Here is a 230,686-nt window from a genome sequence, read left to right on the forward strand (position 1 = left end):
AGCCTAGACGGTGAGCATCTTCACCAGACCAGACACGCCCCTGTGCGATGGCATCAACCTCAGCCTTTGTCATACCTCGACCTTCGGCAACTAGGCTTAGGAAATCGTCATATCCTTTCTCGATATTGGTCTGAACCACTTCTTTTAGGTCGTCAGAGATGCCAGACATAACATCGAATGAACGCGCCCATTTTGTGGTGCCAACACCATCACGGTGAATGCCCATTTTGTTTAGAGGCTCTTCAAATGTAGGAACCATACCAAAGATTCCAATTGAGCCTGTGATCGTAGTAGGGTGCGCCCAAATTTCGTCAGAAGTTGCTGAAATCCAGTAACCGCCAGAAGCTGCCATACCCGCCATAGAAGTCACAACAATTTTGCCTTCTTTTTGCGCCTGCACAAGTTCGCTACGAATAACTTCTGATGCAAAAGCACTACCACCAGGGCTATCAACGCGCATAACAATCGCTTTCACTGAATTGTCTAATCGTGCCTTACGGATAAGTTGAGCTGTACTGTCGCCACCAATTGTTCCTTCCTTGCGACGACCATCTACGATTTCGCCTTTGGCAATGATAACTGCTACTTTATCTTTGGCGCTTGGCATATCAATAAGAGGGCGACGCGCTTTTAGGTAGTCTTTAAAGCCAATAGCTTTGTAAGAATCTTGCTTATCGTTTAAGCCCACTTGATTAATCATAAGATCGCGGAATTCAGCACGGCTAATGAGTTTATCAATAAATCCACTCTCAACGGCCGCTTTTGCACCATTACCATTATTGGCTTTTAGAATTTCTAAATAGTTCTCAATGAAGTTATCCATTTCAGCAGTGGTCATATCGCGTGAAGCTGCGATATCTTTCTTCATGCTTTGCCACAAATCGCCAAGCCATTCGATATTGGCTTCTTTTGCTGCTTCCGACATATCGTCACGAATAAATGGCTCTACCGCAGACTTGAAGGTACCAACTCGGAATACATGAACGTTTACGCCCAATTTGTCTAAAGCTGATTTGAAGTAGGTGCCTGTGCGTGCCATACCTTCAAACATCATGCTACCTTGTGGATTCATATAAATCTCATCGGCAGAAGAGGCTAGGTAATATTGGCCTTGCGAATACCAGTCACCAACAGCAATGACTTTTTTACCGGTTGTTTTGAAGTCTTCAATCGCTTCACGCAAGTCTTGATACTTGCTGATACCGCCATAAGCGCCAGTTAAGTTGTTGGTTTGAAGAACAAGTACGCTAATGCTGTCATCATTCTTGGCATACTCAATGGCATCCAAAAGATCATACATCGATGTTTCAGGGCTTTTAGTACCCTGTGCGTCGGCAATAACTTCCTCAATAGGGTCCATATAAGTTGTTTGCTCAACTAAAGTACCAGCTGGGTTTAATACTAGGGCTGAACCATCGGAAACTTTCGGTAAATCTGGACCGCTAACGCAGCCACGAACCATAAATACCAAAATGGTGATTGCGATAAGTCCGATCAGCAAACGACCAGCAACATCAACTGTTTTCCAAATGCGGTAAAAAAATCTACCAATCATTGAATTGGGTTTCGACACGATTAATTCCTTCTTTTACAAGTTAAATTTTACGAAGTTGAGCTAATTCTAACCAATTTGCTTGATTTATGACTACTAAAGAAATGTAACCAAATAATAACCCGTTGTTTTCGCGGGTTTTTTGGCTGTTGAATTTCCTTGTTTTCGGAGGCGTGAAATATTGCACAAGACTGGTTATACCAGTAGACTTGGAGCACGGCTTTTTAATTAGTGATAACTAAGACTGTGAAATACCCAAAATTACTAGAACCTCTTGATCTTGGCTTTACCCAACTCAAAAACCGCGTGCTCATGGGCTCGATGCATACTGGGCTCGAGGAAAAAAAGGGTGGCTTTGAAAAAATGGCTGAATTCTATGCGGCGCGTGCACGAGGCGGTGTGGCATTGATGGTGACTGGCGGTATTTCCCCAAACTTTCGTGGCCGCTTAGCGCCACATTCGTCGCAGTTGAGCAGTCGCCGACACGTTAAAAAGCACAAGATTGTGACCGACGCTGTGCATCAAGCAGGGGGTAAAATTGCCCTACAGATTCTGCATGCTGGTCGTTATGCCTACCATCCATTGTCGGTTTCAGCGTCAAAAATTAAAGCGCCAATTTCACCATTTACGCCAAAAGAAATGTCCGAGCGCATGATTAAGAAAACCATCAAGCACTATGCTCGTTGTGCGCGCTTAGCCAAGGAAGCCGGTTATGATGGTGTAGAAATCATGGGCTCTGAAGGCTATTTGATTAATCAATTCATTGTCACTCGAACTAATAAACGTACCGATCGATGGGGTGGCTCTTATGAAAACCGTATTCGCTTCCCGCTAGAAATTATAAAAGCGGTCAAAGAAGCGGTGGGTGATGACTTTATTACCATTTATCGCTTATCAATGATCGACTTAGTAAAGGGCGGTAGTAACTGGCAGGAAGTTGTACAGCTAGCAAAAGAAGTAGAAAAAGCCGGTGTCACAATCATCAACACGGGTATTGGTTGGCACGAAGCTCGTGTTCCAACGATTACCACGTCAGTCCCTCGTCGTGCTTTTACTTGGGTAACCAAGAAGTTACGTGAAGAAGTTAAGGTTCCATTGATTACTTCGAACCGAATTAATATGCCGGAAGTCGCTGAGCAGGTTCTAGCTGACGATTGTGCCGATATGGTATCAATGGCGCGTCCATTGTTGGCCGATCCAGACTTTGTAGTAAAAGCAGAAAACGATCAGCGTGACTTAATTAATACTTGTATTGCCTGCAACCAGGCCTGTTTAGATCATGTGTTTAAACAAAAACGCGCAACCTGTTTAGTTAACCCAAAAGCGTGCTATGAAACTGAGTTAGTTCCACAGCCGTTGAATTTCAAAAAGAAGATAGCCGTAATCGGCTCAGGTCCAGCAGGATTAGCCTTCTCGACTGAAGCAGCAAAACGTGGCCACGAAGTTCATTTATTCGATAAAGCCAACCGTATAGGTGGCCAGTTAAACATTGCCAATCAAATTCCAGGCAAAGAAGAGTTTTACGAAACACTACGTTATTTTAAGCATTTGCTTGAAGAAACAGGCGTGAACCTCCACTTAGAAACAGAAGCGACAGTAGAAAGCTTAACTGGCGATAATGCCAAAGTTAAGTTTGATGAAGTGATTATTGCTGCAGGTGTTACGCCGAGAACTCCTGCGATCCCAGGCATCGAGCATGAAAAAGTATTGTCGTATATTGATGTGCTTTTACATAAAAAGCCGGTTGGTGAGAAAGTTGCTGTAATTGGTGCTGGTGGTATTGGTTTTGATGTGTCTGAATACTTAGTCCACGAAGGCGAGTCGCCGACATTGAACCTCGACGAGTGGCTAAAAGAGTGGGGCATCGATCGAATGTATCAAGAAGAGGGTGGCTTGCTTGATGAAGCCGAAATTACGCCTCCAGCTCGCCAAGTAACTATGTTGCAACGTAAAGAAACTAAAATGGGCAAAGGGCTAGGCAAAACAACCGGATGGATCCACCGCACCAGCTTAAGACACAAACAGGTCCAGATGGTGTCGGGTGTTGACTATAAAGAAATTAATGACGAAGGTTTGGTTATTGAACATAAATCTTCAGGCAAAACAGAAACCTTGGCTGTGGACAACATTGTAATTTGTGCCGGTCAGGTTCCGAATCGAACATTAGCAGAGCAATTAGAAGCAAAAGGACAGAAAGTACACTTAATTGGTGGCGCCGATGTAGCAGCGGAGTTAGACGCGAAGCGCGCGATTAAACAAGGTACAGAGTTAGCCTTAAGCATATAAATTTGAGAAGTATAAAATAGGTATTTTGGACACCATGAATCAACCAGAAAGCAACACACCTCACGCCAGAGCGCATCTAGACGTTGAGCTAACAGAGCATACTTATAGCATTGGTGAAGAAATCGCCAATGCCATGAGCCATGCTATCGGAGCGTTACTCAGTGTCGCCGCCATGACGATGATGATCATGAGCTCGCTCGATCCGTTCGACGGCTGGAAACTGGGCAGTGGAATTGTGTATGGACTGAGCTTAGTCATGCTCTTTACCACTTCTACGCTGTACCACAGTTTTCAACCTGAAAATATTAAGAAGACTTTTCAAACGTTGGATCACTGCGCGATTTATTTTTTAATCGCCGGTACTTATACACCGTTTGTGTTAATTAGCCTAAACGGAATCTGGGGCTGGTCGTTATTCGGTGTGATTTGGGCGTTAGCCGTGTTCGGCGTTACTTTCAAAGTAAAGTTTAAACAACGCTTCCCAAGAGTCTCATTAATTACGTATATCTTAATGGGCTGGGTTATTGTCGTCGCAGCACCAGAAATGCTCGATAAAGTAGCCCCAGGCGCCTTATGGTTACTTCTTGCAGGTGGTTTATCCTACACTTTAGGAACTGTATTCTACGCCGCAGATCGTAAAATCCCCTACAACCACGCCATCTGGCACCTCTTTGTCCTCGGCGGCGCCGTGTGTCACTTCCTTGGGATATATTTATACGTTTATTAAGTAAGTGTAGCCTCGAAAGTTCTCGTAGGGTGCGTCTAGACGCACCATTATCATTAAAGGAGGCAAGGATTGCCAAATTATCGAAGGAGTCGAGTTGAAGGTGGAACCTATTTCTTTACGGTTAATACCTTAAGTCGTCAGAAACAGCTGTTAACTCGACATATTGATGCTTTGAGAGAGGCTTTCAGAAGTGTAAAAAGTAGGCATCCTTACCACTTGGATGCTTTGGTTATTTTACCCTATCACTTCCATATGGTGATGACGCTTCCTCAAAACTCCGAAGATTTTTCTACAATAATTCGTTTAACGAAAAGTGAATTCACAAAGCGGATTAAGTTCAATAGTCCGAACGCTAACCATAAGTCTCGTCTTAATCGTAAGGAACAGTTGGTGTGGCAAAGACGGTTTTGGGAGCATCAAATACGGGGTAGCGATGATTACCGTCGACATATCGATTATTGTTACATAAATCCCGTTAAACATGGACATGTTAAAAAAGTTATCGACTGGCCCTATTCGACCTTTCATAGAGATGTAAAACGAGGTTTATACTCACTTGATTGGGGCGGTGTGGGTAATTATGATGGAGTGTTCGGAGAATAAGGTGCGTCACGACGCACCCTACGTTTACTTTAGGAACTTTATTCTACGCCGCAGATCGTAAAATCCCCTACAACCACGCCATCTGGCACCTCTTTGTCCTCGGCGGCGCCGTGTGTCACTTCCTGGGGATTTATTTATACGTTTATTAACGTTCCTGTAGGGTACCCAGTGAGGCAGACCCTGCGTCTAGACGCACCATTGAAATTAAAGGAGGCAAGGATTGCCAAATTATCGAAGGAGTCGAGTAAAAGGTGGAACCTATTTCTTTACGGTTAATACCTTAAGCAAGTGTAGCCTGTGACCTTGGGAATCCCTTTAGGGAAAAGAACGTCAGTGATTTCGAGGTTTCTTGTTGATGGTTAATTTTTCCCTCGATTACGACCGTAGGAAGTCCCCGTGGTACGCATTCGCTAATCGAGGCTACGGGTACTCTTGGCCTTTATGTAAAATAAATGTACTCTGACCCTATTAATTCTGACCCTATTAATTCGGGATTTGTTGAAGCATGGAAGAAAAAACAGCAATTAAACGCCTTCGATGATTTCTAACCGGGAATTAATGAAGTTAGAGTCTGATGACTCCCTACCAACATCTTAAAGAAAGTGTAGGGTGCGTTATAACGCACCGCTTGGTTGGTCAATAGCAATCGGGGTTAGAGTACAATTTTTGATATTTCTTACCAAAAAGGCGCCAATTGGCGCCTTTCTTTATAACGGTATGACTAAAGTCAAAACTTACCAACCACAGTTGCGGTCTTTGTTTTGCTCGTCTAACCATGTTTTAAGTGGTGCGTAGTACTCAAGTACTGCTGTCGCATCCATTTCACGACTACCCGTCATAGCTTCAAGCGCGTCAGGCCATGGACGTGATGAGCCCATTTCTAACATCTTGATTAGCTTGTCGCCAACTTCTTTGTTGCCATAGAACGAACAACGGTGAAGTGGACCTTCGTTACCAGCCATGTCACACATCTCACGGTAGAACTGGAACTGTAGGATATGTGCTAGGAAGTAACGTGAATAAGGCGTGTTGCCTGGAATGTGGTATTTCGCACCTGGGTCGAAGTGATCTTCAGTACGTGCTACTGGAGCTTCGATACCTTGGTATTTTTCACGCAGTTCCCACCAGCCTTGGTTGTATTCTTCTGGCGAGATTTCACCGTTGAATACTTTCCAGCGCCACTGATCAACCATCAAGCCGAATGGTAAGAAAGCGACTTTATCAAGCGCAGAGCGCATGAGTAGCGCAATATCAGCGCTCGCGTCTGGCTCTTTGTCGATTAGGCCAATTTGCTTCAAGTATTTTGGTGTAATTGATAGAGCCACAGTGTCACCGATAGCTTCATGGAAACCGTCGTTCGCGCTGCCTTTATAGAAGATAGACTGATCTTTATAAGCGCGCTGATAGTAGTTGTGGCCTAGCTCGTGGTGTACAGTTTGGAAATCTTCACCGTTGATTTCCGTACACATTTTAATACGAATATCTTCTTCGTTATCGATATCCCATGCGCTAGCGTGACACTGAACATCACGATCACGTGGTTTTACGAATAACGAACGCTCCCAGAAAGTTTCTGGTAGTGGTGCGAAACCAAGAGAAGAGAAGAAGTTTTCAGCAGTTTTAACCATTTTCTTAACCGCTACTTCTTTTTCTTCGTGGCTTACCTCGTCTTTATCAACCCCATAGTGTTTACGTAGGATAGGGTCAATATCGATTCCTTTACCGGCATTTTTTGGACCTGCGATATCGTAGATGTTGCCCCATTGTTGTGCCCACATATTGCCTAAAAGGTGCGCTGGAATTGGTTTGTCCGTTGCAACAACGTCGTCACCATATTCTTCGTTTAATTCAGCACGTACGTGGCAGTGAAGGGCAGTGTATAGTGGCTCTACTTGGCCCCAAAGACGATCCATTTCTGTCGCAAAGTCGTCAGCTGGCATGTCGTACTTTGAACGCCACATAGTGCCTGTGTCGGCGTAACCGAGTTCTTTCGAACCTTCGTTAGCGATTTCGACCATTTGCTGATACAGAGGACGCATTTCTTTAGAAATTTCGCGCCAACCTGTCCAAGCCTTTAACTGCTCATCAGCGTCGCGTGATTCACGCAATACTTGGCTTAACTCGCCTAGGCTACGGCCGTCTGGGCTTTTACCTTTAGCGTAAATGCTGTCTAACTTAGAAGTGATTTGCGCCAGTTTTTTAGTTTTTTCTGCGTCAGCTGGTGCTGGCAGTGTTAAACCAAGCTTAATCATTTCAATCTTACGATTAACATCGTAAGGAAGGTCTAGGCCGTTGTATTTTTTAGCTTTGTTAGCAAGTTCAACGCCAAGCTTTGTGTACTCTTCGCCAACTTGTGCATTGAGTGCCGTGGTGTCATGAGTAACGAAGTTTGCGTTAACCCAGGCAATACGAGCTGCATATTCTGCGATTTCCGTTAATTGCTTTTCCGCATCAGCTACAAAAGCAGCCGCATCTTCAGCGGTGACCTTTTGTTTGTGATCGTCAGCAATAACCGGCTGTCCTAATAAAGCGCCAACCAATACTGCGGTACTGACGGCTTTTTTAAGCGTTATCATAGAGTTACCTTTTATTGTTTAAGTTGATAATAATCATTATCGTTTCATAGTCGCGACTCATTATAGCGACTTGTTTGGAATTGAGAAATCAAATTAAGAATTGGAATTCAGCATGGTCGTTATTTCGATGATCGGTTATCATACGGCTTAATTTAGTGGAGTGTGTTCCACGAACTGTTAATCAATCATTTCTCGTGCTGCAGGAATGATAGCTAAATTTCAAATATAGGACACTTTATGGCGATTGGCCCTTTAATGCTGGACTTAGAAGGTTTAGAGATAACTGCTGCTGAGAAGGATATGCTACAAAACCCTTTGCTCGGTGGCATCATTTTCTTCAGCCGTAACTACGCCAGCCCACAGCAGATTGCAGAGCTTTCTCAAGCTGTGCGTGAAACTGCTGGGGAAGACGTATTGATTGCGGTGGATCACGAAGGAGGGCGGGTTCAACGCTTTAGAGAAGGGTTTACTGCGGTTCCGGCGATGGCGACTATCTTAGCTGAGTCCAATAACTTTGATGATGCCAAGCGCTCAGCGTATCGCTGGGGCAGTTTAATTGCTATAGAAGTCCAAGCGGTCGGTATCGACTTTAGCTTTGCGCCAGTATTGGATTTAGGCAATGAAATTAGCCGAGTTATTGGCGACAGAGCCTTTTCGACGAAAGTAGACGAAGTCATCGAGCTAGGTCGTGAGTTTATTAAGGGCATGAATGATTTTGGCATGGCAGCTACGGCTAAGCATTTCCCAGGGCATGGCTCAGTCGAAGCCGACTCACATGTTGATATTCCAGTGGACGATCGTCCGCGTGAACAGATCATCAGCCAAGATATGCGTGTATTTGCAGAATTAGCAGACCATTATCAAGCGGTCATGCCAGCGCACGTTATTTACCCTAGTGTCGATAAACAACCTGCAGGCTTTTCAGAACTTTGGCTACAGGACATTTTACGTAACCAGTTAAACTTCAATGGTGTTATTTTCAGCGACGACTTAAGCATGAAAGGTGCGGAAGTTGTAGGTGGTTATTACGAGCGAGCAAAAGCCGCGGTAAGCGCGGGCTGCGATATGGTTTTGGTCTGTAATCACCCGATAGAAGGCCGTGAGTTAATGGAATCATTCGACTTTGAGACGGACCCCAAATCAAGCGCAAGGCTAGCTAAGATGAAAGGGCAGTCGCTTAATTATTCGCTGACTAAAGTTCGCCAAAGCGATAATTGGTTACAGCTACAGAACGATCTACAGCTTGATAATTTAGTTTAAATTAATATATTAACGCATTGAAAGTATTAGGTTTAATATGTCTAACGATAAGAAGATTGAAGAATTAACTGATCAAAAAACAGATAGTTTCACACAGCTAACGCCACGGGAGGAACTGGTCGCTAAGCTCAACGGCGAAACGGCTATTGTTGCTTGGAAAGAGATTGAGCGCTTTTTTGCCAAAGGAAATTTGCTACTAATCGACCAAAGCGTTGACTTGATTAACTGTGCCGCAGATTTGTCCTTGGATAACGCAGAAGAAATAAAACCTTTGATCGACTCAGAAAAGATTCAGCGTATGCCGATGGAATTTGTAAAAGCGAACTGCAAACCTGAAACTGAGTTTTGGACAGTGGTGGTCGCACCGTATATTTTATCGCAACTCAAAAAATAGAAGTTGTGGATGAGGAGACACGGCTATTTGGCCGTGTCTTGTAAGTACCTCTCACCCCTAAAGATAACTTGTCTATCTTTGTTGAACCCTATAAATAAGCTAACGTTCATAGGTTCTCCTGAACTTAAACTAACAGGTCTATATAACTCAATGAGTGAGCCTGAATCAGCTACAACCCACTCTTGATTTGTACCTTCCAGTATTTGTAAGACATCAGTCTTATACATTCCGTTTGTTATGTTAGCTAGGCCCGCTTGATAATAGTAATCAACCGTTGGTTTTTCCTTTTCTTTTGCTTCAGCTTCTTTTACCTTATTGAAAAGGTCAGCGACGTTTAAATTGTCAACATCACTTTTAGTATCGGTAGCATATACTGCCTCTAAACCTAAAAGGAAAAATATGACTAATACTAATAAAGAAAACTTTTCTTTAACCATGATGTACCACAGCGTGGATCACGTGGTCATATTCAAAGTAGACCGTATAACCGTTATAAACCCACTTAGTAATTGGTGGATCACCGACTGGGCCTTCAACGTTGGTAGGAGTACCGAATTTCTTTTCAACGTAAGCTTTGCTAACGCCTCGCTTTGGTACTTGAATATTTTTCTTACCTTGCTGTGCAACTGGAACTTTGACTTCTTCGGCTTTGGCTGTGTTTAGGCCAATCCCCGCACCGAAGCTGAGCGATAAAGCGCATACTGCCGCTGTTATTGTTTTCATGATGTTGACTCCTCAAACATTGTGTAATCCTAAGAATATCAAAAAATTAGCGTTAAATCCTAATCATAATTACGATTAATTCTACTGCATAACTTGACTACAAATTGTGAACCATTCAATATGACGCCAATTTAATTAAATTAGAAAGCTCCATGAAGCTGCCTTTTTCGCTATTTGTAGGCCTTCGTTACACACGTGCGAAGCGTCGCGATCACTTTATTTCGTTTATATCTTTAATCTCCATGATCGGGATTGCCTTGGGCGTTATGGTATTAATTACCGTTATGTCGGTGATGAACGGCTTTGAGCGCGAGTTACGCGACCGAATCCTTGGTATGGCTCCGCACGTTCTGATCAGTAAATATGACGGGAATATCGAAAATTGGCAAGAGTTAGAGAAAACCGTCAAGCAAAACCCTAGCATCATCGGCGCATCGCCTTATATCAGCTCAGAAACTATGTTTAAGCATCTAGGCTCCGATCAGTTCGGTATGATCCAAGGTGTTTTACCTGAGAAGATAGGGGAAGTGACCATTGTCAAAGATAATATGCGTAACGGCTCTTTTGATACGCTGACTGACGGTAGCTATAACATTATCTTAGGCTCTAGCCTAGCTCGAAGCCTTGGCGCAAATGTTGGTGACAAAGTAACTTCCTTATTCTTAAAGCAAACTCGGATGTCGATCGCAGGCATTCAGCCAAGAGCCAAGCGGTTTACCGTGACAGGTATTTTCGAAACTCGCTCAGAGGCTGATAAATCCTTAGCTTTTGTGCACCTCGATGATTTAGCGGCAGTGACCCACCAACGTGACGGGGTTTCAGCATTGCAGCTTAAAACTGTCGACGTGATGAAGGTTCACAATGTAACTACGGATATTAGCCAAAACTTGGGTTATGAATATTACGTAACCAACTGGACGCGCCAGCATCAGACGCTATTTAACGCGATTGATATGGAGAAGAAGATTATGTTTATTCTTCTGACCTTTATTATCGCCGTGGCGGCCTTCAATATCGTTACCTCTTTGGTGATGTTGGTTAATGAAAAACAGGCCGATATTGCTATTTTGCGAACTCTTGGTGCAAGCCCCGGCTCGATACTTCGAATCTTTATGACTAGCGGTATTATTAACGGCCTTATTGGTACTGGTGCAGGCGTAATTCTTGGGGTGCTGCTGGCTTTAAACCTGCCGGATATTGTGAGCTGGATTGAAGTTACCTTTGAAACAAATGTCTTCCCTAAGAATGTTTATTTTGTCAATTTCTTGCCTACAGAATTGATTTGGGATGATGTTTATAAGATTGCCTTATCAGCCTTTGGTATTAGCGTATTAGCGACCCTTTATCCATCGTGGAAGGCGTCGCGAACCCAACCGGCGGAGGCGCTTCGTTATGAATAGCCCTAAGGTGAGTAGTCCAATCATTCAAATTGAGCAACTAAGCCGTGTTTACAGTGATGGCGCTAGTGATGTACAGGTGTTAACCGAGCTTGATCTAACTGTAGAGAAGGGCGAGCAGCTTGCCATCGTCGGTTCTTCAGGCTCCGGAAAAAGTACTTTGTTGCACCTTATCGGCGGCCTCGACAAGCCGACTAAGGGCAAAGTGACTATCGATGGCACCAATATTCATAGCTTATCAGCAAAAGAACAAGGTGCTTTTCGTAATCAACATATAGGTTTTGTTTACCAATTTCATCACTTGCTACCTGAGTTTGAGGCGCAAGACAATGTCGCCATGCCGCTGATAATTCGCGGCATGAAGCGCCAAGAAGCTCATAAAATCGCCAATAAACTGATTGCTAGAGTTGGGCTGGAAAGCCGTAAAACGCATAAACCATCAGAGCTTTCTGGCGGTGAACGTCAGCGAATCGCTTTCGCTCGCGCTCTTGTAACCGAGCCTGACTGCGTTTTGGCAGATGAACCAACCGGCAACTTAGACCACGGAACGGCGAATCAAGTGTATGAATTGATGTGTGAGTTAAACCGAGAAATGGGCACGACATTTATAACGGTGACGCATGATTTAGAATTGGCTGGAAAGATGCAGCGTCAATTACATTTGGAAGATGGTAAGTTACAAGCTGTGTAATCTTTTTAGAGTAGCATTAAATGTAAAGGCTCAGAATTATTGTTCTGAGCCTTTTTTTTGTTCTGACTGTCCCTTGGGGGCGGATTCTTTGTCGCAGTCATGATCGAGGTGCAACGTGTGTAGTAGTTTTTCTTTCCACTTTTGTTGACGTGCTTTCCAAGCCATCACCACGTGATAGCGCCAAGATAAGCTAATTGCATGGTAACCAATAAATGAAGCCACAGTAGCGCAAATAAAGCAGCCTAAAAGAAAAGGTTGCCAAATATGAACAAGCTCATTACCTAACCACTCAAAGCTCAATTCAAAGTCAAACTCGCTGGGTGGCCATGACAAAACCCAAGTTCCCACCAAATATGCAAAGTAGAACATAGGTGGAATGGTAATGGGGTTGGTTACCCAGCACACAATCAGGGATAAGGGTAGGTTTACTCTAAACCAAATCGCTAGGCCAGCTGCCACAACCATTTGAAAAGGGATTGGCATAAAGCACATAAATAAACCCACCGCAAATGCGCCCGATGCGCTGTAACGGTTTAGGTGCCATAGTCCAGGGTCATGGATTAACTTACCAAAAATCTTAAGAAAGCGATTTTCAGTTACTTTCTTTGGGTCTGGCGTGATTTTTTTTAGGAACTTGCGTGCCATAGAGTTTCGCGGTTACACTCTTAATGAATTAGCTGTACTATGATCTATAGTACTACATATGTATTAAGCTTGGATAAGGATTATCCCTGAATGTTCAAATGGATTTTTGGCTTAATGGTCGGCTGCTCTTCGCTCATGTTTTTGCCGACTCTACCATCTAAACTTGTTTTGTTTGGCTTATTAGCCATCTCGTTCGCCTTTCTCTATCTATTGAAAAGGGCTGACAAACCTTTATTGCAAGCTTTCTTACTACTATTCAGTGGCTTTATATTCGGTCTTGGCTGGTCATTAACTCACGCCTCATGGCGTCTATCAGCGCAAATCCCGGCGCCAGAAAATAATAGCGTGCACATTATAGAAGCAGTGATCGATTCATTACCAGCTATTTATCCTGAATACTGTCAGTTTCGCGCAAAAGTTAACCAATCTGACAGTAAGAAACTTCAAAATAAACAACTCCTACTTAAAGATTATTCTAGACAGTGCGCCTATCGATTAGGTGATAAGTGGTCTATGCAGGTAAAGCTGAAGCCTATTTATGGGCCTGTCAATCAGGGCGGTTTTGATTATGAGCGCTATATTTTTCAAAGCGGCTTGGACGGGAAAGGCTACATTAAAAGCTCCGAGTTTTTAGAACCCTCGTATCCTTACTCAATCAATCGGTTGCGGCAAACGCTTTTCGAGAAGCTTCAACCCTATACAAACTATGGGTTACTACAGGCATTAGTGATTGGTGAAAAGTCTGGAATACCTAATCAGGAAAAAGTGTTATTGCGGCAGTTAGGGCTAAGTCACCTTATTGCAATTTCTGGATTACATATTTCTATTATTGCGGGACTTGGTTTCTGGCTCGTCTATAAATTATTAGGCTTTATTGTGCGAGTCACACGCCTAAGCGTTATCGAGCCATACCGTTGTTCGCTTTTGATGAGTTGTGCGTTAGCTGCAATTTATTGCGCTTTAGCGGATTTTTCTTTACCCACAGTCAGAGCATTAATCATGTGGTGTTGCGTTGCATTGTTAGCAGTGAATCAGCGTCAAGGCGCATTACTTTCGGGGTTAAAACTAGCTCTATTCCTTATTCTGCTGGTTGATCCTTTAAGTGTCCTTTCGCCAGGCTTTTGGATGAGCTTTACCGCCGTGGCGGTAATTAGTTTTATGCTTGTTGGACGAGTAAAGCATCAAACTCAAGGCCTAAAGCGTTGGCAAGGAACTTTCTTCCAGCTGTTTAAATTACAGTTTGGTATAACGTTTGTTTTGATTTTACCCAGTCTATTGATATTTGGAGAAGCTAATTTATCGGGTTTGCTGGTTAACATTGTCGTGATTCCAGTGTTCAGTGTGTTGTTACTACCGGCCATTATTCTAGCAGTCATGCTCAGTCTTGTTAGTTTGGATTGGCTTCTACTCTTTATTGACGGCTTTATTACTCATACTCTCGAATGGGCCCATAATTCGCTTGAGCCCATGAGCAGCCTGTTATTACTCGATGGCTATTTTGAACCTTGGCTATTGATAAGCCTGTTTATTATCTTTTTATTGTTGCTGTTGCCCTTGGGACGACTAAGAATTCCGTTATTACCTTTAGCTTGTTTGTTAATGTTGCAAGGATTTATACCTAATTATCAAAAACAACCAAAGGCCATTGTGTTTGATGTCAGCCATGGCTTGGCGATTTTGCTAACGGATGGTCAGCACCATATTCTTTACGATACGGGATATGCCACGAGCGAGGGCAGTGCCTTTGAAAGTTACATTTATCCTAGCCTCAAAAAGCTCGGTGTTAATCACCTTGACGCTTTAATCCTGAGTCATAAAGATAACGACCACTCTGGGGGCGTAGCAAAAGTGGCAACTTTGATAGCGGTTAAGCAATTGATCGTTGGGCGTTGGGCGCAAAACACATGGGGCAGTGAAAATACTCAGGTTTGTGAGTCGGGGTTTGCTCAAGAGATCGGCGCTTTTCGTATTTCAGCTACATACCCAGACAGTTCCAATGAGGGCTCAAATAATGACTCATGCGTGATTATGGCTCAAAGTTCTGACCCAGCACTCGATTTCTCCCTCTTGCTCACCGGGGATATCGAAAAAGAGGCTGAGTATATACTGGCTGAAAGGTTAGGCAAGCAGCTACAATCCAGTATATTAATAGCGCCTCACCACGGCAGTAATAGCTCCTCGACTTATCCATTTTTAAAAATGGTTGATCCAAAACTCACCATATATTCAACCGAGCGCTACAGTCGATACAGACTGCCACACCACAAAGTGATTAAGCGTTACCATGACTTTGGGATAGCGCAAATACATACCGGCTGCTTAGGACAAATTACTATAGACCTCATCCACAATAGCTATATCTACGAGCGCCAAAATCAGCATATTTGGCGCAAGCAAAGTTGTACAATCGATAAACTATAAGACTTTAAATAGCAGGTTTAGCTCAGGGGAACACTGAACAATTAACGCTCAAATTAAAGCAAAGTAGGGGACTCGTTCACACTTGCTTGTAATCAAGGCTTGCTCTTATTTTAATGCTACTGCACAATAATTTGATTAAATCGATAATAACTGACTAATAAACAACTCTTTTTTGGCCTTTGTAAGGGCGCATAATAAGTATTTAAAAGCATTGAGGTATTGGGGAACATGGTAATTTCACTCTCAGCAACTGCGACACCATTATTGGCAACTTCGACGGGCACCTTGTTTGACTTATTCAAAGCGGGTGGCTGGACAATGATCCCGATTGCAATCTGTTCACTTATCGCCATGGGCATCATTGCGGAGCGCTTATGGGCTCTGAAGCGTGAACGAATTTTACCCAAGCATCTTGTTGCACAAGTTTGGTCATGGATTAAAAACGGGCGTTTTGATAAAAGTAAAATGCGCGACCTTAAAAATAGCTCTGAATTAGGCGAGGTTTTAACAGCAGGTTTGCTAAACCATCAATATGGTCGAGAGGCAATGAAAGCTAGTATAGACGAAGCGGGCAGGGCTGTTGTGGTACGCTTAGAGCGTTACCTTAATACCTTAGGTTCAATCGCACTAGTAGCGCCATTACTAGGGCTTTTAGGCACCGTTATCGGCATGATTAAGGTATTTACCGTCATGCGAGTCGAAGGTGTAGGAAATGCGGATGCATTAGCAGGCGGTATCTCTGAGGCGCTAGTGACTACAGCGGCAGGTATGGCTGTGGCGATTCCTGCGCTTGTTATGCACCGTCACTTTATCCGTCGCGTCGAGGAGTTAGTAACGGATATGGAGCAAGAAGCTTTGAAGATGGTGGATGTTTTACATGGCGAGCGTGAGATTTTCACGTCTACTGCAGCTGAATAAGATCACAAGAGCCTTTTCATTATGTGGTTAAAAAAGAAAAAAGAAGATGTCCAAATCAACCTCACGCCATTGATTGACGTTGTTTTCCTGTTGCTTATCTTTTTTATGGTTTCGACCAGTTTTAAAAAGGAAACTAAAGTTAGCATCGAGTTGCCTCAAGCCAATGGCGAACAGATGGAATCTCCAGCCGAGTCGATTGAAGTCGCAATATCCAAATCGGGAGACATATTTGTTAATGGCAATGGTCTCGTAAACCGAGAACTAAACACTATCATAGAAGCCATAAAACAATCGTCCACAGACAATCAAACACCTGTTATAATCAGCGCAGATGCGGCCGCACCCTATCAAGCTGTGATTACAGTGATGGATGCAGCGGGGCAGGCAGGGTTTAAAAACCTGACGCTACCGACGCTAAGGCCTGAAGCTGAAGACAACTAGTGTTTGAAATTATTAATGTCAGATAAACAATCAGAAAAAAATACAGCCATATATAAACGATTACTAGGGTACACCAAGCGCTACAAGTGGGTGTTCTTTATAGGGGTTCTGGCCAATATAGGCTTCGCTTTGATCGAAGCCTCTTTTGTAAACGCCATTCAATATCTTATAGATGACGGGCTCAAAGAGCGCGATAAATTCTTTTTATTAGTTCAGACACCTGTGTTTATCATCGGCGCGATCTTTCTACGCGGGATCTGTAATTTCGTTTCAACTTACTGTATGGGCTGGGTCGGGCGTAAAGTGGTTCAAGACTTCCGCGAAAGCCTCTACGAAAAATACATTCGCCAACCCGCGCAATTCTTTTCGCAAAAAGCACCAGGCAATTTATTGTCGACTATGACCTTTAACACTGAGCAAGTTGCAGTAGCTAGCTCTGATGCGATTACCTTATTAATTCGCACCGGCGGCACCATTTTATTCGTCATGGTTTATTTAACCTTAATAAGCTGGCGATTAACCCTGTTTTTATTTCTTGTCGTTCCAGTCATCGCTTGGATTATTAACGTCAGTGCTAAAAGGCTTAAAAAGGTCAGTGGTAATATCCAAAATGTGGTCGGCGACGTGACTAAAACGGCCGAAGAGACGATTAAAGGTAATCAGGTTATTAAGATTTTTGGCGGTGCAGAACGCGAGATTAACAACTTTAAGAACAAAGCAAACCGAAATCGCCAGCAGGATATGAAGCTTATCGCGACTAAAGGGATTGCCTCTCCTGTAATTCAAATTGTCGCAGGCTTTGGATTTGCCGCCATCATGTATTTTGGTAGTTTGGAGCTACTCGCAGGGCGTATGACCGATGGGGAGCTGATTACATTTATCACAATGATGGGCGTGATTCTAAAACCTATGCGTGATATCAGTAACGTTAATACCCACCTTCAGCGCGGTATCGCTGGCGCGCAAAGTGTTTTTGAGATTCTAGATCTTCCTGACGAGCCAGATAACGGTACTAAAGTTATCGAACGTGCCCAAGGTAAGATAGAGTTTAATAAAGTTGGTTTTGCTTATGAGTCTGATAAGGCCATCTTACACGATGTATCCTTTATAGCAGAGCCTGGACAAACCATTGCGCTTGTCGGTCGCTCTGGTAGTGGCAAAAGCACCATCGCCAGTTTAATTCAGCGTTTTTATAATCCCGACTCAGGAAAAATTTTAGTCGACGATATTGAAATTGATGAGCTGACTTTATCCTCATTAAGACAACAAATCGCCACTGTCTCGCAGAATGTAGTGCTCTTTAATAACACCATTCGTCACAATATTGCTTATGGACGATTAGAAGACGCAACTGACGAAGAAATTATTAAGGCGGCTAAAGATGCTTATGCGTGGGAGTTTATCGAGCAACTGCCACAACAGCTTGATACACAAGTTGGCGATAACGGTTTATTACTTTCTGGTGGCCAGCGTCAACGTCTAGCGATTGCTCGCGCGATGCTTAAAGATGCGCCAATTTTGATTTTGGACGAAGCGACTTCTGCGCTTGATACAGAGTCTGAGCGCCATATCCAAAAAGCGCTAGAAGCGTTAATGGTAGGGAGAACCACCATTGTCGTGGCGCATCGTTTATCGACTATTGAAAGTGCTGATAAGATATTAGTGGTCAACAAAGGGCGTATTGTCGAGGCAGGCTCGCACAAAGAATTGATGGCGCAAAACGGGGAATACACTCGCTTGCAGCAAATGCAGTTTAGCGAGTAGACATCATGGCCGTTTCAGCCACTCAGCAATTTTTCGAACGTCTTTGGTATCGTCCAACCGCCTGGTGGCTGTGGTTATTTTTGCCATTACAATTATTGCTCAGGCTTGTTGTGTTTACTCGTCGCAAGCTATACGCCTTAGGTCTATTTAAATCCACCCGACTAACAAAGCCTGTGGTTGTTATCGGTAACATCACAGTTGGCGGAACCGGTAAAACACCCTTAGCCATTTATATTTTAGAGTGGTTGCAGGCGGAAGGTCATAACCCAGGATTAGTCACACGCGGTTACGGTGGCTCTGCTACCAATTTCCCTCTAGTTTTAGGTGGGAAAAACAATCAAGATTCTCTAGAGCCTTCAGTTACTGGCGATGAACCTTTTCTTATTCATCAGCGCACCGGTGCGTTAGTCGCTGTCGATCCGGTCAGATCTCGAGGCGGTCAAAAGCTCATTGAGCTTGGTTGCGATATTATCATTTGTGATGATGGCTTACAGCATTACGCATTAGAACGTGATCTTGAGCTTGTGGTGATTGACGGCAAGCGTCAGTTAGGAAATGGTTGGTTAATGCCGATGGGACCACTTAGAGAGCCTAAGTCACGTCTTAAGTCTACAGATTTAGCGGTGATTAACGGCGATACCATGCGTCTGAAGCCAGGCAAGATAACTGCGTTAGGCCACGATAAAGAGTTGGTTAGCAAAAAGGTTAACGCTGTAGCGGCTATTGGAAATCCTCAGCGCTTTTTTGATACGCTAGAAAACTTAGGGTACAAGCCGTCACCAATGGCTTTTCCAGACCATCATCAATATACTCGTGACGACTTTGCTGCTTTAGATGGCCCAATTGTAATGACTGAGAAAGATGCTGTTAAATGTCAGCGGTTTGCTGATGATAGAATGTATTATTTGCCGGTAAGCACAGAGTTAGAAGCTGCTTTAGACTCTCTGTTAAAGCAGAAAATAACAGCCTTAATGGCGACGCAAGCTTAAAAAGTGAGAAGAACTATGGACCATAATTTGTTAGATATCTTAGTTTGCCCTTTGTGCAAGGGAGAACTACTGTACAAAAAAGATGATCAAGAATTAATTTGTCGCTTCGATAAATTGGCTTACCCCATCCGCGATGATATTCCTGTGATGTTAGAGGAAGAGGCGAGAAAGGTGGCTGCTGAGGAATTAGATTAATGACGGTAGCCGGTAAGACAGACTTTGTCGTAGTTATTCCTGCTAGGTATGCATCCACAAGACTGCCTGGTAAGCCTTTGGCGCTTATCGGCGATAAGCCTATGGTTCAGCACGTCTATGAAAGAGCCATGTTGTCAGGCGCAAAGCAAGTCATCGTTGCGACTGACGATCAGCGCGTCGTCGAAGCCGTTGAAGCTTTTAATGGCAAAGTTTGCATGACTCGCGATGATCATGTTTCGGGCAGCGATCGACTAGCGGAAGTTTGTACGATAGAAGGTATTGCGGAAAAGGACATCATCGTTAATGTGCAAGGCGATGAGCCGTTTATTTCATCAGAGAACATCAGCCAAGTTGCGAATAACCTAGCGCAGCATCAGGATTGCGTTATGTCGACTTTAAGCACCGATATAAATAGCGACGAAGAAGTGTTTAATCCCAATGTGGTTAAAGTGGTTGCGGCTGACGATGGCAAGGCTTTATATTTTTCACGCGCGCCGATTCCTTGGCAACGCGGGAGTTTCGAGAATAAAGAAGTAGAAATCACCAACTGTTGCCAAAGACATATTGGGATTTATGCTTACCGTGCAGGCTTTCTTCATAAATATGTTACTCTGAAACCTGCCAAAATAGAGCAGCTAGAGTCGCTAGAACAACTTCGTGTATTGGCTAATGGCTTCAATATTCATGTTGAAACAGCGCAGGAAGAACCTGGTCTTGGGGTTGATACTGAAGAAGATTTACAAGCGGCTAATACTTATTATCGCCAACACCAGCTCTAATTAAAGCTAAGTACAAAAGTATCATTAACTATCGAGGATCCTATGTATCAGTATTCCGTCTTATTTGTATGCTTAGGTAATATTTGCCGTTCACCAACGGCGGAAGGGGTTTTCCAACATAAAGTTAATGAAGCAAACCTCGGCGAACTCGTTAAAGTGGATTCAGCCGGAACCAGTTCTTTTCATGTCGGCGAGTCACCTGACGAACGCTCCGTGCAAGAAGCTAAGAAAGCGGGTTACGACTTGTCCTACATTCGTTCACGAAAAGCAGAAGCCAAAGATTTCGTAGATTTCGACTTGGTGCTCGCGATGGATCTTGAAAACTACCACAACTTATCTCTATTAAAAACAAATGGATATGAGAACAAGTTAAAGTTATTTATACGAGACTTTGCACCTGAACTGGGTATCGAGGAAGTGCCAGATCCCTATTATGGTGGCGCTAAGGGATTCGCAGACGTACTGAACATGATTGAAGTGGCGAGCGATAATCTTGTAGAGTTCGTTAAAAAAGAACTCAATAGAACATAATCAAGTGTCTGATACAGCACCCAGCAAAGCACATTTTATTTATGGCAATAGGCCGTTCGAACATAGCAATTAACAGAGTTCTTTTAGTATAATGCGCGCAGTTTATACGACTTATCTTTTAATCAACCTTAAGAATATAAAGCATGTTAACCACCATTGAACACGATTTAAGCCAACTATTTGGTCAAGCATTTGCAGACAACGACTTATCTTTCGATTTCGGCGCTACAGTGCGCTGTACTCGACCAGAGTTAGGCGACTTTCAGTGTAACGGTGCGATGGCGGCGGCTAAGCAGGGCGCTGGCAACCCTTTTGTTGCAGCGGAGAAGGTTGTTGCTTCGCTTGCTGATAACGACATTATCAAAAATATCGAAGTGGTTCGCCCTGGCTTTATCAATATCTTTGTCAATGAAGAGTATCTAGCCAATAAGCTGACTACTTTCAGTAAAGACAACACTTTCGGCAGTGCCGAAGACTTATCTAACACTAAGGTTATGATTGACTTTGGTGGGCCAAACGTTGCTAAATCGATGCACGTGGGTCACCTAAGAACAGCGATTATTGGTGATTCACTACAACGTATTTTCCGCTTTAAAGGCTACGAAGTTGTTTCCGATGCGCACCTAGGTGACTGGGGAACACAGATGGGTATGTTGATTGAAGGCTTAAAAAAGCGTCAACCAGATTTGCCTTATTTCGATGAAAATTTTGAGGGCGAATACCCGAAAGAGTCGCCAGTAACGATTCAGGATTTGGAAACCATATATCCAGAAGAGTCAGGACTCTGCAAAACTGATGAAGAAGCGGCTGAAAAAGCACGTCAAGCGACGTTAGAGCTGCAAAATGGTCGCCCAGGTTACCGTGCTTTGTGGAAACATTTCGTAGAAGTGTCAATCGCGACTTTGAAGCGTGACTATGGTGAGCTAGGTGTTACTTTTGATTTGTGGAAAGGTGAAAGTGATGCAGATCCTTTTATCCCTTTAGTCTTAAAAGAGCTTGAAGAGAAAAACATCTCTGTTAAAGATCAAGGCGCACTAATTGTGCCGATTACGGACGATGAGGGCGAGAAGGTCATGCCTCCGCTTATTCTACGTAAGTCAGACGGAGCTGTGATGTACGGGACTACTGATATCGCAACGCTATACGAGCGTATCCATGAAGACAAAGCCGATATTGTTTTATATGTGGTTGACGGTCGCCAGCAGCAACACTTCAAGCAGGTCTTCGCGACAGCAGATCTGATGGGCATGGACAAAGTTTGTACTTATGAGCACACCTATTTCGGCACCGTGAACGGTAAAGATGGTAAACCATTTAAAACTCGCTCTGGTGGCGTTATGAAGCTTCATGACTTAATCCAGATGGCTAAAGAAGAAGCTCGAAAAAAATTGGCTGAATCAAACTTTGGCGTCGATTTTGATGAAGCTGAAAAAGAAGAAATAGCCCATAAAGTCGCTATTTCAACGCTTAAGTTTGCCGACTTGAGAAACTTCCGTATTAAAGATTACATTTTCGACTTAGAGAAGTTCAGTGAGTTTGAAGGTAAAACTGGTCCTTACTTGTTGATGCAAGTTGCTCGTATTAAATCGATTCTGCGTAAAGCAAAAGAAATTGGTGCCGAGCCTGGTGAATTACTAGAAACCTCTGATAACGAAAGAGCTTTGACCTTTAAGTTACTGGAGTTTAACTCAGCTTTAAACAAAACTGTTGAAAAGCGGGCTCCACACTTTTTGTGTGAGCATTTATACAATCTTGCGCAAGAGTTTAGCTCTTTCTATCAGAAACAACACATACTCAAAGAAGCCGATACAGCGAAGCGGGCTAGCCTATTGAAACTTTCTTCAATCTGTCTAAATCAATTAGAAGTGGGCTTAGAGCTACTTGGCATTGAAACGCTTGAACGCATGTAAAGAATTATAAATATACCGAATGGATCTTTTGAAAAAAAATTGATGTTCGTTAAGATGGCTCTATCACGGAGCCATTTTTTTTGGATGAACATTATTATGAATAAAGAACTACTGAAAGAACGTGCTTATATTGACGGACAATGGGTGTCTGCTGATAAGACTTTTGATGTAGACAATCCTTTCGATAACGGAATTATAGCCTCGGTCGCTGACTGTAGCGTAGAGCAGGTCGAGCAGGCAATAGAGTCGGCTAACGCCGCCTTCAAAACTTGGTCGAAAAGCACTGCTAAAGACCGTTCAAATTTATTGCACAAGTGGTACTCGCTAATCACCGATAACGCTGATGATTTAGCTGAGTTATTAACCATTGAGCAAGGTAAGCCGCTAGCAGAAGCAAAAGGCGAGATTTTATATGGCGCTTCGTACATTAAATGGTTTGCCGAAGAAGCTCTTCGTGTAAATGGCGACCTGATTCCTTCGCCAGATGGTGAAAAGCAAATTGAGATTCACAAATACCCAGTTGGCGTCGTTGGAATTATTACACCATGGAATTTCCCACAAGCAATGATCGCTAGAAAAGTGGCCCCTGCGCTGGCTGCGGGTTGTACTGTTGTGATAAAACCGGCATCGGAAACACCGCTCTCTGCGTTAGCCATGGCTGAGCTTGCGGATCAAGCTGGTATCCCTAAAGGTGTCGTAAATGTAGTTCCTAGCACTTCATCAAGCGAAGTAGGGCAAGCCCTTACCTCAAGTCCACTGGTTCGAAAAATTTCGTTCACTGGTTCAACTCCTGTTGGTAAAAAGCTGATCGCCCAATCGGCCGAAAATGTGCAAAAAGTTACCATGGAACTTGGAGGTAACGCTCCTTTTATTGTTTTTGATGATGCCGATATCGATGCGGCTATATATGGCTTGATGGCGAGTAAATTTAGAAACTCTGGGCAAACCTGTGTTTGTGCTAACCGCGTTTTTGTTCACGAGAATCTTTATCAAGAGTACATCAAGCTTCTTGGAAATAAAGTTAACGAATTAAAACTGGGTAACGGCTTGTCTGAAGGCGTTAAAATTACCGCGCTGATTAATCAAAAGGGAATCGATAAAGTTTTAAGATTAATCCAACAGGCTACTGAGTCTGGTGCAGAAATCTTAGTTGGTGGCAGTCAAAGTAAAGAGTTTAAAAATATCATACAACCGACGATTCTCTCCAACGTCACTCAGGATATGGATATTGTTAGCGAAGAAATATTCGGCCCCGTTATCGCGCTAATCCCGTTCAGCGATGACGATGAAGTTATCGCAGCGGCTAATAACACAAGCGCAGGCCTTGCGTCTTACGCTTATACAGAAGACAGAAAGCGCATTAAGCGACTCGTTCGTGAGCTTGAATATGGCATGGTTGGGATCAATACAGGTATGCTTTCAAACGAAATGGCGCCTTTTGGTGGCGTCAAAGAATCAGGCATGGGGCGTGAAGGATCTAAATATGGAATCAGCGACTACTTAGACATTAAGTATGCCTGTGTGAATTAAGGTTTTGACCATTAGCTTAAACAATAAAAAAGCCCCGAAAGGGGCTTTTTTGGTTTATTTTAAAGGCTTACCTTTGTAATTGAGATTGTAAGCGGATCGTAATCCTAAGAATAAGCTTACGCACATCAATAGTAGTATCACGGTGAATGGCAGTCCAACCGTTACTGCTGCGGCTTGCAGGGCTCCAAGCGCTTCCTTACCACCTCCATATAACAGCACTGCTGCAATAACACCTTCCATTACAGCCCAAAATACTCTTTGAGTTACTGGTGCATCAATTTTACCGCCTGCCGTGATGCTGTCGATTACTAACGATCCAGAGTCAGAGGATGTGATGAAAAATACTAAGACTAAAACTATCGCTGCAACTGAAGTAATGTAACCAAATGGCAAGTTTTCAAGCATTTGGAAAAGGGCAAGAGACTCATCCGTTATGCCTTGCGCCAACTCACCAACACCTTGCTCAACCTGATCTAGGCCAGTTGTACCGAAAGTAGTCATCCACACGGCGCTTAAAAGTGTAGGAACAATCAGTACAGCGGCTACAAACTGTCTTACTGTTCGACCTTTAGACACGCGAGCAATAAACATACCGACAAATGGTGACCATGAAATCCACCAAGCCCAGTAGAATATCGTCCAACCACTATAGAATGTCTGATCTTCACGACCAATCCAGTTACTCAGAGGGATTATATTTTCCGCGTAAGTGAGTAATGTTGTACCAACTCCGTTCAAAATAGCTACGGTTGAGCCTGCTATGATCACGAAAATCATCAATAGTGCAGCGATCGACATATTGATATTACTCAATACTTTTACGCCACCCTCTAAGCCTCTAATGACGGAGAATAGGGCAACAACAGTTACACCAAATATAATCGCAAGCTGGGTTGTTATGTTGTTTGGGATATCCTCAAACAGGTAGTGAATACCACCAGCGGCTTGCTGCGCACCAAACCCGAGCGATGTCGCTAAACCGAAGATAGTCGCTAGAACAGCTATCGTATCAATCACATTACCAGTAAAGCCCCATACGCGGTCGCCAAAAATAGGGTAGAAGCTAGAGCGAATGGTGAGAGGCATATTACAATTATAAGCAAAGAAAGCTAATGATAAGCCGACCACAGCATAGATTGCCCATGGGTGAAGTCCCCAGTGGAACATTGTCGCTCCCATCGCCAACTCTTTTGCTTCAGGAGTTCCCGCTTCGACATTAAAAGGTGTTCCGAACCAGTTTGTGAAGTAACCAACTGGCTCTGCTACACTCCAGAACATCAAACCAATTCCCATACCAGCTGCAAATAACATGGCTAGCCAGGACAGTATGCTAAAGTCAGGTTTAGCCCTTTTGCCTCCTATACGAATTTTTCCGTAGGGTGAAAGCAGCAAAAATACACAAAATAAAACAAAAACGTTACCGCCGATCATGAACAGCCAGTCAAAATTACTGATCGACCAGTTTTTGGCCGCTTCATAATAATCGCTCGATTTTTCGGGGAATAGTAACGTTAATATGACAAAGAATATTACAAAGAATGATGAAGTGAAGAATACTGGGTTATGAAGATCCATCCCCAGCAACTCAACATTATTTTCGCCAACTTCATGGTCGGCATCATACTTTTCATGCAGTGGATTCTGTTTTTCGCTCGACTCTTTATCAGAGACGCTCATAAGTCCTCCTAGAAGTAGTAACCAATATTAATATTTAAACGTGAACGCCATTTTTCTGGACCATTGTAGATACCGATACCAGGGCCCCCAGCGAACCACATGTTCTTGCCCGCGATCCAATCTACATAGGTGTAGAGTCCATCTTTGATTAAAGTACAGCCTGTAACGTTTTGGATGGAATCCGTTAAACCTGGTTTATTATTAGTAGCGGTATAGGTGAAGTCGTTATAACAGACGACTTTATCTAAAAAGTCATTACCGACCTTAAAGGTCTTTGCTACGTTGAAACTAGTAACGTTAGCTTCGGTAGCGACTTCGAAAGGGAAATCGAAGGCTGACATTGCAATACGATTATTGTCTGTTTGTAGCTCAGGAGCATCTTCATAATCGTAATAAATATGCTGTAATTGAATGTTCCAACTATCGAAGTTTCCATCGAAATGAACAGCAGCGGCGGCATGGTTACCTTGTGCATTTGTTGTGCGATTACGGAACTTACCAGCTTGCAATGATGCACCTACAACATGATCTCCCCACTGATACTGGGCACGGAAGTTGGCTTGGCCATCTTCTTTGTTATCGCTAACATCAGTACTCGCAATATCGAATGAGTAGCGCCCGTAACGTGCCGAGTCATCGTACTCACTATTGAAAAAGTAAGCCGTATCGAAAGTCCAGTCACCGGATGTTTTTGTCCACTTTATGCCGGTGTCATAATCATCTTCGAAGCCCAAATAGTAAGTGCCGCCGAACCAAAAACCGTGAGAAGCGTAGGGGCTAATACCAAAAGGAACCTGTGAAACACCAACCGCTAAACGATTTTCATCGTCGAAGTTATAGCCAACTTCTGCGTGGTGAATGGCATTAAATGTTTGATAAAAGCGAAACTGTGAATCTACGAACCATTTGCCCTTAGTGATATCTACATCGACAGCGAAAAGTTCAAAATCAAAAGCGCCATCACTATCGTTGTCATAATCTTTCCAACCATAGTTTAAACGAACAGCGCCACCAATATTGACTTCAGTTTCATCATCATTGGCGAAGGACTCGCAGGGGAAAGCCATTAAACTACCCAGCATCAATACAGATAAGCCCGATAGAAATTTAGTCATGTCTTATTCCTCAGTGAAAATAAGGGTGTAACCCTAACCGTAACAAACTGACAAAGCAAATTTGCCATGACTGCATAAGGATTAGTAATCAACAACGCCTTATTGAAGTTAAGCAAAGTAATGTGATTTTGCGTTTTGATGAAAAATTAAACATTAGCGCAAATAATCACAATTCAAACTAGGCCCCAAAAAAGGTGAAAATAGAATCACCTAAAAAGTATACCCTTAAGTTCCGCTATTCTGATTATATTTAACAGAATTTTTAATTCTTAATAGCATTTGACTCATGTAAGAACATTCATTCGAGGTATTAATTAATCTAATTAAATTGCATTAGAAAACATAGTGTTAAATAGAAATTAAATCCTGTTATGCAACATAATTGCTCACTATAATTAAGCCACATCATGGTTTATATGGACTATTAAACGTTGAATCCTCTAAAAATATTTATAGCATTTCTGATTTTAGTTATTCCTTTTCAATTAGTTGCCTCGGAAACCTCAAGTAACCTTACCATTAATCTGACTCACCATTGGATAGGTTTTTTAGCGATAGGCATTTTTGCATTGTCGTACTCACTAGTGATTTTTGAGGAAAAACTTCACCTTAGGAAATCTAAGCCTATTTTGGTCTCCGCAGGCTTAATATGGCTCGTTATTGGTATTGTTTATAAGCAATATGGTTTATCTGAAGTAGCAGCGGATGCAGTGAGGCACAACTTCCTTGAGTATGCTGAACTCTTTTTCTTCTTGCTCGTAGCCATGACATACATTAATGCCATGATTGAGCGAGATGTTTTCGACTTGTTGAGAGACTGGCTAGTTAATAAAGGCTTTAGCTACAAACAACTTTTTTGGATGACAGGAATTTTTGCGTTCTTTATATCAACCATTGCAAACAACTTAACTACTGCTTTAATTATGTGTTCGGTGATTCTAGCAGTTGGGAAAGACAACCCAAGGTTTATAGGTATTAGCTGTATTAATATTGTCGTTGCAGCGAACTCTGGCGGTGCTTTCAGCCCATTTGGGGACATCACGACCCTGATGGTCTGGCAAAAAGGAATCGTAGAGTTTTCAGAGTTTTTCGCCTTATTTATACCTTCCGTAGTGAACTTCTTAATTCCAGCACTGATATTCCAATTAGCACTCACAACAGGGCAACCAAAGGCAACAGAAGAGGGTGCTCAAGCTAAAGTTAAAGAGGGTGGTTTGATTATCGTTGGCCTCTTCTTAGTAACCACAGTTACAGCTATAGCTTTCCAGAATTTCCTAGGTTTACCACCAGCGATGGGCATGATGCTTGGCCTTGGATTTTTAAAAGTTTATGGTTTTTTCCTGCGCCAGAAGGAAAAGAAAGTTACTGAAGAAAACCCAACTAGCGTATCTGCGCGTAGACCCTACGATATCTTCGATCGAATCGCACAATCAGAATGGGACACTTTATTTTTCTTCTACGGTGTCATATTAGCAGTCGGAGGGCTAGGCTTCTTAGGCTACTTAGGTATGGCTTCGAGTTACCTTTATGGGGAATTAGGCGCAACACCAGCGAATATACTCGTTGGCGTCTTATCATCATTGGTCGATAACATCCCAGTAATGTTCGCCGTTCTAACGATGCATCCAGACATGCCACATTGGCAGTGGTTGCTTGTGACATTAACCGCTGGTGTAGGCGGAAGCTTATTATCCATCGGCTCAGCTGCAGGTATCGCACTGATGGGACAAGCTCGTGGACATTACACATTCATGACGCATCTGAAATGGACACCAGTGATTGCGCTAGGTTACGTCGCAAGTATCTGGGTGCATATAATGATAAACGGTACATAGACTCGAGTAATTAACACAGATCACGAAAGAACGGTCTATATAGGCCGTTTTTTATATACCTCTCATCTTCTCTACTTTTACATTAATATTCGCATAACTTATATTATGTTAAATTAATTGTTTGTTTGAAAGTGCACATTGGTTATGATTCAAATGTTTGTACATCTAGGCGCTTAGATATGCTCCACCCTAGTAATAGGTTTGCTTTACTCTTCCTGACAAAAAAGTTCATGACACTCAAATTATCTGCTGATAGACTCAAACGCTAATAAGATTTCTTCATAGTAAACATAGAGATAACAATGATAAAAACTTTTCAATGGATAATGGCTCTACTATTTATTTGCTTAGTATCCACGAACTCAAAAGCCGCCCCTAAAGAATCTGGTAATGACATAAAGTTGATTAACACTCTATTTGAAAATTATATGGCTAAGTACAATCATTACTTATCTCATAGCGAATTCAACAAAGAGCCAGACTTGTATCATGATAATGTAATGATCGTTTCAAATAGCAACGGCTCAAACACATTGAGTTCAGATAATTTATATAAGCAAGTTAAAGTTTTTCTTGATTCCTTGAAGGCTCAAGGTGTAAATAACGTACAGTGGGAGTCTACTAATATACAAATTCTAGACACTAATCTTGCGGTTGTGAGTAATATCGCAGTGCGGTACTTGATTAATGGTGACATTCATAACAAGGTTGGCGCCACCTACTTTGTTAATAAACACAAAGGTGAGTGGAAAATTTCAGCCTTTTCAGTGCATAACTATGCAAATACTCTGTAATTAGGTGTATAGGCTAGGCTAATACTGCCCCGATAGTTTTTAATATAAACGTCAATGGTTTAGCTAATTAAGTGGTATCTGAAACTACATATGATAAGCTTCTCGACCTCATTTGTATTACAGCATTAAACAAGTAAGACAGATAGCATGCTAGATACCACTTTACTATTGCTTTTTATTCCCACATTCCTAGTGATTTCTGCTACCCCTGGGATGTGTATGACTTTGGCGCTGACGCTAGGCATGAGCATTGGCGTTCGTCGTACAATGTACATGATGTGGGGAGAATTAATTGGTGTGGCCATGGTTTCAGTGTTGGCTGTTGTTGGTGTTGCTAGCATCATGCTGAATTATCCCTCGGCTTTTTTCGTCTTAAAATATGCTGGCGGCGCTTACCTTGTCTACCTAGGTATCCAAATGTGGCGTTCGCGTGGCAAAATGGCGATTAGCCTTGATGAACACAGCCCCAAGTCTGTGTCTGGAAGGCAATTGGCGATGCAAGGTTTCGTTACCGCAATCGCTAACCCTAAGGGCTGGGCTTTTACCGTATCTTTATTACCCTCATTTATAAACCCTAGTCTAGCTATGCCACCACAACTGGCCGCCCTTGTGGTGATTATATTGCTCAGTGAGTTTATGTTTTTGATGATATACGCTACTGGCGGAAAGACTTTAAGGCGTTTGTTACAACGCAGTGACAATGTTCGACTGATTAATCGACTCTCAGGTAGCTTAATGATCGCAGTCGGTACCTGGCTGGCATTGGGGTAAGCCCATAATTCAGAGGTGCGTCGCGACGCACCTTACGCTTACTAATAAACTCTATCGTCTATAAAACTTATTACTGTAAAGTTACCTTATAAATGTTCCATTATTAAAGTCTTCGAACGCTTCTTTAATCTCTTCGTCACTATTCATGACAAATGGACCATAACCTACGACAGGTTCATTCAGTGGCTCGCCGGTTAGCATAAGTAACTTAACATTATCATTGGCTTCTAATTTTACTGTATCGCCTTCACGGTGAAATACAGCAACTTGGCCCTGACGTAAAATGTCTGAGTCGTTAATTTGAACTGAACCTGAGCGGCTCAGAATGAGACAGTTATGTCCTTCGGGTATCTTGAACTCGTACTCGCCTGTGCTGAGGATCAGGTCCCACATATTGATTGGGCTGTGTACCTTCGCTGGCCCTTCAACACCCTCATAGCTACCTGCTATAACACTTAAAGTGCTATTATTGTCGAGCTCAACCGAAGGAATATCGGCTCGGACAATTCCCTGGTAGCCGGGCTTGGTCATTTTATCTTTCTTAGGTAAATTAACCCATAACTGCACCATTTCCATAGTGCCACCAGTTTTCGAAAAGTCCTCAGAATGATACTCTTCATGAATCACGCCAGAGCCCGCCGTCATCCACTGAACATCACCAGGGCCAATGGTTCCACCGGCTCCAGTGGAGTCTTTATGTGATATTTCGCCTTCATAAGCGATAGTGACTGTTTCAAATCCTCTGTGTGGGTGCTTCCCTACTCCTCTTCTTTTATCGGTTGGGGAAAACTCGCGAGGTTCAGCATAGTCTAGTAATAGGAATGGGCTAAGTAGCTCACTATAATTTTGATAAGAAAAGAGTGATTGGACAGCGAAACCATCGCCTACCCAATGCATTTCTCTACCTCTATGTATCGTTTGGACTTTTTTCATACTATTTCCTATAAGGAATCTTAATCTTCTTTATAGTTTTGGAGTCTCACCGGGCTCTGTTGTAAAAAGATCACTCCATTCTGGGTGTCGTGCATACTGCGCTCTGACGAAGGGACAAATCGGAATTATTTTGAAGTTTTCTTTTTTAGCATCTTCAAGCATGAAATTAAGTAAAGCTTTGGCGACGCCCTGCCCTGACATGCTTTTAGGGACTCCTGTGTGATCGGCGCTAATAACTCCTTCACTTCGTAGGGTAAAGGTTATTTCTCCTTCACCTTCGCGACCATCGATACGGGCAACGTATCGACCACCTTTATCACCATTTAGCTCTTTAGAAATTTTTATATCAGACATAATTAGCGAGTGTTGAATTGGTTTACACCTATCTTTCCATAAGATTTGGCGACTTGCAACGTAGCTATAGTTGCCCCTTTTTGTCTTACCTAGCGTTGGATATTAGAAGAGTCGCCTCGGACGATATATGCAGCGCCCGAGGCTGGCTATTAAACTGATTTTATAAAGGTTCGGGTTTTACCGCTTTAATATGAACTCGATCCTTGCCTGAGTAACGATCGCCTTTGACCTGTTCCATTAGTCGCTCTTTATCTCTTCGGCGAATATCATTGATATGATCAAGTGCTTCGTTCTCATCTACACCAACCCCGATCAATACTTGTTTGCTTAGTTCTAACGCTGAGTCGAAAGTTTCTCTTACTGAAAAGCTAATGTCTTTTGAGTAAAGCTCGACTGAGTGAATACGATCATAAGAGCGTGCAAAAATCTTCGCATTTGGGTTTGAAGCTTGGATTTTTTCAATAATATGGTTTGTGGTAGACGGCGCATCGGTACAGATAATCACGGCATTGAAGCGTGAGATGCCAGCGGCTTTAAGAATGTCTCGTCTTCTGCCATCGCCAAAGTGAATTCTAAATCCAAATGTAGCGGCATCTCTTACGCGATCCGCGTCATTATCTAGAATAGTAATATCGTAGCCTTTAGAAAATAGTGGCTGCGATACTACTTGTCCAAATCGTCCAAAACCTATAATCAGAACTTCGCCTTTTGTATCATTAAAGTCCTCGTCGATAATATCTTCGGGAGCTTTAGATAGAGCCAGTGGTGCCAACTTTTCAAACAGTGGTGAAATCGCCATAGAGACTGAAACAATGGCGATTAAAATTGATGAAAGCTCTGAATTAAAGACGCCAGCAACAACGGCCGCGCCGAAAAGGACAAAGCCATACTCGCCTAGCTGAGCCAGTCCGAAGGAGGTTCGAACGCTGTTATTGTGAGCATTGCCGAAAAGTCTGGCAATTGTGTAAATTGTTATAGCTTTTACTAGCATCACAGCAGGTGCTGCCAACAAAATGATGGACCAGTTTTGTACGACTATTTGTAAGTCTATCGATAAACCAACAGCAATAAAGAACAAGCCTAGGAAAAGGCCTCGGAAAGGTTCAATGTTGGCTTCTACTTCGTGTCGATAGGAAGATTCAGCCAGCATCACGCCCGCAATAAAGGATCCCATTGCATAGGACATACCCACCGCATCCATTAGCATGGCCGCGAAAATCACCACGCCAAGGGCGCTAGCGGTCATGATTTCTTGAGTTCGGGTTTTAGCGAGAAGTTTAAACAGCGGGTCTAATAAATATTTCCCTACTAAAATTAACACGCCAATAGCGCTGAGCGCCAAGCCTAAGTTGATTAAGCTTTGCTGGGTATCGATGCTTTCGCCTGATGGTGATAGCAACGTCACCATAAGTAGTAGCGGCACAATCGCTAGATCTTGAAACAGCAGTATACTGAAGGATTTTTTGCCATGAGCCGTGTTTTTCTCACCACTTTCTTCAAGCTGGCTCATCACCATTGCTGTTGAGGATAGCGCCATACCGAGGCCAATGACGAGCGATACGGGAATACTATAGCCAAGCACTAAACACACACCACCTATGACAAGGCCACAACCGAGTACCTGAAACAGCCCTAAGCCGAAGATGTCTTTGCGCATATTCCATAGCTCTGAGGGTTTCAGCTCCAGTCCAATGACGAATAAAAAGAGCACCACACCGAACTCTGAAAAGTGCAGCAACTCTTCTGGGTGTTCGGCAAACTTGCCGGAGAACAGCAGGTTGACCGTAATCCCTGAGACTAAAAAACCAAGAATTGCACCAAGCCCACTTCGTTTAAAGACAGGTACAAATACACATGACACTACTATTAACAGTAGCGCTTGGAGAAACATTAACTCCATATGATTAAAGTTAAATTCCACGAGGCCCTCTTTATCTACTTAATTTAATGCTTGTTGTTGGCTAACTTTAATCGTCAGACATTTAGGTCTTTAATTAAATCGATTCTAAGAACTCAGCTACTAGTGCTTTTACTTTAGCTGAAATTTCCTCATCAAGTCGCCCACTATCTTTGTCAAAATGCTCATAATATGACGGTACGCTTAGGGTGTTTTTTATATCAGCGCCCCACCAAGGCATGATGGATGTTAAATGTTCGAGATTGTTCATGCCACCTCTTTTGCCCGGTGATGTACTCAATAAGCAAAGAGGTTTGTTGTGAAAGACTTTGTTTTTCCCAAGCTCTGGGTAACGGGAGCACCAGTCGACAAGGTTTTTAAAAGCCGCGGGCATTGAGCTATTGTGCTCGGGAGTAGCGAGAATGATAGCATCACTATCTTGTACGTGTTGTAAAAATTCTAGCGCCGCAGCTGGGTATGGCTGGTCATCACCCTCTAGATCCTGGCTAAACACAGGAAGGTCAAAGTCGGCCATAGTTTTAAAAGTGAAATCGTTATCGTTAAGATGCGCCACACATTCTTTGAGTAATACTTTATTGATAGACTTGCTGCTATTGCTTGCACAAAATGCGAAAACCTTCATTAAAACCCCTGTTCATTGTTTTTATTGCTGTCTTTATTGCTTTTTAAAATACTGTATTTAGGGCTTGAGATCTACGTATGATAAAACCTATTCGGTGAAGTTTTTGTATTCTTTACGATTAAGCTAAGAGCAAGTTTGCAAGCACATAATAACGCAAAATCTTACCGATACTAACTAAAATCAGAAACCAAACTAGACGCACACGCATGACTCCAGCGATGACAGTCAAAGGATCGCCAATCACAGGAACCCAAGCAAAGAGTAAAACGGGTAAGCCATATTTATTGAACTTCTCTTCAGCTTTAACAAAGTCTGATTCCGACATTTTGAGCCATTTTTGTAGAACTGTTTTACTTGCCCAATAGCCGAGCGCATAGTTTGTTAGCGAACCAAGTACATTGCCGACGGTTGCAACTATCACTAGAAGTTGTGGCGATAACCCATTGATAATTAATGCACCGAGAACTAACTCTGAGCTTAAGGGCAATATTGTTGCGGCAAGAAAAGAAGCTATAAAAAGCCCTATATAGCCGTAATCAACGAGCAAATCCATGATTAACTCTGCTTAAAAATTGTCATCACAAAAGGCTTTAATCTTGTCAATGAATAAGCGTAAACGGGTCGATATATATTGCCTAGTTGGGAACACAGCGTAAAGATTTCTTTCGGGATAGGAGCGGTAATCAGGAAGGATTTGTACAAGCTCGCCACTTTTTAATTCTTTTTTAACGAAAATTGCTGGGCAAATAATGATACCAATTTTTTGACAAGCAGCCTCAATCATCATCTCAGCAAAGTCAGTTTTGAAGGTGCTTGATAGCGCAACGACGCCTTCTTTGCCATCAGGACCCTGATAGCGCCACTCTTGGGCACCTTTATTGCGTGTATAGGCAACGACATTATGCGACGTTAAGTCTTCGGGAGTCTTGGGTTGACCGTGTTGCTCGACATATTCTGGACTACAAAAGACTTGTATTGGCGCTGGGGCTAATCGTCTTGCGACTAAACTTGAATCTTGAAGAGCACCAATTCTTAGAACTAAATCGAACCGCTCTTCCGTTATATCCACCATGCGGTCGTCAAACGACACGTCTAAAGTAACGTCTGGATATTCTTTAGCAAATTCTGCAATGGGCTTCTTTAGATAGTGAGTGCCTAAACTGGTAGGAATACTGACCTTTAGGTTTCCGCGCGGTGTATCGCGAAGTTCATGGATCACGTCGGCGGCTTCTTTTAGCTCATCAATGGCAAAACTAGCCCTTTCGAAGTATATGGCACCCTCCTCGGTTAGGCTGACCTTGCGCGTGGTTCTTGTGAATAGCTTAACTTTTAACTCGTCTTCTAAATGCTGAATTTGTTTAGAAACAGCCGAGCCCGTTAGCCCTAAGTTCCTCGCAGCGCCTGAAAAACTGTTCTCTCTGGCGACTTCGATAAAAATTTCTATTCTTGATAAGGAATTGATACTGCTCACCCGATTAAGTCCGATATGGAAACAATTATATTACAAAATCGGGGATTATCAACTTTGGGTTGCTGAGTTAAGATAGCTTCAACGGTTAACGAACCAACCAATTAACTTTTTAGGAGAGATATTATGAACAACTTAAACGCACACAACCACGCAGCTTTTTTATAACGACTATCGTTAGGTGTTATTTTATTAGCACACGGTTTAATGAAAATTATGATTTTCACTATTCCAGGTACAGTCGGTTATTTTGAAAGCATTGGCTATCCAGCAATTATAGCCCATTTGACGATTTGGGGTGAAGTCCTAGGTGGCGCAGCCATGATCGTTGGCTTTCATACACGAATCGTTGCTTTATTGAGCTTACCAATCTTATTGGGTGCAGCTTGGACTCACATGGCTAACGGCTGGGTGTTTAGTAGCGAAGGTGGCGGCTGGGAATTCCCTGTCTTAGTAGTAATGTAAAGTAATTTTTTCATAAACAACCTCATAGTTTTAATAATTTCTTTTTCCACAAGAAGAATACGGCAGGGATAACAAGTAGTGTTAAAACAACCGCGCTAGCCATGCCACCCACCATAGGAGCAGCAATTCGGCTCATAACTTCAGAGCCTGTGCCTGAACCGTATAAAATTGGTAAGAGACCTACAATAATGGACATGGCGGTCATCATAACTGGGCGTACACGCAGTCCCGCGCCCGTTTTAACGACGTCAATTAATAACTCTAAGTTTGGACTTCGGTTATTTTCTTGGCACTTATCCAGCATCTCTTTATAGGCTTGGTTCAGGTAAACCAACATGATGACGCCAATTTCCACGGCCACTCCTGCCAAAGCAATAAAGCCCACACCAACGGCTACTGAGAAGTTAAAGCCCTGTAGATACATAAGCCAAATACTTCCGACCATCGCCAGAGGTAAGCTGCCCATAATGATGGCGACTTCAGTAAAGCTTTTGAAATTCAGGTAAAGAAGCAGCACGATAATTGCCAAAGTTAGTGGGATAACATAGTTCAGCTTTTCTTTGGCTCTTAACATGTACTCATATTGCCCTGACCAATTGATAGAATAGCCCGCCGGAAGCACCAGTTGCTCTGAGACAATTTGTTGTGCTTCTTCGACATAGCTGCCTAAATCAACATCATCAATATCGACCAAGGTCCAGCCGTTCAAACGCGCGTTTTCGCTTTTAATCCCTGGAGGACCATCCTTGACCGAAATATCAGCAACATCACCAAGCATTACACGCTGTTTGTTGGCAGTGACAATCGGTAGCTCTGCAATTTTTTCAGGAGAATCACGATACTCCTGCGGGTAACGTAAGTTAATAGGGTAGCGTTCTAGACCTTCTACCGTATAAGAGACATTCATCCCCCCTATCGCGGCGCCAATAACACTTTGGATCTGCTGAATAGTAAGCCCATATCGAGCGGCTCGAACTCGATCAATATCAATATCAATATAACGACCACCAGCGACCCTCTCCGAATAGACCGAGCTGGTACCAGGGATATCTTTTAAAATAGATTCCAGTTGCTTTCCAATGTCTTCAATTACAGCTAAGTCAGGCCCTGCTACTTTTATTCCTACAGGGGTTTTAATACCAGTTGAAAGCATATCGATACGAGTTTTAATTGGCATCACCCAAGCGTTAGTAAGCCCTGGGAATTTAACTAAGGCATTAAGCTCATCTTTAATAGAGTCCGTCGTAACCCCTTCTCGCCACTCAGACTTAGGCTTAAACTGAATAAAGGTTTCTATCATCGTCAAAGGCGCCGGGTCAGTAGCCGATTCGGCACGCCCAATCTTGCCGAAGACAGTATCAACTTCTGGCACTGTCTTAATAAGACGATCGGTTTTCTGCAGTATCTCTCGTGCTTCTCCTATCGACAGACTCGGGTAAGTAGTCGGCATATACATCAAATCCCCTTCATCTAGCGGAGGAATAAACTCAGAACCGATTTTATTTACAGGCCAAAAGCCAATGGCTAAGACAACCAGTGCACTTAACAAAGTAGTCTTGGGGAACCTCAATACAGTATTAAGGGCCGGTTTATAAATATAGGTTAAACCACGATTTACTGGGTTCTTATGTTCAGGACGTACTCTGCCCCTTACAAAATACCCCATAAGGACAGGAACAAGTGTAATCGCTAGAATCGCAGCAGCTGCCATAGCATAGGTCTTGGTAAAAGCCAGTGGCGAAAACATTCGACCTTCTTGCGCCTCTAGGGTGAATACCGGTACAAAACTCACGGTAATAATGAGCAAGCTAAAGAAAAGTGCTGGGCCAACTTCTTTAGCGGAGTTATGCACAATTTCCCATCGGTTTTGCGATGTTAAAGGTGTTCGCTCCATGTGCTTGTGCATATTTTCTATCATCACGATGGCCCCATCGACCATAGCACCGATGGCAATAGCGATCCCCCCTAGGGACATGATGTTGGCGTTTAGCCCTTGAATATTCATGATGATGAAAGCAACCAAAATACCAATGGGTAAGCTGATAATTGCTACTAAAGAAGAGCGGATATGGAATAGGAAAAAGATACAAACAAGCGCAACGATGGCAAACTCTTCGAGTAATTTAAACCACAGATTAGAAACTGCATCTTCAATCAATCCAGAACGATCGTATACCGTAACAATTTCTACGCCTTCAGGGAGCCCTTTTTTAAGGTCTTCAAGCTTTGATTTAACGCCATTGATAGTTGCCTGTGCATTTTCGCCATAACGCATGACGACAATGCCGCCGACGACTTCACCCTGCCCGTTGAAGTCAGCGATTCCACGACGCATTTGTGGCCCCGTAGTAATTTCGGCGACCTCGCCTAATAACAAAGGCGTACCTTTTAGGTTCATGCCTAGCGGTATATTTTCTAGATCTTTAGTACTTTGTACGTAGCCACTAACGCGAACCATATACTCGGCTTCTGCTAATTCCACCACTGAAGCGCCTACTTCTTGGTTACTTTGCTGGATGGCAACTTTGATCAAGTCGAGTGGAATATTCAGCGCCTTTAGCTTTTCGGGATCCACTTTAACTTGGTATTGTTTCACCATGCCGCCAACAGGTGCGACTTCTGAAACGCCTGGAACCGTTTGCAACTCATACTTCAAGAACCAGTCTTGAATAGACCTAAGTTCACTTAGGTCGTGTTTTCCGGTTTTATCCATCAAAGCATACAGATAGACCCAGCCTACACCTGTAGCATCGGGCCCAAGCTGTGGTTTCGCCGTTGCCGGAAGATTAGGCGCAACTTGGCTTAAATATTCTAGTACACGACTTCTGGCCCAATAAATATCAGTGCTTTCATCAAAAATCACATAGACATAAGAATCACCAAAGAATGAAAAACCTCTCACCGTCTGTGCGCCGGGCACTGAAAGCATGGCTGTGGTTAGTGGATAAGTCACCTGATCTTGAACAACCTGAGGCGCTTGGCCCGGATAGCTAGTTTTTACAATGACCTGGACATCAGACAAGTCTGGTAAAGCATCAATTGGGGTTTTCTTCAGAGAGTAAACGCCCAATCCAGCAATGATCACTGTCGCCAATAATACTAAGAAACGATTTTTTATGGACCATTTTATGATGTTGTTAATCATGGTCATGCTCCATTAGACTCGAATGTACTTCAGTAATAAAGAAACCTTCATCGCGTATTTCAAAAGTAAAATCGATATTTTCACCAACAACAAATAAATCTATAGACAAGGAAGAGTCAAGCTCAAAGTCCATGGTCATAGGCTCACGGTTCCATTTTTCAATAGCACCGCGTGAAATATTGACGGTATTGCTATCAACATCCACAGAATTGATAAGTCCAGAGACTCGTGCAGATGGTATTGACATTTTCATATCATGCCCATGATCATTCCCGTGATCGTGCTGCTCGGCGAACCGCTTAAAATCTGACTCGATACTCGACTCGGAGTCGATCAGGAACTGGCCACTTAATACAACCTCATCGCCCTCAACCAAACCATCTAAAACCTCGATATTATCATTGGTTGTGCGCCCTAGTGTGACTCCAACGGATTTAAACTTGCCTTCGCCTAGCGCAAGAACTACTCGATTATTGTCTTCTGTTCGAATAACCGCTTGCTTCGGTACTTGTAATACTTGCTCAGTTGTCGCGGTGTCTATCGAAACTTCAGCGAACATATTAGCTTTAAGCTCATGCTGCGGGTTCTGAACCTCTAATCGAACTTTAGCCGTACGGTTATTCGGATTCACGATAGGATAAATATAATCCACAGTTCCTTGCCAGGATTTCGCCGGTAAATAATCCAAAGCAATCGAAGCATCTTGCCCAACCTTGATGTAAGGCAACTGACGCTCAAAAAGCTCTACTTCAACCCAGACAGTGTCTAGGTTGCCAATCGTCATTAAGCGAGTCCCAGGCTGTAAAAATGCACCTTCTCTAACATCAAGCTGTTCAACAAGCCCACTTGATTTAGCGTAGAAAGTAACATTTTGAAGCGGTTTGCCCCGTTGGTTTAATTTCTTTAATTCCTTTGCGTCAAAACTTAACGAGTCTAGTCGCTGCTTTGCCGCCATTAATAGGCTATTATTATTGCGTTTTTTTGCTAATAAGTATTCTTGCTGTGCATTAACCAATGCCGGTGAATACATTGTGAACAAAGGCTGCCCCGCCTCAATACGTTGACCGCTGTGATTAACAAACAACTTTTCAATCCAACCATCGGTTCGCGTATGCACTCGAGTGATTTTTGTCTCATCGTAAGTCACGTAACCGACTGTTTTGACGTTGTTTACAAGGGAGCCTTTTCTAGCAACACCAGTTTTAACACTGAGATTATTTATAACATTAGGATCTATTTTGACAGTGCCTGGGCTATCATCCGCCCCAGCGCCCTCTTCATAGACGGGTACAAGGTCCATACCCATTGGCGATTTCCCGGGGTTATCACGTCGATAGTTAGCGTCCATAGGCGCAACCCAATACAGAGGCTCTTTAGCTTTTTTACTCTTTGAATCTGAACTACCTTCCGCCCCCTGTTCTGTGCCAAAGCTTAGTAATAACCAAACCGCTAAGGCTCCTAAAACGAAACCTACTAAACTAAAAACTACTGATTTTTTATTCATGACTTTCTCCACTTAAAGCTTTATAAGCTGAAGTGTTATTAATGGGACCTATGCGAGACAGATACTCTGTACTCGTTTCCGACAGGTAATAGTTTGCTGCTAATTTGCTTTTAGCGATTTCTACCTCTATATCGAGTATCGTGAGCTGGACATTAATCTCTTCGACACGAGCCCTCGCTAACTCCGCGAAGTCTCCTTTGTTATTGCTATAGGCTTTCATTAAGCTTTCCGATTGCTGACTGGACTGTGGCGCAATCGTGCTTTTATACAGTTCTTTGCGTTGCTCTAAACGGCTTAGGCGAGATAGTTGGGTGTTGTAAGCTGAGCGAAGCTGTCTCAGTAACAAAGCCTTTTCTTCTCGCTTCGCTTCTTTAGTATAGATAGCACTTTTAACATCAAGATCTTGTTTATTTTCAGTAAATAAAGGCACATCAAATGTAATTCCAACACTAAAGAAGTCGGGACGCTTCATACCATTTGGTGCGTCATCTCGAAGTGCATAACTACCATTCAAGGTGAATTGAGGTTTATAGCTTTGTTTCCTTAGCTCTACGTTCTTTGCTGATAAGTGAATAGTGTTATCAGCTGCCAAGACTAGCGGGTGACGTTGAAGCTTGTTTGAACTTTTCGGTAATTGAATACTCGGCAAGGTTTTGCTAACAAAGTGATAATCGGAATTTTGTGTACTAAACAAATATCCTTGAGGAAGTGTTACGTACTGGCTTAACTGATTAATTGAAGCGTGTAACTTATCTTGATAAACCGTTAATTGGTCATCAAGCTTTGCTAGCTCAAGCTGAGCACGAATAATATCCTCTTGCCCTGTTGAAGATAGGGCTGTGTTGTATTGAATTTCAGCAGCTTCTTTTAATTCCTCTAGTATTGAACCTAATTGGTTAAGTAACTGGATACTCTGTTGGGCTTTATAAACATCTAGCCACAAAGTTCCAACCGACATAATCAGCTGATTTTTTCGATTAACTCTTAAGTTCGGCTCGATTTTAGCTTCTAATTTATTAAGTTTTCTTTTGATATCAAGTGAATCGCCTCTTGCTAGCGTTTGGCTAACACCTAAGGATAGCTGGGTCATACCTTCTTGGTTCAAGCTAAAGCTATCAACTGGCAAATTGGCTAACTTCAAAGAAACCATAGGATCAGGCAACGTCGATTGCGACTCAGCCTGTGCTAATAGTGATTGTTCTTTGTACTGACTCTTCTTCAACCATGGGTCATTCTCAATCGCCATGATGACTATCGATTCGAGCGAATAACTATAACCTGACTCGCTATCGTGGAATCGAACATCTTCTTGAGCTCTCAAACTCAAGCAAAGCTGTGATGAAATTAGTATCGAAAATAGTGTGACTTTAAGCGCACTCATAACCTTGTCTCTAAATGGTTAACATTTCTTGGCGAATTGAACGCCAAATTAGGCTAAGTTGAGCGATCTATAGGTAGTAAAGAGATGCTATAAATGCTCACCAACATTAAGCGGACAGATCTGTCCTGTGTTAGCTTAGGATTGGTGGCTTATAGAGAGATTCGGGTATTAAAGAATGAGAAATCGCCAAATAAAGGCTTACTTGGCTAGAGGTATTAAAATATTCGAACTGTTCGACCGATGTTTGCACCATTGGAACGACGCAGCTCGCCATATCGCAACCGCTAGAGATATCACAACAAGGCATCTCAATCATCGGTTCTGCTTTATTAGCTTTTAAATGAACACTATGGTCCATACCTTTGTGCTTTGCTGTGTCTATCATGCCCACTGACGGGGCTGTCATTGACATATCGCAATGAGGGTTTAGAGCCATAAGTTGTCCCACTACAGATAGTAGCGTCAACAACAATATAGTTTTAATAACTCTAATACTCATGCTTTCTTGAATGCTGTCTTAATTAGCAATAATTGTTTTTATTCTATTCCAGCTTACGTCTTTAGGCAAATCTAGGGGATAAATTAAAAGTTTATTTTCCTATATTTACAATAAATTCTTATTTCCACAAAATCTGTGAACAAGCCTGTGGACAAAACGCCTATCCCAATAACTAGCAAGCTTTGAGCTGTTTTGTTGATTTTTTAACTAGCTTAAAAACTGCACATTTTTAGGCATAAAATGAATATTTATTGAGCTAAATTAATTAGCAATATTGATAGACGTTGGTCATATCCATTATGTTAATTCTGAATTTGTATATAGTCGCAATTATAGGTAACTTTTAATAATGAATTATTAACGGATAAGAATCATGAGTAATTTCTTAGAAAATAGACAAGAAGCAGAATGTACTGAAAAACCCTGTTCCGCCATCGAACAACTAATAAACCCTAAAGAAAAAGATCTAGGCGGCTTCTCTGTACGACGCCTTTTCCCAACAAAAGATAGAAAACAAGTTGGCCCTTGGGTCTTTTTCGATCATATGGGGCCTGCGACGTTCGACCCTGGAATTGGAATCAACGTAAGACCTCATCCTCATATCAACCTTTGTACTGTAACTTATTTATTTGAGGGTGAAATTCTTCATCGCGACTCTTTAGGTAGCTACCAAACAATTACACCAGGTGATATTAATCTCATGGTTGCTGGTAAGGGTATTACCCACTCCGAACGAGAGCGCCCAGAAGTCATGGAAAGCGAGCGAAATCTACATGGCTTGCAGTTATGGATGGCTCTTCCGGAAGAACATGAAGAAACAGAACCAGCGTTCCACCATTATGAAGATGCAGAGATTCCCGCAACAGAAGTTGATGGAGTCGCGGTGCGAGTTATGATTGGTAGCGCTTATGGCAAAACCTCACCTGTCAAAACCTTTTCTGAGACCTTATACGTCGAGGCAAAGCTCACTAAGGGGCAAACGTTAAAGGCTCCACAGGCTGAGGAATGCGCAATTTATGTTGCCGGTGGCGAAGTCGAAGTAGATGGCGTAACCTTAGAACGATACAACATGGCTGTTCTAAAAACAGACCGAGAAGTTAGCGTCAAAACGTCGGACGATTCTCGCATTGCATTTATTGGCGGTGAAAATTTAGGCAAGCGTTACATCGAATGGAACTTCGTTTCAAGTTCCAAAGAGCGCATAGAAAAAGCCAAAGATGACTGGCGTGAAGGACGTTTCCCTAAAGTGCCTGGCGATGAAGAGGAGTTTATTCCACTCCCCTAGTCACCTTATTTAGCCTTAGAGTTCAACTTTAATTGAGCTTGAAACCTTGGTGGCTTTAGAACGAGCTTTTTCGATAGATTCAGCTTTGGCTAAAGCCACACCCATGCGGCGCTTCCCACTAACTTCAGGCTTTCCAAAAAGGCGTAAATGCGTATCTTCCTGCTCTAAGGCTTCTTCTAAATTGCTAAAGCACACTTGATTAGACTTTCCTTCTACCAATATAACTGATGAAGCTGATGGTCCATTCTGTCGAATTACTGGAATTGGTAAACCTAATATTGCACGGGCGTGCAAAGCAAATTCTGAAAGGTCTTGAGACACTAAAGTTACTAACCCTGTATCGTGCGGACGCGGCGACACTTCACTAAAAATAGCTTCATCGCCTTTAATAAAGATTTCTACACCAAAAATCCCTAGCCCTCCTAATTCATCCGTTACGGCTTTTGCCATTGCTTGCGCTTTTTGTAATGCCTTCGGCGTCATAGCTTGCGGCTGCCACGACTCACGATAATCACCGTCCTCTTGTGTATGTCCTATCGGTTGGCAAAATTGAGTGCCATTAACGGCTCTGACAGTTAGTAGTGTGATTTCATAGTCAAAATCTACAAAACCCTCAACAATTACCCTGCCCTCGCCTGAGCGTCCACCTTCTTGTGAATATTTCCAAGCGCTATCAATATCCGCTTCGGACATAACTGTTGACTGCCCTTTGCCCGAGCTGCTCATTACAGGCTTTACAACACACGGAATCCCCACACTTTCTACAGCTGCCTTATATTCTTCATAAGTATCGGCAAACTGATACGGTGATGTTTTAAGTCCTAAGGCTTCTGCCGCCAATCGTCGGATGCCTTCTCTATCCATAGTAAGATTAGTAGCTCTTGCGGTCGGAATAACCGTAAAACCTTCGCTTTCGAGCTCTAAAAGAGTGGCCGTTGCAATAGCTTCGATTTCCGGGACGATTAAATCCGGCTTTTCTTTTATCGCTAATTGTCGCAAAGCATCACCATCTAGCATGTTTATAGTAAAGCTTTTATGAGCCACTTGCATCGCAGGAGCGTTTGAATAACGATCGACTGCAATAACTTCGACGCCATAGCGCTGTAGCTCAATAGCGACTTCTTTTCCAAGCTCACCAGAGCCTAGCAGCATAACTTTTTTAGCGGTATTAGATAGAGGCGTTCCAATCTTAGACATAATCATCACGGTTATTAATTTTAATGCCATAAGATTAACAGTAGCCACAGCACAGTGCAATTTTACAGAGCTATTTGTCTATACCCCAAAGGCTATGCAATAATCACAACAGTTAACTCATGTAAAACATCTATGCTTACACAAGAAGAACTCCTCCAATACAGTCGCCATATTATCCTTCCTGAAATTGATCTTGAAGGTCAGGAGCGTATAAAAAATAGCCATGTTTTAATTATTGGGGCTGGTGGTCTTGGCTCACCGGCAGCAATGTATCTTGCTGCCGCAGGTGTTGGGAGGTTAACGCTAGTCGATGATGATCATGTGGAACGTTCGAATCTACAGCGTCAAATTATTCATAGAATAGGCGCGCTTAAATTGCCCAAAGTGGTTTCCGCCAAAGAAAGTTTGAACAACATAAATCCAAATGTTGATATTCGGGCCATTGAAGCAAGAGCCTCTTTAGAGCTTCTGGATGAGTTGTTGTGCACTGAAAGTTTTAATGCTGTGCTGGACTGTACTGATAATTTCGAAACACGTTTTATAATAAATAAAGCTTCGGTCAGAACTAAAACTCCATTGATTTCAGCAACTGCCGTGGCATTTTCGGGACAACTGGCTGTGTTCAATTTAGCGCCTGAACACGCATGCTACCAGTGCTTATACAGTAATAATGACCTGCCAGAGGGAGACTGCTCAGCTCAAGGGATTCTCTCGCCTGTTGTTGGAACGATGGGGGCATTGCAAGCTACGGAGGCGCTGAAAATCATACTGGAGCTTAATGATCAATCCTCCAGTTTTATGGTTAACTACCGTAGTTTACACAGCGAGTTTAAAACCTATAAAGTTACTAAAGACCCCAAGTGTGTCGTTTGTAGTTAATACCACTTTTTAATTTTAAACCAAATCATTAACCCTATCGCAATAACAAGACATAAGGCTGATACCAACCAAAAGGCATTGCTATATTCCGTGCCAGGCAACCCTGCTACGTTCATCCCTAAGAGTCCTGATAAAAATGTCAGAGGCAGGAAAACAGCTGAAATAATAGACAGAACGTAAAGTCTTTTATTTTGTTCGTACCCGAACTTTGAGAGCAATTGTTCTTGCAACGCCATTGAGCGTTCTCGTGACAATTCTAAGTCCTCTAGGAGCCTAGCAAACTTATCGCGGTCATCCTTCATTTCCTCTAACAACTGTGGCGTAAGTAGCTTGCTTTCTGTTTTAGCAAGCTTTTCTAAAGCATCTCTCTGTGGCATTAAATAGCGTTTAACAGTGGCTGCCTGGCGGCGCAGGCTGCCTAACTCTATTCCCATCTCTCGGCTGTCAGACGTTTCTATGTTGTCTTCTTGAATATCTAGTTGGTTTTCAAAGGTTTCAAAAAAGTCTTCAATTCTTATAGCCAAACGCTCGATCAGGGTTGTTAGAAATTCCCCAGGACTCTTAGGCCCTATAGAGTTTTGTAGGCTTTTTAAAATATCTTCAAGTGACAAACTAGGGCGATTACTACTTGTAATGACTGTATTGTTGTTAATCCATAACCTGATGGAGATCATGTCCTCTGGATCAGAGCCTGCATTTAAATTAACACCTCTCAAACAGAGCAATATTGACTCCTCGTTTTGATAAACAACCGGACGTATATCAACTTTAAGAAGCTGTTCTTTAAAAAGATTGTTCAAACCAGGGTATTCTTCCAACCACTGGCAGTCAGCCTCTTGGCTATAATTCATCTGATACCAGCGGTAAGCTCTTGGGGAGTCATGCTCTTCAGTAATAATACTACCTTGATTTGAAATGTCGTAAATTTGCATTGTAATGTGCCCTTGATTATTCGTCCTTATTCACGTTCTTACTCATTACTATAGGGAAAGCCGTTTGTTCTTCGTCAAATTTAAAATGCAGATCTCTTTGAGGATATGCAATAACAATACCCTCCTTATTAAACTGCTCATGGATGTTAAAACGTATATCACTTCTAATGGTTCTAAGATCCCTAACTTCTGTTACGCTAGCCCAAAACCAAACTTCAAAGATTAAGGCACTATCACCAAAGTCCTCAAAAATTATCGATGGAGCCGGATCGTCAATCACAAACTTATGCTCTTGAAGGATCTCTTGGAGCAACTCTTTAACCCTAACTACATCACTGCCATACGAGACCCCAACCTTTACAGAGGTTCGGATGTTTGGGTCAACAAGCGTCCAGTTAATCAAGTTTGCTTGTAATAAACTGTTGTTAGGGATAACCATATGGGCACCGTCTATCCGACGAATCAGAGTTGAACGATTGCCAACTTCAATTACGCGACCTAAATGCCCTTCATATTCAATAATATCTTTAATTCTAACCGGTCGTTCGGACATCAATATCCAGCCGCTTATAAAGTTATCAATTACTGTTTTCGAAGCAAATCCGGCACCAATGGCTATAGCACCTGAAATAAATGCAAAAGCGGTGAGAGGAATATTAAAAAACGACAAAGTGGTTACGGTAATAACGCCGAGAAAGATGAAGAACAGAAGCCGTTTAAAAACGACTAAATCGTCTTCCGCAAGTTTAAATTTTGCTAGAACTTTTCGAGTTAAAATTTTTGAAATATAGTGGCTAAATAAAGCTGCCAAGATAACAAACAGAATTGCCAGCAAGATCTGTGATGCATTAACGTCAAAGTTTTCACCGATTGAAAATAAGGGTTTTGTTAATAACTTTTGCATCGAAAGAAGCCGCTAAGTGTGAATAGTTCCATCATAGATTAATAAGTTTCATTAAACAATAAAAAAGCCTTAACCAGTTGTTTGTTAAGGCTTTTGTTTTGTCGTTATCTATTTAGATAATTAGTGATCTTTAGCATCTTTCTCAAAAGAAGCGATTAATTCAGGTTTAGCCTTAATCGCGATTAAATCGGCGAGTATATTAGCTGCCTCCTTTAATAAAACATCAGGCTCGTCAGCTTTTTCTTCTTCATCAGTTGAATCATCAACCTCGTCGACTTCTTTTGCAAGCTCAGCCAGTGGCTCAAGTCCTTGTAGCTTTCGCTTTATATTCTCACGCTGTAAGCGTAACTTATCGTTTTCTTGTTGCTTAGCCAAACGCGTATCGTAATTTAAGGACACAACCTTGTTATCTCTCTCCGTTTTTGCACGTTCAACATCGTCTACAAAGAATGCAAACTCTTCATTTGTCTCTCTGCGCTTTTCATGACGGTATTGAAGGTACGGCATAAACTCTTTCAAACTGCCTGTTTTATTAAAGTCAGCCTGCTCAATGGTGTCCCAAGCAAGAGCATTATCATAAGAACTCTCACCGTACTTTTTTGCGTCATAAATCGACGGGAACATAATGTCTGGCTGCACGCCTTTGTTTTGTGTACTTTCCCCAGTAATGCGGTAATACTTCTCGATAGTCAACTTTAAAGCACCTACATTAAGCTCAGGATTTCTTAAATAACGATTTAAATCTGCAATACTTTGCACGGTACCTTTTCCAAAAGTATTCTCACCAATGACAATTCCGCGACCGTAGTCTTGAATCGCACCAGCGAAAATTTCAGAAGCTGAGGCACTCGAGCCATTGACCATCACAGCTAATGGACCGTCATAAATGGTACCGCCCTTCTTATCTTTAAGTACACGAAGTTCTCCACCAATTCTTTGACCTTGAACAACTGGACCTTTATCAATAAAGAGTCCAACTAAATCGACAACTTCGCTTAAAGATCCACCGCCATTGTTTCGCAAATCGATAATTAAGCCGTCAATAGACTCTTTTTTAAGTTCTGTGATTAAGCGTTCAACATCTTTAGTCGTACTACTAACTTCATCACCTTTTTCTTTATTTCGAGCAGCGGCCTCAGAGTAAAAAGATGGTAGTTCAATAATTCCTAAATTAAGCTTTTCTCCATCCTGCTCAACTTCGATAGTATTTGATTTAGCAGCCTGATCTTCCAGCTTAATCTCTTCACGAACAATGCGAACGATTTTTGGCATTCCATCACCAGCATCGGTATAAGGAATAATTTGTAATCTAACGACAGTGCCAGCTTCACCGCGAATAAGGTCTACGACATCGTCATTTCTCCAACCAATTACGTCAACCATTTCACCCTTATCGCCTTGGGCAACACCAATGATTTTATCATTCTTATGGATCTGGCCAGATTTTTGAGCAGGTCCCTTATTAACCACAGATACAATCTTAGTAAACTGATCTTCCTGCGTTAGCACAGCGCCAATGCCTTGAAGTTTAAGGCTCATGTTAATCGCAAAATTCTCGAAACGGCGTGGAGTGTAATAAGTCGTATGCGGATCGATTGCTGAGCTTACAGCATTCATGAAGTATCCAAAGACGTCTTCACTTTTAGTTTGTGACAGTCGACGAATCGCTGAACGGTAGCGACTAGTTAGTTTCTCTTTAATTTCAGCGTCCGATTGTTCCGCTAATTTTAGGTTTAGTGCATCATTCTTAACACGCTTGCGCCATATTTCATTGAGCTCTTTTTCGTTTTTTGCCCACTCGGCTTCTGTCCGATCATAAGCAAAACTTTCGTCAACACTAAAGTCCATAGGCTCTTCGAGTAGTTTTAAAGCATACTCATAGCGTTCACGGAATCGGTTTTCAAAGACTTCAAAGAAAGTGTAAGCCAATTCAATCTTGCCAGTTCTTAACGCATCATCAAACTTGTCCTCGAAAATCTTAAGCTGCTCGATGTCACTTTTGTAAAAGTAACTGCGATTAGGGTCGAATGACTTGACTAACTGTCTGAATGCTTCTTCGGATAATTCATCGTCAAACTTTGGGTGTGAGTAATGGCTTTGCATTAGTAAAAATGCTACCAAGCGACCTGTTTCACCAAACTTTACTTCAGGCTCCATATTCAAGCTAGCAGGTGCCGGCAGCGAATAGACCTCTTGGTGTAATTCCTTGTCAAACTTTTTAGGCGATTTTTGAACGCCAGTATCGGCGGATGCCCCAAAAGATAATCCTAACACTACAGCTAGTAGCCATTTTTTATCAATCATTCAATAACCTTTCGTTAATTTTTATCGTCTCTAGATAGACTGCCTTACCCTCTTAAGGTTGCGTAAATTTACGTAAAATACAAGCCTTAGAGTGTTAAAAAGTGTGATTCAATAAACTCAGAGCGAAAAAAAGGGGCGAAAGCCCCTTTGTTGTATAATAATCAAACACTTTCGATGGTGTTCTACATAAAAGCTTGTAAACCCGTTTGTGAGCGCCCTAGAATTAATGCATGAATATCATGCGTACCTTCGTAGGTGTTGACCGCTTCTAGGTTCATTGCATGACGAATCACATGGAATTCGTCGCAAATCCCATTACCGCCGTGCATATCGCGAGCCATTCGTGCAATATCAAGTGCTTTACCGCAAGAGTTACGCTTTACTAAAGATATCATCTCTGGTGCAAAGCGCTTTTCATCAATCAAACGCCCTACGCGTAGCGCTGCTTGAAGGCCTATAGTGATCTCCGTTTGCATATCCGCTAGCTTCTTTTGGAATAGCTGCATCGATGCTAATGGTTTATTAAACTGTTTACGGTCTAGTCCATATTGGCGTGATGCATGCCAACAGAATTCAGCAGCCCCCATAGCACCCCAAGCGATGCCGTATCGAGCGCGGTTCAAGCAGCCAAATGGTCCGCGCAAACCTTTAACTTCTGGGAACATGTTTTCTTCAGGGACAAAAACCTCGTCCATGACGATTTCACCCGTGATCGAGGCTCTTAATGAAAACTTGCCTTCGATCTTTGGTGCTGAAAGTCCTTCCATGCCTTTTTCTAGTACAAAACCTCGGATATCGTCGTTATCATCTTTGCCCCAAACAACAAACACATCAGCGATCGGTGAGTTGGTAATCCACATTTTTGTACCGCTGATGATATAACCACCATCGACTTTTTTAGCACGAGTTTTCATGCTCGCCGGATCTGAGCCCGAGTCTGGCTCAGTAAGACCAAAGCACCCTACCCACTCACCTGTAGCTAGCTTTGGCAAGTACTTTTCTTTCTGGGCGTCGGTGCCGTATTCATTAATCGGGTGCATTACTAAACTCGACTGCACAGAGAGCGCCGAACGATAGCCTGAATCAACACGTTCAACTTCGCGCGCAACCAGACCGTAAGCAACGTACGATGCGCCAGCGCAACCATAGCCATCAATTGTAGAGCCCAATAAACCTAGTTCACCTAGCTCGCTCATAATTTCACGGTGGAAGATTTCGTGGCGGTTTGCTTCTAAGACACGAGGCATTAATTTGTTTTGGCAATAATCTCTTGCCGTATCGCGAATCAGTCGCTCTTCTTCAGTCAACTGCTCGTCAAGTAGTAGGATATCATCCCAATGTTCTAGTAAGGCTTTAGACATATTCGTTTTAGTTCTAAGGAATGTTGAATGGAATATACGCAATCTTAACAGATATCACCAGCCCCTATACACTGGTCTGATGAGGCTGTTTACATAAGCTCCTGAAAAGAAAAGACCAGCTCGAAAGCTGGCCAATGTAGGAATAAAAAGTCCGTCCCTGGATAAAGTCTCCCACTGGAGATTTAAAACTCTGAACTCTTCCTAGTTTTGCGATAAGTAATAACGGCTCATTGCTACAGCGAAGTCAGCACGGCTCATTAATTCTTGTGGCGAGAAGTGAGCTACAATTGTTGGCTCTAGGTCAAATGGACCTTGCTCAACGCTGAAGCTTACGCCTAACACACCACGGTCAATCGCATGTTGTACATAGTGCTTAAGACCTTCTGGAATCATGTCTTGGTCAGCAACTACAACGCGCTCGTCGCCGAAGGCAGCTGTTAAGTTAGTCCCGTCATAGCTTGAATCAACACCTTCAAGACCTAGCGACTGCATTAATGAATAAGCAACGTCAAGCTTGCTCACTTTGCCTTTAGGGTCGAAAGATGAGCCACTGCCAGTCATTACTGGAGCTTGCTCTTGAACGCGGTCTTTTAGTGCACTACCAGTTTGCGTCACTGCATTGATGCTTGCTGCGTCTTTTGCTTTTACGTCAACGAAAACCTGGTCAGCAGCACTGTTAGACTGACGGATACCCGCGCCCAATGTTAAGTACTCAGCCATTTCTGCGCGTGTAATTAAACGGTCTGGCTTAAACCCTGTAGCAGTACCATCAACTAGTTGCTCGCTAACTGCGTGCTCGATGAAACCTTGTGCAGGATGACCAACAACATCATCAAGACCTTCAAAACCATCAGTGCGAATCATTTTGATGTTTGCTTGAATCGTGCCTGGAGCTGCATAACCATTTGTAACGCCTGCTGGGTCTAGTGGTACACCTGAAACTGAACCTATACCACCGGCTTTAATAACCCACTCACCCGCTTCACCAGGAGCTACAACTGCGATGTTTTCACCAAGTACTGGTAATGCGATGCTTGAACCATAACGCTTACCTGAAGGGCTTGTTAGGGTCAGTGCAACAGTGTTGTCTGAAACCTTAGCGCTCGCCATAACTAATGAAATGTCATCAGCTACGTTAAATGTCGTACCAGGGTTATCGCCTACCGGAGAGTAAGGAACACTAGTTGGAAAATCACGCGCTAACGATGTTAATGAAGCAGCGTTAAAATCGCGGTTAACTTTAGTGGTTTGGCCGAAGTTTTGACTTTCATCAAGAACCGCTTTAACTGCAGCGTATGCGTTAACATAACCAGCACCCGCTTCCCATGGCTCTAGACCAGGCATATTCGTCGCAGTATCTTCTAAGATACGCTTAACATCACGCCAGTTTAGCGATGGATTCGCTTCTAACATTAGGGCTACAACACCAGAAATATGCGGCGCTGACATTGATGTACCGCTAGAGTGTGTGTAGTAAGGAACTTGAGCTGCTGGCAACAAGTCAACATCGTCAGTAATACTTAACCAAGAAGTACTACCTAAAGAAGCACGGGCTGAAGCAATATCAACACCTGGTGCTGTGATTGTTGGACGATCTACCCATTCAAAAGTCTCACCGTCAACTTCAACTGTTCCGCCTTTGCCTTTAACACCGCGTGAACTGAAGTCAGCAAGGTTGCCGTCTTTGTCGCCAGCGGCAACAGTTACAACCCAAGGAGCTTTTTTGAAGTTACCAGTAATAGTGCTTTCGCCGTTACCAGAGTTACCCGCAGAGAAAACAACAATAACGCCGTTATCACTAAGTTTTTTCGTTGCAACGTTAGTTGGGTGGTCTGGGTTGAAATCAGAACCTACGTCACTAGTGCTACCGAACGAGTTAGAAATAACGCGAATATTGTATTCATACTGATGGCTTAATGCATAATCAAAACCACCCAGAGTATCTAGAATAAATAGACCAGCGCCTGAACCATAACCAATAATTTTGGCACCTGGTGCAACGCCTTCTTGCTCACCGCTAGACATACTACCGTTACCGCCGATAGTACCTGCTACGTGAGTACCGTGGCCGCCACCAATATCGGTATTAGGGATGTTTTCTTGATATGTGATTGGAGCTAAGTCGCTGAAAGAGCGTAAATTTGTTTGCGCTAATACGTTTTGAACGACGTGATTAGGGAATTTCAAATCAGGGTGAGTACCATCAACACCTGAATCATTAACAACAACACCGATACCACGGCCAGAGAACGGCATACCTTGGCTACGTAAGCTGCGGTCTTCACGCAAACGATCGACGCCTGTAATTTGAGTTGCGCCTTGGTTTTCATAGCTCAATTCAGAGTTGTGCCATACAGAACGAACATCGTCACGCTCATAAATTGCTTCAATTTGAGACTTTGTTGCTAACATACCAACGATTGGCAAGTTTTGTAGGCTAACACCAGTGTTAACGCCGAGTTGCTCAAGTGCATCTAGCTGTAGTGGAGTTGCAGCTCCATCACCTTCAAAAGTTACGATAACTTCGAATACTTGAGAGTCGGAAGCCACAGGAAGCATTTCGCTTAATTGTGGTCCAAGAGATTTTGCTGACAAGCCTAAAGAACTAACGCCAAGACCAGCGGCTAATAGCGCTGCATGTAGTGGTTTAGAATTAAAAACTGATGACTTTTTCATGTTTTACTTACCCATTTAGTGATTACGCAATGAGCATGACATGAAACTAGATATGAGAGGTATCGGGGAAATCCCCTACTTTTTATTTGATTTGCTACCTAATTAGTAAGTTTTCAACAAGTTACAGGTGGTAAGACCTTTTTTTTTAAATCAAGAGCTTATGTTGAGCCGCATACTTTACAAGTTCAGCGGAATTAGCCACCTTTAATTTATCCATAACTTTGCCACGATGGTTTTCTGCTGTTTTAACACTAATATCGAGTGTTTTGGCTATTTCTTTTGTTGTTCTACCGTCTACCACCAAATGGAATACTTCGCGCTCACGCTTTGTTAGATTCTTATACGGGTCATTCCACTTATCAGGTTGCGTGTATTGATTCGCTAACACTTGAGCGGCGTATTGGCTGTAATAACTTTTCCCATTAGCTAAAGTCTTAACCGCTTTGATTAATTCTTCGCTAGCACTGTCCTTTAACAAGTAGCCAGAAGCTCCAGCTCTCACCATGTGTATCACGTACTCTTCTTCTTCGTGCATGGTAAGGACCAAAATTCGACAATCAGGGAGCTTTTTATGGATTCGCTTTACAACCTCCATACCGTTGAGTTCAGGCATGCTAATGTCAATGACAGCAATCTGAGGCTCTAATTCGAAAGCTTTTTCTACAGCTTCTAGTCCATTTGATGCCTCACCTACAACAATGCATTCATCGTCCTTAGCCAAAATACTAACGAGGCCTTGGCGCAAGATCGTATGGTCATCAGCTAATAAAACTCGAATCATCAATTGTAATTCCCCATCAGTATCATTTTAATTTCACTTCCTTCACCTAGTTTGGATTGAATCATCAATTGTCCACCAAAAGCTGCGACACGGTCTTGCATGGCTGACAGTCCAAAACCATCAGGTCCAAGTGCTTTTTCGGTATCCATACCAACGCCATCATCAGTCACATTAACCATAAGAAGACTGGGTTGAGCAACCACCTGCACTTTTATAAGGTTTGCTTGTGCATGTTTAACCGCATTGTTTATGGACTCTTGAATGATACGAAAAACAAGAGTTTGGGTCTCTCCGTCCAGTTCTTCTTCAAGCTGCGTTTGCAAAACAATATCTGTTTTTTCTTCCTCTTTCATAACTCGTGTCAGCCACTTTAATGCTGGCTCAAGACCCAAATCATCCAGTATTCTAGGTCGCATTAGACGCGATATTTTTCGAGTGTCACTCAAAGCTTGTCGAGCCAAATCTAAACTATCCTGTAGAGAGGCATGAATTTCCTCGGTAATGCCATCTTGAGAGGTCATTTCAAGCTGGTTAATGAGTGCTGTCAACAATTGCCCAACACCGTCATGTAACTCTCTTGCTATATGCTTACGCTCATCTTCCTGTACACGCCAAACACGCTTTGCAAGACTTCGCATTTGGGTATTCCCAGATGCTAAATTCTCGGCGATCTGGCTTTGCTTCATACTCAAAGCATCTAACATTCTGCTGATTTCATTACTGTTTGTCATCGAGCTGCTCCATCATTTTATCGTTTTTAAAGTAACGTCCTTGCAATGAAATAAAGTGTTGCTGTTGTTTCTCTGGTAATTGTTTTTGTAGTTCTAATAATTTATTTATAGCACTTTTTGAGCTATTAATCGCTTCATCTTTCTTATTATTCATCTCATAGTATATACTTTGCAACCGGTCAATTTGATAGCTCCTCCAATAAGTGCCCATCCCCCGGTTTAAAAGAACCAGTTGGTTCAAATTACTTTCTAACGCCCCAACATCATTGTGTTGCGCATAGTAGAACCCCGCAAGTATTAACTTCCTAAGACGATAAAACTTGTGTAAATCCAGATCGTATGACTCAAACTGTTGACTTGCTGTGTCGAATGCTGTTTGTTTATCTTTTTCTGAACCAGCACTTAACACCGCGTACTCAAGCTTATAGATAAGATGCTCTAACGCAGCTTTTGAAGTGATGTTGTTGAGGCTTTTATCTTCGGGAGGAGCAAGATCTCGCCCGCTGTATAGCCCCAATCTATCATTATGTGTATCATAAATCAGTTGCTGGGAGCGGTTATTCTCCTGCTCCATTAAGGGCGCCATATCCTTTAAAACAGCCGTAGCCTGTTCGTAGTTGCCGCTAAATAAAGACCAATCCGCTAACCATAGACTAAACTCTACTTGGCCACGAACATCTTGCCTCTCTTTTAGTTCTTCTTTAATTTGGAGTAGCTCTTGAAGCGGCTGCTCAAAATTACTTTGTAAAAAGGCTATTTTAGCTAGGTAAGCTTTCGAGACGATCGCTTCTTCTAACAGGTTAAGCTCATTCGCCTTATCCAGCGCTGACTTATACATTTGATAGGCTTTTTGCCAATTCCCCTTTTGCAACTCAAGCTGCGCCATGTTTTCGTTAACTCGTACAATCCCTACTGGGTCATCTACCTTTTCATAGTAGGCTTTAGCTTGCTCCCAGTAAATGGTCGCCTTCTCTTCATCCGATAACAAAAAGAAAATGTAAGCAACATTATTCAGACTCTCAGCCTTGAGCCAGTCATCCTCAAGCTTCATACGAATACTTAATGAAGCCCTGAAATGGTCAAGTGCTTTTTTATAATCACCCTGCTCTTCGGCAATAATTCCTAACTCGTTGTATAGATCGGCCTGTTTAACCGCGTCGTTACGAATTTTATTAACTTCTAGAGCTTTTAATAAACTTTCTTCTGCAAGCTCATACTCACCTTTAACAGCGTAGACAGCAGCTAAGTTGGATAAGCTTGTTACTACGCCACGAGCATCGTTAACGGCTTCACGATAACCTAATCCTTGCTGATAATAATCTAAAGAATCTTCGAGTTGCCCTAATCGATGATAAGCGACACCAAAGGCATTTAATACATCACCTTCAAGCTGCTTATCTTTTAATTTTTTTGCAGTTACCAAAGCTTTGACTAAATAGTTATCTACGGCTTCCTGCGTGTTTCCTTGCCAGATTGAAACTTTTGCAAGCTCATACCAAGCCTGTGGATGGTTCTCATCGTTCTTTACAATAACATTTAGCTCAATTTCCGCTTCCTCGAAAGACTGCTGCTCGATCAACAACTGAGCTAGGTTAAACCGAATTTCATGATTATTAGGAAGCTCTTTAAGTATGTCTTGATAGGTTTTAATTGCACCATCAATGTTTTCACTCAGTAATTGAAGTTCTGCCTGAGTCATACTTCTGATAAGAGAGTTCTTACTTGACTTCTCGAGAGCCTTTTGTAAAGAAGACTCTGCCGATAAAATATTCCCTTCTGATGCTTCTAACCGTCCTAACTGGAGCCAACCTCTTGCGTAGTTTGGTGTATTTTTTAGTAACTGCGACAACTCTGTTTTAGCTAAGCTGATTTCACCTTTCCCTAACAAAAACTCAATTTTAGATAATACTTTTAAATTGATGTTTTCCGGCAAATTTTCAGTATCGTCAATCCGCGTCACACCTAATCGTTTACTAATAACTTTTGGAAGATGACTGAAGCTTTGAGCGATTTCATCCTTGTTGGATTGAAAGCTGAGTAACGGAGTGTTTTGTATACTTCGACCAGATACCTCAATTAAATTAGCGCTGACCTGATATTTATTAGGGCTGATAGCAATAACTTTTGTATGTAAAAGGTAAGGACTCTGTGTGAGTTCGCTAATGACTTTAACTTTGGCATCATCAAGTGGCTGACTATAACCCAATAAGTCTAAGGTTTCCTTTGAGCGCTCATACCCTATAACCCGTAAGTTAGGGGCATCAGACAGTTCATTAGAGATGAATATAGGTAAACCGTTAGTTAGCCAAGGCTCTGCATTAGATGCTTCTGTTTCAAATGGTAAGATGGTTAGTGATATAGCGTTGACTGCTCCCTCTGAAACTATATCGTTTAATCCTTTATCGGCACTAGAGTCATAAAATATATACCCCAGAATGCCTACAACTAATAATACAACTAAAGCAAATATAGGCTTTAAGCTTGTTCGACTCTTATTATTATCATTGTCACCCGCAGATAATAACTCTCTAACGTTTTCAACACTCTGTGGTCTAGCCGTATCAATAGGTGCAGTACAAGCTTGAATGACCTGTGCGTACTCAGAAAATTCTTTTGTTAATTGAAATTTATGTTGCTTGTATTTTTCTTTAATTAATTCCTCATGGGTTTGAGCCTGATAAGGCGTTTCGCCTTTGACCAACTCATGCAAAATCACACCAAAAGCATATATATCTATGGATTCTGTGACTTTTCCAGACTCTAAATATTCAGGAGGTGAATATAGAGGTGTGCCAGAGATAATTGAAGAAGCTTTTTCGCCAATAGCACTAGCGATACCAAAATCGGCAATGTACAGTTGCTGCTGTTCATCGATTAAGATATTTTCAGGCTTAAGATCTTTATGATTTATCCCTTTAGACTCAGTTATAGTTAGTGCTTGAATTAACTGTTCAATGAGGTGAGAAACAGTGGCTTTAGTTAATGGGTGATGTTTCTTTAGCCAATCGCTCAGAGTATCCCCTTCGATCCAGTCCATAGTAATGAAGTGACAGTCATCACTTTCATAATACTCATGAACTCGGACAATGTTCGGGTGGGAAAGCTGGCGTAGTGTTAGTATCTCGTTCTTGAAATTACGCAAGGACACATCAGACACTAAGTGCTGGTGAAGCACTTTAATTGCTACGTCTGAATCTAGCTGTAGGTCTTTCGCCTTATAAACACAACCAAAACGGCCACAACCCTGTAGAGATAAAACTTTAAAGCGACCCACTAACACAGTATTAGTTTCTAACGTCGCAAATTGAGATAATATCTGCGTTTCTTTTAACGAACCGGACTTAGTATTTTTATCTAAGTCATCATGCCCCATTAATCACTGCTCCTGTGGCTAATAGCCAAAATAATAGGTTTCAGAATGTACCGCTAAAATCTAGTGTACGGCTAATATTTGCTCTTTGATTAGTTTTTGTTCAGCAAATATATGTTCTGGAATATTATTTAATATAGCAGATATTTCATTTTGTAAAACAATAGCTTCTGAATTAATTTTAATTTGATCGGATATTAGATTTAAAATCTCAAGATCTAATTCGGTTAAAACCTTATTCGCTTCTTTGCTATCGGTATAAACGATACCGACTAAATTGTTATTAGCTAGAAGTGGAATGCACGCTAGAGCAGCAATTTGCTTACGCTGAATACTTTCGCGCGCTGCCAAATTATGATCAAGTTTAACGTCCATCGCTAACACAGGGCTTCTTTGTTTCAAAGCTTGCTGCATAGCTCCTACGCTACCCTCAAATGATTTTTCATGGAACTCTTTGCGGGTCATCCCTTTGGATGCACAAACCATCAAAGACTCAGGTGAATTGCCAAGCATGACCAAGCCACGTTGAGTGCCTGTTAGATTTAATAACGAGTATAACTGCTCATCTAGCGCCTCTAACAAGGACTTACGAGCTAGCTCATTATAATTTTTTCGAGACTGCTGTATGCGCCACTGGTTATGTGCATCAATAGCGTCTAACTGTTGCTTAGTTTTCAATTCAAATAAACACTCGATGTCACCTAACGAGATTACATCGTTAGCAGACAACAAGTGATCACTAATTGATTTACCGTTAACTTTTACACCGTTAGAACTTTCAGCATCTTTGAGGTACCACTGATCACCTTTGGTGATCACGCGCGCATGCTTGCGTGAAACACTGGGATGATTAAGTCTAACTTCGCAGTCTAAGTCTCTCCCTACTTGGTACTGCAAATCTTCGAAAAGTAAGCTTTCCTTAGCCGGCTTATCAGGATAACAAGCAGTTATTCTGGCTGGCATAACGTGAACCTCTATTAATTAATCAGACGCAAACTAAAGCGAAGAGTATTTGCAAGTGCCATTAGCTCACCTGCAACATTATCAATGTCGCGGCTCGACCGCCAAACATCTGGGATGTCCATGCCTCTAGCTGCCTCAACGATTTGCTTGAACTCGTTAAGCTTATCGCTCGCCTGAGTGTAGTTTTGAACGGCGATCAACTGCTGCACTTCATTGAGTTTTGCACTTAATGCGGTATAAGTTGCTGCTGACATTTGTGTTGAGAAGTTACTCAAATTCGTTGTCAGGTTATTCATCTTAGTATTCACAACAGTTGTTGGAAGCCTAAGATCAGCAAGAATTAAAAATTGTGAAAATTTACCAGTCGTACCCCTTGCGCGGTAACTCCCAGAGCCCATTGTCATGGTGATATCTCTGAACTCGCCACCTAGAGGTGCTTTGAATAAGCGTAGAGGTGTACCAGCTGTATACTCAAGATTGTGTGTATGAATATCTACTGTAACAAGACCTTCGAAGGCCAAGCCTTGTGAAGATAGTGGCTCTACGGTAATCAGCATAGGAAATGCCGATAATAAATTGGTATCTAAAACCGATGGAAGTCGGTCAAGGATGTTTATATCAGTAATATCCACCACTTCGGCAGAAAGACCAATACTTTCTTCGTTCAAACCGATGACATTTTCGAAAGAAATAGTGAAGTCCGCTTCTATACCGCCAGCCAACTCAATCACTGCTTCAATCTTATCCCCTCCATTGACAGTCAACTCTACAGGTGAACCCTGCGCACTAGCAAAAAAGCAAAGCGCAGAAATGGTAACCACTAAACGGCTAAGGAATTTCGTCATCATATTTCTCCAGTGTGTTTACAGTCTTACAAATCGCCGAAAGATTACATCCAGTAATAAGTGGCGCATCTTCAAAATACTGACATTTATCGTCTATTGCAAGATTTATTACCTTTTGGTAGGTGTAAAGCAGGGTTTACACCCTGCCTTAACGTACCTTTCAATAACTTACTTGTAATAGCTGTCGTAAGTTCTAGAAATGATAACTGCGTACTCACCGCGAGTTACCGTCTCTGATGGCTTAAAACGTGCCACTAACGTTGGCTCTAAGTCATACGGACCTTGCTCTACATCAAACTCAACACTTAGTAGTGATAGGTTTAACGCTGCTTGTACATGGCCTCGAAGCTCAGCTGGAATGCTGTCTTGGTCAACAACCGGTACTACTTGACCATTATACTGCACAGTAATGTCGCCAGTATATTGCTCTGCTTCAGCCTGTAGCCCTAAAGTCTGCACTAGAGAGTAAGCTAAATCAGCACGACTAACGCTCGCGTCCGCATCAAAGTTAGTGCCTGTAGTTCTAACCACAGGGTCTTGAGTGCGCTTTGCATCTTTTAGAGCACCCGCTGGCACACTAACTGCTTCCGCAAATGCTGCATCGCTACCAGTAACATCGTCAAAGCTCACACTTGGCTGGTTTAATAGGTCACGATATTGACGAACCGCTGCACCCATAACTAAGTACTTAGATAAGTCGCCTTTGGTTAAGTCTGCATTTGGTTGGAATGAACCGTTTTCAAAACCGTCCACTAAACGCTCGCTAACTGCAAACTCAATGGCGCCTTGTGCTGGGTGGCCGTTGATATCGCTTAGGCCTTCATAACCGCCTGACTCGATAAGAGTAATCTCACCAGAAATAACGTCAGGAAGACCTGGGCCGTTAGTAATACCTAGTGGATCTGGCTCTACACCTGAAAGTGACGTTAAGCCGTAACCTTCAATACTCCAGATACCTTGCTGACCAGGAGCAGATACACGCATGCCTGTCTCTAATACCGGTAGCGTTAAGTTACCGTAGTATTCCGTACCGTCTGGAGCTGTTAATTTAAGCTTAGTAGTATTAGCCAAGTTATCAGCTGCAGCAGTTACAAATGCTACTTCTTTACCAACATAAAACTCATACTCGTCTGGGTTTCCAACTGGAATGTAGTTTACTGTAAATGGAATTGGCTCATCCGCAGGGATTAAAATTGCATTTGCGTTGAACTCATTCAGGTTGTTAACAGTAACATCGTAGTTGCCGTCGTAGTTTAGAGCGGCTGCAACAGCTGCTTCTGCATTAACGTAACCCGCACCTACTTCCCATTTCTCGTAACCAGGAATATTGGTTGCAGTTTCCATTATCAATTTCTTAATATCTAGCGGCGAAAGATTTGGGTTTGCTTCCAACATAACAGCGGCGATACCAGCAACGTGAGGCGTTGCCATCGACGTACCAGAAATCATGGTGTAATAAGGAAGGTACTCAGCTTCAATAGCATCAACATCATCCGCGCCGCCGTTCGATACAGCGTTTGTTTTAGCACGTGTAGAAATGATGTCTACGCCTGGTGCTACGATTGAAACTTCGTTTTTATAAGTCCACTCACTACCGTCTGGCATAGAGAACGAACCTTCTTCACCATTTTTACCACGAGAAGAGAAGTCAATTAATGTGCCGCTCTTCGTGCCTGCACCTACTGACATGCCCCAAGGGATTTGAGCATATGGGTTATGAGTATCTTCGCCTGGACCTGAGTTACCCGCAGCAAATACTGATAACAAGCCATTTCTGTATGCAACATAAGACGAAACAGCGATAGGTCCAGCAGGATCAAATTTACCACTTGAACCCCAAGAGTTACTCATGATGCGAATTGGGCTGTTGAAATCATATAGGTGAGTTAACGCGTAATCGTAACCACCAAGTGCGTCTAGGATAGATAGACCAGCACCTGAACCGTAACCAACTAGGTCAGCACCTGGTGCAGCACCTTTGTGCTTACCGTTAGAATGAGCACCAGTACCTGCAATTGTGCCTGCACAGTGAGTACCGTGGCCTACGTTTAGATCCGTATTTAATTGATCTTCAATCCAGGTACCACGTACTGGTGTTAAAGTTAGTGCTTGAGCATGAGTTACAGCCTGCACGTTTTGAACAACTTTTGAACCAAACTTCAAATCATCCAAAGTTGCATCAATACCAGAATCATTTACCATTACAGTAACGCCCTTACCCGTAAAGGTTTTGCCGTTTGCTGCTCTGAATTCATTACTTTGAACACGATCGACACCCGTAATAACACGTGACTCTGCGTTATAATATTGAAGGCTTCTGTTAGCGAAAACTGAACGTACACCATCAAGTTTACTAATTGCGTCGATTTGTGCTGGTGTTGCTTTCACACCAACAACTGGCAACGATTGGAATTGAACGCCTTCGGTCAAACCTAGGTTCAGTAATTGTTGCATTTGGTTGCTGTTAACTTTGTCCATCTGGTCAAAGGTAACAACCGCCATCACTGAATCTGTTGGGTTTAAACTTAATAGGTCTTGCTTTAGCTGACTGCCGATAACAGCGTCGGCAGCTGCGTTTAAACTAAAGCCGGCTAATGCCGCTGATAGCGCAAGCTTGGTTACTGGATTTTTCATACTCAAAACTCCGAATCAATTAATAAAAATTATCTTTGTTATTAGCTGACTTCATTCAACCCGATTGCAGATACAAATGGAATAAGGGTTATCCCCTATATAAGGGGTGACATTTTCCCCAAAGCACCACAGAGTGCGAACTTGATCACAAAAAAGGCTCCTAAAGAGGAGCCTTTTTTATTCACTGTTTTACTAAATTAGTTGCTCACTAACTTTGTAAGAGTTGTGTTTATACGGTAGTTGGTTAATACACTAGCATAACCGTTTACGCGTAATGTGTAGTAACCAGCTTCAGTTGGAGCGTAGCCAATCACTTCAGGATTGCCTAAGCTTGCACTTGAAGCTACAGAGTCACCGTTTGGATCTAGGAGTTCATAGTCCAAATCTGCAACACCATCCCAACTCAAGTCAGAATCGATAAACGAAACAGTATCATCTGCGTAAAAACGGAAATCTTGAGTTTGAATGTTCTCAGCCGATGGTCCAATAGTACCTTCTACGTAGAACTCTTCGTTTACTACTGTCATGCCGTTATCCAAAAGCTCACCATCAACTTTCAGCGCGTCTAGGTTGATTTTACCTTCCACATGGCGAAGTTCTACTGAGTGGATGTCACGTGCAGATAAGTCGCGAACAGCAAAAGTGCGTGTTTCAGGAGTTTGGCTGTAGAAGTCTACGATACCCTGACTGCGACCATCTACGAACAACTCACCGCGGCCGCCTGTGTCGTTAGCCTGGTATACTAGTTGAAGACTTTCGCCAACAAAATCAAATACGGCTTTTGAACCACGCTTTTTAGTTTGAAGGTATGAACCACCAAAGCTATCGCTAGAGTTTACAAGCTTCCAACGAGAGGTGTAGTCGATATTTGAATCAGACTGATCAATATCTCTCCAGTAACCTTGGCTAGACCATGCCGTTTGACCGTTTAAGAAGTCACGACGGTTACCTACGGTGTTACGCGCAAGCTCAACAGCGGCTTTAACGTTTACATAGCCATCACCCACTTGGTGGAACTTATAACCAGGCATGTCGTCAGCTGTTTCACGGATAATACTCTCAACCTGATCAGGCGAAAGGTCTGGATTAACTTCTAACAATAACGCTGCAACACCAGCAATAAATGGAGTCGCCATCGAAGTACCGCTCATACCTGCATAATAAAGATGATAATCAGGATAGTCTGGCTCAATAACAGGGCTCAGAGCTGGTAATGGAGTACCTGCTGCGCGAGTAGAAATAATACCGCTACCTGGAGCTACGATGTCAACGTGCTTGAAGGTATCACCTTCAACACCACGGCTAGAAAAGCCTGTTAGTTCTTTGTCTGGGTCACCAGCACCAACATTAATTACCCAAGGTGCCAACCCGTATGGGTTAACTGTATCGTCATCCGGACCGTCGTTGCCTGCTGCAAAGGCTACAACCATGCCTTTCTTATATGCTTCATAAGATGCTTGGTTAATCGGGTTATTTGGATCAAAAGCAGCGCCGCCGCTTGAACCCCAGCTGTTTGTGATAATATCGATTCCTAAGCGTTCACGGTTAGCAATCGCATAATCAAAACCACCAAGAGAGAACAAGATAGAAATTGCTTCACCAGCACCTAAACCAACAATGTTTGCATTTGGGGCAATACCATCGTGATAGTTTGCACGACGCGCATCCGTAGCTGAAGCTGCACCTGTTCCAGCTACAGTACCAGCAACGTGAGTACCATGGCCTGAACTAGTATCAGTGTTTGGGATACCTTCTAAGAAGTAGTTGCTACCGCCTAGTAAGTCCAAGTCACCCAAAATTTTGACGTTTTCGATAACCTTAGAGTTCATTGGTAAATCTGGGTGAGTTGCGTCAACACCTGAATCAAGTACCGCAACTGTTACACCTTGACCTGTAACACCCTCAACATCATGAACGTAGTGTCCACCAGTAATTTCACCTGACGTGTAGTTGAAATATTTAAGAGGCTTATCGTAGTAAATACTTTTAACACGATCATCGTTGGCCAAATTCATAATCTGTAATTTGTTTAACGATGCACCAGCCATAGGCAAGGCCTGCATGCTTAAGTAAGGTGCGCTTACTTGTAACATTACTGAATCAAGGTCGCTTTTATCGTGAGTCGTGATAATGACTTTTTTGCTTTCTAGCAAGTTTGGCAACATATCTTGCAGATCTGGGCCAATAATTGCGTCGGCTTGGGCACCCCCAGCTATTGCTGTTAAAACACAGGCTGATAGCAATTTAAATTTTGTTTTCATAGTTAGGTCCTATCGTTATTTAATTAACGCTAACCACTATGGAGAAAGCAAAATAGAATTTATATCGGGGAAAACCCCTAATAAAAGATGCGCATAGCACCCAGACAAGCTCTGGATGCTATAGAGCTAACTAGCTGATTTTAGACTTTGAGAATAGGCGCTGGTAGTTGGTTGAGGTAATCTCGCACAACTCTTGGTAGCTGATACCATGCAAATCAGCAACGAATTGGCCCACGTCTTTTACAAAACCAGGGAGATTTGATTTACCACGATGTGGTACTGGTGCTAAATACGGCGAATCCGTTTCAATTAAAATTTTATCCAAAGGAACCTTTCGGCACACGTCACGAAGTTCTTCTGCGTTCTTAAATGTCACGATGCCTGAGAACGAAATATAAAATCCTAGTTCCATAGCTGCTTCAGCCATTTCTAAGCTTTCGGTGAAACAGTGTAAAACACCGCCGCATTTCTCAGCATTTTCTTCCTTGAGTATCGCGATAGTATCTTCACGCGCATCACGAGTATGAACAATTATTGGCAGATTCGCTTGGTTGGCGGCTTGAATATGCTTGCGAAAGCTTTGTTGCTGGAGAATATGGTTTTCAGGTTCTTTGTTATAAAAGTAATCAAGGCCTGTTTCACCAATCGCCACGACTTTCGGGTGCAGTGATTTTGTAACAAGATCCTCAACATCCGTATCCTTAACGCCATCATACAAGGGATGGACACCAACCGAGCAAGAAATATCGTCATATTGCTCGGCTATGGATAGAACATCTTGAAACTTATCCATAGAAATACACACACATAACATGTGTTTTACGCCCTGCTCTCGTGCATGGCTTAATGCACCGTCTAATTGGCCATCAAAAGGTTCTAAGTCAAGACGGTCTAAATGACAGTGGGAATCAATCAACATAATTTGAAATCAATAAGGAAGCCAAAATTCAACTGGCTAGGGTAACACGAGAGCCCATAAAGTGATATGGGCTGGAGTGAATTTACATGGTGTGAGTTGGCTTATCGGACTGCAGTTTACCGGCTAATATTGTTTCAATAACGTTTCTAGCCTTACCCTTGTCTTGATCGCTAAACTGGATGCCAATACCCGCGCGGCGGTTACCTTGCGCTCCAATCGGCGTGACCCATACAACTTTACCAGCGATAGGTAGCTTCTCAGGTTCATCGACCAAGGCCAATAACATAAATACTTCATCACCTAAGTCATATTGCTTATTGGTTTGAATGAAAAGACCACCGTTAGTAACAAAAGGCATGTAGGATGAATACAAATCTTCTTTGTCTTCAACATGAATCGTCAAAATTCCTGGGCCTGTTCTTTCTATTCTCATCCAAGATTTCCTTTAAATGGGTAAAGTGCTTTAAGTTATTGTGCTAATGATTTGTATTTTTTAGCAATTTGAGCGCTGTAAATCAGCAAGCTCTGCCATGATGCTCCTAGATTAGCGGGACTTTTCAGCTTAATCAACCGTTGAAGCTCAATAATTTTATTGAGCAGTAACATGATACCTTTTGCAGATATGTTATTAGCGATCAGCTCAACCGCTTCATGCTGCTGCTTCAGCTGCACCTCACTTTGCCCAGCTCCTTGTTGTACAAACAGCACATCTCGGAACATCAACTGGCACCAAAATATCGCGTTTGGCAATTCTTCAAGCCATTTATCAGCAACGTCCATTGGCGATTGCTGTTCTTGAATCACATCAGCAAAGTCAAAAATAAACTCAGAGCTTTTAAAAGCTTCACCCTGCTCAACAAAAGCCTCAACCTTGTAAGGAGCGCCAGGAAACAACTGAATCGCGGTTTCCATATCCTGCTCAATAAATTTGTGGCGCTGATTAAGCCATTCGCGAGTCATACTAACATCGGTTACGCCGACCTTACGGATTTGCGCCCTGCTTTTAATGGTTGCAGGTACTCCTTGTAGCTGCTCTGCCTGAATAATAAGCAATGTTTGTGGCTGCGGCTCTTCTAAAGTCTTTAGTAGTGCGTTAAACGAACTGGCGTTGAGTGCATGGACATTGGTGATGTTGGCCAGTTTCCAGCCCGCTTGGTGCGATGACTCCTGCATGTGCTCAATCAGCTCGCGAACTTGAGCAACTGATATTTGCGTCTTACCCTCTTCAACCGCTAACTTATGGTAGTCAGGGTGGGTTTCAGCTTCAAACAACTGACAGCTTTTGCACTGACCGCAAGCACCACTAGTTTTATCTACGGCAACGCACAGCATCCACTGTGCCACAAACTCGCAAAAATCCTCTCGTCCGACGCCATCTTCACCTAACATCAATATCGAATGCGGTAACTTTCCTTGTTGAAATTGCGAAGTAATTTGTGCGAAAGGTTCTTTTTGCCAAGGTGTTAGGCGTTCTTCATCAAATAAACTCATGATGCAACCTGCTGATAAAACTGCTCAAGGGTTTGCTCAATTTGCTTTTGAACCTCATCAATTCTTCCCCTTGCATCAATCACTTTCATCCGCTCTGGTTCAGACGCTGCAATATCAAGATAACCTTGGCGAACTTTACTAAAGAACTCGATTTTCTCTTCCTCAAAGCGATCCACAGGGCCACGCTTTTGTGCTCGCTCTAGGCCAAGCTCTATGGGCAAATCCAACATTAACGTTAAATCGGGCTTAAAGCCTCTAAGCGCCCAAGTTTCAAGCTCTTTGAGTTTATCAAAACCAAGTCCCCTGCCTGCACCTTGATAAGCGTAGCTAGCGTCAGTAAAGCGATCGCATAGAACCCAAGTACCTTGCTCAAGTGCCGGCTTAATTTTGCTATAAACATGTTGGCAACGAGCTGCAAACATCAATAAAAGTTCGGTATGACTATCTACCGACTCATCACGCTTAGCCAGCAAAAGCTCACGAATTTCTTCCGCCAAAGGCGTGCCACCTGGTTCTCGAGTATGGATGACGTCATGTCCTTTTGCCTCTAACCACTGCTTAACAAAAGCCATGTTAGTAGACTTACCGACACCTTCCGTCCCTTCTACGGTGATAAAACGGCCTGTTTTATTAGCTGTCATAAATCAACCTTAACGCTTTAACTGGTATTTTCGTACAGCTCGATTGTGTTCAGCCAAGCTCTTACTAAAATAATGACTACCATCGCCCTTGGCTACGAAGTATAACGTATCGCCTGGCGCGGGGTGCAAGGCTGCATGAATTGCGTCACGCCCTACAATCGCAATGGGTGTTGGTGGAAGCCCTTTATGCACATAAGTGTTCCACTGATGTGGGTTGCGAATATCTCGACGACGAATATTGCCGTCGAAGTCTGGCAATAAGCCATAAATTATGGTGGGGTCAGTCTGTAACAACATGCCGCGCTTTAGACGACGAACGAAGACTCCGGAGATTTGGCTACGCTCTGATGGGACCGCAGTCTCTTTTTCAATAATAGAGGCCATGATTAGCGCTTGATACGGCTGTTCGTAGGGTAAATCTTGAGCTCTTCCTGCCCACTCCTCGTCTAGAACTTTGTTTAAACGCTTGTGTGCACGTTTTAGGATATCGAGGTCGGTATCGCCTTTAGTGAACTGGTAAGTATCAGCAAAAAACAAGCCTTCAGGATAGTCTTTACTTGTAAAACTGAGCTGTTGCCAAACGCGCTCAAAGTCCTGCTTGCTATCGATGGTATGAACCAAGTCTTCATTTTTCGCTAAAGCTGCAAGTAGTTCGTAGATATTAGCACCTTCAACCAAAGTCACTTGGTAGCTTATGACATCCCCTGCCACAAGTTTTTTCAGCACATCAACAGCTGTCATATCAGGGGTGATTTCGTAATCACCAGCCTTGATGTGTCTTAAATCTGGATCTAGGCGCATAAGAATTTGGTAGTAATAAAAATTATCGATTAAGCCTTTATCATGCCAACGCTGACCTAAGCCGAAAGCACTTTGGCCTTTTTCAACCGATAACTCTTGCGATAAACCTAAGGGTTTATTAACAAAGTCTTTGTAACCGTTCCATAGAAAAGCCGTTGCGCCAGCAAAAGCTATGAGTACAACGAGTATAAAAAGTAATATTTTTTTCATTAAATTTGAATGTGCTTTGTTATGTCAAACTACTGTGTTCGTAGCTGTTTCGTAATTCTTTTAACTTCGGATATTTAGCGTATCGATGGTGACCAATCTTAGTCACTGGAACCAAGCCATGTAAGGCGTTGCTGACCATGCAATGCTTAGCATCGCTAAGAATATCTAAGCCCAGGTTAGCCTGGTTAAAGTCCGAGTGCGTCGCTAAGAGCCAGCGTCTAAGGGTACCATCCACCCCAGCATCATGCAGTTTTGGCGTGAGCCAAACACCCTCACGATAAAAATATATATTGGTTTTTGTTCCACCAACAATCAGATCCTTGGCCAACATAATACCATCAAAACAGCTTTCTGCTACTTCTTCCTGTGCCAATACTTGCTCTAATCGGTTGAGGTGCTTAACACCCGCCAGTGCCGAATTAACACTATAAGGTGTTTCGCAGACTATTAACTCGACGCCTGATTTAACATCATCAAAGCTCGGTGCAAAGTCTGACCAACTAAGGATGCGCTTAATCACAGGGTTCTTTGGGGCACGGTAACCTCTTGAGCCAGTCCCACGGGTAATCGTCAGCCTGATAACCCCATTGGACTCAGCTTGTGAGTCAATAAAGTGAGCTATGTCATGTTCGAGAAGCTGGATATCAATCGCTGGGAACTTAAGCCTAGTAGCGCTAAAGCTTATACGCTCAATATGTAACGGCCAGTGCTCGACTTGGTTATGACGAACCTTCATCGTGGTAAAAAAACCATCGCCGTATAACAGTCCTCGATCTGAGGCTGAGACGCTTGATGATTCTTGCCCATTAATATAAATGGTCGCCATTGATTTAGACACCTTATGAAGTCGTTACGCTAAACTATTGATAAACAAATATAACTTACTTATGAACTAAAAAGAAGGCTGAAAAACCCACCCATTGATTAAAGATTTACTCAAACACGAGCCAATAAAAAAAGCGACATTACGTCGCTTTTTAAAGTGTTCTCTTTTAAAGGTCAGCTTTAAAGGCTTAAACCTTTGTAAACAGTAATGAACCGTTAGTTCCGCCAAACCCAAAAGAGTTACATAAAACATGCTTTAGCTCAGCTTGGCGTGCTGTGTGTGGTACATAATCTAAGTCACAACCTTCCCCAGGATTATCTAGGTTCACCGTTGGTGGCGCGACCTGATCAACCAACGCCATAACACTGAAAATTGACTCAACCGCACCAGCTGCACCTAATAAGTGACCCGTCATAGACTTTGTCGAGCTTACCATCACTTTTTTGGCGTGGTCACCAAACACTGACTTAATCGCATCGGTTTCAGCAATATCGCCAGCAGGAGTCGAGGTACCGTGAGCGTTAATGTACTGAATGTCTGTAGCATTAAGCTGTGCGTCATTAAGAGCATTTTCCATAGCAGAGGCTGCACCTTCGCCACCAGGCGCAGGTGAAGTCATGTGGTAAGCATCAGCACTCATGCCAAAGCCTGTTAATTCAGCGTAAATCTTGGCGCCACGAGCTTTAGCGTGCTCATACTCTTCAAGCATCATCACACCGGCGCCATCGCCCATGACAAAACCGTCACGATCTTGATCCCAAGGACGACTCGCAGCATGCGGGTTATCATTACGCGTAGACAATGCTTTTGCCGAACCAAATCCGCCTAGTGCCGTTGGTGTGCTTGCTTTTTCAGCGCCGCCGGCTAGCATAGCGTCAGCGTCGCCATAAGCGATCATACGAGCGGCATGGCCAATCGTATGAACACCTGTAGTACAGGCAGTCACAATCGCAATATTAGGACCTTTAAGACCATAATTAATCGATAAATGACCTGAAATCATGTTAATGATTGAGCCAGGAACGAAAAAAGGTGAAATCTTACGTGGCCCAGACTTATTCCATAGCAGCGTGTTTTTCTCAATGGTTTCCAAACCACCAATGCCCGCACCAACACAAGCACCGATACGGCGTTCGTTTTCCGGAGTGACTTCAAGTCCTGAGTCTTCCCAAGCTTGCGCTCCTGCAACGATACCATACTGAATAAACTTATCCATACGACGTGCATCACGCTTCGATACAGCCGGCTCGGAGTCAAAGTTTTTAACTGAACAAGCAAACTTAGTACTAAAGTCACTTACGTCAAAGTCCTCGATTGGACCTGCGCCACTACGACCAGCAAGAATACCTTCCCAAGAATCTTGAATATTATTACCCAATGGGCTCAACATCCCTAGGCCAGTTACCACAACTCTACGCTTACTCAAGGAACACCTCTCGTTCTATGTCTAATGGGTCATTAAAATGCGAATGATGTATGACTTTGTGAAGTCTTTTAAGCCAAATACGATAAATCCCGCACTAGATAATGACTTTACTATCTATAAAAAAAATGGGCAAAACACATATGTATTTTACCCATTATATTCGCTAACTATTACAAAAGTTGTATATATAGTTTTCGAAATGATTACAGACGAGTTGGCTTACGCGTCAACATTAGCCTTGATGTAATCAATAGCTGCTTGAACAGTGTTGATCTTTTCAGCTTCTTCGTCTGGGATTTCAGTGTCAAACTCTTCTTCAAGAGCCATAACTAGCTCAACTGTATCCAATGAATCAGCACCTAGATCGTCAACAAAAGAAGCTTCAGCAGTTACTTCGTCTTCTTTAACACCTAGTTGTTCAACAACGATACCTTTTACGCGTTCTTCGATAGTACTCATCTGTATAAATTCCTCGTTAATTTCCACAGTATTACACTGCGTGGGTAGTTTAGTTAACTGAACCAAAGTTGCAAGTGTAAATTACCTTTTTCTAAAAAGGTCAGACCACACACCTTATACAACTTTAAGCTAAAAATCTAAAGCAGATAATAACAAATATTACCTACTCGTCACAAAATATTTACTTAAAAAACTGACAGTTATGTTGAAAACTTAATACATCAATTGACGTAAATAGCATTAATCACACTTTAGAGACCTTGTTTTTAAATGCTTAACAACTTAAGCACCCCACAAAATAATCCCTTTAAACTTACTTAACACGAAGTTCTAAAGCCGAAGATTTTGTTTGCTGGCAAGGCTTGCTGATTACATTGTTCAGGAGTGGATGGTTAATCCATGACTGATAAAATTTAATCAGCGCAACGAAGTCAGCGAGCAAAGTAGTCGCTTTAGATCATGTGCATCCCGCCATTGACGTTAATCGTTTCACCCGTAATATAGCCCGCTTGATCAGACGCCAAAAAACCAACCGCATTGGCGATTTCTTCTGGCTGACCTAAGCGTGCCATTGGGATTTGATCAAACATTGCCTGGCGCTGATCATCATTTAGTGCTTTCGTCATATCTGTGTCGATAAAGCCTGGAGCGACAACATTAACGGTAATGCCGCGCGAACCAACTTCGCGGGCAAGCGACTTAGAGAAGCCAATTAAGCCAGCTTTAGCCGCTGAATAGTTTGCTTGACCAGCATTGCCCATAGTGCCAACGACTGAGCCGATAGTAATGATTCGTCCCCATTTGGCTTTCATCATGCCACGTAAGCAAGCTTTAGAAAGGCGGAAAATTGAAGTTAGATTCGTTTCTAGAATACTATCCCATTCGTCGTCTTTCATGCGCATTAGAAGATTATCACGTGTGATGCCTGCATTATTAACTAAGATATCAGGAGTTCTTCCCTGCTCATCTTTAATACCATCTAATACCGCTTTAACACTGTCGGCGTCAGTCACGTTAAGGCATAAGCCTTTACCGTTTAAGCCTGCAGCCTTAAAGTTTTCAGAAATGCGTTCAGCGCCAGACTCTGACGTTGCGGTGCCGTAAACTACTGCCCCAGACTGCGACAAGTTATGGGCAATCGCCTGCCCGATTCCACGGCTAGCGCCTGTTACTAGTGCTATTTTTCCTTCAATACTCATATTCTTCTATACCTACCTACAATCTTCGTTATTTTTACATTAACTGTATTTTAGCCTTCTAATGCGGCTTCAAACTTGTCCAGAGTACCTAGCGGCTTACCTGTTAAGCTACGGTCGATACGCTTAGCTAGACCACATAAAACATTACCTGGACCACATTCGTACAAAGTTTCAACACCCTCGGCTTTTAAACGTTCTACTGTTTCTGTCCAACGTACAGGGTTGTATAGCTGTCGAACAAGCGCGTCTTTTATCGCGTCCGCAGTTGCTTCTGCAGACACGTCAACATTGTTGATGACTGGAATGTCAGGATTGTTCAATGAGATCGACTCAAGCTTCTCTGCCAGTTTCTCGGCCGCAGGCTTCATCAAAGCACAGTGTGAAGGAACGCTAACTGGAAGTGGCAACGCTCTTTTAGCACCCGCTTCCTTACAAGCTTCCATCGCGCGCTCAACAGCCGCAGCGCTACCAGCGATAACTACCTGGCCGGGTGAGTTATAGTTCACGGCTTCAACAACTTCGCCGCCAGCACTATCGGCACAGGCTTGACGAACCTTGTCATCGTCTAATCCGATAATTGCCGCCATTTTGCCAGTACCCGCTGGAACTGCGGCCTGCATAAATTCGCCTCGAGCTTGCACTAAAACCGCTGCATCTTTCAGCGACAAAACACCTGACGCAACTAAAGCGCTGTATTCACCTAAGCTATGGCCTGCTAGGAAAGATGGCTTTTCGCCGCCCTTTTCCAGCCATAAACGCCATAGTGCAATACTCGCTGTTAGCAATGCTGGTTGGGTATACTGAGTCTGGTTCAGTTTCTCTTGATCATTTTGAACCAAATCCCACAAGTTATAACCTAGGCCTTCGCTTGCTTCAGCAAAGGTTAATTCGATTAGAGGAGACGAAGTCGCAACATCCGATAACATACCCAATGCCTGCGAACCTTGCCCCGGAAATATAAATGCTGTTTTACTCATAATACTGCTCAACTTAAAAATCTATTTTGTTTTATATCAATAAGTTAATATTATCTATTAAAGTGATCTTTTAACTATAAAAAGATCGAAAAAGAGCTAGACAATGCTGAGGCGCGGTAGAAGACTTTGAAATATGAGGCGTTTAGTCTATTAAATAACGAATATTTCAAAGCCTGATAACAAAGCCTCAGCGAAGTATTAGCTCTTTTGACTAGTATTTAATTAAGGCAGAACCCCACGTAAACCCGCCCCCAAAGCTTTCTAGAAGACAAATATCACCACGCTTAATACGACCATCTTTAATCGCTTCGCACATGGCTAGTGGGATAGATGCGCTTGAAGTGTTACCGTGTTTATCAACGGTTACTACTACTTTATCCATGCCAGCGCCTAGCTTCTTGGCCGTTGCTTGAATAATGCGGATATTAGCTTGGTGTGGGATTAACCAGTCGATATCGTCTTTAGTCATATTGTTCGCTTCAAGCGTTTCATCAACGATGCTACTTAGAGTTTTCACCGCGACTTTGAACACTTCATTTCCACGCATGACAATTTGTGGCTCAGGGAAGTCACCTAATTGATCGCGAAGACCATTGTTGCAGTACAATAAGTCCGCATAACCGCCGTCAGCATGGATATGAGTTGATAAAATACCTGGTTCATCTGAACTCGTTACCACTGCTGCACCAGCACCATCACCAAAAATAACGCAGGTTGTACGATCTTCCCAGTTTACAAGGCGCGAAAGAACTTCTGTTCCAACCACTAGTACGTTTTTGCGGTGACCAGTTTTAATAAATTGATCGGCAATGCTCAAGCCATAAACAAAGCCTGGGCACGCTGTCGTTATATCAAAAGCAGGAACGCCACCAATACCCAGCTCATGTCCAATATAACAGGCCGAGCTAGGAAACATTTTGTCCGGTGTCGCCGTACCAACAACAATCATGTCGATATCTTTAGCATCAATACCAGCATCTTCAATTGCTTTTTTGGCAGCTTCAACGCCAAGATGTGATGCTGATTGGTCATCAGCAGCGATATGGCGAGTTTTAATACCTGTACGTTCAGTAATCCACTGATCTGTAGTTTCTACTATTTTTTCTAAATCGGCGTTGGTTAATACCTTCTCTGGTAAATAACTTCCCATGCCTAAAATTCGAGAATGTTTCACACTAACTACCTTTAATTAATCGTCTCTTAAATCTTCAAATCAGAGTCTTACTCTTCATCTTCATTATCAGTATTCAATAATAGCTGAGCCACTTGGTCTTGGATAGCCTGAGGCACTTGTCTTTCAATTTCTGTGATAGCCTTGTTAATTGCGAACAAAGTCGCTTTACTATCAGCAGAACCGTGGCTTTTGATGACAATTTCCCGTAATCCTAACAGACTTGCGCCATTATACTGGTCGGGGTTGATGCGTCGCTGAAAACGCCTAAGAATTGGCCAAACCATGGCTGAGACCGCTTTACTCCACCAATTACTGGTGAACTCAGTCTTTAATTGATCATACAAGAATCGGGTAATGCCTTCGCAGGCCTTGAGAACATTGTTGCCGGTAAAGCCATCACACACAATAACATCAACATTACCATCATATATTTGATTAGCTTCGATGTAACCCACATAATCAATTTGACTTTGATTAGAGAGAATATCACTCGCCAATTTAATACTGTCGCGCCCTTTCACCGCTTCTTCACCAATATTCAGCAAAGCTACCCTTGGGTGCTCTACATCATCAGCTAATTGACTGAAAACATGCCCCATTATAGCAAAACTGGTCAACTGCTCGGCGCTGGCGTCAATATTGGCGCCTAAATCAAGCATATTGGTTACTGTGCCTTTGCGATTTGGTAGCTCTGCAGTAATGGCTGGACGCTCTATACCAGGCAAAGTACCGAGTAACACCGTCGCCAAGGCCATTAAAGCACCCGTATTGCCAGAACTCACACAAGCGTCAGCATGACCATCTCGAACAAGTTCAAGACTTTTACGCATCGATGAGTTTGGCTTGCGTCGTAAAGCCGTTGAGGGCTTTTCTGACATGCCAATAACTTCACACGCGTCCTGAATATGGAGCCTATTACCAAAATCTGGGGATTGTTTTAGGTGTTGCTGAAGCTCTTGTTGGGGGCCAACAAGATATATTTTGAGATCAGAATGTTGTTGCAGCGCAGAAATTGCTGCTGGAATAATAACAGAGGGGCCGTAATCGCCCCCCATGCAATCAATCGCTAATGTTTTTGTCACGGAAGATCCGCTTGTTCAAAAACCAGTAAATTTAATAGAGAACTATTAAACTACTTTACGACCTTTGTAGTAACCATCTTTAGTCACGTGGTGACGACGATGGATTTCACCTGTTTCGTTCTCTACTGACAACGTAGGTGCAGTCAAAGAGTCGTGCGAGCGACGCATACCACGCGTTGAGCGAGTCTTGCGATTCTTCTGTACAGCCATTTTAAATCTCCTGCTTAATCAAACTTTAAATCTTTTAAGGCGTTAAAAGGATTATCTTTTTTCGCCTGCTCTATACTTTCTTCCGGAAGCTCTCCAATTTCGAAAGCATCCATGTCCTTGCACTCGCCGTATAACGCTACAGGAGGCAACGATAAAATCAATTCATCTTCGACAACTGACTTTAAATTTAAACCGTCGTCATCGACTAAAACTGGGTCACCGTCGTCAGGTACTGTTTCCATCCGCTCTTCTGAGTAAACCGGATAGATGATAACTTCGTGATCGACTTGATATGGAAAAGGCTCTAAACAGCCCTGACAAATCAATTCGACTTCACCCTTGAGACTTAGCTCAAGTAAAGTGATACGAGTATCTTCAACTCTAGCTCCTTTAATACTACAAGCAATTTCGCCTTTGTCGGAAGCTAATTCCTGGCGAAACCTGCTCAAGTATTCCAGATCGAGTGTGGCGTTTATTTCTTTCTCTTGATCCGCAAACTTGTAGGGATCAACAGACGCCGGTAATCTGCGACTTGACATAGGCGCGCAATAATACAGATATAAAGGGTTTTAGTCAAAGTAATCCCACAACTTTTAGCGTTTATTTGACGATTAATCGATTATTTGGTTGATTTCTTAGCAAATTCACACAAAATGTGGGTTAACTGCTTGTAATTGGAGCTGATTTTACCACATAAAACCTTTCAGTTTCACTTAAATTATTTTCCTTAATCAGCTGTGCCGTGGACACTTAGTTTGGTCGCTAATAGCTGGTTTCAGCGCCTTAATAAATAGATAACGCTTATGACACAAACTAAAAATATAGTACTCGCCTCCTCTTCCCCTTACCGGAAAGAGCTACTGAGTCGTATTCTAACCGAGTTTAAAACCGAGTCGCCTGATATCGACGAAACACCTTTTCCTGATGAAGAGCCTGTGGAGCATGTGGCTCGCTTGGCTGAGCAAAAAGCATTGACGGTGTCGCTGAACCATCCGCAGAGTGTTGTAATCGGCTCAGATCAAGTGTGTGTACTTGAAGGCAAGATTCTTGGCAAACCGCATACGCGAGAAAAAGCTATCGAACAGCTAGCAGCCTGTAGTGGTAAAACCATCAATTTCTACACATCGCTATGTGTAATGAAGTCTGGCAAAGAAGGTCAAGACCTGAGTGTTGTGGTTACAGAAGTCAAATTTAGGGACTTAGCTCAGAACGAAATTGAACGCTATGTGGACAGAGAACAGCCCCTAGACTGTGCTGGCTCCTTTAAAGCAGAAGGTCTTGGGATCGCGCTATTTGAATCTTTATCTTCAAAAGACCCAACCGCTCTAATTGGGTTACCCTTAATAACCTTGGCTGAAAGTTTAAGGAAACTCAATATACAACTAATATAAGCGGGCTTATGCCCTGTGCGTAGGAACTATTAAGAATTCCTACGCCAGTTAGCTAATAATGTCACCGCGGTCCCTATAACTATGAAGCTAAGGCTGATGCCCAAGCTGTTTACAAAAACCTGCGCACCCTCTAGCACCATTAGATCAATAAATGGATAAGGATATAAATTAACGATTTCACCTCGAATTAAAACATATAGAAGATAAGCCAAAGGGTATAAAAGCCACTTAAAAAGCTCTGTAATTGAAACTTTATTAGCTGGCGGATAAGCAATCCAGTAAATCAATGACAAAATTGGCGTGACATAGTGCAGCATGACGTCAGCCAACCATTGAGCACCTGTAGGCTCCCAAATATCTTTAAGTACAAAATGGTAAACGATTCCAACAAGAAGAATTGCAGTCGTTGCACACCCCCTTACTGAATTATTTGTTGAGACACCAGTAACCCTCAGTGTTACCAGCACATCGATAAAAATATTCGTCAGAACGGTGAAGTAGCCGGTATACATAATGACACCGTGAATTAATGTTTTGTCGTTTTCTAATGAAGTTGCTATAGATAAATAGAGCTGTAAAAACACACCAGACCATGCCAACAAGCAAAAAATAGATAAAAAAGCCTTTTCTTTTGTGGTCATACTCACCGCTTCGATTCCTTATTTGTATTATTTATACAAAGCTTATAATGTTTTTATAAAATCCATCCCCCGCTGACAAGCGGATAAATACCCTTCGCCAAACAAGTTATAATGGTTTAAATAGTGATAGAGATTATAAATCACCTTCTTTGTATTATATGCCACACTACGAGGTAATATGTCGTCGTAGGCATGATAAAAATGATGGTTAAAGCCGCCAAACATTTCTGTCATGCCTAAATCAACCTCTCTATCAGCATAATAAACGGCTGGGTCAATCAACCAAACGTTCTGCTCGTCAAACATGACATTTCCAGACCATAAGTCGCCATGGGCAAGACTTGGGAATTCACAGTGTTTATTTAACCATTTGATTAAAACGTCTTTTTGCTCACTTAAAATCGCTTGGAAATACTCTCGTACTTGGGCAGAAGCTATCATACTTACCTGATAGCTAAGTCGTTTCTCGTAAAAGAAAGTCCCCCAGTTGGTGCTGGATGCGTTTGCTTGAGGATTAAGGCCAATAAAGTTATTAGTATCATAACCATAGCGCTCATACTTGATGCTGTGTAACTTGGCTAATTCTTTACCCAACTGCATCATTTGCTTATCGCTAGGGCTTACCGAATCAATAGCCTCAAGCTCTAATTTTTTATCATCAACGCTTAAAACCCTTGGCACCCGAATATTGATATTGTTGGACTCAATCGTTTCTCTAAGTAACTCAAGTCCTTCTGCTTCCTTAATCAGCTGATCTTTATAAGGAGAGCTATTCCTTTTGATAAACGTCATAACGAACTACTTAGTAACTTTTTATAAATATCGGTATCCTCAGCGCCAAAACAACAAAAAATGATTTCAATCTCAGAGCCCGTATCTTCATGGTATGATTTACAGGTAGAAATTGCGATTTCGGCGGCCAATTGCTTAGGAAAACCAAAGATACCGGTGCTAATACAAGGAAACGCGATAGCGTTGATATCGTGAGAGTCGGCGAGCTTTAAAGACTCGCTATAACAGCTAGCGAGAAGCTCTTTTTCACGAGCTTCACCGCCTTTCCAGATGGGGCCGACCGTATGGATAACGTATTTCGCGGGTAAATCATAGCCTTTCGTGATCTTGGCTTGACCAGTTTCACAGCCTCCAAGAGATTGACACTCTTTGAGTAACAGGGGCCCAGCGGCTCTATGAATAGCGCCATCAACGCCACCGCCTCCAAGCAAAGACCTATTAGCAGCGTTTACTATGGCGTCAACTGTCAATTGAGTAATGTCACCAGAATCCAGTTTCATATTCGCCTCTGCACCCGTTAAATCGTCTAGTCAGAGTAATATTCTTTCGCCGTAATCGAATAAACATCAGCTTCTTTCTCAAAAACCGTGATTCGTTCTTCTAGTTTTTCACCAATCCGATTGGCGACAGCAACCGAAGCATCATTACCCGGTTGAATTAAACTGATAATTTTCTCAAGTCGCATTATTTTAAAAGCATGGTCAAGCGCGGCTTTAGCTGCTTCAGTAGCGTAACCCTTGCCCCACGCTTTGGGATGCAAGACCCAGCCAAGCTCTTTTCCAGGCCAGCCTTCGGGCTCGATAATGCCACAGCGACCGACAAAGTCACCGGTTTCTTTCTCTTCGATTGCCCATTGGCCATGGCCTCGAATAACCCAGTGCCCCGCCATACCAGCGATGCTGCGCCATGCTTCACGTTGAGACATAGGAATACCAGGCACCAAATATCGGGTGATATTAGGATCGGCCATCATCTCGTAATAAGGTTCTAAGTCGCTTTCTTGATAAGACCTAAGAACTAGGCGTTCGGTTTGTAGAACAGGGATCTTAATTACATCAAATAAGTCCATTAAGGAGTCCTTAGTAGAATGGCTTTATTCACACAAAATTGATGATATTTTGTTATCCTACACCAATACACCTTTCTAAAAAATGGTAACCGTATGTCACGCATTATATTTTTAGTTTTAAGCTTAGTTTTATCATTCAATGTCGCTGCTAGCTCTAACTGGCTCGGAGCACTAGCTCCAGATTTCACATTGGATGATCAAAATGGCGACAGTAAAAGCCTAGAAGACTTTAAAGGGCAATGGCTAGTGCTGTATTTTTACCCGAAAGACGATACCCCGGGTTGCACAACCGAAGCAAAAAACTTTAGGGATAAATATCAAGAGTACCAAGCGTTAAACGCAGAAATCGTTGGCATTTCCTTAGACGATGTCAGCTCGCACAAAGATTTCTCAAGCGCTTACAAGTTGCCTTTCACCATCCTAGCGGATGTCGAGCAAGAAGCTAGTACGGCTTATAAAGTGTTGGCTGGATTTGGCCCGATGGAATACGCTTCGCGCGAAACCTTTATTATCGACCCTAGTGGCAATATTGTGTATCACTATGGAGATGTTGATCCTGACACTCACGCCGATGAAGTTTTAGAAAAGCTTAAATCGCTGCAAAAGGAATTAGCGGGATAGGCTTCTATTGTATTAATTGACGGATATCGTCAATAATCGCAATCGGGGCGTGTTTTTTTAGAGAATCAACGCTATGCGCCCCGTAAGTTACAGCGACACCATGAGTACCCGCATTTTGCGCCATCTTGAGATCATGGGTCGTATCGCCAACCATCACCGTTTGCTCTGGCCTTAGCGCAAAATGTTTCATTAATGTATGTAACATTGCCGGATCGGGCTTACTATTCGACTCATCGCTGGCAATTGTCTTGTCAAAATAATGTCTGAGTTTCGACTCATCCAACACACGATCTAAGCCGTGACGTGCTTTACCTGTCGCAACTGTTAAGTAATACCCCTGCTCTTTTAGCGAGGCCAACACTTCTTCGACACCCTCAAAAACTGGACTAGGTGTTTTATCGCCATCAACATACTGATAACGATATTCCTCTGTGATCCAGTCGTGGTCATCCACTTCTGGAAATAACTGACGATAACAATTGCTCAAGCTCAAGCCAATAATCGAGCGTACTTCATCGTCACTGGGTACTGGTAATTTTAGGTTTCTAGCAGTTGCCTGCATGGCTGAAACGATCCGTCCCGTGGAATCCATCAGGGTTCCATCCCAATCAAAGACTATAAGGGGCGTTTCAAGCGTTAACATAGATTATGCCTGCTTCCTGAGCTGATCGACTGTACTTTGGAGGTCATCTGGTAACGGAGCCTCAACCTTTATCCGCTCCTTATCGTCAGGTCGCACTTTGAACTGAAGCGAATAAGCGTGTAAGAACAAGCGTTCACACAAGCCCTGACGCTTAAATTGTTGGTTTAGAGCATCATCGCCATATTTGTCATCACCAATCAAGCTACAACCAACAGACTGCGCATGCACACGAATTTGGTGAGTACGCCCCGTAATAGGTTCCGCCGACACTAAGGTTAAGTCTTTAAAGCGTTCAACCACTCGAAAGCTGGTTAAACAAGCTTTACCATCATCACTAACGCGAACCAGACGCTCTCCTGACTTCACTTGGAATTTTCTGAGCGGCGCGTCGACAAACTTCTGTTTGGCTGGCCAGTGACCTTGGACTAACGCCCAATAGCGCTTGGTAATCGTTTTTTCTTGTAGCTGCTTATGAATAAAGCGCAAAGTACTACGACGCTTTGCGATCATTAAGCAGCCAGATGTATCACGATCTAGACGATGAACTAGCTCAAGAAATGGTGCTGTGGGTCGAAGTGCGCGAAGCGCCTCAATAACCCCAAAGCTCATCCCACTACCACCATGAACCGCCATACCTGACGGTTTGTTGATCACAAGAACGCGGTCATCTTCATATATAATCGCATCTTCAAGCGACTGCACGACGTTTAATTTGACCGGAACTTCTTGTTCTCGCTGTGCAGTTTGCACCGGAGGGATTCTTACTGAATCACCAGCTTCAATCTTATATTCAGCTTTTACACGCCCTTTATTGACGCGTACCTCACCTTTACGCAGCATTTTATATATGCGTGACTTAGGAACGCCTTTTAGCGTTTTTACTAGATAATTATCAATGCGCTGCCCTTCTTCTTCGGCATTGATTTCAACAAATCTAACTTTCGGGCGGGAATCATTACTCATCGGCGGAACTATACCCTAAAACGCACAATAACAACACCTTAAAACAACCGCCTAGCGCAACTAGAACCGGATGATAATAAAAACAAATCAAGAACTTAAACCTATAAAAGATTGTAGGATAAGAATTATCTGTTTATAATGCTTGCACGGAACTAAATAGGGTTCCGATGATAAGTGAGGCAATTGGTTAAAGAGCCAATCATGAATAGTGCCTCAACCTTTGGTGAAGGATGTAAACCCAGACAGCGTAAACAAATTGTTAAAAACGCATGGTTATACCGACACCCCAAAAGAATTTATGTAATAACACCGAACACGGTGAAGTAACAGAATAGTAGAGTCTGAAATTATTCTAAGACTCGGTTGGTTTGGCTTCTTTTATGCACAAAAGCGGTAAGACATAAAATAGCCAAACGGGAAATAACTGGTTAATTTTAAGCGTGGAAAGACTGTAATGAAAGACTTTTTAGTCGCAAGAAGTTTGTCACAATTAAGCAAGGAAACTATTGTCTAAACAACAAGTTAGACGGTAAACCTAAGCCCATTCCTAAGATTTCTGTTCTCACTCTCACTGTGTTCGCGGTTTAAAAAGAGAGTTTTTATACAATGAGACGTATGTTAATAAACGCAACTAATCATAACGAAGAGTTGCGTGTTGCGATGGTCGATGGCCAACGTTTATATGATTTAGATATCGAATTAGCGGGAAGAGAACAAAAGAAAGGCAATATCTATAAAGGCAAAGTAACTCGTATCGAACCAAGCCTTGAAGCAGCTTTTGTTGATTATGGTGCCGAAAGGCATGGCTTCCTACCTTTAAAGGAAGTTGCCCGCGAGTACATGCACAACCCGCCTAGCAAAGGCCGCCCTACCATCAAAGATGCCTTAAAAGAAGGCCAAGAAATCATCGTTCAAATTGACAAAGAAGAGCGTGGCAACAAAGGCGCAGCCTTGACCACCTCTGTTAGTTTGGCCGGTAGCTACTTAGTTTTAATGCCGAACAACCCTCGCGCTGGCGGTATTTCTCGTCGCATCGAAGGTGAAGAACGTACAGAGCTCAAGCAAATCATGGGCCAGCTGCAAACACCAAAAGGTATGGGCTGTATCGTCCGTACTGCTGGTGTTGGCAAGAGCCTTGAAGAAATCAATTATGATTTCAAGTATTTGCTAGAGTTCTGGAAAAACATCAAAGAAGTTGGGAATAGTCGCCCTGCTCCTTTCCTAATTACCCAAGAATCTGACGTTATCACACGTGCTATCCGTGATTATTTACGCCCAGATATTGGCGAAATCATTGTCGATCGCAAAGAAGTTTATGATCGAATTAAGACTGAACTTCAATATCAGCGTCCTGATTTCGTGCAAAAAGTTAAGTTTTATAAAGACGAAATCCCTTTATTTAACCGTTACCAAGTAGAGAGCCAAATTGAAAGTGCCTTCCAACGTGAAGTACGCTTACCATCAGGCGGCTCAGTAGTCTTCGACCAAACGGAGGCCTTATTATCCATCGACATCAACTCAGCAAAAGCGACCAAAGGTGGTGATATTGAAGAAACTGCTCTTCACACCAACAAAGAAGCTGCTGAAGAAATCGCTCGCCAATTACGCCTTCGTGATATCGGCGGCCTTATTGTTATCGACTTTATCGATATGGGCCCTCCTCGCAATCAACGCGAAGTAGAAAAAGTTCTCAAGAACTCTGTCGCGCGAGATCGTGCTCGTATCCAAATCGGCCGTATTTCACGCTTCGGTTTACTCGAAATGTCACGCCAGCGCTTGCGCCCTTCGCTAGAAGAATCAAGCCAGCACGTATGCCCACGTTGTAGTGGTTCTGGTGTTATTCGTGGTACTGACTCACTAGGTCTTTCTATCTTACGTTTGATGGAAGATGAAGCCATGAAGGAATCAACAGCGGAAGTCCAAGCTGTACTACCTGTTGAAGTAGCTACTTTCCTATTAAATGAAAAGCGCCGTAAAATTGAACAGATCGAAAAACGTCAAAAAGTACGCTTAGTAGTAGTTCCAAACCCACACATGGAAACACCACATTACGATGTGTTACGTGTCAAAGGTGGTGAAACTCTAGAAGATAATAGTTACAGCCTCATTGGAAAACCTCCTGAAACTGAGTTGGTAAAAAGCACTATGCAACCCGTTCAGCCTTTAGATGAACCGGCCCTAAAGGGATTAAAGCATAGCGCGCCACCGCCAGAGCCAAGCAAAAAACCTAAAAAGAAACAGAAGCAAGCTAAAAAGAAGAAGCCAGGCTTATTCAAACGTTTGTGGACTGCCCTCTTTGGTGATGACAAGCAGAAACAAAAAGGCAAAGGTAACAAAAAACATAGCAAAAATTATAAGGGCAAAGGTCGTCAAGAAAATCGTCAGAATAAGAACAACCGTCGTGGCAATTCAAATTACAAAGGCAATCGCCGTCGTAATGAAGAACGCCAAGATAGCCGTTCTCAAGACAATCGCTCTCAAGAAAAGCGTCAACAGGACAACCGTAACAAAGGTCAGGACCAGCGTAAGCAAGACAATCGTCAGCAAAAGCAAGGGCAGCAAAACAGAGGTCCGCAAAATAAAGGTGGCAATCGTCAGCAGACTCACGGCCAAACACAGGCTCAGTCTCAAGAGAACCGCACTCAAAATAGTCGCGGTCAGCAAAAGCCACAACAACAAGCTAAGCAGCCAATAGAGCAACGTCCTCCACGTAAGTCTCGTGCCGAGCGTTTAGCGTCAGTACAAAAGCCAGTTGAGCAAGCCAAGGTTGAAAGCAAGCAATCGCAGGCTAAGCCACAGCAAGCTACTCAGACAACAAAACCTCAAGAGGAACAGGCAAAAACTCAAAAGCCACAAACTCAAGAGAAACAACAGAGCCGCTCTAAAGCAAAACCAGAAGACATTATGGTTTATAAAGCTCATAAATCTCTAGAGCGCACTTTGTCCGAAGTGTTGGAAAATGAAAAGTTGCCAGAGGTTTCTGAAAGCGCTGTAGCTGCAAACAATCAAAGCAATACCTCTCAACAAGCTTCTGTAGAGCCTCAGGCAAAAGCAGAGCCAAAGCCAGAAGCTAAGCAGGAAGCTCCTGCCGAGCAAACAGCAGAACCTGAGCAAACTAGCAAACAAGCTCAATCTAACGTTGAGAAAGTACAATCTAAAGATGAAGCTACAACTACTGAAGAGCAAATTTCAGCTCCATTGGAGACCACAAAAGAACCTGAAACCAGTTCTCAAGTAACAAGCGAAAAGACTTACCAAGAAACAAAAGAAGAAACAGCTGTTGTGACGGAGACAACCAATAGCGAAGCTACTAGTAACAAAGCGAGCGAAACTAAATCAGAGCTCGTTGAAAAAACCGTTGCCAAGAAGGTTGAGCTTCAAGCAAGTGCACCAGCCAAGAAAGCCGTAACGCTAGAAGCTATTGAGCCAATTGCCTTTAAGCCAAAACCTTATAGTTTTGACAACAAGGTAACGCAATCAGCTAGCGACTCGTCGCGTGAGCAGAGTTCGTCTCAGGCAGCAAAAACAAGCTCTTAGTAGGCGCTTAACTAAAAAATCCCACGATTAGTCGTGGGATTTTTTTTACTAGAGATTTATAATCTGAGTAACTTATTACGTTTAGATCATCTAAAAAGTTAACTAAATAGTCGAGAGTTACTTCCTAAGCTGCATCTTGCTTTTACCTTTAGGATTTAATTGATACAACTGTTGATGCAACCTCTCGTTGTGGAACGTCACCCTGAAAACACTTCCATAATCGTTTTCGTCAAGACTAACGCTCGGTGAGTAACTTAAATTTTGTCCTGCATAGCTTACTGTAAAAGAGCCACCAAAAGCCGTCACTAGTTCTGGTACTGTGTTTGAATGACCAGCTATAACTACAGTTTCTCCGCAATGCTTATCTTTGACCGTCCTAACTAGCTGCTGCGGTTCGCTAGGATCATAAACACTTTTTTCGGCATCAATAAACTCTAGTGTTTCATAAGTTCTTTTATAGGGAGTATAGAACGCATGATTAATGTTATTAAACACCGATAACTCAGCCAATTTTTTAGCATTTACTTTTCCTAGCTGGCTTAAACCAGGGTCTTTAGTCCCATCGGTATCTTTCTCGAGGTGACGCAAGATAAAGACATCATAGTCTTTGCAACCATTAACCTCCCCCGCAGCTTGCGCCGAGGTATCGATTAAAGTCAAAGTAGCTGTGGCTATGATAGCCGTTAAAAAGCGCATAAGTTCTCCTTAGCAAATGTATGTGCTTGACACCCTATGCTAATCTATATGGCTAGACATTTACAATTACTATACTTTTTTGCGGTAAATCGTTATATTAACTGCAAAAAGAGGGAGTTACGATGCACGTTAGAGACTTACAAGCCGGAGATGTTCTCCTATTCTCCGCTGAAGAAGGTAGCTGGATTTCAAAAGCAATCACCTGGCTAACCGATGCCCCTGTCAGCCACGCGGCCATGACCTACCAAATCCCAACCAAGATGATAGAAGAAACACCGCCTGCTGTGCGTGTTGCAGAAGCCACTATGCGATTCCCCGGGCGAACGGTACACGTCATGCGCCTAAACAAACCCATTGATGATTTTAAGCCGGTGATGGATGTGGCTGCCCAGTATCTTAATGGAGAGGCGCCCTATGCCACTAACAACCTATATTTATTAGGGATTTTACTGCTTTATAAAAAGTTCACCCCGAGCGATACGGCACAAAAAATCATAATGCGAATCCTTAAGCGACTTACTGGAAGGCTGTTGAATGCGATCAATCAGCATAAGTATCCTGATAAGCATCCTATGGTTTGCTCACAATTTGTATTTGAATGCTATCAAGAAGCAGGCAAAGCATTTCAGTTAACGATAAGAAGTGGAAATCTACAAAGCGATAGCACTCGCACCAGCCTATTACATAAAGCTTTTAAGTATAAGCCCCAAACTAGCCAAATAGATTCACTAGAATCTGAGCAAGCTAGTGATGAAGAGCTCGCTAAAGAATTGTTTGAAGCAATGAATAACGAAACATTGCTCGCTACCGGCACAGTTGCGGATGAGTTACTGGAAGCCATTCATGACTTTGCAAAAGTGTTGCATGGAGTAAGTCAGCAGGTTGATCTCGATAAAGCCGATTCAAAACAAGGTATCGCTATACTTCAAGCTCAATCTTCAATGTTTGTTACACCTGGCGATTTGCTTCAGCATTGTCCAGAGTTACGACATATTGGAGACATTAAAATCAAATGATAGGCAGGCTACACTACGCAACAATAGCCATCAGCATTTTGTTGGTGGCTTTGCTTGTTGGTGTCTCAACAATTGTTGCTAACAAAAACTTCGCCCCTATTCATGCATCTTTCGACAGCTACAACTTAAACCATCACCACGGTCCTTTAAGTGGTTTACATAATATCAGTAACATTGAATCAGATGTTCTAGGTCGTGATAACAATAACTTGACCAATATTCTTTATAAACTACCGAAGAAAATCGATACTGACTTCCCTATACTTATTATTAATCCAGGTCATTTATCCCTAACAGCCTTATATGAACTTAATGGCCAAGAGTTATCATTAGTCAGTAAAAAGTTTCGTTTTGACTTTGAGAGCGCGCCTGAGTTTATGGCTTACCAGCATTCTTACGACCTGAATAGGGAGTCAAGTAACGAACGTTATCTGTTCGTAAGCCATAAGAGCAGTGTCGAGCCCATAGTTGAAATTTGGGATTACAAAACTTTCAACCGTGTCGATAACCAATATAACCAATTATTCACCGCAATTATCTTCGGCATACTTTTACTTATTTTAGTGAATGCTTTTTTCTATCTGATTATAAGACGCCGTGAATACTTGTTGTATATCTTTTATAACTCGACATTCCTAGTATTTCTAATGGGAACAACTGGCTACATTTACCAGTTTCCCGCAATATCCTTTCTGGCTGACAGCCGAAATACACAATTTTTGTTTTTGTGCTTGAGCATGTACGCTTTGTTCACTTTCACACAAGCATTCTTGTCCACCAAAAATTTAGCTCCCGTGGAACATAAGCTTCTTAATGGTTTCCGTGTAGCTATGCTGAGCTACTTGGTTATAGGTTTAGTGATCCACCCAGTTCCACAAATAGTGGTTAATGTGACCAATTCAACGTTAGTTTTAGCTTTTCCTTTATATATTTGGGTTGTTTTTAAACTTTTGCGAAAAGGTAATAGGCAGGCTTTCTTCTTTGCCCTAGCCTTCGCATTATTGACGACTTCGGGAGTTCTTAGGGTTCTTGCTATATTTGGGGTATTGCCACTTAACTTTATCACTGCATATGGTTTTTCAATTGCCTCGTTACTGGAAGCGACAATCTTCACGCTAGGCTTAGCAGATAGAGTGCTACAAATTAAGGCACAAAGAGATGATGCCCAAAAAGAGTCTCTCGAACGATCACAAGCCTACGAATTACAAAAAGAATTCTCGACACTTCTCAATAACATCAACCAAAAGCTCCATAAAACAAAAGCTCGAGATTATGAAGCTGTGGTCGTTAGAATCTTTTTAAAAGAGTTAGCTAAGAGAGTAAACTTTATTGGCGGTGCAGCTGTATATCAGATGGATACACGGCTATCACTTTACACAAGATCAGAACCTGAACGTCAAAAGTTCCAACAGTTAATCAATGACAGCTCACTTCAAATCAAACGAATTTGTGACTTGGATACTCCACAAAAGCTCCAATCTGAAGTTCTCTATGACAATATGTTCATCATACCGGTAACTATGCGAAGTCATGAGTGGAGCTGTATCATTTTAGAGGTTCATGACGAGTTTGAACCTACTGAATCTATGCTGGATTTTTTACAGCATTATGCAACAGAGCTTATTCGCTGCTTATTAAACGTCAAGAGTCTGCGTTTAATACAATCTAAAGCTGAGACTGATGGATTAACTCAACTACTAAACCGAAACGCAATTCTAGAGCGTCTAGAATTACAGTTTATGAAAGCCTTACGTAGCAATCATGAGCTATCTATTGCTTTTGTAGATGTTGATGATTTTAAAGAGATCAATGACACTTTTGGACATGAGGCGGGCGATCGCTGCTTGAGAAATTTAGCAAAACTGTTACTGGATGAACTACCGAGTAACAGTACCGTAGGTCGCTATGGTGGTGATGAATTCTTAATAGTACTGCCTGAGGTTAGCAAGTTAGAAGCTAAGCGTTACCTAGAAATCGTTAGTGCAAAAATAATACCCATGATCATAGAGAGTCAGAAATGCCAATACACAATTAGTATCGGAATTTCAGCTCTAAAGGACACTACAAAAGATAAACTACAAATGATTAGAGAAGCCGATAAGGCTCTATATGTCTCAAAAGAGCATGGAAAAAACCAAGTCAATCTTGCTACATAAAGAAAACCTGTTTTCGTTATAATAAGATCGTTTGTATTTAAGCCTCTAAGCTTTCCACAAAGCTAATATCAAGAACTTGAATTCCTAGTGATTCAGCTTTAGTTAGTTTACTGCCCGCCTTTTCGCCAGCAATTAAAGCTGTGGTTTTTTTAGAGACTGAGCCTGCAACCTTGGCCCCTAATGACTCAAGTTTGTCTTTAATTTCTGCTCGGCTAATACCTTCAAAGCTACCTGTTATGACATATGTTTTGTCTTTTAGTGGTAGCTCATCTTCAGACTTTGCTTCTATCTCTGGCCAGTTTACACCCAGTTCAATCAGCTCTTTGACTTGTTGCCTATTATCGGGGTTTTCGAAAAAAACTTTGACGTGCTGTGCGACAATAGGGCCTACATCAGAAACAGCTTCTAAATCTTGAATGTCTGCGTTCATTACCGCATCAATGGTGAAAAAATGATTGGCTAGGTTCTTAGCGGTTACTTCACCAACTTCACGAATACCAAGAGCGTATAAAAACTTGGGGAGTGTAGTCTTTTTGCTTATTTCTAAAGCTGTTAGAAGATTTTCTGCTGACTTCTCACCCATACGATCCAGCCCAGCAATTTGCTCCTTTGTTAGACGATAGAGATCGCTAATTGACTTGACGAAGCCCTTCTCCGTAAAAATCTCCACAAGTTTGTCACCCAAACCATCAATGTCCATAGCTTTGCGCGATGCAAAGTGCTTAATAGCTTCATTACGCTGAGACGAACAAACAAGCCCCCCTGTGCAGCGAATGACTGCTTCGCCTTCAGTGCGTTCAACAGCAGAGCCGCATACTGGGCATTCTTTTGGCATCTCGATTGCCTCAGCATTATCAGGGCGCCTATCTATAAGCACACTAACCACCTGAGGTATTACATCACCCGCACGACGAATAACCACCGAGTCTTTGACTTTCACACCAAGTCGAGCAATTTCATCCATATTGTGTAACGTCGCATTACTCACAGTAACCCCGCCGACCGAAACTGGCTCTAAGCGTGCTACTGGGGTTAAAGCGCCCGTGCGCCCTACTTGGAAATCTACACCTAACAATTGAGTAATTTCTTCTTGTGCTGGGAATTTGTGGGCAATTGCCCAACGTGGTGCTCTGGCGACAAATCCCAAGCGTTCCTGTAACTCTATGCTATTAACTTTATTGACGACTCCGTCAATTTCATACTCCAAAGAATCGCGCCGCTCAGCAATATCCTCGTAATATTCAAGACAGCCTGAGATACCCGTAACAACTTTAACCTCGCTGGACACTGGCAAGCCAAGTTCCATGATTTGCTCTAAGCGCTCATAATGTTTGTCTGCTAATTTAAAGTCATCAGAGACTAAGCCCATAGAATATGCATAAAATGATAAGTTTCGCTTCGCCGTTATTTGAGGATCGAGTTGTCTTAAACTGCCCGCAGCCGCGTTACGTGGATTAGCAAAAAGTTTAGCACCGCTTTTACGAGCTTCATCATTAATCGCCTCAAACGAACTTTTAAGCATAAAGACTTCACCGCGAACTTCTAAGCGTTGCGGCGGAGTATCCGTTCTAAGTTTAAGTGGAATGGAGCGAATAGTTCTGGCGTTTAAAGTAATATTCTCTCCCTGGGAACCATCCCCGCGAGTAGCAGCTCTAGTTAGTAAACCATTTTCATACAGCAAACTAATCGCAAGGCCATCGAGTTTTGGCTCGCAAACATATTCGATATCATTTGACTGAGCTAATCGCTCTTGCACGCGTCGATTAAAACTCCGCATTTCGTCAGAGTCCATGGCGTTGTCAAGCGACAACATCGGAAGCTCATGAACGACTTCGCCAAAGCCTGCATCAGGTTTTGCCCCTACCCGTTGAGTAGGCGAATCCTCGGTGATTAGGTCTGGGTTTTCATACTCTAGTTTCGATAACTCACGGTACAGTCGATCATACTCTGCATCAGGCACAGAAGGATCATCTAGTACATAGTATTGATAGTTATAATTATTAATAAGGGAGCGTAACCGCTCCAACTCTTGCACTAGGTTGTCGGCTTTATTAGTCATAATCGTAAGGTATTTTGAGGTGTTTTATTTTTGCAGTAGCTGCTTACGTTCAAACTCGCTAATTTGTTCACGATGATGCGACTCAATTTGTTTACTGAAGTTACTCTTTGTCGCATCTAGAACGTATCCACCTAATTCTTTGGTAATGCCTTGCGCAGTTTTTACCATCAAGTCATAAGCCTTCATCGGCTTTTTAGGGCCAGGCAATGTCATAAACAAGGCAAGCCCACGAGTTTCAAGCTCATCAATTTTCTTTAAATTAAAAATTCCTGGTTCCAACGCGTTGGCTAAACTAAATTGAACTGCGCCACGACCGTTTGCTTGTGCATGGCGATGGAAAATATCCATTTCACCATGGCGCATGCCCTGCTCAACCAGTGACTGAACCAGTTCTGGGCCTTTAAAAGGACGCTCTTGCTCCGCTACCACGAACAACGAGAATATTAATTCAGGCTCAGTCTCAATTGTAGGCTCTTCATCAACCACATCGTTTGGATCATCAAATAATGTTGTTTGCTGTGGCTGTGACACTTTTGGTTCTTTTTTAGTCTCTGAGATTTGAGCTTCTGACAGAATAGACTGATCTTTTTTTAAGCTCTCTTTGGTAAACTCAAACAAAGCATCATCGAGTACCGGAACTTCTGCCTCAGAAATAGTAGGCTCCAATAGCTCTTTGTCTGAATTGACAACAGAAGACTCGAGATCTTTATGAGGGACAGCGGTAGGTGTTTCATTTGAAGCACTAGTAGCCGTTTTATAACTTACTTCATCTGCAGTCTTTAGTGATGGTTCTGAGGCGTTTGATAGTGAACTGGAATCAACGACAGGTTCTGAAGCGGCCTCGTTAGAATCATTGTTATTAGACTTTTTGTCGTCACCAATAACTCGTACCTGCCCAACGCCATCATCATCAAAGCCTTTCATATCGCGGCTTTTTTCTAGTCGCTCCTGATAAAGCTCACGCTCTACTCTTTCGCGTCTGACTCTTGTTCGTCTTTTTGCATCAAAATAAATAAAGCCAATAATGACTAGGCTTACTAAAGCCAGCAAAATCGCCAGTTGCCACTCCATTAAATCACCTTTAACCAGATTTATTATTTAAGAAGCTGCTAAAGCCGCAGCTTCATCGACATCTACTGAGACCACACGAGAAACACCAGGTTCACTCATTGTAACCCCAAGCAAAGTTTCCGCCATTTCCATTGCAATTTTATTGTGAGTAATTGCAATAAACTGCAAGTGCTGGCTCATTTCTTTAACCAAATTCGCATAACGCCCAACGTTAGCATCATCGAGTGGAGCATCAACCTCATCCAGCATGCAGAATGGTGCAGGGTTTAGCTGGAAAATTGAGAAGACTAATGAAATTGCCGTTAATGCTTTTTCTCCACCTGATAATAGGTGAATTGTCGAGTTACGCTTACCAGGAGGACGTGCCATAACAGCTACACCAGTATCTAACAAGTTCTCTCCCGTTAACTCAAGATACGCATGACCACCACCAAATACTTTAGGGAATAGCTCCTGAACACCTTTGTTAACTTTGTCGAAAGTTTCTTTGAATCGTGTACGAGTTTCATGATCAATCTTACGGATGGCACTCTCTAAAGTTTCTAGAGCTTCCTCAAGATCATCGTTCTGTGCATCTAAGTAAACTTTCCGCTCTTCGGCTGCTTTAAACTCTTCAATAGCTGCTAAGTTAATCGCACCTAAGCGTTGAATGCGCCCTGTAACTTGCTCAATTTGTTCAAGCCAATCACTTTCCGAAGCATTTTCTGGTAGTGATTCTAATACTTCCTCAACCTCACGCTTGGCATCTTTTAAGATCTCCGCCTGCGTGTTTTGTCGGGTCTTTGCTTCCTGCCAATCCATTCGCAACTTTTCTAATCGTGAACGAACACCTTGTGCACCTTGCTCAGCTTCATGGCGCAATCGTTCCAGCTTGCGCATTTTTTCGTCAACTTCGCTTAGCTTATTACGTGCCTGCTTCATTTCCTCTTCGACCACTAGGCGTTTCTCTAGGGCCTCTTCAAGCTCCATCTGATACTCTTCAGTCGGATCACTATCGCTGCTTAAACGATTTTCAAGCTCGACCTTGCGTGATGTTAGCTCACCAATTTGAGAGTTAACGCGCTCAAACCCTGAACGAGTCGAGTTCACTTCAGCTTTTAAAGCACTCACTCTTATGGCTAACCTTTGCTCTACTTCTTTAGCTTCACGAGCCTGAGTACGGCGAGTTTCCAATTGTTGGCGACGCTCTTCACGCTCTGCCATTAACTGCTCACGCTTCTCGCTATCTTGCTCCATCGAATCAAGTAGTTGCTCAATAAGCTGACGACTTTTCGCTAAGGCTGCCTCATCATCATGAACCTGCTCAACGATATTTTGTTGCTCTCTTTTTAATCGCTCTAGACGCCCTTGCGTTTGCTCTAGCTTTGCTTGCTGAGAACCAACTTTGGCTCTAAGTTCACTATGCTTTTTATTCGCTTGAGCCAGCTGAGATTGTTTAGTCTGCCAGGTTTCTTCGTAATTACTTAACTGCTCAGAAAGTTGTTCTTTGGTTTCTTCCAGCTGCTCTAAAATAGCTTCCTGCTGCTCAATTTTGTGGTAAATATCTTTTAGTTCAGCTTCACGCTCTAAGATTCCAGCTTCATTATTACTAGCACGAGTGACTCTCAACCAATGCTTACCAAGCCAAACGCCATCTTTAGTAATGATTGACTCATGCTCAGCGAGGTCGTTGCGCTTTGATAAAGCTTCAGACAAGTCTTCGGCAACAAGAACGTGATTTAAAGTACCGTTTAAGGCTGAGGCACCTTTGACCTTATCGGATAAGCGACCTGATTCAGCGCCTGCACTTGATTCACCATCGACCAATAAAATTGAGCCAGAGGCCAACTCTGACAAACTACTGGCGTAACTCTCCGGGGAGTCCACAACAACGGCTTCTAGGTATTGTCCTAGAACAGTTTCAGCGGCAATTTCCCAACCAGCATCAACCTTCAAGTTTTGCGCTAAGCGAGCCTGACTATCAAGTCTATTCGACTCCAGCCATTTTACCGCCTGTTCGTTATCCGAGCCGAGAGCCGCACTTTGTAGTGCCTCTAAAGAGACTTTACGTGACTCTAAAACACGTAGCTCTTTACGCGTTTCTTCTAACTTTTGATTATGGGTGCGCTGTTCTTGGCGTGACTGATTGATTTTCTCAACGGCATCTTGGACATCATATTCAAGCCTCTCTGCCTGCTCTTCAGCGATGCCTAGTTCTTGCGCAACTTTGGTTAGTTCAGATTCCATTGAGCCAGACTGTTGCTGCCCCACTTCCTCTTTAATTTCTTCTAAACGTTTTTGGTGACGCGACAAATGCGACTCTAGATGCTGAATTCTAGTTTTTTCAACTTCAGCTTTTTGTGCGTTAGCGCTGGCTTGCTGGTTGAAAACATCCCAATCTTGCTGCCAAATGCGCATATCTTCTTCTAAGTCGGTGAGTTGCTGTTGCTGCTCTTCTACCTGCTCAGAGTTCATTTCGAGCTCAGGCTCTGCCTGTAAAAGCTCAGTCATCATCTCTTCGAGTTTAGACTCATCGAATTTTAATTGATCGCGAAGCTTATCTAAAGACGATTCAACCTGAGCCTTGTCTTCGAGTAATTGTGATTTCTGTTGACGCGAATGTTCGATAGCCTGCTCAAGTCTGGCAATATCAGCCGCAATTCCGTAAAAGCGCCCTTGAACTTCATTGTGCACGTCTGTTAATTCAACATGCAGTTCGCGAGACTTCTCAATTTCACTATCAGAATGACGTTGATCGGCAATTTTAGACTCGACCTCAGTCTCCATCTTCAAAATGGCTTCGTCCAACGCCTCAATTTTAATGTTGTATTGCTGCCAACGAATAGCAGCTAGCTGCGCTTTAAGCTCACGCTCTTCAGCTTTATATTCTTTATAGCGCTCGGCGGACGTCGCTTGGCGTTTCAAGTGAGACAGTTGTTTCCCTAGCTCTTCGCGTAAGTCGTTCAGGCGATCTAGGTTGTCTCGAGTATGACGAATTCGGTTTTCCGTTTCGCGGCGTCGTTCTTTATATTTTGAAATGCCGGCGGCTTCTTCGAGGAAAACACGTAGTTCATGAGGTTTTGACTCGATAAGTTTCGAGATCATGCCCTGTTCGATAATGGCATAACTTCTTGGGCCAAGGCCGGTACCAAGGAAAATGTCGGTAATATCTTTACGGCGACAACGGGTACCATTCAGGAAGTAACTGGATTGGGCTTCGCGATTAACCATCCGACGGACGGATATTTCATTATAGTTGGCGTACTCACCTTTAACCGTGCCATCTGTATTGTCAAATACCAACTCAATACTTGCCTGCCCGACAGGTTTACGCCCAGTAGAACCATTAAAAATCACGTCGGTCATAGCATCACCACGAAGGTTTTTTGCCGATGATTCCCCCATTACCCAGCGCACTGCATCAATCAAGTTAGACTTACCACAGCCGTTTGGGCCTACCACAGCAGTCATATTACTTGGGAACGATACGGTCGTTGGGTCAACGAATGATTTAAATCCTGCTAATTTTATTTGTTTTAATCGCATTTATTCTCTTACGTATTCTCTTATTTGTCTCTTAAATAGAGACTTCTGTAAGGGTCTGTAACAATTTTAGGGTTACCTTCTAAAGCGTTTAAGTGTAAATTATTTTGAATCATTTAGCACATAGTAAGTGTAAAAAATCATTTTATGGCACAAAATAGTTTCGAAGGTGCTCATTATTTAGCCAGCGGCTTCAGAATGTTGCTCCAAAAAGGCATCAAAAGATACGTTTTTATCCCTTTAGGCATTAATTTAATTCTGCTAACTATCGCATTGATTTACCTTGTAAATCAAATATCTTCGTGGGCTAGTTGGATAGAGAATACTATTACTAATTGGGGCGCTTGGGAATGGCTCGGCACAGCCCTTGCTTGGCTCGTGTGGCCACTGGTCATCATTGGCGCAGTTCTATTCATATTCTTTTTCTTCTCGATGATTGCGAACTGGATTGCTGCGCCCTTCAATGGCCTCTTAGCTGAAGCGGTCGAGCGAAAATTACATGCTGAACATGGCAATCAAGGTGCTCCCATTGAAGACCAGGGATTCAAAGACCTCATTAAGGACACGCCAAGACTGCTTAAACGCGAATGGACCAAGCTCAAATATTATATCCCCCGAGCATTGGTGTGCCTTTTAGTACTCTTTATACCAATTCTTGGTGCTATCGCCTTTCCCATCATTTGGTTCGTATTTAACGCCTGGATGATGTCAGTTCAATATATTGATTATCCGATGGATAACCACAAAATATCTTTCAACGATATGCTCAAAACCTTACAAACATCACGAAGTGGTACGCTCGGTTTTGGTAGTCTGGTGATGTTATGCACCATGGTTCCAATTCTAAACCTGTTGGTTATGCCTGCGGCTGTTTGTGGTGCTACCAAACTTTGGTATGAGAACTATCGCTCAACCTACATAAAATAAGACAGATTGCCTATTAATTGGACAGGGATTGTCTATAATCATTCTCGGCAGGAATATCCATACTGGAAAAGGAAGTAATGAAGAAAGTTATAGTTGTTGACGACAGTAAGTTTTTTTGCGCGATCGTAGAAAAGCAGATTATAGAGCACACGTCTTTTGGTGTTATTAGTTGTAGCACTCTTAAAGAAGCATCTACCCTATTGTCACACCTTGACCCTGAGACTATCCATGCTTGCTTAGTCAGTTATCGCTTGCGCGATGCGCTAAAAGGCGAAGCAGTAGAACTCTTCAGGAAGCAGGATATTCCAACGATTGTCTTAATCAGTGATATTACAGCCTCTCTACGTTCTCGCTTCTGGCGATTAAAGGTTGTCGACTATGTCATTAAAAACGATCGCTATGTGATCAATGAAATCGTCGAGACGCTCACTCGACTTGAGCGTAACCCTGACAATAAAATTGTTATCGTTGAAGATTCACGTACGTCAGCTAAGCTGTTACAAATTCTGCTACGAGTCCATAAATACGAAGTCCTCCATTTTACCAATCCCAAAGAAGCTTTTGAGTATGTAAAATATCACCCGGATGTGAAGATGGTCATCACCGACTATCAGATGCCGGGTATGGATGGTTGTGAGCTAACACGACGTTTACGTCGTATCTACAGCAAGCAAGAGCTTGCCATTTTAGGGATGTCTGGTGCTGGGCAAACTATTATGGCGGCTAACTTCCTTAAACACGGTGCTGATGATTTTATTATTAAGCAATCCTTTTTAGCCGAAGAGTTTTATCTTCGCATAAACTCTTACCTCGATAGTCTTAACACCTTCCAGAAACTTGCCACAGCAGCAAGCTTCGATTACTTAACCAATGTACCTAACCGTCGTCACTTCTTTGAAGTGGTCGAAGCAATGCACGAGTCAGCCTGGCGACATGAGACTGCTGTTACCTGTGCCATGATCGATATTGATAAGTTTAAAGCGGTTAATGATACTTATGGTCATTCCGTTGGTGATGCTGTATTACGAGAAGTGGCGCAAATTATAAAAACATCAATACGTAAGTCCGATGTGGTAGCGCGATTTGGCGGTGAAGAGTTCTGCCTTTACATGAATGGTATGTCCTCGAAGAATTCGATGGAATACTTTGATAACCTTAGAGAAAAAATAAGCGACGCAATAATAGATGCCGAAGATCATAAGCTACAGGTCACGGTTAGCATTGGCATCAGTTCAAGCATTAAGTACAACTTGAACGATATGATCGAAGATGCTGATAAAGCCTTATACCGAGCGAAAGAAACCGGCCGAAATCGAGTCATTGAAAGCAAAGAACCACTTAGAATGACTCGCTAGATATACTCACGGTTTAAGTTATCGATAAACTTTTGTAGCCTTTTACTCGATATTGGAAAGCGTGTCTTTTGGCCTTGTGCAAATAACGAAATTCGATATTCCTGCAACATCCAACCATACTCATCAACCTCGAACTGCGGAATTTTCTGGTTCTGCTCCAGCTCTTCTACTTGCTCTAACCAAGGTTGGTATTGCTGCATAATCTGCAAATCCTTGAGCGGATTATGTTGAATACGCTCCAGCCTAAGCTGTATGGCTTTTAAATAACGTGCATAGTCTCGAACATGTTCCGCCCCGAAACGATAACAAAAGCCTGGCTGAAACAGAAATTCGAGCTGCTGCTTAATGTCGACATAAGCAGCTGTGAAATTTTTTCCTAAAGCTTTGGCATCGGCCAAGCAGGCGTTCCGTTGTTTTAAAGTGCCAACAAGTTGATCTAAGATCTTGTTAGAGTCTGGCACAATGTTCTCTTGCACCTCTTTCAAAACACTATCATAGCCAGCTTTATCATAAGGAACCTTGCGAGATACATGGTCTTTTATCACTGACATCATGACATCGTTTATCAAATCCTCCGGCGAATATAACGAAGCGCAGGCAAGCATAAGTTGTTGTCGATTGTGGTACTTTTTCTGTAAATAACTAAAGGTTTTACTTTCGGACAAAGCCATTAAGCGACAAACGCCACGAATGTGTGTTTTCTCAGCTTGGCGCTGATTAACGACTGGTATGATTCTAACTTTATCTTTAGCATCCTCAATCGCGTTAAAAATAGGAATATCAGTCCCCGCTTCCTGCATAGTGCCTTTCTGGACAAATTCCTCTGGCCAAGAGGTATAAGTTACATTCTTAATATTTTTCGAGGGTTTCGTCTTAGCCTTTTCCACCTTACGAGGTTTAGCTTCTAAGCTTCGCGAGCTATACAGCAACTTTCCGGCATCATTAACTACTTCAAAGCGCATCAAAAAGTGCTCAGGAAGATTTAATTCAGACCATGCCTCTTGCGGTAAAATCACGCCCGTCATGGTGAATAAGTGTTTGGTGATAATATCCACCAAGCGCCCTTTGCTCTCTAAAACCTTTTCATAACAGGCTTTAGCGAAGGTTGGTACTGGCACAAAGTTTTTACGAAAGCGTTTTGGTAGTGAGCGAATTAAAAACTCTATTTTCTCTTCTAACAAGCCTGGAACTAAGCGCTCAAAATCCCCATCGCTAAACTGCCCAACAAGGGATTGCGGCAGGCGTACTGTGACGCCATCTTTTTCATGACCGGGTTCAAAGTGATACTTTAGTGGTAACTCCACACCCTTTGCTTTAATAAACTCTGGATAAAGTCCTTTGTCCTCTTCTTGTGCTTGTGGCAGTAAAACATCAGCCGAAAGACTAATGAGTGCATTGTGTTTTTTGGGATCTTTTTTGAGCCAATTATTGAGGCTTTTTACGCTATTAATGTGCTCTGGTAGCTTATTCTCAAACCATTGCGCGATAGTGGTTTCATCAGCCCATAGGTCTGCTTGACGAGCTTTAGCAACTTCCTGCTCAACCTCTTTCTTAACCTGTACATTATGTTTATGAAAAGGCTGTTTCGACTCAAAATCTTGTCGAACTAGCGCATGCAGGATAAATAATTCACGGCAAAGCTCAGGTTCAATAGCACTGTAATTAACAGTTCGATTGGTAACAATTTTCAGGCCAAGCAAGGTTTGCTGCATTTCAGCAACGACTGCGCCCCGATTCTTACTCCAGTGCGCATCATAATAGTGGGTTTTAATGAGGTGCTTAGCGATCTGCTCTAACCATTGAGGTTCGATAGCCGCCGTCATCCGCGCATAAGCTTGGGTCGTTTCCACAATCTCGAAAGTCACCAGCCAAGCTGGCTGTTTTTTAAAGTTGGTTGACTGTGGATGCACCATGAACTTACTTTGGCGCGTGCCTTGATAGCCTTTTTCTAAGTCTTTTTGGCCAATAAAGCTGAGCAAGCCACTGAGTAATACTTGATGCAGGTTTTGGTAAAACACTGGGTCTTCTTGCTCAAACTCCGCAGTCTGCCACTCTTTAGGCGTTAGCTTTTTGTGGGATTTTGTCTGTTGCATCAGGCTTTTTAGCTGACGATACGTACTTTTCCATTCACGATACGCATTAAAGTTAATTAGCTGTTCGCCACAATAACGGCGGAATTGACTATTGCTGAGCTCGGCCTGCTGCTCATGCAGGTGGTTCCACAAATTGATAATGGCGATAAAATCAGAAGTCTTATGCTTATACTTTGCGTGCCTTTGTTGAGCTAGCTCTTTTTTATCGAATGGCCACTCTCGTGGGTCTTTTACGGATAAAAATGCTGCTAAAACAAGCGCATAGCTTAAATAATTCTTTTCTTCACTTTCCAGCAAAATGCGAGCTAAACGTGGCTCAATCGGCAATCGCGCCATTTGTCGCCCAATATGAGTCAGCTCTTTATCTTTGCTGATGGCTTGCAGCTCATTCAGTAGGTTAAGACCATCGCTAACTTGCCTATCCGCCGGCGGATCAATAAACGGAAACGCTTCTATATCACCAAGCTTCAGTTGCTTCATCTGCAAGATTACCGCAGCTAAGTTTGTTCTTAAAATTTCTGCGTCGGTAAACTCTTTGCGCTCATTAAAATCTTCTTCGCTATAAAGTCGAATACAGATACCTTCAGCCACACGGCCACAACGACCTTTACGCTGGTTTGCGCTAGCTTGGGATATTTTTTCAATCGGTAAGCGCTGAATTTTACTGCGAACCGAGTAACGACTAATACGGGCCAAACCTGGGTCAATGACATAGCGAATCCCAGGTACGGTTAATGAAGTCTCGGCGACGTTAGTCGCAAGTACGATGCGCCGCTTTCCGCCAGAAGGTTTAAAAATACGCTCTTGCTCAGACATAGATAGCCGAGCATATAGTGGTAATACTTCGCAGTTCTTAAAAGCTTCTTTGCGCAGGTGTTTTGCGGTATCACGAATATCGGCCTCTCCTGGCAGGAATATCAAAATATCGCCTGGCCCATGCGCCATAATTTCTTCTACCGCATGACCAACATGATCAGTTTGTGGTAGCGGATTTTCTTCATCATTAGGTCGATACCAAACATCTACAGGATAAGTGCGGCCACTAATTTCCAGCACTGGTGCTGGTTTACCATTCGTTTTGAAGTGCTCGGAAAAACGTTCAACATCAATAGTCGCTGAAGTAATAATGATTTTAATGTCTGAGCGCTTTTCGATAAGCTGCCTTAGATAACCCAATAAAAAGTCGATATTGAGACTGCGCTCGTGAGCTTCATCGATAATGATGGCGTCGTACTGCAATAGTAACGGATCATGAATAATTTCATTCAATAAAACACCGTCAGTCATAACTTTTACAGGAGTGACGGCGTTGGTTTGATCATTAAAGCGAATGTTGTAACCAATGACCTGACCAATCTCACTCTTAAGCTCTTCAGCGATACGACGAGAAACGCTGGTGGCAGCCACACGTCGCGGCTGGGTATGACCGATACGCCCTCTTCGGCCCAAGCCTAGCTCAAGACAGATTTTAGGCAGCTGAGTTGTTTTACCCGAGCCCGTTTCGCCGGCGATGACCACGACTTGGTTCTCTTTAATGAGTTGTGCAACTTTTTCTCTGGATTGAGAGACGGGCAAGCCATCATCATACTCAATGTTTTTGGGGATAATGGCGTCGCGCTGGCGCACGAGTTTCGACGAATCATGCATTAGCTTACTAAGCTTTTCTTCGAGCTTAGTCGCTGGTAGCTGTTGTTGGGTGCGCTTTTTAATGGCTTTCTGAAGGTTTTTGATATTGGATAGATCGCTTAATAAGCAATCCTTCAGATCGATAGCCGAATTCTTTTCAGACATAATTCTCTTTAAATTTAACTCTCTTTGACAGAACTCTTTTCAAACAGAACTCTTAACAGACAAAACTCTTTCCAAAAATATAATAGATTGTATCTTTTAGAGTAATTATATTTAATTGTCAGGCGAATCCCAAAATTCTTTTACAGCCCTTAATTCACCCAAGTAGTCAGCAACGGGACGATAAAAGTCTTTATCTTCCCAGTAACCAGTATGGCAAGCTGGGTTCCAGGATGTTCTGGCGCTACCGACATTAATTTCTAAGTCTTCGCTAACCACTCGTTGGTATTCGTCGCTGATATTCTTCATAGGATAAGCGACTACATCGTCTTTGTCATAAAAATTTAGCCACTTCACACGATCAATTAGCGCAGGGTCAGTTTCGCTACCCACTTTATCGATAGGGCTCGGTAAGCGCTGAGTCAAACTGTCATAAATCGCTAAAGGGCTACCGCAGGTGATAATACCAGCCAAGGTTCTGAAACTCTCGAGATGACTCAACTGGCTAATCTTCTCATTACCTTTAGCTTGGTTGATGTCTTGAATGTAGTGCGACATGATAACTGAAGCGAAGGAATGCGCTAAAAGCACCACAGGGGTATTGTCTGGATCTACATGTCGATGTGAAGCCAGTTTTTTCATGCTTTCGGCGATTCGGTTATGGATAAGCTGATAAAGCCCCTGCTCGTCATGCCGGTTATAGGCCAAGCCCAAGCTCATGGAGTCTATAAACAACTGACGAAATGCCGTATAGGTCAGTTCTTTGCGATAATCGAGGCTATCCAGCAGGTCATCGTTGTCGTGCTGCAACAAATCGCCCCAATAGATTTCATGAAACAACAAGTCGTCTTCACGTCGATCATGCCCGTTTCCCTTTAAATAACGTTCAACAACACGGTGCTTGAACTCCGTTGAGTAATGCTTATTTTCTGAGCCAATCCCGTGGACGATCACCACTGCCAAACGTTTCATTCGCTAGTTACCCCATTAACCTTTATAAAACTTTGCCATAGTCTTATAAAACTTGTTTAACATCAAGTCTTTACATTCGCTTTAACACAATTAGCATATCCCTAAAAATTCACTTCAACTGGTACGAGCAGTTATGTTAGACTGAAAGAAGTTTAATATCCAAGAGGTTGCTATGTTAACTATAATATTACTTCTAACCTTGATGATAGCGCTCTATCATCGCGCAAGTCTAAAAATAACGAGCTTAATTCTAGCTGGTATTTTGGTGGCTTGGAGCCTATACGACGGTATCCCGTACGTACATTGGGCCATCTTCCTTATTATTTTCTTACCACTAAATCTAAGCCCTATTCGCCGAAAAGCGTCAGCTAAATTGCTTGATGTGTTCAAAGGTATCATGCCACGAATTTCTGATACGGAACAGGAAGCACTCGACGCTGGTACTGTGTGGTGGGAAGCTGAAGTTTTCGGTGGTAAACCGAACTGGAAACGTTTCCATAGCTTTGAGAAAGCTAAGCTGACTAAGGATGAGCAAGAATTCTTAGATGGCCCCGTTGAAGAACTGTGTAGCATGATTAACGACTGGCAGATCACGCACATTGATCGTGATTTACCGCCAGAAGTTTGGGAATACATTAAAAACAACGGTTTCTTCAGTTTCATTATCCCTAAAGAATACGGCGGACTAGGCTTCTCCTCTTATGCCCAGTCGCAAGTTCTAACCAAAATTAACTCGCTAAGCGCCACAGCAGGCAGTATCGTTTCAGTTCCTAACTCGTTAGGCCCTGCTGAACTTTTAATGCACTATGGTACGCAAGAACAATGCGACTATTACTTACCTCGGTTAGCCAAAGGTCAAGAAGTACCATGTTTCGCACTAACAGCACCAGAAGCTGGTTCAGATGCTGGCGGTATTCCTGATAAAGGTGTTATCTGCAAAGGTCAGTGGAATGGCGAAGAAGTTATTGGTATGAAACTGACTTGGGATAAGCGTTATATCACGCTAGCACCGGTTGCTTCCCTGCTTGGCTTAGCCTTTAAACTTTATGATCCTGAAGGTTTGCTTGGTGACAAAGAAGAGCTTGGCATTACTTGTGCCTTAATCCCAACAGATACTGACGGTGTCGAAATTGGTCATCGACACTATCCAATGAGCACGCCATTCCAAAACGGCCCGACTACCGGTAAAGATGTGTTTGTGCCTCTAGACTACATTATCGGTGGCCCTAAAAACGCAGGTCTTGGTTGGAGAATGCTGGTCGATTGCTTATCAGCAGGCCGCGCCATTTCATTGCCTTCAAGCGCAACCGGCGGCTCAAAAACGATTGCCTACACTACAGGCGCTTACGCTCGAATCCGTCGCCAATTCAACGTGCCTGTCGGTTACATGGAAGGTGTGATGGAAGCCTTAGCGCGAATTGCGGGTAAAACCTACCTTATCGACGCCGTTCGTACCTTCACAGCAGCCGGTATCGACAGTGGTGAAAAGCCATCAGTTGCCTCAGCGATTGTGAAATGTCACACCACAGGCATGGCGCGCGAAATCGCCTGCGATGGTGTTGATATTCATGGTGGTAAGGCCGTTATGATGGGGCCTAAGAACTACGCAGCACGAGCCTATCAAGGCGCGCCAATCTCGATCACGGTGGAAGGTGCTAACATCCTAACTCGTAGCTTAATTATCTACGGCCAAGGCTCAATTCGTTGCCACCCTTATGTTTTAAAAGAAATTCAAGCGACTCAAAACGAAAACCGTAAAGAAGCCGTTAAAGACTTCGACAAGGCCTTATTCGGTCACCTGGGTTTTGCCATGAGTAATAAAGTCCGTACCTTCTGGTTAGGATTAAGCGCCAGCTTACTAGTGAAGAAGCCACAATCTGACTTCACAGGTCGCTATTATCAGCGCATCACTCGCTTCTCAAGCGCCCTAGCCTTCTTGTCAGATGTCACCATGGGCGTGTTAGGTGGCGAACTTAAACGTCGCGAAATGATCTCTGGCCGTTTAGGTGACATGCTAAGTAACCTCTATATCGCAAGCTCTGTGTTGAAGTTCTACCACGACAAGGGCCGCCCTGAGCACGATAAAGAAATCGTTCAGTGGTCTTTAGAGCACTGCTTATACGAAACACAAATGGCGGCTGATGGCGTCTTAAAGAACTTCCCGATTGGCTGGTTAGGAAAAGTCCTAAGACTCGTCGTTTTCCCACTGGGATTACCGCTTTCGCCACCATCAGACAAGCTACAGCGTAAACTCGCGCGCCAGTTACAAGAACCAGGCGCTATGCGTGAAGAGCTCACTCACGGTGCTTACAAATCAGAGTCCGAATACAGCAACCTATGGAAAGTGGATAAAGCACTGCGCTTACAGCTTGAAATGGAGCCTATCGTCAAGAAATTCTCGAAAGCACTCGGCAAACGTGCAGGTAACCACCAAGTGGTTCCGTTCGCCAAGGAAGCACTCGAGGCTGGCCACATTACTCAAGACGAGTATCAGCTAGTTATCGATGCCGAAGAAGCACGCTTAGAGATTATCAACGTCGATGATTTCAGCCCTGAAGAAATGAAGCATCACGACTCACAGGTTTAATGTTTCAGTCATTGCGACGACTGCAAGGATGCAGGAGGTAGAGCAACGCAGGAGCAGTTGCCGAGACCACAAGGTAGTCGAGGCAATCTCTAGATAGCAAGTGATCGCCACAGTCGCTTCGCTCCTTCGCGAAGACGTGCAAACGCCGTTTACTGAAAAGTAAGCGGCTTTTTTTATTCGTTATTTCTTCTACCTCAGTTTTCGATTTTTATCGAGTTCCTTTTCTTAAATGGCTAAGAAAAGGAACCAAAAGAATGCCACCCCGTCGTTAGGCCTTTCAGGCTTCCTTCGTTAACAAAAGTTACTAACGCGCCGTCAAACTCAACATTCCCCTTCGGAGGATTCCATAAAGTCACCTATTCGTTTTGACTAAATTTAGCTGTCTCCCTAAAGGGATTTCCGCTGGTCACAGCAAAATTTGCGCTATAACTTTTTATCACTCAGCTAACTCCAAGGGGAAATAATGAACTTTCAAGCAACTTACTGCCCTTATATTGAGCTAGATTCATATCAAAATATAGCAATTAAAATCTGGATGATTTTAATAAGAGTTTTCAGCACAGGGAAGTGCTGTAAACTCTGGTGCGTTGAATATTTTGAGAGGAAGCTAGGAAGTCATGCTTGCATGACCTCAATATAGGGTGGTCTTCTCTTTGGTTACTTTCTCTTAACCACGTAAGAGAAAGTAACTCGCTGAAAGAGCGAAATACAATAGTGAAATGAAGTATCAAACAAAAAAATTAATCCACCCCGACATAGTCTGCGCGGCACTCCATAAGAAACTAAAAATTGGTACACCTAATATACTGAGCACAATTAAGGCCATGAAGAACATGGTGCCGTATTTGCCGTTTAGTTGGTGGTATTTATATTTTAACGACTTCGGTAATAACCACTCCATAACGTAGTGTCCGTCGAGAGGACCTATCGGTAATAAATTAAATAGCATCAGTAGGATGTTGATTAGGGCGAGGAACGTGAGTGAGGTTTGCGCGACTTGTGACTGTAGTGCGCCTATATCAAACACCCAGGCCGCAGCTTGTAAATTAACGGCTACTAAAGCGATAAGGAAGTTCATCAGTGGTCCCGCGGCTGCTACGGCGGCGCTCGCCCAGTTAGTTCTAAGCTTGCGGTGCGTTACGGGAACGGGCTTGGCATAACCGAAACCAATTAAAACAACGGCGATTAAGCCCACAGGATCGATGTGGTTGATGGGGTTTAGGTTTAATCGGCCCATTTTTTCGGCGGTGTCATCGCCAAGAAGTTTGGCGGAATATGCGTGGCCAAACTCGTGTAGCGTTAGCGAGAAGATAATAACAAAAAGTACAATCGCAAATATGGCGTATTGTCCGTTGTATAAAAGTGGAAGCATGCTAGCTCTCTATTAATTTTATGTGCACAGTGAGGATAGATGATTGCAATCTATGGCCTGTGACAATTTTTTGCAAGTGTGAACCAGTTTGCATTTTTTTAGCAAAGGCTGTAAAAGTAATAAAAAACGGAGAGCGACTATGAAGACCCTTATCTTTGGCTTATTAGCATTAGCAATAGCGCACCCTGTCAGTCAGGCAAATCCTCATAAACAAATACAGACTGGCGCAGCGGCAATCGAACACAAAGTTATCGAATGGCGTCGCCATTTGCATCAAAACCCAGAACTCGGTAATCGTGAGTTTAAAACTAGTCAGTATATCGCCGCACACCTTAAATCACTGGGCTTAGAAGTAAAAACAGGCGTTGCTCACACAGGCGTTGTCGCTGTGTTAAAAGGTGGCAAGCCAGGCCCAGTCGTTGCTCTTCGCGCCGATATGGATGCTCTACCGGTCAAAGAGCGTGTCGATTTACCCTTCGCTTCTACCGCAACTAGCGAATACATGGGTAAAGAAGTGCCGGTTATGCATGCTTGTGGTCACGATACTCATGTCGCCATATTGATGGGCGTGGCTGAAATCCTAACCAACATGAAGTCTGAGCTGCCTGGCACGGTTAAGTTTATATTCCAGCCTGCCGAGGAAGGCCCACCACCCGGTGAAGAAGGTGGCGCTGAGTTAATGGTGAAAGAAGGTGTACTCAAGAATCCTGACGTTGATGTGATATTTGGCTTACACATTGCAGCTGGCACAGACGTCGGCACTATTAATGTCCGCAAACGCGGCATTATGGCTAGCTCAGACGATTTCAAGATTACCATTCACGGCAAACAAGCTCATGGCTCGACACCTTGGGACTCGGTCGATCCTATCGTTACCGCTTCGCAAATCATTAACAGCCTACAAACCATTGTTAGTCGCCACATGCCTCTAACGCAACAGGCATCTGTCGTAACCGTTGGCTCTATTCATGGCGGCGTGCGCTCCAACATTATCCCCGAAAAAGTTGAAATGTTGGGCACCATCAGAACCTTAAGCGAATACGACCGTCAGCAGATCCATGAGTTAGTGCGCAAGAAAGCGACTTTAATTGGCGAGACTATGGGCGCTAAAGTCGAAGTGGACTTACCCTTTTCTTCCGCATACCCCGTGACTTATAACGATCCTGAGCTGACGGATAAGATGCTACCAACGCTTGAAGCTGTAGCTGGCGCTGAAAATGTGCAAATCATTGATCCAATTACAGGCGCTGAGGATTTCTCTTTTTACGCGCAGAAAGTCCCTGGAATATTCTTTTTCCTTGGCGGGAAACCCAAAGACTTGCCAGCCACTAAAGCGGCGCCACACCACACACCAGACTTTTTTATTGATGAATCCGGTATGAAATTAGGTGTGGAAGCTTTGTCACAACTCGCTATCGATTATATGCAAGCCAACGCTCGATAATCAGAAAAAAGGCAAACACAAAAGGGGCATACATCAAAGTTATGCCCTTTTTATCTTTCCTGCTTACCGCTATACTCCCCACCAGATATTTTCGTTAATTAATGATTGGTATGTAAGACATGGCAAAAAAGAAGGTCTATATCGCTTATACCGGTGGCACCATTGGTATGAAGCCTAGTGCTAAAGGGTTTGTGCCTCAAAAAGGCTTTCTCGGAGCGACGCTACAAAGCTTCCCTGAATTCCAGCACCCTGATATGCCGGAGATTACCATTCACGATTACGCAGAGCCTATCGACTCGGCCAATATGTCGCCGGAAGACTGGCACAAAATTGCTGAGGATATCGAGCGTAATTATGAGCAATACGATGGCTTTGTGGTGCTGCATGGTACAGACACCATGGCCTACACCGCATCAGCACTATCATTCATGCTTGAAGGGTTACAAAAGCCGGTTATATTCACAGGCTCGCAGATTCCTTTAACTCAGTTAAGAACGGATGCGCGGGACAACATCATTAATGCCATGTACCTGGCCGCAAACTACCCTATTCCTGAAGTCAGCTTGTTTTTCCACGATCATTTACACCGTGGGAATCGCACAAGAAAAACGGATGCGGATGGTTTTGCTGCTTTTAGTTCACCAAACATGCCGCCGTTAGCCAGCATCGGCAGCACCATTAAAGTTCGCGACCATTTGTTGTGGCAGCACAAAAGCAAAGAACTGACAGTCAGGCGCTTTGCATCGCCAAAAATCGCTATACTGACCCTTTTCCCAGGAATTTCTGATGAATTAGTACGTGACTTTTTAGCTCAGGACTTAGACGGAGTGGTCTTGCAAAGCTTTGGTTCCGGTAATGCACCAGTCAACAATAAACCACTAATGCAAGCCATAGAGAATGCCACAAGCCAAGGAATGGTTATCGTCAACTGTACACAGTGTTTGAAGGGGTCGGTAAATATGAGTACCTATGAAACTGGGCGGGTACTCATGGATGCAGGGGTTACTTCAGGGTTTGATATGACCACAGAAGCGGCATTGGCAAAGCTTTATTACCTTTTCAGCCGTGGGATTGATGTGGATACAATTCGTGATTATATAGTTGTTAGTTTGCGTGGAGAGCTGACTAATTAAGGCTATTAAACTAGTATCCGTCTATTGAAACTTTAAAAGGCGAAACGATAAAGTGACGCCTTTTTTATTTCTCAGTGAAGTTTATCTTATTAATGTTTGTTTGTGTTCGGAATGATTAAATTCGGGTCCACAAAAAAAGACTCTGCTGATTCGCGCTCATTCGAAGATTGACCTGGGTACTCGGCTCTCATTTTCTTCCCAGTAACCATATTTCCTTCTTTAGTCACCGTAAAAGGCTCTTCCTCATCATCACATGAATTCTTCGCTTTATAGAGCATAATCGCCTGCATGCAGGTTTCTTTTTGCTGCTCGGTCAGCTTGCTACCATCAGGCCACTTCCCAGTTTCAACAGCATTGGTGAAACGATCGATCATGTCAGGAGTTAAAGTATCTACAAGTCTTGAAAAGTCCATAGTCATAAAAACAATTAAAGCGAGATTGGCGCAATTATGCAGAATTTACAGCCAATTTGCCAGTATCCTTCCAAGTATTCATTTTTATCGAAAAAATACTAGAAGAATCCTCGTCCAACCCTCGTCAAATAAAGCATGAGCCGTAATAAGCAAGCTATTGATTCACATAAGGTTTGTGATATAGTTAACAATAATTACTGCAAAAAAATTGCAGTGTGGGGAAGCTACAACCACCATATAACGAGCTATCCATGGCATTAATCAAGGCCAAAGTGCCTACTGAATCTATTGATATCGGTATGTTTGTCGTTGAACTCGACAGGCCGTGGACAGATGTTCCTATAGCCTTCCAGAAATTTCAAATTACCACGGAACGAGAACTTAAAATCCTTCAAGAGTACTGCAAGTACGTCTATATTGAGATTGATGCTTTCCTGTGGGAAAAGAAAAAACAAGAACTTTCCGAATACACTTCAAGTAGTACCTTACCTGAAAATACTCCAATACATCACGAGCTACCACGCGCCTTCTCTACCTTTCAAGCTGCGAGAGAATTCGCCATCGAGCTATTCGAATCGGCAAAACTTGGGCTTACAGTAGATATTAAACATAGCAAGAGCGTTGTGAACAGCTGTATGATCAGCATCCTTTCTAACGCAAATGCCCTCTTCTGGCTCACTAGAATTAAAGATAGGACGCAACACACCGCGGAGCATAGCTTGCGCGTTTCTGTGTTAGCGATTGCATTCGGAAAATATCTTGGTTTTAAAAAAGCAGAACTGGAGTTATTAGGACTTTGTGGGTTGCTCCATGACTTAGGTCAGACACAAATCCCTAATGATATCGTCAATAAACCAGGTCCATTGAATGAAGCCGAGTATCGAGTGATGCAAAAGCACACCATACTCGGACACGAGCTAGTCATTCATGATAGCGAGATTCACGCAGCCATTAAGGATGTGATTAAAAATCATCATATCCACGTTAATGGCAATGGTTATCCAAAAAGCCAGGTGCAGACTCCTTTAAGCCAATATTGCAAAATCATCAGTATCATTGACGCCTATGATGCTATGACCAGTGAAAGCCCATACAAGCTAAGCAAATCACCACGAGAAGCGTTAAAAATTCTTTTCGACCAAAGAGACAAGCAGTTTGATGGGGCACTAGTCGAAAAGTTTATCAAAATGTTGGGCATCTATCCCCCTGGTAGTTTAGTGCGCATGACTAATGGTGAAATTGGCATCGTCACTTCAACTCATCGCCAACATAAGTTGCTGCCAAAGGTAGAACTGGTACAAAATAAGGATGGTAAACTCAAGCGCTCAATCATTATTGATTTGCGTAAACAGCCGAAAGATGCCGAGGGTAATATTTATAAAATTGCGGTTTCTCTTCCTGATGGCGCTATGGGTTTTGATATGCGCCAATACATCCAAACCACCCACCAGTGCTAACTTATCGCAAGATTATAACTGTTTGCTTCAGACATAACTTATAAGCTTTTACTGGACACATTGCTTTTACTCCATCATCATATAACACTTTAAAACAAGTCGTACGTTGTATATACCCAACCCATAACGGACTTAATTGACCAACATTATGCTTACACTCGATCTTGCCCTTATATTATCTGGAATTTTGGCACTGGGCATCGGTGCCCAATGGTTATCTTGGTATTTAAAACAACCTTCAATTTTATTATTGTTGCTGATCGGTATTGTGATCGGCCCAGTCTTTGGCTTTTTTGATCCTGATCAAGCCTTAGGTGATTTATTGTTCCCTTTTATATCTCTTGGGGTAGCGGTCATATTATTTGAAGGCTCTCTAACCCTCGAGTTTCATGAGGTTAAAAGCCACGGTCGGGTTGTTCAAATGCTGGTGTCCGTTGGGGTGCTAATTACGATCACTATAGTGTCCTTAGTCGCCTATTTCTTATTCGAAATGGACCCTAAGATTGCGATACTTTTCGGTGCATTGGTCTGTGTCACAGGCCCCACTGTAATTGTGCCCATTTTACGCAGCGTTAGACCCAACAAGAACATCAGTAATATTCTTCGCTGGGAAGGTATTATCATCGACCCTATTGGCGCTATCGCAGTAGTATTGGTATACGAGTACATCATTTCGGGTGGTTCTGGCGATCACGCACTATTGGTATTCGGTGAGATATTACTCATCAGTAGTTTGATCGGGATGATTGGTGCCTATGTTTTAGCCGTCTTATTTAAAAAGCACTTGATTCCAGAGTACTTACGAAACGTATTCGCGCTAGCTTTTGTCTTGTTGTTATTCTCAATTTCGAATCACATCGAACATGAGTCAGGACTATTAACCGTAACCATCATGGGTGTCGCCTTAGCTAACTGGCCAAAGTTTGAGAAAGATGACCTACTTGATTTTAAAGAGTCTCTATCCCTACTCCTAATTTCGGTGCTATTTATCGTTCTAGCAGCACGTTTGGACCTCGAGAGTTTACTTTCAATTGGAATTCCAAGCTTAATACTTCTAGCCGTAGTGATGTTTGTGGCGCGACCTATTTCTGTTTGGGCTTCTAGCATAGGCTCTAAGCTCAAGGTCAATGAAAAGTTGATGATTAGCTGGATTGGGCCTCGCGGTATTGTGGCGGCTGCAATCTCATCCTTATTCGCCATCAAGCTTGAAGAATATAATCTTGCTGGAACAGAGTATTTAGTACCGTTGGTCTTCGTCATCATAATCGGTACAGTACTCATCCAGAGCCTTGGCGCAAAGCCGATAGGAAACCTTCTTGGTGTCCGTGAAGCGTCTGACAACGGTGTTTTAATTATTGGTAGTAATCCTGTTGCTTTGAAAGTTGCTCAATCGCTACGAGATTCTGGCTTTGATGTCATCATGGCGCACAACAATTATACCAACATCTCTCGCGCACGTATGGAAGGCGTAAAAACTTACTTTGGCAATCCCGTCTCCGATCATGCTGATCGAAATTTAGATCTGATAGGCTTTGGTCACCTTTTTGCCATGAGTATGGATCGCGAGCTTAACACCTTGTGTGAGATTAATTACCGTCACGACTTCGGTAAGAAAAACATTTATCGCTTGAAATTCAACGATGATCGCTCGAAGAGCAATGGCAAAAACAAGCAAAATGGTGAAAAGAAGAATAACCGCCAAGAGCGTACCGATTATTGGCAATCAGCTTGGTTGTTCGGTGAAGAGGTGAGCTATGGTAAGTTAGCCAGTATGATCGCCAACAACGCTAAAATTAAGACAACAAACATCACAGAAAACTACAGCTACGAACAGTATCGAACTGACAATAAGAACCATATTGCGTTGTTTATGATTGATAAAAGTGGTTCGTTACAGGTCTTTTCATCAGAAACGGGGAAAAATATAGACAGTGGCACTAAAATTATCGCACTAGTTCATGATCCTGATAATAAAAAGAACATTCCTAGCGATAACCCTGCCAACAAAGGGCAGAAGAAACTAAAGACCCTAGCCGATAAAGAAAAAAGCATTGATGACGATTAGTGTTTAACCTATACATTTAAGATAACCAGACCAATAGTACTCCCTATTGGTCTCTTTTTTCTCTTATCGCTTTCACTTACAAGCTGTTAAACACTATGAAGTAGACTGACTATTATGTCAGGATCTCTAAACCAATACTTTATTGGTTAGGAAGTTCTATTGAAGAACTTATAGACACTTGGTTCTTCTCAATTAAATACTCAAAATCCTGTGCAAAAAGAGAATCCCAGCTTTCAGGTTCAATGACCGACTCAATACAAACCCAGCAGTCTCTCTGCTTATACTTCCCATAGTATAAAGCCATATCAGATAACTTAACCAGCTTATTCCAAGTCATGTCCTTTAAAGTGTTTGCTCCACACGGATACAACACAGCACCAATAGTACAAGTGATGTCAATCTCAATATTCTCATCAACCTGATACGGTGCTTGCTTAACAGCTTCAGAAAGTCTGTTAGCCAAAGTCACCATGCTTTCTTGACCATGTTCTAAACGGGCTACTAAAATAAACTCCTCACCTCCCCAGCGCACAAACAAATCAACATCGCGGATCGCTGAATTAATACGCCGAGCAAACTCGATAAGGACCTTATCACCGGCGGCATGGCCATAAGTGTCATTAACTTCCTTGAAATGATCAATATCAATCAGAAAGATACCGAGTTCATTACTATCTTTTGTTCCTTGGGTACGCTTAATATAGCCCAGCTCTCGCTCGATATTCTGCTCGAGGAAACGTCTGTTCTTTAAGCCAGTTAAGGTATCAATAATACTAAGCTCTTTATACTGCCTTGCTAAACGTCGCTTCTGGCTAAATCGAATATAAATCAACAGCATTAGAAGTATCAGAATAAAAGACATGGCTACGACTAGGCGATATTGTCCCTCGATTTGTTTTTGTTGTGCTGTTTTAAGAGCGACTTCTTTTTCAAGAAGCTCGTTTTTTAATCGATCTTCCTGCTGTTTACGATAAAGCTCCGATGTTGAAGCAACTGGCGAAGATGACTGTTTAAGGCGTTTTTCAAGCTTATCAATGAACAATTGATAGAAATGCTCCTGCCCCTGACTACGAAGGGATTCGTCGTCTAATTCTGAAATTCTTTTATAAACATCAATTTTAACTTCTAAAGGCGTGTTGTCGTGTAAAGGTAAGCACGCATTCATATTTGCATCCTTGCCTATCTTATGCCTCACTAACTCCCGATAACAATACAAATAGTAAAACTCTGTACTGTCGACTTCAGGCTGCTTATAAGACTCGGCTAAGTATTGCTCGGCTTCGACAATCTCATCGAGATAGGCCGCAGACATAGATGAAAACAGCAGTGAGGATAACTTTACATTGGGAAGACTGATGTCTGAGGAATTGACTAACTTAAACCACTTCAGCGCCTCCTCATAATCGCGTAAATGGAGTGCATAGGCCACTCCAGTATTAAAGCGGGCTACTACAAGGCTTGATTTAAGATAGGTAGCTTCACCTGGCTCATCTTGAATTTTTTGTTGGAGTCTTTTTATCGTTTTTTTATGTAATTCAATCCCTTTGTTCACATAATGTTCGTCACCATGGATCACATAAAGTGAAGCAAGATTTGCCATTGCATCATTCAGTGCGTAAAAATCAAGGTGTTCTCCAAGTGATAAGGCTTCGTTATAACTTTCAAAAGCTTGTTTAATATCACCATTTCCAGACTGCTCCCAACCTAAAGTCATTAAAACCTGGGCTATAATTACCTCGTCCCCTACCTCAGTCGCATCCTCATACAGTTTTAAATAAGTATCAATGGTCGTCTCATAAGATTCATCAGCCGCCATAGCGCATAGATAGCGGTAGACTAAATCAAAGGACAATGGTGCGTTCGACTGACAATATTTATCCGCCTCTGCACTTTGGAAATGAGAAAAGTACTCAAAAGCTAAGGAGCGTCTAAATCGGTATAACTCAACCGCGTCATGAGTTTGTTCTACTTGGGAATTTAACCAGTCGATACGAGCTTCTGGTGACATGGCCTGATATGCATCTGGGTAGGCTTCTAACTTTTCTAGCTCTACTAAAGTAACAGCCTCTTCTAGAGGCTGCTCAGAGTTTGCCGTTATAGTACTCTCTTCAGCAAAAGCATTCGTTGTTGAGCTGTAAATGATGGCGAACCCAATCAGCACAATAGACATTAAGTTATTTATGGTGAGAAACTTTTTCTGCATAATTATTCTAATCTTTATGGCCTAAGACCATAATAACAGTCTATGTACGCAAGTCCACCGCAAAAAAACTAAATATGTATGAAAAACAACCAGATCTAGGTTCTATCTAATCCTTTTTGTCATACTATTTGTACAAGCAAAATAATAATAAGGGAGTATTTTAGACGATCAATTATTTCGACGATCCATTAATAGCCATCTGAAAACAAAACACGTTGCACACCTGTAATAGTCCAAGGCCCTTCTCCACCACCAGCTAGTGGCATTGGAGCATAACGTTTTTCACCGTTAGCTTTGGTTTCTGTATTCAGAATATGCACAATCTGATTTGCTAGTTTGCTTCCTGCAACTTGGGTTTTCCATGAGCGGTAACCAGCTGGCCACTCAAGAGTGTATTGACGTGGGCGTGTGCCACCATAGCCTGGAACAGTTCCTATGTTTTTAAAGCGTTCGCCTAGTTCAGTAATACCCGCTTCTGCAAGTAAAAAATCTAAACGTGAAATAATAGAGCTAGCAACGCGACTGCACCACCAAACCATCGGCAATCGCCCTTCTTCATAATCCAAATAGGATGTAGCCGCAGAAGCGAGGAATGACCAACCAGAGTTCATTTTTGCCGTAGAGTTTTCATCTTGATTTAAAGCTGCCTTAATAACCTTATACACATTTTCTAGCGTGACGTCTTTTTGAGGAGTTCCACTGACATCAAATAACTCGACAGCAGTTTTAACGGCCATGTGTCGCCACTCTTTATCCCAAGGTGTTTTCCCCTCAACTGGCTCAGCACTATCAACACTTTTAGCTAATTCAGTAGCGCGATAATACAGAGGGTCAATAGTGGCTTCGTAGAGACCATAACCAATTCTAGGCTTAGGCCAAAAGAATCGTAGCAACCGTTCATTCCAACCTGCTACAGCATCTCCAACCGGTTTTTTCAGATAAACAGGTTGATGCGGAGCATCGTCGATCCATTGCACTAAGGCTTTTATGAACTCTTCATCACTAGCATCCGCAGATGGTACATAGGGCGGATAGGTATCTTCACCGATCAGCTCAATTCCCTGATCATCTAGAACCACGGGGTCACTCGATGGAGCTTCGATATCTGCTTGGACACGCGCTTCCGCGTAATTCATAAAGTCGTCTTGAACAGCAAAAGCTAGGCTATCCCAGTACTCGACCGCGCGCTCCGTTAAACAAGCGGCTTCGACCTCTTTGCCATTATCATCAGTGGTTGAAGTTATCTCCAACCACTTTGAATATTGCCGGATAAATTCAGTACTTACCTGTGAGCTATTACGATATGCCCACGGCACCATCATTCGCGCGAGCACCTCTAAACTAAAACGGCTCCGCTGACGAATTAGCTCGCTGAGGCTATCATCGCTCTGCCCAAGTGGCATTATTGCGTATTTCCACTGCTGTGGATGCTCTGAAAATCGTTTAAACCATACCTTCCAGCCCGCTATAAATAGAGCTGGTGTTATCGAAAAGTCCTTGGCGTGTTCAAAACTAATATTCATACTGGCCTAAGTGGTTGCTCATAGCTTTTTATTAATAAGCTAGGTATAGGTGATTGATTCCAATACCTTATCCAGAATGCGGGTTTTGTGCAAATACTTGTTCAATTACTGTTCACGCTTGTCTAAGATCGCTATAATTCGCCAGCGACAAAAACCAAAAGCAACGATTCAAAAGGCTGTTCATGCTATTACCTCTGCCCACATTACAAAACAAAAAGAACTTTATTAACCACTGGCAAGGCTTTGCTGGCTCGAGCCGTGCGCTTGCTATTGTGGAGCAAGCCAAGCAATCAGATCGCCCGCTGGTTGTAATTTGTAATGAAGCGTCTCAGGTGTGGCATTTGCAGCTCGAAATAGAGTATTTCCTCGGCAAAAATGCTGAAACTGAAGCCAAACTTCCGGTTTTCAGTTTCCCAGATTGGGAAACGCTGCCCTATGATAACTTTAGCCCACATCAAGATATCGTCTCACAGCGACTGCTAACGCTCTATCAGCTTCCTCGCTTAAAACAAGGTATTGTCTTAATCAGCATTAGCACCCTACTGTTGAAGCTGCCGCCACGCCAATACATCGAACAAAACAGTTTAATCATGCGAACGGGCCAAGAGCTTGATATGCATGAGGTGCGGGGCTTGTTTGAGCAACACGGTTACCATGCCGTAAACCAAGTCTATTCACATGGTGAATTTGCGGTTCGCGGCTCTATTCTAGATGTATTTCCAATGGGCTGTGACCAGCCACTTAGAATCGACTTTTTTGATGATGAAATTGATACCATTCGCTATTTCGATCCGGAAAGCCAGCTATCCGAAGAAACCATCAACAATTTCGAGCTACTCCCTGCCAAAGAATTCCCTTTAGATAAAGAAGGAATTGAAACCTTTCGTCAGAACTTTAGAAGTGCTTTCGATGTGGATTTACAAAAAGTATGGCTCTACCAAGAAGTCAGTAAAGGTAACGCGCCTGCAGGGATCGAGTATTACCTGCCTCTGTTTTTTAATCAACTCGATGAAAATGGCCTCGAAACTCTTTTTGAATATTTGCCTGAAAGCTCGATTATCTGCTCGCTAGGCGTTCATGATGAGGCTATAAACAGTTATTGGGATGAAATTGACGAACGATATCAACAAAGACGCCATGATATCGAAAGACCTATTCTAGAACCCAAAGAACTATATTTAGAAAAAGACCAGCTTAATGGCCTGCTTAAAAATAGCATTCGTATTCGATTAGAGCCTTCATCGCCCGAACAGAAAGCATTAACCGCCCCAGTGCCGCAAATGCCAATCGAGCATAAAGCGGAAGATCCAGCGCACCATCTGCGTAATTTCTTAAGTCACTGGCAAGGCCAAACATTAATTGCCACAGAATCACCAGGCCGCCGTGAGGCGTTAAAAGACTTGCTTGAGCGACATGATATCCATACCCAAGTTTCGAAGAGCTGGGAGGCCTCAAGCAGTACGATTACCGAAAACCGAGTTGAAGTTGGAGTTGCTCCATTAACTCAAGGATTTGTCGTTGGCAAACTAGCCGTTATTACAGAAATGGAGCTGTTCGGCGAGCAAGCCATTCAGCGTCGTACCGTTGAGCGGGATCAAAAACCCTCCATTCAAGCTGAAGATGTCATACGCAACTTAGCTGAGCTTAAGGAAGGTGATCCGGTGGTTCATGTCGAGCAAGGAATTGGCCGCTACCGTGGTCTTGAGAAGCTCACGAGTGGTGACTTGGAAGCTGAGTATTTAATGATCGAATACTCTGGTGGCGACAAACTCTATATCCCCGTTCAGTCTCTCCATCTTATTAGCCGCTACTCAGGCACTAACCCTGAATTAGCTCCATGGCATAAACTGGGTACAGAAAGTTGGGATAAAGCGAAAACCAAAGCCGCAGAAAGAGCACGCGACGTAGCTGCCGAGTTGCTTGATGTTTATGCGCGCCGTGAAGCCAAGAAAGGCTTTGCTTACCCACTTGATGAAGCTGAATATAATCGCTTTAGTAGCGAGTTCCGTTTCGATGAAACACCCGATCAAGTCACTGCTATTAACTCCGTCATTAGAGATATGACTGCGCCACAGCCAATGGATCGCTTAGTTTGTGGCGATGTTGGCTTTGGTAAAACTGAAGTTGCTCTTCGTGCGGCTTTTATCGCTGCCCACGCTGGTAAACAAGTAGCGGTCTTGGTGCCTACTACCCTACTTGCACAGCAGCATCTCGAAAACTTTAACGATCGATTTGCCGATTGGCCGATTAAGGTTGCAGCACTTTCAAGGTTCGCCACTGCCAAGGAAGTCAAAGAAACTCTTAAGGGTTTAGCAGATGGCACCGTCGATATCGTAGTCGGCACACATAAAATCATTCAACAAGACGTCAAATTCAAACGTTTAGGCTTGTTGATCATTGATGAAGAGCACCGTTTTGGTGTGCGACAAAAAGAGCAGCTAAAAAAATACCGTTCTGAAGTGGATATTTTAACGCTAACCGCAACACCGATACCAAGAACGTTAAACATGTCGATGTCAGGCATGCGTGACTTATCGATTATCGCCACGCCACCGGCCAAGCGTTTGTCGGTAAAAACCTTCGTTCGCGAGCACAATAAAGCTCTTATCCGAGAGGCTGTACTGCGTGAAATCCTTCGTGGTGGACAGGTTTATTTCCTGCACAATAGTGTAGAAAGTATCGAACGCACGGTGCGAGAACTAGAAGAGCTGTTGCCAGAAGCGCGAATACACTTTGCGCATGGTCAAATGCGCGAACGCGAGCTTGAGCAAGTCATGCGCGATTTCTACCATCAGCGCTTTAACCTTTTAGTCTGCACAACGATTGTCGAAACCGGTATCGATAACCCTAATGCCAATACAATGATTATTGATCGAGCTGATAAATTTGGCTTAGCACAGCTGCATCAATTGCGCGGACGCGTTGGTCGCTCGCATCACCAGGCCTACGCCTACCTGCTTACGCCTGCCGAGAGAAAGATTACACGCGATGCTGAAAAACGCTTAGACGCAATCGCATCGTTAGAGGATTTAGGCGCAGGATTTACCCTAGCCACTCACGATTTAGAAATTCGTGGTGCTGGCGAGTTACTGGGTGAAGAACAGTCTGGGCAAATGCAGGCAGTTGGCTTTACCCTATTTATGGATATGCTAGAGCAAGCCATCAAAGATATTAAAGAAGGCAAAGAACCAAGTTTGCAGCAAAGCCTTAGCCAAAAAACAGAAGTCGAGCTCGGCGTTTCAGCGATTATTCCAGACGACTATATTGGTGACGTCGCAACTCGACTCTCCTTGTATAAGCGTATTGCTAGCGCCAAGACTATAGACGAGCTAGATCGCTTACAAGTTGAGTTTATCGACCGCTTCGGTATCTTGCCACCAGAGCTTAAAAACTTGTTTGCCATTAATGAGCTGATTCTTGAAGCGGTTCCGTTGGGTATCAATAAAATTGATCTGGTACACTCAGGCGTTCGTATTCGCTTTAATCAGGACAGTCCGATTGATCCGACAAAAATCATTAAATTGATACAAATGAACCCAGCATTTTATCGTTTTGAACAAAACGTCATTCTTAAAATCCTAACTGAAGAGGAAGAGCTTAAGCCCTTGCTTAAAGCAATACGCTTAGTATTTGAAAAGCTCAAGTGAGGATAACTAAGACTAGGCATAAACCATTTTCGTGTTAAACTCATTGCTCCAGACGGGGCGATAAAACAACTATTTAGACTGATGAAAAACAAACTAATACAGATACTTACAACTTTTTTGCTAGCGTTATCAGCTTTAAACCTAAATGCTCAAACTGTGTTTGACGTGGAAATGGTTTTCTTTAAACGCATTGGCGACCTCCATTTCACAGGACAACAAGAGCCTATTACTCTGGACGAGACAGAAGTTAGTGAGTACCTTTTAGCTGATGCCGAAAACACTTTACCTGAAGGCTATGCCCTATTAGCTCGTAACGAAAGAACTCTTGAGGGTGTTTATCGTCGCTTACGCTCTAGTCCAGAGATGCGTCCTATGCTTCATATCGGTTGGCGCCAAGAACTCAAAGATAAAAACGAAACGCCATGGCTTACTTTTAGTCTACAGGATGAACCTGAGCAAGAGGGATTAGAAGGGTTTGAGGGAGTAATACGACTCAGCAGAAATAAAGGCTTGTTACTAGAAAGTCGCACTGTTGGTTATAAAGAAGTCGCCGAGAGCCTTCCTTTAGAAATAGAGACTTCTGAAACGTCTGATGATGTTGAATTATTAGATCTCCCTTTTGCGACGGATTCCGAGCAGCAGCCTGAGGAAAGTAACGAAAAAGAAGAACTCATGGTGCAAGACATACAAATGCCCGATCAGTTGGGTGGCTTTTTTGAAATGTCTGAATCAATAAAAGTTAAACTGGGAAAACTGTATTATATCGATCACCCAACTATGGGACTTTTGGTTAAAGTGACTCCCTATCAAGCGAGTCTCGAAGAGCAAGAATCTTTAAACTAACCATCGTTTTAAATAAAAGGAAGCTGTATGAGTAATGTTGTTGTACTTGGTGCCGGTATGGTTGGGAGTGTTATCGCACGAGATATGTCCGAGAAGCACGAAGTATCGGTTGTCGACAATAATACACAAACACTGAAGCTTGTTAAAAAGCGTTTACCATCCATTAACACGATAGAGGCTGATGTACTCAATTACGATGCATTAAAGGACATATTAGAACCCTTTGATATTGTTATCTCAGCAGTCCCAGGGAACTTAGGCTTTAATACTCTAAAAAACGTGATTGAGTGTGGTAAAAGTGTGGTGGATATCTCTTTCGCCGCTGAAAACTGCCTCGAGCTGGACTATCTCGCGAAAAAGCATGAGGTAACCGCAGTTATTGATTGCGGTGTAGCACCTGGCATGGATAACCTATTGCTTGGCTTTTTAAATACTAAAATGGAGGTAACCGACTTCGAGTGTTACGTCGGTGGTTTACCTAAAATACGCTCTAAACCTTTCGAGTATAAAGCCCCCTTCTCACCGATCGATGTCATTGCTGAATATACCCGCCCAGTGCACTATTTTGAAAACGGACGCGAACTGGTTAAAGAACCATTAACCGATCGCGAGCTAGTAGAGTTTGATCGCGTTGGAACGCTCGAAGCTTTTAACACAGATGGATTACGTAGCTTAATATATACTATGAGTCATATCCCAAACATGAAGGAAAAGACTCTCCGCTATCCCGGCCATGTCGAAGCAATACGCACACTCAAGCAAAGTGGATTTTTCGATACCGAGCCAGTAACTGTCAATGGAATGGAAATCAGTCCTTTAGAGTTCACTTCTAAAGTACTCATCAATGAATGGAAGCTTAAACGTAAAGAGCCTGAATACACCATCATGCGTGTCAGAATCAGCGGACTTGAGAGTGGCAAGCGTAAAGAATATGTGTACGACCTGTTCGATGAGTATGACACCATCAAAGAAGAAACCTCGATGGCACGAACTACCGGCTTTGCAGCTAATGCAGTAGTCAACTTGATCCTTAAGGAAAAATTTGACAAGGTCGGGGTCTATGCACCAGAGCATATCGGCGGGCATACCGACTGTTGTAAAACAGTGATCGACTATATGGAAGAGCGAAAGGTCCGCTACCGTCTGGAAGTTAATAATTTAGACTAAAAGCCCACTCAAGATGAAGGAGCCTTATGAAAACACTCAACGATAAACAAATCGAAGGCATCAAAGAGCATTTTAGCTTTTTCGATCGTGATAACAATGGCGCAATCGACCTCGAAGAGTTTGCCGAGTTGCTGAAAGTGCTATCACCAGAGTCTACACAGACACAGGCTCAAAAAGGTTTTTCGCTGATTGACACCGATGGCAGCGGTTATATTGAGTTTGATGAGTTTTTAGAATGGTGGAAGACCTGTTGGTGGGAATATTAAGTGACATCATCAGGGTTTCTTGTAAGATTTATGGCTCTGCCTAGAGCCATATACCCCCCTATTCGTAAAAAACTCGCCTTATACAGATTCTCTGTAATTACCTCCCCTAATTTATAGATACTATTTTAATCCTGAACCTTAAGCTAAGACTGAGTGCAAAAGATTGATTTTGATAAGAATTACTAATAAATAGCATCCTATCCATAGAGATATCTTTTCAGACTTGTCCGACCAGAATTAAACTTGTTCAAACTTTAACCAGCAAGCCCAAAATTTACTGGCGAAAACGGGTCTTGAGTGGTAAGGTTGCTCCGCAAATTTGAGATACAAGAAAGCAGAATTTTTGCTTTTCAGTATAAATTAAGTAAGGGGCATTTATGGAATTCTTGCAAGAGTTAGGTATTCAAGCGGTCAACCAATCTGCGAGTTGGGGCCAGGGTTATACTGATACTCAAAACGCTGGTGTGATTGAGTCATTCAATCCAGCCACAGGCGAGTTAATTGCAAAAGTAAATGCAACCTCAGAAGAAGATTACAACAGAGTTATGCAGCAAGCTGAAGAAGCGTTTGCTGAGTGGCGCATGGTCCCAGCGCCTGTCCGTGGCGAATTAATTCGTCAAATGGCAGACGCTTTGCGTCAACATAAAGATGCCTTAGGCAGCTTGGTAAGTGCCGAAATGGGGAAAATCAAGGCCGAAGGCGATGGTGAAGTTCAAGAAATGATCGATATGGCAGATTTCGCAGTCGGTCAATCTCGCATGCTCTATGGCAAAACCATGCACTCTGAGCGCCCTGAGCATCGTATGTATGAGCAGTGGCACCCTCTTGGTGTTACCGGCGTTATCTCCGCTTTTAACTTCCCTGTAGCGGTTTGGTCATGGAATGCATTTATCGCAGCTGTTTGCGGTAATACGGTAGTGTGGAAGCCATCACCAAAAACTCCCCTAACGGGCGTTGCCGTACAAAATATCTGTAACAAGGTTTTAGAGAAAAACGGTTATAAAGGTATTTTCTGTTTATTTATCGATACTGAAGAAAACGCATTATCTCAAAAGTTTATAGAAGATAAGCGCGTAAAGAAGATGTCGTTTACTGGCTCAAGTGAAATCGGCCGCATGGTTGGCATGAAAGTCGCGGAGCGTATGGGCAAATCACTGCTTGAGTTATCGGGCAACAACGCCTTGATTCTCGATGAAACCGCGGATCTTGATTTAGCCGTTCCTGCAGTGGTGTTTGGTGCAGTTGGGACTGCTGGCCAGCGCTGCACATCGACTCGTCGCTTGATCGTTCATAAAAACGTAGCTGATGAAGTTATTCCAGCGATAACAAAAGCCTACAAGCAGGTAAAAGTTGGCAACCCTCTCGATAGCGATACGCTAATGGGGCCTCTAATCGACGAAAAGGCAGTAAAAAATTTCGAAAATACGGTGGCTAAAGCTAAAGAAGCTGGCGGCGAAGTCCTCGCTGGTGGTAGCCGTATTGAAGGTCCTGGTCACTTTGTAGAACCAACCTTTATTCGTGCTGAAAATCACTGGGACATTGTTCAGACTGAAACCTTTGCCCCAATTCTGTATGTGATGACTTATGAAACCATTGATGAAGCGATTGCGATGCAAAATCATTCCAAAGCAGGTCTATCCTCAGCAATTTTCACACGTGATATAAAAAATGCTGAGCGATTCCTATCAGCTATAGGTTCTGATTGTGGTATCGCCAACGTCAATATCGGCACTTCTGGTGCTGAGATTGGCGGTGCTTTTGGTGGTGAGAAAGAAACTGGCGGCGGGCGTGAAGCAGGCTCAGATGCTTGGAAAGCATATATGCGACGTCAGACGAATACTATTTTCTGGGGTGACACTCCAGTTCTCGCCCAGGGTATTAAATTCGACCTGGGTTAATCTGTTTTTTTATTGATGCCACACCTAGAGTTGTGGCTTTTGTTGTTTTCCTTTTAATAGGAGTTTTATATGGCGGTTTTTAACCTTCGTGCTTATGATGATCACGAACAAATCGTATTTTGCCGTGACGTAGAGTCCGGACTTAAAGCAATAATTTGTGTGCACAACACAAACCTAGGACCAGCCGTTGGTGGCTGTCGTATGTGGGACTATAATTCAGATGAAGGCGCATTAATCGACGCACTTCGTCTATCCCGAGGCATGACTTATAAAAATGCTATGGCTGGCCTACAGATGGGTGGCGGTAAATCTGTCATCATTGGTAACTCAAAAACCATGAAATCTGAAGAGCTATTCCGTGCCTTCGGTCGATTCGTGGACAAATTAAGTGGTAAATACATCACAGCTGAAGATGTAGGTATCAACCCACAAGACATGGCTATCGTGAACAAAGAAACCAATCACGTTCTTGGTCTTGAAGGAAAATCAGGTGACCCTTCGCCAGTAACTGCTTACGGTGTATTTACCGGATTAAGAGCTGCTGTAAATCATAGACTAGGCCGTAGCGACTTGGACGGTTTAAAAGTTTCTGTTCAAGGTTTAGGCCACGTGGGTTACTACCTATGTCGTCACTTACACGAACAAGGCGCAAAGCTAATTGTTACCGACATCAACAAAGAAAGCGTTGATCGCGTTGTTGACGAGTTTGGTGCTACTGCTGTAGATACTGACGAAATTTACCATCAAGACGTTGATGTTTACGCACCATGTGCACTAGGCGCAACGATCAATGATAATACAATTCCTAAAATCCGCGCTTCAGTGATTGCTGGCGCCGCTAACAATCAATTAGCAGAAGATCGTCACGGCGATATTCTTATGGAAAAAGGTATTCTATACGCGCCGGATTACGTTATTAACGCTGGTGGTATCATCAATGTATCGTTCGAAGAGAACTATAATCGTGATGCAGCTCTAAAGAAAGTCGACGAAATTTACGGTACTCTTACCGAAGTATTCGATGCTTCTAAAGCTGAAGGCCGCCCAACGAACGTTATTGCTGATGAATTAGCACGTAAACGTGTTGCAGAAGCCAAGAAATAAGCTTTTTACATAATAAAAAAGCGAGCTTAATGCTCGCTTTTTTTTGACCCGAATAAAAAGTCTATTGTCTTAATCGATAGCATACTGGAAGTATATACGATAAGCCGTTGACCAGACGGGGAACTCAACCTTCATCAAGAAGCACGTATAGTCATCTCGGCTACACTTGGACATTGAGAAAAGATCGTCCACTAACTCATTGGCCATTGGATAGTCCAGTTTTTCACTAAAGTCTTCATTTGGACCACAAAGGCCTAAGTCAGCTTCATCATGGAAACGGTCAAACCACAGCGAGTCAGGACTTGTAATAATATTACTAAGCTGAGCTCCACTCGAGTAAATACCTGCGTTTGCGACACTTCGCATTGCGTACTTTTTATCCAAAAAGCAAATTAAATACAAGGATTTCGTAGGGTAACGAGTATGAGCACCTACACAGCTTGCGTTCTTACCACCATGAAATGGACCTAGCTGCTCTTGTGGGTAATTCTTTATCACCCCGATGTTCTGCTCTTCATTACTAGCGTTTTCAGTTGGCACAACCATCCAGTTGTCACCTTGGCTAAAGTCATTAATGCGATTCGATATAGAAGGACTGGTAAGTTCTTTGATCACAGATACTGAGTTTAAATCATCACCAAGCTTATCGGTATTAGACACCAATTCTGGTTTGTTAACCTCTATCGAATTTTCGCCCGGTACAATAGGAACCATGATAGGTCTTGAATTCTCAGTCGTTCGGCAGCCTTCATAGTAGCTGAGCGTGAACTGTTGGAGATATTTCGCATCTTGGCTACTTTCTTTTATGATACAAGCGAAGAACGAAGTGTCCATCGATTCGCCAGTAACCATCTTAGCAGCCTCGTATAAAGCTTGGCGTGCATCTTTCTTTGAGGTTGTAGCATCAGAACCCGAAGAACTCGACTCTTTAACAAGTTTCTTCAATGCTGAATGACTACGAGAGTATTCATAAATTAAATTTTCAAAGCGCTGAACTGCTGAACGAGCGTCTTCTATTAGCTTCGGGTTAATACTCTTTTCTTGAGCAAGGTCAATAAAACCTTTTAGACCAGCAGGCCCTGGTAAGGTCTCTATAACCTCAAGCCCATCCACCGCCTTATTAATAGTTTCGACCATTCTCTGACAAGTCGATTTATTTGCCGCTAACCATTTAGACATCCCCGTAATGGTTTTGGCATGGTTTGGGAAATCCTCTACTAGGTTAGCTAACCCATTCTTAATGCGTTCTCCCTCACGGCCTATAAGTGATAACTCTTTACGAGATAATGTCTTATTCACGGTTCTCTCCACTAAAAGCAAATCTGCATTTATCAAGTCATTATTGCACAATCCTTGATTTACCTCACATATTTTTTTGCGATATTTATTGAATAATATGCGGTTTTGAGAGATAAATCGTCCCATTTAGCTAAACATACAAGAATTCGAAGGTCTCATAAATACTTATAGTTTTACTAAATTTCATATATGCATGACTTAAGCTAGCAACTAAGTGTAAAAATCTCTGACACTTTTTTGTGCAAAAACGAAATATATCTCAAACTTATGTTTATGGCTAGTTTATTTGACATTTTTTTGTTTGGATTTAATTACTACAGTCCAATCTACCTTTGTCGCCAAATAGCTTTGATTGTTTTTCATACAAAAAAGTATGAAAAAGTATTGCAATTTGAACAAAAAAGCGTATAAAGCACAGTCTAAATTGTGCTGGTTAAAGCTGTTTTTATTGAATTCCATTAATTTAAACAGATTATATGATAACTATTTGATTTTATTGTATTTTAGCCTGCTCAGTAGGTCTGGGAAGTTTCTATCGTTACGCCCCCAGAATGTATAAATTTAGAGCTTTCATTATCAATTTTGGCTCTAACTTGCTTATGGCTCCCAAATCTATAGGAGATTACAGAAGTGTATAAAGACTTCGACTATAACCAAGAGATTGATCCTACTGACGCAACAGACACTCAGTGGCCTTCTTTCAAGAACGTCAATGAGAACGATGAGCGAAACGATCATTTCATACAACGTGATGGCAAGCAGTATGCCGGTACGCACCTAATCATTGATTTATGGGGCGCTTCTAAACTTGATAATTTACAAGTTATGGAGCAAGCCTTTCGTGAAGCTGTGAAAGAGTGTGGTGCTACCCTGCTCCATATCCACATGCACCATTTTACGCCAAATGGCGGTATTTCTGGTGTCGCAGTACTTGCAGAATCTCACATAAGTGTCCACACTTGGCCAGAACGCGACTATGCCGCGTTTGATGTATTCATGTGTGGTGATGCTGAGCCGCATAAAGCAGCTGAAATCCTGCGTAAAGCCTTTTTACCGTCGGAGTTATCGGTAAAAGAAATTTTACGCGGCGAAGTGCACAGCTAACAAAGCTAAAGTTAAGAGAAGTTAAATAAGACAATGAGCAAACGTTTTATAGAAACGCTTTACAAAACTTATGGCCAAAGTTTTGTCATCGACGAGATTTTGTTTGAAAGCAAAACCGACCATCAACATTTAATCATTTTTAAAAATGAGCAATTTGGTCGAGTTATGGCTTTAGACGGCGTTATCCAAACCACCGAAAAAGACGAATTCATTTACCATGAGATGCTAACCCATGTGCCTTTATTCGCTCATGGTAATGCTAAACGTGTGTTAATTATCGGCGGTGGTGATGGCGGTATCCTGCGCGAAGTTCTACGTCATCCCGAAGTTGAGCATGTGACTATGGTTGAGATTGACCAGGCTGTGGTTGATATGTGTAAAAAACACTTTCCTGCTCACTCGGATGGCGCCTTTGATGACCCGCGAGTTAATCTTGTTATTAATGATGGCGTTGAATTTATTGTCAACAATACCGACAAGTTCGATGTTATTATTTCTGACTCGACCGATCCTGAAGGCCCCGGTGAAGTGTTATTTAGCTCACGCTTTTATGAAGGTTGCAAAAACAGCCTTAATGAAGGCGGTGTCTTAGCCACTCAGAACGGTGTTAGCTTCATGCAGATTGATGAAGTTGTCACAACTTACAACCGTTTTGAAGGCTTGTTCGCGGATCGCTGGTTTTACAGCGCTCCAGTGCCAACTTATATCGGCGGCATTATGACACTAGCGTGGGGAACGGATGATGAGTCACTGCGCCAACAGTCTGCGCAAGAGATTCGCGAGCGATTTACGAAGAGCAACATCAAGACCAGGTATTACACGCCTGAGCTTCATGTCGCCAGCTTTGCGCTACCCCAGTATGTGGTTGATGTTTTAAAGTAACCTTCATACGAACGGAAAAACAAGGCGGGCTAATTAGCACCGCCTTTTTTGTGACTCAATGTCGAGTAGCACGAAAAGTTTCGGCTCCCCTGTTTAAAAGATAGGACAGCCTTTATACTAACCTACTGATTCATAGATAGTCTTAATACTAAGGCTAGCATTGATTGGAGAAACAACAGTAATGACTGTTACAACAAACGATTGGTCAATTGAGCAAGCACGCTCATTCTATAACCTTGCTTATTGGAGCGATGGTTTTTTCGACCTTAATAATAAAGGTGAGTTAACGGTGTCTCCTGATAAGGACCGCCCAGACTTGTCTTTTTCGTTATCATCAGTCTGCAAAGAAGTGCAAAAGCGTGGATTTCAATTACCTGCTCTACTTCGCTTTGGTGATATTCTGCATCACCGTGTAAATAGCTTATGCCAAGCTTTTAACCAAGCGATCACAGAACTCAATTATCAGAGCAAATACACCGTCTGTTACCCGATTAAGGTTAATCAGCAGCGTCGTGTTGTTGAAGGCATCGTAAAAAGCCAATCAAAAATCGATAAAGAACATAAACAAATCGGCCTTGAAGCCGGCAGTAAGCCTGAGCTTATGGCGGTTCTGGCTATGTCTGAAGACACTAACTCAACGATCGTCTGTAACGGCTATAAAGACCGTGAGTATTTACGTTCAGCGCTTATTGGTTCTCAGCTAGGCCATAAGGTTTATATCGTTATCGAAAAACTCTCTGAACTTGAGTTATTACTTGATGAAGCCAAGCAAATGGGGATTAAACCATCCATAGGCGTTAGAGCCCGCTTAGCTTCTAAAGGTGAATCCAAGTGGCAAACTTCTGGCGGTGATCACTCTAAGTTTGGGTTATCGGCTAGCCAGATTTTGCGCTTAGTCGAAATTTTACAGGAACAGGACCAGCTGGATATTTTCCAACTGCTGCACTTCCACCTAGGCTCACAAATTACCTCTATTCAGGATATCCGTAACGCGCTCAAAGAGTGCGCACGTTTTTATGCTGAATTGCATACACTCGGCGTTCCAATCACGACAGTAGACGTTGGTGGCGGTCTTGGTGTTGATTATGAAGGGACACACAGCCAAAGCCACTGTTCGATGAACTATACGCTCGAAGAGTATGCTTATAACGTGGTTAATGCATTCCATGAAGTTGCTGAGTCTAGTGATTTACCACACCCTAATATTATTACGGAATCAGGTCGCGCCTTAACGGCACACCACGCCGTTTTAATTGCGAACGTGATTGATTCTGAGTCGCCGATTCAGCACAAAGTAGAGCAACCAGAAGAAAACGCTTCTGCAATTTTGCAAAACTTCTGGAATATTTACCAAGATATTCAAGATGCTGATAATGCAAAGCTCATCCAGGCCTTGCACGATACCGGCTATTACCTTAATGAAGCACAAGGTATGTTTAGCCATCAAGTTCTCAGCCTTGCTGAACGCGCTGTTGCAGAGCGTTTGCATCGCCAGATTTTGTTAACTATCAAGCAAAAATTGACTCCAGAAACACTAGAGCAGGAAAGCATTTTAGCGAACCTGAATGAGCAACTGGCGAGCAAGTACTTTGTGAACTTTTCAATTTTCCAATCCTTACCGGACGCTTGGGCAATTGATCAAATTTTCCCTGTAATGCCACTTAAAGGCTTAGATCAGGAGCCAACTGAAAGTGCTATTATTCAGGACATTACTTGCGATAGCGATGGCTTGTTGGAGCAATATGTCAACAATCATGGCATTACCTCAACCATCCAATTACCTCAGTACCAGCATGGTGAAGAATATCTTTTAGGTTTCTTCTTGGTGGGTGCTTATCAGGAAATTCTTGGAGACATGCATAACCTGTTTGGTGATACTCACACTATCGACTTAAGCCTTAACCAAGCTGGTGAACTCGATATCAATGGCACTAACTATGGCGCTGGTGTGGACGAACTTTTGGAGTATGTTGACTTTGATGCCAAGTCTTTACTAGAGTCGTATCGTCGCCAGCTTAAAAGCAGTGATTTAGAATTAACCCAACAACGCCAATACCTTGCTGAGTTAAGAGAAGGTATATATGGCTACAGTTATTTAGAAGAGTGATATGAAGAATCAAACAAACCGTCGCTGGCGTGCGGAATGGGAACAGCACAAGGCGACGTGGATGGCTTGGCCTTGTCGCCAAGAAATTTGGACACATGGTATTGAAAAAGCTCAGCATGCTTTTGCTGAGGTTGCCAACACCATTTCCGAATTCGAGCCAGTCCATATGCTGATACGTGCGGAGGATGCTGCCGTTGCGCAAAAGCTACTAAGTTCTGACATTGAGCTACATTTTTATGCGCTTGATGACAGCTGGGCACGTGATATCGCCCCGCTTTGGATTGATGAAGCTTTGAACGATGGTAAAAGCTCTTCTAGCAAACCGTTAGCCCTCGACTTTCTGTTTAATGCTTGGGGTAATAAGTTTACCCCTTACGCACATGACGCCAAAGTCGCTGATCATATTACTCAGCTCACTCAAACTAAGCGAGAGGCGCACGACTTTGTGCTTGAAGGTGGCGCAATTCATGGTAATGGCGCGGGTACGCTACTGACTACTGAAGAATGCCTGCTTCATCAAAACCGTAATCCAAAGCTCGACAAGAACACTATCGAAGAACGGTTGCTACAAGCTTTTGGTGCAAAGGATGTCATCTGGCTTAAAAATGGTTTAGCTGGCGACGTAGATACTGATGGGCACATCGACAATATTGCTTGTTTTGTGGATGAGAAGACTATCATCACTCAGTCTACAGCAGATACTCATAGCGAAAACCATACTATTTATGCAGACAATAAAGCCATCATCAAAGGCTGTGGTCTTGAGCTTATTGAAATAGCGGAGCCAGAACCACGCTTTAGCGATGGTGTTCGCGTGCCCTTATCGTATATAAACTATTACATAGCTAATGACTTAGTTGTGCTACCTTCGTTCGGCTGTAAGCAAGATGAGCAAGCCTTTTCGGTAATGAAGGATTTATACCCTTCAAGACAAGTGAAGCAAATAGATGCAAACGAAATCCTCGTTGGCGGTGGCGGTATTCACTGCATTACCATGCAACAACCGCTAATCTAAAGTTGGTAAAGTGAGATAATTAGATGAGAAACGTAACCTTTTCCGCGACACAGTTTGCTGTGAGCAGTGATTTTGATGAAAACTTAAGTCTTGGCGAATCTCTGGTTAGAGAAGCAGCGGCTGAAGGCGCTCAAGCGATTTTGTTACAGGAATTGTTTGCTGGCTATTACTGGTGCAAAGATCAAGATCCAAAGTATTTTGACTGGGCTGAGCCCTACGACACTAGCAAGGTTTTACAACACTTTTCAGCCCTTGCCAAAGAGTTAAAAGTAGTGCTTCCGATCAGTTACTTTGAGAAGTCTGGTAATGCCCACTTCAACTCACTTGCTATGATCGATGCAGACGGAACCATCTTGGACAACTATCGCAAAATGCATATTCCAGACGGCCCCGGCTATCAGGAAAAGTTTTACTTCAGTCCGGGCGATACTGGCTTTAAGGTATGGCAAACACAATACGGAACATTCGGAGCGGCTATCTGTTGGGATCAATGGTTTCCTGAAACTGCTCGAATTTTAGCATTACAGGGCGCTGAGGTAATTTTTTATCCGACAGCAATAGGCACAGAGCCACAAGATCCAAACTGGGACTCGCGCCGTCATTGGCAAAGAGTTATGCAAGGTCATAGTGGCGCTAACATGGTGCCAGTGATTGCCTCGAATAGAATTGGAACTGAGCAAGGCGAAAGCTGTGAGATCAGCTTCTATGGCTCGTCATTTATCACGGATAATTTTGGTGAAAAGGTCAAAGAAATGGACAAGACGTCTAAAGGCGTTATTACGCAAGAGTTCGACTTAGAGTTACTTGCCAAACAAAGAGCATGCTGGGGATTGTTTAGAGATCGCCGTCCTGATCACTATCACCGAATTACACAACTTTGACTTAACAATTAGCCGTAAAACACTAGAGCCATGCCAAAAACGCATGGCTCTAAATTTAACGAAACAGGATTATTAAAACTGTCGTTATTTTAATTGCCACAGTTCGATCTTGTTTCCCTCAGGATCTAAAAACCAAGCAAAAGTACCCATTTCATCTTCACAAGGTTCACCGACCAAGATACCACCTGCTTCTTGAACTTGCTTCAAGCATTGGTGAATATCATCAACGATAAAGTTGATCATAAACTCTTTTTTAGACGGTTCAAAGTAATCCGTATCTTCTTTAAAAGGCCCCCATACAGTACAGGCATTCTTAGGCGCATCTTCTTGAGAAAAGTGCGAACCTCCATAACTAGGGTCGATATTAAAACCTAATGTATCTTGATACCAGCGCCCTAATTCATCACGTTTTTTCGATTTAAAGAAAATACCGCCAACTCCAACTACCTTTCCCATAAGCCGCCCTTATTCATTACTCATTAGACTTTCAGTAACACCTTGATCTACAGCGTTAATGACGTTGGTATATCCTAGTTTTTCAAGGCTAGCTTTCGCCTTGGCAGCACGATTACCGCTACGACAATAAACCACTACTAGCTCGTCTTTATCAACCTCTAACTCAGAAGCCCTACTCGGAATTTCATCAAATGGTATATGGACTGCATCACTGTAGTGACCAGTCTTAAACTCTTCATCCGTGCGCACATCCAACACTTTCGCCCTTTTAAAATCACCTTCTGCAAACGCTATAAAATGCGCCCTGTAACCGTCAGGATCTATCTTTTGATTGACCGCTGGGTATGGCTTTAAATAACCTAACTTAAAGATCATATTTTCGACAACAAGTGTATCAGTTGCATCAGGACCAAGACTCAGCACTTTTTGTACAGGCGTGTTCTTTAACGTGTAATTGACCACCACATCAGCACTACCTTGATGAATACATTGAGCACCTTTGGGACAACGTGAGTCTTGCTTTACACGTTCGAATTCAAACTCAACGTCATTAACTAAAATTTTTTCACCTGCCTGCAGAGTAAAGTCTTTAGGTAAGTCGGTCGTCTCTTTGACTATCCCATCATCTCGACATGCTATCGTCAGTAGGGTTAATGCAGTAATTATTAAAACTTTCTTTAAAGACATGATGCTCTCCTGTTCCTTCAAAGTGGTGCATGTATTTGAAATTCATTGTTGTTAACAATATAAATTGCAAGAAATGGCGTCCCCACCAGGACTCGAACCTGGAGCTTAGGCTTAGGAGGCCCATGATTTATCCAGTTAATCGATGGGGACTTTAGACATAATTATCGATAAATTAATTATAGGGATTAGCCATTAAAGATAAATAGTTCATTGAATATTTTCTACTAAGAAATCAATCAGCACTCTGAGTTTTGGCGACATAAATCGATTTTGTGGATAGACAGCCCAAATACCTTCAACAGGTATTCGGTAACTCTCCAATATCGGAATTAACAAGCCATGATCAATATACTCCTGCGTATAGTAATCGGGTAACTGTACGATCCCAATACCTTTTAGTGCTGCTCGGGTTAGACCAAATCCACTGTTGTAACGCAGATTACCATTTACTCTGACACTCTTCTCTTTGCCTTCGACAACGAAGCGCCAGTGGTCAAGAGTCCCTAATAAACAGTTGTGATTCGAAAGTTCTGAAATTGTATGTGGCGTACCGTACTTATGTAGGTATTCTGGTGCTGCGCACACATAATTCGAACGCTTGCTCAGTTTACGCGCCATCATGGTAGAATCTTCTAAATCGCCAATCCGAATGGCTAGGTCATAATTCTCTTCGACTAAATCAACCCTTTTGTTAGTCAGATAAGCTTCTACCTCAATGTCTGGATACCGCATCACAAACTTATTTATTAAGGGTAAGACAATCTGTTCGCCATAAGTTACCGTCGCGGTCAGCTTGATTTTACCTTGAGGCTTACTTTGCAGGTTCAGCAACTCGTCTTCGGCATGCTGTAAACCATCAAGCACCGCACGGCAATGCTGATAATAGATGCTTCCTTCTTGGGTAATAGTCACCGTACGAGTCGTTCTATAAAGTAGCTTTACCCCTAAACGACTTTCGAGCTGGCTTATTTGTCGGCTCACTTGTGCCGTCGATAAATCGAGCTTTTTGGCAGCTGCCGTAAAGCTTCCCTCCTCCGCTACCGCCACAAACTCATTAACACCCTGCCACTGCATATTGTTACCATATAGTAATAGTGAATTGCTAAATTAGATATTATCATTATTTAATAAACAAATATAATAGCTTCATCGTTAAAACCAGAGGAAGAACTCATGTCACAAGAATTTATTAAATCAAAAGCAGCCGTTGCCTGGGAAGCTGGCAAGCCACTATCCATCGAAGAAGTTGATGTCATGCTACCAAAAGCTGGCGAAGTTTTAGTTCGCATTACAGCTACAGGCGTATGTCATACCGATGCTTTTACTCTATCAGGCGATGATCCCGAAGGCGTATTCCCGAGTATTCTAGGCCACGAAGGTGGCGGTATTGTCGAACAGGTGGGCGAAGGCGTAACCAGCGTTGAAGTTGGTGATCACGTGATTCCACTTTACACACCTGAGTGTGGCGAATGTAAGTTCTGTCTTTCGGGCAAGACCAACCTATGTCAGAAAATTCGCGAAACACAAGGCAAAGGCTTGATGCCAGACGGTACAACTCGCTTCTACAAAGACGGTAAGCCAATTTACCACTACATGGGCTGCTCAACGTTCTCAGAGTACACAGTATTACCAGAAATCTCATTAGCCAAAGTTAATAAAGAAGCGCCTCTAGAAGAAGTTTGCTTGCTAGGTTGCGGCGTAACAACTGGTATGGGCGCAGTGATGAATACAGCTAAAGTTGAAGAAGGCGCAACCGTCGCTATCTTCGGTCTTGGTGGTATCGGCCTATCAGCAATTATTGGTGCGACAATGGCTAAAGCATCACGAATCATTGCGATTGATATTAACGAAAGTAAGTTTGACCTAGCCAAAAAGCTTGGTGCGACAGATTTTATTAACCCAAAAGACTACGACAAACCAATCCAAGAGGTTATCGTTGAGCTAACCGATGGTGGCGTCGACTATTCTTTCGAATGCGTTGGTAACGTTAACTTAATGCGCTCAGCGCTAGAATGTTGCCACAAAGGCTGGGGCGAATCGATCATTATTGGTGTTGCAGGCGCTGGTCAAGAAATCTCTACCCGTCCCTTCCAGCTAGTAACCGGTCGCGTTTGGAAAGGTTCTGCGTTTGGTGGCGTAAAAGGACGCTCAGAGCTACCTGAATACGTCGAGCGTTATATGAAGGGTGAGTTTAAATTGAATGACTTCATTACACACACCATGAAGTTAGAAGATATTAACGAAGCCTTTGATCTGATGCACGAAGGAAAAAGCATCCGTACTGTTATTCACTATTAAGATAGTTTTCACTTAGGAGATATTTATGAATCTTGAAAATGTGAGCGCCAATAAATCATTTGGTGGCTGGCATAAACAATATAGCCATCAGTCCAAATCGCTCGGTTGCTCTATGCAGTTTGCTATCTATTTACCGCCGCAAGCGAGTGAATCAACCCCTGTGCCAGTTTTATACTGGCTATCAGGCTTGACCTGCACCGACGAAAACTTCATGCAAAAAGCTGGCGCCCATAAAATGGCTGCCGAGCTCGGTATTGCTATCGTCGCACCAGATACCAGTCCGCGTGGTGATGATGTGGCTAACGATGACGCTTATGACTTAGGGCAAGGCGCTGGGTTTTATCTCAATGCCACTCAAGCCCCTTGGGACAAGCATTATCGTATGTATGACTACATCAATGATGAACTCCCTGAAGTGATTAAGCAAACATTCCCAGTTAGCGATAAATGGGCAATCTCTGGACATTCGATGGGTGGCCACGGCGCCATCATGATGGCTCTACGTAACCCGGGGAAATATACATCCGTATCGGCCTTTAGTCCTATAATGAACCCTGTTAAAAGTCCTTGGGGCGAAAAAGCATTTACTGCATACCTAGGAACAGATAAAACCTTATGGAAAGAGTATGACTCGACTGAACTCCTTAGAAAGAGTGATGTCAGCTTCCCTCTTCTCATCGACCAAGGCTTATCCGATAACTTCCTCGCTGAGCAACTAAAGCCGCAAAACTTCGTCTCTGTAGCTAGCGAAAAGAACTTCCCGTTAACTTACCGAGAGCACGAAGGCTATGACCACAGCTACTACTTTATCAGTAGCTTTATTGAAGACCACTTGGAGTTTCATAGCAAACACCTGACTTCATAATAATGGTTATCTGGCTGGAGTGTTAATTTATTTCAGGACGGAACATAGGGTATAAAAAAAGCCGCTTAACGCGGCTTTTTTGTTAGTTCACTCGGGCGCTGGTTACTCTCGTTTTTAAGTTTCTATTTAAGAACTGTAGCATCTTCGTATAAGCCTCTACACGATTGTCTTCATCAGCAAAGCCATGTCCCTCATTTGGTTTAACCAATGAATCGTATGGGATGTTGGCTTCTTCAAGCTTTTCTGTAAGAACCTCATAATGCTCTATTGGTGTTCTTCGATCACCAGTACCATGAACAATCAATAGATCGGCTTTAATTTTATCTACAAAGTTCACCGGTGAACGCTCATAAGCAAACTCCTCACTGTCATAACCCCAAGCATCATTTAAAAACTCACGACCACTTTCTCGCTCATAAATATCTGAATACTTAAAGACCTTAATATCATATGCACCAGCATAACCAATAGCACACTGGTACAAATCAGGCTCTTTAACTACCCCCATCAAAGCAGCGTAGGCACCATAACTTGCACCGGCAATACAGATTCGATTTTTATCAGCAAAACCTTGCTCAACAGCCCATAGCGTTGCATCAGTTAAATCATCCTGCATCTCGCGCCCCATCTTTTTGTAATGGTCGAACTGAAAGCTTCTTCCTCGTCCTCCAGAACCTCGATAGTTTACTTGAAGCACTGCATAGCCATTATAGGCATAGAAATGAGCTTCAGGGTCATAATACCAACGATCATAAGGACCATAGGGACCGCCGTGAACTAGCACTACCATAGGCAGATTCTTTTCTTGCCCCTTAGGTAATGTCAAGTAACCACGAATTTCGAGACCATCTCTAGCTTTAAAAGAAACAGGGTGTCTCAAGCCAAGCTCTTCGGTTTTAATCCAAGGCAAGCTTTTCATTTCAAACGAAAGTTTATTCTTTTCAGAATCATATAAATAAAATGAGCCAGGGTCTTGGTCATTTGATACTTTAACAATAGCAAACCGGTTATCCTTAGTCGGATGTCCTATGTCCACAACTTTGTCCGGAAATGCGCTTTCTAACATTGACTGAATCTTGTAAGCTTTTGATGTTTTATCAAAAATTGTAACCTCCGGATAATTTGGCTGGCGTTCTACACCAATTATCTTAGGGTCATCATACTTAAACTCGTATACATAACCTTCGATGTCAGCATCACCCTCTAAAAGATACACCAATCTTTTCTCTTTAGTCTTTAAGTCAATTGAGTAAAGCCCAGACTTTCCTTCATCAACATTAGAAAAAACTAGTAACTTACTATCATTATCATAAACTTGTAGAGGACTAATCATGCCATCTTCACGTTTAAACTCTGCAAACTTCTCCCACTCCCCCTCTTTATTCTTTAGATAGAGCAAAATTAGGTTTTGGTCATCGTCGTCCACACCAATACTGACATATGCTTTATTATTCTCACCAATTAATAAGCTTCCGCCTTTCACAGCTCCAGTCTCAAGTTTTTTGTAACGACTAGAATAAACATCAAACTCATAAAGTCCTGGATAGCCTCTTTCATACATTACTGCTAGAACTTTCTCGTCATCTCCATCTAGGGTATCAACTACCCTAAAACCTTTAGGAATAGAAGAGGATGCACCGGCTTTATTCCGTGGTGGCCAGATTTGATACTTTTTCGAGCCGTCTACATCACCAGCAAAGTAATATCCTGTACGTGCCGGTAGATCTAAAGGACCTACTTTTTTATTCCGTGATACAACTAAGCGTTTATTAGAAACCCAATAAAACTGACCCGCTTCGTAATCTTTAGGAAAGAAAAACCTCTGTTTTATCTTTTTTGTCTTTCTGTCTAAAATATATACTTCCTTTTTACCAGAAGCCTCACCTCTAACAGCTAAAAACTTACCATCCGGTGATAATTTTAAACTGTCTGCCTGTGGATACTTGAAGAAATCTTCCACCGTCATTTTTGCTTCTAACCCAAAGGGGATAGCAAGCAAGAGAAGTATAATGCACTTAAATTTTTTCATATTGATTCCATTTGTAACGGATTGTACTGTTTTTATTAGTATTAAAAAAAGCCCCGCATATGCGAGGCTTCATTTCGTATCTAAACAGATTAGAATACGTATGTTGCTTCAAGATAAACCTCTCGGCCGATACCTGCACCACCGTATACAAAGTTGTTGTACCATGGGAATGCGTTAGGACCAATTGTTCTATCTCTAGGTGCACCATTATCAAACAAATCACGAATCGTTAAACGAGTTCGAAAGTCTGAAGTCCAGTTATAGGATGTTGTTAAGTTATAACGGAAGTGTGGTGGCACTCTATCGCTTAGAGTTCCATCCAATACAAGCGGATGGCCTGGGTCATAAACTGTTGTAGAACCACGGCGTAACATTGTTAATGCAATTCCGAAGTCATTATAACTATATGCTGCGGTAGCATTAATGTTAGAGCGAGGCTCCCAGCCACCCAGAATTGGGTCATCACGTAACTCAACACCATCAAATTCGTGACTTAATAAATGAGAATAGTTAACTACAAAATCAAAACGACCATAGTCAATATCGAAACCATACATTAAGCGAGCATCTAGAGACTCAACAGACTCTTCTGAAATGTTACGCGGAGTAACGTTAAAAGAATTAATCTCATCAACATCGTCATCAGGGTTGTATACACGTGTAATTAGGTTAGAAACCTGATCACAGCTAATGTCTGATAAGTCTTGCGATGGTCTTGAGCCTGTTACTTGTACAGAGCCATTAGTTAAGCATTCGAACTCACGGAACAATAATGAGCTTGAAGATAGCTGAGCTACTCGATCTTCAAGAGTAACTTTTTGCCAATCTAGTTGGAAGGTCAAGTCATCAGTAATATCGTAGACAAAACCTGCCCAACGTGTATCACCAGTTTCATCTTTAAGTGGCTCATTACCAACTTCACCAGGACCTAATCGACGAGCAAAGATTTGTGTTCCAGTACAATCTTCAACAGCGTCAAATGAGCCTGGCTCACCTAGCCCCTGCCAGCAAGAATATAAATCAGTTACTGTAGTGTAGAACCCTGTGCGGCTATAAACTTGAACTAGATCAGGAGCTCGGAAGGATTCTGAGTAGCCACCACGGAATAAGAAGTTATCAGCCGGACGCCACTCAAACTTCACCGATGGGGTAACTCGTGTACCGATAGATGATGAGTCTTTGTCGTATTTATCCGCACGAGCAGCTATGTTTAAGTCAAATGTTTCATGGAATGGGATGTTCATCTCCATTCCAAGTGCGGTACGCGTTCTATCGCCTTGACCATCATAACCTGTTAAGCCTAACCAACCAGATCCACTAGTGTAAGGGAAAGGAGGTGTTTGCTTAATTAATTCGTCAGGGTTGAACTTGAGTTCCTGTTTTTCATATTCAAGAACTGCAGCGTAAGAAACCGGACCTGCTTCCATATCCCACAGATCACCACGCAACATGAATTGCGCGCCAGTAGATGATGTTTCGTTACCGTAAGTTTGAGTGCCTAGAGCGCTATTTACCAGATCTCGGTTTGAGTCATCAACCTGAGCAAACAAGTTATCCCACAATCCGAAAGTACCATTACCTTGGAATACAGGTGTTGCACCCGCATAACCTAAGAAGTCACCAAAGAAAACGTCAATGGCTTCTTGTGCTTTAAAGCGTACACGGCTACTTTCTAGCTCGTACTCACTTCTATAAACGGAAGCTTCCCATTCGTGATCACCAAAGTAACCTCTAGCACCAAATGATGCGTTGTAAGAGTTGTCTTCGAATTTTGAATCTAGTGAGCGCTGAAGGTCTGACTCATAGAAACTTCTTAAGACTGTATAGTAATCACCATTATTAACGTTAAAGATACGCTCTTGAATGAAAATACTATAGCGGTCTACCGATGATTCACTTGAGTTGTATAAAAGTTCCCCGAAAAGTTCTACGTCCCCAAGGTCATATGTACCATTTGCGAAAACAGATAATTGCTCGCGCTCATTTCGGAAGTTTGTTAGCGCAATATTGTCACGACCACACAAATAACCTAAAGATTCAGAGAATAAGAACCTCTCTGAGCCAAAGTTTTCACACTGGTTACCCGGATCTACTAATGTAAACGAGTTACGATCTAATACATAAGTGTCGAAGTTAAGCGTTGGAGACTCTATATCTGCATAAGGGTAATCATCATTTGAATCATACTTATCGTAATCACCAGCGCTGATAGGATCAGTCTTACGATAAGAAACCCCGACTGTGAAGTTTCCGTTCTCAGTTACCGTTCCAGTTGTTAAATCAACTCTGTAATCGTTTCCTTCAGCCTCAACTGGGCGGCCATAAATTACGTTAACAGTTGTTTCATCAACATTTTCTTTTAGAACAATATTAACTACGCCTGCAACTGCATCAGAACCGTAGATTGAAGAACCACCACCACTAAGTACTTCAATTCTCTCAATCGCAGCCTGAGGAATAGCACCAAAGTTTACAGCAGAGCTGCTACCTTGGTAGGCAGCTGGATAGTTTGCAACACGACGTCCGTTAATCAGAGTTAGAGAGTTACCCACACCAAAACCACGAATGTTCAATGTGCGGATATCTGGAGTGAAGCCACCTGAAAATTCAGGACCTTCGATTTGAATACCGTTGTTTATGGTTAAATCGTTCAAGGCATCAAAAACTGTTGTATGGCCTTGTTTTTTCATATCATCACCAGTAATAATCAATACTGGCGAGGCACCTTCTACATGGTTTCGCTTCAAGCGAGAACCCACAACAGTTACGGTGTCTACTTTGGCTTCTTCCTGCTGCTCATCATCATTATCCTCTTCCGCGGCATAAGCCGTTGCAGAGAATGCAACTGAGGCTGTAGCAAAAAGCGCCAACTTTACCGCTTTCGCGATAATGTTTTGCTTTGTCATTGTTTTAAATCTCCCCTAGTTTATTTTTATTCCAGCCAGAAAACCCTCCGGCAATCCAATACTAATAAAATATTTATCGTTTGAGAAGCAAAAGCTCAATTTAATTAATGACTTGCATTAATTATTTTAACAACAACTGTATTCGAGCCTATTTTATTATCGTGGAGTTATGTCGTAACTTTCAATTATGGTAATCTATAAGCTCCATTTGTTTTCGCCTTCTTGTCCTCCGGATGCAGTATGAGTAAAGTTTCCATTTTCACGCCAGGCAGCAGTCATTCTTCACTTCCTTTTTATTCGGGACGTGTTTCAGCAGGCTTTCCAGGCGTTGTTGACGAGCACATGGAAGACACCCTAAGTCTTGATCAGCTTTTGATAAAGCACCCTGAAACGACCTTCTTTGCTCGTGTTGAGGGGGATTCGATGACGGGGGCTGGGATTTTTCAGAGTGACATACTAATTGTCGATCGTTCAGTATCCGCAAAAGAAAACGATATCGTGGTAGCGCTACTTGATAATGAGTTTACGGTTAAGCGTCTAAAAACCCGAGATGGCTTATGTTTAAAAGCTGAAAATCCCAATTATGCCGATATCCCAATTACAGGAGAGCATGAGCTGGTTATCTGGGGCGTGGTCACTGGTTTAGCAAGGAATTTCCGTTAATGCTTCCAAAGCATGAAGCAACCTACGCCTTATGCGACGTAAATAGTTTTTACGTCGCCTGTGAACGGCTATTTCGCCCGGACTTAATAGGCAAGCCTGTTTTAGTGCTCAGCAACAACGATGGTTGTGCTATAGCCATGTGTGACTACTGCAAATCCATTGGCATAAAGATGGGGGCGCCCTACTTTCAGATAAAGCCCTTAATAGAAAAGCATAATATTACTTGGTTCTCTTCAAACTATGGCTTATATGGCAATATCTCCCAGCGCTTTAACCAGATACTGCAACGTTTTACAGATCACGTTGCGCCTTACTCTGTGGATGAGTCATTCCTTTTATTTCAAGGTTTTGAAGAGGACCTCATCGAACGCAGCCAGAAATTACGAAAAACGCTACTGCAATGCTTGTCGCTGCCAGTCTGTATTGGGCTTGGCCCTACTAAAACTCTGGCAAAGGTCGCCAACTACTATGCTAAGAAACATAAAAAATCCAGCACAGGAGTCGTAGATTTACGGAATGTTCATCATCGCAAATGGGCACTTCAGCACCTCGAGGTTGAAGATATCTGGGGGATTGGTCGGCGCCTTGCGCAAAAGCTGAGGTTTCAGGGAATCAGCAATGCTTGGCAATTGCATAACGCAGACTATAAAACCCTACAACGCATGTTTTCCGTCAACATGGAACGCACCATTCTCGAGTTGCGAGGCCAGCCCTGCCTTGAGCTTAACCAACACCCCGTTGCCAAGCAGTCGATTTTGAACTCGCGTTCATTCGGCACTCCTATTAGTAATAAGGCAGATCTCAAGGAAGCATTGGCTTACCACACCACTCGGTGCTGTGAAAAACTGCGTCAGCAGCAGTCTCTAGCAAGTAATATCGAAGTCCACCTATATACAAAAGACAGACAACAACTCAGCACAAATTTATCTTTAGTCGAGCCTAGCGACGATACGGGTTTATTTTTGCAAGCCGTTAATCAGGGGCTGGACAACATATTTCAAAGCCATCAGACCTACAAAAAAGCGGGGATCACTCTTTATGGCATAGTGCCTAGCAACGGTTATCAGTCTGATATCTTTAATAACTCAAAGCAGCGCCCAGAACTTATGGAAAGCCTCGATACCATTAACTCAAAATACGGTAAGGATACAATCAAGTTTGGTAGTCTCGGTTTTGAAAAGCGATGGGCCATGCGTGCTAATGCTCGCTCGCCTCACTACACCAGTCGCTGGAGCGATATTATCCAAATAAAGTAACCTAGGTAAACAGCTTTAAGCACTTCAAGGCAGTGATTGTAAGCACCGAGAAGATTACTTTAGTGGATAAGTTAGCTACTATAGTCAGCATTAAAACCAATCAACGCTAAAAACAAACTTCATGAGCAACGATATATTTTTATTAGATCAATCGCCTATATTTCCGCCTGCCAACCTGGCTCAAGAAAGCCCCAACGGTTTACTCGCGGTTGGTGGCGACTTATCCGTTGAACGGTTAATCGAAGCTTATAAAAGTGGCATCTTCCCGTGGTTTTGTGAAGGCGAGCCGATTTTGTGGTGGTCACCGGATCCACGTTGTGTGTTTTTGTTAGATGGCATTCATATTTCACGTTCGATGAAACGTGAGTTAAATAAATCACCCTATAAAATTACTATCAATAAAAACTTTGAAGCTGTCGTTGATGGATGTGCTGCGCCAAGAGCCAAGGAGCCTGAAACATGGATTTTACCTGAAATGAAAAGCGCCTACCAAGAGCTGCATTCACAAAGTGTCGCTCACTCTATTGAAGTTTGGAATGACGATGAGTTAGTAGGTGGTTTATATGGCGTGAGTTTAGGTCGCTTTTTCTTTGGCGAGTCGATGTTTAGTCACGCAAAAAACGCTTCAAAATTCGCGCTAATCTATCTTACAAACTATCTTCTTAAAAATGATTTTATCTTGCTCGATAGCCAGGTTGGCAATCCGCACCTATACAGCATGGGCGCTGTGGATATCACTAGAGAAAACTTTTTAGAGTTACTAGATAAGCACTCAGACTGGCAACAGCCAAGCGGCCTCTGGCAACCAAAACAACTCGTAGATTGGCGCTAAAGTTTGTGGAAAATGTTAGTTGAGAGTAGTAACCTAACACTATGACTCAAAAGGAAAAACCAACACAACACATTCGGTTATTCAAGGGCCCTGAGCATGCCTGCGGATACCTAGAGAACAAAATAGCAGTATCTGTATTTGCAGATCCAAGCTTGCTATTGAATAACGATTTATATTCTGAATTAAGCCGCCAGGGCTTTAGACGCAGTGGTGAGCATGTTTATCGCCCCCACTGTCAGGGGTGCTCTGCATGCTGGGCATACCGAGTAATTGTTGAGAAATTCAAGCCATCGAAAAGTCAGCGTCGAGTGTTAAAAAATAACAACCACTTTGAAGTATCCCTCGAAACTGCAGACTGCTATGCAGAGGATTATGAGCTCTATCAGCAATACATAAGCAAGCGCCATAAGGATGGCGATATGTACCCTCCTTCGAAACAACAATACTCTGATTTTTTGTTTTCTGACTGGTGCGATACGGTGTTACTAAGAGTAAGGGATAAGGGGCGCTTGATCGCCGTGATATGCCTTGATGTACTAGATGACGGACTATCTGCGGTTTATTCTTTTTTCGATACCTCAACTAACTACAAAAGCCTTGGTGTTTTTGTCATTTTAAAGTCTATCGAGTTCTGCAAAGCCATGAACTTGCCGTATTGTTACCTAGGTTATTATGTAAAAGGATGCCAAAAGATGGACTATAAAATTAAGTATGGACCGGCTCAAGTTTTCAAAGATAAACGCTGGCTCAAGTTAGATACTAGAGAGTAAATAAGACCATTAAATATTCGTTTCTAAAAAACTAGCATCGAAAAAACACCTTAAACAAAGATTCCCTAGCTCATCAGAAGCAAATTTCATAAATTGTCGTCGCCTAATCGCTAAATCAAAAATTCGCTTATTCCACTGTATGACAAGCTTATCTATCATTTTGTGCCTTAAGCCATTGATAAGTAAAATTAATTCGTGAATAAACCCAAAAATAACGAATAGCTCATAATTTTATGCACTTTAGAGATACCGCCTTATCAAAAAGTGTTAAAATATTTTTGCGATTGTGCGCCAAATAGTGCATTATACGCCCAATTTTTAGACATCTTGTTAATTGTATTCCACAGGAGAGAGAGGCCGAATGGCAAAAGAAGACGTAATTGAACTAGAAGGTAAAGTTCTGGACACCCTACCAAATACCATGTTTCGAGTAGAACTTGAAAATGGTCACGTTGTTACTGCTCACATTTCAGGCAAAATGCGTAAGAACTACATCCGTATTTTGACTGGCGATAAAGTGACAGTAGAAATCAGCCCTTATGATCTATCAAAAGGTAGAATCACCTTCCGTTCGCGTTAATTAACAACTTGTCGTTGAACATAAAAAAGGTGTTACTGAAATCAGTAACACCTTTTTTGTTAGACCTAGCCTTAAGTTGGGGCGAAATACGACTATTCTGCTTCTTCGCTCTGGGCTATTCTCTTTTGAAGAGGCTCTATACGAATATCAAGTGCCTTACCTTTTAGCGAGACATATACATCGCCACCGTCAACCAATTCACCAAATAGAATTTCATTAGCCAAAGGTTTTCGTACTTTATCGCTAATCAAGCGAGCCATAGGTCGAGCCCCCATATTCACATCGTAGCCATGTTCGGCAAACCACTCACGGGCATCATCGTCAACATGAAGATTGACCTGCTTCGCATCAAGTTGACCTTGAACTTCGGTAAGGAATTTATCAACGATAGATAAAATCACCTTCTTCGGTAGCGCATTAAACCAAACCGTCGCATCGAGTCTGTTTCTGAACTCAGGAGAGAAGGTTTTATTGATCGCTTCTTCACTGTTACGCGATAAATCTTGATCTTTGAAGCCAATCGTCTGCTTAACTAAATCCTGCGCTCCAGCGTTACTGGTCATCACTAACACCACATTGCGGAAGTCAGCCCTACGACCGTTGTTATCGGTCAAAGTACCGTGATCCATAACCTGTAATAACAAGTTAAAGACATCAGGGTGAGCTTTTTCAATCTCATCAAGTAACACAACGGCATGAGGATTTTTATTCACAGACTCAGTTAACAAGCCACCTTTGTCATAGCCAACATAGCCAGGAGGTGCGCCAATGAGCCTTGAAACTGTATGTCGCTCCATATATTCCGACATATCGAAGCGAATCAATTCTACGCCCATTAGTTTCGCCAGTTGTTTTGTGACCTCTGTTTTACCAACCCCTGTCGGGCCTGCAAATAGGAATGAACCTACAGGGCGGCCCTCCTGTCCCAATCCAGCTCGAGACAGCTTAATAGCCTCAGACAAAGTATCAATGGCTTTATCTTGACCAAAGACCACCATTTTCAGGTTTCGATCTAAGTTCTGTAACAGCTTCTTATCTGAGGAAGACACTGTTTTTTCAGGAATTCGAGCAATTTTTGCAATAACTTGCTCAATATCCACAGACTCGATGACTTTCTTACGGTTTTCTTCGGACTGAATTCTTTGACGTGCACCAGCTTCATCAATGACATCAATGGCTTTGTCAGGTAATTGACGATCATTAATGTATTTCGCAGAAAGTTCTGCGGCGGTTTTCAAAGCCGAAGCCGTGTACTTAACCTGATGATGTTGCTCGTAACGTTCTTTCAGGCCTTCCAGGATAGAAACCGTTTCTTTAACACTCGGCTCGTTGATATCGACTTTCTGGAAGCGTCTAGCTAAAGCATGGTCTTTCTCAAAAATACCTCGGTACTCTTGGAAAGTTGTAGAACCGATGCAGCGTAACTCACCATTGGCAAGTACAGGTTTAATCAAGTTTGAGGCATCCATAGTGCCCCCCGAAGCGGCACCAGCTCCAATAATGGTATGGATTTCATCGATAAATAGAATCGCGTGACGTTCTTTTTTAAGCTGAGCTAAAACCGCTTTTAAACGCTTTTCAAAATCACCTCGATATTTAGTCCCAGCGAGCAGCACTCCTAAATCTAAGGAGTGAACCACAGCGTCAGAGATAACTTCTGGGACTTCGCCATCAACAATCCTCTTTGCGAGACCTTCAGCGATGGCGGTTTTACCGACCCCGGCATCACCAACAAGTAACGGGTTATTCTTACGTCTGCGGCATAAGATTTGAACCACTCTTTCAACTTCGTGCGTTCTACCGATTAAGGGATCAATCTTACCCTCTTCCGCCATTTTATTAAGGTTAATGGCATATTGGTCCAAAGGCTTAGCCTCAGGAGCGTCCTCGGGTTGAACTTCATCTTCTATTTCTGTGGACTCAAAATCATCTTCAGCAACACCGTGAGAAATGAAATTAACCACATCGAGCCTGGAAACGTCTTGTTTTGACAATAAGTACACCGCCTGTGACTCAGGCTCACTAAACATGGCAACTAAGACATTAGCCCCACTGACCGATTCTTTGCCAGATGACTGAACATGAAACACGGCTCGCTGCAAAACACGCTGAAAGCCGATAGTTGGCTGAATTTCATAGTCTTCATTATCTTCAGAAAACTGCGGTGTTGTTTTACCGATAAAGTTTTCCAAATCTTCACGTAGCGTTGATAAGTCTACTGAACAAGCTTTCAGCACTTCGATAGCATCTTTGTTATCCAACAATGCCAACATCAAATGTTCAATAGTTATGAATTCGTGACGATATTCACGAGCTCGATGAAATGCTTTATTTAGCGACTGCTCTAATTCTTTATCAAGCATATAAACCTCTACTTAGAAGCCATAATGGCTCATTGCCGAGTTAATGGGTGCGGCTTTACGCGTCTTCAGGTTCCATCACGCACAACAGCGGATGTTCGTTTGAACGTGAAAACTCATTGACCTGAACTACTTTAGTTTCAGCAATATCAGGCGTATAAATACCACACACACCCTGCCCCTCGTTATGTACTTGAAGCATAACTCGGGTAGCTTTCTCCTGATCCATGGAAAAAAACTTACGCAACACCTCAATGACGAAGTCCATCGGCGTATAATCGTCATTTAAGATCATAACCTTATACATTGGCGGTTTTTTTAGTTTCGGTCTTGCTTCCGCAACCGCCAATCCTTGATCTTTATCTTCGTTAAATTTCTCTTCGTTACTCATATTTGGCTAATACTTGCCGGTTAATGGCTTTACATTTCTATTATGGCTATTAATGAGGGCATTTGGAAGGAGTTCAAGCGAGTTACTTTAGAATCTTTACAAGAGCACTCTGCGACATTAGCTCCCTGGCCATTTAACTTCAGTTACAATATAAATAGTTACATAATTTATGAATAAAACATTTACAGAGACTGTTTTTAAATTACAATATTCTGAATTTTAAATAAATTGAAACTAGGAATTAAATGAAAAAGATTGAACACATAGTCGAAGCTGGAATTTTCAATAGCCGATGGGTGCTAGCGCCTTTCTTTATAGGCCTTATTTGTTCTATTTTCGTACTTCTTAGTGGTTTTGCCAGAGAATTATGGCATTTACTAACCCATTTTAAGACGCTTAGTGAGACAGACACTATTCTCGGGATACTGGCGTTAGTCGATATGACATTACTTGCTAACCTGTTGATTATCATAATCTTTAGTGGGTATGAGAGTTTTGTTTCAAAACTTGATATCTCAAATCACGAAGACAAGCCCGGCTGGATGGGTAAAGTAGGATTCTCTACGTTAAAAGTTAAGCTCATCAGCTCAATCGTAGCAATATCGGGTATTGACCTACTAAGAACTTACATGCAGCTTGATAACGACAGCACCATTAGCCTCGAAATTGTGCAATGGAAGTTGTTTATTCACGGTGTATTCGTAATTTCTGGATTACTATTTTCAGTCATGGATTACTTAACTTCGAAAAGTGGCAATAACCACTAATGGAGTGAACTATTCCAGAGCTGTATTGATAGAAATAAAAAGCCCCGTATCAGACGGGGCTTTCTTTACAGGCAAATAACTCGAGAGCGACTATTCTTCAACAACTTTTGCATCAGGTGCATTACGCGCCACAGAGCTGATACCGTTATTGCGGCCACTTTCTGACTTATACATTTGGCTTTTACCAATTTGCTGACCGTTTGTAGCATTTAAGCCGAAATAAAAGCGGCCATCTTTTGCTGTTTTCTTTTCAAACCGTCCTTCATCTTGAGAATTCTTTCGAACTGATTCAATGCCATTTTCACAAGCTGATTGAGAAGAGTAACCCTGACTTTGTAAAATCACTTCACCGTTTCCAGCTTTTAAAACAAAGTAGCTTTTACCATCATTACCCTTTGAAATTACGAATTTTCCCGCCATTCTTATTACCTCACTTTGTTAACTTGACTGAGTTCAATCAGCCTCCTAATCACAAATACTTACTCATTTAATCTAAAAACTCAAGCATTTAGCGTGATTTTTAATAGAACATTAAACATTTTGTTGTGCTCTCGGATTAGATTAACTCATAATCGAGTAATGCCCATAGAGTGTAAACAAAAGGCCCCACATTGACTCATCCAAAAAACAAACGTCTTGCAGTGCTTTTTTTAGCTATTCTGGCAGTAGTTTTTTATCTAGCAGAAGGAAGCCTCGGAGGGATTGGCGACAGCCATAAAGGAGAACTCAATCACTCAGAGGAACAAAACTCGAATGCACACAAAACCCTTCAGGGCTATTTTGATAAAAAGGTCTCAGGAAAAATGATTACCATTAACGCTAAAATAACCAAGGTCTTACGGGACGACCTTCATCCTCCTCGTCATCAGCGCTTTATTATAAAGCTTGATAACAATTTAACAGTTCTAGTAACACACAACACTGATTTAGCACCACGAGTTAAATCTATAAAAGCGGGTGAGTGGATTAAAGTCACAGGTCAGTATGAGTGGAACAGTAAGGGAGGCGTGATACATTGGACCCATCACGACCCACAAGGACGCCGTGATGGTGGCCAAATTATTTATAAAGGCAAGGTCTACCGTTAGACAGTTTATTTATGGCGCTTGCCGTCCCAGCCACCCTGCTTTAACACTTTTTCACCCATCTGGGTTGGAACTTCCTCTAATTCGGTAGCCATAGAGTCATTCCAGCGATTTAAGAAACCGTAGAGACAAATAGCTCCAAGGATTTCTACGATTTGGTCATCGCTCCAATGGTTCTGCATTCGATCCATGAGGGGCTGATCGACATCGTTAGGTACAGAGCCAGCGGCTAGCGCATAATCAAGCGCTACACGCTCAGCGTCTGAATAGAGCGGACTTGTTTGATAGTCCCAAATGGCCTCTAGCTTTTCTTCGCTAATGCCATGGATCTGAGCGGCTACTAGCGAATGTGCCTCACAATATTGACAGCCTGCGGCTCGACTGGCGAAATGAGCCAGAAGCCTCTTAAAGCCTAAATCAACCTCGCCGTCTTCCGCCATCACGGCTTTGGTTAAAACACCAAAGCCTTTGACGATTTCTGGACGACGCTGCATCGTCAGTAAACTATTAGGAACAAAGCCTAAGATTTTCTCGAAAATAGCAAAATCTTCGGCTAAATCAGGGTGTAAATCTTTATCCAGTGGCTCTAAAAATGCCATATCAATATCCTCTACAGTTGCTTTCCTAAAAGGATATTGCCATGAATATCCAATACGATTGGTTTGCCCATTTCTAGCTCTTCTAAGCGTTTTAGCTGGGTCTTAGCATCACCTACAATCAAGTAATCCATTTTTTCGGGGCTCATGTACGTCTCAATGGTTTGCTTGAAGTCTGTCAGCGTTAGCTCTGTTAGTTCGTCCTGCTCTAACTGCAAATAATTTAGAGGCAAATCATAACTACTGATATTGGATAATATCCCCAGCATATTACTCAGAGTTTCAAACTCAAGTGTTTGACGCTTCAAAATAATATTTTTAGTAGTTTCTAAGTCTTCTTGTGTGAAGCTATCTTTATAACGCTCAATTTCATTAATCAAGAGCTCCAGTGACTCTTTAGTAACATTCGCGCGAACGCTAGTTTGAGCCCTAAAACTGCTCATGGATTTGCGGCGAGAAACATAAGAGTAAGCACCATAGGTGTAACCTTTTTGAATTCTCAACAATTGGAACAAGCGCGCACTGGAACCTGAACCAAGACGGTTATTGGCATAGACCAAATTATTGTAGTCTTCATGCCCGCCAGGGAAAACTAACTGTCCTGCCGCTATGACAGACTGTTTAGCATTTGGGATATCAATGAAATACAGCTGTGGCTCGCTATCGGTACCTTTTGTCTCATAGCTAGGCCAAGTAACATCCTTTGCTTTCCACGAGCGCTCTAACGACGCAAGAGCCTCTAATACGGTATTTTGATTAACGTCACCGACGATGTGGTAAGCAGCCACACTTGGTGAGACGTTTTTATAGTAAAAGTCTTTAACGTCGTCCAATGTGATCCTGGAGACGGTTTCACTGGTGCCACTTATTGGAGTTGCTAAGATATGGCCATCACCATAGAGTAACTTACGGCTAACCACTGAAGCTACGGACTGGGCGTCCCCTTCCCGTTGCTTCAGGTAAGTCAAAAGTCGTTTTTTAATACGCTCAAATTCTTCCTCATCAAAACGAGGCTCTAACAGCATTTCTTCAACTAGGGCTAGTGTTTGCTTGTAGTTACGACTCAAAGTGTTAGCACTAATGGTCATCGACTCATCGTCGGCAGAGATATAAATATCTGCGCCTATCAGACCGATCGCATCCTCCAGCTCTTCAGCGGTCTTACGCTGAGTTCCTTCCATCATAAGCTCAGCCAGTATATAAGCCACGCCCGATTTATCAGGCTGATCCAAGTAATGCCCACCATCAATGTCTAAGCTAAATTGCACTAGCGGCAACTCGTTATGCTCAATACCTAATACTTTTAAGCCATTGGCGAGCTCGTCTCGCCACACCGTAGGCGGTGTCAACAGTGGCGCTTCACCAAGTGGTGGCTCAGTGCGTGGGAAACTTGAAGGCGTTCGTGGGAAGTCTTCGGTGTCAGATAACACAACCTCTTCTTCCGCACCTTGTACAATTTCTTCTTCAACAACACCGGCGTCTTGCGCCCCTTCCACAGCAAGCTCAATTTGCCCTTTAGGCACAAAGCTGGTCATCACATAGTGATGATTTTTAATATATTTGTCGTATGCAGCTAAGATATCGTCTTTAGTAACAGCCTTAATCGAAGCTATATCTTTTTGTAAATAATCCGGTGACCCCGCGTACTCGTTATAGGTCGCTAAATTAAAGGCTTTATTGAGGACGCTTGAAATACTGTTATAAAACTGAGTTTCTTGGCGTACTTTGATTCGCTGTAAGTCTTTATCTGAAAAACCTTCTTTTTCAAATTTTTGCAAAGCTTCTTCGATAGCAACTTTGACATCATCAAGATCCACACCAGCATTAGCTCGAACACGAATAGTAAACTCTCCTGCGATTTCTCTAGAGCTATTATACGCGCTGACGCTAGGTGCTAACTTTTTGTCTTCAACGATAACCTTATACAACGGCGCTCGCTTACCACGAGATAGAATCTCGCCTAGCGCATCCAAGGCATAAGAGTCTTTGTGATACTCTTCGATGGTTGGGAACACTAAACGCAGCTCAGGGAGCTTAGCAAAGTTGTCCTCATGCGATAATGAAATAGTTTTCTCGAGCGTTACAGGACGAGGCTCTAGCTTTTCAACTGGCTGCCCTTTCTTGATTTCACCAAACCATTTCTTAACTAATCGCTTGGTTTCTTCAATATCAATATCACCAGCAATTACTAGGGTCGCATTATTTGGACCATAGTATTTCGCATAGAATTCTTTTACGTCTTCAAGACTCGCGTTTTGCAAATCCTCAAGGCTACCAATAACTGGCCAGTTATAAGGATGATCTTTTGGGTATAAGTGACTCGATATAACACCGCCAGTGTGGCCATAGGGTCTATTATCAACTCTTTGACGTTTTTCGTTTTTAACCACCTGTTTCTCACGTTCTAGCGCGTCTTTAGTTACAGTGTTAATCATATAGCCCATTCGATCTGAATCGATCCAAAGCAGCTTTTCAAAAGCATCCTTCGGCACAACTTCATAATAAATAGTGCCATCGTTCCAAGTACCGCCATTACGAGTGCCACCTAGTTCACCAATCATTTTACGATTTGCGCCTAAAGGTACGTTCTCAGAGTTGTTGAAAGCCATGTGCTCAAAGAAATGAGCAAAGCCTGTTTTACCAAGTTCTTCACTACTGGAGCCCACATGGAAAATAGTTGCAATAGCAACAATTGGATCTGATTTATCTTGATGGAGAATAACTTTTAAACCGTTATCCAGTGTGTATTTATCGTAGGGGATGGCGAAACTGGAACTATCCTTTTGCTCTTTAACGTCGCTTGTCATTCCTTGCTTCGTGCCCGCCCTTTCAGTACTAGTGCAAGCAACCATCATAAGCGCTGCTGAGGCAAGAGCAACAAATCCTTTAACCATTTTTATTTTCATTAAAATCCCCTTGTGTTCAAAGAAGGATACTATACTAAACTCCTGCGATAAATTGGCAAGTCCAAATGTCAGCTATAACGGTCAAGGCTAAATTCATCAGATATAAAAAAAGGCCTTCCTAAGAAAGCCTTTTTGAACATCGCTTAAACCTTACTTACCTACGATTTCATCAATCGTTCCTTGTGCTAAAGGATGGTAGCCAGGACGTGCAACTTTATAAACACGTTTTGCGAACTTAGCGCCTTCGTCCGTGTTCATTAGCTCACGATACAAAGGAACGATAAGCTTGCGACGGCCAATTGAAACTAAATATGTTTCTAGGCGTGGCATCACTACATCATAGTTAGTTTTAACTGCCAACATTAACCAAGCATGAGCAATTTCATTGTTGGTAGAATCCGTCAAACTAAACGCTTGGTCTAGCTGCTTCATTTGCTCTAGCTTTAAATCTTCCGGCAAATTATTAATAAAGTGCAGCCACTCGTGAACAGTCCACTCAGCAGAGCCCATTTCAGACAACTGTGTTTCGCCGCCTAGCCATGCTTTCGTTTTTGAGTCGATAGTAGTAAAAGCGTCAGAGGTTGGGTTTGGCATCATTTCTGGAAGCATTGGCTCATGGATCCAAACGTTAATCTCGTCCATGCTCACAACACCAGGGTGCTTTTCCAGAAGGTTTTCATTTAAATACTTTTTAAACTCTTCTGTGGTTAAGCTTTGGAACGCGTGACTATTGAAATACTCCACCAAGAACTCATCAAAAACTTCGCGGCCAAACTTATTTTCAAGGTAAGTCAGGAACATTTGACCTTTAGTGTAAGGAACACCTGAGAAAGCATCATCAGGATCACGACCATCTAGATTAACGTTTAAGATAGTGTCGCCCTTCGGTAAAGCTTCAACCTCTTGGCGCAAACCTTGTACATCAAGCGCACGCTCCATAGTGGCACGCTTCTTACCGTACAGCTCTTCCATGATGCGGTTTTCAACATAGCTGGTGAAACCTTCGTTTAACCAGAAGTCACGCCATGTAGCGTTAGTCACAAGGTTACCGGACCATGAGTGCGCTAGTTCGTGTGCGATTAGGTTAACTAAACTTTTATCGCCAGCGATAACCGTTGGCGTAATAAATGATAAACGCGGATTTTCCATACCACCGAATGGGAAGCTAGGTGGTAAGATTAATAAATCATAACGCCCCCAACGATAAGGGCCAAACATTTCTTCAGTAACCTTAACCATCTCTTCAGTGTCGTTGAATTCAGCCACTGAAGCATCGAGTAAACCTGGCTCAGCATAAACACCGGTTCTGTCGCTCATCGCTTTAAACTCAAGGTTACCAACGCCAAGCGCGATCAGATATGGAGGGATAGCCTGTGGCATTTCGAAATGATAGTCACCATCAAGCTCAGTATCAGGCTCGTTGAAAGCGCTCATCACAGCCAATAAATCTTTCGGCGTTTTCAGGTTTGCCTTGTAAGTTACGCGAACCGCTGGCGAATCTTGAATAGGAATAAAGCTACGCGCATGAATGGCTTGCGCCTGGCTGTAAACGAACGGGTGTTTTTTGCCAGCTGTTTGCTCAGGCGTTAACCACTGTAAGCCGCTTGCTTGCGGCTGAGTGCGGTAATAAACACGTGCTTTAGTCGTGTTATCGTCTAGCTCAACGGTTAACTTTGAACCTAGTACAGGATTTTTGTCAGCCAAGTCAAATTCAGTATCGACCCAACCCGCGTCGGTCATATACTGAGCTTTCTGAATATCGATATCTCTGGTGTCTAAAACTAAAGTAGACACACCGTCTTTTAAACGATCAAAAGTAATGTCGACGAACCCTTCAAGCGACCTCGCCTCGAAGTTAACATTTAACTCTAAATCTAAATGCTTAAGCTCGACTTCATCAAGGTTTCCGTAAGAATGCTCATCTACACGCGTGGTTTCCGTGTGTTTAGCTTCAGCGCCTTTCACTTCGCCCTTGTCGACAGCTTGTTCTTGTTTAACCGTCTCTTTACTAGACTTGGTATCTTCTGACTCTTGCTGACAAGCAGCTAAGCTAAAGGCCGCTGCCAACAGTAAATACTTATAACTTGTCTTCATTACTTTTCTCTTTTATCGTAGAAGTTTGATATTTAACCAATTATAAAAATTTAAGTAAAGCAAAGCGTCTTACTTAAAGTGGCTTTATTGTAGATCCTTAAAGCATGGAATCATAGGTCATATCAGAGGGATAGGCTACTGGTTAAATTTTAGACTTAACGATATATAAAGCGGTATAACAATGGCTTACGGAAACAAGTTAAATAAGACCGCAAGCAAGTGTCAGATTTTTTTACGAATAGCACCAACTCTGCCACACTTTTGGCTATAGGTTGATGATAGTATTACTCGCTGTTAGTGCTGGTACCGATAGCGATACAAAACTTGGAGTAACAATAAATGCCATCACTAGGTAGTGGAAAGTTCGATCGAGGTTATATTATTTCCATAGGGGGGTGTAAGCACCAACTGGATGATATTGTCGCTGAGCAAATCCGAAGTATCTGTTTAAGTGCATCAGCTTCAGCGGTTATCGTGAACGTAGGCCCTTCTTCTATTGAGCATCAGTTAGATAAAGTGCTAACAAATAATGGCTTTGAAGAATGCGTTGAGATAAGTATTAACAGTCGCCAAGATGCTAATAACCCCAAGCATCTTGAGAGGATGAGCGACAAAGAACTGATTATTATCCTTGGTGAGAAGCCACTACAAATTTCGACCATCATTGGCGGAACTCCGGTCGCTAAACAAATAAGGAAATTAAACGCGGACGGTGTCCATGTAGTCGGAAGCTACGGCGCTGCAGCTTTATTGAGTGAGCACATGATAGCAGGTGGTGATGAGTCTGTTGCACCCAAGCAAGACGGCGTGACAATGGCTCCAGGTTTGGGTTTAACTAACCGTTTTATGCTCGATTATCACTTCGAGCAACCGGGTAGATTAGGACGACTATTAACTGCCCTGTCCTATAACCCTTTTACTATCGGTATTGGGATTGATGAAGGATCGGCTTTATTTATAAGCCCTAAAGATGAGTTACAAATATTTGGTGTTGGCTCGGCAACCTTGATCGACCCAAGTAATTTGCAATATTCATCTATGGGCACAGCTGGGAGTGGCGATTATATCTCGCTGTTTGGTTTACAAATGCATATTTTAGCCCCGGGGAGTCGTTTTAAAGCCGCTGACAGCAAAGCTTATGACGAACATTGGGCTTAGATTTTCACATTACAGTTAAGTTTTAAATAATCATTCGTTAGGTGACATTACATGACAAAATCTAGTTTGAAAAATCTCGGTACAATCGTTGCAGGTTCACTACTATTATGGGCATGTGCAGCCCCAAAGCCTGTTGAGCCTACAAAGCCAACGCCACCGCCAAAACCGGTAAAGACCTATAATGATATACATATCGGCGCTAATAATTATATGACAGTCCCTTCTACCTGGAAGGTTAAGCAAAATATTATGCCAAAAGGCTATGTTAGCTACACACTGAAAAGTAAAGATGTTCACACTGTATTGACTGGCTACAAAGCCAATCGAACTGAGTTCAACGTCAACAAAAGTAAAAAAGATTTAGCCAGCGTTACTATCCTTTATCGCACTGGTTCGAAGTCTAAACGTAAAAACTACATTGATATAAGTGACAACCACAAAGCTGGTGGCTATACGCAACACTCTTGCCAGACAGACACGAAATGTTACCAAGTATTCCCTTTATCTAACTGGCGTTCGGTAATGGCTGCTGACTTCCATGTTGGTGGTATGAAATACACGCTAACTGCTGGCGTTGACGATTTAAAAGGCATTCATGCAAAAGATGTTTTAAAAGCAATCAAAAGTATCAAAGTTAAGCCTTCTGTTACTCAGTAAGTCACTCAGTAAGCAAGTAATATCTCCCCCCTAACAAAAAAAGCCTGCGATTTGCAGGCTTTTTTTATTCTCGATAATTGGTAGCAAAGCAATCTAGCTTTGTGCTTCACGCTCTGCGATAAAGGCTAAGGCTTTATCGATTCGCTGTAATACACGCTCTTTACCAATCAACTCTAGAGTGATACCTAAATCGGGGGACATACCTGAACCAGTAACGGCTACACGTAATGGCATCCCTACTTTACCCATACCTAGCTCTAATTCTTCGGCCGCTGAACTAACCAAGTCGTGTAATACGTCTGCTGACCAGTCTAGTTGCTCTTTTAGCTTGTTCTGCACTACTTCAAGAGGTTGCTTCGCTACTGGACGCAGGTGCTTTTTCGCAGCTTTAGCATCAAACTCGTCATAGTCTTGATAGAAATAACTAACCGATTCAGCTAATTCGCTCAACGTTTTAACACGCTCAGCCATTAACGGAATCAAGCGCTTAATATCAGGTCCATTGGTCAAATCAAGACCAGCTTGATCAATATGCCATTGCAGATGTGGCAAGACCTCATCCGCCGGCAATTCTTTCATATAATGCTGATTCAACCAGTTCAATTTTTCGGTATTAAAAGCCGAAGGCGCTCGGTTAACATCCTTCAAATCAAACAGCTCAATCATTTCATCAACAGAGAAAATTTCCTGATCGCCATGTGACCAGCCCAATCGTACAAGGTAGTTCAGCATTGCCTGTGGCAAGTAGCCCATATCACGATATTGCATAACACTTACAGCACCATGACGTTTAGAAAGACGTTTGCCATCATCACCTAAAATCATAGGCACATGTGCGTAAAACGGTGGCTCGGCGCCTAATGCTTTGATCATGTTGATTTGACGTGGCGTATTATTGACGTGATCGTCACCACGGATAACATGGGAAATCCCCATATCCAAATCATCAACAACCACGGTGAAGTTATAGGTTGGGGTGCCATCAGTACGCGCAATGATTAAATCATCAAGCTCAGAGTTACTAACCGTAATTTCACCTTTAATCAGATCGTTAAAGACAACTTTACCCTCTTCTGGGTTTTTAAAGCGGATTACGTGGGGCTGGCTCTGATCCTGCTCATCAACACTTAAATTACGACAGTGGCCGTCATAACCGATGTTTTGTTTCGCCTCTTGCTGGCTTTCGCGCAGTTTTTCCAAACGCTCTTTAGAGCAATAACAGCGGTAAGCCTGACCAGACTCCAGCATTTTCTCAATTTGCTCTTTGTATCGATCAAAACGTTGCGTCTGATAATATGGGCCCTCATCATGGTTTAACGTCATCCACTCCATACCATCAAAGATAGCCTGTACAGACTCTTCCGTAGAGCGTTCACGGTCAGTGTCTTCGATACGTAAAACAAACTGGCCTTGATACTTTTTAGCAAACAACCAACTGTAAAGCGCGGTTCTAGCGCCACCAAGGTGCAAATAACCTGTAGGACTCGGTGCAAAACGTGTTTTAACGGTCATAATGTTAACGATTAGTAAAAGTTGCGCCTATTCTATCAAGGCCTAACTATTTACAAAACCTATTTTGCTCACTGAGTGCAGGTTAAAGTGTTCGCAACTATTTGATAACTAGATAACTTCAAACGCTAAACTAATCAATTCATCATCGAGTCGCCTCCTAAACTCCTCTATTAAGGAACCATTGACTAGAGCCCAACGATAAATCAATACCATAAAAAGGACTACTATGTTCAATAAACACTCACTTCGCACAATAATTCGACAAGAAGTCACTTTTTTTAACTTTTTATAACTATTTATAAAAAAAACAGTTGACCTAAAACTCATACAGCCATAGAATGCGCCCCGTTCTTGAGGAACACATCCAAGAGATGAACTTCCTTAAATTGAACTCTGGAATGTGGGTGGTTAGCTCAGTTGGGAGAGCATCGCCCTTACAAGGCGAGGGTCACTGGTTCGAGCCCAGTACCACCCACCACTTTCCATACCCTTTTAGATTGAATTATTTTAAACCTCTGAATCTTTCAGAGGTTTTTTTTTGCCTACGATATTTACCTGTATGCGATTTCGGCTGGTGTTTTGGCAAGATATTTTTTTGCTGAGAACAAACAACTCATTTCAATTAATCAAAAGCTCTGGCAAAATACGTCCTAGCCTTTTGAATTCAAAGAACAACGGAGCTCTTTGTGCAACCTTCGCTAGATTCACTAAGCAAAATCCTTGATGCTGACTGCATTCTGACTGATGACGATTCACTCAAACAGTACGGAAAAGACTGGACGAACCAATACCCTGTCAAGCCAATGGCCATTGCACTGCCTAGAACCACTGAACAGGTTGCAAAAATCGTAAAGTGGGCTAATGATAACAATATCGCTATCGTCCCCTCAGGTGGCCGTACAGGGCTTAGCGGTGGCGCAGTAGCCAGCAATGGAGAACTAGTTGTAGCTCTAGACAAGATGAACAAAATTCTAGACTTCGAAAAAACAACCCAACAAGCCAAATGCCAAGCAGGAGTCATTACTGAGCAGTTGCAGCAATTCGCCACTGACAATGAGCTTTACTACCCTGTTGATTTTGCATCAAGCGGTTCATCACAAATAGGTGGCAATATTGCAACCAATGCCGGTGGTATTAAAGTTATCCGCTATGGACTTACACGTGACTGGGTCATGGGGTTAACCGTAGTTACTGGTAAGGGCGAGATCTTGGAACTTAATTCAGGTCTTGTAAAAAACGCCACAGGTTACGATCTTCGTCACCTTTTCATCGGTAGTGAAGGCACCTTAGGACTAATTACTGAAGCGACTATAAAGTTCACGCGACCGCCTAACAACCTTACCGTATTACTACTTGCCATCGAGGATATGACGAAGGTAACCGAGCTGTTGAACCTGTTCCAAAAAGAAGTTGACTTAACAGCATTTGAATTCTTCTCAGAAGAAGCGCTACAAAAAGTGATGGCGCATCACAAGCTGCCACGTCCGGTTGAAACTCAAGCGGCTTTTTACTGTTTACTAGAGTTTGATGTAGACTCAGAAGATCGTCTTGAAAAGGCGTTAGAGTGTTTCGAAGCATGTTTAGAGCAGGAATTGATTCAGGACGGTGTCATGAGTCAAAGCCAGCAACAAGCGGAAGAACTGTGGAAGTACAGAGAATATATTTCTGAAACTATTTCCGCTAGAAAGCCCTACAAAAATGATATTTCAGTCACTCCTGACAAAGTCTCTGAATTCTTGACTAAAGTAGACGGCATTGTCAGTGAACAATACCCAGACTTTGAAGTCATTTGGTTTGGGCATATTGGTGACGGCAATCTACACCTCAATATCTTAGCCCCTGAAAGTATGAGTTATAGTGAGTTTACAACCGCTTGTGAGAAGGTAAACCCTATGATTTTCGATGTTCTTAAAGATTTGGGGGGCAGTATTTCGGCTGAGCACGGCGTTGGTCTATTGAAAAAGCCATACTTAAACTATAGTCGCTCAGACGCTGAAATTGCTTATATGAAGGGCATAAAAGCCGTTTTTGACCCTAACAATATAATGAACCCTGGGAAGTTAATTTGATACTCCTAACACTAAGCATCATTGCCATCTTAATTGGCCCAATAGCCTTGAAGGTGATTGGCCACAATAGGCGAATGGATGACTTTTTATTTCCTTTTGTGCTGGTCTCTGTCGGCTCATTATTAATTTTTGATGTCCTGCCAGTTCTTTGGAGTAATATCGGTTACGCCCTTTTCCCGCTATTATTGCTTGGCTTTTTTGGGCCTGCTTTAGTCGAAATTACCTTCAGGCGATTCGCCCATAAAACTCATAGCATAGCACTAGTTCTTGGTATTTTAGGCTTAATGACTCACTCTGCTATCGACGGTGCTGCAGTTGTTACCGTTGAAGGTAACGAAATGCTTCCTTATGCAGTTATCCTTCATCGCTTAGTGGTGGGACTGAGCCTTTGGTGGATCGTGAATCCGCTTTGGGGTAATCGAAAGTCAATGATTGTATTTGGCGCTATGATTGTCGCTACGGTGTTGGGCTACTATATTGGTGAGAAACAACTCTTTGGCCTTCACAACACTTACATTGACTTTTTTCAAGCCGTAGTGAGCGGTACCTTGCTTCACGTCATTATTCACCGCCCTCACAGCCACTCTCACGACAGTAAGGACCCTCATGTGCATACTCATGAGGAAGCAGCCGAGCAGCAGTTTGTAAGCTCTATAAAGCACAAAGGCTATTTTGTTTCAGGTCTGTTGATTGCTGCTGTTCTTGTGATAGTACTGCATCACTTGCACTAAAGCATAAGCTTGAGACTTATGCTTTAGCTATTAACATTCCCAGTCAATTTTATTTGACTTAGGAATTGAAGATACATATTCCAATTGGCCACTAGCTAAAAGTCCACTAAGATTTGTTGTAATCTGGGTACGTATTTCTTGCGGGTGTGAGAACTGATTGGTATAAATCCCAAGCCAAGCGTTACGACTATTTGTTTTAGCGACCGAAAGAGCCTTATTGATTACGTAAATCAGCTGCTCCCATGTGATAACTTCTTTAGGATTATCAAGGAAAGGGAACCGCCCGAAACCAACGCTACAAGTAACATCAATACTCGCTCCATTGCCGAGATCAAATTTTCGAGAGGCTATGATTGAGCGGATTTTCTCAGCAAGAATCATCTGCTCACGCTTTTCAATACCACGACTTAAAATTAGCAGTGTGGCACCCTGCCACCGCACTAGAGTATCGGTACCGTAACTGATTGTTCGCAGACATTCGGCTGCTTGCTTTAATATTTCGTTACCGCAGAGCGGTCCATGCTCTTTATTAATCATTGAAAGGTTATCAATATCAACAGCAAAAACACCAAGATAAACTCCAGCAATACCATCATTCTCGAGCCAAGTTTGGGATATATTTGCAAGCTCTTTATCAATATGCTGCTTTAAATAATGCTTACTTTTAAAACCAGTGACTTGATCGGTAAAGGATTGGCGCTCTAACTTCTCTTCTAACCGCTCTGATAAATACCGCTGCTCAGAAAGCGAATATTGTAAATCCTCAACTTGATAAAGCAGGGTTTTCTTCTCACTCAAAAGCAATTGTGTCTGCGCCTTTCGCTCATCAAGTTTGATTTCCTGCTCTGTCAGACGGCGAGAAAAGTACCTAGCCAGATAGACAGCCGTACCGAGAACGACAACCGTTAAAGCGATAAGGTAGAGCATAAATCCCTGTGCGCTTGCCCAAAAGCCTTTATTAACACTTAATCGCAAAATCACTTCTTTTTCTTCCCACCGACCATTTTTTTGTCGAGCCTGGGCTGTGATTAACAATTGCGCTTGATCAAGGTTATGAAGTCTAATTGTAGGTCCATCTAAATTCACCCAATCATCTCCAAAAGCATCAATTTTATAACGATATTCAGATTGAATACCGTTGATAAAATCAAAAATAGAGAGCTCAATAGTGACTACACCTTCATCATGCACTCTAGCGAAATACTCACCTTTTTGCTGAGTAACCCTAACCACTTCATCATTCTGTTTGATCGATGTGACTTTTAATGTTTTGTTAACTTTATCAATACTAACCTTGTTAGGGGTCAGTAAGGTAATACCGTTAACGCCGCCAAAGTACAAGTTACCTTCATCATCAACCAGGTCAGCATTGGTGAAAAACTCGTTAAATTGCAAACCGTCGTTATAAGAAAAGTTTATCGGTCTTCCCTTATCTGGGTGGTATTTAACAAGACCATTTGAAGTAGAAACCCATAAATAACCAGACTCATCCGCTAAGATTGAGCAAATAAAATCATCAACGAAGCCATCATCTTCAGTCACTCTTTGGAAATACACATTCCCTTTTGAGTTATACCGAACGCGATTTAATCCAGAGACAGTTCCAACCCAAAGTACGCCAAGTAAGTCTTCATAAATAACGGTCACATCTGAGTTGGAAAGTGTTTGCGGATTGGAAGGTTCAGATTTAAATATCTCAACTCTTTTACTAAGAGGATTGAACCGTATTAACCCTTCAGAAAAACCCATCCAAATATATCCCTGTAAATCTTCATAGATGGTATAAACTCCATATTTAGTATCCATGAGACTCTTAGGTATCAATTCAGCATAACTTGTGAACTCTAAGCTGTAGGTCTTAGAAGCTTCACTATTTCGACGGACTTTTATCTGGAAAAACTGATTCACCCCACCAATCCAAATATCTCCATCGCGAGTCTCTATAATGGTGGACATATCCTGTAGATTTATCGTTTTACCATTGATGTCTTGTGCTTCTTTTATGAAATTAAAGCTATCTTCATCGTAGGGCTTAATAAATAAACCTTCGTTACTGATTATCCACAAGTTACGATTCCTATCCTCAATCATTCCTGCGACATAACCGGGCGAGATAAGCTCCTCTCCGACTTTTAAGGGCGAATACTTAGTTAGCGTTGAAAAGTCTGAACTATATTTGTAAATACCGGATGCATCGGTACCAATTAACAACTCATCACTATGTGTTTTAAGCAGAGAAGTCGTATAATTATTCCTCCCTAAATGCATTACTTCCTGTTTTTGCAAAAGATGAATAAAGTTTTGCTTGGAACTCCAATAGTTAACCCCGTATAAACTACCAATCCAAAATATTCCATCTTTAGTTTTTGCTATGGATTGTACATAGTCATTGCCAATTGAATAAGGATCACTAATTTCTGCATAATACTCAAGGCTTATGGATTGAGTTGTTGCGTCCCAAAATTTTAGTCCTGAAGAGGTAGCTAGCCAGTATCCACCGTTATGAGATAAAACATCTAACACCAGAACATTTTTGGACTTACGCTTATCATATACCTGGTGATAGATGAGCTCACTATCGTTTAAGTTAAAAACCGCAAAGCCCTTATTGCCCTTGATTAAAATTTTATTCTGGGTTTCATCATCGACTTTTAGAGTACCAAGCTGAAGCTCTGCTGATAAACATTTTGAGGCCTTAGACTTACCCTCTAAATCGACGAAAACCAGGCAGTTATCTTCGAGGAAGTACAAACGCTCTTTAAGGTAAGTAAAGCTTTTAATCGTGTTGTTTGAAATTAGAGGATCGAATTGTGATAAACGAATAACTCTATTGTTAGCTTTATCAATCGAAGCAATATAGTCGTCAGTTAATACAAGCAATTGCTGATTGTCAGTTGGTGTTACCGCATGTATTTGCATGCTGCCGAAATTTGGGTCACTTTCTCTTTCTAACGCAATAACCTTTTCTGCCCATTGCGTCACTTCAAGTGTTTCAACCTCAACACTGTCTATGCCTAGCGTAGTAAGCGCCCAGATAGTATTTTTAGTGTCATAATATAAATCTATAACAGTCGGTGAGCTAAGGCTATTGTCCTCTTTCGGGTTATACATGACATGCTTAAAAACTCGTCCATCGTATCGATTTAGCCCATCCTGGGTGCCGAACCACATATAGCCATGTTTATCTTCTATGATACTGTTTACTGTGCTTTGGCTCAGGTTATGCTCGATAGTTATAGAATGGAAGCGAACTCTATCGCTAAGACTGTGAAGAGCTTTAACATCAGGAGTGAATAATAGACTTGCACAAAAAAATGCAAAGACATGGGTCAATAATAAGAGTGCCTTACAAAAACTACGATTAAGGCTTGGTCGATTCCTCGATATGAATTTCACTGGCAAACTCTGGTTTTATTCCTAATTTATCTTTATAAAAGTCCCTGATTTTATCCATATCCTGTCTAATCTCGCCTGAAGGCTGGATAAACCCTCCAATCCCAATCGTCTTTGTTTTAGAGTCCAAAAAGCTAAACACTATCGGTACCTGTGCCTGTACCGCTATATGGTAAAACCCACTTTTCCAGTGGGACTTTTTACTACGCGTGCCTTCTGGTGCAAGTGCTAACTGGACCCGCTCTCTTGAGTTGATCTCAGCTACCACTTGCTTTACTACATTATTTTTAGACGAGCGTTCAACAGGTATACCACCAAGCCACTTAAAAAACCAGCCAAGGGGGGATTTAAACAAAGTATGCTTACCTAGAAAAGCCACATCCATTTTAAAACAGAATCTAACCATCAACATTAAAACGAAGTCCCAGTTAGAGGTGTGAGGCGCAAAAATGATTACACACTTCTTGAAATCAGGGAGTTCTCCAACCTGTTTCCAGCCAAAGAGTTTTAACAGTGCTCTCATTAATGTTTTCATGGTTAAGCCATCTTTTATTGGTTGTGCAGGTCCATGACCATCGCTGAGACTTCAACTTCTTCAGAATCTTGCGAGGATTTAGCTAGGTCATTTCGCTTTTGTTCAAGAGCTGTTAAATAGTCTTTATCAATATCACCTGTAATGTATTCTCCAGTGAAGACAGACAAATCAAACTCTTTTATATCGGGATTACCTTCTTGAACAGCTTCAACCATAGCATCAACGTCTTGATAAATAATTTTGTCTGCTCCAATAATTTCACCAACCTCTTCTTCAGTACGGTTGTGTGCAATTAACTCATCAGCAGCAGGCATATCAATACCGTAAACGTTTGGATAACGAACAGGAGGAGCTGCAGACGCAAAGTATACTTTGTTCGCTCCGGCTTCTCGTGCCATCTCGATAATTTGCTCTGAAGTAGTGCCTCGAACAATGGAGTCATCCACTAAAAGTACGTTCTTTCCACCAAATTCCAGATCAATAGCATTTAACTTTTGGCGTACGCTTTTTTTACGTAATTGCTGGCCAGGCATAATAAATGTTCGACCAATATAACGGTTCTTAATGAAGCCGTGACGCATCTTTAAATTCAACTCGTTCGCTAGTTGCATCGCAGAGGTTGTCGACGTGTCAGGAATAGGTATCACAACGTCAATATCATGGTCTGGCCATTCTCTTAAAATCTTCTCTGCCAGTTTCTCACCCATACGAAGACGTGCTTTATATACAGAAACATTATCAATCAACGAGTCTGGACGAGCTAAATACACGTGCTCGAAAATACAAGGAGCGAAGGTGTTTTCTTCAATACATTTCTTTGTGTGTAACTCACCATCTTCAGAGATAAATACGGCGTGACCTGGACCAATATCATCAATCAACTCAAAGCCAAGAGCATCAAGCGCAACAGACTCAGAAGCAACCATGTACTCGGTCCCAGTTTCGGTTTCACGTTTACCGTAAACCGCTGGACGAATACCGTATGGGTCACGGAAACAGAGAAGACCGTGCCCACTAATTAAGGCTACTCCTGCGTAAGCACCCTTACACCGTCTAAAGACCTCACCAACTGCAGTAAAAATATCTTCTGGCTCTAGGTGTGTTTTGTTTAATGCTTGGAGCTCATGAGCTAAAACATTAAGCAGAACTTCTGAGTCTGAATTGGTGTTTAAATGACGACGATCGGTTGAGAAAAGTTCTGTTTTAAGATGGTCTGAATTAGTCAAGTTACCATTATGAGCTAGGGTAATGCCGTAAGGTGAGTTGACATAAAGTGGTTGCGCCTCTGCTGATGTTGAGCTCCCAGCAGTTGGGTATCTCACGTGACCGATTCCAGAGTTACCAGTCAGTCTTCTCATGTGACGCGTATGAAACACATCTCGAACCAGACCATTATCCTTGCGCAAATACAGCTTCCCTTGGTCACTAGTTACTATACCGGCTGCATCTTGACCACGGTGCTGCAATACCGTTAAAGCGTCAAAAATACTTTGGTTTACAGGTGTTTTACCTACGATTCCAACAATACCACACATATTAATTTTGCTCGTCGTTTTTGGTTGAAGATTTAGCGTCAGATGAATCATCATCTTCCGTTGTTCGGGGGTCATCTCCATTGATCGGCATTTCCGAGCTATCCAGTCCCTTCATCTTAATCAATGCGCCGATAGGATCTGAGTTATCACTCAATACAGATTCAGATTGTTTGTCATCGTTTGACTCGTCTTTCATTTCGGGGACAACGTCTCCTAGTTTTTCGTAAAACCAAGCAGAAACAATTTCCATATGAGGTAGGAGACTTGATTGATCCCACCATTTATCTTTGGGTACAGGTGTAAACTGTTTTAGTGCTAAAACGATGAGAGCCACGATCAAGACACCTCTTAGGGCTCCAAAAAACATTCCTAAAAAACGGTCGGTACCACTCATACCTGCAGCATCGACCATTCGCCCAACAAGATAATTTATGATCCCCGCTACAACTAGCGTTGCAACAAATATCGCCACCCAAGATACTCCTAAACGGATACTATTGGTCTCGATATGATCAACAAGAAGTTCTGAAACTGGCTCATAGAACATTTTTGCTAGGAAAAATGCTGCTATCCAGCCGGCTAAGGATAAGGCTTCACGAACAAAGCCACGGAGTAGACTAATCAGCGCTGAAACGCCGATAATCGCTAAAATGACCCAATCAACCCAAATCATTAAAGAGGATGCCTCATAGAATTAAGGTGGCATTTTACCAGAGCATGACGCTCAGCGGAATAAGCGATTTGAGGTTTGTCGATCCTGGGCATTAGTGCCCCTGGGGATCGAATTGTAGTACTTTTACCGCAGAGCCAACAATATCTTCTAAGGGTTTGACCCTAGACTCAGCTGCTGACTTATCTGGATAAGGGCCAACATACACTCTCGAATATTTGCCTGCATCTCTTTGGTAAGCCCGATACCCCTTGTTTCTGAGCTCTGACACTAAAGCTGTTGCATTTTCTTTATTTGAGAATGAGCCTATCTGGATGACCCAGGCAGTCTCTTCAAAGGATGTTTTTTTATTGCCGGTATCAACTGCTTGAGTTTTCTGAGGGTTATTCTTTGAAGTCAAAGTTGTAGAATTCTTCGAAGCTTTGGAGCCAGAAGTCTTAGCAACGGTAGTCTTTGGTTCTGATTGCTTAGTTTTATCGGCCGATTCAGTAGCATTAGAAGTCTTGCTCTGAGAGTCGTCGGCAATAGCAGCCGGTGTGGCTGGTTCAACCGCCTTAATCGCAGGCTTATCGTGACTTTTTGCAGTGGTTTCATCCAAGCCTGACTCAACCTTCAAAGGATCCGGCTTTTCAGACTCCGAATCATTGCCACCATTTTCCGCTACATTTTTTGCATGTTGTGATGGCTTTTTAATAGCTTTAACGGGCTCGTCTTCATCCAAATCTATAGTCAAAGAGCCGGATTGTGCGGAACTTGATTGTTCGGCAGAATCACTAACGTTATTTTGTAGCACCGAGTCGGTCGGAATTTGGCTTTCTATATCTTGACGGTATTTCTCACTATCAAGAATCATAGGGAGGAAAAAAACTGCTAAGGCTAAAATGACACAAGCACCGACTAAACGATGTTTAAGCTTTATATCCACGCAAAACCTTCTTTGTTCCAATACTCAACGAAAAGTCCAACCGTTACGAATGAGCCAAAGACCACTAAAGCATCCGCATCGGATAGACTCGGGCTTTGTTGACTGGACTCGTTAAATTCTTCTAATGAAGCATAACACTTAACGTTATTTTGCGACAGTTGAGGTAGGCTTTGCAACAGTTCGCTAGCTTTTTTACCCCGAGGTTCAGGTAAATCAATCAGGTTCCACTGGTCAACGTGCGTCATTAGTTCCAAGCAACTGTCTGTATCTTTATCTTTTAGCATGCCACACAAAGCAATAATGCGTGTTATCCCCTTCTCTTTTAACTGGGCTAGCTTAGAGTTCAGCAATCTTGCGGAATCAGGGTTATGTGCCACATCAATAATTATCAAAGGATTGTTTGATAACTTTTGGAAACGCCCCATAACGGAAAGCGTTTCAAAGGCTTTATAAGTCGCAGCATACGAAATTTCTTTATTTAGTAGCTCCTGAAAGCAATATCCGAAGGCAGTTAATGCTGCTGCTAAGTTTTGTAAATACAGGTCATTCAGTGGTAACTCATAGAAATCGATAGCAAGAGCTGTAGAAGTGTAGCTCCAATACTTTGCATCAACCCTTGTTTTATAATCACGATCTGCAAGCCACGGGATCGCTCCTACTGACTCACAAGGTGGCATTAATAGCGCCTCAGTATCTTTGTCGGCAATTATCAATGGCTTGCCTCTACGCGCTACTCCAGCCTTTTCCACCGCAATTTGTCCAAGGTCGCTGCCGAGCCAGTCCTCATGGTCTAAACCAATCGAAGTAACCACTGCAACATCACAGTCAATAATATTAACGGCATCCAAACGCCCTCCCAACCCCACCTCAAGAACTATGAGATCTACGTTCTGCTGCTTAAAGATCCATAGCGCAACGAGAGTTGTAAACTCAAAGTAAGTAAGCTGGGTATCTTGCTTGGCCTGATACACGGCTTTGAAGCCGGCACAGATAAGTTCATCGTGGCAGTTTTCGCCATTGATTTTGATGCGCTCATTAAAGGCAATAAGGTGGGGCGATGTGTAGCTAGCAACAGAGAGCTTATGGCTTATAGCTAAGGACTCTACAGCAGCAACCGTTGAGCCTTTACCATTAGTACCTGCCACGGTAATAACCTTTGCTGATGGATTGGAAAGATCCATAGCGGCAGCAACACTTGATGCTCGCTCTAATCCAAGCTCAATGTTATGAATCGAGTGGGCTTGCTCTAACCAAGCAAGCCACTGATTAAGATGTGAAAACTCTAAAGGATTGTCAGTAGTTGACAAGGATTAAAATCTCGTTGGAATCATTTAAGCTGCAGGCTGTTCAACTTTTAACATTTTAGCAGCTAAAGAAGATACTTTATCACGCATATCGCGACGATCGACGATCATATCAATAGCACCATGCTCAAGCCAAAACTCACTTAAACGGAAACCTTCTGGAAGCTTTTCACGAATAGTTTGCTCAATGACGCGTTGACCTGCGAAGCCGATTAAAGCTTTAGGCTCAGCGATATGAATATCACCTAGCATAGCTAAACTTGCAGTGACACCGCCCATAGTCGGATCGGTTAGCACTGTAATGTATGGCAAGCCGTGCTCTGACAGCTTTGCTAACACTGCACTGGTTTTAGCCATTTGCATTAATGAGACCAATGCCTCTTGCATTCGAGCGCCGCCACTAGCCGTAAAGCAAACAAAAGCTGCACGCTTTTCGATAGCCTTATTCACAGCACGGACAAACTTCTCGCCCACTACCGAGCCCATTGAGCCACCCATAAACTCAAAGTTGAAGGCGCAAGCTACAACAGGTACACCCTTTACAGTGCCTTCGAAAGCTAACAAAGCATCGTTTTCTTTGGTTTTTTTCTGGGCGCTTGAAATACGATCTTTATATTTTTTAGAATCGCGGAACTTCAGCATATCCACTGGTTTCATATCAGGAGCGATTTCTTTACGGCCATCCTTATCCAAGAACAACTCCAGACGCTGACGTGCCGTCAGACGCATATGACCACTGCACTTAGGGCAGACCGCCTGGTTGCGCTCAACCTCTGCATAATACAATACAGATTCGCAGTTTTTACATTTACTCCATACGCCTTCTGGTATGGATTTCTTACGTTCACCGTTTGGGTTACGTTTTGGTAATAATCGTTCTAACCAGCTCATAATATTTTTAAGTTCGTTTTGGGGTCTAAGACCCTAGCCAATTTAAGTCGTTGCATTGTAACAGGTTTCACCCTAAACGGAACAGAGTTCTGGTAGAACCACTTAGCATAAACAACTTAAGATACACCAAGAAAAACTGGTCCAAGGGAATGCTGTGGAAGACCAAAGTTCTCAGGATAGTCTACGTCTACAAGGTATAAACCATTAGGGCTTGCAGTAGCAGGCGCTAATGTCCGATCCTTAGCATCTATCAGATCTTTCACCCACTCAGGCGACTTTAATCCCCGACCGACGGTTATAAGGGCTCCTGCAATATTTCTGACCATGTGGTGTAAAAAAGCATTCGCTTTTATATCAATTACTACAAACTCACCAATTCGAGTAACTTTGAGGTGCTCAATAAACCTAAAAGATGTTCTTGATTGGCAACTAGCCGCTTGAAATGATGAAAAATCTTGCTCGCCGGGGAAAAACTGACAGGCCACATTCATAGCCACATCGTCCAAATGTTGACGACACCAGGTTAAACCATGATTTAATATGGCTGGGCGCGCATGAGTATTAGCGATGATATAACGATAACGACGTGCTGTGGCGCTAAACCGTGCATGAAAATCGTCGCTAACTTGGTGTGCCCAACGCACAGCGATCGAATCTGGTAACTGTGTATTTGCGCCCATGGTCCAAGCTTTCAATGGCCGTTCGTTATCTATCTCAAAACTCACAACCTGCCCAGTGGCGTGAACACCTGTATCAGTACGACCTGCACAGTTTACTTGAACATCTTGATCAGCGATCTTACTCAACACTTGTTCAAGGGTTTGCTGTACGGAAACAGCATGAGATTGCCTTTGCCAGCCATGATACTGACTACCATCATATTCGATTCCTAACGCAAACTTCATGCTTAACTCGACTCACTGTTGATAAATAAAGACTTTCTTATCTCTTACGAACAAAAACACCGGGGAAAACCCGGTGTTTTAAAGGGCAGACAATTATTTTACATGCTTGATAAAAGTTTGTCTGCTTCTTCACGCTGAGAGCTATTACCTTCAGATTTTATCTCTTCCAGAATGTCTCTTGCCGCCTCGTCATCACCTAGTTCCATGTAGGCTTTCGCTAAATCAAACTTAGTAGCCGCATCGCTGTCGCTTAAGCCTGATTCGTCATCAGTATTAAATTCATCAGTGACATCGCTAGTGACGCTCTCATCTTCTTGTGTGACAAGCTCTTCGTCGTCTTGAGAGTCAGTGAATTCAATAGAGCCGTCGTGCGTAGGAGTATTATCCGATGCTGTTTCAACAACTTGCTTATCGAAGTCCTCTAAGTCTAAATCTAGACCATTGTCATCACTTACAGTATCAACGTCGACGTCTTTGCCCGATAGCTCATCACTAAGATCTAGCTCCACAGGGTCGGAGTTCTCATCGCCGAAAATATCGTCTTCACTTGGCAAACGTAATTCGTCTGAGCCAGAATCCATTTGCAGACTATTATCTTCCGGTGTTACAAGACTAGTTAAACTCGCAACCTTAAGACCTAATGCGGAGTCGTGATCAAAGTCTTCAGGCAACTCTTTCTTGAGTTGGAAAAACTGCTCAGTTTTCTGTTGGCTCGCAACAACTTCCATAAGCTTGACACGGACTTCTTGATTACTTGGCTCAGCCGCTAGTGCGTCTTCTAACACAGTCTCCGCTTCTTCTAGCTTACCTCTGGCAATTAAGATATCAGCAGCACTAATCGCATCAACTTTCTCCTTCGGGGCTTGCATGCCATCGTCACCGATGAATGACTCACGTCTTTTCTTTGGCTTGGTTTCTTTAGCAGCAGTCATCATACCTAGTAACCCACCATCATCTTCAACTTCTTGGCTATTGCGACGATATACAATACCACCACCGATAAGAAGTACTAAAATTAAGCCACCGCCGGTGTACAACCAAAAGTTTTCAGCTTCATAAAAAGGCTCTTCTGAGTCCCGTAAACTATTTCTACTTTCAACTTGGTCAGCAGTAGAGCTCGCAACATCAGCCTTCGACTTAGTATCGTTATCATCAGTTTCACTAACAGCAAACCCATCACTGTTGCCGTCTGAATAGTCTTCAGTCGATAGTGAGTCTTCGGCTATATTCGTTGCTGGTTCATTGATTGCAACTTGATCCGTTTCTTCAGCAGCATCAGCAGCTCCGGATAAAACTGAAAGTGTTTCGTCTTCGACAGCAAAGCCATCTTCGGTAGCGGTATCGCTTGTAGCAAGATCTGAACCGAACTCCGAGGTGGTATCGCCATTGTTCGATTGAGTATCGTCAATAGAGTCTTCTGAGAGCGCTAAATCTTTTGTCGCCTCATCATCCAAAGTACTACCGCCAGAATCTTCTAGCGACCCTTCGTCAACGCTTGCTATGCTTAAGCGCCCACCCTGCTCTACTGTTTGCTCCTCGGCTGTTTCGTCTACCGATTTTCTAACATCTAAGGGCGCATCTGCATTTATAGTTGAATTGCGTATTGAGTTTACAGCAGCAGTCTGAGAAACATCACTGATAGTGCTTCGCTCAGGAACCGCAAGAGTTGCACCCGCTTTTAAGCGGTTAATATCGTTATTAATAAATGCGTCTGGATTATTATGGAATATCGCCATCAGTGTTTGCTGAACGGATGCATCTTTTGGTCGAACAGCTTTGGCAATACTCCAAAGTGTTTGCCCTCGCTCAACAGTCCAGCTGTCATCAGTAAAATCTGGAGTTGCAGCTAACTGACGAGAAACCTCTGAAACTTCAGTTTTTGGCTCTTGCTTTGTTTCTTGCTGAGCCTTAGGCTGACTTTCATTTTTAGTTACAGTTTCAGGGCTTGAATCTACTTTGCGCTCTACCTGCTGAGGCGCTGTTGGTTTTTTGGTGACAGTAGCTTGGCTTGGCGAGCTTGGCATTGAAGAAAGCTTTGGGGCAACAGTGGCTTTAGAGAATACAGGAGGGTCTAGTAGCAAGGTATATTCACGCATTAAACGACCCTGCGCCCAGTTTAATTCAATAAGGAAGTTAATGAAGGGTTCTTTTATTGGCTCACGACTTTCGACAACAATTGCTTTTGAGCCGTCGTTCTTGGTAATTATTTTAAAGAATAATGTGTTGTGGTATGCCTCACGTTGCACACCGAATTTGTTGTACGCATCATAAGAAGCTAATTTTGCACGCAAATCATCTTCACTAACGTTGTTAGAAGATAGAAGCGTAATTTCAGCTTTTAGTGGTTGATTTAACCCCGATTCAGCATCGATTTTGCCAAGCCCTAATGACAATGCTGATGGGCTGATTAACGCTGCGGTTACAGCAACTGTAGCAGCCAACTTACGAAACATAACTTTCCCCTCATTGATAAATAGTCGATAACCCTTCCCAAGACACCGACCTAAATGTCTCAATTAAAACCAGCGAACTTATCACAGTACATACGGAAATCAGTAAGATAGGAAGTTTTATCTGCTCCGTTTTGATAAGTGCTTCACAAAAACAGAGCAGAACTCTCCAAAGGCTTCCTAATACGGACAAAATTCAGAGCCATATTTAAGAATGTACTTTAACTTTTCACTCGTTAGGTACTAATTTTGCTACTATAAATAACTTTTTACAAGTATCTCTGCAATTTGCACTGAATTTAATGCCGCGCCTTTACGCACATTGTCCGACACAATCCACAGCGCAAGACCATTTTCCATTCCCACATCTTCACGAATTCGGCTGACAAACACATCATTTTTGCCGCTCGCGTGAGTCACTGGTGTGGCGTAATCAAGTTGAATCATATCGTCAACAACAGTCACACCCTCTGCATTACTCAATAGCTCTTTCGCCTGAACCGCAGCCAATGGCGCGCGCAACTTAACATGAACCGCTTCAGAATGGCCATAAAACACAGGAACACGAACAGCTGTAGGGCTAACAGAAATGCTATCATCTTCAAAAATCTTGTTAGTTTCCCACACCATTTTCATTTCTTCTTTGGTGTAGCCGTTGTCCTGCATATCATCAATATTTGGTAAGACGTTAAAAGCAATCTGCTTATCGTATACTTTTGCCGTTGCTTCGCGTCCATTTAATAGCTCTGCCGTTTGCTTGGCTAATTCTTCAACCGCTTTCTGACCTGATCCCGATACTGCTTGATAAGTACAAACATTAATATGTTCAATGCCGACCGCGTCTTGAATCGGCTTTAAAGCCACCAACATCTGCATGGTCGAACAGTTTGGATTCGCGATAATGCCACGGTTTGTATAATCGGCAATACGCTCTGGATTAACCTCAGTGACCACTAACGGAATATCGTCGTCATAACGGTACTCCGACGTATTATCGATAACGATACAGCCAGCCTCTACCGCTCTTGGTACATATTCACGAGATACAGAGCCACCAGCTGAAAATAGAGCCACATCAACTTGTGAAAAATCAAACTCATCAATATTCTGTACCATGGTCGACTTACCATTAAACATCAACCTTTCGCCCGCAGAACGCTCGCTAGCCACCAGATACAAGTTATCTACTGGGAACTTTCGCTCTTCTAAAATTTCACGAATTGTGCCGCCAACTGCGCCAGTGGCGCCAACAATTGCTACGTTTGCCTTTTCCAATGAATCACTCCTATAAAAGACACGTTAAACTATTAAACCGACTATTTAAAATCGATGCTGCTAGTATCTGTTAATCTATCGACGTTTATTGAACATCATCCACAAACGAATCACGATATAGCCAAAGAAACCAGCAGCGATTAAATACAAAGCAACCCTATCCCAAAATTCCGGATCTTCGCCAACTGGGAAGAATTTCAATAAAAAGCCCGCGGCAAAAGCAATAACTGCTATGAAAGAAGCTGATTGCCAACGACGGTTTTGTTTTAGCTTTTGGATGTGTGCTGCACGCTCAAGCTGCTCTTCGGTGCTCCCCTTCAATCGAGCCCCACAGTGAGTACAGGTTTCTGCTTTACTTGAAATTCTCTTGTTACAAACAATGCACTGAATAATTGCCATAATATAATCTCTATTAAATCATCTCTTTGATTAAACTACTCACCGCTTGGCGTTAGCCTTACTTTAATGCTTTGCTGGCGATCTCGAAAACGTCTTTCGACAACTCAGGCATCGACAAGATAACCTCTAATTGCTGTCGCATCTTTTGTTGACGCTCGCTATCAAACTTTCGCCAGCGGTTAAAAGCCCCCGTCAATCGCGCCGAAACCTGAGGGTTTATTGCGTAAAGCGACTTAATCTGACGAGCCAAATATTCATAACCACGCCCGTCTGCGCGGTGAAACTGCCTTGGGTTAGCGCTGGTAAAGGCGCCAATCAGTGAGCGTACCTTATTCGGATTCTTCAACTCAAACGATGGATGATCCAGTAATGACTCAATCCTGTCAATGGTTTCATCAGACGGGTCGGTCGCCATAATGGATAACCATTTATTAATGACCAACTCTTCACTCTGCCACTTTTGATAAAAGTCTTCAGCCACTTTTAGCTTCTGCTCATAATTCGAATGCACAATTAGCTGTAGCGCAATGCTGGCGTCAGTCATGTTATTAGCAGTTTCTAACTGTTTTAACGCCAACTGATAGGCACTATCTTTTTCGAGCGTCATTAGATAGCCCAGGCAGGTTCCACACAGAGCACGCTTCGACACTGACTCTTTGTCCTGCTCATAGTCACCCAGATGACGATTAGTCTGATAATGTAACAACCAGTCCAGTTCAAGCTTTTCGGCTAGTTGTTTCTTAAGGAAATCACGGGCTGTAATTAAGTGATCAATATTGATTGAGTTGGTTTGCTCAAGCAGTGTACTGACGCCAGGTATAGTCAAAGCCAACGACTTAAACTGCCCATCTAAAGAATTATCATCTAATAGATTTTTGGTGGCGCTTACAACCGAATCATCGAATCTTAGCGTTCCTCCCTTTTCTTGCTGCTCACACAAGTCGAAGATGACGCGACTGAATAACTCTTGTCCCGCCTGCCAGCGATTGAATGAATCTGAATCATTGGCAAAGAGGAAAATCAACTCTTTAAGTGAATAGTCGTAGTGCAACTTCACTGGCGCCGAAAAGCCGCGCAAAATCGAAGGAATCACGTTTCTAGGGACATCATCAAAAGTAACCGACTGCTGAGCGGACTTTAAGTGAACAATGTCTCCCTCAACTCGAGCATCACTGTCCGTTAATGACACAGGCTTAAGTTCAATGTCCTTACCAAGCGTATCTATAAGCCCGACTTTCACAGGAATATGAAACGGCTCTTTGTCTTCTTGGCCTGGTGTTGGGCGACACGATTGTGTAAAACTCAAAGTTAATTGACGCTTATCCGCATCATAATTGCTTGAAACGGTTACCTCTGGCGTGCCCGCCTGCGAATACCAACGTCTAAACTGCTGAAGATCATAGCCGTTAGCATCTTCCATAGCGCGCACAAAATCTTCGCAGGTCACAGCCTGCCCATCATGACGCTCGAAATATACGTCCAAACCACGTTTGAAACCATCGCGACCTAATAGGGTCTGATACATTCGAATGACTTCCGCACCTTTGTTGTAGACCGTCACCGTATAAAAGTTATTCATCTCGATATAAGAATCAGGGCGGATCGGATGCGCCATTGGGCCAGCGTCCTCTGCAAACTGATGGGAGCGAATCACCTTTACATCTTCGATGCGTTTTACACCGTGATCAGTCTGATCGGCGGTAAACTCTTGATCGCGGAAAACCGTTAAACCTTCTTTTAAACTTAATTGAAACCAGTCGCGACAGGTTACGCGGTTGCCTGTCCAATTGTGAAAGTATTCATGTCCAATAACCGCTTCAACATCAATAAAGTCGGTGTCCGTAGCCGTGTCAGGACTGGCTAAAACGTATTTGGTATTAAATATGTTAAGGCCCTTGTTCTCCATGGCCCCCATATTGAAGTCACCAACAGCGACGATCATGTAAGTATCGAGATCATACTCTAAACCAAACACCTCCTCGTCCCACTTCATCGCCTTCTTAAGCGATTCCATTGCATGGTGGCATTGATCTAACTTGCCTTTATCGACATAAATCTCAAGGCGAACTTCGCGCCCAGTCATCGTCGTAAAACTACTGGTTAGCAAATCATAGTCGCCGGCACACAAAGCAAATAAATAACTCGGCTTCTTAAAAGGATCTTCCCACACCGCATAGTGCTTGCCACCTTCAATCTCACCATGCTCGATACGATTACCGTTCGACAGTAAGTGTGGGAACTTGTCAGCAACAGCTTCAATGCGGACTTTAAAAGTACTCATCACATCAGGGCGATCCGGATAAAACGTAATCTTGCGGAAACCTTGCGCTTCACACTGTGTACAATACTTACCGCTCGATAGGTACAGGCCCTCTAAGCTGGTGTTGGTATCTGGTGATATTTTGACCTTGGTGGTTAAAGTAAATCGCTCTGGAACGTTTAAAACCTCTAAACCATCTTCAATCAAACGGTATTCTGACTGATCTAACTCTTTATCATCAATAGCAATCGATAATAACTCTAAATCCACACCATCCAAACACAAAGGTGCCTGATTATCAGCATCAGCCTTGCGCTGAATCGTTAGCGTCGTATCAACTATCGTCGCGTTCGGCGCTAGATCAAACGCCAAGTAAACATCCTTAATATCGTAAGGATACGGCTTATAGTCACTACGGTAATGGACTTGAACGCCCTGCTGCGACTTTGTATTGCTAGACGCGCTGTCTTGATGATTACTGCTATCGCTCATGGTGTAGTCGTTTTAACCTTTTGCTTTGAATGGATTGAATATAAGGACTGATTGTAGCAATCCTAGTCCAAATTCGATATAACAGAGCGCAAGAAAGAAATAAGAAGTTAATGGACTCACAAACCATGTGCCGATGCGCAGAACTGCCTAACGTTTTTGTAGGCAACGATGAAAATAACCCCTTTGGCGAAACCCTCACCGAACTCGAGTGGGCACCGCAACGCTGGGCAACGCTCAACCAATGCCCCGACTGCCAACAACTGTGGCACATCGACATCGCCAAACAAAACGACATCGGCGTCTGCGCCAAAATAGCCAGCCGACAAGACTGGCAACAACTCGACACCACCAACCTCAAAATCCAGCTCATGGTCCAAAACCACGGCGGCATCACCAACGACACCTGCCAATGGAAACAATGCAACCAACTCTGCGTCAAAGGCCTCGCCTTCTGCCCCAGTCATGCTTATTTTGAGATGGATATAAAGCAATGATTCAAAAACTAACCATTCTGATAAGTACGTTTTTTGTACTCTCTTGTACCGCAACTAAAGAACCTACTAACATAGAGTTTGAACCAATGTATGTTTCTGCTGAGGGAGGAGTTATTTGGTTTCAAAATGCAGGAAAGCCTGACATGGTTGTTTGCTCAGGACATACGTGCATAGATTTAGGACAAACTTTTTGTGATGACAAGTACTATTACTGTCTTAACAGCCCATCTTTGCAATTAAAAATACCCAAAAACTTACAAAAATATCTACCTAAAGTAGTAACTCAGGACTTCGGAACAGAAAATACTTGGAGTGATAGAAAAAATAGATATGAGGTGGTTCCCTTTGGAAGTGGAAGGGTAATTTATTCACACTCTAAATACCTTTCAAGTATTAATATTCTAGGCAAAAGCTATTCAGCTTACCTGATACTCGTATTCGACCTAGAAGAAGAAAAATACACTGACTCTATTTTATACTCACCTAAACGAGGGGTGATTGCCATTTCAGTTGATAACGAAAAGCAATCTTTTTGGTTGCAGGGAAATTGTGGATACTTAGCGAATCTCAGTTGCAAATAGCAATCTAGGTTGAGCTGTGTTTACGATGCCCAACAGTAAAGGCACTGGATACCGCGGTCGAGCCGCGGGATGACGCGCCAACTTTAGGCCTCACTACGTTCAGCGCAAACCTACAACTCTTTTATATTAAAAATATCTTCGTGGTCATTGCGAGCGATATGGCAATGGCGCATGGCAATCTGTAACCATGAGATTACTGCAACGCATTAGTATACTCCTCGTAATGACGGACTAGGTCAAGGAGATGAGTTATAAAACTGCATACACCATCAAGCCGTCTATCTATTGCTCCCGAATTTTGCTCCAGATAAATTTATCTTTGCCGATATTTTCAGCGTTTTTCTTTTCGAGTTTATCCAGCATCTGCTCAATCTCAGACTGATCTATCCAGCGGCCATTAAACATCGTACCTGAGATCGACTTGGTATTACGGATGTCTTCTAAAGGGTTAGCGTCTAATAAGACGAGATCAGCAAGCTTTCCCTCTTCTATCGTTCCGACTTTATCATCGATTTCTAGCCACGCTGCGGCAAGTCTAGTGGCTGCGGCCAGCGCTTCTTCTGTGGTTAACCCAGCATCTACCAACAATGCCAACTCGTCATGAAGTGAATAGCCCCACACAATCCCCGATGTTCCTGCATCCGTTCCTGCAACCATAGGAACACCCGCTTCTTTAAACGCTTTAACTAACTTAACGTGAAACTCAACTAGCGAGTCGTAATAAGCAACACGCTTTGAGTTAGTGCCTTTGTTATACTGATTAGAGGTGAGCCACTTATCCTGCATCAATGGATGTACATATTTAAAACTTGGGAGGTTACGCACTGCATCTAGTGAACGTCCTTGTGCGGCAATTCTAACTAAGTTTGATAAGTTCGGTATAACCCAAGTTCTATTTGCTTTAGTCAACTTCGCGATTTTTTCGGCTGACTCATCGGTAAACTCATCCGTTTGTTTAGAAAACTCCTCTGCATGCGCGACCAAATCAAAGTGTGGCACGAAGGCCTCTTCGACTTTGCCAGAAAAAGCATTGGGGATATGACCTACTACTTTCATCCCCTGTTTACTCGCCTCATCAATGATCGCTTTATAAGTTTCAACGTTTAAACGCGAATAAACTTTTATAAACTCGTAACCATCTCCTTTAGCGGTTCGAACAGCTTGTCTTCCTTCGAGGGGCGTTGTCGCGACTCTATTAGCTTCACTGCCATCAATTAATGCAGCTAGCGCGATCCGAGGGCCAATGACATCACCTTTAATGATATCATTTCTCTGCCCGAAGTGTTCTACCCTGCCGCTTAATTCAAATGCAGTAGTCACGCCATTAGCAACATATAACAGCATAATATCTTGTGTATCAAAGAAGATGGACGCACCTTTGGTTGGATAGTTACTCCCGATATTAGCGTCAGCAAGATTATGCACATGCATATCTATCAGCCCAGGAATAAGCCACTTGCCTTGCCCATCAATAATCATCGCACCAACAGGTAATTCTGCCCCAATATATGAAATTTGATTATCAACAATCACGACATTGGTGTTTAAAATGGTCTGATTATCTTCAGTCATCGGAATTATGTTAACGTTGTTTATAACAATCGTTTTACTCTGCGCAGGTATCTTTACCTGAGGTGGCACCTGTAAGCCACTGCACCCTGAAACCAAACCAAATACCGAACATATAAATACTAATAATTTTAAGTTCTTCATTATCACTCTTTAGTGAAAATCATTGCCAAATAGCACTATAGGGGGCTCAGATAATATTTTATACAATGTTTTAATTTCAAATTGTAAGATTTAATTTATTGTCACTATCATACGAATACACACTCATACGGATTTTAGTGCTCCTCGTAATAGCATAAGCTGTATAAAAGTTAATTATGTATGCACAAATTAGATCAAATCTTCAATACCCACATTAATCAAACCGCCACACAACTTTAATATCAAATTGATAGACTTAGACAGTTCCAAGAGGTACGACCTCAAGCCATTGCGATTAGTTTTGCTAATCAGTTGCGTGATTGCTTAAAATATAACTAGTGTAAGTTTACGTTAACGTAAATCTGACTATACAAATTCGCTAAAAATACGTACAATCGGCCTCGCTAAATATTAGATTGAACCTTAGGGGACTTGTTAGATTTAGATAATAACTCTTTGAAATCTAATAACTTTCAATACAAATGATTAATCATTTATAGCCCCCTTCACCAAAGGAGAATGTAGCCTTGACGACTACAACAGTTGCTTCTTTCGAGATTAAGTATCATCAATATCTTGATGCAAATGGCAAACCTACGAAAGATATTCCAGAGTTTGCTAAAGACATGAACATTATGCGTGAGCTTTATCGTGACATGTACAAATTACGTGTATTCGATGCCAAAGCTTATGCATTACAACGTACTGGTAAAATGGGTACCTACCCTGCCTCTTTAGGTCAGGAAGCTATCGGTATCGGTTACGGCGACGTAATGACACAGGAAGACGTGTTGATCCCGTACTACCGTTCAACAGGCGGCCTACTTAAGCATGGCGTGACCATGGAAGAAATTTTGCTCTACTGGGGCGGCGACGAAGCTGGCTCTAACTATTCAGTAGCAAAAGAAGATTTCCCGATCTGTGTACCAATTGCTAACCAAATTATTCATGCATCAGGTGTTGCTAAAGCGATTCAAATGCGTAAGCAGAAACGTGCCGTTGTGACTGAAATTGGCGAAGGTGGTACTTCTGAGGGTGATTTCTATGAAGGTATCAACGTTGCTGGCGTTTGGAATCTTGGTGTTGTGTTCTTTATTAACAATAACCAATGGGCAATCTCTGTTCCTACAGATATCCAAACGGCTTGTGAAACTTACGCACAAAAAGCTATCGCAGCGGGTGTTGAAGGTATTCAGGTCGACGGTAACGATATCGTAGCGGTTCGTGAAGTTTCTAACTATGCCTTAGAAAAAGCGCGTAACGGCGGCGGTCCTACAGTAATCGAAGCGATTACTTATCGCTTATGTGACCACACTACTGCGGATGATGCGTCGCGTTATGACGATCCAAAAGTTAAAGAAGAAGCTTGGGATAACGAGCCAATGATTCGTTTACGCAAGTATCTTGAAGACAACAAAGCTTGGTCTGATAAAGACGAAGAAGAAATGAAAGAAAAGACTGCTAAAGAAGTTGATGCTGCGGTGAAAGCTTATGAAGCTGCTCCGAAGCCAACTCCTGAAATGATGTTCGACAATCTTTATGCAGAACTTCCAGAAATAACCAAGCCTCAGCGTGAAGCGGCTATCAAAAGAGGTGCAAAATAATGGCGGCGATTACTTTAATTGAAGCTGTAAATGCAGCGATGGCCTATGAGCTGGATAATGATCCGGATGTGGTATTGTTCGGTGAAGACGTTGGTAAAAACGGCGGTGTATTCCGTGCCACTGATGGCTTACAAAAGAAGTTCGGTAAAGAGCGCGTTATCGATACGCCACTAGCTGAGTCGATGATTGCTGGTTTAGCGGTAGGTATGGCAGCACAAGGCATGAAGCCGATTGCAGAAATGCAGTTCATGGGCTTTATCTTCCCCGCGGTTGACCAAATCTTCTGCCACGCTGCACGCTTACGTCACCGTACTCGTGGTCGTATTACTCAGCCAATGGTTATTCGCGCACCTTATGGTGGCGGTATCCACGCGCCTGAGCACCACTCTGAGTCAACTGAAGCATTGTTCTCACACATTCCAGGCTTGAAGGTTGTAATCCCTTCAAACCCTTCTCGTGCTTACGGCTTAATGCTTGCAGCAATCCGTGACCCAGATCCAGTGATCTTCCTAGAGCCAAAACGTGTTTACCGCATTGTTAAGCACGAAGTTGAAGATAATGGCGAAGAATACCCATTAGAAGCGTGTTTCGTTGACCGCGAAGGTAGCGACATCACGTTAATTTCTTGGGGCGCGATGATGCATGAAACACTACAAGCCGCTGAGAAATTAGCTGCTGAAGGTATTGATGCAGAAGTTATCGACGTTGCAACAGTTAGCCCAATCGACATGGACACGATTTTAGAGTCAGTCGAGAAAACTGGTCGTGCTTGTATCATTCAAGAAGCGCCGAAATCAGGCTCTGTCGGCTCAGAAATTGCCGCGGAAATTGCTGAGAAAGGCATCTTGAATCTACTGGCGCCAATCGGTCGCGTTTCAGGCTACGACACAGTTATGCCATACTATCGTTTAGAAAAACAATATATGCCAACCGTCGACCGTATTCTTGACGAAGTGCGTACGATTATGGAGTACAAATGAAACAGTTCAATTTACCCGATTTAGGCGAAGGTTTACCGGATGCGGAAATCGTTCGTTGGTTAGTTAAAGAAGGCGATACCGTAACTGTTGATCAACCGATGGTTGAAATGGAAACTGCTAAGGCTGTGGTCGAAGTACCCTCGCCTTACGCTGGTCGTATCGCAAAATTGCATGGCCAAGAAGGCGATGTGATTAATACTGGTGATTTACTGGTAAGCTTTGGCGACGGTGCTGTTGCTGAAGATGACGCTTCTGACGAAGCTCCTGCAGAACAAAGCGCTCCAGAGCAGAGCTCTGAAGCTTCTTCTGATGATGTCGTAGGCGATACATTCTTACTACCAGATCTTGGCGAAGGTTTGCCCGATGCGGAAATCGTTCGCTGGTTGGTTAAAGAAGGCGATACGGTCACTGTCGATCAGCCAATCGTTGAGATGGAAACCGCTAAAGCCGTAGTAGAAGTCCCTTCACCATTCGCGGCTAAAGTGACAAAGTTTTACGGCCAGCCTGGTGATGTTATCAACACCGGCGATCCGTTAATTGAGTTTGGTGGTTCTGGCTCGAATAAAGCAGCGCCTAAGAAAGAAGCTGGCGAAGAGAAACGCGCAGACAGCGGTACAGTTGTAGGTGCGGTTGAAGTTGGCAACAACGTTGTCGCTGAGACTACTAACTCAGTGGTTAAGGCGCTTGCTCGTAAGCTTAAAGTTGACCTGACTCAAGTTACAGGAACTGGTAAAGACGGTGCAATTACGCAGAAAGACGTGCGTGAAGCAGCGAAAAACGGTACTGGTTCTGCTAAAGCTGAAGCTGCTCCTGTGGCACAGCAAGAGTCTGGATTTGATACGAGCAATCCGCTAGCTTATAAAGCATCACCAGCAGTTCGTGCTCTAGCGCGTAAACTGGGTGTTGATTTAGGCAATTGCCAAGCTTCGGGCCGCAAGGGTTCAATTACTCGTGATGATGTTGAAAATGCTTCTAAAGGCGCTTCGGCTCCAGCAGCTAGTCAACCAGCACAGTCAAAGGCCAGCTCTTCTACAAGCTCGACACCTTCAAGCACTGGCGGTTTACCAACGATTAACGTCGAAGTTAAACCTGAAACAGTTCGTGGGGTACGTCGTGCGATGGCGATGGGCATGGCACACTCACACTCAACAGTCGTTCCGACTACGTTGGTTGAAGATGTGGATATTTCAGCATGGCCAAAAGGTACTGACTCACTAGCTCGATATGTGCGTGCCTTGGTTACAGCTGCTAAAGCTGTGCCGGCGGTTAACGCATGGTTCGACGGTGAGAAGTTTGAACGTCTACTGCACCCTAACGTTAACGTTGGTATCGCGGTAGACTCAGGCGACGGCTTATACGTTCCAGTGGTTCATAACGCTGATCGCATGAGCATGACTGACGTTCGTGGCCGTGTACAAGAGTTACGTCAAAAGATTGAAACCAAATCGTTGAAACAGGACGATCAGCAAAACGCTACGATCACCCTGTCTAACTTTGGTTCGATTGCAGGCCGTTACGGCACACCAGTAGTATCGCCACCACAGGTCGCGATTTTAGGTACTGGTCGATTCCGTAACGAATTGAAGCTAACCGATAAAGGCATCACTAACGCAAAAATGTTGCCGCTATCGCTAACCTTCGACCACCGCGCTTGTACTGGCGGCGAAGCTGCTCGCTTCTTAGCAGCTGTTATGGAAGACCTACAAAAAGCTCAGTAACTCTATAGTTTCTAGCTTTAAAGAAAGCGCAATGACCTAATCAGTCCTTGCGCTTTTTTCTTTTCTTTCCCGCAATAATGCAAACTTACCAGACATTAACTGCCCTCTGTGATTACCACACCACCATTATAAACCGGATACATAATTAGGCTGGCGACTAACGAAAACACAAAGCACATAATAATGGCGGGCAGTAATTGCAAAATAGAGTTCGTCATAGTGGCATTTGAACTAAGAAACTCTACTGTCGAATAAATAAAAACGGTATAAAGTATCGGAAAGCCAATACAAACAAATAAGGCTACTTTCATGTAGCTTTTGAAGTCTAACTGTACCCTTGCCTGGTTAACATAGTGCTCTTCTATTATTTTTCTTTGATAAGACAACTTTTCGCTCCTCCCTGTAATATTTCAAAACATTTCAATCCTAGCGCAAGCCTCTCCCCTTTGCTATTCTCAGTCGGTTAATAAATAAAAATGGAGTCATTATATGAACAAAAGACTGATTTCGAGCCTAGTAATTGGTTCGGTTGCGTCTATCGGAGTTATGGCACAAAGCATGGCGAAAGAAACTAAAAATACGCAAAACGTTGATGATCCTTATATCTGGTTAGAAGATGTTGGTGGCGAAAAGGCCTTAGAGTGGGTCGAGAAGCAGAATGACAAGTCACTGAGCTATCTAAAATCTAAACCTCTTTACAAAGAACTTTATGAGAAAAATCTTGAGGTTTACAACTCAGACGAGCGAATTCCGTACGTCGGCCAGATGGGTGACTACTTCTATAACTTCTGGCGTGACGACGAGAACCCTCGTGGCTTATGGCGTCGCACGACTTTAGAAGAATATAAAAAAGAAAGCCCTAAGTGGGAAATTATTCTTAACTTGGATGAGCTTGCGGAAAAAGAAGGCGAAAACTGGGTTTATAAAGGTTCGAACTGTTTATACCCTACTTATAATCGCTGCTTGATTAACCTGTCTCGTGGTGGCGCTGACGCTACTGTGGTTCGTGAATTTGATATTGAATCTAAAAGCTTTGTTAAAGACGGTTTTCAATTACCTGAAGCAAAAAGCAACCTAAGCTGGATCGATAAAGACACGGTTTATGTAGGCACTGATTTCGGCGACGGTAGTATGACCGACTCAGGTTACCCTCGTGTAACCAAACTTTGGAAGCGTGGCGAGCCACTCGAAATAGCGCAAACCATCTTTGAGGGTAACAAAACTGACGTTTCAGTTGGCGCCTATGTTTCGCACGACGGCGATGAGAAATACAAAATTGTTTATCAAGGCCTCGATTTTTACTCGCGCGAGTATTACCTCGTTACAGACAAGGGCTTAGTCAAGCTAGATCGCCCTATCGACAGTTCAATCAGCGGCATTATCAAAGGCCAATTATTGCTAGAGCTTAAATCCGACTGGACCATTGGCGACAAGACCTACAAGCAAGCATCGTTGCTTTCAATCGATATCGATGATTTTGTGGCAGGCAAAAAGAACTTTACCGAAGTATTAGTTCCAGATGCACATACGTCTATCGCTGGCGTATCGAGCACCAAGGACCATGTGTTAATCACGACCTTAAAAGATGTGAGCAGCGAGTTATACCGTTACACCTTTAAAGATGGCAAGTGGACAAACGAAAAAGTCGACATGCCTGAACTGGGTACTTTATCAGTAACTGGCACTAGCGATGAGCACAATAACTTTTTCATCAACTACCAGAACTTCTTAACGCCAAGCAGTTTGTACTATTTTGATGATGCTAAAGACTCTGCGAGCGTTCTTAAGAGCTTACCTGCGTTCTTCGATGCATCGCCGTACAAGGTTGAGCAGAAGTTTGCCAAGGCCGAAGATGGTACGCAAATTCCTTACTTCTTAGTGATGGCGAAAGATACCGAGCTTAACGGTAAAAACCCAACATTGCTGTATGGCTATGGTGGCTTTGAAGTATCACTTCGCCCTAGTTATTCAGCGACTATCGGTATTGATTGGCTCGAGCAAGGCGGTGTTTACGCACTAGCTAATATTCGTGGTGGCGGTGAGTATGGCCCAGCTTGGCACCAAGCAGCGCTTAAGAAAAACCGTCATATTGCCTTCACAGACTTTATCACGGTTGCTGAAGACTTAATTGAACGCAAAATTACCGACAATAAGCATCTAGGTATTCGTGGTGGTAGTAACGGCGGTCTTCTAGTTGGCACCGTTGCAACAATGCGTCCAGACCTTTATGAAGCGGTCGTTTGCCAAGTTCCTTTACTTGATATGAAACGTTTCAACCAGTTATTAGCTGGCGCAAGCTGGATGGGCGAGTACGGTAACCCAGATAATGAAGACGAGTGGAACTACATTAAGAGCTATTCGCCTTATCACAACGTCCACAAAGACGTAGATTATCCAAAAATCTTCTTCACTACATCGACTCGAGATGATCGCGTACACCCTGCCCACGCGCGTAAGATGGTAGCTAAGATGATGGAACAAGGCCATGACCTACTCTATTATGAAAACACAGAAGGTGGCCACGGCGGTGCGGCCAATAACGAGCAGTCAGCAAAGTTAAATGCTTTAATTTACACCTACTTAGTTGACCAGTTAATGGACTAAACCTTTGCTATCCTTTGTCACTCTTGCTCTGGCAGGAGTGACAAACCTCCCAATTAAACACATTCCTAAAAACTTTTTATTGCCTTTACTATAAATTTATCGCATATTTGTGCCATGAATTTATTTTGTAGTGCTCACAGACCTTCAATCACTGCCCTTCCCGGTCAGCCCATACCCTTTTCTTTGAAAGAGGTAGGTTTGCGCACCCAAAATATTAATCACTTCGCAGTTCCAAAAAGTACAAGTAACACTTAACTGACGCAGTAGATAAATACCAAAAGCCCGCAAGCCTAGCTTCGCGGGCTTTTTTTATGCCATGAATTTAAAACTTTATTAATACGCCAAACACAGCAGGAACATCCATGGACAGCTTTAACTTTAATCAATATCAGAATATCGTAATCAAGGTAGGATCATCTCTTATCGCACCTGACGGTCGCTCCTGCTCGACCCAATACTGCCTCCCCCTTGCCAGCTTTATTAAAAAGTGCCAACACCTAGACAAAACCGTAACATTAGTAAGCTCAGGAGCTGTTGCCGCTGGTGTAAACACATTAAAAATCGACCATAGCGAGCTTACACTTGCCAAAAAGCAAGCTTGTGCCGCAGTCGGTCAAGCAAAGCTGATTAACCACTGGCAGCGTTTCTTTGACAATCATGTTGCGCAATTGCTTTTAACCGCCGACGATATAAAACACCCAAAACGTCACCAGAACGCTCGAAAAACAATAGAACAGCTACATCAATACGCAATTCTGCCAATCGTTAACGAAAACGACACAGTGGCGACTGCGGAGTTACAGTTCGGTGACAACGATAATCTGGCAGCGCAAGTCGCCACGTTAATCGACGCAGACTTACTGATTATCTGTAGCGATGTCGATGGCGTTTATAACGACAATCCACATCAAAACCCACAGGCAGAACTTATTCCTTATATAGAACAAATTTCCGATAAAACTTTAGCTTTAGGGAAACCGACTCATAACGCCCAAGCAACCGGAGGTATGGTGACCAAACTTGGAGCAGCGCAGTTTGCTTCGAAAGCAGGTATCAACACGATCATCTGTAACGGTAAGTCTGAAGCCTACACATCTTTATTAGAGCACAAAATAACTGGCACCTTTATCAGCTCAAATAAGCCATATAAGCAACAAAACCAGTCAAACATTAATATTATTAATGGGTAGCATAAGCCACTGTTATTCAAAGAGATTTTTAAAATTCTGTGAAATCGCTGAGTTTATACGCTATTAGGAGATAGTATGAGTAAATCCAAACCAACATACCCCCCAGTTATATGGGCTTTTAAGCGCTAGTAGACGCTCAGAGCGCCTCTCAGATTTTTTCGGAGTCAAATTTGACATAAGGATCTGTATGTTAATAATGCAAACCGTGCTTAACATTAATCGACTCGACAAACCGACACATTCCACGGCAGGCATATCAAGCCAGCCAAGTCGCTTGTTAGCGATTAGAAAACAAGCCACGCGCTTGGGTAACGTGTTCTAGCACGCCACGTCACTTTTAACACATCATTAATTAATCCTTTAAAAAAGAAAGGTCATTTCATGCTCGAACATATTGAATTTGGTAATTACAACAACATCGTCGTTAAAGTTGGTTCAGCGCTAATCGCGCCAGACGGTCACTCCTGCTCAGCAGAATACTGTCTTCCAATCGCACACTTTGTAAGAAAGTGTCGCAAAGCAGGCAAGCAAGTCACCCTAGTTTCATCAGGTGCCGTTGCTGCAGGTTTCAACCTATTAAAGCCAGACTACGACAAATTAACTCGTAAAGAAAAGCAGCCGCTAGCTGCAGTCGGTCAATCCATGGTGGTTGCGCACTGGCAACGTTTCTTTGACGATGTTGTAGCCCAGGTATTACTAACTTCAGCAGACATCAAAAACCCTGAGCGCGCGCAAAATGCACGCAACACATTTAAGACACTTGAAGAACTTGGCGCCCTGCCGATTGTTAATGAAAACGATACGGTAGCGACGGAAGAACTTACGGTTGGTGACAACGATAACCTCGTTGCACAAGTAGCAAAACTGACCGATGCCGATCTACTGATTATTTGTAGTGACATCGATGGCGTTTATGACGACAACCCAAAAGTTAACCCTGACGCCGAGTTAGTGAATCAATTTGAAGGAATTAGCGAAGAAGCACTGGCTATGGGTAAGCAAAGCACTAGCGCACAAGGCACTGGCGGTATGCGTACCAAACTTAAAGCTGCTAAGTTCGCCTCGGACAACGGTATTGATACGATTATTTGTAACGGTACAAACGAAAGTTACATGCGTTTATTCAATAACCAAAACCCAGGCACATTAGTACACAGCACAGTTAACAAAGCCAAGTCAAAAGTCGCTTAGGAGATTTTTAGGAGTAATTATGAACATGAAAGAGAATTCATTTGAAGACACTGAGAAGCAAGAGCTTTATAATTTAACGCTACGCGCTAAAGAAGCCGCGAAAACTCTTGCCACACTTTCTAGTAGCCAAAAGAATGACGTGCTAGCTGCGATGGCAAAACAGCTGAAGTCCAACCAAGCACAAATTCTTGAAGCGAACAAAAAAGATATTGAGTACGCCAAAGAAAACGATTTATCGGACGCTATGGTTGACCGCCTTCTTCTAGACGAAGAGCGTGTCGACGGCATGGTTAGCGCACTGCATAACGTTATGAACCTTGCTGATCCAGTCGGTGAAATGAGCCAAAGCTCTCTTCGCCCGAACGGTATCCGCGTCGCTAAAATGCGCATCCCACTAGGCGTTGTGCTGATGATTTATGAAGCACGTCCGAACGTAGCGGTAGAAGCTGCGGCGTTAACGCTAAAATCAGGTAACGTGGTTATTCTACGCGGTGGTAAAGAAGCATGGAACTCGAACAATGCCATCATCGACTGCTGGCACCAAGCAATTGAATCGTGTGGTTTCAGTAAAGAAATGGTTTGCATCGTACCTTCGCAAAGCCACTCAGCCGTGAATCACCTACTCCAGTTCCGTGACACGGTTGATTTAGTAATCCCTCGTGGTGGCGAGCGCTTGATTCAAGCGGTAACGGATAACAGTAAGATCCCAGTGATTCAGCACTTTAAAGGCGTGTGCCATTTATACGTCGACAAGTTTGCCGACTTAGACAAAGCTGAGAAGTTACTAAAAGACGGTAAGACATCGCGTCCAGGCGTCTGTAACTCGTTAGAAAGCTTAGTCATACACAAAGACATCGCAGACGAATTCCTTAAGCGTGTGAAGGCTCTAGGCAACGAATTTGGTATTCAGTTCAAAGCTGATAAAGACTCAGCTAGCAAGCTTGATAACGCAGAAGTTGCAAGCCCTGAAGACTACCATAACGAATACTTAAGCTTGGCCATGAGCGTGAAGCAAGTAGACAGCTACGAAGCGGCTATTGCACACATTCAAGATCACAGCTCAAGTCACACAGAAGTTATCGTTACAAAAGACATCGATCGTGGTAACGAATTCGTAAAACGCATCAACTCGTCTGTTGTGATGGTAAACGCTTCATCACGCTTCTCAGACGGTGGCGAACTAGGCTTAGGCGCAGAAATTGGTATTTCAACCAGTAAACTACATGCCTACGGACCAATGGGCTTAGTCCAGCTAACAACTGAAAAATACGTTGTCACTGGCCAAGGCCAAGCAAAACACTATTAATAATAAGCATAATGAACAAGAATAAGCTTACTATTATAAGAAAAGCGTTCGAGCAATAGGGTTCTACCAAGCCCTATACTCAAAGCCGCGGGTTCATCCCCGCGGCTTTTTTAATTGATGAAGCATAAAAAGAACCAAGCTTACTAACTGACTGGTTACATATTTTCTAACACACGCAACTCATGTCTTTGTTCATCAATAATTTCTCTAAATTCACTTAAGTTTTCTTCTTCAACAAGAATCCAGGTCTTATTTTTATTAACCTTAAGTTTAAATGGAATATTACGATTTTGTAGCTCTGTAATGACAGCCTCATGAAGCCCTGGCATACCTAAATAAGTATACCCAGCAGGAAATTGCTCAAGGCTAATTTCTCTCATCGTCTTATTCACAAGCCCCATATCGACTCTACTGCAATTAATTTTATCCTTTTTAAGCTCACAGTTCGCACCACGCTCTTTGAGCTCTTTCAAGACTATTATTGGCTCATAGTTTCCGAGCAAGTCTACTTGATAAGTTTCAACATCACTTTTACATGCAGACAGCATTAACATTAAAGATATTAAAGAATAGTTTTTATTCATTCTAGACCTAATGAAAAGTTAACTTTACCAACATACAGATGATTAACTTAGCCTAACCCACCAAAATAACAAGTTCCACCATTAGGTTACAACTTCGTCTAACTCACCCTACACGCTTAGATTAAGCTAAGCTCAAAGCCAACAGGCATGCCCTGTCTCCCCTTAAAGTTACCGAGCGAAGAAAAGTTATAGCGTAATTTGGGCAAGGATAGCCCAAATTAGCCAAAACGAGACAGGACGTCGAGTTTGGCGGCGCGTTATGTAACTTTACTAAGCGAGGGAAATGCGAAGCATCTAACGCCTGGGGCGTCTTTTCTTTTCGCCCTTTTCTTTGGACGGGCAAAGAAAAGGGCAAAATAATACCTCACCTTTTAAACAACTAGCAAAAAGCTCACCTTCACTCTCTATGCCTAATACTCTAGAATAAGCAACATTCATAAGGTACAAACTAAGCAATTCGTTGGGAAATAAGTTTTAGATGAAGACATCAATTAATATAAGACAAGCAACTAAAGACGATTTAACCGAAGTATTAGCCATTGCTAACCAATGGTCGCTTGGGGAACTTTCAGACAGCGAGGCTGAGGACGGTTTCTTGGTCTCTGCGTTCGTGTTGGAGCAATATGAGGATTACCTTGCCAACGCTGAATACTTCTACGTAGCAGAGGTTGAGGGCCGTATAGAGGCATTCTTATTGGCTTATGAAAGCGAGTCTATTGATCCTTCTGAGTTAACCAACACTTTATTACGCTGTAACTTAGTTGAGTCTTTTATTCTTATAAAACAAATTTGTGTGCGTCGAGATTCTTCTAACACAAAAGGATGCGCAGCCTCACTTTACGATTATATTCATCAACAACAGCCGGATAAAAGTAACTTGGCCGCAGTTGTTCTTGAGCCTCTGAATAAGCGCTCTATCAAGTTCCATGAACGCTGTGGTTTCTATAAGTTATGTGATATCACACCTCCAGCGGATAAGGATGGTCAGATTCGTCTTAGGGGGATTTGGTACCGCCCACCGAAAAATAATCAGGAACACTGCCCTGCTTTGCGTTTTCAGTCTACCGTTGAGTCAAAAGTGCCATTAGATACATTAAATACACGCCAAGAAATAGCGTCGAGCTTATATACTCACGAAGATAATCTGAACTGGACAAAACTGGGCCTACTAGTCACTTTCATGTTTGCGCTGGCCACAGCTTTTAATCATCTTATGGGCAAAAGCTCGGAAGAACTCGGCGTAGTGGGCATTTTTACCGGTATTATGGTTATCATTATTGGCCACGTCATAATCGAGCTTTTTAAAAAGAAAATTGATAGCGGCCTAAACTATTTACAGCAACATAAAATGTCGGTTAAGAAGCTGGATGTATTAATTCAGGCACAATACCCTAACTGCCCTTCTATTCTTAATGGTAATAAAGAAATAAGCGGACAATCTGCAACAGCTAAAGGAATGAAGTGGATTCCACTTATTTGTAGAGTTGGATGGTGGGGAATGACGCTTGCGCTTATTGGACGACTCTTTAACCTATTTTAATAGTTCACAAAGGCGCCAATCATGGCGCCTTTTATAAATCTTAACTTTACAATCTTGGTAAACAGCCATTCTAAATACGGCTACCACATAAGCGAAGCTACTGCTCGCAGCCACTCCTTGTATTGACAAATTAACCTGTAACCCCTTCAAATTCCTTAACATTCCTGTATATTCCTAGTTATTCCACTGAATTCATCTGGTTATTCTTAGGACTTTTTAAAACAATAAGCCAGTCAATTAATCACATGGAGATAGACCAATGACACTAGGTGAAAAATTACGTTCATTACGCTCAATCAGTGGCTGGACACAACCAGAACTGGCACAAAAGCTTGGTATTGAACAATCCTATTTATCAAAACTCGAAAATGATCGAAGCATCCCTTCTGTAGAAATTTTCGACAAGCTCTGCACTGTCTATGAGTTAACACCTGATGAGATGGTTAAAGAGCTCGATAAGGACTATATTCGGCAAAAGCTGATGCATATCCCTATTGTCGCAAACGCGTCCAATAACAAGCAGGAAATAGCCAAAGGCAAGCGTAAAGCAGCAGTCATCGTTTGTTCGACGTTTATCCTAGTCGCGGTACTGTTTTTCTTTACAGCTTACTTAGAGCTCCTTTCAAGCAATCAGCGCTGGGAGTATCGCTCACTTGGGATTGATTTCAAGCACGAAATTAATCAATGTCTTAAAAAGGAAAGTCCCGAAGAGTGCTATATCAAGTACACAGGAAGCTTCTTTGCCAATTCCTTCCCTAGAAACACGCGGTCACAGCATCTAGAAAGTATTATTACTAAAGAATATAGAGGTGAAGCATTTATAAAAAAGCTAGATACGGGCTTTAGGGAGTATCACGCAAAGCGATTAGAGGATAAAAGAAGCACAGCAAACAATATCTTCTTAATATTCGCTGTGTTTTTAATGACTTTAGGCATTTTGGGGCTTATCGTTGAAGCACGTTTTTATCGTATCGATAAATCAAGTTAGAGCTATTAATTACAGACACAAAAAAAACCGCTAAGTTTTCACTAAGCGGTTTTCTGCTCTCCAAGGGAGATAAAGATGGTGGGTTGCACAGGAATCGAACCTGTGACCACCTGATTAAAAGTCAGATGCTCTACCGACTGAGCTAGCAACCCAAGACCGTTTAAGGCAGTGCCTTATTCGATGGCGCGTATAATACCGTTTTCAGCTAAAAACACAACCCTTTGTAATCATAAATTTTAAATTAATTTGTTAAATCAGGCTTTATGATTTATGGAGCACAAATTCAGGATACAAAAAAACCGCTAAGTTTTCACTAAGCGGTTTTTGCTCTCCGAAGAGATAAAGATGGTGGGTTGCACAGGAATCGAACCTGTGACCACCTGATTAAAAGTCAGATGCTCTACCGACTGAGCTAGCAACCCATTGATTTGACTATCTTTCTAGCCAAGCTCACCGTTTCGGTAAGACGCGTATAATACTTCTTTTTTGAGAAAATACAACCTTTATACGCGGTTTTTTTCGTATTTTTGTTATCGAGTAATAGAAGATGCTTATTATTCTGCTTCTTCTATCCATGCAGCTTGAATAGCTTCTAATATACGCTCTCCACTACGCTCAGGATCATCGTCAAAATCTTCAAGCTCAAGAACCTTATTGCGTAAATCAACAAAGTTTATACGTAGTGGATCTTGCTCTGGAAACTTTTCATAGAGCTCGATTGCGATATCTAAACTGTCTGTCCACTTTAAACCCATAAGTTACTCCTTATAAGGAACGCTTAGTGGCGCTCTGAGACCTGGTTAATAGTATATTTTGGTATTTCTACAACAAGATCTTCGTCTTCGACCACTGCTTGGCAACTCAAACGTGACTCTGGCTCAAGTCCCCATGCCTTATCAAGCATATCATCTTCTAGCTCGTCACTCTCTTCCATCGAGTCAAACCCCTCACGAACGACTACGTGACAGGTGGTACATGCGCACGACATTTCACAAGCGTGCTCAATAAATATCTTATTATCTAAAGCCACATCAAGCACAGTCTGCCCTTTCTCGGCTTCAACTTCTGCCCCTTCAGGACACAACTCTTCATGAGGTAGGAATATTACTTTTGGCATCTAGTTACCCTATATTTCATCAATTTCGTCAACTTCGTGACCCACAAGAGCCTTGGCGATACTAGCGTCCATACGACGGCTAGCAAATTCATTGGTGCTCTTTTCTACAAAATCTAATGCGTCTTGAATTGCTTTTGTGCTTTCGCCTTGGGCTGTTTCGTTCAGCTGCTCTAAGGCGGATTGAATCGCAGCATATTCCTCGTCATTCAACAACTCTTTGCCGTTTTCGTTTAGAGCTGCTGAAACGGCTTCTATAACGCGTGCAGCCTCGACTTTTTGCTCACGAAGCATGCGAGCTTCCATATCATCTTCTGCGTGGCTAAAGGAGCTCTTAAGCATGTCAGTGATCTGTTCATCATTTAACCCGTAAGATGGCTTAACCGTAATGTCGGTCTTAACACCACTGGTGGTTTCTTCCGCCATGACCTGTAAAAGACCATCCGCATCCAGTTGGTACGTAACACGAATTCTGGCTGCACCGGCTACCATGGGTGGAATTCCCCGCAATTCAAACCGAGCTAACGAACGACAATCTTCGACTAATTCACGTTCACCCTGAACCACATGAATCGCCATAGCAGTTTGGCCATCTTTAAAGGTGGTAAACTCTTGTGCTTTTGCTATTGGAATAGGCGTATTTCTTGGAATAATCTTTTCGCTAAGACCACCCATAGTTTCAACACCTAAAGATAAAGGAATAACGTCTAACAGCAACATATCATCACCTGATTTGTTACCGATAAGTACGTTTGCCTGAATTGCTGCACCAATAGCGACCACTTTATCAGGATCGATGTCGGTTAGTGGCGGTACTTTAAAATATTGCTCAACTTTTTCACGAACCAAAGGCACGCGAGTAGAGCCACCAACCATAACAACCTTCTCTACTTCATCAACCTTTACACCAGCGTCTTTCAGTGTACGACGGCAAGAAAGTAACGTTTTATCAACGATTGGTGCAATTATTTCTTCTATTTGAGCACGGCTCATTTCGCCCTGCCAATCAAAGAAGTCCACCTCGACTGAGTCTGTATCGGTCAGAGCTTCTTTAACTTCACGAGCTTTAATCATCGCCAACTGATGTGCGCGACGGTCGTCACTATTGATCTTCGCTTGTTCCACTAGATATTGGCCAATAGCTCTATCAAAATCATCACCGCCAAGGGCACTATCGCCACCTGTAGCTAAGACTTCAAAAACACCTTTTTGTAATCTAAGAATAGAGATATCAAAGGTACCGCCACCTAAGTCATAAATAGCATGGATACCTTCGCTACCAGTGTCTAAACCATAAGCCACCGCAGCAGCCGTCGGCTCGTTTAAGAGCCTTAAAACTTTTAGACCCGCCAGTTGCGCTGAGTCTTTTGTAGCTTGGCGTTGGGCTTCATCAAAATAAGCAGGTACCGTAATCACGACTCCGCCTAGCTCTCCGCCAAGAGCTTCTTCAGCGCGATTGGCTAAAGTTCGTAGAATATCGCTTGATACTTCTACTGGATTTTTTTGTATACCATTCTCAAGGACAACCCCTGGCATTCCGCTATCGGACTCAACCAAAGTATTAGCACTGAATTCTTTAATTTTATCCATATCGGCTAGGCCACGGCCTAATAACCGCTTTATTGAGCTGACGACGTTTCCAGGCTCAACCGCTTGGCGCGCCTTAGCTTCATGACCCACGACAACCTCGCTGTCGCTTTTATAATGGACGACTGAAGGAAGCGTATGCCTTCCTTCAAGATCAGCTAACGTAGCCGCCTCACCGCTTCTAACAGTAGCTATTAGTGAATTGGTTGTACCTAGATCTATACCGGCAGCCAATCTATGATGATGTGCTCGTGTACTCTGTCCTGGTTCAGATATTTGCAATAATGCCATAATAACTCAGTTAATCTAATAGTGTGTCTTCAGCCAGTTCAATATCACGTAATGTTTTGTGTAAGAACTGTAGCTTGTATATCGAAATTTTTAATGCGTCCAAATCCCAAGAATCTTGCTTAAAAAGTCGAGCGAGTTCGTCTTCTTGTTGCTCCGCCCTTACTTCAATTTTGTCAGCAAAGCTCATTAACTCACTGGCATCTTTCTGTTTGGTGATTGTGTCGAGTTCTTCACGCAACTCCAGTTGTTGCATCAGGAATTCGGCGTCATTCACCGTATGATCCTGAGTAGTATCGATGTTTTTTACCAGCCGTAGCAGGTATTGTGCTCGCTTTACCGGATCTTTCAATACAGCAAAGGCATCATTTAAACGAGTGGTTTTCTGCATAGCCAACATTTGTTGCTGGCTTCCACCTTGCGCATGGCGATCTGGGTGAGTCGATTGAAGCAATCGTTTTAACTTACTGGATAAATCATTTTGATCAATGAAAAAATTCGGCTCTAGGCCGAATAATTCAAAGTAATTTTGCTGCGCATTTGCCATAGAAGTATCTTAGTTGGTAGCTAAACTGATAATCTTGTAATCACTGAGTTCTTCGTAATTAGCTAGTATAAATTTTTTAGGACGAGGCAAATCAAAATAAAAGTAAGGGAGTTTATAAGAAATAAACAACTGAGCTTCTATTTTGATTTAACAAAGTCATAAAGAATTTAGACAGCTAATTTAGACGGTGAAGGACTCACCACACCCACACTCACCCTTAGCATTTGGGTTCACAAACTCAAAGCCTTCGTTTAGGCCTTCTTTTACGAACTCTAAGCGAGTGCCTTCTAGGTACGGCTGACTTTTTGGATCAATAATTACTTTAACGCCTTTATCTTCATAAAGGATGTCTTCGTCATTGAGTTCATCTACAAACTCTAAAACGTACTCTAAGCCTGAACAACCTGTAGTTGCCACGCCTAAACGAACGCCGAGACCTTTGCCACGGTTTGCGAGGAATAACTTCACTCGATCTGCCGCTGCATCTGATAATGTGATCGCCATAAACTAACCTGTACCTATTTAGCTACTACTTTTGACTTCTTTCTTTAAAGTCTTTTACTGCGGCTTTGATTGCATCTTCTGCTAATACAGAGCAGTGAATCTTTACTGGAGGTAAAGCCAACTCTTCTGCGATATCTGTATTTTTGATAGCTTGAGCTTCATCAACGGTTTTACCTTTTACCCATTCTGTGATTAATGAGCTTGATGCAATCGCTGAACCACAGCCGTATGTTTTGAACTTAGCATCTTCAATAATACCTTGCTCGTTGACTTTAATCTGTAGTTTCATGACGTCACCACAAGCTGGAGCGCCTACCATACCAGTACCTACGGTCGCGTCATCTTTTTCGAAAGAACCAACGTTTCTTGGGTTCTCATAATGATCGATTACTTTTTCACTATATGCCATAACAATCTCTCCAACTAATCTAGTGTGCCTGCCATTCAACTTTTGACAGGTCGATACCGTCTTTATACATGTCCCACAAAGGAGATAGGTCACGTAAACGCGCGATGCCTTCACGGACTTGCTCAATTGTGTAATCAATCTCTTCTTCAGTCGTAAAGCGACCGACACTGAAACGGATAGAACTGTGTGCTAATTCATCATCACGACCTAACGCACGTAACACATACGAAGGCTCTAAACTTGCTGATGTACAGGCTGAACCTGAAGATACGGCTAAATCTTTTAGCGCCATAATCAAGGACTCACCTTCAACAAAGTTAAAACTAATGTTAATGATACCTGCCACACGCTGCTCTTCATGACCGTTCAGATAAACTTCTTCCATATCGTTTACACCAGCCCATAGGCGCTCACGTAAACGGATAATGCGCTCGTTATCTTGAGCCATGTCTTCCATAGCGATTCTCGCAGCTTCACCCATACCCACGATTTGGTGAGTTGGTAAAGTACCAGAACGCATACCACGTTCATGACCACCACCGTGAATTTGCGCTTCTAAGCGTACACGAGGTTTACGACGAACGTATAAGACACCAATACCCTTTGGGCCATACATTTTGTGACCTGAGATAGACATTAGGTCAACTTTCGTTTTTTCCACGTCGATAGGTAACTTACCGGCGCTTTGCGCTGCATCCACATGGAAAATAATTTTGCGTTCACGACATAGCTCGCCAATTGCGTCAATATCTTGAACCACACCTGTTTCGTTGTTGACGTGCATAACACTAACAACAATGGTGTCGTCACGTAATGCATCTTTAAATGCATTCATGTCTATTAATCCGTCTTCTTGGACATCTAGATAAGTGACTTCATAGCCTTCACGCTCTAATTGACGCATCGTATCTAAAACTGCTTTGTGCTCAGTTTTAACGGTAATGATGTGTTTGCCTTTCTTGCCGTAGAAGTGCGCTGCACCTTTTATAGCTAAGTTATCAGACTCAGTAGCACCTGAAGTCCAGACAATTTCACGAGGGTCTGCGTTGATTAAATCCGCCACATGCTGTCTTGCTTCATCCACAGCCTCCTCCGCTTCCCAACCAAATTTGTGGGAACGTGAAGCAGGGTTACCGTAGATGCCGTCAACACTCATGTATTGAACCATCTTCTCGGCAACACGCGGATCGACTGGCGTAGTTGCTGCGTAATCAAGATAGATGGGTAATTTCATTCTCTTCTCCGCTAAATTTCAAAGCACAATTCAAAAATAACCAAAACTACTTTTAGCCGAAAGCTATGACGTCTTCTTCACGAAAACGTACGTTTTGGCGCTCAGCAACCTGCTGAACAAAATCTCGTTGGATAACATGATCGAGCGTTATCCCACTCAAAAACTGATAAATCTGGTCGCTTAGCTCAGACCACAACTGGTGTGACAAACAAACATCACCACCTTGGCAATCGCCTTTGCCATTACAGCGTGTTGCAGTAATGGGTTCGTTTACCGCTAATACAACCTCTGCAATACTAATTTGTGTCGCTGGGCGCTTTAATTCATAACCACCACCAGGCCCGCGGATGCTATCGACCAAATTGGCCTTACGCAAGCGCGAAAACAATTGCTCCAGATAAGACAAGGATATATGTTGTCTTCCTGAAACCTCTGCTAGTGTTATCGGACCTTTGCCTGCATGCAATGCGAGATCTAACATTGCTGTCACTGCGTAGCGTCCTTTAGTGCTCAACTTCATATCAGTACCTTTACTTGATTGGCTTTATGATCTCATACCCGAGTAATTTAGTCAACTTTACACTAGCAAGCATGTCAGCCAATGCTAAAGTCTATGCCATTGAAATATAAAGGATTATAAATTTGGATTAGCTGATGTTATCTAAGTCCACATTAAGATTAGTATAAATACCGAGTAAGCTAGTGGGTTAAATATTAGTGATTCTCAATAACAGTGTTTGCAGAGTGAAAATTACCCTTTAAGAGGACTTATCAGTATGTTTCGATGACTCGTCATCATCATAAACTCCATCAGGATCTTTAGAATCAAAACGGGTCAAAGACTCGCAATCGACGTCAGGCAAGTCTAGCTCATCACAATCGATACCCTGCTTTTTCAAGGCACACGCAATAAGCACCATCTGCTCTTCTAAAGCGCGAGAGTGTTCATGTAGACTACGGATTGCTTGAGAAATAGGATCTTGCTGGTGAGTACTGATACCATAGGCTTCAAAAACGGTTTGCTCTGTGTCTTTTTGCCCTGATACTTGGCGCGCAGGTATACCAATCATTGTTGTATCCGCAGGCACATCTTTAACCACCACGGCATTAGAGCCAACTCTTGCTCCGGTACGCAGAGTGATCGGACCTAAAACTTTAGCCCCAGCGCCTATAACCACGTTGTTTTCTAAAGTCGGATGTCGCTTCCCTTCTTTCCAACTGGTACCACCTAAGGTCACTCCGTGATAAAGCGTGCAGTCATCGCCTATTTCAGCAGTTTCGCCAATAACAACTCCCATTCCATGATCGATAAAGAATCGTCGGCCAATTTTAGCACCTGGATGAATTTCTATTCCTGTCAGCCAGCGAGCCAAAGTGGACAAAGTTCGAGCCAGCCACTTCCAATTCGCGCGCCATAATTTATGCGCAATTCGGTGCGCCCATATAGCATGCAAGCCGGGATAGTTGGTCAACACTTCAAAATTATTACGCGCAGCTGGGTCGCGGTGAAAAACACTTTTAATGTCTTCCTTCATTCGAGAAAACATTTTACTCCTCGTTACTACTTTTAACTGGACTATTAACTTTACTTGGGTCTGACTGGCCTGCTGTTTTTGTTACTTGGTATTTGATGTGCTTAGTCATCGACGCCAAAAAGCCTCGCATGATATTAACTTCAGCCTCCGTTAGCTGTGCCTTTGCAAAAAGACGGTGTAATCGGGCTGGTAATAGCTTGGGCTCGTTAGGATCAAAAAAACCAGTTTCAGTCATAACACTTTCAAAATGCTTGTACAGACCTTCTGTCTGTTGAACCGTCGCTTTGTTCTCATCACTGACAAGATCGTGGCTAGGGTCGCTCCCATCACAATCATCATAGCTATTCTGAGACAACGCTAAAAGCCGACACTCATAGCAGATAACCTGAACCGCAGCCGCTAAATTTAGAGACATGTACTCAGGATTGGCCGGAATATTAACATGATAGTGGCAAAGTTGAAGCTCTTCGTTATGCAACCCAGTACTTTCACGCCCAAATACAATAGCCATAGGCATGGCTGTCGGCTCTTTATCGAGAATGCTACTGAGTTCACGTGGCTCAATCAAAGGCCACGGAAGCGCCCTATTCCGAGAACTGGTACCAATCACTAATCGGCAGTCTGCTATCGCTTCTTCTAGGCTAGAAACGACCTTAGCTTGCTCTAACACATCAGTCGCACCTGAGGCGCGCGCCACAGCTTCTTCTGATGGAAATTGCTTTGGATTCACTAAAACCAAATGCTTCAAGCCCATGGTTTTCATGGCTCGCGCAGCAGCTCCAATATTACCTGGGTGGCTAGTTTGGCAGAGGACAATCTTTATTTGATTTAAAAATTGCTTTGCAGAATGAAGTTGTTTCGGTTTCACTACTTGTCTGGATAAGTTGCTAATTTACAAGAAGCTATATTATCAGAGCGCCTCTCATAACCCCACAATTAAATTTCCAAACTTACAAAGCTGTAAATGTTAAAAATATAAAAAAACAATAATTTAGTCTTCTTTATAGCCAATACTTTTGCTATGATTCGCACCGTTTAGCGCTAATGCGCTCAATTTTTGCCCAATTTTGTGGGCAACCTATTCTCTATAGCGAATTTTTCCTATACAGACTGTTCTTTGACTTTGGTGGTATCAACATGAATGCGTACAAAAACATTGCCGTGCGTGCGGCAGAGCGTGCTGGAAATTTTGTGGCGAAAGCTTTTGCTAATCGCGACCGAATTATTGCACAGAGTAAAGGCCCTAACGATTTCGTTAGCAATATCGATAAACAGGCCGAAGAAATCATTATTGATGCCATCAAATATAGCTATCCTGATCACGCTATTTTAGCGGAAGAAAGTGGTCAGCATGGTGAAAGCGACACAGTCTGGATCATCGATCCTATCGATGGCACCACTAACTTCCTTCTAGGCATCCCACATTTCGCCATATCCATTGCGGTAAAGCACAAGAACAAAACTCTTGCTGCCGTAATATACGATCCGATTAAAGATGAAACCTTCACGGCATCGAACGGTAGTGGCGCACAGCTAAATAACACGCGTATTCGAGTCAGTGATAAAAAGAGACTGGATAACTCGGTTCTAGCTACGGGCTTCCCTTTCCGTGGGAACCAAAATTTGACTGAATATTTAACCTATTTTGAGACAATCTTCCCACTCTGCATTGATATGCGACGCGCAGGCTCAGCTTCTTTAGATCTTGCCTATGTTGCCGCTGGCCGCCTCGATGGCTTCTGGGAGTTCGGTTTAAGCGAGTGGGACACGGCTGCAGGCATCTTAATCGTTAAAGAAGCCGGAGGTTTTGTGGGCGACGTGAAAGGTAACCCACATCAAGAGAAGTCAAAAAGCATTCTTGCTGCCAATCCTGGTGTCTTTAAACACTTCATGAAAAGTGTAAAAGACCTTTAAATCCAAGCCAATAGACCTTTAAATCTAAAAGTCCATCACCATATTTGCATCCGAAGATTGAAAAGGACAGCCCAAAGATTGTACAATTGGTCTGTCCTCTTACCAGAGCCAATACACTCATTGTAAACAAATAGGTTTAAACGATATGAGCACGCAAAATCACAACGCGCTTTTTGACGCATTGTGGAACGATTATTTAGCTATCACACCTGATGCCAAAGCCATTCACGAAGAGTTCAAAGCGTTAGGCGATGAAACTATTATTAATGATCACATAGCCCTTAGAACCTTTAACGAAGGCGCTATCAATCTAGATCATATAGGCAAATACCTAGAACAGTTTGGTTACGAAGCCGCTGGAGAGTACCATTTCGAAGAGAAAAAATTGTACGCCAAACACTTTCAACACAAAACTGATGAAGATGCACCGAAAATCTTTGTTAGTGAACTGTTACTAGAAGAATTCTCAGCAGAGCTTCAAATGTTCTGTCGTGGCTTAATTGCCGAAGCAAACTGGAACATCCGTCAAAACGGTTTATCACTGCCTTCTCGCCCTTGGGGCAAAGTGACCCGCGAAGCTTACGAGCGTCTTCTAGAAGAAAGTGAGTATGCTGCTTGGTTAGCGGCTTTCGGCTTACGCGCCAACCACTTTACAGTGTCTGTGAACAAGCTTAAAGGCATGAAGAACATCGAAGCGGTCAACCAATTCCTTAAAGACAAAGGATTTGAGCTAAACACTAGTGGTGGCGAAATTAAGGGCAACGAAGAAGTTTGCTTAAAGCAAAGCTCTACCATGGCCAATATCGTCGACTGGGAATTCAATGGCGGCAAGCACCCTATTCGTACTTGCTTCTATGAGTTTGCCGAGCGCTTCCCTATGGAAAACGGTGAGCTATATCATGGTTTCGTAGCCGCTAGTGCAGATAAAATCTTTGAGTCTACTAACGCAGCTTAATAAAGAAATATTCGGCGCACTGCCCAAGAAGGCTAGCGCTTTATCCCCCTTTAAAAGTTAGCCTCACATTTTAAAATTATAGAGCAAATTGGGCAGGGATAGCCCAATTTAGCAAAGACGAAACAGGACGTTTCGTTTTGCGGCTCGTCAATTAATTTTGAATTGTGAGGGCAGTCCAACGGACCTAACTTTTAGGGGCGAGTTTTTTGGTTCGTTTTTTGCTCGTCAAAAAATGAACATTAAGTGATATTACTCATTCACTTAGGGTGAGCGTCACACACTCAGCTCCCCTTCCTTACTAAATGAACACTTCAAGAATCCCACTTACGAGGGCGAGCACAGCAAGGTCTGTGTAAGCGACATACTAAAAAAATAAAAAAACCGCCAAACGGCGGTTTTTTTATGCTTTACTTTTTTAAGAAATTACAGAGCATCAATCAACTCTGGAACTGCTTTAAATAAGTCTTCAACTAAGCCGTAATCTGCAACCTGGAATATAGGCGCTTCTTCGTCTTTGTTGATAGCAACAATCACTTTTGAGTCTTTCATACCCGCTAAGTGCTGAATGGCGCCAGAAATACCAACGGCAATATACAGCTCAGGAGCAACGATTTTACCGGTTTGGCCAACCTGGTAATCGTTTGGTACGAAACCTGCGTCAACTGCTGCACGAGATGCACCAACCGCTGCGCCCAACTTATCGGCTAATGTTTCTAGCATTTCAAAGTTTTCGCCATTACCCATACCGCGACCACCCGACACAACAACTTTCGCTGTTCCCAGATCAGGACGCTCTGACTTAGTCAACTCTTCGCTGACGTAATTGCTTAACGGAGTGTGTGAGCCGGCATCAACATTTTCAATTGTTGCTGAACCACCTTCAGTCGCCAAAGCATCAAACGCCGTAGCGCGAACAGTAATCACTTTTTTGCTATCGTTACTTTTAACGGTGGCAATGGCGTTACCCGCATAAACAGGACGCTTAAAGGTGTCATCTGACTCTACAGAGATGATGTCTGAAATTTGCTGCACGTCTAACAAAGCTGAGATGCGCGGCATCATATTCTTACCGAAAGTCGAAGCCGGTGCTAAGATATGCGAATAATCGCCCTCTTGTGACATTACAGCCTTTTCAACGTCTTCAGCTAATAGGTGCTCTAGGAAGTCAGCTTGTGCCAGTAAGACTTTATCAACACCCTCGGCTTTAGCCGCTTGCTCTGCAACAGACTCACAGTTATGACCAGCCACTAGCACTACGGTTTCACCGCTTAGCTGTTTTGCAGCTGCGATAGTGTTATACGTCGAAGCTTGTAATTCGCTATTATTGTGCTCTGCAATTACTAAAGTCGTCATTTAGATCACCTTCGCTTCATTTTTTAGTTTATCAACAAGCTCAGCCACTGTTTCAACCTTAACACCTTCGCTACGCTCTGGTGGGTTTTCAACACTTACAGTCTCTGTACGGTTGGCCGTATCAACACCTAGATCTGCTAACGCAATCTCATCAAGCGGCTTACGCTTTGCTTTCATGATGTTTGGTAATGATGCAAAACGTGGCTCATTCAAGCGTAAGTCTGTTGTAATAACGGCTGGCAGACTTAACTCAATCGTTTGTAAGCCACCATCAATTTCACGCGTCACTTTAGTTTTACCGTCTTCAACTTCAACTTCTGAAGCGAAAGTACCTTGGCCCCAACCTAAAAGTGCACCAAGCATTTGACCTGTTTGGTTATTATCACCATCAATTGACTGCTTACCTAAAAGCACCATTTGTGGCTCTTCTTGCTCAACAACCTTCTTTAAAACTTTGGATACCGCTAATGGCTCTAGCTGGTCGTCAGTTTTTACTAAAATTGCTTTATCAGCACCCAGTGCTAATGCTGTGCGCAAAGTCTCTTGGCATTGTTGATTACCAATGGACACTGCGACAACTTCAGAAGCGATACCTTTTTCTTTCAGGCGAACAGCTTCTTCCACTGCAATTTCACAGAATGGATTCATAGACATTTTAACGTTAGCAGTTTCTACTCCGCTATTGTCCGGCTTAACACGAACCTTCACATTCGCGTCGATAACTCGTTTTATTGCAACTAGAATTTTCATGAAAACCCTATCGTATGTATAATCTCTGCCAAATATAGACGATCTAAACGCCTATCTTTTGTAAAATAGGGCGTAATGGTGACGTTTTACTGGCTGAAGGTCAATAGTTTATCGTGATTTTAGCCATGTTTTGACTGAATTTTAATCAATTTTAAGAGGAGATCTAGGTGGAACGCGAATTTATGGAATTTGACGTTGTAATAGTGGGTGCAGGCCCTTCTGGTTTAGCAGCGGCTATCAAGTTGCGCCAACTAGCCATCAAGAGCGATAAAGAATTGATGGTTTGTGTGGTAGAGAAAGGTTCAGAGGTCGGCGCACACATACTGTCAGGTGCCGTGATCGAACCAACCGCATTGAATGAGCTAATCCCTGATTGGGAAGAAAAAGGCGCACCACTAAACACTAAAGTGACGGGCGACTCCATCTACCTCATGAAAAACGAAGAAAAAGCGACAAAAATACCTAACGTCTTCGTTCCAAAAACCATGCACAATGATGGCAACTACATCATTAGCCTAGGAAATCTTTGCCGTTGGTTAGCCGAGCAAGCAGAGGCTTTAGGTGTAGAAATTTTCCCAGGTTTTGCAGCTTCAGAAATTCTCTACAACGACGATGGCTCGGTAAAAGGTATCGCCACAGGCGATATGGGCATCGGTAAAGATGGTGAGAAAAAAGACGGTTATATGCCAGGTATGGAGCTTCACGCTAAGTACACCCTATTTGGCGAAGGTTGTCGTGGACACTTGGGTAAAGAGCTTATTGCTAAGTTTAATCTTGATGAAGGCAAAGAGCCACAACACTACGGAATTGGTATTAAAGAGCTTTGGAAAATTCCTGCAGAGCAACATCAGGAAGGACTAGTGGTTCATACCGCAGGTTGGCCGTTAAGCGAGTCCGGCTCTGCAGGCGGTGGCTTCTTGTACCATATTGAAGACAACCAGGTTGCTGTAGGCTTAATCACTGATCTTTCATATTCTAACCCACATGTGAGTCCATTCCATGAATTCCAGCGTTACAAGCACCAGAGAGTCATCAAACAATACCTAGAAGGTGGCGAGCGCATTTCTTATGGTGCTCGAGCGCTGACTAAAGGCGGTTTACAATCACAGCCTAAGATGTCATTCCCCGGTGGCCTTTTGATCGGTGATAACGCAGGTACATTGAACTTCGCCAAGATTAAGGGTACTCACACCGCAATGAAGTCAGGCATGATTGCAGCAGAAACAATTATGGCAGCTTTCGGTGGCAACAGAGCCAATGACGATCTAGCTGAATACGAAGCCAATTACAAAGCATCATGGGCTTGGCGCGAGCTTCATCAACAGCGCAACTTCGGCCCAGCTCAGCACAAATGGGGCAACTTCCTAGGCTCGGCCTATGCCTTTATCGATTTAAATATCTTTAATGGTAAGCTGCCATGGACGCTTAGCGATCCGAAACCAGATTATGCTCAAATGAAACCGGCAGATCAGTGCAAAAAGATCGAATATCCAAAGCCCGATGGCAAGTTATCTTTTGATAAACTATCTTCTGTGTTCGTCTCAAATACGAACCACGAAGAAGATCAGCCCGTTCATCTAAAATTGCAAGATGATAGTATCCCAATTGAGGTGAACTTGGAAAAATACGATGAACCCGCTCAGCGCTACTGCCCTGCTGGAGTTTATGAAGTCGTTCGTGATGATGACGGTAATAATCCTAAATTTGTTATTAATGCTCAGAACTGTGTTCACTGCAAGACTTGTGACATTAAAGATCCAAGCCAAAACATTACATGGGTCGCACCTGAAGGTGCTGGTGGGCCAAACTACCCCAATATGTAGTTTTTAGTTTGCAATTAACTTAACCAATAAAAAAGCCTCCATTTGGAGGCTTTTTTATTGCAAGCTAGAACTTAAGAATAACGTCTTCTTATACCCAAAGCCGCAAGAATCCCTAGAAGGATAACTGGAACGCTTCCACCACCATCGCTTGGTTGTGGGTTCGTCTCACCACAGTCTTCTACAGGCTCCCCTGTAGGGTCTAAGCGGAAAGCTCTAATTTCACCATCTACCGTACCAAAACCAACAATCTGCCCTGCATCATTAATGGCTCTGGCTTCAGTTAGAGTCCAAGGAGAGTCACAAGCAATAAGCTCATTTAGGTTTTTCATCTCTTCATTTTCATACAAAAATGCCCCTGACTCACCAATTGTTGGGACTGAAACTAAAGCCCTTCCCACTATCTGTCCTACATTATTGATGTCCATTGCTCTCGAATCAGTGAAATCTTCATCGAAAAAACCTAGTAATTTCAGTTCAGGGTTGCCAGCAGACATATCAATATAAAAGGCCTCACGGTTATCTCGCGTTCCAGTAATATAAATATTTCCTACAACTTCTTGCTTATTGTTTATAGATCTTGCAAAAAGAGCCCTATTATCAATTGTTTCTATCTCTATTTTTGTTGAAACATCACTAGCATTTGCAAAATAAGAAGCGATTCTGAAGCTTTCGCCATCTTCAATATCTGCAAACCCTACAATATCATCATTATCATTTATAGCAGTTACGTAAGAGTTTCGACTTGGATCTTCAGCGAAAGGTTCAATAATAGAATACTGATCAGTATTCCTATCGTAAATAAATCCTCTACTGGGTTTACCAATATCGTCATTATCTGGCTCTACATCATAGTTTGCACCCAATATTACTTTGTTGTTATTGTTAATATCGTATGCAACTACACTAGAAACACCTTCAATATCTAGAATTTTACTAACAGTTCCAGATTCATACACGACTGCAAATTGCTGAGCTATTTTTACCCCGTCAGACTCCGAAGAAACATTACTCAAACCTACCGCAACCATTGCATCATTAATACCTACAGCTTCACTTGATGTTCCATTTTCTAATGTCCCTAGGTCGACATTTCCAGAATCATCAAACTGCACGGCATGGGCAAAAAACTCACGTTCACCTTCGTCATTAAGCGGACCATTAGCATAACCGACAGCCTGACCAGCCTCATTAATATCGTAAACGACACTGGTTGTTCCACCCAAGCCACCTAAGTCAACAACCTCATAAGGTGCGGCCATTGATGTTGAAACTAGTGTCGCGATACTGAGTGCAAGCAATTTTTTTGTGGTTTTTAATTTCATCAATTCTCTCTTCACAATCTTTTATTTGTTGTTTACTACAAGGTAGCGTCTGGTTGCGCTTCAGGTTTCGCATCACTAAAAGCGTTGAGTGTTAGGCAGTGTTGTTCGACTTCAACTAAACGTGGAAAATCGCTTAAGTCTACCTCAAACCTACGAGCATTGTACATTTGCGATACTAAGAAAACATCCGCTAGCGTCAATTCATCACCAAAACAGAATGGCCCTTTAGCTTTATATTCGGCCAACATCGATTCTAAAGCTTTAAAACCTTCTAATATCCAGTGTGCATACCATGTCGACTTTTGTTCATCGCTAACTTGCAATTCCCCTTTTAGATACTGCAATACACGCAAGTTATCCAAAGGGTGGATATCACAAGCAATTATTTGGCATACACTTCTGACTTTAGCTCTTAGGAAAGGTTCACTAGGGAGTAACTTAGGTCCATCATACACCTCATCAATGTATTCACAGATAGCCATTGATTGGCTCAAGAGCTTACCATTATCGTCTAATAACGGTACTAACTCTTGAGGGTTTTTCTCGGCATATTCGGGTTTATGTTGCTCACCACCATCTTTAACCAAGTGAATTGGAATGATGGAATATGAGAGTCGTTTAATATTTAACGCTGTTCGAACGCGGTAAGCCGCCGTAGAACGCCAATAACTATATAGCTTCAACATAAACCCGCTCCTTTTTCTATTTTTTAAGCTTCGTACTTTTCTACAACTTGGTTGATCTGACCAAAAATGCTCTGGTTGTTTTCATCAAACATTTCGATGGTGACACGATCTCCAAACTGCATAAATGGTGTCGTTGGCTTGCCATTTTCAATGATTTCCAACATACGAACTTCCGCCAAGCATGAAGAGCCTACTGAACGATCTTTGTTCGAAATAGTCCCTGAACCAACGATGGTACCAGCTGAAAGTGGGCGTGTTTTGGCCGCGTGAGCAACTAAAGTCGGGAAATCAAAAACCATGTCCACACCGCACTCAGGTGCGCCTAAAAGCTCGTCGTTTAGGTGTGTTTTTAATGGTAAGTATACTTTTTTACCGTCCCACTTATCGCCTAACTCATCTGGAGTCACTGCTACTGGAGAAAAAGCTGATGATGGCTTAGATTGGAAAAAACCAAAACCCTTTGCCAACTCACCAGGAATCAGACCACGAAGCGATACATCGTTAACAGTCATCAACAAACGAATTTCTTTCTCCGCCTGCTCTGCTGAAGCACCCATCGGTACATCACCAGTAATTACTGCAACTTCAGCTTCCATGTCGATGCCATACTCTTCGCTCGCCATTTTAATGTTGTCACGAGGGCCTAAGAAGGTATCAGAGCCACCTTGGTACATTAACGGATCTGTCCAGAAAGTTTCCGGCATTTCAGCGTTACGCGCCTTACGAACTAGCTCTACGTGGTTAACGTAAGCACTGCCGTCAGCCCATTGGTAAGCTCGTGGTAATGGCGACTCACAAGATTCTTGCTCAAAGTCCATAGCGTCAGAGATCTGACCATCGTTTAACTCTTGATAAGTCTTCTCTAACTTTGGCTTAAAAGTATTCCAGTCGTCCAAAGCCGCTTGTAATGTTTTAACGTAGTCAACTTTAGTTGCTTTTGTCAGATCTTTACTTACAACAACTAACTGACCATCACGAGTACCATCTCTTAAAGTTGCTAATTTCATTCTATATTCCTAAATTCTTTGTGTATTCGATTGTCGATGCCATTAGATATGGCCCCAACAACACTAAATTCAACCGTTTAGGCCATCCGTTTTATGGTGACCAAACCAAGTAATGAGGATTTTCGTGCTTAGACGAGGCATTTAGCGCACGGAAGTGAGGAGTGTATGAATAATACATGACTCACTGAGTACGCTAAATAACAACGTATAAGCCAGAAAAGACCATTACTCGTTACTCAGAGGCTTTCCAACTATTGCAGTAGTCCGGATTCTCCACGCTCGCCATCGCATCACCAACTTCTAGCGCATCACGCGTATCAAGCATCACTGCTACCTCATCCGTTTCTTTCTTCGCATGCTTACGCCCTGCTTCAAAAGCTTTTGGATGTGGGCCGTGAGTAAAGCCAGATGGGTGGAATGTCACCATACCCGCATCAATATTATCACGACTAAAAAAGTCGCCTGCGTGATAGAACAAGACCTCGTCAAAATCATCATTGTTGTGGTAGAACGGAACTTTCAATGCACCAGGATCCGACTCGATTGGTCTTGGCACAAAAGTACACACCACAAATCGACTAGCGACAAAGGTTGTGTGTGCTGATGGCGGTAGGTGATAACGGTGTGACATTAATGGACGGATATCACGCCAATTAATCCGCACCACCGACAAGTCACCATGCCAACCGATTGCATCTAACGGTGAGTAGTTAAATTGAACGCGCGATAACTGCCCGCGACGCTTAATTTCCACTGTCCACGGCGTATCATCTTGTTGCGCCTTAAACTTATCGTTAATGCTTGGTACGTCCAGCATAGCAGGGTCAAAGATTGCCTGAGGTCCAACTAAGCCCTTCTCAGGCAGCTGATAGCTGTCGTTTGTCGCCTCGATTAACAACATCGTCATCGGCTCTTGCGGCTCGATTCTCCACATAGTTCCGCGAGGCATGACAACGTAGTCACCCTCACGGATTTCCAGATGACCATAATCACAGAACAAGTCGCCTTGGCCTTTATGAACGAAGAATAATTCGTCACCATCACCATTGCGAGCGAGGTTCAGCATGGCTTCATTACAATTCCAAATACGGAATTTACAATGAGCGTTGTATAACAAATTTTCAGCGCCCCAAGGTGAATTAGAGTTTTTATCCAACTCATTCAAATCATAGGCACGCGGACGCAAAGGCCCTTCCCACTTTTCCCACGCCGTTGGCGGGTTTTTATGGTGAAAGTGAGCCGTTGGGCCGAAGAAACCGCTTCGCCCTGCTTCACGCTCGTATGGTGCTTCTTCTGGTAAATCTGCGTGAGCTTGGCGAGAAATGGTTCCTTCCTTATGCGGGAAAGAAATCCATTTACGCATCTTAAATTACTCCACGTTTCTGTTGATCTAACTCGATAGACTCAAACAAGGCCTTAAAGTTACCTTCACCGAAACCTTGGTTACCTTTACGTTGGATGATTTCGAAGAAAATAGGCCCAATCACTGTATTAGTGAAGATTTGAAGCAGGATACCTTCTTCATGATCTAAAGAGCCATCGATTAAAATGCGGTTTTTGCGAAGTTTATCAACGTCTTCGTGGTGCTCAGGAATACGCTTAGGAATCATATCGTAATAAGTTTCTGGCGTATCCATAAACTCCATACCGCCTTCACGCAACTTCTCAATAGTACCGTAGATATCATCGGTAGAAAGCGCGATATGCTGGATACCTTCGCCGTTATACTCTTTGATGAACTCTTCAATCTGTGACTTATCATCAGCTGATTCGTTAATCGGAATACGAAGCTTGTTGCAAGGACCTGTCATGGCCTTTGAGAATAAGCCTGTTTGCTTACCTTCAATGTCGAAATAACGAATTTCACGGAAGTTTGCGATGTTTTCATAGAAAGTTGCCCAAACATCCATACCACCACGCTTAACGTTGTGCGTTAGGTGGTCAAGCGTATGCAAGCCCATGCCTGTTGGGAACTTTTCAACGTTTTCGTAGAATTCGAAATCAGCGTCATAAATGTTGTCTTCTTTGCCCCACTTATCAACAAAGTAAAGAACCGAGCCACCGATACCATAAACACCAGGGTGTGCGTTGTGCTCTTCTTTATCAAACTCTTTAGCGCCATTTTCAACTGCGTACTGCAATGCTTTCTGGGCGTCTTCAACACGCCATGCCATGGCGCAGGCACAAGGGCCGTGCTGCTGGCTGAATTCATTGAAATAACCTTCTTTTTCGCCGTTAACCAAAAAGTTAATGTCACCTTGACGGTATAAGAACACTTCTTTAGATTTATGTTTAGCAACTTCAGTGAAGCCTAATAGCTCAAACAAATCCTTAAGCTTTTGAATACCTTCAGCATTTGGCGCTGAGTATTCAACAAATTCAAAACCGTCTGTTCCAAGTGGGTTAAAAGTAGTATCAGTCATTTTAAAAACTCCTCACGTGAGGTGAAATTACATTTCTTTTGGGATTGCTATCGACTCAGTTCGCCTTTGTTTATTCAATACAGAGCTCGATATACAGTTATTCATGCCCAAAAGACCTAGTTATACAAATATTTAAAAAAGAATAATTAATCCTACGCTTTGCTCCACTGAGCGCGTATTTGAGCCGCAACGATAAACGTTGGGATGAGTTGTTTGTCTAATTTCAATAACATAAATCAAAAATTTAAAGCAGTTTCAGTGCTTTAGTTATCTCCATATTATGCAACAGCCCACGACACTTCACAATCTCGTGGGCTGTATTCGAAAACACGAGGCTTAACTCGCCTTTTGCTCTTCCTTTGGTGGATACAAAGGTTCACGCAAGCCAAGACGCTTGGCTTCTTTAACCATTGACATCACATCGCCATTCGCTAAATCGAACAGCTGCTTGAAATCGTCAATAACGAAGTATTTCGGCTGCATTATGTCAATACGGTATGGAGTGCGAAGCATTTCAATCGGATCGAATGGCGCACGGATCACATCAGGATCTTCTAGGCTATGCGGAGTTTCGCCGATAGACGATAAGATGCCACCACCATAAATACGCTGACCTTCGGCAGTATTAATCAAACCGAATTCAACGGTAAACCAATATAGACGGGCTAAATATACGCGGTCTTCCTTGCTGGCGTTATAACCTAATTTTCCGTAAGCTGCTGTAAATTCAGCAAAATATGGGTTGGTTAACATTGCCGTGTGACCATAGATCTCATGAAACACATCAGGCTCTTGCAAATAGTCCATTTCTTCTCGAGTACGAATAAAAGTCGCGCAAGGGAATTTTTTATCCGCCAATAAAGCAAAGAATTTATCGAAGTTAATTAGCGCTGGTACCCAAGCGACTTCCCAGCCGGTTTCTTTGCGTAGAACGCTTGAGACTTCTTCTAACTGAGGAATGCGGTCTTTTGGTAATTGAATCTTTTCAAGACCTTCAAAGTACTCAGGGCAAGCACGACCTTGAATCAGCTTCTCTTGGCGCGCCATTAATTCGCTCCAAATTTGATGCTCTTCGTCGGTGTAATGGATAAAACCATTCTCGTCCATGGGACGTGCTTTGTATTTTGTACCTTTTGCCATATACCTACCTAACTATCTGTTATCACAGTTTTATACTGTAATTTTTAATAAATGTCTGGTTACTAATTCTCTAGTATAACGCATCAGAACACCCTATCAGGTCAGATCCCTTGGTGAGAGCTTCTGATAGGCGCACACATTATTACAGTTAATGCTGCAAAAACAAGTGTAATTCACCGAAAGTCTGCTAACTGACTGTGGATATTGACCAAACAGTTTGAACTCTTAGGCACTTAGATATCTAATCCATTGGAATGTTCAATCGCACCATATTGAAAAGAGTAGATTACTACATGCGAATATTTTGAATTTCTTACACTTCTTTACGCAAAGAACGGATCGATTGAGCCATAATGGTCTTAATTCAGTAAACCAACTCTATTTAAGGATAATTGAGCAATATGCGGATCACAGCCACTTTACTTACTGCTTACCTTTTTGCTTTACCTCTAGTCACTACCAGCAGTAAAGCCAAGTCTGCCAATTCACCCGAACAACTTGCTTATTTGGCCGCTGAAAAAGCATTCGCCAAGGGGCACTTTAAAACTTATGAAAAGCTTAAGAAATCATTAAAAGAATATCCGCTATATCCCTATTTAGAATATAAAGAGCGTTTGGACGATCTTAGTTTGGCGAAACGCAAAGAGATTGATCAATTTATTAAAACCTATAGCAACTCACCGCTTGCAGGCCAACTTAAGAGCCATTTTATTAACCATCTAGCGGCTAAAAAAGAGTTCAATGTCTTAAAAGATTATTACAGTTATGGCCAGAACCCTCGTTTGGACTGCGCAATTCTAGAGCACAAGTTGCAGCAAGGCGCTTCAATCAAAGACTTGTCTGACGATATCGAAGACTTATGGAGCGTACCGAGATCGCAGCATAAAGCCTGTGATGATATTTTTAGCCAATGGATCAAGGCAGGCTACCCCAAGCATAACACCGCTTACCATCGTCTTTATCGCACCGCTCATGAAGGCTCCGTTGGTTTAGTCAAATACCTCAAGCGCTTTTTAGACAAAGACAAACAGTACATTGCCGATATGTGGGTCAAAGTTAAGCAAAACCCAGGGGCTGTAAACCGTCGAAACTTCTTCCCTGGGCTCGATCCCGAGATGGAAGCGCCAATCTTAGTATTCGCTATTAAGCGCTTAGCATGGGGCGATAGAGAAGACGCTTACAAAGTTTGGCAACATACCAGAAATCGTATTCCACTATCCAAAAGCCATATTGATGAAGTCGAGCGCACCTTGTTTTTGGCCATGGCCACTGAAAACCGAGCAAAAGCCTTGGAGTGGTTGGAGGATGACAACTTAGAAAGTTTTATTACTGATGAACTTGTGAATCATTGGAAACTCGCAGTTTTACTGAGAAATGAACGCTGGGAAAGCATCAAGGAACTCTATAGCCTCTTACCTAAAAATCAGCAAAACAGTAACCAATGGCAATACTGGAATGCGATAGCTCAGCATAAAAGTGGGAATGAAGCCGACTCTCTATTAACACTGAAGTTACTGGCTGAAAAACGAGACTATTACGGTTATTTAGCTGCGACGAGACTGGAGCAACCATTAAAGCTAAACCATGTACCGGCACCTATTCCTGAGGCCGTATTCACTAAAGTAAAAAATAGTGACAATGTAAAACGAGCCAAAGAACTGTTCGAACTTGAGCGATATATTAATGCCAGTAGAGAATGGCGTCATTTGTTAAAACACATGGACAGCGCTGCCGAAATACAAGCCGCATCGAAAATTGCTCATTCTTGGGGGTGGTATAACCAAGGGATCCTAACTATCGCAAAATCTGGCTACTGGGATGACACCGAAATTCGTTTCCCTACTGCTTTTAAAGACAGCTACATCCAAATGGCCGAAAAGGTAAATTTGCCACCACAGTGGTTAATGGGGGTGTCGCGCCAAGAAAGTGCTTATGGCCCATTAGCAGTGTCTCCTGCCGGCGCTTACGGCTTGATGCAGGTAATGCCTGCTACCGCTAAGGTGTACTCAAAAAAGTTTAATATCCCTTATAAAGGGCGCCGAGATTTGTTGAAACCACAAACCAATATTGAAATGGGAAGCCGTTACTTAGAGCTCAGATACAAGCAAATGGAGAAAAATCCAATTTATGCTTCCGCTGCCTATAATGCAGGGAAACAACGCATTGATATGTGGAAAGAATTCGGGCGATACCCTACCGAGATTTGGATTGAAAGTATTCCATATACGGAGACTCGTGACTATATTAAGAAAGTTATGACCTATCGCGCGATCTACGCCTTAAAGCTTGGCATTGATGATGATACCTTCCAATATATTTTAACCACTGAAACCGGTGGTTTAAGCAACTGTGATGTCGCGAAGCAGTCTATTGATCAAACAGACAAAAACTGCTGAATTATCCAAGCTCAAAAAAAAAGGCCAGTGGAGTTAATTCCTACTGGCCTTTTTGTTTAAATTAAAGTTGGATTCTTATTACAACGGTTTCTTAAAAGTAGCGCTCGAAGCTTAAGGAAATATAATCGTCGTTTCTAAAAGGGTACAAAATACTGCTATAAGGCCCTTCGGCTTCGTCAACAGTGAATACCCGCCCTTCTAACACCGCTTTCCAATCATCGCCGAGTCTGCGACTCGCCTCTAGATTCATAAAACTTTGACCATCTGCATAAGAAAAAGCTAACAATGCTTCGGTTGATTGAATATCGTTCATGGCTAAACGAAAACCAACAACAGCAACGTCATTTTGCTCATAACCGCCTGGCAAAATGTCGCGCGAATCGGTTTGGTATTCAAGAATCATCCCTAAATCCGCGCCACCTTCTGTAACTCCGTAAAATGAATACTCAAACCCACCAACAGCCGCCCAGTAGCGATCTTCACCAAATCCTGAACGAGTCATAGCTTCGAGCTTCCATAGCCAAGCGCCTTTGGTGGCTTGCAGATCTAGCCCCGTTTGATCGATAGTCGTATAGACGGGTTGTAATTGTGGTGCTGTAGGATTCGACGTATCTAATGTAAATAGCGGCTCACGGCTGTTACCAGAAAAGTGAGACACCCCAATATCCCAATCCCCCACCCACTTAGACCAACGAATAGCCCCGTCTAAACGATGTTGTCCATCACCATCTGTGTATAAAGGATTATCCTGATTGATTGGCAAAGGGAATCGAAAACGCCCTTCGTCACCAGCGAACGTTCGCTCGCGAAACCCTGGTAGTAAAAACAGCTCAACTAGACCAAACTCCTGCTCGGTCGACAAAACAACCATCTGTTGGCCCAATTTGTCTTCACCATCAATATTCTCTACAAAGTCTGTTTGGTTAATGATATCGACTAGGTGCTGTGACTCAGCCACGCCCCAAAACACTTTACTGATCCCTGCTTTAAGTTCCCACTCACCACCAACATAGCGAACCATGAGTTCACGAATATCAGCATGAGTTCGCTCATCATCAAGGCTGTCCCATCTTAAGAATGGCTTGAATACGATACTCCAATCAGAGTCATCCCATCGGTGGTAAAACTCAGGCTCAATAGCCATTGAAAACTCGGATTGTTTTTGTCCAAAATCCCCGTCCTTGAAAAAGTAGCGTCCCTCTGTGGATATTACCCCACTCCACTCAGCAGCCTGTGCAGTTGCAGTCATCAAACAAGTAGACAGCAATAGACTACCAAGTATTGTTCCCTTAGTGTTTATTATCATAGATTGACATACCAGTTGGTCTGTTTAGTGGTGGCATTGTAAAAAAATCCTATGTTGATTACTAGCAGAGCAAGCAACATAAGTTTTATAAATATAGAACTGCTAGACAATCCCACTTCAATAATAGTGCATTTTTTAACCACCATGGTAATCTATGGATAACAAAAGTAACGAAGCAAAACCCTCGTTACTAGGAGGAAACGTGGAACACGCTATTAAAGCTGAAAGAGGTCAATGGTATAAGCGCCTAGACTTGAATGAAGCTTTTGAAGTGGTTGCTATAGACCGTGAAGAAGAATGTATTGAAATTCAATATTATAGTGGTGAAGTCGAAGAGCTCGACGAAGCCAGCTGGGAACTTTTGGAGTTAACTCCAATTGCACCACCGGATAATTGGTCAGGAGCATTCGGCACCGACAATAGAGTTGAGTTCGAGGTGCAAGCTGACTCATTAGAATCTGCACTACACTTGGTAGACTCTAACCAATCCGATTAATTAAAGCCTAGAAACACCTTAATCTTTTGATAGCAAGGCCAGTCCAGCTTTCATAAAACATGCCTTGGCTTATGACACCGCTTTTGCATCTTGATGCTTTATTTTCCAGCACACTTATCCTTTCCTAAGACAAATCAAATACTTAAACTCAATGGACATTCTTGGGTCAATTGGTTACATTCTGAGAATTAAGAAAACTAAAGTGCGCATTGACGTTGCCAAATTAGAACCGTTAGGGAATAAACTTGAAAAAAGTAAAGCTCACGCATCAACACAGCTTAGCCTTTGCCACTGCATTCTTATGTTTATTGCTGTTGGTGAATTATTTTTTCTACCATACCCAACATAAAAACTACGGTATTCAACAAGATAAGTTCAGTAAATATTTATTAACAAGTTTAAACTCTTCATTAGAGTATGGGCTTAGCTTTGGTAACAAGGCAGATCTTGAAACGACCCTGTCACCTTTGCATGGTAACTTAGACGTCGCTTTTTTTCGAGTTGTTGATAATCAGGGCACCACCGTTGCAGAAGTTGACAATAGAGATACTTTAGGAATCCATCATGACTTATCACTACACACTGTAAAGCAAGACATCACTCAAACTTTCGGCTCTACCCAACTCAGTATTATTCCCACTCAAATACTTGAACAACAAGGAGCCAACAGCAGGCGTCTGGGCCAAGCCCAAATAGGCCTTACGCCCTATAAATACAGTAACTCACACAATAGTAGTTCCTATATTCTACTAAACTTAATCCTCATTATCCCATTAACGGGCCTGTGGGTATTTGTAAGATTCCGCCAGTCAGCACAAATCAAAACAGTCAATAAAATGATCAGGGTACTCAACCACCCAGAAACCGTACAAGATTTTAAGGAAAACATTAATACGGAAGAAGGTACTACGCTATTACAAGCAATCGAACAACATGTCATAAAAACTCAAAACCTTAGGCATAAGTTGGGCGTTTTAAAGTCAGAAGTGCAGCAAGCACGATTAGACGCCAACACTGAGCTACATGAATTTATTGGCTTTATCACGCAACAAAATTTAAATAGCTCGTTCAATAACTTGATGCTTTTCTACGAAATTATTAAACAACCGATCCACAAAGCTAGTCATGCGGTCTGGTGTCGCGACTTACTAGCTAAAACTATTGCTGAGTTGTCTATTCAGGCTCGTGATAACAATACGTTAATCCAGGAGTCTTTTAGTGGAAACCGCATGAATCACCAGATTCAGGTGGATGAAAAAGCCTTTAAAAAAATGCTAAGGCTGTCTATACAGCAATTACTTCAAATTTGTGCCGACCACACACTAGATATCCATTTTGACTTAAGACAGGACTTCCAAGATAGTGCCATTTTAAGAATATCCTTCTCATCTGATTCAGACATTTTTCAACACGCTATTGAAGAGCAAAGTTTATTTCAATTTAGAGAAGATCTGCCTATTACTATCCACAGCAATAACATTCAACTAATTTCAGCAAAGCACTTATTAAAAAAGTTCGGCGGAGAGTACATTTATCTTAGTGATGAAATACGTTTTGAAATTCCACTTACAACGCTAATGCTTGCAGACAAAAAGAGCCAGCCAGAGCCAATTAAACCGCTAGGACTAGACCTTAAAGTTCTCGTTTACGACTCCGATCCTATCGATAAAATGGTTCTCATTGGCTATTTAAGCAAGTTAGGTATCGATGTTGATAAAGCAACAACTAAACAAGTTGTCTTACAAAAAATTCGACACGATAACTACGATGCGATTCTGGTTAACTCAGACTTCTTAAGCGATGACAATGCCTTTTCTTTCGAGAACTTCACCGGTGAGCTTGAGATGATGGAGAGTAAGCCAGAAATAATTGTGATCAGCCGTGATAATACCGTGCTTGAGTCAGCAGCACTTTCACGGCTTGACTCTGTACACTATATTTCAAAACCTGTTGAACCCAAAAAACTTAGCCAGGTATTAACCAGCCTATTAAATCGAACTTAATCGTTTTAGGCTGGCTTTGAAATTGTTAGTGATAGTTTCGTCGGAAAGATGCTGGCCTTTTTCCACTAATTTCTGACCTCTGACCCAAACTGACTCAATGACATCGTTGCTAAACTGGTGATTAAAAATAAAGGCATCTAGAAGCTGCTCTTGGTTTTTGCCAATCAATGGTAATGAGTCAGTATTAAGCTCGACAAAGTTGGCTTTGTAGCCGACAGCTATAGTTCCTACGTTTTGCTGTAAACTTTGTGCGCCTCCTTGAGCTGCTTGCGTCCACAGCCAATGGCCTGTGGAGCGATTAGTGTCTTCAACCAACACAGTCCGCGAGTGTTCCAGCAATCGTTGTTGGTATTCCAACCAACGCAACTCTTCTGTTGCGCTTACCGAAATATGACTATCACTACCTATCGACCAACGCCCTCCTTTCGATTTATAACTGTTCATCGAAAAGAATCCATCACCAAGATTCGCTTCGGTGGTAGTACAAATCGATACGACGGCTTTTGAGTCGGCAATACTGCTAACTTCTTGCTCGTTAAGGTGTGTTGCGTGGATTAAACACCACTTTTCATCCGGACTCAGATTATTATAAAGCCACTCAACGGGGCGCTGACCATTATGGGCTGAACAATCGTCAACTTCCTTAATCTGCTCGGCGATGTGAATGTGAATTGGCGCAGTATTAGACTGTGAACGCAAAGTTTTAACCGCAAACTCAAGATCTGATTTATCAACCGCACGCAACGAATGCGGCGCAATGCCATAACTTTGATTATAATCGGTGGCCAGAGCATGAACCTGCTCCAGAAGACGCCCGTAAGCCTCCTGGTCGTGAATAAAACGCTTCTGCCCTTGAGTAGGCGCCTGATTACCAAAACCGCTATAGCGGTAAAATACGGGCAATAAAGTAACATCGATGCCACTTTGCTCTGCGGCTTCATAAATTTGCAGCGACATTTCAGCCGGATTATCGTAGAAACCGCCACTTTTATTGTGATGAAGATAGTGGAATTCGCCAACTGATGTATAACCTGCTTTTAGCATTTGCATGTATAAAGCGCTCGCGATGTGGTTTAAATCATCAGCTTCAATTTGCTCGACAAAGCCATACATTGCCTTACGCCACGTCCAAAAACTGTCTCTTTTACCATCAACTAGGTCACCACTTGCCTCACCAAGACCAGCCATCGCCCACTGGAAGGCATGAGAATGGTTATTGACCATACCGGGAATTACTGCACCATTTATGACTTTGCCACTAAAGTTTTTCGGTTTTTCGCTTTGTAGTTTGATTTTAGTGATGACGCCATTAGAATCATGTTCCAACAAGACATTTTCCTGCCAGCCATCAGCGAGCAGAATGGATTTTGCAAAAACCTGTTGAGGATGGATACTTGTCATAATGATATAGAAGTCAGTTTTAACGATAACAGGATCATAATATGAGCCAGAACGAAACGAAACCTTTTGATTACATTATTCATAATGTCAATATTACTACTCTTTCGCCACAAAATAGTAACGATGAGAATCCTTATGGCATTATTCGAAAGGGTGCTATTGGTGTTAATGGCAATGTTATCGCTTATATTGGTGCATTCGATCCAGAACTCAAAGCAAAACAAACCATTGATGCAAAAGGTCAATGGCTAACGCCTGGCTTAATCGACTGCCACACTCACCTTGTGTATGGCGGCAACCGCGCGAATGAATTCGAAATGCGACTCAATGGCGGGGCTTATGAAGAGATTGCAAAAGCTGGTGGCGGTATTATTTCAAGCGTTAAAGCCACTCGCGAAGCCAGTGAAGATGAGCTCTTTGCAAGCGCAGCAAAGCGCCTCAAAAGCTTTCTTGCGGAAGGTGTAACCACCATAGAAATTAAATCGGGTTATGGTTTAGATACAGACAATGAAATAAAGATGCTGAAAGTAGCCAAACGCCTCGAAAAAGAATTTCCTGTAAGAGTTTGCACTACTTTTCTAGGAGCTCATGCCCTCCCCCCTGAATATAAAGATGATGCTGATGGTTATATTGAACTTGTGTGCGAAGAGATGATTCCGAAGGTGGCCGCACTTGGCTTAGCTGACTGTGTTGATGCATTTTGTGAGAATATTGGCTTTACTTATCAACAAACCGAACGTGTTTTTCAGGCTGCAGTAAAACATGGACTGAAGGTAAAGCTTCATGCTGAACAGCTATCCGACCAATCAGGCGCAGGTCTTGCGGCGGACTACAAAGCACTTTCTGCAGATCACTTAGAGTATTTATCGCAAGAGTCTATCGATAAAATGGCTCAAAGTGGAACTGTTGCCGTTTTATTGCCTGGAGCTTTCTATTTCTTGCGTGAAACCAAGCTACCACCGATAGAAGTGCTTCGAAATGCCGGAGCCACCATCGCAGTGGCCTCAGACAGTAACCCAGGTACTTCGCCTGCACAGTCGTTGCTACTGATGTTGAATATGGCCTGTACGCTTTTCAGAATGACCCCATTAGAAGCTCTGCAGGGGGTTACCATCAATGCCGCAAAAGCATTAGGCTTAGAAAAACAAGTAGGCTCCATAGAAATAGGTAAAAAAGCCGAATTAGCGTTGTGGGATATCGACCACCCTAACCAACTGAGTTATCAGTTAGGCGGCAATAACCTGACGAAAGTATTTCGTTAATCGAAACTCTAAATTACTTTAAAAAATCACTATAAAAAAAGGCGCTCAAAGCGCCTTTTTCATTAACTGAATAGCTGACTATTCAACGACACTGACTATTCAACGACAATGGTACCTTTCATGATAAAAGAGTGACCAGGGAAGCTACAAATAAAATCATAAGTCCCTGTTTTATCGATCGTGAAGGAGATTGTGTCGCTATCACCACCGCCTATGACTTTAGTGTGAGCAATAACAGCATCTGAATCAGCTGGAATATAGTCGTTATCTTTTGCTTTTTGAGCTGCTTGTGAAAACGCTTTGACGTCTGTATCTAAAGCTAAAACCACAATGTTATGACCCATAACATTTTTTGGTAATTTACCTGTATGGTTCAAAGTAAGCTTGATTTCTTCACCGGCTTTAACCTTAACCTCGCTGACATCAAATTGCATCTGATCGTTACCATTAATAGTAACGTCTTTAGCGAATAATGGCATCGCTAAAACAGAGAGAAAAAGAGCCAATAAAAACTTACGCATATTTATCACCTTTAGTTTACGAGTTTACACAACCATCATACACCTTTGGCACGTGAAAAGCCTGTGAAATAAAGCATGTTTCGCTGTATCTTTTTTCAGATGCCGCTATATTCTGATTAGTTTTTCTAATTACACGATGTTTCCAGACGTTCCAACAGCTGCCTGATCACTGCTTTGACCTTGTGTGATTTATCATGGTCAAAAAGACGCAACTTCTCATCAAGATAAGTAGCCTGTGACAACTCTAATTGTATGGTGTAGATATTATCATCAGGCTTAGCATATTGACGCGTAATATAACCGCCTTTAAAGCGACCGTTGATAATTTTTGAGTATTCGCCCGTATCAAACTCTTCTAGCGTTCTTGCAAGCACCTGGTTAATCGTTATACCTTCATTGGTACCGAAGTTGAAGTCCGGCAATTGCCCGTCAAAAAATCGAGGTACGTGTGATTGAATAGTGTGCGCTTCGAACAACAGACAATACCCGAACTTTTCATTTGCCTGATCTATCAGCTGTTCTAATTGCTGATGATAGGGTTTCCAGTATAACTCTACGCGCCTAGCGACTTCTTCATCGCTAGGCTCCGCTCCTGCTTCATACAAAGCATCACGATCAAAGGTAGATGTTGGACACAGCTCGGTATTATCGGCACCTTTGTATAAAACTTCTCCACTCGAGTCTCTATTTAAATCAATCAAATACCGTGAATAGTTGGCATTAATTCTGCTGATGCCCATTGAATCTAAGAAGTCATAAAGCTGGACTAGGTACCAGTCTGTATCGGCACTATTTAAAGCCACGGGCGTCATCTGCTTCAGTACTTCAAAAGGAATGAGTTGCCCATGATGTGGCATTGAAACAATGATCGGGGAGTCTTGAGTTTCTACATCAAATACAGGTATGTCGCTCTCAGAAAAGCGTAAGCTAGCTCTATCCAAAGGCAAAATATCTGCTTCAACATACTGGGTTCTTGCTTCAACTGAGTTAATACAGCCCTCACTGTAATAGAAGTTAACCAATTGCTTTGCATTATGGATTAACAAAGGGCACTTCTGCTCTACCAGTTCCCATGACTCGGCACCCGGCAGTTCGCAATTCAAGTACCACTTAACTTGGTATAAATAATCAATAAAAAAGTCCGTTAAGGTTCTGTGGTATTTTTCCTCAGCTCCTAACACTTGAGTTAGCTTGATAATATCGCAATGAAATCTTTCCCGCGCTTCTGCTGGCGAATATTCATGGATGTAACTCCAAGCCACTTTTAAGTGGGCTAAATGATTAAACTCACCCGCTTCAACTTGTTGTTTTTTAAATCGTTCTACTAAAGAGTCAGCGCTCATATTAAATATGCCTTCAGAATTTGCTTATTTTTCTTGAATAAACGGTCAATTTACTTGTATAGTTCAAGCTTGTATATACAAGCTAGCATACAGCAATAACGGTGAGATTCAAGAATCGAGCTCAAGTCTAAGAAGTTAGCTTATCAAACGCAATCAACGCCTATGATTACAACCGATGTTCGCCGCTTTATGGCGGTAAAAAATTATATAAGACAAGGAATTGAAGACGGTAATTGGTCTGAGCATGGCCGTATACCTTCAGAAAACCAACTGGCAGAAACGTGTCATGTCAGTCGCATGACCGCACGCCGAGCTTTGGATGAGTTGACCGAAGAAGGTATTCTCTATCGAGTACAGGGGCGCGGCACTTTTGTTGCTCCAAAAAAGTTGCACTCACCCATGCTGGAAATCCGCAATATCGCAGAAGAAGTTCAAGAACGTGGCAATCATTATTCCAATGAGTTGTTGCTACTACAAAAGGAGTACTGCCCTACTCACCTAAAGCATTACTTTAATTTAGAGGAAGGCGAAGACATCTACCATTCGATCATGGTCCACAAAGAAAATAAAAAGCCTATTCAAGTGGAACAGCGCTACGTTAATCCTAAAGCAGCGCCCGATTACCTAAAGCAAAACTTCAATAAAATGACACCTAATGTCTACTTGTCTGAGGTTGCGCCTCTGACCCAAGCAGAGCACCAGATAGAAGCCAAAGAAGCAGATCCTTTTATGAAAGTGACCCTAGAGCTCCAAGAGAATGAACCAGTACTTTCGATAGATAGAACGACCTGGTCCAAAGATTTATTGGTCAGCTTTTGCCAATTATTACACCCTGCCAGCAGATTTAAACTGACTGGCAAGTTTTCTACTGAACATCAATTAACTGAGCTGTAACTTAGAAACAATACTTTGAAACAGTACTTTGAAACAGTATTAGTAACAGAATTAAGAGGAATTACAATGTCACAGTCTTCCAAAAACGACAAAAGTATTGACGCAAATCGCTTTGATGCAAGTCGCGAGATTAGAGCTCCGCACGGCACTAAACTCAATACAAAATCTTGGCTAACCGAAGCTCCGCTTCGTATGTTGATGAACA

188 protein-coding genes, 4 tRNA genes and 2 pseudogenes (2 of these 194 cut by a window edge) are annotated in these 230,686 nt (G+C 42.7%); 80 read left to right on the forward strand and 114 right to left on the reverse strand.

Going from position 1 to position 230,686, the window contains the following annotated elements; genetic code table 11:
* Positions 1-1,573: the 5' portion of a signal peptide peptidase SppA gene (gene sppA / locus ABD128_RS09670; protein WP_343989631.1), read on the reverse strand. Its footprint begins 299 nt before the window's first position; the window shows 1,573 of its 1,872 coding nt (coding positions 1-1,573); its start codon is at positions 1,571-1,573; its stop codon lies beyond the left edge, outside the window.
* Positions 1,574-1,798: 225 nt separating this feature from the next.
* Here sppA and ABD128_RS09675 point away from each other — a divergent pair, with 225 nt between their 5' ends.
* The 4 genes and pseudogenes from ABD128_RS09675 to ABD128_RS09690 all read left to right on the forward strand — a co-directional run.
* Positions 1,799-3,838, forward strand: coding sequence for an oxidoreductase (locus ABD128_RS09675; protein WP_343989633.1), 2,040 nt, complete (start codon positions 1,799-1,801; stop codon positions 3,836-3,838).
* A 34-nt stretch (positions 3,839-3,872) separates the two neighbouring features.
* The gene (gene trhA, locus ABD128_RS09680; RefSeq protein WP_343989635.1) at positions 3,873-4,565 is read left to right on the forward strand and encodes a PAQR family membrane homeostasis protein TrhA; all 693 of its coding nucleotides are present in this window, start codon (positions 3,873-3,875) and stop codon (positions 4,563-4,565) included.
* Positions 4,566-4,634: 69 nt separating this feature from the next.
* Positions 4,635-5,168 (forward strand): REP-associated tyrosine transposase, encoded by a 534-nt coding sequence (locus ABD128_RS09685; RefSeq protein WP_343989637.1) that lies wholly within the window; start codon positions 4,635-4,637, stop codon positions 5,166-5,168.
* 23 nt (positions 5,169-5,191) lie between these two features.
* Positions 5,192-5,317 (forward strand): annotated as a pseudogene (locus tag ABD128_RS09690) (PAQR family membrane homeostasis protein TrhA); the annotation flags it as partial.
* A gap of 585 nt (positions 5,318-5,902) precedes the next feature.
* Here ABD128_RS09690 and ABD128_RS09695 read toward each other — a convergent pair.
* Entirely contained in the window at positions 5,903-7,744 is a 1,842-nt protein-coding gene (locus ABD128_RS09695) for a M2 family metallopeptidase (protein ID WP_343989639.1), read from the reverse strand.
* A gap of 243 nt (positions 7,745-7,987) precedes the next feature.
* Between ABD128_RS09695 and nagZ the strand changes: the two genes are divergently transcribed.
* Both nagZ and ABD128_RS09705 read left to right on the forward strand, forming a co-directional pair.
* Positions 7,988-9,004, forward strand: a complete 1,017-nt coding sequence (gene nagZ, locus ABD128_RS09700; RefSeq protein ID WP_343990482.1) for a beta-N-acetylhexosaminidase — start codon at positions 7,988-7,990, stop codon at positions 9,002-9,004.
* A gap of 37 nt (positions 9,005-9,041) precedes the next feature.
* Positions 9,042-9,398: a DUF2288 domain-containing protein gene (locus ABD128_RS09705; protein WP_343989641.1), complete on the forward strand. Its 357-nt coding sequence runs from the start codon at positions 9,042-9,044 to the stop codon at positions 9,396-9,398.
* A gap of 23 nt (positions 9,399-9,421) precedes the next feature.
* Here the strand turns inward: ABD128_RS09705 and ABD128_RS09710 are convergent, their stop codons facing one another.
* Together ABD128_RS09710 and ABD128_RS09715 are read right to left on the reverse strand one after the other, a co-directional pair.
* Positions 9,422-9,835, reverse strand: coding sequence for a hypothetical protein (locus ABD128_RS09710; protein ID WP_343989643.1), 414 nt, complete (start codon positions 9,833-9,835; stop codon positions 9,422-9,424).
* Positions 9,828-10,121: a hypothetical protein gene (locus tag ABD128_RS09715; protein WP_343989645.1), complete on the reverse strand. Its 294-nt coding sequence runs from the start codon at positions 10,119-10,121 to the stop codon at positions 9,828-9,830. The genes ABD128_RS09710 and ABD128_RS09715 overlap by 8 nt, the downstream gene beginning before the upstream one ends.
* A gap of 152 nt (positions 10,122-10,273) precedes the next feature.
* On the opposite strand from ABD128_RS09715, the gene ABD128_RS09720 reads away from it, so the two are divergent.
* Both ABD128_RS09720 and lolD read left to right on the forward strand, forming a co-directional pair.
* Positions 10,274-11,521, forward strand: coding sequence for a lipoprotein-releasing ABC transporter permease subunit (locus tag ABD128_RS09720; RefSeq protein ID WP_343989646.1), 1,248 nt, complete (start codon positions 10,274-10,276; stop codon positions 11,519-11,521).
* Positions 11,514-12,209 carry a lipoprotein-releasing ABC transporter ATP-binding protein LolD gene (gene lolD / locus ABD128_RS09725; protein WP_343989647.1) on the forward strand — a complete coding sequence of 232 codons (696 nt, stop codon included), beginning with the start codon at positions 11,514-11,516 and terminating at the stop codon, positions 12,207-12,209. Before ABD128_RS09720 ends, lolD begins: the two co-directional genes overlap by 8 nt.
* 36 nt (positions 12,210-12,245) lie before the next feature.
* On the opposite strand, the gene ABD128_RS09730 is transcribed toward lolD, so the two are convergent.
* Positions 12,246-12,854 (reverse strand): DUF2062 domain-containing protein, encoded by a 609-nt coding sequence (locus ABD128_RS09730; protein WP_343989648.1) that lies wholly within the window; start codon positions 12,852-12,854, stop codon positions 12,246-12,248.
* A 90-nt stretch (positions 12,855-12,944) separates the two neighbouring features.
* Here ABD128_RS09730 and ABD128_RS09735 point away from each other — a divergent pair, with 90 nt between their 5' ends.
* The 10 genes from ABD128_RS09735 to ABD128_RS09780 all read left to right on the forward strand — a co-directional run bounded on the left by ABD128_RS09735 (position 12,945) and on the right by ABD128_RS09780 (position 24,332).
* On the forward strand, positions 12,945-15,275 hold the full coding sequence (locus ABD128_RS09735; protein WP_343989650.1) for a DNA internalization-related competence protein ComEC/Rec2: 2,331 nt from the start codon (positions 12,945-12,947) through the stop codon (positions 15,273-15,275).
* Positions 15,276-15,503: 228 nt separating this feature from the next.
* The gene (locus ABD128_RS09740) at positions 15,504-16,193 is read left to right on the forward strand and encodes a MotA/TolQ/ExbB proton channel family protein (protein ID WP_343989652.1); all 690 of its coding nucleotides are present in this window, start codon (positions 15,504-15,506) and stop codon (positions 16,191-16,193) included.
* Positions 16,194-16,214: 21 nt separating this feature from the next.
* Positions 16,215-16,634 (forward strand): ExbD/TolR family protein, encoded by a 420-nt coding sequence (locus ABD128_RS09745; protein ID WP_425545687.1) that lies wholly within the window; start codon positions 16,215-16,217, stop codon positions 16,632-16,634.
* A 15-nt stretch (positions 16,635-16,649) separates the two neighbouring features.
* Positions 16,650-18,398 carry a lipid A export permease/ATP-binding protein MsbA gene (gene msbA / locus ABD128_RS09750; RefSeq protein WP_343989654.1) on the forward strand — a complete coding sequence of 583 codons (1,749 nt, stop codon included), beginning with the start codon at positions 16,650-16,652 and terminating at the stop codon, positions 18,396-18,398.
* A gap of 5 nt (positions 18,399-18,403) precedes the next feature.
* Positions 18,404-19,387 carry a tetraacyldisaccharide 4'-kinase gene (lpxK, locus tag ABD128_RS09755; RefSeq protein ID WP_343989656.1) on the forward strand — a complete coding sequence of 328 codons (984 nt, stop codon included), beginning with the start codon at positions 18,404-18,406 and terminating at the stop codon, positions 19,385-19,387.
* 15 nt (positions 19,388-19,402) lie between these two features.
* Positions 19,403-19,582: a Trm112 family protein gene (locus tag ABD128_RS09760; RefSeq protein WP_343989658.1), complete on the forward strand. Its 180-nt coding sequence runs from the start codon at positions 19,403-19,405 to the stop codon at positions 19,580-19,582.
* Entirely contained in the window at positions 19,582-20,361 is a 780-nt protein-coding gene (gene kdsB, locus ABD128_RS09765; protein WP_343989660.1) for a 3-deoxy-manno-octulosonate cytidylyltransferase, read from the forward strand. Before ABD128_RS09760 ends, kdsB begins: the two co-directional genes overlap by 1 nt.
* Before the next feature lie 42 nt (positions 20,362-20,403).
* The gene (locus tag ABD128_RS09770; protein WP_343989662.1) at positions 20,404-20,892 is read left to right on the forward strand and encodes a low molecular weight protein-tyrosine-phosphatase; all 489 of its coding nucleotides are present in this window, start codon (positions 20,404-20,406) and stop codon (positions 20,890-20,892) included.
* A gap of 143 nt (positions 20,893-21,035) precedes the next feature.
* Positions 21,036-22,802, forward strand: coding sequence for an arginine--tRNA ligase (gene argS, locus ABD128_RS09775; protein ID WP_343989664.1), 1,767 nt, complete (start codon positions 21,036-21,038; stop codon positions 22,800-22,802).
* 96 nt (positions 22,803-22,898) lie between these two features.
* The gene (locus tag ABD128_RS09780; protein ID WP_343989666.1) at positions 22,899-24,332 is read left to right on the forward strand and encodes an NAD-dependent succinate-semialdehyde dehydrogenase; all 1,434 of its coding nucleotides are present in this window, start codon (positions 22,899-22,901) and stop codon (positions 24,330-24,332) included.
* A gap of 54 nt (positions 24,333-24,386) precedes the next feature.
* On the opposite strand, the gene ABD128_RS09785 is transcribed toward ABD128_RS09780, so the two are convergent.
* Positions 24,387-26,009, reverse strand: coding sequence for a BCCT family transporter (locus ABD128_RS09785; RefSeq protein WP_343989667.1), 1,623 nt, complete (start codon positions 26,007-26,009; stop codon positions 24,387-24,389).
* Between the two features lie 8 nt (positions 26,010-26,017).
* Complete coding sequence (locus ABD128_RS09790) at positions 26,018-27,124, reverse strand: hypothetical protein (RefSeq protein ID WP_343989668.1); 1,107 nt, start codon at positions 27,122-27,124, stop codon at positions 26,018-26,020.
* A 431-nt stretch (positions 27,125-27,555) separates the two neighbouring features.
* Between ABD128_RS09790 and nhaD the strand changes: the two genes are divergently transcribed.
* The 3 genes from nhaD (at position 27,556) to ABD128_RS09805 (ending at position 30,524) form a co-directional block, all read left to right on the forward strand.
* Entirely contained in the window at positions 27,556-28,959 is a 1,404-nt protein-coding gene (gene nhaD, locus ABD128_RS09795; RefSeq protein ID WP_425545688.1) for a sodium:proton antiporter NhaD, read from the forward strand.
* Between the two features lie 428 nt (positions 28,960-29,387).
* The gene (locus ABD128_RS09800; RefSeq protein WP_343989669.1) at positions 29,388-29,753 is read left to right on the forward strand and encodes a hypothetical protein; all 366 of its coding nucleotides are present in this window, start codon (positions 29,388-29,390) and stop codon (positions 29,751-29,753) included.
* A gap of 147 nt (positions 29,754-29,900) precedes the next feature.
* A complete protein-coding gene (locus ABD128_RS09805) occupies positions 29,901-30,524 on the forward strand; it encodes a LysE family translocator (RefSeq protein ID WP_343989670.1) in 624 nt (207 codons plus the stop codon).
* Positions 30,525-30,605: 81 nt separating this feature from the next.
* Here the strand turns inward: ABD128_RS09805 and ABD128_RS09810 are convergent, their stop codons facing one another.
* The 6 genes from ABD128_RS09810 to ABD128_RS09835 all read right to left on the reverse strand — a co-directional run bounded on the left by ABD128_RS09810 (position 30,606) and on the right by ABD128_RS09835 (position 35,822).
* Entirely contained in the window at positions 30,606-31,457 is an 852-nt protein-coding gene (locus ABD128_RS09810) for a pirin family protein (RefSeq protein WP_343989672.1), read from the reverse strand.
* Positions 31,458-31,487: 30 nt separating this feature from the next.
* Positions 31,488-31,811 carry a GNAT family N-acetyltransferase gene (locus ABD128_RS09815; protein WP_343989674.1) on the reverse strand — a complete coding sequence of 108 codons (324 nt, stop codon included), beginning with the start codon at positions 31,809-31,811 and terminating at the stop codon, positions 31,488-31,490.
* 160 nt (positions 31,812-31,971) lie between these two features.
* Positions 31,972-33,732, reverse strand: a complete 1,761-nt coding sequence (locus ABD128_RS09820; protein ID WP_343989676.1) for a cation:proton antiporter domain-containing protein — start codon at positions 33,730-33,732, stop codon at positions 31,972-31,974.
* Positions 33,733-33,805: 73 nt separating this feature from the next.
* Positions 33,806-34,351, reverse strand: coding sequence for an NADPH-dependent FMN reductase (locus ABD128_RS09825; protein ID WP_343989678.1), 546 nt, complete (start codon positions 34,349-34,351; stop codon positions 33,806-33,808).
* 118 nt (positions 34,352-34,469) lie between these two features.
* On the reverse strand, positions 34,470-34,904 hold the full coding sequence (locus tag ABD128_RS09830; protein ID WP_343989680.1) for a YqaA family protein: 435 nt from the start codon (positions 34,902-34,904) through the stop codon (positions 34,470-34,472).
* A 12-nt stretch (positions 34,905-34,916) separates the two neighbouring features.
* Positions 34,917-35,822 (reverse strand): LysR family transcriptional regulator, encoded by a 906-nt coding sequence (locus tag ABD128_RS09835; protein WP_343989682.1) that lies wholly within the window; start codon positions 35,820-35,822, stop codon positions 34,917-34,919.
* 177 nt (positions 35,823-35,999) lie between these two features.
* Between ABD128_RS09835 and ABD128_RS09840 the strand changes: the two are divergent.
* Positions 36,000-36,284, forward strand: a pseudogene (locus tag ABD128_RS09840) (DoxX family protein); the annotation flags it as partial.
* A gap of 22 nt (positions 36,285-36,306) precedes the next feature.
* Here the strand turns inward: ABD128_RS09840 and ABD128_RS09845 are convergent.
* The 4 genes from ABD128_RS09845 to ABD128_RS09860 all read right to left on the reverse strand — a co-directional run bounded on the left by ABD128_RS09845 (position 36,307) and on the right by ABD128_RS09860 (position 42,813).
* Positions 36,307-39,429, reverse strand: coding sequence for an efflux RND transporter permease subunit (locus ABD128_RS09845; RefSeq protein ID WP_343989684.1), 3,123 nt, complete (start codon positions 39,427-39,429; stop codon positions 36,307-36,309).
* Entirely contained in the window at positions 39,422-40,933 is a 1,512-nt protein-coding gene (locus tag ABD128_RS09850; RefSeq protein WP_343989686.1) for an efflux RND transporter periplasmic adaptor subunit, read from the reverse strand. The genes ABD128_RS09845 and ABD128_RS09850 overlap by 8 nt, the downstream gene beginning before the upstream one ends.
* Positions 40,926-42,314: a TolC family protein gene (locus tag ABD128_RS09855; RefSeq protein ID WP_343989688.1), complete on the reverse strand. Its 1,389-nt coding sequence runs from the start codon at positions 42,312-42,314 to the stop codon at positions 40,926-40,928. The genes ABD128_RS09850 and ABD128_RS09855 overlap by 8 nt, the downstream gene beginning before the upstream one ends.
* A gap of 130 nt (positions 42,315-42,444) precedes the next feature.
* Positions 42,445-42,813, reverse strand: coding sequence for a hypothetical protein (locus ABD128_RS09860; RefSeq protein ID WP_343989690.1), 369 nt, complete (start codon positions 42,811-42,813; stop codon positions 42,445-42,447).
* Between the two features lie 373 nt (positions 42,814-43,186).
* Here ABD128_RS09860 and ABD128_RS09865 point away from each other — a divergent pair, with 373 nt between their 5' ends.
* Entirely contained in the window at positions 43,187-44,098 is a 912-nt protein-coding gene (locus ABD128_RS09865; RefSeq protein ID WP_343989692.1) for a pirin family protein, read from the forward strand.
* A gap of 15 nt (positions 44,099-44,113) precedes the next feature.
* Here ABD128_RS09865 and purT read toward each other — a convergent pair whose 3' ends face one another.
* Positions 44,114-45,295, reverse strand: a complete 1,182-nt coding sequence (gene purT / locus ABD128_RS09870) for a formate-dependent phosphoribosylglycinamide formyltransferase (RefSeq protein WP_343990491.1) — start codon at positions 45,293-45,295, stop codon at positions 44,114-44,116.
* Between the two features lie 132 nt (positions 45,296-45,427).
* Here purT and ABD128_RS09875 point away from each other — a divergent pair, with 132 nt between their 5' ends.
* Positions 45,428-46,174: a HesA/MoeB/ThiF family protein gene (locus ABD128_RS09875; protein ID WP_343989694.1), complete on the forward strand. Its 747-nt coding sequence runs from the start codon at positions 45,428-45,430 to the stop codon at positions 46,172-46,174.
* Here ABD128_RS09875 and ABD128_RS09880 read toward each other — a convergent pair.
* The 26 genes from ABD128_RS09880 to ABD128_RS10005 all read right to left on the reverse strand — a co-directional run bounded on the left by ABD128_RS09880 (position 46,171) and on the right by ABD128_RS10005 (position 77,890).
* The gene (locus ABD128_RS09880; RefSeq protein WP_343989696.1) at positions 46,171-47,106 is read right to left on the reverse strand and encodes a zinc transporter ZntB; all 936 of its coding nucleotides are present in this window, start codon (positions 47,104-47,106) and stop codon (positions 46,171-46,173) included. The two genes, ABD128_RS09875 and ABD128_RS09880, sit on opposite strands and share 4 nt — an antisense overlap.
* A 16-nt stretch (positions 47,107-47,122) precedes the next feature.
* Positions 47,123-48,010: a mechanosensitive ion channel family protein gene (locus ABD128_RS09885; protein ID WP_343989698.1), complete on the reverse strand. Its 888-nt coding sequence runs from the start codon at positions 48,008-48,010 to the stop codon at positions 47,123-47,125.
* A 120-nt stretch (positions 48,011-48,130) separates the two neighbouring features.
* The gene (locus ABD128_RS09890; RefSeq protein WP_343989700.1) at positions 48,131-50,314 is read right to left on the reverse strand and encodes a carboxy terminal-processing peptidase; all 2,184 of its coding nucleotides are present in this window, start codon (positions 50,312-50,314) and stop codon (positions 48,131-48,133) included.
* 182 nt (positions 50,315-50,496) lie between these two features.
* Complete coding sequence (locus tag ABD128_RS09895) at positions 50,497-51,675, reverse strand: acyl-CoA dehydrogenase (protein WP_343989702.1); 1,179 nt, start codon at positions 51,673-51,675, stop codon at positions 50,497-50,499.
* Between the two features lie 201 nt (positions 51,676-51,876).
* Positions 51,877-54,351 (reverse strand): S8 family serine peptidase, encoded by a 2,475-nt coding sequence (locus ABD128_RS09900; RefSeq protein WP_343989704.1) that lies wholly within the window; start codon positions 54,349-54,351, stop codon positions 51,877-51,879.
* A gap of 145 nt (positions 54,352-54,496) precedes the next feature.
* A complete protein-coding gene (locus tag ABD128_RS09905) occupies positions 54,497-55,132 on the reverse strand; it encodes a response regulator transcription factor (protein ID WP_343989706.1) in 636 nt (211 codons plus the stop codon).
* Positions 55,132-55,863 (reverse strand): sensor histidine kinase, encoded by a 732-nt coding sequence (locus ABD128_RS09910; RefSeq protein WP_343989708.1) that lies wholly within the window; start codon positions 55,861-55,863, stop codon positions 55,132-55,134. The genes ABD128_RS09905 and ABD128_RS09910 overlap by 1 nt, the downstream gene beginning before the upstream one ends.
* Complete coding sequence (locus ABD128_RS09915) at positions 55,850-59,236, reverse strand: protein kinase domain-containing protein (RefSeq protein ID WP_343989710.1); 3,387 nt, start codon at positions 59,234-59,236, stop codon at positions 55,850-55,852. The genes ABD128_RS09910 and ABD128_RS09915 overlap by 14 nt, the downstream gene beginning before the upstream one ends.
* 60 nt (positions 59,237-59,296) lie before the next feature.
* Complete coding sequence (locus tag ABD128_RS09920) at positions 59,297-60,196, reverse strand: FHA domain-containing protein (protein ID WP_343989712.1); 900 nt, start codon at positions 60,194-60,196, stop codon at positions 59,297-59,299.
* A gap of 14 nt (positions 60,197-60,210) precedes the next feature.
* Positions 60,211-61,044: a DUF6689 family protein gene (locus ABD128_RS09925; protein ID WP_343989714.1), complete on the reverse strand. Its 834-nt coding sequence runs from the start codon at positions 61,042-61,044 to the stop codon at positions 60,211-60,213.
* A 165-nt stretch (positions 61,045-61,209) separates the two neighbouring features.
* The gene (locus tag ABD128_RS09930) at positions 61,210-63,675 is read right to left on the reverse strand and encodes a S8 family peptidase (protein ID WP_343989716.1); all 2,466 of its coding nucleotides are present in this window, start codon (positions 63,673-63,675) and stop codon (positions 61,210-61,212) included.
* Positions 63,676-63,872: 197 nt separating this feature from the next.
* Entirely contained in the window at positions 63,873-65,936 is a 2,064-nt protein-coding gene (locus tag ABD128_RS09935; protein WP_343989718.1) for a S8 family serine peptidase, read from the reverse strand.
* Between the two features lie 130 nt (positions 65,937-66,066).
* A complete protein-coding gene (locus tag ABD128_RS09940; RefSeq protein ID WP_343989720.1) occupies positions 66,067-66,855 on the reverse strand; it encodes a TatD family hydrolase in 789 nt (262 codons plus the stop codon).
* 82 nt (positions 66,856-66,937) lie between these two features.
* Complete coding sequence (locus ABD128_RS09945; protein ID WP_343989722.1) at positions 66,938-67,288, reverse strand: PilZ domain-containing protein; 351 nt, start codon at positions 67,286-67,288, stop codon at positions 66,938-66,940.
* A 35-nt stretch (positions 67,289-67,323) separates the two neighbouring features.
* Positions 67,324-68,346, reverse strand: a complete 1,023-nt coding sequence (locus ABD128_RS09950) for a DNA polymerase III subunit delta' C-terminal domain-containing protein (protein ID WP_343989725.1) — start codon at positions 68,344-68,346, stop codon at positions 67,324-67,326.
* Positions 68,343-68,987: a dTMP kinase gene (gene tmk / locus ABD128_RS09955; RefSeq protein ID WP_343989727.1), complete on the reverse strand. Its 645-nt coding sequence runs from the start codon at positions 68,985-68,987 to the stop codon at positions 68,343-68,345. Before tmk ends, ABD128_RS09950 begins: the two co-directional genes overlap by 4 nt.
* Positions 68,988-68,996: 9 nt before the next feature.
* Positions 68,997-69,998: an endolytic transglycosylase MltG gene (mltG, locus tag ABD128_RS09960; RefSeq protein WP_343989729.1), complete on the reverse strand. Its 1,002-nt coding sequence runs from the start codon at positions 69,996-69,998 to the stop codon at positions 68,997-68,999.
* Between the two features lie 19 nt (positions 69,999-70,017).
* Positions 70,018-70,824 carry an aminodeoxychorismate lyase gene (gene pabC, locus ABD128_RS09965; protein ID WP_343989731.1) on the reverse strand — a complete coding sequence of 269 codons (807 nt, stop codon included), beginning with the start codon at positions 70,822-70,824 and terminating at the stop codon, positions 70,018-70,020.
* A gap of 187 nt (positions 70,825-71,011) precedes the next feature.
* A complete protein-coding gene (gene fabF / locus ABD128_RS09970; protein WP_343989733.1) occupies positions 71,012-72,250 on the reverse strand; it encodes a beta-ketoacyl-ACP synthase II in 1,239 nt (412 codons plus the stop codon).
* A 219-nt stretch (positions 72,251-72,469) separates the two neighbouring features.
* Positions 72,470-72,709 (reverse strand): acyl carrier protein, encoded by a 240-nt coding sequence (acpP, locus tag ABD128_RS09975; RefSeq protein ID WP_046561130.1) that lies wholly within the window; start codon positions 72,707-72,709, stop codon positions 72,470-72,472.
* A 452-nt stretch (positions 72,710-73,161) separates the two neighbouring features.
* Positions 73,162-73,908: a 3-oxoacyl-ACP reductase FabG gene (fabG, locus tag ABD128_RS09980; RefSeq protein WP_343989738.1), complete on the reverse strand. Its 747-nt coding sequence runs from the start codon at positions 73,906-73,908 to the stop codon at positions 73,162-73,164.
* 50 nt (positions 73,909-73,958) lie between these two features.
* Positions 73,959-74,885, reverse strand: a complete 927-nt coding sequence (gene fabD, locus ABD128_RS09985) for an ACP S-malonyltransferase (RefSeq protein WP_343989740.1) — start codon at positions 74,883-74,885, stop codon at positions 73,959-73,961.
* Positions 74,886-75,096: 211 nt separating this feature from the next.
* Positions 75,097-76,059 carry a beta-ketoacyl-ACP synthase III gene (locus ABD128_RS09990; RefSeq protein ID WP_343989744.1) on the reverse strand — a complete coding sequence of 321 codons (963 nt, stop codon included), beginning with the start codon at positions 76,057-76,059 and terminating at the stop codon, positions 75,097-75,099.
* Positions 76,060-76,106: 47 nt separating this feature from the next.
* Entirely contained in the window at positions 76,107-77,141 is a 1,035-nt protein-coding gene (gene plsX / locus ABD128_RS09995; RefSeq protein ID WP_343989746.1) for a phosphate acyltransferase PlsX, read from the reverse strand.
* A gap of 45 nt (positions 77,142-77,186) precedes the next feature.
* Positions 77,187-77,351, reverse strand: a complete 165-nt coding sequence (rpmF, locus tag ABD128_RS10000) for a 50S ribosomal protein L32 (protein WP_110201637.1) — start codon at positions 77,349-77,351, stop codon at positions 77,187-77,189.
* Between the two features lie 14 nt (positions 77,352-77,365).
* A complete protein-coding gene (locus tag ABD128_RS10005) occupies positions 77,366-77,890 on the reverse strand; it encodes a YceD family protein (RefSeq protein WP_343989749.1) in 525 nt (174 codons plus the stop codon).
* Between the two features lie 264 nt (positions 77,891-78,154).
* On the opposite strand from ABD128_RS10005, the gene ABD128_RS10010 reads away from it, so the two are divergent.
* Positions 78,155-78,742, forward strand: a complete 588-nt coding sequence (locus tag ABD128_RS10010; RefSeq protein ID WP_343989751.1) for a Maf family protein — start codon at positions 78,155-78,157, stop codon at positions 78,740-78,742.
* 29 nt (positions 78,743-78,771) lie between these two features.
* On the opposite strand, the gene ABD128_RS10015 is transcribed toward ABD128_RS10010, so the two are convergent.
* Genes ABD128_RS10015 through ABD128_RS10030 form a run of 4 tightly spaced genes read right to left on the reverse strand, consistent with a single transcriptional unit; the run spans position 78,772 to position 81,244 of the window.
* Positions 78,772-79,383, reverse strand: coding sequence for a Pr6Pr family membrane protein (locus ABD128_RS10015; protein ID WP_343989753.1), 612 nt, complete (start codon positions 79,381-79,383; stop codon positions 78,772-78,774).
* A 42-nt stretch (positions 79,384-79,425) separates the two neighbouring features.
* Entirely contained in the window at positions 79,426-80,175 is a 750-nt protein-coding gene (locus ABD128_RS10020; protein ID WP_343989755.1) for a fructosamine kinase family protein, read from the reverse strand.
* Entirely contained in the window at positions 80,172-80,675 is a 504-nt protein-coding gene (locus tag ABD128_RS10025) for an O-acetyl-ADP-ribose deacetylase (protein ID WP_343989757.1), read from the reverse strand. The genes ABD128_RS10020 and ABD128_RS10025 overlap by 4 nt, the downstream gene beginning before the upstream one ends.
* Positions 80,676-80,701: 26 nt before the next feature.
* A complete protein-coding gene (locus tag ABD128_RS10030) occupies positions 80,702-81,244 on the reverse strand; it encodes a GNAT family N-acetyltransferase (protein WP_343989759.1) in 543 nt (180 codons plus the stop codon).
* A gap of 93 nt (positions 81,245-81,337) precedes the next feature.
* On the opposite strand from ABD128_RS10030, the gene ABD128_RS10035 reads away from it, so the two are divergent.
* The gene (locus ABD128_RS10035) at positions 81,338-81,865 is read left to right on the forward strand and encodes a peroxiredoxin (protein WP_343989761.1); all 528 of its coding nucleotides are present in this window, start codon (positions 81,338-81,340) and stop codon (positions 81,863-81,865) included.
* 4 nt (positions 81,866-81,869) lie between these two features.
* On the opposite strand, the gene ABD128_RS10040 is transcribed toward ABD128_RS10035, so the two are convergent.
* Together ABD128_RS10040 and rluC are read right to left on the reverse strand one after the other, a co-directional pair.
* On the reverse strand, positions 81,870-82,508 hold the full coding sequence (locus ABD128_RS10040) for an HAD-IIIA family hydrolase (RefSeq protein ID WP_343989763.1): 639 nt from the start codon (positions 82,506-82,508) through the stop codon (positions 81,870-81,872).
* Between the two features lie 3 nt (positions 82,509-82,511).
* Positions 82,512-83,471, reverse strand: coding sequence for a 23S rRNA pseudouridine(955/2504/2580) synthase RluC (gene rluC / locus ABD128_RS10045; protein ID WP_343989765.1), 960 nt, complete (start codon positions 83,469-83,471; stop codon positions 82,512-82,514).
* A 606-nt stretch (positions 83,472-84,077) separates the two neighbouring features.
* Between rluC and rne the strand changes: the two genes are divergently transcribed.
* The gene (rne, locus tag ABD128_RS10050) at positions 84,078-87,008 is read left to right on the forward strand and encodes a ribonuclease E (protein ID WP_425545689.1); all 2,931 of its coding nucleotides are present in this window, start codon (positions 84,078-84,080) and stop codon (positions 87,006-87,008) included.
* Positions 87,009-87,125: 117 nt separating this feature from the next.
* Here the strand turns inward: rne and ABD128_RS10055 are convergent, their stop codons facing one another.
* A complete protein-coding gene (locus ABD128_RS10055) occupies positions 87,126-87,704 on the reverse strand; it encodes a phosphoglycerate mutase (protein WP_343989769.1) in 579 nt (192 codons plus the stop codon).
* Between the two features lie 122 nt (positions 87,705-87,826).
* Here ABD128_RS10055 and ABD128_RS10060 point away from each other — a divergent pair, with 122 nt between their 5' ends.
* Entirely contained in the window at positions 87,827-88,720 is an 894-nt protein-coding gene (locus ABD128_RS10060; RefSeq protein WP_343989771.1) for a hypothetical protein, read from the forward strand.
* On the forward strand, positions 88,717-90,876 hold the full coding sequence (locus ABD128_RS10065; protein WP_343989773.1) for a diguanylate cyclase: 2,160 nt from the start codon (positions 88,717-88,719) through the stop codon (positions 90,874-90,876). The genes ABD128_RS10060 and ABD128_RS10065 overlap by 4 nt, the downstream gene beginning before the upstream one ends.
* A gap of 37 nt (positions 90,877-90,913) precedes the next feature.
* On the opposite strand, the gene ligA is transcribed toward ABD128_RS10065, so the two are convergent.
* Genes ligA through smc form a run of 3 tightly spaced genes read right to left on the reverse strand, consistent with a single transcriptional unit; the run spans position 90,914 to position 97,531 of the window.
* Positions 90,914-92,935, reverse strand: a complete 2,022-nt coding sequence (gene ligA / locus ABD128_RS10070) for an NAD-dependent DNA ligase LigA (RefSeq protein ID WP_343989775.1) — start codon at positions 92,933-92,935, stop codon at positions 90,914-90,916.
* A gap of 24 nt (positions 92,936-92,959) precedes the next feature.
* Positions 92,960-94,006, reverse strand: a complete 1,047-nt coding sequence (zipA, locus tag ABD128_RS10075) for a cell division protein ZipA (protein WP_343989777.1) — start codon at positions 94,004-94,006, stop codon at positions 92,960-92,962.
* Positions 94,007-94,033: 27 nt separating this feature from the next.
* On the reverse strand, positions 94,034-97,531 hold the full coding sequence (gene smc, locus ABD128_RS10080) for a chromosome segregation protein SMC (protein ID WP_343989779.1): 3,498 nt from the start codon (positions 97,529-97,531) through the stop codon (positions 94,034-94,036).
* 144 nt (positions 97,532-97,675) lie between these two features.
* Here smc and cysZ point away from each other — a divergent pair, with 144 nt between their 5' ends.
* Positions 97,676-98,455, forward strand: a complete 780-nt coding sequence (cysZ, locus tag ABD128_RS10085) for a sulfate transporter CysZ (protein WP_343989781.1) — start codon at positions 97,676-97,678, stop codon at positions 98,453-98,455.
* A gap of 77 nt (positions 98,456-98,532) precedes the next feature.
* Complete coding sequence (locus ABD128_RS10090) at positions 98,533-99,810, forward strand: diguanylate cyclase (protein ID WP_343989783.1); 1,278 nt, start codon at positions 98,533-98,535, stop codon at positions 99,808-99,810.
* Here the strand turns inward: ABD128_RS10090 and hrpA are convergent.
* Together hrpA and ABD128_RS10100 are read right to left on the reverse strand one after the other, a co-directional pair.
* Complete coding sequence (hrpA, locus tag ABD128_RS10095; protein WP_343989785.1) at positions 99,807-103,694, reverse strand: ATP-dependent RNA helicase HrpA; 3,888 nt, start codon at positions 103,692-103,694, stop codon at positions 99,807-99,809. The genes ABD128_RS10090 and hrpA overlap by 4 nt on opposite strands.
* A gap of 111 nt (positions 103,695-103,805) precedes the next feature.
* Entirely contained in the window at positions 103,806-104,663 is an 858-nt protein-coding gene (locus ABD128_RS10100) for a hypothetical protein (RefSeq protein WP_343989787.1), read from the reverse strand.
* 172 nt (positions 104,664-104,835) lie between these two features.
* On the opposite strand from ABD128_RS10100, the gene ABD128_RS10105 reads away from it, so the two are divergent.
* Positions 104,836-107,250 (forward strand): acyl-CoA dehydrogenase, encoded by a 2,415-nt coding sequence (locus ABD128_RS10105; RefSeq protein ID WP_343989789.1) that lies wholly within the window; start codon positions 104,836-104,838, stop codon positions 107,248-107,250.
* A gap of 727 nt (positions 107,251-107,977) precedes the next feature.
* Here ABD128_RS10105 and ABD128_RS10110 read toward each other — a convergent pair.
* Positions 107,978-108,622 (reverse strand): site-2 protease family protein, encoded by a 645-nt coding sequence (locus tag ABD128_RS10110; RefSeq protein ID WP_343989791.1) that lies wholly within the window; start codon positions 108,620-108,622, stop codon positions 107,978-107,980.
* Between the two features lie 139 nt (positions 108,623-108,761).
* Here ABD128_RS10110 and ABD128_RS10115 point away from each other — a divergent pair, with 139 nt between their 5' ends.
* Together ABD128_RS10115 and ansA are read left to right on the forward strand one after the other, a co-directional pair.
* Positions 108,762-110,066, forward strand: a complete 1,305-nt coding sequence (locus tag ABD128_RS10115; protein ID WP_343989793.1) for an amidohydrolase — start codon at positions 108,762-108,764, stop codon at positions 110,064-110,066.
* A 119-nt stretch (positions 110,067-110,185) separates the two neighbouring features.
* On the forward strand, positions 110,186-111,199 hold the full coding sequence (gene ansA / locus ABD128_RS10120; protein ID WP_343989795.1) for an asparaginase: 1,014 nt from the start codon (positions 110,186-110,188) through the stop codon (positions 111,197-111,199).
* 89 nt (positions 111,200-111,288) lie between these two features.
* Here ansA and ABD128_RS10125 read toward each other — a convergent pair whose 3' ends face one another.
* Positions 111,289-111,618, reverse strand: a complete 330-nt coding sequence (locus tag ABD128_RS10125; protein ID WP_343989797.1) for a YeaC family protein — start codon at positions 111,616-111,618, stop codon at positions 111,289-111,291.
* 245 nt (positions 111,619-111,863) lie between these two features.
* Here ABD128_RS10125 and ABD128_RS10130 point away from each other — a divergent pair, with 245 nt between their 5' ends.
* Together ABD128_RS10130 and ABD128_RS10135 are read left to right on the forward strand one after the other, a co-directional pair.
* Positions 111,864-113,069, forward strand: coding sequence for a cyclic di-GMP phosphodiesterase (locus ABD128_RS10130; protein ID WP_343989799.1), 1,206 nt, complete (start codon positions 111,864-111,866; stop codon positions 113,067-113,069).
* Between the two features lie 148 nt (positions 113,070-113,217).
* Positions 113,218-115,134, forward strand: coding sequence for a cation:proton antiporter (locus ABD128_RS10135; protein WP_343990494.1), 1,917 nt, complete (start codon positions 113,218-113,220; stop codon positions 115,132-115,134).
* Positions 115,135-115,273: 139 nt separating this feature from the next.
* Here the strand turns inward: ABD128_RS10135 and ABD128_RS10140 are convergent, their stop codons facing one another.
* Positions 115,274-117,337 carry a GGDEF domain-containing protein gene (locus ABD128_RS10140; RefSeq protein ID WP_343989801.1) on the reverse strand — a complete coding sequence of 688 codons (2,064 nt, stop codon included), beginning with the start codon at positions 117,335-117,337 and terminating at the stop codon, positions 115,274-115,276.
* A gap of 188 nt (positions 117,338-117,525) precedes the next feature.
* On the reverse strand, positions 117,526-118,860 hold the full coding sequence (locus tag ABD128_RS10145) for a hypothetical protein (RefSeq protein WP_343989802.1): 1,335 nt from the start codon (positions 118,858-118,860) through the stop codon (positions 117,526-117,528).
* A gap of 182 nt (positions 118,861-119,042) precedes the next feature.
* On the opposite strand from ABD128_RS10145, the gene mfd reads away from it, so the two are divergent.
* The 6 genes from mfd (at position 119,043) to ABD128_RS10175 (ending at position 127,785) form a co-directional block, all read left to right on the forward strand.
* Positions 119,043-122,507 carry a transcription-repair coupling factor gene (gene mfd / locus ABD128_RS10150; RefSeq protein ID WP_343989804.1) on the forward strand — a complete coding sequence of 1,155 codons (3,465 nt, stop codon included), beginning with the start codon at positions 119,043-119,045 and terminating at the stop codon, positions 122,505-122,507.
* 81 nt (positions 122,508-122,588) lie between these two features.
* Positions 122,589-123,350, forward strand: a complete 762-nt coding sequence (locus tag ABD128_RS10155) for a CsiV family protein (RefSeq protein WP_343989806.1) — start codon at positions 122,589-122,591, stop codon at positions 123,348-123,350.
* A gap of 27 nt (positions 123,351-123,377) precedes the next feature.
* A complete protein-coding gene (locus tag ABD128_RS10160) occupies positions 123,378-124,517 on the forward strand; it encodes a saccharopine dehydrogenase family protein (protein ID WP_343989808.1) in 1,140 nt (379 codons plus the stop codon).
* A gap of 26 nt (positions 124,518-124,543) precedes the next feature.
* A complete protein-coding gene (locus ABD128_RS10165) occupies positions 124,544-124,783 on the forward strand; it encodes an EF-hand domain-containing protein (protein ID WP_343989810.1) in 240 nt (79 codons plus the stop codon).
* A gap of 377 nt (positions 124,784-125,160) precedes the next feature.
* On the forward strand, positions 125,161-126,681 hold the full coding sequence (amaB, locus tag ABD128_RS10170) for an L-piperidine-6-carboxylate dehydrogenase (RefSeq protein WP_343989812.1): 1,521 nt from the start codon (positions 125,161-125,163) through the stop codon (positions 126,679-126,681).
* Positions 126,682-126,750: 69 nt separating this feature from the next.
* Positions 126,751-127,785 (forward strand): Glu/Leu/Phe/Val family dehydrogenase, encoded by a 1,035-nt coding sequence (locus tag ABD128_RS10175; RefSeq protein ID WP_343989814.1) that lies wholly within the window; start codon positions 126,751-126,753, stop codon positions 127,783-127,785.
* 69 nt (positions 127,786-127,854) lie between these two features.
* Here the strand turns inward: ABD128_RS10175 and ABD128_RS10180 are convergent, their stop codons facing one another.
* On the reverse strand, positions 127,855-129,084 hold the full coding sequence (locus ABD128_RS10180) for a hypothetical protein (protein WP_343989816.1): 1,230 nt from the start codon (positions 129,082-129,084) through the stop codon (positions 127,855-127,857).
* Between the two features lie 630 nt (positions 129,085-129,714).
* On the opposite strand from ABD128_RS10180, the gene speD reads away from it, so the two are divergent.
* From speD to aguB, 5 genes are all read left to right on the forward strand, one after another.
* Positions 129,715-130,188 (forward strand): adenosylmethionine decarboxylase, encoded by a 474-nt coding sequence (speD, locus tag ABD128_RS10185; RefSeq protein ID WP_343989819.1) that lies wholly within the window; start codon positions 129,715-129,717, stop codon positions 130,186-130,188.
* Positions 130,189-130,221: 33 nt separating this feature from the next.
* Complete coding sequence (speE, locus tag ABD128_RS10190) at positions 130,222-131,070, forward strand: polyamine aminopropyltransferase (protein WP_343989822.1); 849 nt, start codon at positions 130,222-130,224, stop codon at positions 131,068-131,070.
* A 181-nt stretch (positions 131,071-131,251) separates the two neighbouring features.
* Positions 131,252-133,177 carry a biosynthetic arginine decarboxylase gene (speA, locus tag ABD128_RS10195; RefSeq protein ID WP_343989824.1) on the forward strand — a complete coding sequence of 642 codons (1,926 nt, stop codon included), beginning with the start codon at positions 131,252-131,254 and terminating at the stop codon, positions 133,175-133,177.
* A 1-nt stretch (position 133,178) separates the two neighbouring features.
* Positions 133,179-134,192 carry an agmatine deiminase family protein gene (locus ABD128_RS10200; RefSeq protein WP_343989827.1) on the forward strand — a complete coding sequence of 338 codons (1,014 nt, stop codon included), beginning with the start codon at positions 133,179-133,181 and terminating at the stop codon, positions 134,190-134,192.
* 23 nt (positions 134,193-134,215) lie between these two features.
* Positions 134,216-135,073 carry an N-carbamoylputrescine amidase gene (aguB, locus tag ABD128_RS10205; protein ID WP_343989830.1) on the forward strand — a complete coding sequence of 286 codons (858 nt, stop codon included), beginning with the start codon at positions 134,216-134,218 and terminating at the stop codon, positions 135,071-135,073.
* A gap of 84 nt (positions 135,074-135,157) precedes the next feature.
* Here aguB and ABD128_RS10210 read toward each other — a convergent pair whose 3' ends face one another.
* The 4 genes from ABD128_RS10210 to ABD128_RS10225 all read right to left on the reverse strand — a co-directional run bounded on the left by ABD128_RS10210 (position 135,158) and on the right by ABD128_RS10225 (position 137,290).
* Positions 135,158-135,529 carry a VOC family protein gene (locus ABD128_RS10210; protein ID WP_343989833.1) on the reverse strand — a complete coding sequence of 124 codons (372 nt, stop codon included), beginning with the start codon at positions 135,527-135,529 and terminating at the stop codon, positions 135,158-135,160.
* A 9-nt stretch (positions 135,530-135,538) separates the two neighbouring features.
* Positions 135,539-136,216 carry a rhodanese-like domain-containing protein gene (locus ABD128_RS10215; protein ID WP_343989836.1) on the reverse strand — a complete coding sequence of 226 codons (678 nt, stop codon included), beginning with the start codon at positions 136,214-136,216 and terminating at the stop codon, positions 135,539-135,541.
* A gap of 74 nt (positions 136,217-136,290) precedes the next feature.
* Positions 136,291-136,366, reverse strand: a tRNA-Arg gene (locus ABD128_RS10220).
* 57 nt (positions 136,367-136,423) lie between these two features.
* On the reverse strand, positions 136,424-137,290 hold the full coding sequence (locus ABD128_RS10225; protein WP_343989839.1) for a LysR substrate-binding domain-containing protein: 867 nt from the start codon (positions 137,288-137,290) through the stop codon (positions 136,424-136,426).
* Between the two features lie 99 nt (positions 137,291-137,389).
* On the opposite strand from ABD128_RS10225, the gene ABD128_RS10230 reads away from it, so the two are divergent.
* Positions 137,390-138,514, forward strand: a complete 1,125-nt coding sequence (locus tag ABD128_RS10230) for an S-(hydroxymethyl)glutathione dehydrogenase/class III alcohol dehydrogenase (RefSeq protein ID WP_110201591.1) — start codon at positions 137,390-137,392, stop codon at positions 138,512-138,514.
* A gap of 25 nt (positions 138,515-138,539) precedes the next feature.
* A complete protein-coding gene (gene fghA, locus ABD128_RS10235; protein WP_343989846.1) occupies positions 138,540-139,379 on the forward strand; it encodes an S-formylglutathione hydrolase in 840 nt (279 codons plus the stop codon).
* An 82-nt stretch (positions 139,380-139,461) separates the two neighbouring features.
* On the opposite strand, the gene ABD128_RS10240 is transcribed toward fghA, so the two are convergent.
* On the reverse strand, positions 139,462-141,408 hold the full coding sequence (locus tag ABD128_RS10240; RefSeq protein WP_343989849.1) for an alpha/beta hydrolase family protein: 1,947 nt from the start codon (positions 141,406-141,408) through the stop codon (positions 139,462-139,464).
* Between the two features lie 89 nt (positions 141,409-141,497).
* Positions 141,498-144,314, reverse strand: a complete 2,817-nt coding sequence (locus tag ABD128_RS10245) for a TonB-dependent receptor plug domain-containing protein (RefSeq protein ID WP_343989852.1) — start codon at positions 144,312-144,314, stop codon at positions 141,498-141,500.
* 240 nt (positions 144,315-144,554) lie between these two features.
* On the opposite strand from ABD128_RS10245, the gene ABD128_RS10250 reads away from it, so the two are divergent.
* From ABD128_RS10250 to infA, 5 genes are all read left to right on the forward strand, one after another.
* Positions 144,555-144,977: a LexA family protein gene (locus tag ABD128_RS10250; protein ID WP_343989855.1), complete on the forward strand. Its 423-nt coding sequence runs from the start codon at positions 144,555-144,557 to the stop codon at positions 144,975-144,977.
* A complete protein-coding gene (locus ABD128_RS10255) occupies positions 144,977-146,233 on the forward strand; it encodes a Y-family DNA polymerase (RefSeq protein ID WP_343989858.1) in 1,257 nt (418 codons plus the stop codon). Before ABD128_RS10250 ends, ABD128_RS10255 begins: the two co-directional genes overlap by 1 nt.
* 121 nt (positions 146,234-146,354) lie before the next feature.
* The gene (gene aat / locus ABD128_RS10260; protein ID WP_343989861.1) at positions 146,355-147,065 is read left to right on the forward strand and encodes a leucyl/phenylalanyl-tRNA--protein transferase; all 711 of its coding nucleotides are present in this window, start codon (positions 146,355-146,357) and stop codon (positions 147,063-147,065) included.
* A gap of 41 nt (positions 147,066-147,106) precedes the next feature.
* Positions 147,107-147,835 (forward strand): arginyltransferase, encoded by a 729-nt coding sequence (locus tag ABD128_RS10265; protein ID WP_343989864.1) that lies wholly within the window; start codon positions 147,107-147,109, stop codon positions 147,833-147,835.
* Between the two features lie 361 nt (positions 147,836-148,196).
* Positions 148,197-148,415: a translation initiation factor IF-1 gene (gene infA, locus ABD128_RS10270; protein WP_110201583.1), complete on the forward strand. Its 219-nt coding sequence runs from the start codon at positions 148,197-148,199 to the stop codon at positions 148,413-148,415.
* Between the two features lie 92 nt (positions 148,416-148,507).
* On the opposite strand, the gene clpA is transcribed toward infA, so the two are convergent.
* Both clpA and clpS read right to left on the reverse strand, forming a co-directional pair.
* Positions 148,508-150,778, reverse strand: coding sequence for an ATP-dependent Clp protease ATP-binding subunit ClpA (gene clpA / locus ABD128_RS10275; protein ID WP_343989867.1), 2,271 nt, complete (start codon positions 150,776-150,778; stop codon positions 148,508-148,510).
* Positions 150,779-150,833: 55 nt separating this feature from the next.
* The gene (gene clpS, locus ABD128_RS10280) at positions 150,834-151,166 is read right to left on the reverse strand and encodes an ATP-dependent Clp protease adapter ClpS (protein WP_343989870.1); all 333 of its coding nucleotides are present in this window, start codon (positions 151,164-151,166) and stop codon (positions 150,834-150,836) included.
* A gap of 245 nt (positions 151,167-151,411) precedes the next feature.
* On the opposite strand from clpS, the gene ABD128_RS10285 reads away from it, so the two are divergent.
* Positions 151,412-151,933 (forward strand): TIGR00645 family protein, encoded by a 522-nt coding sequence (locus ABD128_RS10285; RefSeq protein WP_343989873.1) that lies wholly within the window; start codon positions 151,412-151,414, stop codon positions 151,931-151,933.
* Positions 151,934-152,023: 90 nt separating this feature from the next.
* On the opposite strand, the gene ABD128_RS10290 is transcribed toward ABD128_RS10285, so the two are convergent.
* Positions 152,024-152,353 carry a YegP family protein gene (locus tag ABD128_RS10290; protein ID WP_343989876.1) on the reverse strand — a complete coding sequence of 110 codons (330 nt, stop codon included), beginning with the start codon at positions 152,351-152,353 and terminating at the stop codon, positions 152,024-152,026.
* Between the two features lie 191 nt (positions 152,354-152,544).
* Here ABD128_RS10290 and ABD128_RS10295 point away from each other — a divergent pair, with 191 nt between their 5' ends.
* On the forward strand, positions 152,545-153,021 hold the full coding sequence (locus ABD128_RS10295) for a DUF3465 domain-containing protein (protein ID WP_343989879.1): 477 nt from the start codon (positions 152,545-152,547) through the stop codon (positions 153,019-153,021).
* Between the two features lie 5 nt (positions 153,022-153,026).
* On the opposite strand, the gene ABD128_RS10300 is transcribed toward ABD128_RS10295, so the two are convergent.
* The 3 genes from ABD128_RS10300 to ABD128_RS10310 form a co-directional block, all read right to left on the reverse strand.
* On the reverse strand, positions 153,027-153,617 hold the full coding sequence (locus ABD128_RS10300) for a carboxymuconolactone decarboxylase family protein (protein ID WP_343989882.1): 591 nt from the start codon (positions 153,615-153,617) through the stop codon (positions 153,027-153,029).
* Between the two features lie 11 nt (positions 153,618-153,628).
* On the reverse strand, positions 153,629-156,520 hold the full coding sequence (locus ABD128_RS10305) for a M16 family metallopeptidase (RefSeq protein WP_343989884.1): 2,892 nt from the start codon (positions 156,518-156,520) through the stop codon (positions 153,629-153,631).
* 150 nt (positions 156,521-156,670) lie between these two features.
* Positions 156,671-158,614 (reverse strand): M1 family metallopeptidase, encoded by a 1,944-nt coding sequence (locus ABD128_RS10310; protein WP_343989887.1) that lies wholly within the window; start codon positions 158,612-158,614, stop codon positions 156,671-156,673.
* 339 nt (positions 158,615-158,953) lie between these two features.
* On the opposite strand from ABD128_RS10310, the gene ABD128_RS10315 reads away from it, so the two are divergent.
* Together ABD128_RS10315 and ABD128_RS10320 are read left to right on the forward strand one after the other, a co-directional pair.
* A complete protein-coding gene (locus ABD128_RS10315; RefSeq protein WP_343989890.1) occupies positions 158,954-159,772 on the forward strand; it encodes a cyanophycinase in 819 nt (272 codons plus the stop codon).
* Positions 159,773-159,823: 51 nt separating this feature from the next.
* Positions 159,824-160,429, forward strand: a complete 606-nt coding sequence (locus tag ABD128_RS10320; RefSeq protein ID WP_343989893.1) for a hypothetical protein — start codon at positions 159,824-159,826, stop codon at positions 160,427-160,429.
* Between the two features lie 93 nt (positions 160,430-160,522).
* Here the strand turns inward: ABD128_RS10320 and gltX are convergent, their stop codons facing one another.
* Positions 160,523-161,941 (reverse strand): glutamate--tRNA ligase, encoded by a 1,419-nt coding sequence (gltX, locus tag ABD128_RS10325; protein WP_343989896.1) that lies wholly within the window; start codon positions 161,939-161,941, stop codon positions 160,523-160,525.
* Between the two features lie 402 nt (positions 161,942-162,343).
* On the opposite strand from gltX, the gene ABD128_RS10330 reads away from it, so the two are divergent.
* The 3 genes from ABD128_RS10330 (at position 162,344) to ABD128_RS10340 (ending at position 164,741) form a co-directional block, all read left to right on the forward strand.
* Positions 162,344-162,419 (forward strand) — tRNA-Val (locus ABD128_RS10330).
* Between the two features lie 208 nt (positions 162,420-162,627).
* Complete coding sequence (locus ABD128_RS10335; protein WP_343989899.1) at positions 162,628-164,010, forward strand: FAD-binding oxidoreductase; 1,383 nt, start codon at positions 162,628-162,630, stop codon at positions 164,008-164,010.
* Positions 164,007-164,741 (forward strand): hypothetical protein, encoded by a 735-nt coding sequence (locus tag ABD128_RS10340; protein ID WP_343989902.1) that lies wholly within the window; start codon positions 164,007-164,009, stop codon positions 164,739-164,741. Before ABD128_RS10335 ends, ABD128_RS10340 begins: the two co-directional genes overlap by 4 nt.
* A gap of 30 nt (positions 164,742-164,771) precedes the next feature.
* Here ABD128_RS10340 and ABD128_RS10345 read toward each other — a convergent pair whose 3' ends face one another.
* From ABD128_RS10345 to ABD128_RS10405, 13 genes are all read right to left on the reverse strand, one after another.
* The gene (locus tag ABD128_RS10345) at positions 164,772-168,074 is read right to left on the reverse strand and encodes a ligand-binding sensor domain-containing protein (RefSeq protein ID WP_343989905.1); all 3,303 of its coding nucleotides are present in this window, start codon (positions 168,072-168,074) and stop codon (positions 164,772-164,774) included.
* Positions 168,075-168,102: 28 nt separating this feature from the next.
* Positions 168,103-168,669, reverse strand: a complete 567-nt coding sequence (locus tag ABD128_RS10350; protein ID WP_343989908.1) for a lysophospholipid acyltransferase family protein — start codon at positions 168,667-168,669, stop codon at positions 168,103-168,105.
* Between the two features lie 14 nt (positions 168,670-168,683).
* Positions 168,684-170,204, reverse strand: coding sequence for an amidophosphoribosyltransferase (gene purF / locus ABD128_RS10355; protein WP_343989911.1), 1,521 nt, complete (start codon positions 170,202-170,204; stop codon positions 168,684-168,686).
* A 1-nt stretch (position 170,205) separates the two neighbouring features.
* Positions 170,206-170,877 (reverse strand): CvpA family protein, encoded by a 672-nt coding sequence (locus tag ABD128_RS10360; RefSeq protein WP_343989914.1) that lies wholly within the window; start codon positions 170,875-170,877, stop codon positions 170,206-170,208.
* A gap of 91 nt (positions 170,878-170,968) precedes the next feature.
* Positions 170,969-171,799, reverse strand: coding sequence for an SPOR domain-containing protein (locus ABD128_RS10365; protein ID WP_343989917.1), 831 nt, complete (start codon positions 171,797-171,799; stop codon positions 170,969-170,971).
* Positions 171,790-173,106, reverse strand: a complete 1,317-nt coding sequence (locus ABD128_RS10370) for a bifunctional folylpolyglutamate synthase/dihydrofolate synthase (RefSeq protein WP_343989920.1) — start codon at positions 173,104-173,106, stop codon at positions 171,790-171,792. The genes ABD128_RS10365 and ABD128_RS10370 overlap by 10 nt, the downstream gene beginning before the upstream one ends.
* 24 nt (positions 173,107-173,130) lie before the next feature.
* Positions 173,131-173,994, reverse strand: coding sequence for an acetyl-CoA carboxylase, carboxyltransferase subunit beta (accD, locus tag ABD128_RS10375; RefSeq protein WP_343989923.1), 864 nt, complete (start codon positions 173,992-173,994; stop codon positions 173,131-173,133).
* A gap of 116 nt (positions 173,995-174,110) precedes the next feature.
* Positions 174,111-174,899, reverse strand: coding sequence for a tRNA pseudouridine(38-40) synthase TruA (gene truA, locus ABD128_RS10380; protein WP_343989926.1), 789 nt, complete (start codon positions 174,897-174,899; stop codon positions 174,111-174,113).
* Positions 174,900-174,997: 98 nt separating this feature from the next.
* On the reverse strand, positions 174,998-177,352 hold the full coding sequence (locus ABD128_RS10385) for a motility hub landmark protein FimV (protein ID WP_343989928.1): 2,355 nt from the start codon (positions 177,350-177,352) through the stop codon (positions 174,998-175,000).
* A gap of 252 nt (positions 177,353-177,604) precedes the next feature.
* Entirely contained in the window at positions 177,605-178,624 is a 1,020-nt protein-coding gene (locus ABD128_RS10390; protein WP_343989931.1) for an aspartate-semialdehyde dehydrogenase, read from the reverse strand.
* 75 nt (positions 178,625-178,699) lie between these two features.
* A complete protein-coding gene (locus ABD128_RS10395) occupies positions 178,700-179,023 on the reverse strand; it encodes a hypothetical protein (protein WP_343989933.1) in 324 nt (107 codons plus the stop codon).
* Positions 179,024-179,081: 58 nt separating this feature from the next.
* Positions 179,082-181,775 (reverse strand): aminopeptidase N, encoded by a 2,694-nt coding sequence (gene pepN / locus ABD128_RS10400; RefSeq protein ID WP_343989936.1) that lies wholly within the window; start codon positions 181,773-181,775, stop codon positions 179,082-179,084.
* A gap of 116 nt (positions 181,776-181,891) precedes the next feature.
* Positions 181,892-182,239, reverse strand: a complete 348-nt coding sequence (locus tag ABD128_RS10405; RefSeq protein ID WP_343989939.1) for a hypothetical protein — start codon at positions 182,237-182,239, stop codon at positions 181,892-181,894.
* A 26-nt stretch (positions 182,240-182,265) separates the two neighbouring features.
* Between ABD128_RS10405 and ABD128_RS10410 the strand changes: the two genes are divergently transcribed.
* Entirely contained in the window at positions 182,266-182,850 is a 585-nt protein-coding gene (locus ABD128_RS10410) for a hypothetical protein (protein WP_343989942.1), read from the forward strand.
* 282 nt (positions 182,851-183,132) lie between these two features.
* Here the strand turns inward: ABD128_RS10410 and ABD128_RS10415 are convergent, their stop codons facing one another.
* Positions 183,133-184,563 (reverse strand): amidohydrolase family protein, encoded by a 1,431-nt coding sequence (locus ABD128_RS10415; protein ID WP_343989945.1) that lies wholly within the window; start codon positions 184,561-184,563, stop codon positions 183,133-183,135.
* Positions 184,564-185,090: 527 nt separating this feature from the next.
* Between ABD128_RS10415 and pdhA the strand changes: the two genes are divergently transcribed.
* Genes pdhA through ABD128_RS10430 form a run of 3 tightly spaced genes read left to right on the forward strand, consistent with a single transcriptional unit; the run spans position 185,091 to position 188,865 of the window.
* The gene (gene pdhA, locus ABD128_RS10420; RefSeq protein ID WP_343989948.1) at positions 185,091-186,167 is read left to right on the forward strand and encodes a pyruvate dehydrogenase (acetyl-transferring) E1 component subunit alpha; all 1,077 of its coding nucleotides are present in this window, start codon (positions 185,091-185,093) and stop codon (positions 186,165-186,167) included.
* Entirely contained in the window at positions 186,167-187,147 is a 981-nt protein-coding gene (locus ABD128_RS10425; protein ID WP_343989951.1) for an alpha-ketoacid dehydrogenase subunit beta, read from the forward strand. The genes pdhA and ABD128_RS10425 overlap by 1 nt, the downstream gene beginning before the upstream one ends.
* On the forward strand, positions 187,144-188,865 hold the full coding sequence (locus ABD128_RS10430; RefSeq protein ID WP_343989954.1) for a 2-oxo acid dehydrogenase subunit E2: 1,722 nt from the start codon (positions 187,144-187,146) through the stop codon (positions 188,863-188,865). Before ABD128_RS10425 ends, ABD128_RS10430 begins: the two co-directional genes overlap by 4 nt.
* A gap of 95 nt (positions 188,866-188,960) precedes the next feature.
* Here the strand turns inward: ABD128_RS10430 and ABD128_RS10435 are convergent, their stop codons facing one another.
* Entirely contained in the window at positions 188,961-189,251 is a 291-nt protein-coding gene (locus ABD128_RS10435) for a hypothetical protein (RefSeq protein ID WP_343989957.1), read from the reverse strand.
* 103 nt (positions 189,252-189,354) lie between these two features.
* Between ABD128_RS10435 and ABD128_RS10440 the strand changes: the two genes are divergently transcribed.
* The 4 genes from ABD128_RS10440 to ABD128_RS10455 all read left to right on the forward strand — a co-directional run bounded on the left by ABD128_RS10440 (position 189,355) and on the right by ABD128_RS10455 (position 195,156).
* Positions 189,355-191,469 carry a prolyl oligopeptidase family serine peptidase gene (locus ABD128_RS10440; RefSeq protein ID WP_343989960.1) on the forward strand — a complete coding sequence of 705 codons (2,115 nt, stop codon included), beginning with the start codon at positions 189,355-189,357 and terminating at the stop codon, positions 191,467-191,469.
* Positions 191,470-191,831: 362 nt separating this feature from the next.
* The gene (proB, locus tag ABD128_RS10445; RefSeq protein WP_343989963.1) at positions 191,832-192,659 is read left to right on the forward strand and encodes a glutamate 5-kinase; all 828 of its coding nucleotides are present in this window, start codon (positions 191,832-191,834) and stop codon (positions 192,657-192,659) included.
* Between the two features lie 381 nt (positions 192,660-193,040).
* Positions 193,041-193,850, forward strand: a complete 810-nt coding sequence (proB, locus tag ABD128_RS10450; RefSeq protein ID WP_343989966.1) for a glutamate 5-kinase — start codon at positions 193,041-193,043, stop codon at positions 193,848-193,850.
* 19 nt (positions 193,851-193,869) lie between these two features.
* A complete protein-coding gene (locus ABD128_RS10455; RefSeq protein WP_343989969.1) occupies positions 193,870-195,156 on the forward strand; it encodes a glutamate-5-semialdehyde dehydrogenase in 1,287 nt (428 codons plus the stop codon).
* 155 nt (positions 195,157-195,311) lie between these two features.
* Here the strand turns inward: ABD128_RS10455 and ABD128_RS10460 are convergent, their stop codons facing one another.
* Positions 195,312-195,740, reverse strand: a complete 429-nt coding sequence (locus ABD128_RS10460; RefSeq protein ID WP_343989972.1) for a hypothetical protein — start codon at positions 195,738-195,740, stop codon at positions 195,312-195,314.
* Positions 195,741-196,218: 478 nt separating this feature from the next.
* Here ABD128_RS10460 and ABD128_RS10465 point away from each other — a divergent pair, with 478 nt between their 5' ends.
* Positions 196,219-197,280, forward strand: a complete 1,062-nt coding sequence (locus tag ABD128_RS10465) for a hypothetical protein (protein WP_343989975.1) — start codon at positions 196,219-196,221, stop codon at positions 197,278-197,280.
* A 259-nt stretch (positions 197,281-197,539) separates the two neighbouring features.
* The gene (locus tag ABD128_RS10470) at positions 197,540-198,268 is read left to right on the forward strand and encodes a helix-turn-helix domain-containing protein (protein ID WP_343989978.1); all 729 of its coding nucleotides are present in this window, start codon (positions 197,540-197,542) and stop codon (positions 198,266-198,268) included.
* A 76-nt stretch (positions 198,269-198,344) separates the two neighbouring features.
* Here the strand turns inward: ABD128_RS10470 and ABD128_RS10475 are convergent.
* The 12 genes from ABD128_RS10475 to ABD128_RS10530 all read right to left on the reverse strand — a co-directional run bounded on the left by ABD128_RS10475 (position 198,345) and on the right by ABD128_RS10530 (position 206,354).
* Positions 198,345-198,420 (reverse strand) — tRNA-Lys (locus ABD128_RS10475).
* Positions 198,421-198,614: 194 nt separating this feature from the next.
* A tRNA-Lys gene (locus ABD128_RS10480) sits at positions 198,615-198,690 on the reverse strand.
* A gap of 132 nt (positions 198,691-198,822) precedes the next feature.
* Complete coding sequence (gene iscX / locus ABD128_RS10485; protein WP_110201547.1) at positions 198,823-199,023, reverse strand: Fe-S cluster assembly protein IscX; 201 nt, start codon at positions 199,021-199,023, stop codon at positions 198,823-198,825.
* 23 nt (positions 199,024-199,046) lie between these two features.
* Positions 199,047-199,385, reverse strand: coding sequence for an ISC system 2Fe-2S type ferredoxin (gene fdx / locus ABD128_RS10490; protein ID WP_343989983.1), 339 nt, complete (start codon positions 199,383-199,385; stop codon positions 199,047-199,049).
* Between the two features lie 9 nt (positions 199,386-199,394).
* The gene (gene hscA / locus ABD128_RS10495; protein WP_343989985.1) at positions 199,395-201,260 is read right to left on the reverse strand and encodes a Fe-S protein assembly chaperone HscA; all 1,866 of its coding nucleotides are present in this window, start codon (positions 201,258-201,260) and stop codon (positions 199,395-199,397) included.
* 10 nt (positions 201,261-201,270) lie between these two features.
* Positions 201,271-201,804 carry a Fe-S protein assembly co-chaperone HscB gene (hscB, locus tag ABD128_RS10500; RefSeq protein WP_343989987.1) on the reverse strand — a complete coding sequence of 178 codons (534 nt, stop codon included), beginning with the start codon at positions 201,802-201,804 and terminating at the stop codon, positions 201,271-201,273.
* A gap of 180 nt (positions 201,805-201,984) precedes the next feature.
* Complete coding sequence (gene iscA / locus ABD128_RS10505) at positions 201,985-202,308, reverse strand: iron-sulfur cluster assembly protein IscA (protein ID WP_343989990.1); 324 nt, start codon at positions 202,306-202,308, stop codon at positions 201,985-201,987.
* A gap of 25 nt (positions 202,309-202,333) precedes the next feature.
* Entirely contained in the window at positions 202,334-202,717 is a 384-nt protein-coding gene (gene iscU, locus ABD128_RS10510) for a Fe-S cluster assembly scaffold IscU (protein ID WP_343989993.1), read from the reverse strand.
* Between the two features lie 19 nt (positions 202,718-202,736).
* A complete protein-coding gene (locus ABD128_RS10515) occupies positions 202,737-203,951 on the reverse strand; it encodes an IscS subfamily cysteine desulfurase (RefSeq protein ID WP_343989996.1) in 1,215 nt (404 codons plus the stop codon).
* A gap of 52 nt (positions 203,952-204,003) precedes the next feature.
* Entirely contained in the window at positions 204,004-204,471 is a 468-nt protein-coding gene (locus tag ABD128_RS10520; RefSeq protein WP_110201540.1) for an Rrf2 family transcriptional regulator, read from the reverse strand.
* A gap of 238 nt (positions 204,472-204,709) precedes the next feature.
* A complete protein-coding gene (gene cysE, locus ABD128_RS10525; protein WP_343990497.1) occupies positions 204,710-205,531 on the reverse strand; it encodes a serine O-acetyltransferase in 822 nt (273 codons plus the stop codon).
* Positions 205,500-206,354, reverse strand: a complete 855-nt coding sequence (locus tag ABD128_RS10530) for an RNA methyltransferase (protein ID WP_343990000.1) — start codon at positions 206,352-206,354, stop codon at positions 205,500-205,502. Before ABD128_RS10530 ends, cysE begins: the two co-directional genes overlap by 32 nt.
* Positions 206,355-206,623: 269 nt before the next feature.
* On the opposite strand from ABD128_RS10530, the gene ABD128_RS10535 reads away from it, so the two are divergent.
* Together ABD128_RS10535 and ABD128_RS10540 are read left to right on the forward strand one after the other, a co-directional pair.
* Positions 206,624-207,400, forward strand: coding sequence for an inositol monophosphatase family protein (locus ABD128_RS10535; RefSeq protein WP_343990003.1), 777 nt, complete (start codon positions 206,624-206,626; stop codon positions 207,398-207,400).
* Between the two features lie 145 nt (positions 207,401-207,545).
* Complete coding sequence (locus ABD128_RS10540) at positions 207,546-208,355, forward strand: DUF1338 domain-containing protein (RefSeq protein WP_343990006.1); 810 nt, start codon at positions 207,546-207,548, stop codon at positions 208,353-208,355.
* Between the two features lie 423 nt (positions 208,356-208,778).
* Here the strand turns inward: ABD128_RS10540 and ABD128_RS10545 are convergent, their stop codons facing one another.
* The gene (locus tag ABD128_RS10545; protein WP_343990009.1) at positions 208,779-209,708 is read right to left on the reverse strand and encodes an electron transfer flavoprotein subunit alpha/FixB family protein; all 930 of its coding nucleotides are present in this window, start codon (positions 209,706-209,708) and stop codon (positions 208,779-208,781) included.
* Positions 209,709-210,458, reverse strand: a complete 750-nt coding sequence (locus ABD128_RS10550) for an electron transfer flavoprotein subunit beta/FixA family protein (protein ID WP_343990012.1) — start codon at positions 210,456-210,458, stop codon at positions 209,709-209,711.
* A gap of 167 nt (positions 210,459-210,625) precedes the next feature.
* Here ABD128_RS10550 and ABD128_RS10555 point away from each other — a divergent pair, with 167 nt between their 5' ends.
* On the forward strand, positions 210,626-212,281 hold the full coding sequence (locus ABD128_RS10555; RefSeq protein WP_343990014.1) for an electron transfer flavoprotein-ubiquinone oxidoreductase: 1,656 nt from the start codon (positions 210,626-210,628) through the stop codon (positions 212,279-212,281).
* A gap of 71 nt (positions 212,282-212,352) precedes the next feature.
* Here ABD128_RS10555 and ABD128_RS10560 read toward each other — a convergent pair whose 3' ends face one another.
* The 6 genes from ABD128_RS10560 to phhA form a co-directional block, all read right to left on the reverse strand.
* Complete coding sequence (locus ABD128_RS10560) at positions 212,353-213,603, reverse strand: DUF3466 family protein (protein WP_343990017.1); 1,251 nt, start codon at positions 213,601-213,603, stop codon at positions 212,353-212,355.
* A 35-nt stretch (positions 213,604-213,638) separates the two neighbouring features.
* The gene (maiA, locus tag ABD128_RS10565) at positions 213,639-214,289 is read right to left on the reverse strand and encodes a maleylacetoacetate isomerase (protein ID WP_343990020.1); all 651 of its coding nucleotides are present in this window, start codon (positions 214,287-214,289) and stop codon (positions 213,639-213,641) included.
* Positions 214,290-214,312: 23 nt separating this feature from the next.
* Positions 214,313-215,296: a fumarylacetoacetate hydrolase family protein gene (locus ABD128_RS10570; RefSeq protein ID WP_343990022.1), complete on the reverse strand. Its 984-nt coding sequence runs from the start codon at positions 215,294-215,296 to the stop codon at positions 214,313-214,315.
* Positions 215,297-215,528: 232 nt separating this feature from the next.
* Positions 215,529-216,659 (reverse strand): homogentisate 1,2-dioxygenase, encoded by a 1,131-nt coding sequence (locus ABD128_RS10575; RefSeq protein ID WP_110201530.1) that lies wholly within the window; start codon positions 216,657-216,659, stop codon positions 215,529-215,531.
* Position 216,660: 1 nt separating this feature from the next.
* Positions 216,661-217,719 (reverse strand): 4-hydroxyphenylpyruvate dioxygenase, encoded by a 1,059-nt coding sequence (gene hppD, locus ABD128_RS10580; protein ID WP_343990027.1) that lies wholly within the window; start codon positions 217,717-217,719, stop codon positions 216,661-216,663.
* 336 nt (positions 217,720-218,055) lie between these two features.
* The gene (gene phhA / locus ABD128_RS10585) at positions 218,056-218,859 is read right to left on the reverse strand and encodes a phenylalanine 4-monooxygenase (protein WP_343990030.1); all 804 of its coding nucleotides are present in this window, start codon (positions 218,857-218,859) and stop codon (positions 218,056-218,058) included.
* A gap of 401 nt (positions 218,860-219,260) precedes the next feature.
* On the opposite strand from phhA, the gene ABD128_RS10590 reads away from it, so the two are divergent.
* Positions 219,261-221,255, forward strand: a complete 1,995-nt coding sequence (locus ABD128_RS10590; RefSeq protein ID WP_343990033.1) for a transglycosylase SLT domain-containing protein — start codon at positions 219,261-219,263, stop codon at positions 221,253-221,255.
* A 91-nt stretch (positions 221,256-221,346) separates the two neighbouring features.
* Here ABD128_RS10590 and ABD128_RS10595 read toward each other — a convergent pair whose 3' ends face one another.
* Positions 221,347-222,561 carry a hypothetical protein gene (locus ABD128_RS10595; protein ID WP_343990036.1) on the reverse strand — a complete coding sequence of 405 codons (1,215 nt, stop codon included), beginning with the start codon at positions 222,559-222,561 and terminating at the stop codon, positions 221,347-221,349.
* A gap of 154 nt (positions 222,562-222,715) precedes the next feature.
* Between ABD128_RS10595 and ABD128_RS10600 the strand changes: the two genes are divergently transcribed.
* Both ABD128_RS10600 and ABD128_RS10605 read left to right on the forward strand, forming a co-directional pair.
* Positions 222,716-223,057 (forward strand): DUF6763 family protein, encoded by a 342-nt coding sequence (locus ABD128_RS10600; protein ID WP_343990039.1) that lies wholly within the window; start codon positions 222,716-222,718, stop codon positions 223,055-223,057.
* 245 nt (positions 223,058-223,302) lie between these two features.
* A complete protein-coding gene (locus ABD128_RS10605) occupies positions 223,303-225,060 on the forward strand; it encodes a response regulator receiver protein (RefSeq protein WP_343990042.1) in 1,758 nt (585 codons plus the stop codon).
* Here ABD128_RS10605 and ABD128_RS10610 read toward each other — a convergent pair.
* The gene (locus ABD128_RS10610) at positions 225,046-226,461 is read right to left on the reverse strand and encodes a formimidoylglutamate deiminase (protein ID WP_343990045.1); all 1,416 of its coding nucleotides are present in this window, start codon (positions 226,459-226,461) and stop codon (positions 225,046-225,048) included. The genes ABD128_RS10605 and ABD128_RS10610 overlap by 15 nt on opposite strands.
* Positions 226,462-226,502: 41 nt before the next feature.
* On the opposite strand from ABD128_RS10610, the gene hutI reads away from it, so the two are divergent.
* On the forward strand, positions 226,503-227,723 hold the full coding sequence (gene hutI / locus ABD128_RS10615) for an imidazolonepropionase (protein ID WP_343990048.1): 1,221 nt from the start codon (positions 226,503-226,505) through the stop codon (positions 227,721-227,723).
* A 95-nt stretch (positions 227,724-227,818) separates the two neighbouring features.
* On the opposite strand, the gene azu is transcribed toward hutI, so the two are convergent.
* Together azu and hutG are read right to left on the reverse strand one after the other, a co-directional pair.
* Complete coding sequence (azu, locus tag ABD128_RS10620) at positions 227,819-228,244, reverse strand: azurin (RefSeq protein ID WP_343990051.1); 426 nt, start codon at positions 228,242-228,244, stop codon at positions 227,819-227,821.
* Between the two features lie 125 nt (positions 228,245-228,369).
* Entirely contained in the window at positions 228,370-229,587 is a 1,218-nt protein-coding gene (gene hutG, locus ABD128_RS10625; protein WP_343990054.1) for an N-formylglutamate deformylase, read from the reverse strand.
* Positions 229,588-229,749: 162 nt separating this feature from the next.
* Here hutG and hutC point away from each other — a divergent pair, with 162 nt between their 5' ends.
* Both hutC and hutU read left to right on the forward strand, forming a co-directional pair.
* Entirely contained in the window at positions 229,750-230,481 is a 732-nt protein-coding gene (gene hutC / locus ABD128_RS10630; protein WP_343990057.1) for a histidine utilization transcriptional repressor HutC, read from the forward strand.
* Between the two features lie 66 nt (positions 230,482-230,547).
* On the forward strand, positions 230,548-230,686 hold the 5' portion of the coding sequence (gene hutU / locus ABD128_RS10635; protein ID WP_343990060.1) for a urocanate hydratase. 1,562 nt of this gene lie beyond the right edge of the window; 139 of the gene's 1,701 nt are visible here — the first part of the coding sequence; it begins with the start codon at positions 230,548-230,550; the stop codon falls past the right edge of the window.

Source organism: Kangiella japonica (genome assembly GCF_039523535.1).
Classification (GTDB): domain Bacteria; phylum Pseudomonadota; class Gammaproteobacteria; order Enterobacterales; family Kangiellaceae; genus Kangiella; species Kangiella japonica.

Bases quoted from the DNA above. Each gene is read 5' to 3' on its own strand.
- mfd (WP_343989804.1), top strand. From the start codon at position 119,043: ATGCTATTACCTCTGCCCACATTACAAAACAAAAAGAACTTTATTAAC.
- ABD128_RS10230 (WP_110201591.1), top strand. From the start codon at position 137,390: ATGTCACAAGAATTTATTAAATCAAAAGCAGCCGTTGCCTGGGAAGCT.
- hutG (WP_343990054.1), bottom strand. From the start codon at position 229,587: ATGAGCGCTGACTCTTTAGTAGAACGATTTAAAAAACAACAAGTTGAA.
- ABD128_RS10165 (WP_343989810.1), top strand. From the start codon at position 124,544: ATGAAAACACTCAACGATAAACAAATCGAAGGCATCAAAGAGCATTTT.
- trhA (WP_343989635.1), top strand. From the start codon at position 3,873: ATGAATCAACCAGAAAGCAACACACCTCACGCCAGAGCGCATCTAGAC.
- ABD128_RS10300 (WP_343989882.1), bottom strand. From the start codon at position 153,617: ATGGCATTTTTAGAGCCACTGGATAAAGATTTACACCCTGATTTAGCC.
- ABD128_RS10140 (WP_343989801.1), bottom strand. From the start codon at position 117,337: ATGCAGAAAAAGTTTCTCACCATAAATAACTTAATGTCTATTGTGCTG.
- ABD128_RS09780 (WP_343989666.1), top strand. From the start codon at position 22,899: ATGAATAAAGAACTACTGAAAGAACGTGCTTATATTGACGGACAATGG.
- ABD128_RS10285 (WP_343989873.1), top strand. From the start codon at position 151,412: ATGAAAAAGATTGAACACATAGTCGAAGCTGGAATTTTCAATAGCCGA.
- ABD128_RS09895 (WP_343989702.1), bottom strand. From the start codon at position 51,675: ATGTCTAAAGCCTTACTAGAACATTGGGATGATATCCTACTACTTGAC.
- hrpA (WP_343989785.1), bottom strand. From the start codon at position 103,694: ATGTCTGAAAAGAATTCGGCTATCGATCTGAAGGATTGCTTATTAAGC.
- ABD128_RS10240 (WP_343989849.1), bottom strand. From the start codon at position 141,408: ATGAAAAAATTTAAGTGCATTATACTTCTCTTGCTTGCTATCCCCTTT.
- ABD128_RS09890 (WP_343989700.1), bottom strand. From the start codon at position 50,314: ATGATTGATAAAAAATGGCTACTAGCTGTAGTGTTAGGATTATCTTTT.
- ABD128_RS10385 (WP_343989928.1), bottom strand. From the start codon at position 177,352: ATGTTTCGTAAGTTGGCTGCTACAGTTGCTGTAACCGCAGCGTTAATC.
- ABD128_RS09735 (WP_343989650.1), top strand. From the start codon at position 12,945: ATGTTCAAATGGATTTTTGGCTTAATGGTCGGCTGCTCTTCGCTCATG.
- iscX (WP_110201547.1), bottom strand. From the start codon at position 199,023: ATGGGTTTAAAGTGGACAGACAGTTTAGATATCGCAATCGAGCTCTAT.
- hscA (WP_343989985.1), bottom strand. From the start codon at position 201,260: ATGGCATTATTGCAAATATCTGAACCAGGACAGAGTACACGAGCACAT.
- ABD128_RS09760 (WP_343989658.1), top strand. From the start codon at position 19,403: ATGGACCATAATTTGTTAGATATCTTAGTTTGCCCTTTGTGCAAGGGA.
- ABD128_RS10015 (WP_343989753.1), bottom strand. From the start codon at position 79,383: ATGACCACAAAAGAAAAGGCTTTTTTATCTATTTTTTGCTTGTTGGCA.
- ABD128_RS10570 (WP_343990022.1), bottom strand. From the start codon at position 215,296: ATGAAATTAGCAACTTTAAGAGATGGTACTCGTGATGGTCAGTTAGTT.
- ABD128_RS09815 (WP_343989674.1), bottom strand. From the start codon at position 31,811: ATGTCTGATATAAAAATTTCTAAAGAGCTAAATGGTGATAAAGGTGGT.
- aguB (WP_343989830.1), top strand. From the start codon at position 134,216: ATGAGAAACGTAACCTTTTCCGCGACACAGTTTGCTGTGAGCAGTGAT.
- argS (WP_343989664.1), top strand. From the start codon at position 21,036: ATGTTAACCACCATTGAACACGATTTAAGCCAACTATTTGGTCAAGCA.
- fghA (WP_343989846.1), top strand. From the start codon at position 138,540: ATGAATCTTGAAAATGTGAGCGCCAATAAATCATTTGGTGGCTGGCAT.
- lolD (WP_343989647.1), top strand. From the start codon at position 11,514: ATGAATAGCCCTAAGGTGAGTAGTCCAATCATTCAAATTGAGCAACTA.
- speA (WP_343989824.1), top strand. From the start codon at position 131,252: ATGACTGTTACAACAAACGATTGGTCAATTGAGCAAGCACGCTCATTC.
- ABD128_RS10100 (WP_343989787.1), bottom strand. From the start codon at position 104,663: ATGAAACGTTTGGCAGTGGTGATCGTCCACGGGATTGGCTCAGAAAAT.
- ABD128_RS10405 (WP_343989939.1), bottom strand. From the start codon at position 182,239: ATGACTGGGGCAGAAGGCGAGGCCTTTGACGCAGAGTTGGTTGCATTG.
- ABD128_RS10350 (WP_343989908.1), bottom strand. From the start codon at position 168,669: ATGAAAACATTAATGAGAGCACTGTTAAAACTCTTTGGCTGGAAACAG.
- truA (WP_343989926.1), bottom strand. From the start codon at position 174,899: ATGAAGTTTGCGTTAGGAATCGAATATGATGGTAGTCAGTATCATGGC.
- ABD128_RS09950 (WP_343989725.1), bottom strand. From the start codon at position 68,346: ATGAGTTTATTTGATGAAGAACGCCTAACACCTTGGCAAAAAGAACCT.
- ABD128_RS10025 (WP_343989757.1), bottom strand. From the start codon at position 80,675: ATGAAACTGGATTCTGGTGACATTACTCAATTGACAGTTGACGCCATA.
- ABD128_RS10055 (WP_343989769.1), bottom strand. From the start codon at position 87,704: ATGCGCTTTTTAACGGCTATCATAGCCACAGCTACTTTGACTTTAATC.
- ABD128_RS09865 (WP_343989692.1), top strand. From the start codon at position 43,187: ATGAGTAATTTCTTAGAAAATAGACAAGAAGCAGAATGTACTGAAAAA.
- hutI (WP_343990048.1), top strand. From the start codon at position 226,503: ATGAGCCAGAACGAAACGAAACCTTTTGATTACATTATTCATAATGTC.
- zipA (WP_343989777.1), bottom strand. From the start codon at position 94,006: ATGGAGTGGCAACTGGCGATTTTGCTGGCTTTAGTAAGCCTAGTCATT.
- fabD (WP_343989740.1), bottom strand. From the start codon at position 74,885: ATGAGTAAAACAGCATTTATATTTCCGGGGCAAGGTTCGCAGGCATTG.
- ABD128_RS10305 (WP_343989884.1), bottom strand. From the start codon at position 156,520: ATGAAAATAAAAATGGTTAAAGGATTTGTTGCTCTTGCCTCAGCAGCG.
- accD (WP_343989923.1), bottom strand. From the start codon at position 173,994: ATGAGCTGGTTAGAACGATTATTACCAAAACGTAACCCAAACGGTGAA.
- clpS (WP_343989870.1), bottom strand. From the start codon at position 151,166: ATGAGTAACGAAGAGAAATTTAACGAAGATAAAGATCAAGGATTGGCG.
- ABD128_RS10110 (WP_343989791.1), bottom strand. From the start codon at position 108,622: ATGCTTCCACTTTTATACAACGGACAATACGCCATATTTGCGATTGTA.
- ABD128_RS10020 (WP_343989755.1), bottom strand. From the start codon at position 80,175: ATGACGTTTATCAAAAGGAATAGCTCTCCTTATAAAGATCAGCTGATT.
- ABD128_RS10145 (WP_343989802.1), bottom strand. From the start codon at position 118,860: ATGAATATTAGTTTTGAACACGCCAAGGACTTTTCGATAACACCAGCT.
- tmk (WP_343989727.1), bottom strand. From the start codon at position 68,987: ATGACAGCTAATAAAACAGGCCGTTTTATCACCGTAGAAGGGACGGAA.
- fdx (WP_343989983.1), bottom strand. From the start codon at position 199,385: ATGCCAAAAGTAATATTCCTACCTCATGAAGAGTTGTGTCCTGAAGGG.
- ABD128_RS09695 (WP_343989639.1), bottom strand. From the start codon at position 7,744: ATGATAACGCTTAAAAAAGCCGTCAGTACCGCAGTATTGGTTGGCGCT.
- ABD128_RS10125 (WP_343989797.1), bottom strand. From the start codon at position 111,618: ATGACTATGGACTTTTCAAGACTTGTAGATACTTTAACTCCTGACATG.
- ABD128_RS10115 (WP_343989793.1), top strand. From the start codon at position 108,762: ATGAAGACCCTTATCTTTGGCTTATTAGCATTAGCAATAGCGCACCCT.
- ABD128_RS10135 (WP_343990494.1), top strand. From the start codon at position 113,218: ATGCTTACACTCGATCTTGCCCTTATATTATCTGGAATTTTGGCACTG.
- ABD128_RS09810 (WP_343989672.1), bottom strand. From the start codon at position 31,457: ATGAAAAAAGTCCAAACGATACATAGAGGTAGAGAAATGCATTGGGTA.
- ABD128_RS10360 (WP_343989914.1), bottom strand. From the start codon at position 170,877: ATGATTTGGGTTGATTGGGTCATTTTAGCGATTATCGGCGTTTCAGCG.
- ligA (WP_343989775.1), bottom strand. From the start codon at position 92,935: ATGACTAATAAAGCCGACAACCTAGTGCAAGAGTTGGAGCGGTTACGC.
- ABD128_RS09910 (WP_343989708.1), bottom strand. From the start codon at position 55,863: ATGACAAACAGTAATGAAATCAGCAGAATGTTAGATGCTTTGAGTATG.
- ABD128_RS10290 (WP_343989876.1), bottom strand. From the start codon at position 152,353: ATGGCGGGAAAATTCGTAATTTCAAAGGGTAATGATGGTAAAAGCTAC.
- ABD128_RS10545 (WP_343990009.1), bottom strand. From the start codon at position 209,708: ATGACGACTTTAGTAATTGCAGAGCACAATAATAGCGAATTACAAGCT.
- ABD128_RS09935 (WP_343989718.1), bottom strand. From the start codon at position 65,936: ATGAAAACAAAATTTAAATTGCTATCAGCCTGTGTTTTAACAGCAATA.
- ABD128_RS09805 (WP_343989670.1), top strand. From the start codon at position 29,901: ATGCTAGATACCACTTTACTATTGCTTTTTATTCCCACATTCCTAGTG.
- ABD128_RS10540 (WP_343990006.1), top strand. From the start codon at position 207,546: ATGAGCACGCAAAATCACAACGCGCTTTTTGACGCATTGTGGAACGAT.
- ABD128_RS10315 (WP_343989890.1), top strand. From the start codon at position 158,954: ATGCCATCACTAGGTAGTGGAAAGTTCGATCGAGGTTATATTATTTCC.
- ABD128_RS10215 (WP_343989836.1), bottom strand. From the start codon at position 136,216: ATGTCTTTAAAGAAAGTTTTAATAATTACTGCATTAACCCTACTGACG.
- rne (WP_425545689.1), top strand. From the start codon at position 84,078: ATGAGACGTATGTTAATAAACGCAACTAATCATAACGAAGAGTTGCGT.
- ABD128_RS10440 (WP_343989960.1), top strand. From the start codon at position 189,355: ATGAACAAAAGACTGATTTCGAGCCTAGTAATTGGTTCGGTTGCGTCT.
- ABD128_RS09875 (WP_343989694.1), top strand. From the start codon at position 45,428: ATGCTTACACAAGAAGAACTCCTCCAATACAGTCGCCATATTATCCTT.
- ABD128_RS10200 (WP_343989827.1), top strand. From the start codon at position 133,179: ATGAAGAATCAAACAAACCGTCGCTGGCGTGCGGAATGGGAACAGCAC.
- ABD128_RS09925 (WP_343989714.1), bottom strand. From the start codon at position 61,044: ATGATGACGAAATTCCTTAGCCGTTTAGTGGTTACCATTTCTGCGCTT.
- ABD128_RS10415 (WP_343989945.1), bottom strand. From the start codon at position 184,563: ATGAAGAACTTAAAATTATTAGTATTTATATGTTCGGTATTTGGTTTG.
- ABD128_RS10595 (WP_343990036.1), bottom strand. From the start codon at position 222,561: ATGATAATAAACACTAAGGGAACAATACTTGGTAGTCTATTGCTGTCT.
- ABD128_RS10410 (WP_343989942.1), top strand. From the start codon at position 182,266: ATGATTCAAAAACTAACCATTCTGATAAGTACGTTTTTTGTACTCTCT.
- lpxK (WP_343989656.1), top strand. From the start codon at position 18,404: ATGGCCGTTTCAGCCACTCAGCAATTTTTCGAACGTCTTTGGTATCGT.
- ABD128_RS10610 (WP_343990045.1), bottom strand. From the start codon at position 226,461: ATGACAAGTATCCATCCTCAACAGGTTTTTGCAAAATCCATTCTGCTC.
- ABD128_RS10535 (WP_343990003.1), top strand. From the start codon at position 206,624: ATGAATGCGTACAAAAACATTGCCGTGCGTGCGGCAGAGCGTGCTGGA.
- fabG (WP_343989738.1), bottom strand. From the start codon at position 73,908: ATGAGTATTGAAGGAAAAATAGCACTAGTAACAGGCGCTAGCCGTGGA.
- ABD128_RS09850 (WP_343989686.1), bottom strand. From the start codon at position 40,933: ATGAATAAAAAATCAGTAGTTTTTAGTTTAGTAGGTTTCGTTTTAGGA.
- ABD128_RS10255 (WP_343989858.1), top strand. From the start codon at position 144,977: ATGCTTCCAAAGCATGAAGCAACCTACGCCTTATGCGACGTAAATAGT.
- iscU (WP_343989993.1), bottom strand. From the start codon at position 202,717: ATGGCATATAGTGAAAAAGTAATCGATCATTATGAGAACCCAAGAAAC.
- ABD128_RS10030 (WP_343989759.1), bottom strand. From the start codon at position 81,244: ATGGACTTATTTGATGTAATTAAGATCCCTGTTCTACAAACCGAACGC.
- ABD128_RS09915 (WP_343989710.1), bottom strand. From the start codon at position 59,236: ATGGGGCATGATGACTTAGATAAAAATACTAAGTCCGGTTCGTTAAAA.
- maiA (WP_343990020.1), bottom strand. From the start codon at position 214,289: ATGTTGAAGCTATATAGTTATTGGCGTTCTACGGCGGCTTACCGCGTT.
- ABD128_RS10265 (WP_343989864.1), top strand. From the start codon at position 147,107: ATGACTCAAAAGGAAAAACCAACACAACACATTCGGTTATTCAAGGGC.
- hutC (WP_343990057.1), top strand. From the start codon at position 229,750: ATGATTACAACCGATGTTCGCCGCTTTATGGCGGTAAAAAATTATATA.
- ansA (WP_343989795.1), top strand. From the start codon at position 110,186: ATGGCAAAAAAGAAGGTCTATATCGCTTATACCGGTGGCACCATTGGT.
- cysZ (WP_343989781.1), top strand. From the start codon at position 97,676: ATGGCACAAAATAGTTTCGAAGGTGCTCATTATTTAGCCAGCGGCTTC.
- ABD128_RS09800 (WP_343989669.1), top strand. From the start codon at position 29,388: ATGGCTAAGTACAATCATTACTTATCTCATAGCGAATTCAACAAAGAG.
- ABD128_RS09880 (WP_343989696.1), bottom strand. From the start codon at position 47,106: ATGCAAATTTACGACATTTCAAATCAAGGTAGTATTATTACTGAAGAG.
- rluC (WP_343989765.1), bottom strand. From the start codon at position 83,471: ATGAGTAATGATTCCCGCCCGAAAGTTAGATTTGTTGAAATCAATGCC.
- ABD128_RS09730 (WP_343989648.1), bottom strand. From the start codon at position 12,854: ATGGCACGCAAGTTCCTAAAAAAAATCACGCCAGACCCAAAGAAAGTA.
- clpA (WP_343989867.1), bottom strand. From the start codon at position 150,778: ATGCTTGATAAAGAATTAGAGCAGTCGCTAAATAAAGCATTTCATCGA.
- ABD128_RS10250 (WP_343989855.1), top strand. From the start codon at position 144,555: ATGAGTAAAGTTTCCATTTTCACGCCAGGCAGCAGTCATTCTTCACTT.
- ABD128_RS09745 (WP_425545687.1), top strand. From the start codon at position 16,215: ATGTGGTTAAAAAAGAAAAAAGAAGATGTCCAAATCAACCTCACGCCA.
- pepN (WP_343989936.1), bottom strand. From the start codon at position 181,775: ATGAGCGATAGCAGTAATCATCAAGACAGCGCGTCTAGCAATACAAAG.
- speE (WP_343989822.1), top strand. From the start codon at position 130,222: ATGAGCAAACGTTTTATAGAAACGCTTTACAAAACTTATGGCCAAAGT.
- ABD128_RS09920 (WP_343989712.1), bottom strand. From the start codon at position 60,196: ATGCCAGCCAGAATAACTGCTTGTTATCCTGATAAGCCGGCTAAGGAA.
- ABD128_RS10515 (WP_343989996.1), bottom strand. From the start codon at position 203,951: ATGAAATTACCCATCTATCTTGATTACGCAGCAACTACGCCAGTCGAT.
- ABD128_RS10470 (WP_343989978.1), top strand. From the start codon at position 197,540: ATGACACTAGGTGAAAAATTACGTTCATTACGCTCAATCAGTGGCTGG.
- ABD128_RS10310 (WP_343989887.1), bottom strand. From the start codon at position 158,614: ATGAAGACAAGTTATAAGTATTTACTGTTGGCAGCGGCCTTTAGCTTA.
- gltX (WP_343989896.1), bottom strand. From the start codon at position 161,941: ATGACCGTTAAAACACGTTTTGCACCGAGTCCTACAGGTTATTTGCAC.
- ABD128_RS10550 (WP_343990012.1), bottom strand. From the start codon at position 210,458: ATGAAAATTCTAGTTGCAATAAAACGAGTTATCGACGCGAATGTGAAG.
- ABD128_RS09705 (WP_343989641.1), top strand. From the start codon at position 9,042: ATGTCTAACGATAAGAAGATTGAAGAATTAACTGATCAAAAAACAGAT.
- amaB (WP_343989812.1), top strand. From the start codon at position 125,161: ATGGAATTCTTGCAAGAGTTAGGTATTCAAGCGGTCAACCAATCTGCG.
- ABD128_RS09720 (WP_343989646.1), top strand. From the start codon at position 10,274: ATGAAGCTGCCTTTTTCGCTATTTGTAGGCCTTCGTTACACACGTGCG.
- ABD128_RS10210 (WP_343989833.1), bottom strand. From the start codon at position 135,529: ATGGGAAAGGTAGTTGGAGTTGGCGGTATTTTCTTTAAATCGAAAAAA.
- ABD128_RS10175 (WP_343989814.1), top strand. From the start codon at position 126,751: ATGGCGGTTTTTAACCTTCGTGCTTATGATGATCACGAACAAATCGTA.
- ABD128_RS09785 (WP_343989667.1), bottom strand. From the start codon at position 26,009: ATGAGCGTCTCTGATAAAGAGTCGAGCGAAAAACAGAATCCACTGCAT.
- pabC (WP_343989731.1), bottom strand. From the start codon at position 70,824: ATGGCGACCATTTATATTAATGGGCAAGAATCATCAAGCGTCTCAGCC.
- ABD128_RS10245 (WP_343989852.1), bottom strand. From the start codon at position 144,314: ATGACAAAGCAAAACATTATCGCGAAAGCGGTAAAGTTGGCGCTTTTT.
- purF (WP_343989911.1), bottom strand. From the start codon at position 170,204: ATGTGTGGTATTGTTGGAATCGTAGGTAAAACACCTGTAAACCAAAGT.
- ABD128_RS09930 (WP_343989716.1), bottom strand. From the start codon at position 63,675: ATGAAAAATCCAGTAACCAAGCTTGCGCTATCAGCGGCATTAGCCGGC.
- ABD128_RS10160 (WP_343989808.1), top strand. From the start codon at position 123,378: ATGAGTAATGTTGTTGTACTTGGTGCCGGTATGGTTGGGAGTGTTATC.
- ABD128_RS10560 (WP_343990017.1), bottom strand. From the start codon at position 213,603: ATGAAATTAAAAACCACAAAAAAATTGCTTGCACTCAGTATCGCGACA.
- ABD128_RS09860 (WP_343989690.1), bottom strand. From the start codon at position 42,813: ATGAGTATTAGAGTTATTAAAACTATATTGTTGTTGACGCTACTATCT.
- acpP (WP_046561130.1), bottom strand. From the start codon at position 72,709: ATGAGTACTATCGAAGAACGCGTAAAAGGTATCGTTGTTGAACAACTA.
- ABD128_RS10090 (WP_343989783.1), top strand. From the start codon at position 98,533: ATGAAGAAAGTTATAGTTGTTGACGACAGTAAGTTTTTTTGCGCGATC.
- ABD128_RS10425 (WP_343989951.1), top strand. From the start codon at position 186,167: ATGGCGGCGATTACTTTAATTGAAGCTGTAAATGCAGCGATGGCCTAT.
- hscB (WP_343989987.1), bottom strand. From the start codon at position 201,804: ATGGCAAATGCGCAGCAAAATTACTTTGAATTATTCGGCCTAGAGCCG.
- rpmF (WP_110201637.1), bottom strand. From the start codon at position 77,351: ATGGCTGTACAGAAGAATCGCAAGACTCGCTCAACGCGTGGTATGCGT.
- ABD128_RS10465 (WP_343989975.1), top strand. From the start codon at position 196,219: ATGAAGACATCAATTAATATAAGACAAGCAACTAAAGACGATTTAACC.
- ABD128_RS10065 (WP_343989773.1), top strand. From the start codon at position 88,717: ATGATAGGCAGGCTACACTACGCAACAATAGCCATCAGCATTTTGTTG.
- ABD128_RS09790 (WP_343989668.1), bottom strand. From the start codon at position 27,124: ATGACTAAATTTCTATCGGGCTTATCTGTATTGATGCTGGGTAGTTTA.
- proB (WP_343989963.1), top strand. From the start codon at position 191,832: ATGGACAGCTTTAACTTTAATCAATATCAGAATATCGTAATCAAGGTA.
- ABD128_RS09885 (WP_343989698.1), bottom strand. From the start codon at position 48,010: ATGCAAAAGTTATTAACAAAACCCTTATTTTCAATCGGTGAAAACTTT.
- ABD128_RS09715 (WP_343989645.1), bottom strand. From the start codon at position 10,121: ATGAAAACAATAACAGCGGCAGTATGCGCTTTATCGCTCAGCTTCGGT.
- smc (WP_343989779.1), bottom strand. From the start codon at position 97,531: ATGCGATTAAAACAAATAAAATTAGCAGGATTTAAATCATTCGTTGAC.
- ABD128_RS09825 (WP_343989678.1), bottom strand. From the start codon at position 34,351: ATGAAGGTTTTCGCATTTTGTGCAAGCAATAGCAGCAAGTCTATCAAT.
- ABD128_RS10395 (WP_343989933.1), bottom strand. From the start codon at position 179,023: ATGGCAATTATTCAGTGCATTGTTTGTAACAAGAGAATTTCAAGTAAA.
- ABD128_RS09830 (WP_343989680.1), bottom strand. From the start codon at position 34,904: ATGGATTTGCTCGTTGATTACGGCTATATAGGGCTTTTTATAGCTTCT.
- ABD128_RS10005 (WP_343989749.1), bottom strand. From the start codon at position 77,890: ATGTCAAGTCGCAGATTACCGGCGTCTGTTGATCCCTACAAGTTTGCG.
- mltG (WP_343989729.1), bottom strand. From the start codon at position 69,998: ATGAAAAAAATATTACTTTTTATACTCGTTGTACTCATAGCTTTTGCT.
- ABD128_RS10460 (WP_343989972.1), bottom strand. From the start codon at position 195,740: ATGAATAAAAACTATTCTTTAATATCTTTAATGTTAATGCTGTCTGCA.
- ABD128_RS09845 (WP_343989684.1), bottom strand. From the start codon at position 39,429: ATGATTAACAACATCATAAAATGGTCCATAAAAAATCGTTTCTTAGTA.
- ABD128_RS10600 (WP_343990039.1), top strand. From the start codon at position 222,716: ATGGATAACAAAAGTAACGAAGCAAAACCCTCGTTACTAGGAGGAAAC.
- ABD128_RS10105 (WP_343989789.1), top strand. From the start codon at position 104,836: ATGTTAACTATAATATTACTTCTAACCTTGATGATAGCGCTCTATCAT.
- purT (WP_343990491.1), bottom strand. From the start codon at position 45,295: ATGTCTAAGATTGGAACGCCTCTATCTAATACCGCTAAAAAAGTTATG.
- kdsB (WP_343989660.1), top strand. From the start codon at position 19,582: ATGACGGTAGCCGGTAAGACAGACTTTGTCGTAGTTATTCCTGCTAGG.
- msbA (WP_343989654.1), top strand. From the start codon at position 16,650: ATGTCAGATAAACAATCAGAAAAAAATACAGCCATATATAAACGATTA.
- ABD128_RS10430 (WP_343989954.1), top strand. From the start codon at position 187,144: ATGAAACAGTTCAATTTACCCGATTTAGGCGAAGGTTTACCGGATGCG.
- phhA (WP_343990030.1), bottom strand. From the start codon at position 218,859: ATGGCAAAAGGTACAAAATACAAAGCACGTCCCATGGACGAGAATGGT.
- ABD128_RS10155 (WP_343989806.1), top strand. From the start codon at position 122,589: ATGAAAAACAAACTAATACAGATACTTACAACTTTTTTGCTAGCGTTA.
- ABD128_RS09900 (WP_343989704.1), bottom strand. From the start codon at position 54,351: ATGAAAAAGTCATCAGTTTTTAATTCTAAACCACTACATGCAGCGCTA.
- ABD128_RS10575 (WP_110201530.1), bottom strand. From the start codon at position 216,659: ATGCGTAAATGGATTTCTTTCCCGCATAAGGAAGGAACCATTTCTCGC.
- ABD128_RS10320 (WP_343989893.1), top strand. From the start codon at position 159,824: ATGACAAAATCTAGTTTGAAAAATCTCGGTACAATCGTTGCAGGTTCA.
- ABD128_RS09905 (WP_343989706.1), bottom strand. From the start codon at position 55,132: ATGATTCGAGTTTTATTAGCTGATGACCATACGATCTTGCGCCAAGGC.
- ABD128_RS09855 (WP_343989688.1), bottom strand. From the start codon at position 42,314: ATGAGTGCGCTTAAAGTCACACTATTTTCGATACTAATTTCATCACAG.
- ABD128_RS09740 (WP_343989652.1), top strand. From the start codon at position 15,504: ATGGTAATTTCACTCTCAGCAACTGCGACACCATTATTGGCAACTTCG.
- infA (WP_110201583.1), top strand. From the start codon at position 148,197: ATGGCAAAAGAAGACGTAATTGAACTAGAAGGTAAAGTTCTGGACACC.
- ABD128_RS10130 (WP_343989799.1), top strand. From the start codon at position 111,864: ATGGCATTAATCAAGGCCAAAGTGCCTACTGAATCTATTGATATCGGT.
- ABD128_RS09710 (WP_343989643.1), bottom strand. From the start codon at position 9,835: ATGGTTAAAGAAAAGTTTTCTTTATTAGTATTAGTCATATTTTTCCTT.
- ABD128_RS10010 (WP_343989751.1), top strand. From the start codon at position 78,155: ATGACACAAACTAAAAATATAGTACTCGCCTCCTCTTCCCCTTACCGG.
- ABD128_RS09945 (WP_343989722.1), bottom strand. From the start codon at position 67,288: ATGAGAATAGAAAGAACAGGCCCAGGAATTTTGACGATTCATGTTGAA.
- ABD128_RS10035 (WP_343989761.1), top strand. From the start codon at position 81,338: ATGTCACGCATTATATTTTTAGTTTTAAGCTTAGTTTTATCATTCAAT.
- ABD128_RS10060 (WP_343989771.1), top strand. From the start codon at position 87,827: ATGCACGTTAGAGACTTACAAGCCGGAGATGTTCTCCTATTCTCCGCT.
- ABD128_RS10040 (WP_343989763.1), bottom strand. From the start codon at position 82,508: ATGTTAACGCTTGAAACGCCCCTTATAGTCTTTGATTGGGATGGAACC.
- ABD128_RS10455 (WP_343989969.1), top strand. From the start codon at position 193,870: ATGAACATGAAAGAGAATTCATTTGAAGACACTGAGAAGCAAGAGCTT.
- hppD (WP_343990027.1), bottom strand. From the start codon at position 217,719: ATGACTGATACTACTTTTAACCCACTTGGAACAGACGGTTTTGAATTT.
- ABD128_RS09940 (WP_343989720.1), bottom strand. From the start codon at position 66,855: ATGTTGATTGATTCCCACTGTCATTTAGACCGTCTTGACTTAGAACCT.
- ABD128_RS10225 (WP_343989839.1), bottom strand. From the start codon at position 137,290: ATGCAGTGGCAGGGTGTTAATGAGTTTGTGGCGGTAGCGGAGGAGGGA.
- ABD128_RS10590 (WP_343990033.1), top strand. From the start codon at position 219,261: ATGCGGATCACAGCCACTTTACTTACTGCTTACCTTTTTGCTTTACCT.
- ABD128_RS09770 (WP_343989662.1), top strand. From the start codon at position 20,404: ATGTATCAGTATTCCGTCTTATTTGTATGCTTAGGTAATATTTGCCGT.
- iscA (WP_343989990.1), bottom strand. From the start codon at position 202,308: ATGGCGATCACATTATCAGATGCAGCGGCAGATCGAGTGAAGTTATTC.
- proB (WP_343989966.1), top strand. From the start codon at position 193,041: ATGCTCGAACATATTGAATTTGGTAATTACAACAACATCGTCGTTAAA.
- ABD128_RS10520 (WP_110201540.1), bottom strand. From the start codon at position 204,471: ATGAAGTTGAGCACTAAAGGACGCTACGCAGTGACAGCAATGTTAGAT.
- aat (WP_343989861.1), top strand. From the start codon at position 146,355: ATGAGCAACGATATATTTTTATTAGATCAATCGCCTATATTTCCGCCT.
- azu (WP_343990051.1), bottom strand. From the start codon at position 228,244: ATGCGTAAGTTTTTATTGGCTCTTTTTCTCTCTGTTTTAGCGATGCCA.